The organism is Flaviaestuariibacter terrae (assembly GCF_054777635.1).
Window position 1 is genome coordinate 1,028,088 of record NZ_BAAHAL010000006.1, and the last position, 230,686, is coordinate 1,258,773.

At 59.5% G+C, this 230,686-nt stretch carries 192 protein-coding genes, 2 tRNA genes and 1 pseudogene (1 of these 195 running past the window's edge); 85 read left to right on the forward strand and 110 right to left on the reverse strand.

Translation table 11 applies throughout. The features are described 5' to 3' along the window. A protein-coding gene (locus tag ACYU7Z_RS05225) for a BamA/TamA family outer membrane protein (RefSeq protein ID WP_460568088.1) crosses the window boundary here: on the forward strand, positions 1-2,104 show its 3' portion. 269 nt of this gene lie to the left of the window's left edge; only the last 2,104 of its 2,373 coding nucleotides appear in the window; its start codon lies beyond the left edge, outside the window; its stop codon occupies positions 2,102-2,104. Between the two features lie 621 nt (positions 2,105-2,725). Here ACYU7Z_RS05225 and truB read toward each other — a convergent pair. The 6 genes from truB to ACYU7Z_RS05255 form a co-directional block, all read right to left on the reverse strand. Beyond that, a complete protein-coding gene (truB, locus tag ACYU7Z_RS05230) occupies positions 2,726-3,439 on the reverse strand; it encodes a tRNA pseudouridine synthase B (protein WP_460568090.1) in 714 nt (237 codons plus the stop codon). 98 nt (positions 3,440-3,537) lie between these two features. Continuing rightward, complete coding sequence (locus tag ACYU7Z_RS05235) at positions 3,538-4,884, reverse strand: DUF58 domain-containing protein (RefSeq protein ID WP_460568092.1); 1,347 nt, start codon at positions 4,882-4,884, stop codon at positions 3,538-3,540. Then, positions 4,884-5,861 (reverse strand): AAA family ATPase, encoded by a 978-nt coding sequence (locus tag ACYU7Z_RS05240; protein WP_460568094.1) that lies wholly within the window; start codon positions 5,859-5,861, stop codon positions 4,884-4,886. Before ACYU7Z_RS05240 ends, ACYU7Z_RS05235 begins: the two co-directional genes overlap by 1 nt. A 1-nt stretch (position 5,862) precedes the next feature. After that, positions 5,863-7,056: a DUF4350 domain-containing protein gene (locus tag ACYU7Z_RS05245; protein ID WP_460568096.1), complete on the reverse strand. Its 1,194-nt coding sequence runs from the start codon at positions 7,054-7,056 to the stop codon at positions 5,863-5,865. Then, positions 7,053-7,859 carry a DUF4129 domain-containing protein gene (locus tag ACYU7Z_RS05250; protein ID WP_460568098.1) on the reverse strand — a complete coding sequence of 269 codons (807 nt, stop codon included), beginning with the start codon at positions 7,857-7,859 and terminating at the stop codon, positions 7,053-7,055. The genes ACYU7Z_RS05245 and ACYU7Z_RS05250 overlap by 4 nt, the downstream gene beginning before the upstream one ends. After that, a complete protein-coding gene (locus tag ACYU7Z_RS05255; protein ID WP_460568100.1) occupies positions 7,852-8,820 on the reverse strand; it encodes a stage II sporulation protein M in 969 nt (322 codons plus the stop codon). Before ACYU7Z_RS05255 ends, ACYU7Z_RS05250 begins: the two co-directional genes overlap by 8 nt. Positions 8,821-8,889: 69 nt before the next feature. Between ACYU7Z_RS05255 and ACYU7Z_RS05260 the strand changes: the two genes are divergently transcribed. Continuing rightward, a complete protein-coding gene (locus ACYU7Z_RS05260; protein ID WP_460568102.1) occupies positions 8,890-9,696 on the forward strand; it encodes an RDD family protein in 807 nt (268 codons plus the stop codon). Positions 9,697-9,818: 122 nt separating this feature from the next. On the opposite strand, the gene proS is transcribed toward ACYU7Z_RS05260, so the two are convergent. After that, positions 9,819-11,297 carry a proline--tRNA ligase gene (gene proS / locus ACYU7Z_RS05265; protein ID WP_460568105.1) on the reverse strand — a complete coding sequence of 493 codons (1,479 nt, stop codon included), beginning with the start codon at positions 11,295-11,297 and terminating at the stop codon, positions 9,819-9,821. Positions 11,298-11,461: 164 nt separating this feature from the next. Between proS and ACYU7Z_RS05270 the strand changes: the two genes are divergently transcribed. Then, entirely contained in the window at positions 11,462-12,109 is a 648-nt protein-coding gene (locus tag ACYU7Z_RS05270) for a hypothetical protein (RefSeq protein WP_460568107.1), read from the forward strand. A gap of 39 nt (positions 12,110-12,148) precedes the next feature. Beyond that, positions 12,149-13,681, forward strand: a complete 1,533-nt coding sequence (locus ACYU7Z_RS05275; protein WP_460568108.1) for an OmpP1/FadL family transporter — start codon at positions 12,149-12,151, stop codon at positions 13,679-13,681. Positions 13,682-14,149: 468 nt separating this feature from the next. On the opposite strand, the gene miaA is transcribed toward ACYU7Z_RS05275, so the two are convergent. The 5 genes from miaA to ACYU7Z_RS05300 all read right to left on the reverse strand — a co-directional run bounded on the left by miaA (position 14,150) and on the right by ACYU7Z_RS05300 (position 18,991). Then, positions 14,150-15,034 carry a tRNA (adenosine(37)-N6)-dimethylallyltransferase gene (gene miaA, locus ACYU7Z_RS05280; RefSeq protein WP_460568110.1) on the reverse strand — a complete coding sequence of 295 codons (885 nt, stop codon included), beginning with the start codon at positions 15,032-15,034 and terminating at the stop codon, positions 14,150-14,152. A 99-nt stretch (positions 15,035-15,133) separates the two neighbouring features. Continuing rightward, positions 15,134-15,700: a plasmid pRiA4b ORF-3 family protein gene (locus ACYU7Z_RS05285; RefSeq protein WP_460568112.1), complete on the reverse strand. Its 567-nt coding sequence runs from the start codon at positions 15,698-15,700 to the stop codon at positions 15,134-15,136. A gap of 124 nt (positions 15,701-15,824) precedes the next feature. Further along, positions 15,825-17,255 (reverse strand): CCA tRNA nucleotidyltransferase, encoded by a 1,431-nt coding sequence (locus tag ACYU7Z_RS05290; protein WP_460568114.1) that lies wholly within the window; start codon positions 17,253-17,255, stop codon positions 15,825-15,827. A 180-nt stretch (positions 17,256-17,435) separates the two neighbouring features. Further along, a complete protein-coding gene (locus ACYU7Z_RS05295) occupies positions 17,436-18,020 on the reverse strand; it encodes an L-threonylcarbamoyladenylate synthase (protein WP_460568116.1) in 585 nt (194 codons plus the stop codon). Then, complete coding sequence (locus tag ACYU7Z_RS05300; RefSeq protein WP_460568118.1) at positions 18,017-18,991, reverse strand: glycosyltransferase family 9 protein; 975 nt, start codon at positions 18,989-18,991, stop codon at positions 18,017-18,019. Before ACYU7Z_RS05300 ends, ACYU7Z_RS05295 begins: the two co-directional genes overlap by 4 nt. 333 nt (positions 18,992-19,324) lie before the next feature. Here ACYU7Z_RS05300 and ACYU7Z_RS05305 point away from each other — a divergent pair, with 333 nt between their 5' ends. Together ACYU7Z_RS05305 and ACYU7Z_RS05310 are read left to right on the forward strand one after the other, a co-directional pair. Further along, positions 19,325-20,155 carry a 2,3,4,5-tetrahydropyridine-2,6-dicarboxylate N-succinyltransferase gene (locus tag ACYU7Z_RS05305; RefSeq protein ID WP_460568120.1) on the forward strand — a complete coding sequence of 277 codons (831 nt, stop codon included), beginning with the start codon at positions 19,325-19,327 and terminating at the stop codon, positions 20,153-20,155. A gap of 250 nt (positions 20,156-20,405) precedes the next feature. Beyond that, positions 20,406-20,487 (forward strand) — tRNA-Leu (locus ACYU7Z_RS05310). Between the two features lie 164 nt (positions 20,488-20,651). Here the strand turns inward: ACYU7Z_RS05310 and ACYU7Z_RS05315 are convergent. Next, a complete protein-coding gene (locus tag ACYU7Z_RS05315) occupies positions 20,652-20,996 on the reverse strand; it encodes a Rossmann-fold NAD(P)-binding domain-containing protein (RefSeq protein WP_460568122.1) in 345 nt (114 codons plus the stop codon). A 215-nt stretch (positions 20,997-21,211) separates the two neighbouring features. Here ACYU7Z_RS05315 and ACYU7Z_RS05320 point away from each other — a divergent pair, with 215 nt between their 5' ends. Together ACYU7Z_RS05320 and ACYU7Z_RS05325 are read left to right on the forward strand one after the other, a co-directional pair. Continuing rightward, on the forward strand, positions 21,212-21,775 hold the full coding sequence (locus tag ACYU7Z_RS05320; protein WP_460568124.1) for an ester cyclase: 564 nt from the start codon (positions 21,212-21,214) through the stop codon (positions 21,773-21,775). Between the two features lie 54 nt (positions 21,776-21,829). After that, positions 21,830-22,399 (forward strand): NADPH-dependent FMN reductase, encoded by a 570-nt coding sequence (locus ACYU7Z_RS05325; protein WP_460568126.1) that lies wholly within the window; start codon positions 21,830-21,832, stop codon positions 22,397-22,399. A gap of 47 nt (positions 22,400-22,446) precedes the next feature. On the opposite strand, the gene ACYU7Z_RS05330 is transcribed toward ACYU7Z_RS05325, so the two are convergent. The 3 genes from ACYU7Z_RS05330 to ACYU7Z_RS05340 form a co-directional block, all read right to left on the reverse strand. Then, positions 22,447-22,692 (reverse strand): hypothetical protein, encoded by a 246-nt coding sequence (locus ACYU7Z_RS05330; protein ID WP_460568128.1) that lies wholly within the window; start codon positions 22,690-22,692, stop codon positions 22,447-22,449. Positions 22,693-22,755: 63 nt separating this feature from the next. Further along, positions 22,756-24,663, reverse strand: a complete 1,908-nt coding sequence (locus ACYU7Z_RS05335; RefSeq protein ID WP_460568130.1) for a CocE/NonD family hydrolase — start codon at positions 24,661-24,663, stop codon at positions 22,756-22,758. A gap of 31 nt (positions 24,664-24,694) precedes the next feature. Next, positions 24,695-25,444 carry a DUF72 domain-containing protein gene (locus ACYU7Z_RS05340; protein WP_460568132.1) on the reverse strand — a complete coding sequence of 250 codons (750 nt, stop codon included), beginning with the start codon at positions 25,442-25,444 and terminating at the stop codon, positions 24,695-24,697. Between the two features lie 103 nt (positions 25,445-25,547). On the opposite strand from ACYU7Z_RS05340, the gene ACYU7Z_RS05345 reads away from it, so the two are divergent. Beyond that, the gene (locus ACYU7Z_RS05345) at positions 25,548-26,246 is read left to right on the forward strand and encodes a phosphatase PAP2 family protein (RefSeq protein ID WP_460568134.1); all 699 of its coding nucleotides are present in this window, start codon (positions 25,548-25,550) and stop codon (positions 26,244-26,246) included. A 14-nt stretch (positions 26,247-26,260) separates the two neighbouring features. On the opposite strand, the gene ACYU7Z_RS05350 is transcribed toward ACYU7Z_RS05345, so the two are convergent. Next, positions 26,261-27,037 carry an Fpg/Nei family DNA glycosylase gene (locus ACYU7Z_RS05350; RefSeq protein WP_460568136.1) on the reverse strand — a complete coding sequence of 259 codons (777 nt, stop codon included), beginning with the start codon at positions 27,035-27,037 and terminating at the stop codon, positions 26,261-26,263. On the opposite strand from ACYU7Z_RS05350, the gene ACYU7Z_RS05355 reads away from it, so the two are divergent. The 4 genes from ACYU7Z_RS05355 (at position 27,036) to ACYU7Z_RS05370 (ending at position 31,496) form a co-directional block, all read left to right on the forward strand. After that, positions 27,036-27,182: a hypothetical protein gene (locus ACYU7Z_RS05355; protein WP_460568138.1), complete on the forward strand. Its 147-nt coding sequence runs from the start codon at positions 27,036-27,038 to the stop codon at positions 27,180-27,182. The genes ACYU7Z_RS05350 and ACYU7Z_RS05355 overlap by 2 nt on opposite strands. A gap of 70 nt (positions 27,183-27,252) precedes the next feature. Further along, positions 27,253-27,789 (forward strand): pyridoxamine 5'-phosphate oxidase family protein, encoded by a 537-nt coding sequence (locus tag ACYU7Z_RS05360; protein ID WP_460568140.1) that lies wholly within the window; start codon positions 27,253-27,255, stop codon positions 27,787-27,789. A gap of 165 nt (positions 27,790-27,954) precedes the next feature. Continuing rightward, positions 27,955-29,643 (forward strand): alpha-amylase family glycosyl hydrolase, encoded by a 1,689-nt coding sequence (locus tag ACYU7Z_RS05365; RefSeq protein ID WP_460568142.1) that lies wholly within the window; start codon positions 27,955-27,957, stop codon positions 29,641-29,643. Positions 29,644-29,669: 26 nt separating this feature from the next. Beyond that, entirely contained in the window at positions 29,670-31,496 is a 1,827-nt protein-coding gene (locus tag ACYU7Z_RS05370; RefSeq protein WP_460568144.1) for a glycoside hydrolase family 13 protein, read from the forward strand. A 95-nt stretch (positions 31,497-31,591) separates the two neighbouring features. Here the strand turns inward: ACYU7Z_RS05370 and ACYU7Z_RS05375 are convergent, their stop codons facing one another. From ACYU7Z_RS05375 to ACYU7Z_RS05450, 16 genes are all read right to left on the reverse strand, one after another. Beyond that, positions 31,592-33,019 carry a TolC family protein gene (locus ACYU7Z_RS05375; protein ID WP_460568146.1) on the reverse strand — a complete coding sequence of 476 codons (1,428 nt, stop codon included), beginning with the start codon at positions 33,017-33,019 and terminating at the stop codon, positions 31,592-31,594. Then, on the reverse strand, positions 33,012-36,200 hold the full coding sequence (locus ACYU7Z_RS05380; RefSeq protein ID WP_460568148.1) for an efflux RND transporter permease subunit: 3,189 nt from the start codon (positions 36,198-36,200) through the stop codon (positions 33,012-33,014). Before ACYU7Z_RS05380 ends, ACYU7Z_RS05375 begins: the two co-directional genes overlap by 8 nt. Before the next feature lie 20 nt (positions 36,201-36,220). Further along, positions 36,221-37,297 carry an efflux RND transporter periplasmic adaptor subunit gene (locus ACYU7Z_RS05385; protein ID WP_460568150.1) on the reverse strand — a complete coding sequence of 359 codons (1,077 nt, stop codon included), beginning with the start codon at positions 37,295-37,297 and terminating at the stop codon, positions 36,221-36,223. Positions 37,298-37,362: 65 nt separating this feature from the next. Then, positions 37,363-37,722 carry a hypothetical protein gene (locus ACYU7Z_RS05390; protein WP_460568152.1) on the reverse strand — a complete coding sequence of 120 codons (360 nt, stop codon included), beginning with the start codon at positions 37,720-37,722 and terminating at the stop codon, positions 37,363-37,365. Between the two features lie 65 nt (positions 37,723-37,787). After that, a complete protein-coding gene (dctA, locus tag ACYU7Z_RS05395; RefSeq protein ID WP_460568154.1) occupies positions 37,788-39,035 on the reverse strand; it encodes a cation:dicarboxylase symporter family transporter in 1,248 nt (415 codons plus the stop codon). Between the two features lie 55 nt (positions 39,036-39,090). Continuing rightward, the gene (locus tag ACYU7Z_RS05400) at positions 39,091-39,669 is read right to left on the reverse strand and encodes a M23 family metallopeptidase (RefSeq protein WP_460568157.1); all 579 of its coding nucleotides are present in this window, start codon (positions 39,667-39,669) and stop codon (positions 39,091-39,093) included. 81 nt (positions 39,670-39,750) lie between these two features. Beyond that, positions 39,751-41,061, reverse strand: coding sequence for a glycoside hydrolase 5 family protein (locus ACYU7Z_RS05405; RefSeq protein ID WP_460568159.1), 1,311 nt, complete (start codon positions 41,059-41,061; stop codon positions 39,751-39,753). A gap of 48 nt (positions 41,062-41,109) precedes the next feature. Continuing rightward, positions 41,110-41,745 carry a hypothetical protein gene (locus ACYU7Z_RS05410; protein ID WP_460568161.1) on the reverse strand — a complete coding sequence of 212 codons (636 nt, stop codon included), beginning with the start codon at positions 41,743-41,745 and terminating at the stop codon, positions 41,110-41,112. A 95-nt stretch (positions 41,746-41,840) separates the two neighbouring features. Next, positions 41,841-42,569 carry an acyl-CoA desaturase gene (locus ACYU7Z_RS05415; RefSeq protein WP_460568163.1) on the reverse strand — a complete coding sequence of 243 codons (729 nt, stop codon included), beginning with the start codon at positions 42,567-42,569 and terminating at the stop codon, positions 41,841-41,843. Positions 42,570-42,721: 152 nt separating this feature from the next. After that, complete coding sequence (locus ACYU7Z_RS05420; protein ID WP_460568165.1) at positions 42,722-43,150, reverse strand: hypothetical protein; 429 nt, start codon at positions 43,148-43,150, stop codon at positions 42,722-42,724. Between the two features lie 43 nt (positions 43,151-43,193). Further along, positions 43,194-45,125, reverse strand: a complete 1,932-nt coding sequence (locus tag ACYU7Z_RS05425) for a protein kinase domain-containing protein (RefSeq protein ID WP_460568167.1) — start codon at positions 45,123-45,125, stop codon at positions 43,194-43,196. Beyond that, positions 45,118-45,906: an FHA domain-containing protein gene (locus ACYU7Z_RS05430; protein ID WP_460568169.1), complete on the reverse strand. Its 789-nt coding sequence runs from the start codon at positions 45,904-45,906 to the stop codon at positions 45,118-45,120. Before ACYU7Z_RS05430 ends, ACYU7Z_RS05425 begins: the two co-directional genes overlap by 8 nt. A 3-nt stretch (positions 45,907-45,909) precedes the next feature. After that, a complete protein-coding gene (locus tag ACYU7Z_RS05435; protein ID WP_460568171.1) occupies positions 45,910-49,977 on the reverse strand; it encodes an FtsW/RodA/SpoVE family cell cycle protein in 4,068 nt (1,355 codons plus the stop codon). Next, positions 49,970-51,319: a PP2C family protein-serine/threonine phosphatase gene (locus ACYU7Z_RS05440; protein WP_460568173.1), complete on the reverse strand. Its 1,350-nt coding sequence runs from the start codon at positions 51,317-51,319 to the stop codon at positions 49,970-49,972. The genes ACYU7Z_RS05435 and ACYU7Z_RS05440 overlap by 8 nt, the downstream gene beginning before the upstream one ends. Before the next feature lie 95 nt (positions 51,320-51,414). Further along, positions 51,415-52,365: a hypothetical protein gene (locus tag ACYU7Z_RS05445; protein ID WP_460568175.1), complete on the reverse strand. Its 951-nt coding sequence runs from the start codon at positions 52,363-52,365 to the stop codon at positions 51,415-51,417. 428 nt (positions 52,366-52,793) lie between these two features. After that, a complete protein-coding gene (locus ACYU7Z_RS05450) occupies positions 52,794-53,402 on the reverse strand; it encodes a TetR/AcrR family transcriptional regulator (RefSeq protein ID WP_460569142.1) in 609 nt (202 codons plus the stop codon). 136 nt (positions 53,403-53,538) lie between these two features. Here ACYU7Z_RS05450 and xth point away from each other — a divergent pair, with 136 nt between their 5' ends. After that, entirely contained in the window at positions 53,539-54,312 is a 774-nt protein-coding gene (gene xth / locus ACYU7Z_RS05455; RefSeq protein ID WP_460568177.1) for an exodeoxyribonuclease III, read from the forward strand. A 51-nt stretch (positions 54,313-54,363) separates the two neighbouring features. On the opposite strand, the gene ACYU7Z_RS05460 is transcribed toward xth, so the two are convergent. Both ACYU7Z_RS05460 and ACYU7Z_RS05465 read right to left on the reverse strand, forming a co-directional pair. Beyond that, a complete protein-coding gene (locus tag ACYU7Z_RS05460; RefSeq protein ID WP_460568179.1) occupies positions 54,364-54,786 on the reverse strand; it encodes a globin family protein in 423 nt (140 codons plus the stop codon). A gap of 122 nt (positions 54,787-54,908) precedes the next feature. Next, positions 54,909-56,147, reverse strand: a complete 1,239-nt coding sequence (locus ACYU7Z_RS05465) for a PQQ-dependent sugar dehydrogenase (RefSeq protein ID WP_460568181.1) — start codon at positions 56,145-56,147, stop codon at positions 54,909-54,911. A gap of 170 nt (positions 56,148-56,317) precedes the next feature. Between ACYU7Z_RS05465 and ACYU7Z_RS05470 the strand changes: the two genes are divergently transcribed. After that, on the forward strand, positions 56,318-59,875 hold the full coding sequence (locus ACYU7Z_RS05470) for a beta strand repeat-containing protein (RefSeq protein WP_460568183.1): 3,558 nt from the start codon (positions 56,318-56,320) through the stop codon (positions 59,873-59,875). 80 nt (positions 59,876-59,955) lie between these two features. After that, a complete protein-coding gene (locus ACYU7Z_RS05475) occupies positions 59,956-61,986 on the forward strand; it encodes an ATP-binding protein (RefSeq protein WP_460568185.1) in 2,031 nt (676 codons plus the stop codon). Positions 61,987-61,991: 5 nt separating this feature from the next. Here the strand turns inward: ACYU7Z_RS05475 and ACYU7Z_RS05480 are convergent, their stop codons facing one another. After that, positions 61,992-62,738, reverse strand: a complete 747-nt coding sequence (locus ACYU7Z_RS05480) for a LytR/AlgR family response regulator transcription factor (RefSeq protein WP_460568187.1) — start codon at positions 62,736-62,738, stop codon at positions 61,992-61,994. A 181-nt stretch (positions 62,739-62,919) separates the two neighbouring features. Here ACYU7Z_RS05480 and ACYU7Z_RS05485 point away from each other — a divergent pair, with 181 nt between their 5' ends. The 3 genes from ACYU7Z_RS05485 to ACYU7Z_RS05495 all read left to right on the forward strand — a co-directional run bounded on the left by ACYU7Z_RS05485 (position 62,920) and on the right by ACYU7Z_RS05495 (position 65,154). Then, on the forward strand, positions 62,920-63,474 hold the full coding sequence (locus ACYU7Z_RS05485; protein WP_460568189.1) for a hypothetical protein: 555 nt from the start codon (positions 62,920-62,922) through the stop codon (positions 63,472-63,474). Between the two features lie 103 nt (positions 63,475-63,577). Beyond that, positions 63,578-64,537, forward strand: coding sequence for a c-type cytochrome (locus tag ACYU7Z_RS05490; protein WP_460568191.1), 960 nt, complete (start codon positions 63,578-63,580; stop codon positions 64,535-64,537). Positions 64,538-64,764: 227 nt separating this feature from the next. Then, positions 64,765-65,154 (forward strand): LytR/AlgR family response regulator transcription factor, encoded by a 390-nt coding sequence (locus ACYU7Z_RS05495; RefSeq protein ID WP_460568193.1) that lies wholly within the window; start codon positions 64,765-64,767, stop codon positions 65,152-65,154. A gap of 297 nt (positions 65,155-65,451) precedes the next feature. On the opposite strand, the gene ACYU7Z_RS05500 is transcribed toward ACYU7Z_RS05495, so the two are convergent. The 4 genes from ACYU7Z_RS05500 to ACYU7Z_RS05515 form a co-directional block, all read right to left on the reverse strand. Next, positions 65,452-66,990, reverse strand: a complete 1,539-nt coding sequence (locus ACYU7Z_RS05500) for a delta-60 repeat domain-containing protein (protein ID WP_460568195.1) — start codon at positions 66,988-66,990, stop codon at positions 65,452-65,454. Positions 66,991-67,487: 497 nt separating this feature from the next. Beyond that, complete coding sequence (locus tag ACYU7Z_RS05505) at positions 67,488-67,667, reverse strand: hypothetical protein (protein ID WP_460568197.1); 180 nt, start codon at positions 67,665-67,667, stop codon at positions 67,488-67,490. 196 nt (positions 67,668-67,863) lie between these two features. Continuing rightward, positions 67,864-69,144: an MFS transporter gene (locus ACYU7Z_RS05510; RefSeq protein ID WP_460568199.1), complete on the reverse strand. Its 1,281-nt coding sequence runs from the start codon at positions 69,142-69,144 to the stop codon at positions 67,864-67,866. Positions 69,145-69,590: 446 nt separating this feature from the next. After that, positions 69,591-71,294: a hypothetical protein gene (locus ACYU7Z_RS05515; RefSeq protein ID WP_460568201.1), complete on the reverse strand. Its 1,704-nt coding sequence runs from the start codon at positions 71,292-71,294 to the stop codon at positions 69,591-69,593. 224 nt (positions 71,295-71,518) lie between these two features. Between ACYU7Z_RS05515 and ACYU7Z_RS05520 the strand changes: the two genes are divergently transcribed. Next, positions 71,519-72,883 (forward strand): ammonium transporter, encoded by a 1,365-nt coding sequence (locus ACYU7Z_RS05520; protein ID WP_460568203.1) that lies wholly within the window; start codon positions 71,519-71,521, stop codon positions 72,881-72,883. A gap of 80 nt (positions 72,884-72,963) precedes the next feature. Here ACYU7Z_RS05520 and ACYU7Z_RS05525 read toward each other — a convergent pair whose 3' ends face one another. Then, positions 72,964-73,362, reverse strand: a complete 399-nt coding sequence (locus ACYU7Z_RS05525) for a four helix bundle protein (protein WP_460568205.1) — start codon at positions 73,360-73,362, stop codon at positions 72,964-72,966. A gap of 188 nt (positions 73,363-73,550) precedes the next feature. Here ACYU7Z_RS05525 and ACYU7Z_RS05530 point away from each other — a divergent pair, with 188 nt between their 5' ends. After that, positions 73,551-75,236, forward strand: coding sequence for a GAF domain-containing hybrid sensor histidine kinase/response regulator (locus ACYU7Z_RS05530; RefSeq protein WP_460568207.1), 1,686 nt, complete (start codon positions 73,551-73,553; stop codon positions 75,234-75,236). A 117-nt stretch (positions 75,237-75,353) separates the two neighbouring features. Here ACYU7Z_RS05530 and ACYU7Z_RS05535 read toward each other — a convergent pair whose 3' ends face one another. Then, positions 75,354-75,539 carry a DUF3606 domain-containing protein gene (locus ACYU7Z_RS05535; RefSeq protein ID WP_460568209.1) on the reverse strand — a complete coding sequence of 62 codons (186 nt, stop codon included), beginning with the start codon at positions 75,537-75,539 and terminating at the stop codon, positions 75,354-75,356. An 82-nt stretch (positions 75,540-75,621) separates the two neighbouring features. Next, entirely contained in the window at positions 75,622-76,488 is an 867-nt protein-coding gene (locus ACYU7Z_RS05540; RefSeq protein WP_460568211.1) for a cyanophycinase, read from the reverse strand. Positions 76,489-76,689: 201 nt separating this feature from the next. On the opposite strand from ACYU7Z_RS05540, the gene cphA reads away from it, so the two are divergent. After that, the gene (gene cphA / locus ACYU7Z_RS05545; RefSeq protein ID WP_460568213.1) at positions 76,690-79,314 is read left to right on the forward strand and encodes a cyanophycin synthetase; all 2,625 of its coding nucleotides are present in this window, start codon (positions 76,690-76,692) and stop codon (positions 79,312-79,314) included. Positions 79,315-79,428: 114 nt separating this feature from the next. Here the strand turns inward: cphA and ACYU7Z_RS05550 are convergent, their stop codons facing one another. From ACYU7Z_RS05550 to ACYU7Z_RS05575, 6 genes are all read right to left on the reverse strand, one after another. Then, the gene (locus ACYU7Z_RS05550; protein ID WP_460568215.1) at positions 79,429-79,689 is read right to left on the reverse strand and encodes a hypothetical protein; all 261 of its coding nucleotides are present in this window, start codon (positions 79,687-79,689) and stop codon (positions 79,429-79,431) included. Positions 79,690-79,773: 84 nt separating this feature from the next. Further along, the gene (locus ACYU7Z_RS05555; RefSeq protein ID WP_460568217.1) at positions 79,774-80,898 is read right to left on the reverse strand and encodes an alkaline phosphatase family protein; all 1,125 of its coding nucleotides are present in this window, start codon (positions 80,896-80,898) and stop codon (positions 79,774-79,776) included. 198 nt (positions 80,899-81,096) lie between these two features. Continuing rightward, positions 81,097-84,543 (reverse strand): pyruvate carboxylase, encoded by a 3,447-nt coding sequence (locus tag ACYU7Z_RS05560; RefSeq protein ID WP_460568219.1) that lies wholly within the window; start codon positions 84,541-84,543, stop codon positions 81,097-81,099. 384 nt (positions 84,544-84,927) lie between these two features. Next, on the reverse strand, positions 84,928-89,118 hold the full coding sequence (locus ACYU7Z_RS05565; protein WP_460568221.1) for a chemotaxis protein CheB: 4,191 nt from the start codon (positions 89,116-89,118) through the stop codon (positions 84,928-84,930). A gap of 32 nt (positions 89,119-89,150) precedes the next feature. Then, positions 89,151-90,689 carry a GAF domain-containing protein gene (locus ACYU7Z_RS05570; protein ID WP_460568223.1) on the reverse strand — a complete coding sequence of 513 codons (1,539 nt, stop codon included), beginning with the start codon at positions 90,687-90,689 and terminating at the stop codon, positions 89,151-89,153. Continuing rightward, positions 90,647-91,186 carry a biliverdin-producing heme oxygenase gene (locus tag ACYU7Z_RS05575; protein ID WP_460568225.1) on the reverse strand — a complete coding sequence of 180 codons (540 nt, stop codon included), beginning with the start codon at positions 91,184-91,186 and terminating at the stop codon, positions 90,647-90,649. Before ACYU7Z_RS05575 ends, ACYU7Z_RS05570 begins: the two co-directional genes overlap by 43 nt. Positions 91,187-91,348: 162 nt before the next feature. Here ACYU7Z_RS05575 and ACYU7Z_RS05580 point away from each other — a divergent pair, with 162 nt between their 5' ends. The 5 genes from ACYU7Z_RS05580 (at position 91,349) to rnhA (ending at position 95,911) form a co-directional block, all read left to right on the forward strand. Then, positions 91,349-92,968, forward strand: a complete 1,620-nt coding sequence (locus tag ACYU7Z_RS05580; protein WP_460568227.1) for an acyl-CoA carboxylase subunit beta — start codon at positions 91,349-91,351, stop codon at positions 92,966-92,968. 92 nt (positions 92,969-93,060) lie between these two features. Next, positions 93,061-93,843 carry a choice-of-anchor J domain-containing protein gene (locus tag ACYU7Z_RS05585; RefSeq protein WP_460568229.1) on the forward strand — a complete coding sequence of 261 codons (783 nt, stop codon included), beginning with the start codon at positions 93,061-93,063 and terminating at the stop codon, positions 93,841-93,843. 18 nt (positions 93,844-93,861) lie between these two features. Beyond that, the gene (locus ACYU7Z_RS05590; RefSeq protein WP_460568231.1) at positions 93,862-94,656 is read left to right on the forward strand and encodes a choice-of-anchor J domain-containing protein; all 795 of its coding nucleotides are present in this window, start codon (positions 93,862-93,864) and stop codon (positions 94,654-94,656) included. 74 nt (positions 94,657-94,730) lie between these two features. Beyond that, positions 94,731-95,444 (forward strand): C40 family peptidase, encoded by a 714-nt coding sequence (locus ACYU7Z_RS05595; protein WP_460568233.1) that lies wholly within the window; start codon positions 94,731-94,733, stop codon positions 95,442-95,444. Beyond that, positions 95,441-95,911 carry a ribonuclease H family protein gene (rnhA, locus tag ACYU7Z_RS05600; RefSeq protein ID WP_460568235.1) on the forward strand — a complete coding sequence of 157 codons (471 nt, stop codon included), beginning with the start codon at positions 95,441-95,443 and terminating at the stop codon, positions 95,909-95,911. The genes ACYU7Z_RS05595 and rnhA overlap by 4 nt, the downstream gene beginning before the upstream one ends. Before the next feature lie 204 nt (positions 95,912-96,115). Here the strand turns inward: rnhA and ACYU7Z_RS05605 are convergent, their stop codons facing one another. Then, positions 96,116-96,673: a DUF6580 family putative transport protein gene (locus tag ACYU7Z_RS05605; RefSeq protein WP_460568237.1), complete on the reverse strand. Its 558-nt coding sequence runs from the start codon at positions 96,671-96,673 to the stop codon at positions 96,116-96,118. A 55-nt stretch (positions 96,674-96,728) separates the two neighbouring features. Next, positions 96,729-97,946 (reverse strand): mannose-6-phosphate isomerase, class I, encoded by a 1,218-nt coding sequence (gene manA / locus ACYU7Z_RS05610; RefSeq protein WP_460568239.1) that lies wholly within the window; start codon positions 97,944-97,946, stop codon positions 96,729-96,731. A gap of 22 nt (positions 97,947-97,968) precedes the next feature. Between manA and ACYU7Z_RS05615 the strand changes: the two genes are divergently transcribed. Next, positions 97,969-98,325 carry a YraN family protein gene (locus ACYU7Z_RS05615; RefSeq protein ID WP_460568241.1) on the forward strand — a complete coding sequence of 119 codons (357 nt, stop codon included), beginning with the start codon at positions 97,969-97,971 and terminating at the stop codon, positions 98,323-98,325. A 67-nt stretch (positions 98,326-98,392) separates the two neighbouring features. On the opposite strand, the gene ACYU7Z_RS05620 is transcribed toward ACYU7Z_RS05615, so the two are convergent. Further along, positions 98,393-98,893, reverse strand: coding sequence for a YkgJ family cysteine cluster protein (locus ACYU7Z_RS05620; protein ID WP_460568243.1), 501 nt, complete (start codon positions 98,891-98,893; stop codon positions 98,393-98,395). 134 nt (positions 98,894-99,027) lie between these two features. Between ACYU7Z_RS05620 and xerD the strand changes: the two genes are divergently transcribed. Beyond that, positions 99,028-99,927 (forward strand): site-specific tyrosine recombinase, encoded by a 900-nt coding sequence (xerD, locus tag ACYU7Z_RS05625; protein WP_460568245.1) that lies wholly within the window; start codon positions 99,028-99,030, stop codon positions 99,925-99,927. Positions 99,928-100,125: 198 nt separating this feature from the next. Continuing rightward, on the forward strand, positions 100,126-100,959 hold the full coding sequence (locus tag ACYU7Z_RS05630; RefSeq protein WP_460568247.1) for a DUF2911 domain-containing protein: 834 nt from the start codon (positions 100,126-100,128) through the stop codon (positions 100,957-100,959). A gap of 102 nt (positions 100,960-101,061) precedes the next feature. Here the strand turns inward: ACYU7Z_RS05630 and ACYU7Z_RS05635 are convergent, their stop codons facing one another. From ACYU7Z_RS05635 to ACYU7Z_RS05650, 4 genes are all read right to left on the reverse strand, one after another. Next, entirely contained in the window at positions 101,062-102,834 is a 1,773-nt protein-coding gene (locus ACYU7Z_RS05635; protein ID WP_460568249.1) for a sodium:solute symporter family protein, read from the reverse strand. A gap of 224 nt (positions 102,835-103,058) precedes the next feature. Continuing rightward, positions 103,059-103,181, reverse strand: coding sequence for a hypothetical protein (locus ACYU7Z_RS05640; RefSeq protein WP_460568251.1), 123 nt, complete (start codon positions 103,179-103,181; stop codon positions 103,059-103,061). Between the two features lie 29 nt (positions 103,182-103,210). Beyond that, a complete protein-coding gene (locus ACYU7Z_RS05645; protein WP_460568253.1) occupies positions 103,211-105,700 on the reverse strand; it encodes a PIG-L family deacetylase in 2,490 nt (829 codons plus the stop codon). A gap of 133 nt (positions 105,701-105,833) precedes the next feature. Continuing rightward, positions 105,834-108,350 (reverse strand): M14 family metallopeptidase, encoded by a 2,517-nt coding sequence (locus tag ACYU7Z_RS05650; RefSeq protein ID WP_460568255.1) that lies wholly within the window; start codon positions 108,348-108,350, stop codon positions 105,834-105,836. 154 nt (positions 108,351-108,504) lie between these two features. On the opposite strand from ACYU7Z_RS05650, the gene ACYU7Z_RS05655 reads away from it, so the two are divergent. The 4 genes from ACYU7Z_RS05655 to ACYU7Z_RS05670 all read left to right on the forward strand — a co-directional run bounded on the left by ACYU7Z_RS05655 (position 108,505) and on the right by ACYU7Z_RS05670 (position 111,916). Continuing rightward, positions 108,505-108,789: a hypothetical protein gene (locus tag ACYU7Z_RS05655; protein WP_460568257.1), complete on the forward strand. Its 285-nt coding sequence runs from the start codon at positions 108,505-108,507 to the stop codon at positions 108,787-108,789. Positions 108,790-108,821: 32 nt separating this feature from the next. Continuing rightward, positions 108,822-109,271, forward strand: coding sequence for a response regulator (locus tag ACYU7Z_RS05660; RefSeq protein ID WP_460568259.1), 450 nt, complete (start codon positions 108,822-108,824; stop codon positions 109,269-109,271). A 212-nt stretch (positions 109,272-109,483) separates the two neighbouring features. Then, positions 109,484-111,184 carry a gamma-glutamyltransferase family protein gene (gene ggt / locus ACYU7Z_RS05665; protein WP_460568261.1) on the forward strand — a complete coding sequence of 567 codons (1,701 nt, stop codon included), beginning with the start codon at positions 109,484-109,486 and terminating at the stop codon, positions 111,182-111,184. Positions 111,185-111,253: 69 nt separating this feature from the next. Then, positions 111,254-111,916: a porin family protein gene (locus tag ACYU7Z_RS05670; RefSeq protein WP_460568263.1), complete on the forward strand. Its 663-nt coding sequence runs from the start codon at positions 111,254-111,256 to the stop codon at positions 111,914-111,916. Positions 111,917-112,042: 126 nt separating this feature from the next. Here ACYU7Z_RS05670 and ACYU7Z_RS05675 read toward each other — a convergent pair whose 3' ends face one another. Then, positions 112,043-113,098, reverse strand: coding sequence for an isoaspartyl peptidase/L-asparaginase family protein (locus tag ACYU7Z_RS05675; protein ID WP_460568265.1), 1,056 nt, complete (start codon positions 113,096-113,098; stop codon positions 112,043-112,045). Positions 113,099-113,326: 228 nt separating this feature from the next. Here ACYU7Z_RS05675 and ACYU7Z_RS05680 point away from each other — a divergent pair, with 228 nt between their 5' ends. Continuing rightward, positions 113,327-118,099 carry a translocation/assembly module TamB domain-containing protein gene (locus tag ACYU7Z_RS05680; protein ID WP_460568267.1) on the forward strand — a complete coding sequence of 1,591 codons (4,773 nt, stop codon included), beginning with the start codon at positions 113,327-113,329 and terminating at the stop codon, positions 118,097-118,099. A 257-nt stretch (positions 118,100-118,356) separates the two neighbouring features. Next, positions 118,357-118,917: a UbiX family flavin prenyltransferase gene (locus tag ACYU7Z_RS05685; RefSeq protein WP_460568269.1), complete on the forward strand. Its 561-nt coding sequence runs from the start codon at positions 118,357-118,359 to the stop codon at positions 118,915-118,917. Between the two features lie 3 nt (positions 118,918-118,920). Here the strand turns inward: ACYU7Z_RS05685 and ACYU7Z_RS05690 are convergent, their stop codons facing one another. Together ACYU7Z_RS05690 and ACYU7Z_RS05695 are read right to left on the reverse strand one after the other, a co-directional pair. Further along, positions 118,921-119,775, reverse strand: coding sequence for a SprB repeat-containing protein (locus ACYU7Z_RS05690; RefSeq protein ID WP_460568271.1), 855 nt, complete (start codon positions 119,773-119,775; stop codon positions 118,921-118,923). A 173-nt stretch (positions 119,776-119,948) separates the two neighbouring features. Next, positions 119,949-122,216, reverse strand: coding sequence for an aconitate hydratase (locus tag ACYU7Z_RS05695; protein ID WP_460568273.1), 2,268 nt, complete (start codon positions 122,214-122,216; stop codon positions 119,949-119,951). A gap of 149 nt (positions 122,217-122,365) precedes the next feature. Here ACYU7Z_RS05695 and ACYU7Z_RS05700 point away from each other — a divergent pair, with 149 nt between their 5' ends. Continuing rightward, positions 122,366-122,587 carry a PspC domain-containing protein gene (locus ACYU7Z_RS05700; RefSeq protein ID WP_460568275.1) on the forward strand — a complete coding sequence of 74 codons (222 nt, stop codon included), beginning with the start codon at positions 122,366-122,368 and terminating at the stop codon, positions 122,585-122,587. Between the two features lie 193 nt (positions 122,588-122,780). Here the strand turns inward: ACYU7Z_RS05700 and ACYU7Z_RS05705 are convergent, their stop codons facing one another. Beyond that, positions 122,781-123,959, reverse strand: a complete 1,179-nt coding sequence (locus tag ACYU7Z_RS05705) for a cysteine desulfurase family protein (protein WP_460568277.1) — start codon at positions 123,957-123,959, stop codon at positions 122,781-122,783. A gap of 167 nt (positions 123,960-124,126) precedes the next feature. After that, a complete protein-coding gene (glmM, locus tag ACYU7Z_RS05710) occupies positions 124,127-125,527 on the reverse strand; it encodes a phosphohexomutase domain-containing protein (protein WP_460568279.1) in 1,401 nt (466 codons plus the stop codon). 275 nt (positions 125,528-125,802) lie between these two features. Between glmM and ACYU7Z_RS05715 the strand changes: the two genes are divergently transcribed. Next, the gene (locus tag ACYU7Z_RS05715) at positions 125,803-126,546 is read left to right on the forward strand and encodes a class I SAM-dependent methyltransferase (RefSeq protein ID WP_460568281.1); all 744 of its coding nucleotides are present in this window, start codon (positions 125,803-125,805) and stop codon (positions 126,544-126,546) included. Between the two features lie 49 nt (positions 126,547-126,595). Here ACYU7Z_RS05715 and ACYU7Z_RS05720 read toward each other — a convergent pair whose 3' ends face one another. Beyond that, positions 126,596-127,339 carry an SGNH/GDSL hydrolase family protein gene (locus ACYU7Z_RS05720; protein ID WP_460568283.1) on the reverse strand — a complete coding sequence of 248 codons (744 nt, stop codon included), beginning with the start codon at positions 127,337-127,339 and terminating at the stop codon, positions 126,596-126,598. 119 nt (positions 127,340-127,458) lie between these two features. Between ACYU7Z_RS05720 and ACYU7Z_RS05725 the strand changes: the two genes are divergently transcribed. The 6 genes from ACYU7Z_RS05725 (at position 127,459) to ACYU7Z_RS05750 (ending at position 130,175) form a co-directional block, all read left to right on the forward strand. Beyond that, positions 127,459-127,842, forward strand: a complete 384-nt coding sequence (locus ACYU7Z_RS05725) for an HPF/RaiA family ribosome-associated protein (RefSeq protein ID WP_460568285.1) — start codon at positions 127,459-127,461, stop codon at positions 127,840-127,842. A 59-nt stretch (positions 127,843-127,901) separates the two neighbouring features. Further along, on the forward strand, positions 127,902-128,258 hold the full coding sequence (locus tag ACYU7Z_RS05730; RefSeq protein ID WP_460568287.1) for a hypothetical protein: 357 nt from the start codon (positions 127,902-127,904) through the stop codon (positions 128,256-128,258). A 152-nt stretch (positions 128,259-128,410) separates the two neighbouring features. After that, positions 128,411-128,911, forward strand: coding sequence for a hypothetical protein (locus tag ACYU7Z_RS05735; protein WP_460568289.1), 501 nt, complete (start codon positions 128,411-128,413; stop codon positions 128,909-128,911). Between the two features lie 65 nt (positions 128,912-128,976). After that, positions 128,977-129,405, forward strand: coding sequence for a response regulator (locus ACYU7Z_RS05740; protein ID WP_460568291.1), 429 nt, complete (start codon positions 128,977-128,979; stop codon positions 129,403-129,405). Between the two features lie 53 nt (positions 129,406-129,458). Further along, positions 129,459-129,713, forward strand: a complete 255-nt coding sequence (locus ACYU7Z_RS05745) for a hypothetical protein (RefSeq protein WP_460568293.1) — start codon at positions 129,459-129,461, stop codon at positions 129,711-129,713. A 192-nt stretch (positions 129,714-129,905) separates the two neighbouring features. After that, positions 129,906-130,175, forward strand: a complete 270-nt coding sequence (locus ACYU7Z_RS05750) for a KGG domain-containing protein (RefSeq protein ID WP_460568295.1) — start codon at positions 129,906-129,908, stop codon at positions 130,173-130,175. Positions 130,176-130,380: 205 nt separating this feature from the next. Here the strand turns inward: ACYU7Z_RS05750 and ACYU7Z_RS05755 are convergent, their stop codons facing one another. Then, positions 130,381-131,391: a long-chain-fatty-acid--protein ligase gene (locus ACYU7Z_RS05755; RefSeq protein WP_460568297.1), complete on the reverse strand. Its 1,011-nt coding sequence runs from the start codon at positions 131,389-131,391 to the stop codon at positions 130,381-130,383. Between the two features lie 46 nt (positions 131,392-131,437). Between ACYU7Z_RS05755 and ACYU7Z_RS05760 the strand changes: the two genes are divergently transcribed. Genes ACYU7Z_RS05760 through ACYU7Z_RS05775 form a run of 4 tightly spaced genes read left to right on the forward strand, consistent with a single transcriptional unit; the run spans position 131,438 to position 134,078 of the window. After that, positions 131,438-131,911: a hypothetical protein gene (locus ACYU7Z_RS05760; protein ID WP_460568299.1), complete on the forward strand. Its 474-nt coding sequence runs from the start codon at positions 131,438-131,440 to the stop codon at positions 131,909-131,911. 2 nt (positions 131,912-131,913) lie between these two features. Then, positions 131,914-132,759 (forward strand): UbiA prenyltransferase family protein, encoded by an 846-nt coding sequence (locus tag ACYU7Z_RS05765; protein ID WP_460568301.1) that lies wholly within the window; start codon positions 131,914-131,916, stop codon positions 132,757-132,759. 27 nt (positions 132,760-132,786) lie between these two features. Continuing rightward, on the forward strand, positions 132,787-133,908 hold the full coding sequence (locus tag ACYU7Z_RS05770; RefSeq protein ID WP_460568303.1) for a M42 family metallopeptidase: 1,122 nt from the start codon (positions 132,787-132,789) through the stop codon (positions 133,906-133,908). Then, positions 133,905-134,078 (forward strand): hypothetical protein, encoded by a 174-nt coding sequence (locus ACYU7Z_RS05775; protein WP_460568305.1) that lies wholly within the window; start codon positions 133,905-133,907, stop codon positions 134,076-134,078. The genes ACYU7Z_RS05770 and ACYU7Z_RS05775 overlap by 4 nt, the downstream gene beginning before the upstream one ends. On the opposite strand, the gene ACYU7Z_RS05780 is transcribed toward ACYU7Z_RS05775, so the two are convergent. Genes ACYU7Z_RS05780 through aepX form a run of 4 tightly spaced genes read right to left on the reverse strand, consistent with a single transcriptional unit; the run spans position 134,054 to position 138,613 of the window. Further along, positions 134,054-135,151 carry a hypothetical protein gene (locus ACYU7Z_RS05780; protein ID WP_460568307.1) on the reverse strand — a complete coding sequence of 366 codons (1,098 nt, stop codon included), beginning with the start codon at positions 135,149-135,151 and terminating at the stop codon, positions 134,054-134,056. The genes ACYU7Z_RS05775 and ACYU7Z_RS05780 overlap by 25 nt on opposite strands. Then, positions 135,148-136,206: an iron-containing alcohol dehydrogenase gene (locus tag ACYU7Z_RS05785; protein WP_460568309.1), complete on the reverse strand. Its 1,059-nt coding sequence runs from the start codon at positions 136,204-136,206 to the stop codon at positions 135,148-135,150. The genes ACYU7Z_RS05780 and ACYU7Z_RS05785 overlap by 4 nt, the downstream gene beginning before the upstream one ends. Further along, on the reverse strand, positions 136,203-137,312 hold the full coding sequence (aepY, locus tag ACYU7Z_RS05790; RefSeq protein ID WP_460568311.1) for a phosphonopyruvate decarboxylase: 1,110 nt from the start codon (positions 137,310-137,312) through the stop codon (positions 136,203-136,205). Before aepY ends, ACYU7Z_RS05785 begins: the two co-directional genes overlap by 4 nt. Beyond that, positions 137,309-138,613, reverse strand: coding sequence for a phosphoenolpyruvate mutase (gene aepX / locus ACYU7Z_RS05795; protein WP_460568313.1), 1,305 nt, complete (start codon positions 138,611-138,613; stop codon positions 137,309-137,311). The genes aepY and aepX overlap by 4 nt, the downstream gene beginning before the upstream one ends. Before the next feature lie 74 nt (positions 138,614-138,687). Here aepX and ACYU7Z_RS05800 point away from each other — a divergent pair, with 74 nt between their 5' ends. From ACYU7Z_RS05800 to ACYU7Z_RS05815, 4 genes are read left to right on the forward strand one after another with little or no spacing between them, the layout of a single operon-like run. Then, entirely contained in the window at positions 138,688-140,229 is a 1,542-nt protein-coding gene (locus tag ACYU7Z_RS05800; protein ID WP_460568315.1) for a sulfatase-like hydrolase/transferase, read from the forward strand. A 49-nt stretch (positions 140,230-140,278) separates the two neighbouring features. After that, the gene (locus ACYU7Z_RS05805) at positions 140,279-141,874 is read left to right on the forward strand and encodes a hypothetical protein (protein ID WP_460568317.1); all 1,596 of its coding nucleotides are present in this window, start codon (positions 140,279-140,281) and stop codon (positions 141,872-141,874) included. Then, positions 141,871-143,358: a hypothetical protein gene (locus tag ACYU7Z_RS05810; protein WP_460568319.1), complete on the forward strand. Its 1,488-nt coding sequence runs from the start codon at positions 141,871-141,873 to the stop codon at positions 143,356-143,358. Before ACYU7Z_RS05805 ends, ACYU7Z_RS05810 begins: the two co-directional genes overlap by 4 nt. Positions 143,359-143,392: 34 nt before the next feature. Beyond that, positions 143,393-144,814 (forward strand): sulfatase-like hydrolase/transferase, encoded by a 1,422-nt coding sequence (locus ACYU7Z_RS05815; RefSeq protein WP_460568321.1) that lies wholly within the window; start codon positions 143,393-143,395, stop codon positions 144,812-144,814. On the opposite strand, the gene porQ is transcribed toward ACYU7Z_RS05815, so the two are convergent. Beyond that, positions 144,811-145,827, reverse strand: coding sequence for a PorV/PorQ family protein (porQ, locus tag ACYU7Z_RS05820; protein ID WP_460568323.1), 1,017 nt, complete (start codon positions 145,825-145,827; stop codon positions 144,811-144,813). The genes ACYU7Z_RS05815 and porQ overlap by 4 nt on opposite strands. A gap of 393 nt (positions 145,828-146,220) precedes the next feature. Between porQ and ACYU7Z_RS05825 the strand changes: the two are divergent. Beyond that, a pseudogene (locus tag ACYU7Z_RS05825) lies at positions 146,221-146,343 on the forward strand (IS110-like element ISCaa14 family transposase); the annotation flags it as partial. 153 nt (positions 146,344-146,496) lie between these two features. Here the strand turns inward: ACYU7Z_RS05825 and ACYU7Z_RS05830 are convergent. From ACYU7Z_RS05830 to ACYU7Z_RS05840, 3 genes are all read right to left on the reverse strand, one after another. Next, the gene (locus ACYU7Z_RS05830) at positions 146,497-147,900 is read right to left on the reverse strand and encodes a caspase family protein (RefSeq protein ID WP_460568325.1); all 1,404 of its coding nucleotides are present in this window, start codon (positions 147,898-147,900) and stop codon (positions 146,497-146,499) included. A gap of 292 nt (positions 147,901-148,192) precedes the next feature. Then, the gene (locus tag ACYU7Z_RS05835) at positions 148,193-148,612 is read right to left on the reverse strand and encodes a hypothetical protein (protein WP_460568327.1); all 420 of its coding nucleotides are present in this window, start codon (positions 148,610-148,612) and stop codon (positions 148,193-148,195) included. Positions 148,613-148,614: 2 nt separating this feature from the next. After that, positions 148,615-148,869, reverse strand: a complete 255-nt coding sequence (locus ACYU7Z_RS05840) for a hypothetical protein (RefSeq protein WP_460568329.1) — start codon at positions 148,867-148,869, stop codon at positions 148,615-148,617. Positions 148,870-149,558: 689 nt separating this feature from the next. Here ACYU7Z_RS05840 and ACYU7Z_RS05845 point away from each other — a divergent pair. Further along, a complete protein-coding gene (locus tag ACYU7Z_RS05845) occupies positions 149,559-150,329 on the forward strand; it encodes a DUF6261 family protein (RefSeq protein ID WP_460568331.1) in 771 nt (256 codons plus the stop codon). Between the two features lie 167 nt (positions 150,330-150,496). Here ACYU7Z_RS05845 and ACYU7Z_RS05850 read toward each other — a convergent pair whose 3' ends face one another. From ACYU7Z_RS05850 to ACYU7Z_RS05865, 4 genes are all read right to left on the reverse strand, one after another. Then, positions 150,497-151,066, reverse strand: a complete 570-nt coding sequence (locus tag ACYU7Z_RS05850; protein WP_460568333.1) for a dihydrofolate reductase family protein — start codon at positions 151,064-151,066, stop codon at positions 150,497-150,499. A gap of 171 nt (positions 151,067-151,237) precedes the next feature. Then, on the reverse strand, positions 151,238-153,664 hold the full coding sequence (lon, locus tag ACYU7Z_RS05855) for an endopeptidase La (protein ID WP_460568335.1): 2,427 nt from the start codon (positions 153,662-153,664) through the stop codon (positions 151,238-151,240). A gap of 65 nt (positions 153,665-153,729) precedes the next feature. Beyond that, entirely contained in the window at positions 153,730-154,092 is a 363-nt protein-coding gene (locus ACYU7Z_RS05860) for a four helix bundle protein (RefSeq protein ID WP_460568337.1), read from the reverse strand. A gap of 141 nt (positions 154,093-154,233) precedes the next feature. Further along, a complete protein-coding gene (locus ACYU7Z_RS05865; protein ID WP_460568339.1) occupies positions 154,234-154,821 on the reverse strand; it encodes a porin family protein in 588 nt (195 codons plus the stop codon). On the opposite strand from ACYU7Z_RS05865, the gene ACYU7Z_RS05870 reads away from it, so the two are divergent. Next, positions 154,820-154,993 (forward strand): hypothetical protein, encoded by a 174-nt coding sequence (locus ACYU7Z_RS05870; protein WP_460568341.1) that lies wholly within the window; start codon positions 154,820-154,822, stop codon positions 154,991-154,993. The two genes, ACYU7Z_RS05865 and ACYU7Z_RS05870, sit on opposite strands and share 2 nt — an antisense overlap. A gap of 61 nt (positions 154,994-155,054) precedes the next feature. Here the strand turns inward: ACYU7Z_RS05870 and ACYU7Z_RS05875 are convergent, their stop codons facing one another. The 3 genes from ACYU7Z_RS05875 to ACYU7Z_RS05885 all read right to left on the reverse strand — a co-directional run bounded on the left by ACYU7Z_RS05875 (position 155,055) and on the right by ACYU7Z_RS05885 (position 159,269). Continuing rightward, a complete protein-coding gene (locus tag ACYU7Z_RS05875; protein ID WP_460568343.1) occupies positions 155,055-156,125 on the reverse strand; it encodes a hypothetical protein in 1,071 nt (356 codons plus the stop codon). A 130-nt stretch (positions 156,126-156,255) separates the two neighbouring features. Next, entirely contained in the window at positions 156,256-157,503 is a 1,248-nt protein-coding gene (locus ACYU7Z_RS05880; protein ID WP_460568345.1) for a metallophosphoesterase, read from the reverse strand. Between the two features lie 224 nt (positions 157,504-157,727). Next, positions 157,728-159,269: a PAS domain-containing sensor histidine kinase gene (locus ACYU7Z_RS05885; protein ID WP_460568347.1), complete on the reverse strand. Its 1,542-nt coding sequence runs from the start codon at positions 159,267-159,269 to the stop codon at positions 157,728-157,730. Between the two features lie 108 nt (positions 159,270-159,377). Here ACYU7Z_RS05885 and ACYU7Z_RS05890 point away from each other — a divergent pair, with 108 nt between their 5' ends. The 5 genes from ACYU7Z_RS05890 to dapB all read left to right on the forward strand — a co-directional run bounded on the left by ACYU7Z_RS05890 (position 159,378) and on the right by dapB (position 163,640). Then, a complete protein-coding gene (locus ACYU7Z_RS05890; RefSeq protein WP_460568349.1) occupies positions 159,378-160,058 on the forward strand; it encodes an MBL fold metallo-hydrolase in 681 nt (226 codons plus the stop codon). Between the two features lie 97 nt (positions 160,059-160,155). Next, a complete protein-coding gene (locus ACYU7Z_RS05895; RefSeq protein WP_460568351.1) occupies positions 160,156-160,965 on the forward strand; it encodes a ParA family protein in 810 nt (269 codons plus the stop codon). Between the two features lie 287 nt (positions 160,966-161,252). After that, the gene (locus ACYU7Z_RS05900) at positions 161,253-162,176 is read left to right on the forward strand and encodes a ParB/RepB/Spo0J family partition protein (RefSeq protein WP_460568353.1); all 924 of its coding nucleotides are present in this window, start codon (positions 161,253-161,255) and stop codon (positions 162,174-162,176) included. Further along, positions 162,169-162,792: a DUF5683 domain-containing protein gene (locus ACYU7Z_RS05905; RefSeq protein WP_460568355.1), complete on the forward strand. Its 624-nt coding sequence runs from the start codon at positions 162,169-162,171 to the stop codon at positions 162,790-162,792. Before ACYU7Z_RS05900 ends, ACYU7Z_RS05905 begins: the two co-directional genes overlap by 8 nt. 131 nt (positions 162,793-162,923) lie before the next feature. Next, entirely contained in the window at positions 162,924-163,640 is a 717-nt protein-coding gene (gene dapB, locus ACYU7Z_RS05910; RefSeq protein WP_460568357.1) for a 4-hydroxy-tetrahydrodipicolinate reductase, read from the forward strand. A 7-nt stretch (positions 163,641-163,647) separates the two neighbouring features. Here the strand turns inward: dapB and ACYU7Z_RS05915 are convergent, their stop codons facing one another. The 3 genes from ACYU7Z_RS05915 to ACYU7Z_RS05925 all read right to left on the reverse strand — a co-directional run bounded on the left by ACYU7Z_RS05915 (position 163,648) and on the right by ACYU7Z_RS05925 (position 167,745). Next, complete coding sequence (locus tag ACYU7Z_RS05915; protein ID WP_460568359.1) at positions 163,648-164,121, reverse strand: hypothetical protein; 474 nt, start codon at positions 164,119-164,121, stop codon at positions 163,648-163,650. Between the two features lie 158 nt (positions 164,122-164,279). Continuing rightward, on the reverse strand, positions 164,280-165,224 hold the full coding sequence (locus ACYU7Z_RS05920) for a Rossmann-fold NAD(P)-binding domain-containing protein (RefSeq protein WP_460568361.1): 945 nt from the start codon (positions 165,222-165,224) through the stop codon (positions 164,280-164,282). 133 nt (positions 165,225-165,357) lie between these two features. Then, positions 165,358-167,745 carry an alpha-amylase family protein gene (locus ACYU7Z_RS05925; protein WP_460568363.1) on the reverse strand — a complete coding sequence of 796 codons (2,388 nt, stop codon included), beginning with the start codon at positions 167,743-167,745 and terminating at the stop codon, positions 165,358-165,360. A gap of 356 nt (positions 167,746-168,101) precedes the next feature. Between ACYU7Z_RS05925 and kdsA the strand changes: the two genes are divergently transcribed. Further along, positions 168,102-168,926, forward strand: coding sequence for a 3-deoxy-8-phosphooctulonate synthase (gene kdsA, locus ACYU7Z_RS05930; protein WP_460568365.1), 825 nt, complete (start codon positions 168,102-168,104; stop codon positions 168,924-168,926). Between the two features lie 13 nt (positions 168,927-168,939). Here kdsA and ACYU7Z_RS05935 read toward each other — a convergent pair whose 3' ends face one another. Next, positions 168,940-169,626 (reverse strand): hypothetical protein, encoded by a 687-nt coding sequence (locus ACYU7Z_RS05935; RefSeq protein WP_460568367.1) that lies wholly within the window; start codon positions 169,624-169,626, stop codon positions 168,940-168,942. Between the two features lie 210 nt (positions 169,627-169,836). On the opposite strand from ACYU7Z_RS05935, the gene ACYU7Z_RS05940 reads away from it, so the two are divergent. The 3 genes from ACYU7Z_RS05940 (at position 169,837) to ACYU7Z_RS05950 (ending at position 172,602) form a co-directional block, all read left to right on the forward strand. Next, complete coding sequence (locus tag ACYU7Z_RS05940) at positions 169,837-170,892, forward strand: class I fructose-bisphosphate aldolase (protein WP_460568369.1); 1,056 nt, start codon at positions 169,837-169,839, stop codon at positions 170,890-170,892. A 162-nt stretch (positions 170,893-171,054) separates the two neighbouring features. Beyond that, a complete protein-coding gene (locus ACYU7Z_RS05945) occupies positions 171,055-172,356 on the forward strand; it encodes a flavin monoamine oxidase family protein (RefSeq protein ID WP_460568371.1) in 1,302 nt (433 codons plus the stop codon). 51 nt (positions 172,357-172,407) lie between these two features. Further along, the gene (locus tag ACYU7Z_RS05950) at positions 172,408-172,602 is read left to right on the forward strand and encodes a hypothetical protein (RefSeq protein WP_460568373.1); all 195 of its coding nucleotides are present in this window, start codon (positions 172,408-172,410) and stop codon (positions 172,600-172,602) included. Between the two features lie 184 nt (positions 172,603-172,786). Here ACYU7Z_RS05950 and ACYU7Z_RS05955 read toward each other — a convergent pair whose 3' ends face one another. Continuing rightward, positions 172,787-173,515, reverse strand: coding sequence for a S24 family peptidase (locus ACYU7Z_RS05955; RefSeq protein WP_460568375.1), 729 nt, complete (start codon positions 173,513-173,515; stop codon positions 172,787-172,789). A 113-nt stretch (positions 173,516-173,628) separates the two neighbouring features. Between ACYU7Z_RS05955 and ACYU7Z_RS05960 the strand changes: the two genes are divergently transcribed. From ACYU7Z_RS05960 to ACYU7Z_RS05980, 5 genes are all read left to right on the forward strand, one after another. After that, a complete protein-coding gene (locus ACYU7Z_RS05960) occupies positions 173,629-173,928 on the forward strand; it encodes a hypothetical protein (protein ID WP_460568377.1) in 300 nt (99 codons plus the stop codon). A gap of 109 nt (positions 173,929-174,037) precedes the next feature. Then, on the forward strand, positions 174,038-174,898 hold the full coding sequence (locus ACYU7Z_RS05965; RefSeq protein WP_460568379.1) for a DEAD/DEAH box helicase family protein: 861 nt from the start codon (positions 174,038-174,040) through the stop codon (positions 174,896-174,898). A gap of 70 nt (positions 174,899-174,968) precedes the next feature. Further along, positions 174,969-175,361 carry a hypothetical protein gene (locus ACYU7Z_RS05970; protein ID WP_460568381.1) on the forward strand — a complete coding sequence of 131 codons (393 nt, stop codon included), beginning with the start codon at positions 174,969-174,971 and terminating at the stop codon, positions 175,359-175,361. Beyond that, the gene (locus tag ACYU7Z_RS05975; RefSeq protein WP_460568383.1) at positions 175,358-175,636 is read left to right on the forward strand and encodes a hypothetical protein; all 279 of its coding nucleotides are present in this window, start codon (positions 175,358-175,360) and stop codon (positions 175,634-175,636) included. Before ACYU7Z_RS05970 ends, ACYU7Z_RS05975 begins: the two co-directional genes overlap by 4 nt. Positions 175,637-175,679: 43 nt before the next feature. After that, entirely contained in the window at positions 175,680-176,312 is a 633-nt protein-coding gene (locus ACYU7Z_RS05980) for a hypothetical protein (protein WP_460568385.1), read from the forward strand. 253 nt (positions 176,313-176,565) lie between these two features. On the opposite strand, the gene ACYU7Z_RS05985 is transcribed toward ACYU7Z_RS05980, so the two are convergent. From ACYU7Z_RS05985 to ACYU7Z_RS05995, 3 genes are all read right to left on the reverse strand, one after another. Further along, the gene (locus ACYU7Z_RS05985) at positions 176,566-177,633 is read right to left on the reverse strand and encodes a hypothetical protein (RefSeq protein ID WP_460568387.1); all 1,068 of its coding nucleotides are present in this window, start codon (positions 177,631-177,633) and stop codon (positions 176,566-176,568) included. A gap of 177 nt (positions 177,634-177,810) precedes the next feature. Then, positions 177,811-179,145: a sensor histidine kinase gene (locus ACYU7Z_RS05990; RefSeq protein WP_460568389.1), complete on the reverse strand. Its 1,335-nt coding sequence runs from the start codon at positions 179,143-179,145 to the stop codon at positions 177,811-177,813. A gap of 12 nt (positions 179,146-179,157) precedes the next feature. Next, on the reverse strand, positions 179,158-185,337 hold the full coding sequence (locus ACYU7Z_RS05995; RefSeq protein WP_460568391.1) for a HAMP domain-containing protein: 6,180 nt from the start codon (positions 185,335-185,337) through the stop codon (positions 179,158-179,160). Between the two features lie 222 nt (positions 185,338-185,559). On the opposite strand from ACYU7Z_RS05995, the gene ACYU7Z_RS06000 reads away from it, so the two are divergent. Then, positions 185,560-185,988, forward strand: coding sequence for a response regulator (locus tag ACYU7Z_RS06000; RefSeq protein ID WP_460568393.1), 429 nt, complete (start codon positions 185,560-185,562; stop codon positions 185,986-185,988). 150 nt (positions 185,989-186,138) lie between these two features. Then, on the forward strand, positions 186,139-187,890 hold the full coding sequence (locus ACYU7Z_RS06005) for a histidine kinase N-terminal 7TM domain-containing protein (RefSeq protein ID WP_460568395.1): 1,752 nt from the start codon (positions 186,139-186,141) through the stop codon (positions 187,888-187,890). 14 nt (positions 187,891-187,904) lie between these two features. On the opposite strand, the gene ACYU7Z_RS06010 is transcribed toward ACYU7Z_RS06005, so the two are convergent. Both ACYU7Z_RS06010 and ACYU7Z_RS06015 read right to left on the reverse strand, forming a co-directional pair. Beyond that, a complete protein-coding gene (locus ACYU7Z_RS06010; RefSeq protein ID WP_460568397.1) occupies positions 187,905-190,607 on the reverse strand; it encodes a beta strand repeat-containing protein in 2,703 nt (900 codons plus the stop codon). A 559-nt stretch (positions 190,608-191,166) separates the two neighbouring features. Then, positions 191,167-191,240 (reverse strand) — tRNA-Asp (locus tag ACYU7Z_RS06015). 231 nt (positions 191,241-191,471) lie between these two features. On the opposite strand from ACYU7Z_RS06015, the gene ACYU7Z_RS06020 reads away from it, so the two are divergent. From ACYU7Z_RS06020 to ACYU7Z_RS06040, 5 genes are read left to right on the forward strand one after another with little or no spacing between them, the layout of a single operon-like run. Continuing rightward, entirely contained in the window at positions 191,472-192,449 is a 978-nt protein-coding gene (locus ACYU7Z_RS06020) for a Gfo/Idh/MocA family protein (RefSeq protein WP_460568399.1), read from the forward strand. Positions 192,450-192,453: 4 nt separating this feature from the next. Next, positions 192,454-193,863 carry a sugar transferase gene (locus ACYU7Z_RS06025; protein ID WP_460568401.1) on the forward strand — a complete coding sequence of 470 codons (1,410 nt, stop codon included), beginning with the start codon at positions 192,454-192,456 and terminating at the stop codon, positions 193,861-193,863. Between the two features lie 38 nt (positions 193,864-193,901). Continuing rightward, positions 193,902-195,476, forward strand: coding sequence for a M1 family metallopeptidase (locus ACYU7Z_RS06030; RefSeq protein ID WP_460568403.1), 1,575 nt, complete (start codon positions 193,902-193,904; stop codon positions 195,474-195,476). A gap of 23 nt (positions 195,477-195,499) precedes the next feature. Continuing rightward, the gene (locus ACYU7Z_RS06035) at positions 195,500-198,259 is read left to right on the forward strand and encodes a M1 family metallopeptidase (RefSeq protein ID WP_460568405.1); all 2,760 of its coding nucleotides are present in this window, start codon (positions 195,500-195,502) and stop codon (positions 198,257-198,259) included. Continuing rightward, positions 198,259-199,158, forward strand: coding sequence for a GNAT family N-acetyltransferase (locus tag ACYU7Z_RS06040; protein ID WP_460568407.1), 900 nt, complete (start codon positions 198,259-198,261; stop codon positions 199,156-199,158). The genes ACYU7Z_RS06035 and ACYU7Z_RS06040 overlap by 1 nt, the downstream gene beginning before the upstream one ends. Positions 199,159-199,279: 121 nt before the next feature. Here ACYU7Z_RS06040 and ACYU7Z_RS06045 read toward each other — a convergent pair whose 3' ends face one another. From ACYU7Z_RS06045 to ACYU7Z_RS06055, 3 genes are all read right to left on the reverse strand, one after another. Continuing rightward, the gene (locus tag ACYU7Z_RS06045) at positions 199,280-200,623 is read right to left on the reverse strand and encodes an OmpA family protein (RefSeq protein ID WP_460568409.1); all 1,344 of its coding nucleotides are present in this window, start codon (positions 200,621-200,623) and stop codon (positions 199,280-199,282) included. An 83-nt stretch (positions 200,624-200,706) separates the two neighbouring features. Next, entirely contained in the window at positions 200,707-201,150 is a 444-nt protein-coding gene (locus ACYU7Z_RS06050; protein WP_460568411.1) for a septal ring lytic transglycosylase RlpA family protein, read from the reverse strand. Between the two features lie 7 nt (positions 201,151-201,157). Further along, positions 201,158-202,810, reverse strand: coding sequence for a L,D-transpeptidase family protein (locus tag ACYU7Z_RS06055; protein ID WP_460568413.1), 1,653 nt, complete (start codon positions 202,808-202,810; stop codon positions 201,158-201,160). A gap of 217 nt (positions 202,811-203,027) precedes the next feature. Between ACYU7Z_RS06055 and ACYU7Z_RS06060 the strand changes: the two genes are divergently transcribed. Then, positions 203,028-203,573 carry a M15 family metallopeptidase gene (locus ACYU7Z_RS06060; protein WP_460568415.1) on the forward strand — a complete coding sequence of 182 codons (546 nt, stop codon included), beginning with the start codon at positions 203,028-203,030 and terminating at the stop codon, positions 203,571-203,573. 31 nt (positions 203,574-203,604) lie between these two features. On the opposite strand, the gene ACYU7Z_RS06065 is transcribed toward ACYU7Z_RS06060, so the two are convergent. The 10 genes from ACYU7Z_RS06065 to ACYU7Z_RS06110 all read right to left on the reverse strand — a co-directional run bounded on the left by ACYU7Z_RS06065 (position 203,605) and on the right by ACYU7Z_RS06110 (position 213,455). After that, on the reverse strand, positions 203,605-203,901 hold the full coding sequence (locus tag ACYU7Z_RS06065) for a thiamine-binding protein (RefSeq protein WP_460568417.1): 297 nt from the start codon (positions 203,899-203,901) through the stop codon (positions 203,605-203,607). Next, positions 203,901-204,896: a chorismate synthase gene (locus ACYU7Z_RS06070; RefSeq protein WP_460568419.1), complete on the reverse strand. Its 996-nt coding sequence runs from the start codon at positions 204,894-204,896 to the stop codon at positions 203,901-203,903. The genes ACYU7Z_RS06065 and ACYU7Z_RS06070 overlap by 1 nt, the downstream gene beginning before the upstream one ends. Continuing rightward, positions 204,893-206,215, reverse strand: a complete 1,323-nt coding sequence (gene aroA, locus ACYU7Z_RS06075; RefSeq protein ID WP_460568421.1) for a 3-phosphoshikimate 1-carboxyvinyltransferase — start codon at positions 206,213-206,215, stop codon at positions 204,893-204,895. Before aroA ends, ACYU7Z_RS06070 begins: the two co-directional genes overlap by 4 nt. Next, positions 206,215-207,219, reverse strand: coding sequence for a 3-dehydroquinate synthase (gene aroB / locus ACYU7Z_RS06080; protein WP_460568423.1), 1,005 nt, complete (start codon positions 207,217-207,219; stop codon positions 206,215-206,217). Before aroB ends, aroA begins: the two co-directional genes overlap by 1 nt. Then, positions 207,219-208,286: a chorismate mutase gene (locus tag ACYU7Z_RS06085; protein WP_460568425.1), complete on the reverse strand. Its 1,068-nt coding sequence runs from the start codon at positions 208,284-208,286 to the stop codon at positions 207,219-207,221. Before ACYU7Z_RS06085 ends, aroB begins: the two co-directional genes overlap by 1 nt. Positions 208,287-208,332: 46 nt before the next feature. Further along, positions 208,333-209,172 (reverse strand): prephenate dehydrogenase, encoded by an 840-nt coding sequence (locus ACYU7Z_RS06090; RefSeq protein WP_460568427.1) that lies wholly within the window; start codon positions 209,170-209,172, stop codon positions 208,333-208,335. Beyond that, complete coding sequence (locus ACYU7Z_RS06095) at positions 209,169-210,344, reverse strand: pyridoxal phosphate-dependent aminotransferase (protein WP_460568429.1); 1,176 nt, start codon at positions 210,342-210,344, stop codon at positions 209,169-209,171. Before ACYU7Z_RS06095 ends, ACYU7Z_RS06090 begins: the two co-directional genes overlap by 4 nt. After that, a complete protein-coding gene (locus ACYU7Z_RS06100; RefSeq protein WP_460568431.1) occupies positions 210,341-211,165 on the reverse strand; it encodes a prephenate dehydratase in 825 nt (274 codons plus the stop codon). The genes ACYU7Z_RS06095 and ACYU7Z_RS06100 overlap by 4 nt, the downstream gene beginning before the upstream one ends. A 190-nt stretch (positions 211,166-211,355) precedes the next feature. Beyond that, a complete protein-coding gene (locus ACYU7Z_RS06105; protein WP_460568433.1) occupies positions 211,356-213,026 on the reverse strand; it encodes a DEAD/DEAH box helicase in 1,671 nt (556 codons plus the stop codon). Positions 213,027-213,257: 231 nt separating this feature from the next. Then, entirely contained in the window at positions 213,258-213,455 is a 198-nt protein-coding gene (locus tag ACYU7Z_RS06110; RefSeq protein WP_460568435.1) for a hypothetical protein, read from the reverse strand. 223 nt (positions 213,456-213,678) lie between these two features. Between ACYU7Z_RS06110 and ACYU7Z_RS06115 the strand changes: the two genes are divergently transcribed. Both ACYU7Z_RS06115 and ACYU7Z_RS06120 read left to right on the forward strand, forming a co-directional pair. Then, the gene (locus tag ACYU7Z_RS06115; RefSeq protein WP_460568437.1) at positions 213,679-214,242 is read left to right on the forward strand and encodes an RNA polymerase sigma factor; all 564 of its coding nucleotides are present in this window, start codon (positions 213,679-213,681) and stop codon (positions 214,240-214,242) included. Further along, the gene (locus tag ACYU7Z_RS06120; RefSeq protein ID WP_460568439.1) at positions 214,242-215,372 is read left to right on the forward strand and encodes a S1C family serine protease; all 1,131 of its coding nucleotides are present in this window, start codon (positions 214,242-214,244) and stop codon (positions 215,370-215,372) included. The genes ACYU7Z_RS06115 and ACYU7Z_RS06120 overlap by 1 nt, the downstream gene beginning before the upstream one ends. Before the next feature lie 124 nt (positions 215,373-215,496). Here ACYU7Z_RS06120 and ACYU7Z_RS06125 read toward each other — a convergent pair whose 3' ends face one another. After that, positions 215,497-216,411 (reverse strand): glycosyltransferase family protein, encoded by a 915-nt coding sequence (locus ACYU7Z_RS06125; protein ID WP_460568441.1) that lies wholly within the window; start codon positions 216,409-216,411, stop codon positions 215,497-215,499. 42 nt (positions 216,412-216,453) lie between these two features. Here ACYU7Z_RS06125 and ACYU7Z_RS06130 point away from each other — a divergent pair, with 42 nt between their 5' ends. Next, positions 216,454-217,380: a 1-aminocyclopropane-1-carboxylate deaminase/D-cysteine desulfhydrase gene (locus ACYU7Z_RS06130; protein ID WP_460568443.1), complete on the forward strand. Its 927-nt coding sequence runs from the start codon at positions 216,454-216,456 to the stop codon at positions 217,378-217,380. Between the two features lie 32 nt (positions 217,381-217,412). Further along, a complete protein-coding gene (locus tag ACYU7Z_RS06135) occupies positions 217,413-218,177 on the forward strand; it encodes a hypothetical protein (protein ID WP_460568445.1) in 765 nt (254 codons plus the stop codon). A 42-nt stretch (positions 218,178-218,219) separates the two neighbouring features. Here the strand turns inward: ACYU7Z_RS06135 and lipB are convergent, their stop codons facing one another. Next, complete coding sequence (gene lipB, locus ACYU7Z_RS06140) at positions 218,220-218,939, reverse strand: lipoyl(octanoyl) transferase LipB (protein WP_460568447.1); 720 nt, start codon at positions 218,937-218,939, stop codon at positions 218,220-218,222. 151 nt (positions 218,940-219,090) lie between these two features. Here lipB and ACYU7Z_RS06145 point away from each other — a divergent pair, with 151 nt between their 5' ends. Next, positions 219,091-220,155: an RluA family pseudouridine synthase gene (locus ACYU7Z_RS06145; RefSeq protein ID WP_460568449.1), complete on the forward strand. Its 1,065-nt coding sequence runs from the start codon at positions 219,091-219,093 to the stop codon at positions 220,153-220,155. Positions 220,156-220,269: 114 nt separating this feature from the next. On the opposite strand, the gene ACYU7Z_RS06150 is transcribed toward ACYU7Z_RS06145, so the two are convergent. From ACYU7Z_RS06150 to ACYU7Z_RS06175, 6 genes are all read right to left on the reverse strand, one after another. After that, entirely contained in the window at positions 220,270-221,211 is a 942-nt protein-coding gene (locus tag ACYU7Z_RS06150; RefSeq protein WP_460568451.1) for a hypothetical protein, read from the reverse strand. Then, positions 221,208-221,792, reverse strand: a complete 585-nt coding sequence (def, locus tag ACYU7Z_RS06155; protein WP_460568453.1) for a peptide deformylase — start codon at positions 221,790-221,792, stop codon at positions 221,208-221,210. The genes ACYU7Z_RS06150 and def overlap by 4 nt, the downstream gene beginning before the upstream one ends. A 122-nt stretch (positions 221,793-221,914) precedes the next feature. Further along, the gene (gene ruvX, locus ACYU7Z_RS06160; RefSeq protein ID WP_460568455.1) at positions 221,915-222,328 is read right to left on the reverse strand and encodes a RuvX/YqgF family protein; all 414 of its coding nucleotides are present in this window, start codon (positions 222,326-222,328) and stop codon (positions 221,915-221,917) included. Positions 222,329-222,426: 98 nt separating this feature from the next. Then, a complete protein-coding gene (locus tag ACYU7Z_RS06165) occupies positions 222,427-223,341 on the reverse strand; it encodes a UbiA prenyltransferase family protein (RefSeq protein ID WP_460568457.1) in 915 nt (304 codons plus the stop codon). Between the two features lie 84 nt (positions 223,342-223,425). After that, positions 223,426-223,965 carry an RNA methyltransferase gene (locus ACYU7Z_RS06170; RefSeq protein ID WP_460568459.1) on the reverse strand — a complete coding sequence of 180 codons (540 nt, stop codon included), beginning with the start codon at positions 223,963-223,965 and terminating at the stop codon, positions 223,426-223,428. A gap of 89 nt (positions 223,966-224,054) precedes the next feature. Further along, positions 224,055-224,918 (reverse strand): hypothetical protein, encoded by an 864-nt coding sequence (locus tag ACYU7Z_RS06175; RefSeq protein WP_460568460.1) that lies wholly within the window; start codon positions 224,916-224,918, stop codon positions 224,055-224,057. 179 nt (positions 224,919-225,097) lie between these two features. On the opposite strand from ACYU7Z_RS06175, the gene mutS reads away from it, so the two are divergent. Next, positions 225,098-227,698: a DNA mismatch repair protein MutS gene (gene mutS, locus ACYU7Z_RS06180; RefSeq protein WP_460568462.1), complete on the forward strand. Its 2,601-nt coding sequence runs from the start codon at positions 225,098-225,100 to the stop codon at positions 227,696-227,698. Between the two features lie 284 nt (positions 227,699-227,982). Next, complete coding sequence (locus tag ACYU7Z_RS06185; protein ID WP_460568464.1) at positions 227,983-228,474, forward strand: CHRD domain-containing protein; 492 nt, start codon at positions 227,983-227,985, stop codon at positions 228,472-228,474. A gap of 148 nt (positions 228,475-228,622) precedes the next feature. Here ACYU7Z_RS06185 and ACYU7Z_RS06190 read toward each other — a convergent pair whose 3' ends face one another. Then, on the reverse strand, positions 228,623-229,012 hold the full coding sequence (locus tag ACYU7Z_RS06190) for an SET domain-containing protein (protein WP_460569144.1): 390 nt from the start codon (positions 229,010-229,012) through the stop codon (positions 228,623-228,625). A gap of 78 nt (positions 229,013-229,090) precedes the next feature. Here ACYU7Z_RS06190 and mgtE point away from each other — a divergent pair, with 78 nt between their 5' ends. Next, positions 229,091-230,506 carry a magnesium transporter gene (gene mgtE / locus ACYU7Z_RS06195; RefSeq protein WP_460568466.1) on the forward strand — a complete coding sequence of 472 codons (1,416 nt, stop codon included), beginning with the start codon at positions 229,091-229,093 and terminating at the stop codon, positions 230,504-230,506. Positions 230,507-230,686 lie beyond the last annotated feature (180 nt).

The following is a 230,686-nucleotide window of genomic DNA, read 5'->3' on the forward strand; positions in this document are numbered from 1 at the left end:
CGACAGCGCAAACGCCGACAAGTCGATCGGCTATATTGATGCGCTCATGCACTCGCTCGGCTATTACCGCGACACGGCCTGGTATACGGCCGACACGGTGCGCAAAGGCGACCAGCTGCGCACGACACTCGACTTCTACGTAACACCCGGCAAGCTGACGCTCATCGACTCCATCAGCATCGCGCTGAACGACACCACGCTCAACAGCCCGCGCCAGGCCGCCGCCCTCGACAGCCTGCAGCAGATCACGCTCCGCAACCAGGCCGCGAGCCCCATCCGCAAGGGCGCACCTTTCGCCAAGCCCCTGCTCTCCTCCGAGCTCGACCGCCTCGTGGGCATCTACCACAACAACGGCTTTCTCCGCTTCTCGCGCGAGCAGATGACGATCGTGTTCGATACGGTCGGCATCGCGCTGCTGCGTCCCACCTTCGACCCGCTGGAACAGGCGCGCCTGCTCGAGGCGCTGCAGCGCCGCCGCGACAACCCCGTGGCCGATATTGAATACCGCCTTCGCCCCATCGCCGACACTGGCGTACTGGTGCGCTACCATATCGGCACCATCACCGTGTACCCCGACCTCACCCTCGAGAACGCCAAGCTTCCCAGCCCCACAACGGTACTGGATACGAGCGGCATCTATATCCGCAGCTACCAGGACCTGTTCAAGCACCGCGTGCTCACGAGCAACGTCTACTTCCGCCGCGGTCAGCTCTACGACCAGCGCGTCATCGACCGCACGGCCACCCGCTTCAACAGCCTCGCTGCCTGGCGCATTGCCTCGGTCGATCCGATCCCGCGGGCCGGCACCGACTCGGTCGACATGGTTATCCGCCTCACGCCGGCGGAGAAGTATCACTTCGACATCGGTCTCGAGGGAAGCCAGAACCTGGGCGGCCTGTTCGTGGGCTCGAACCTGGTTGGTATAAACGCCAACCTGCAGAACCGCAACTTCGCGCGGCGCGCCATCCAGGCTACGTACAGCGCGGGCGTGGCCACCGAGATCAACTCCACGGTGACGCAAACGATGCAGGTGTCGGGCGCGGCCTCCTTTGTCTTCCCGCGCCTCATCTTCCCGGCCAACCTGGTCATCTTCCGCAAGTTTCCCATACTGCCGATACCCGTGCGCAACCCATACCGCACAAGCCAGCGTACGTCGCTTGCCCTGGCAACCCGCTACATCCACCGCATCGATTACCTCGACCTGCTCAGCATGAACGCGTCCTGGGGCTACGAGGGATCGCGCAACAACCGGATCGGTTCGGTGCGGATCCCCAACATCGAGTACACGTCGGTGCGGCGCTTCGCCATTCTCGACACGCTGATCAAAAACAACCGCTCCTACCAGTTTCTCTTCAACGACGGCCTGATCATCTCGAGCCTCTGGAACTGGACCGGCACCTGGGCCTCGACCCGGTCGACCCATGTGCTGCGCGGGTCGCTGGAACCGGCGGGTCTCCTCATCAGCCAGATCAACTCGAAATTCCTCGACGAAAACCTGAAGCGCTTTATCAAGCTCGATCTAACCTGGCAGTATAACCGGAAGCTGGGTAACAACCGGGTGCTGGCCACGCGCGCGCTCTTCGGCATCGGCTACAGCATGCCCTTCAGCAATACCGACAGCACGCGCTTTTACCTGCCCTTCTACCGCGCCTACTATGCCGGCGGCGCCAACAGCATGCGGGGCTGGACGCTGCGCAAGCTTGGCCCGGGCTCGAGCATCCAGTCGTTTGCCCGCGACGTAAGCCCCGAGCGTTTCGGCGACATGCAGCTCGAAGGCAACGTGGAGTATCGCTTCCAGGTGGCCAACGTGCGCGGCGTCTTTATCAACAGTGCCCTGTACAGCGACATCGGCAACGTGTGGTATCTGCGTGAGAACCCCGCCTTCCCGAACGGCGAATTCCGCCTCTCGCGCCTCTGGCACGATATCGCGATCGACGTCGGCACCGGCGTTCGTATCGACTTCGGCTTCCTCAAGTTCCGCGTCGACTATGCCTTCAAGATGAAAGACCCGAGCCCTGCCGACCCGCTGGCGCAGAACAAGCTTTTTTACAAGTTTGATGTGCTCAAGGGAACGGTGCAGCTGGGAGTAGACTACCCGTTTTAAGATCTCGGATCGCGGATGTAGGATCGCTGATGTGGATTTCAGATTTTAGATTTTAGATTTCAGATTCGGGTGTATTTGTGGCGAACCGTGTTGTTCGGGGCCTTCTGGTTTGCAAGGAGAGGCCGGAGAAGTGTGTTCCGTGCTCATCTGCCTGCATTTTACCCCGGAGCAACTATGTTCGGGACTTTCCGACGCGCATAAACGAGTAAAACACCCATGGTCGGCGCTTGCACGTGCGCATGCAACGGCCAAACATCGTTGCTCGGCCCTTGCCGGGTTATTTATCAATGATTGACAAAATGGAATCCAAAGGGAATGTTTGCTGGCAAACTGCCCTTGGGAAAGCATTTCTGTAGGCGGGTCGAGCAGGCATTGGTAGCGCACTGCCCCTTAGGGGCAGCATGTCTGTAGCCCCGGGTCGCAGACCCGGGGAAAACGACGGAAATGGAACGGCGCCCTGTAGGGGCGCTATGTTTTTCCTGGGGCTTAAGCCCCCGGAACATGGCCCGGAAGGCTGCAGAGACATAAATCAAGGGATTGCTTCGCTCGCAATGACGGGATTGGTCACCGCTCACCTGCTCACTCGCTCACCTCAAGCTCACTCGCTCACCTGCTCACCGCTCACTCGCTGACCTGCCCACCCGCTTCGCGGGCCAGCTCCTCGCGGATGATCGCTTCCCACTCGCCGACGGTCTTCGCGTCGCTGTTGCGGAAAGGGCCGATGCGGGTGCGGCAGAGGGCGCTCAGGTAGCCGCCAACACCGAGGGCCGCGCCGAAATCGTGGGCCAGGGAGCGGATATAGGTGCCCGTGGAGCACACGACGCGGAAGTCGACCTCGGGTCCTTCGATCCGCGTGATCTCGAATTCCCTGATGGTCACCGTGCGCGGCTCGAGCACAACCTCCTTGCCGGCGCGGGCGAGCTCGTAGAGCCGCTTGCCGTCTTTCTTGATAGCCGAATGCGCCGGCGGCAGCTGCTGGATGGTTCCGGTAAATTGTGCCGTGGCGGACCGTATTTGCTCGGGAGTGAGCTGATCGATGGGAACAAAGTCCTGCGGCTCGCTTTCGAGGTCGTAGGTGGGCGTGCGGGCGCCAAGCGTGATGGTGCCGGTGTATTCCTTCTCCTGCGCCATATACTCGTTGATCTTCTTGGTAAACTTCCCGGTGCAGATGATCAGCAGGCCCGTGGCCAGCGGATCGAGGGTGCCGGCATGCCCCACCTTCTTGATCCGCATCGTGTTGCGCAGCTTGCGCACGGCGTCGAACGACGTCCAGCGGTATTCCTTGTTCACGAGCAGTACCTGCCCTTCCTCGTATATGTTGGGGGTCTTTTCCATCAGCCCACAAAAGTAATTCTCAATGTTCAACGCTCAATTCCCAATGTTCAAGGCCACTTGAGCATTGAATATTGAAAATTGAGAATTGAGAATTTCACTCAGATCCCCTGCCGGTTCTTCACTTCGAGGTACTTGTTGATCGCCTGGACGGTGAGGTTCTCGGGCGTTGTCAGGAGCGCGATGATGCCGTGCTTGCGGAGCTCGCGGACGATGAGGCGCTTTTCCTGCGCAAACTTTTCGGCGATGGTCTTGATGTAAATGTCCTCGAGGTTTTTCGTATTGCTCTCGCGAAGCGTCTTCAGCTCGGTGTTCTCGAAAAACACCACTACAAGCAGGTGGTAATGTGCCATCCGCTGCAGCGAAGGAAGCTCGCGCTCGAGGCTCTCGAAGGATTCGAAGTTGGTGAACAGCACCAGCAGGCTTCGCTGCGTGATGCGGTTGCGCACCACCGCAAACAGCTTTTCAAAGTCGACGTCGAGGAATGTCGTCTCCTCGCGGTACAGCGTTTCGAGTATCTGTGTGAACTGCCCCGGCTTCTTGTCGGCGGCCAGGAACGAGTCGGTCTTTTGCCCGAAGGTGATGAGGCCGGCCTTGTCCTGCCGCATCAGCGCCACGTTGCTCAGCACAAGCGCCGCGTTGATCGAGTAATCGAGCAGCGTCATTCCTTCGAAGGGCATCTTCATGGCGCGGCCCTTGTTGATGATGCAATACACCTGCTGGCTGCGCTCGTCGGTGAAGTTGTTGACCATCAGGTCGCCGCGGCGGGCCGTTGCCTTCCAGTTAACGGTGCGGTAGTCGTCGCCGCGCACATACTCCTTGATTGCCTCAAACTCGAGGGAGTGACCAAGGGCGCGCTGCCGCTTGATACCGGCCTCCTGGAGGCGGTTGGCGGCGGCCAGCAGCTGGAAGCGGCGCACCTGCATAAAGCTCGGGTACACCTTCACCACCTGCTCCTGCGGGAAGCGGAAACGGCGCCACGCAAAGCCAAGCGGACCGCGCACCAGCACGTTGATCGCACCGAAGCGGTATTCGCCGCGCTGCTGCGGCTTCAGCAGGTACTCGATCGTTTCCTTTTGCCCGGAAGCGATGCTGGCAGTGCGCTTCCAATGACGCTCCTGGAACTGGTAGGGCAGCTCGTCGATGATCTCCGTATGCACGGGAAACGAATAGCCGTTGTGGAGCTCCAGCAGCACCTTGTTGTCGTCGCCGTTGCTGAAGCGGTCGGGCGCCACGCGGGCCGCGCGGAAAACCTTGCGGCTATAGAGCAGCACGGTGTCGGCCAGCAGAGCGAGCACGAGACCGAGCAGCAGCAATTGCACCACCGGGAACAGGAACGGCTTGAAGTAGGTGCCGATAAAGAGCGCGCACAGCACGAAGCCCAGGTAGTACACCTTGCGGTCGGGGAAGAACGAGCTGCGGTTGAGCAAAAATTTCAGGAAGCGCATCAGCGGGGTATGTCCATGGATTGCAGGATCTGTTTGATCACGGCATCTTCGGTCACGCCTTCCATTTCTTTTTCGGGCGAGAGGATGATGCGGTGGCGCAGCACGGGCGGGATCACCTCGAGCAGGTCGTCGGGTGTTACGAAGTCGCGGCCGTTGAGGGCGGCCATGGCCTTGCCTGCGTTCATCACGGCGATGGAGGCACGGGGCGATGCGCCGAGGTAGATCGACTTGTGGTTGCGCGTCTGGTGCACGAAGGTGGCGATGAACTGCAGCAGCTTCGGGTCGACCACGAAGGAGCGCACCTGCTGGCGCAGGCGGATCACCTCCTCGCGGCGCAGCACGGGCTGCACGGCAGCGAGCACATCGGCAGTACCCATCTGGCTGAACTGCTGGAGGATCGTATACTCCTGCTCCGCCGTCGGGTACGGCACCACGATCTTGAAGAGGAAGCGATCGAGCTGGGCTTCGGGAAGCCGGTAGGTTCCCTCCTGCTCGATGGGGTTCTGCGTGGCGATGACCATAAAGGGCGGCGCCATCGGGTAGGTCTTGCCGTCGATGGTGATCTGGCGTTCCTCCATCACTTCAAAAAGCGCCGACTGGGTTTTGGCCGGGGCGCGGTTGATCTCGTCGATGAGCACAACGTTGCTGAAGAGCGGGCCTTTCTTGAAGTCGAAGGTGCCTTCGCGCGGGTTGAACACGGGGGTGCCGAGCACGTCGGAAGGCATCAGGTCGGGCGTGAACTGGATGCGCGAGAAGGGTACGTCGAGGCTTTTGGCCGTGAGCTTGGCGGAAAGCGTTTTGGCAACGCCGGGCACGCCTTCGAGCAGCACGTGTCCGTCGGCAAGAAGGGCGGTGATGATGAGCCGCACGAGCTCATCCTGCCCCACGATGACGCGGCGGATCTGCTGCTGTACCGCGTCGATGGCGCTGCTGAGCGCGCTGAGGTCGGTACGTTGCGCGAAGACGTCTTGTTCCATACTATCCATGTTGGTAATAGTTTTCGAGTTGCTGATGTAATTGAATGAGTTGTTTCGCCGAAGTGCTTTCGAGGGCGCGGATGTCGGCGATCAGCGCCAGCAGGTGATCGAGCTCCCCGCGCGGGTAACCCGAGCGGGCTTCGAGGCGGCGGGCAAATTCCTCGTCGAGCACCGTCGTTTGAATCTTGTACTGCTGCCGCACGTGGTCGAGGAAATAGGTGATCATCTTGCTGGCGAGGTCGTGGTGATCGCGCTTGTCGTAATAAAGGCGGCCCACAGTCTTTACGAAGTCGAGCGAATCGTTGGTCGGCCGCTCGTAGGGCGGTATCCAGCGCTGGCGCCGGCGCATTTCCGACAATGCATAAAGCAGCAGCAAGGCAAGCAGGAGGCCAAGTGCCCACGAAAACGCCTTGTAGCGCAGGAGTATGCCGAGCCAGTTGGGTTCCTTCTCATCGCCGCTGCTGTTCTTGCTGATATAATACTCGCTCCAGCCGATGCGCTTCAGATCGGGCGGAAGCACCGAGAGTGCAGCGGCCAGGTATTGCTCGTTGCCCGGCTGCAGCAGGAAATAATTGCTGAAGGCCAGCGGCGACGCATGTACGAAAATGGCGCCCTTGCCCACGGTGAACTGCAGGAAGTTGGGTTGCCCGCCGTTGCGCGTACCGAGCAGCACAGTGCTGTCGGCGTTGTTCCGGATCAGCAGCGAGCTGATGTCCGTGCCGGGGCAGTGGAAGCTGCGGCTGGCAAAGCGCGGCGTCTCGAGCGCCACGGTCAGCGAATCGGCGTCGTCCGACATGCTTTGCCGTGCATCGATGTGCAGGGCTTTGCACAGGTTATCGGAAAAGCCGGCACCCACGAAGTACACGTAGTTGCCATGCGCTGCAAATTCGAGCAGGTCATCCACCTCGTCGTCGTCGGCATCGATATAATAACCCATGAACAGGAGGGCCTGCTTGTCGCTGTACCGCGAAACCGAATCGGAGTGCCCCGGAACGGCGCGGTCGTTATAAACGGTTGCGCCGGGGAAAAGCTTCGGCAGCATCTGCCGCGCGAGGAAGGTTCCATAAGGTATCCGGTCTTCGCGCCGCAGCGTGGGCGTGTTGTCGAACTGGCGGTCGCCGCTCTTACGTGCTACGTAGATGACGCCCCCAAGGAGCAGCAGAGCGAGGAGCAGCAAGGGTGCGTAGCGCTTCATGAAAAACGGGTTTTCAGGTGAGCGACGTCCTGCTGCATCCGCTCGTAGGCGGTCTGCGTTACCGGGAGCATACCGTACCAGGCATATTCGAAGGTGCGCGTGATGCGGAAGAAATCGGTATAATAAGCACTTCCCCAGAGCTGGCTGACATAAACGCCATTGGTTGCGCCGGAGCGGTACTGGATGATATTGCGATCGGAGAGCTCGCGCAGCAGCTGCAGGTAGCGCAGGCGTATGGCAAGGCGGTAATCGCCGCCCGCCACGGCCGCAGCGATCTCGCGTTCGAAGTTGCGGTTGAAGATATCCTCGGCAGCCTCCGCCTCCTCTTCGCTCCCAAGCTCCACGCCCCGCTTTGCAAAGACGTTGATGTTGATCGACAGCAGGAACATATGGAGCAGCGCCAGGATGACTGCCGTGATCAGGATCCAGAATACAAAAGATGGTATGCCGAGGGGCTCACTGGGCGATGAACGCTCGGGCGCAGCTTGCTTCTTGTGCTTTTTCTTCCGGTAGTTCCAATACCAGAAATCGTCCTCGGCGCGCGCGTTGTCAAGATCGCCGGGCGGCAACGGGCGAACAGCCACGCGGCTGCTGTCGGCGGCCACCGGCTTGCCGATCGCCCAGGTGCTGTCGGCTTCGCTTTCGCTGCTGGTCGCGTAGTCCGGATCCTCGTCAGAGGATGTCGTAACAGTATCGGTCAGGGTCGCCGGCACATCGGTGGCATAAGCCGTATCCTGCTGGGCACGTGGTACCAGCGGGCCGAGCAGGAAAGCCAGCACAAAAAGGTATCGGTATCTACGCATGGGCCCCCTTATTTTCCAGAGCCTCGCGGCGATGCAGTTGCCAGGGGTAAACGATAAAGTACCAAACGATGAAGGTGCCCGTCACCAGCAGAATACTGAGGCTATAACCGATAGGCATCTTGTAGTGGCGGGTGATAAAGCCTTCGATGAACGCAGCCACCATGAACACGGGGATAAGGGCCACAATGATCTTCACGCCGTCTTTGACGCCTTCCTGGAAGGCCTTCATGCGGCGCTGCGTTCCGGGAAACAGGAAGCTGGTGCCCATGATGAGCCCTGCGCCGCAGGTGACGATGATGGCCGTCAGCTCGAGGAGCCCGTGCAGCAGCACGGTGACCACCGCGTTGGCGCCGAGGCCGTGCGCATAGAACATGTGCTCGAAAGCGCCGAGCCGGATCGCTTCTTTGCCGAGTGCCAGGATGCTCGGAATGCCGAGCGCGAGGCCCCGGAAGAAATAGGTGAAGGAAACGATGATGTTATTGAGCATGATCTGGATCCACATCAGGAAAGGACCCGTTTGTGCGTAGACGTTGAAGGGATTGCCCTGCTCAATGTTGCGCTCCGTCATGTCGACATACTGGTTGCCCAGCACCTGCCGCACGAAGGTGCGGTCGTGAAGCGCCGAGAAGAAACCGACGGAAAAGAAGACGATAAACACACCAAGTGCGAAGAGCAGCATCAGGTGGCGCCGTGCGATCGTGCGCGGCACATCGTAGCGGAAGAAATGCGCGAGCCGGTTCGACGGGTCCTTGCGGTTCTGGTAGATGCTCAGGTAGATGCGCGATGCCAGTGCGTTGAGGTATACCGTGATCTTGCTGCTTGGGTAAAAGGTCTTGGCGTAGGCCAGGTCGTTGACCAGCCGGGTGAAGTTGCTGGCGGTTTCATCGGCATTGGCGGCGCGCTCCTGCTCAATCTGCTCCCAGCGGTCCTTGTTCTTCTTGATAAATAAGCCTTCGCGCAACGGTAACTTGTTTAGGCTCCGTAAAATACAGAAATTTCCCTTCCAAATCCTGTAACTTGTTGGCGCTCTATGTCGACGATACATATACCTACGAGTTTCAACATCAGCATCACCTTTCCGGCCGCCCCGTTTCACCGCCGACTGGGCGCCTGGCTTATCGATATCGTGGTGCTGGTGCTTTATTACTGGATCCTGTTCCACCTGTTCACCGGCTACGAGGTCGGCCTCGGCCGCAACACGGGCAACAACGAAATACCGACGGCGATCTTCTGGTTCCTGGCCGTTGTGCCGCCCCTCACCTACCACCCCCTCTGCGAGCTCGTCTTCGGCGGGCAAAGCCTGGGCAAGCGGCTGCTCGGACTTCGCGTCATCAACGACCGCGGCGGTCGCCCCAGCGTGAGCCAGGTGCTGATCCGCTGGGTGATCCGTACCTCCGATTTTATGGTGGTGATCATCATGCTATCCTCGGCCGCCGGCGGTGGCGCGCAGATGGTAACGCAGGCCGGCGTAGCCTTCGGGCTGCTCGTGCTCGACATCATCCTGGTAAACGTCACCCCACGGCAGCAGCGGCTTGGCGATATCCTGGCCCATACCCTGCTGATCCGGACAAAGCAAAAGGCCGGAATCGACGAGACCATCTTCCAGCACGTCAAGGACAGTTATACGCCGCAGTTCCCGCAGGTGCTCCAACTCTCCGACCGTGATATCAATGCCATCAAGAACATCCTCGACTCGGCCCAAAAGCACCACGACTACGGCCTCGCCGACCGCGCCGCCGAAAAGATCAAGGGGCACCTCAACATCAGCAACAGCATGTCGCCGTTCGAATTCCTGGCGGTGCTACTGAAGGATTATAATTACCTGACGACACACTAGACCTCACCCCTAACCCCTCTCCGGTACGGAGAGGGGGAATAAAAAAAGCGGATGCTTCCAGCATCCGTTTTTTGTTTGTGAGTCTTGTTCCCCTCTCCGTACCGGAGAGGGGCGGGGTGAGGTCAATACGCCCGTGCAAACAGCACACGCTGCGTGCTCGGCTTGCCGGTGAGGATGCACGTTCCTTCCTGTTGCGGGTTATCGATCGGGATGCAGCGGATGGTGGCCTTTGTCTTTTCCTTGATGGCGTTCTCGGTTTCTTCGGTGCCGTCCCAGTGCGCGGACACGAAGCCGGTCTTTTCGTCGAGCGTGCGCTCGAAATCTTCCCAGCTGTCAACCTCCGTGATGTGGGCATCGCGGAAGGCTTTGGCGCGGCTGAACAGGTTATCCTGGATCTCCACAAGCAGCTTGCTGATATACGAAGCGAGTCCTTCGATGGGCACGCTGGTCTTTTCTTTTGTATCGCGGCGGGCGATCTCCACAACGCCGTTGGCGAGGTCGCGGGCGCCGAGCGTCACGCGGACGGGAACACCCTTCAGCTCGTATTCGGCAAACTTCCATCCGGCGCGCTGGTTGTCGTTGTCGTCGTACTTGGCGCGGATGCCGGCGCCTTTCAATTCCTGCAGCAGCTTGTCGGCATGGGGCGCCATTTCGGCCTTTCCTTCCTCGCCTTTATAGATCGGAACGATCACCACCTGCAGCGGGGCGATCCGCGGCGGGAGCACCAGGCCCTGGTCGTCGGAGTGCGCCATCACGAGGCCGCCGATAAGACGCGTGCTCACACCCCAGGAGGTGGCCCACACGTATTCGAGCTTGTTTTCTTTCGTGAGGTATTTTACCTCGAAGGCCTTGGCGAAATTCTGCCCGAGGAAGTGCGAGGTTCCGGCCTGCAGCGCCTTGCCGTCCTGCATCAGCGCCTCGATGCAATAGGTGTCTTCCGCACCGGCAAATCGTTCGGCGGGCGTCTTCACACCCTTGATCACCGGCAGGGCCATGTACTCCTCGGCAAAGGTGGCATACACGTCGAGCATCTGCTTTGTTTCCACCACGGCTTCTTCGGCAGTGGCGTGCGCGGTATGGCCTTCCTGCCACAGGAATTCGGCAGTGCGGAGGAAGAGGCGCGTGCGCATTTCCCAGCGTACCACGTTGGCCCATTGGTTGACGAGAATCGGCAGGTCGCGGTAGCTCTGGATCCAGTCTTTATACGTATTCCAGATGATGGCCTCCGAGGTGGGACGCACCACGAGCTCTTCCTCGAGCTTTGCTTCGGGGTCGACCATCAGCTTGCCGGGGCGCGCGGGGTCGGTCTTGAGGCGGTAGTGGGTTACGATGGCGCACTCCTTGGCAAAGCCTTCGGCGTTCTTCTCCTCGGCTTCGAAGAGGCTCTTGGGCACGAAGAGCGGGAAGTAGGCGTTCTGGTGGCCGGTGTCCTTGAACATGCGGTCGAGCACGTCGCGCATGTTCTCCCACAGTGCGTAGCCATAGGGCTTGATCACCATGCAGCCGCGAACGGCGGAGTAATCGGCGAGGCCGCCGCGTATAATGAGGTCATTGTACCATTGCGAATAATCCTGTTCCCGGGACGTAATTGCGTTGCTCATGTCTTATCGCGATATTTGCTAATGTTTTGTGAAGGGAGGTCCGGCTATACAACTGATAATGGGGTATTAGTCAACTTTACAGCAGGGCCCGTCCGGCTTGCGGACGGGGCGCCCAAAAGTAACACATCCCGGCTCATTCCGTTCTAACCTTTAAAGAAGCGCGTATGAAACCTCTTTTACCCCTCCTGGCCTTTTCCGTTGCGGTGGTAAGCTGCAGCACCCCCTACAAGTCGGGACAAACGCCCGACGACGTGTATTATTCGACGGCGCGCCCGGAGCGCGAGTATGTGGAGGTTGACACACGCCGCGAGGAGTCGCCGCGCGCGGAAACCCGCGAAGACCGCTTCATCCGCATGCGCGTCCGCAACCGTGACCGCTGGTCACAGTTCGACGATTACTACAGCGATCCCTACGCCTATCACGCCACGACCTGCAATTGCCAATGCAACGGCAACCCGCGTCTTTCCTGGAGCTATTACTATTCGCCTTACTCCCCGTATTACCACGGGTACGCCTATGTGCCCCCGCGCCCGGCTGTTCCGAACCGCCCGCGCAATTTCAACTTCGAGTCGTATCGCCCGCCAGCCGCACCCGCCACGAACAGCAGCGGCAAGCCCGAAGCTTACAGTACGCCGGCACAACCGGCCGGCAGCAACGGGTCGACGGGCAGCACACGCGGTGGCGGACTGCGCAGCGTTTTCAACAACAGCTCGTCGTCCTCATCCTCGTCTTCTTCCGGCAGCTCCTCGTCCTCTTCGTCGGGCTCGTCTTCGTCGAGCGCGCCGCGGAACGCCCCGGTACGCCGCTTCTGATATCGCGATTGCTTATTCATCCACCGCAAGAAACGCTTTATGAAAAAAGGGTTCCTGATCCTCTATACCCTGCTGGCAGCCACTTCCGGCTATGCGCAGGATCCGTCTGACGCTCTCCGCTTTTCGTTTACGGCTCCCGGCGGCACGGCGCGCCAGCAAGCCATCGGCGGCAGCATGGGCTCACTCGGCGGCGACTATTCAGCCACCTTCGTCAACCCCGCGGGGCTTGGCTTTTACCACACAAGCGACGCGCTGCTCACACCGGCCTTTCACTGGAGCAATACACGCGCTACCTATATCGGCCGCAGCGAATCCAGCAATGACCGCCGCTTCGACCTGAATGCCCTCGGGCTCGTACTCGGCGGAAGCCACAATGGAAAAGGGATGGCCGTGACCCTGGGCTTTACCACGCAGGCCGACTTCCGCAGCGAGCTGCTGTATCGCGGCCGCAATAATTCATCGTCCTACTCGCAGCGCTTTATCGAGGAGCTTGCCCGCAACGGCGTGCGCGATTCCACGGCGGCCTACCTCTATCCCTTCGGAAGCAGCCTGGCGCTGAACACCTATTGGCTCGACCCGGTACGCAACAGCAGCGGCCAGGTGACCGGCTTCAGTACGAACTCGCCCATTGCAAGCGGACTGTTGCAGGAGCAAAAGATCAGCAACCGCGGCGGCATGTACGAGTTCGCCATTGGCGCGGGCGCACAGGTGACCAGCAAATGGTTCTTCGGCGCAACGGTGGGTGTGCCCATCCTGTACTACAACCGCAAGTCGACCTTCACGGAGGCCGACGCCGGCAACGACACGAGCAACCGCTTCGACTATGCGGCCTTCCAGGAAAACCTGACCACGAAAGGCACGGGGCTGAACCTTCGCCTGGGCGCCATCTACAAACCCGCCGAATTCTGGCGTCTTGGTCTCGCCCTGCAAACGCCGACACTCTACAGCCTCACCGACGAATTCGATTATACCCTGACCACGAACACCGAGCACTACCAGGGGGAACTGTACGATGCGTCGAAGGATTACAACGACGGCAATGCCAACGAATTCAAGTACCGGATGACGACCCCGTGGAAGGCTACGGGAAGCATTTCGTATGTGCTCCGCGAGATCGAGGATGTGACGAAGCAGCGCGGCTTTCTGACGGCTGATGTCGAATACGTGCACTACCGCGGAATGCGCTACCTGCAGGACGCCGACCAGCAGACCGACGACAGCGGCAACAAGGACTATTTCAAATCGGTCAACAAAACCATTAAGGACATCTACAAAGGTGCCTTCAATTTCCGCGTTGGTGGCGAGCTCAAGTTCACCACCCTGATGTTCCGCGCGGGCGCGGCCTGGTACGGCAACCCGTACAAGGATGTCAACGGCGGTACCGGCAACCGCTTCAACCTGAGCGGCGGCATCGGCTACCGGCACAAAGGGCTTTTCATCGACCTTACCTACGTGCACAGCCAGCAAAAAGACCTGCACGCCCCCTACCGCCTGGCAGATGCCGCTTACTACGTGGCGGAAACAAAGCGCACGCAGGGCAACGTACTGCTGACGTTCGGGACGAAGTTTTAAAAGGGAAAGAAGGGTCGGAACCGGTAAGAGGCTGTCTAAAATTAAGTGGTTGATTACCTGGTTGTACGTCCTGCCTCGAAGAGGCAGCATATCGGTAGCCCCGGGTGCAACCCGGGGTAGCGTGAGCCGGAGCGAAAAGTGCGCCCTGTAGGGGCGCCACTTTATCCTGGGGGCTTAAGCCCCCGGGAGGGGCCGTTCTACGCGGTGGCATCCCTACGGGGTGCGCTATCGACCTGTCCGCATGTAACCCCGGGTTGCACCCGGGGCTACCAACAGGCCGTCCCTAGGGGACGGTTTGCTACCAACGCATTTTCAACGACTTATTTTTAGACTGCCGCTAAGAAAGAAGACAAATAAGGTTTCCGCAAAGAGATAGGAAAACGTCCCGCCAAGGCGGGACGTTTTTTATTTCAGTATCCTTAGCGTACCAACTTCTTTTCTTATTCTCTTCGCGGTTCCCGCCCTTTGCTACTTAAACTTCTTGATCAACTCCGAAGCCGAAAGCCACGCAAACTCGGGGTCCTTCCGGAACCAGGTCAGCTGCCGCTTGGCGTATTGCCGCGTGTTGGTCTGGATGTCGGTGACGGCCTGCTGGAGCGTGATTTTCCCGTCGAAATATTCGAACAGCTCGCGGTAGCCGACTGTCTGCAGGGCGTTCATTTGCCGTAGCGGGTAGAGGCCTCGGGCTTCGGCTTCGAGGCCGGCATCCATCATACCGAGCACGCGCCTGTTGATGCGGTCGTAGAGCTCCTCGCGCGGCAGGTCGATCACGAACTTTTGCGCAGTGAAAGGACGGTCGGCCTTTGTGCGGCTGTGGAAGTCGAGTATCGAGCGACCGGTGAAGCGCACAACTTCAAGCGCACGAAGCAGCCGGTGCGGATTTTGAATTTCACCTTCCGCATAGTAACGCGGGTCGGCGCTTGCCACCTGCTGCTGCAGCCATCCGAGGCCTTTCCGCTCGTAATCGGCGAGCAACTCGCGGCGCAGCTCCTGCGGGATCTCCGGGATTGCATCCATGCCTTCGAGCAGCGCCTTGATGTAGAGGCCGGTTCCGCCGACAACCACCAGCTTGTCTTTGGTCTGGAATACACGGCGCGCAACGTCGAGCGCATACTTCTCGTAAGAGGCCGCGTTCAGGTTATCGTAAATGGAGTGCGAGCAGATGAAGTTGTGCCGGACGGCGGCGAGCTCTTCGCGCGTGGGACGGGCAACGCCGATATTGAGCTCGCGGTAGCACTGCCGGCTGTCGGCCGAAAGGATCTCGGTGCCCAGCGCCTGGGCCACTTCGATAGCGGCGGCCGTTTTGCCCACCGCGGTAGGTCCTGCAATCACGATCAGCTGTTTCTCCGCCATGCCGCAAAGTAACCAAAAAGCAAAAGCCGGGGCGTTGGCACCCGGCTCTGTCTCGTACCTCTGGTAGTGAGGCACTCAGGCAGTCAAAATATTTTGGTCTTAAAATTCTTCTTCGCTCCCGGCAGCACCTTCATCGCCGCCATGATCTTCGGTCGCGCCTTCGTCGCCTTCCGTGCCAAAGCCCTCGGCGTCCTTGCTGAGATCGTACTTCTCCTCCACGTCGGCAAAACGCTCGCCCAGCAGGCTTTTCGCGCCATACTGGCTGGGGGCGATGCCTTCGCTGCGCACCGTTGCGGGATAGCTGATCTTGGGGTTTTCTTCCTTCGAAACACCGATGAGTGATACCAGGAAGGTCCAGTTCTTATTGAAATCGTACACGTATACGAACTTCTGGTTCGGATCCTTGATCTCCGACCCGATCGTCACGTCTTTCATGATGAGCGGTGCCATTCGGTAAGGCCGGTCGTATTGCTCGAGCGAGATCTCGCGGCCGCGCTGCCAGTTGTCGTTGCTGCGGAAAAAAGTAGCGCCGTGCTTGGAGTCGAACTCGTAGGCTTTCAGGATCGCGTCGTGGAGCTGAAAAAAGCTGTGGGTATGGCGGATCGCAATATCACGGTAGACACTGTCATCCTCCTCGTACTGAACTCTGAACTTTAGTATGGCCATGCAGGGAAACTACTAGGTGAAATTCAAAAATAAGGAAAAGGCGTTTATCGGTGGGCCGGCCGGCGGTTTGAGTCAATTCCAACGAACCTTTAGAACCTTGAGAACCTTCAAAACCTTAAGAACTTCAAAAACCTTCCCTTTTCGGCTGCACACCAAGCTCCGCGCCTTTTTGCAGCATGAAGGCAAACGCCGCATCGTATTCGTTGGGGATCTCGCCGTCGAGGATGGCGTTGCGGATGGCGTCCTTGATATCTCCCACCGTGCGCGAGGGCCGGATGCCAAAGGTTTCCATGATCAGCTCGCCCGAAATTGGCGGCTGCCAGTTGCGCACACGGTCTTTCTCCTCCACTTCCACGCAGCGCTGCTTCACCAGCTCGAAGTTGTCGAGGAAGCGCTGCACCTTGAGCTTGTTCTTGGAAGTGATATCGCTTTCGCAGAGCAGCATCAGGTCGTCGAAGTCGTCGCCGGCATCGAAGAGCAGCCTGCGGATCGCCGAGTCGGTGATGTCTTCCTTCGATAAGGAGATGGGCCGGAGGTGCAGCTCCACGAGCTTTCGTACGTATTTCTGCGGATCACCGAGGGGCAGCTTCAGCTTGTTGAAGATCTTCGGCACCATGCGTCCACCAACCACCTCGTGGCCGTGAAAGGTCCAGCCATGGCCGTCCTCGAAGCGCTTCGTGGCGGGCTTACCAATGTCGTGGAGGATGGCGGCCCAGCGGAGCCAGAGGCTATCGGAACGCTGGGCAACGTTGTCGAGTACCTGCAGCGTATGGTAAAAATTGTCTTTGTGCCCGAGGCCGTCCACAAATTCCGCACCTGCGAGATCCACCATCTGCGGGAACACAAGTTCAAGGAGGCCCGAATCGTAGAGAAGTTTGAAACCCACCGAAGGCTTCGGACTCAAAATGATCTTGTTGAGCTCGTCGGTGATCCGCTCCTGCGAGATGATGGAGATGCGGTCGCGCATTTCCCGGATGGCCCGCAACGTGGGCGGGTGGATGCGGAAGCCGAGCTGGGCGGCAAAGCGGATGGCCCGGAGCATGCGGAGCGGGTCGTCACTAAAGGTTATGGCCGGCTCGCCGGGTGTGCGGATCAGCTGCTGCTTCAGGTCGTCGAGGCCACCGAAGGGATCGACCAGCTTGCCGAAGTCTGCGGCGTTGAGCGAGATGGCCAGCGCGTTGATGGTGAAGTCGCGGCGGTTCTGGTCGTCTTCGATGGTGCCGGGCTCCACCACGGGGTTGCGCGAATGCCGCTGGTAGCTTTCCCGCCGGGCGCCCACGAACTCGAGGTCGAAGCCGGAATGGTCACGGAAATGCGCCGTTCCGAAATTCTTGAAAAAGCTCACGTGCGGACGGGGCCGGAAGAGCTGCGCGGCCGCGTCGGCAAGCGCGAGCCCGTCGCCAACGCACACGAAGTCGGCGTCCTTGGTCGGGCGCCCCAGGAGCTTGTCGCGCACGAAGCCTCCCACGAGGTAGGTCGGCATCTGCAGACCCTGCGCCGCTTTGGCGATCTTCTGCAACAACTGCAACTCTTCTGCACTTACCGGGATTTCCATCGGCGCAAAAATAATCGAATAAAGTTTGGTGGTCGGAGTTTGGGAGTTTGGGAGTTTGGGGTTTGGCGTTTGAGGTTTGGAGTTCGATAGGTGACGCGAACGTGGATTCGTCACGCGCTTCACCCCCCGAGCCTTCAGAACCACTAAAACCTTCAGAACCTGAAAAACCTAAAAACCCGTTTACGGTCGGATGATCGTGTACCGTCCGTTCCCCTCCCACTTGACAATCATGGATGGCTGTGCCGCTGTCCGATCGTCCTGGCGCCAGCGAACGATATGGTCGACGGCGGTCCGGATGGCTTCGGATACATCGGCGAAGAACGGCGCTGAGGGTTCGCCGCTGATATTGGCGGAGGTGGACACCAGCGGCGCGCGGAGACGCTTTACCAGGTGCCGGCAAAACGGGTCGCGGGTGATGCGGATGGCGATGGAGCCGTCTTCGGCCACGAGGTTGTCGGGCAACCCGACGGCGCCGTTGAAGATGACCGTAGTGGGCCGCTCCTGCTGCTGCATGAAGCTGAAGGCCTCGAGGTCGGGCGCGGCGACGTAGCGCAGGATGTCGCGCTCGTCGGCTACGAGGATGATGAGGCTTTTGCTGTCGGGCCGGCGCTTGATCGTATAAATACGGTTGATCGCCTCGGCGTCGAGGGCGCTGCAGCCCAGGCCCCAGACGGTGTCGGTGGGATACAGGATGGTGCCGCCGCGGCGCAGTACGTCGAGCGCGGCCTCTACCTCTTCTTCAAAAAAAGCACTGTCGGATATCATGATAAAAGTTGCTGTACTTGCTGAATGATGCGTGAGGTATCGAGCCGCTCGAGACACTGCGGGGTTTCGAAGCACACGCAGCGGTTCTTGAGGCAGGGCTCGCAGCTAAGCTCGTTGAGGCGAAGCACGCTTCGTCCCTCTTCGTTGAACGGTGCCGTATTTTTTTCATTGCCCGCGCCGAACAGCACCACGGTGGGCGTTCCGAGCGCGTTGGCCAGGTGGGCCGGGCCGGAGTCGGTGCTCAGCACGGCGCGCGCCGAGGCGAGGATCTCCACGAGACCCGCCAGGCTGCTGCTTCCGGCGGCATTGCGGATGCCGCTGGCGTCGGGCAGCTGCGCCAGAACTTCCGCCACGAAGGACTGTTCCTTCGGTGCGCCCACCAGAATGATGGGTGCCGACAGGGTGGCCCGCAGCGCCGACAGTATTTCTACGGCCTTCGGAATCGTGAGCCGGCGCGACTGCGCTTCCGAGTTGATATTGACCACGAGCGCATCTCCCTTCGGGAAATTGTGTTTGAGGCGCACGGCGGTATGCCCGGGCTGCCAGTCGGAATAGCGCTCGAGCAGTGTCAGGTATTCGTCGACGCGGTGGCAGCCGTGCGGGCGGCTGTAGGTATGCGTCAGGAGAACGCCCCGCCCTTCCTTGCGAAACCCGATGCGGCGCCGGGCGCCGGAGGCGTAGCCCATGAGGGCTGCCGACAGCGAATCGGGAAGCGAGAAGAACAGGTCGAAGCTGGCGGTATCGCGGATGCCGCGGCCGAAACGCCAAAGCCCGCGCAGGCCGGGGGCGGATCCCTTGTCGAAGACAAACTGGTGCTCCAGCGGCGGGAACCAGGGCAGCAGCTCATGGATGCCCTTCTTTGCGATGACGCTGATCTCCGCACCGGGATAGGCTTCCCCGAGCGCTTCCACGAAAGCCACCGCCATCACCATATCGCCCAGCCAGTTGGGAAGGCGCACGAGAATCTTCATCCGGCAAAGCTAGGGAGAGAAGTTTGGGGTTTGGAGTTTGAAGTTTGGAATTCGCCGCCGAAGCTTCAGCGAAGGCGAGAGTTTGGCTCTGCCCGCCGAAGCCTTGGCGAAGGCGGGGAGTTTGGCTCTGCCCGCCGAAGCCTTGGCGAAGGCGGGGAGTTTGGCTCTGTCTGCCGAAGCCTTGGCGAAGGCGGGAGTTTGTAGCTGGCGCACGCGTCCTTCGGCGGGCTCAGAATGACGGTGAGCCGTTCCGCCCAAGTTCCGTCAGCCCATCGTGCCCTGATCCTATTCCCTGATCACCACATTACCACATTACCCCATTACTTTTGCGGCATGAATCAATACCAAGGAGCCATTGCCAGTGCCTGGGCCGACCGCGGCCTGCTGGCGAACGACGATACCAAGGCAGCGATCCGGGCCGTAATCGAGGAAGTGGACAAAGGCCGCCTGCGTGTGGCGCAAAAGATTGTCACTCCGAGCGGCGTCGAGGAGTGGAAGGTGAACGAGTGGGTGAAGCAGGCCATCCTGCTGTATTTCGGTATCCAGCCGATGCAGACCTGGGACCTGGAGCCCTTCGAGTTTTACGACAAGATGCTGCTGAAGAAAAACTACCAGGAGCTGGGCGTTCGCGCGGTGCCGCATGCCGTGGCCCGCTACGGCGCGTATATCGCCCGCAACGTGGTGCTGATGCCTTCCTACGTGAACATCGGCGCCTATGTGGACGAAGGCACGATGGTCGACACCTGGGCCACCGTGGGCTCCTGCGCGCAGATCGGCAAGGGTGTGCACCTGAGCGGCGGCGTCGGTATCGGTGGCGTGCTGGAGCCCCTGCAGGCAGCCCCCGTCGTGATCGAAGACGGCTGCTTTATCGGTTCCCGCTGTATCGTGGTGGAAGGTGTGCGCGTGGAGAAGGAAGCGGTGCTCGGCGCCAACGTGGTGCTGACCCAATCCACCAAGATCATCGACGTGAGCGGCCCCGAGCCCATCGAAACGAAGGGCGTTGTTCCGGCCCGCAGCGTGGTGATCCCCGGCACCTACAACAAGAAATTCCCGGCCGGCGAGTTCGGCGTTTCCTGCGCCCTCATCATCGGCAAGCGCAAGGAAAGCACCGACCTCAAAACGAGTCTCAACGACGCGCTCCGGGACTTCAACGTATCCGTGTGATCGTTAAACGGCAACCGGTAACCGGCAAAGGAGACGCTGCTGACCGCAATTGATGCAGGAGAGACGAATTCTCGTTTCCGCGCGTTGCGAATTCCCGTTTCCCGATTGCCGATTCCCGCTAAGGGCGCCCCAAAAAACTTTTTGCTGGAACAAAAACGCGCTCTTATATTTGCACCCCGCAACGGAACAAAGTAGCTACCAATACTTTAGGAAACTGCGGGATCTTCTGAAAAGAAGATGTGTTGAAGATGCCCAGGTGGCGAAACTGGTAGACGCACCGTCTTCAGGTGGCGGCGCCGCGAGGTGTGCTGGTTCGAATCCAGTCCTGGGCACGAGGAAATCCCTCAGCGAAAGCTGGGGGATTTTTGTTTGGACGACTGCCAGGCTCGCTGGTGCAGGCGAAAAAGCAAAAATCCACAGGTAACGTTCTCCCGGCCATGAAAACACCCAGGCCGGTACGTCGCGTAACAGTGGCTCAACCGAGGGCTTCGCCGCGTTACTCGGGTCCCGCTATTTTCCGGATATCGCTTACCTCCACGACCCGTTTTTCATAACCCGACCGTGCCACCGTGATCATCGCCTTGCCCAGTTGCCGTACGGTATTGGCGGTATTCGGAAACAGTGTTCTGAAAACGGGGTACAAAAATGAAAGCACCTTGTTCAGCGTCGAAAGGTTCTTCTGCCCCTCGCTATGCTTCATAGCGCCCGGGCGAAATGCGAACACCTTTTTGAAGGGCAGCTTCATCAGGTCATTCTCCGTTTTCCCTTTCACGCGTGCCCACATCAGGCGGCCTTTTTCGGTACTGTCGGTGCCGGCACCGCTGATGTAAGCTAAGGTCATGTCGGGCTACAACTGTTTATTCGCGGCGCGGCCGTTCGGATTGCCCTGCAGAATGAGTACCTTCAGGAAACGCCTGGCTCGACTATTTCACGTGCAAGCGCATTCGCTGGTTCGCCGCCGCAACCCTCGGGGCTCAGCGCCGTAGTGATACTGACCGGAATAGAGCCAAACGACCACACAACTTCTTCATTCATTTACCCGTAAAACCAAAAAACATGAGCCAGAAAACGTTCCGCCTCATTTTGACCACGATGCTTGCAGGTGTCTTTGTTACGGCCTGTAACGAGAAGAACGAGAAGGTGGTAGAAACCGTCGAACCGAAACCATCCGTGCAGGCCAACGATCAGCTGACACAGGAGCGGCTACGGCGCTTCGACAGCCTCGACTTCCAGTTTTACAGCAACCAGCAGTGGGACAGCCTCGCCATCAGCCACGATCCCCATATCAAAGTCTATTACCCCGATGGCACTACGACCACCGGCTTATTTCCGGATCATATCAACAAGCTGACACCTTTGTTCACGTTTGCGCCCGATACAAAGATCACGAGCCACCCGGTGAAATTCGGCACTGGTGACTGGACCGCCGTGATCGGTGAAATGGAGGGCACATTTTCGAAACCCATGGACCTGGGCAACGGGAAAATAATTCAGCCCACGGGCAAGAAATTCAAGCTGAGCATGTCGACAATCGGCCACTGGAAAGACGGCAAGATGATCGAGGAGTACCTGCATTGGGACAACTACACGATGATGAAACAGATCGGTGTGGCGCAATAGGCCGCGGCTGGACACGGATCATCGCTATTTTCGGCGTTCCCTATCAATCGAGTTATGTATAACATCGCCCTTGTGTCCTCCAGTGTTCGAACCGGTCGCAATAGCCACCGGGTGGCCCTGTACCTGAGCAACTATATCCGGGAAAACGGCCTTGGCAATGTCGACATGCTCGACCTCTATGCCTATCAATTCCCGCTTTTTGACGAGCGGCTGCAATACCAGCCGAACCCGGCGCCCGACGTAGTGGAATTTGCCGCGAAGATCAGCAATGCCGATGGCGTGCTGCTGGTGACACCCGAATATAATGGCGGATACCCGGCTGCCTTGAAGAACGTGGTGGATCTTCTTTACCCGGAATGGAAAAGGAAACCCCTGGCCCTGGCGACGGTTTCGGACGGCCCTTTCGGGGCCTCGCAGGTGGCAACCTCGCTGAGTTTTACGTTGCTCAAGATCGGCGCCCTGGTGACACCGTCGTTCTACCGCGTGCCCAATGTGCAGAAAGCCTATGATGAAAATGGCGTTCCGGCCGATAAGGCGGGTACCGACAAGCGCGCGAAAGCTTTCCTCGACGAGTTCTTCTGGTGCGTGGAAGCCCGGAAACGGATGGACAGAAAAGAAGGCTGACAGCGTTGAGCCACTTGCGTGTTCACCGGAAAGCTGGCCGCACGGAACTACTTCACGATGCTCTCGATCACCTGAACGATCGCCTGCAGGAGCTCGCGGTCGACCGGTTTTGCCTCGCCTTTGTCCGGGTCGATCAGCGCGCGGAAATTGCGCTCCTCGTCGGCTTCAAAAAGCACTTCCTGGCCGTAGATATCGACCTGCAGCTTGTATATGTAGCCCTGCACAAGCAGTTGCGCCGGGAACAGGAGGTCCTGCCCGCGGAAGGTAACCGGCAATTCGAAGGGTTCATCCATGGAGCGCGAAGTACGTCGATTCCCGCTTCGGTTGCGCGAAAGAAATGACAACGGGCGCTTTTGTCAGAATACTTTCTTCCCGGCCGGCGTGGTGGTGCCACCGGAGCCTACGCGTCCGCCGGCTTCGACCATCGATGCGCCGGTGACGGTGATCGTGGCTTTTTTGAAATCCTTTTCATCGGCGTTGTAAATGTTGGGCACGAAGGTTTGCGGGTTGCGGTCGATATACGGGAACCAGGTGCTGTGGATCTGGATCATGATGCGGTGCCCCGGCAGGAAGGTATGCAGCACGTCCTGCAGCGGCACCTGCAGCTCCGTTTCGCGGCCCGGCACAAAGGCTTCCGGCTTTGCGAACGAATTGCGGAAGCGCCCGCGGAACACTTCGGATCGAACAAGCTGCTGGTAGCCGCCCATCGTGATGTTCGGCGGGTTGTGTGGGTACTCCGGATGATTCTGCGGGTACACGTCGATCAGCTTCACCACGAAGTCGGCATCGGTGCCGGTCATCGCCACTTTCAGCTTCGCGAGTATCTCACCGGCGATGGTCACTGCCTCGGTCAGCGTATCGGTCTCGAAGCTGAGCACGTCGGGGCGGCGCGATGCATAGCGCTGGTCGTCGCTCATGAAGCGGCGCGGCGTAAAAGTGAGGCCCTCGATCTGCGACGTATACGGAACGGGCTTTGCGGGGTCGGATACATAGTCGAAGCGCGCCGCCGCATCGGTTGGCTTGTTGACAGAAAGCCTGCCGTCGGCGCTGAAATAAAACCGGTATTGCGGTGCGTTCTTCGGCGGCCAGGCATCGAACTGCTGCCACTGGTTCGTGCCGGTATTGAACATATAGGCCTCTGGGAGCGTGTTGGGACCTTCGTCCTTTAGGAAATGCGCAAAGAAGCGGGCCTCGATCTCGCGCTGGAAGAACGTAGAAATACTGTCGCCGAAATACAGGTTGTTATGCGTGCTGCGGCCGTTCTCGCGTGCCCAGTCGCCGTGGCCCCAGGGGCCCATCACGATCGAGTTATGCGCTGCGGGCGACGTGCGCTCGATGGTCTTATAGATCTTCAGCGGCCCGGACAGGTCTTCCGCGTCGAACCAGCCGCCAACCACGAGCACGGCGGTCCTGATGTCTTTGAGGTGCGGCAGCAGGTTGCGGCGCTGCCAGAACGTATCGTAGTTGGGGTGGTCAATGATCTGCTGCCAGAAGAAATTGTCCGAATGGTACTTCGCCGTAATGTTCTTCAGCGGCCCCTGGCGCAGGTAAAAATCATACGCGTCTTTTATAGGCGTCTTATACATCCGGCCGAGCCCTTCGTCGAACCAGTTGCTCCGGGTCGTGTCTTTTTTCTGGTATCCGAAAACACCGAATGCGGGCGTATAGCTTTCGAGGTAGGCGCCGTTGTGGTGGAAATCGTCGAAAAAGAAATCCGATATGGGCGCCTGCGGCGAGGAGGCGCGGAGCGCGGGATGCGCATCGGGCAGCGCCGCGGCGGAGTAAAAGCCCGGGTACGAGATGCCGAAGATCCCCACGCGGCCGTTGTTGTTTTTGACATTCCTCAGCAGCCAGTCGATCGTATCCCAGGTGTCGGAGCTTTCATCGATGTCGCTGCGGTTCTTCGGGTCGTTGCCCGGGATGTTGGGCGTCATGTTGTTGTACTCGCCATCGCTCATGTAGCGTCCGCGGACATCCTGGTACACGATGATGTACCCGTCGCGAACGAGGTAGCGCGAAGGCTGCCCCGACACGCGGTAGCTGCCGTGGTTGCTGGCATTGTAGGGCGTGCGGTTCATGAGGAAGGGATAGGCCCTGCTTTGGTCTTTCGGGGTATACACGATGGTGAACAGCTTCTTGCCATCGCGCATGGGTATCCGGTATTCGGCCATATCGTAATGCTCGCGGGCATAGAGCGAATCCGGGTTTTGGCTGAAGGAGGCAAGAGACGTTGCCAGCAAAACAAGCAGGAGCAGGTAGCGCATGGTGGGATCGGTTAAGTCACCTAAAGTACGGCTAAACTCCAAGCAGCGCATTCAGCGTTTGCAGGTTGGGCAGCGCATCGCCCATGGTGTTGTTGAAATAGATGTAAACGTCCTTGCCGCTTTTTGTCCAGGCGACAACACGTTCCGCCCAGGCCTTCAGCGTTGCCTCGTCGTAGCCGCCCCGGTAGCGGCCCTCAGGACCATGGAAGCGCAGGTAGGCGACCGTTTCCGATATATCAACGGGAGGAGTTACCGATGCCGGCATATCGTGCGTCACCATACCGGCGCCGTGCCGTTGCAGCATCCGGTACACGTCCCTGTTGTACCACGATACATGCCGGAATTCCACCTGCACCGGCCAGCCCGGGGCATCGTCGGCAAGGGCTTCGAGCAGCCCTTCGAGCTCCTCGCTGCGCTCGCTCCGGAGCGAGGGCGGCAGCTGGAGGAGAATGCAGCCCCGCTTCTCCACTGCCGCTGCAACGACATCGCCAAAACGCGCCACATCATCCACGTTGAACTGCAGCTCCTTCGCGTGCGTCACCGACTTCGAAAGCTTGAACGTGAAGCGGAAATCATCGGGCACGCTCCCGCTCCAGCTTTGAACGGTTGCCGCGCGCGGAAGCTTGTAAAACGAGGAGTTGATCTCGATGGAGGAAAACAGGGACGCGTAATAGGTAAGCCGGCTCACCCCGCTGAATTCGGGCGGGAAGTCGGCTTTCTTCAGGGGCAGCACGAGCCCGCTGGTTCCGGAGTAAATGTGCGGCCGGGTCGATCTGCTCATACGCAGCCAGCAGCAAAAGCTTTGCCGATGAGCGAAAAGCCCACCCTCGCGACATTCCCATCGAAAATCGCCGGCCGCATGCGGACGCTGCGTACTTTGGCAGATGCGCTTCAGTGAATTCCGCAAACGATACTTTTCGCGCCTCAGCGGCAAGGTCGCCCTGCTCCTCCTGGGCTTCCTGCTCACGATCGGGATCTTTGTCGGCATCCTCCACGAGGTCATCGCCGAGCAGGAGCAAGACTTCGACCTGCGCGTCATTTCCCAGCTCGAGCCCTTTATCAGCGCCGGCCGCACCGTATTCCTGAAAGCCGTTACGCAAACTGCCGAAGCGGGCTTCCTGCAGGTCGCCTACGCCTGCCTCGTTGTGCTGTACGCCTTGCGCCGCGACTGGCTGCGCTGCGGCGAGATCGCCGTCATCGGCATCGGCGGCTATGCCATCAACTTCGTCATGAAGCTCACGTTTCACCGGCTCCGCCCGCCGCACCCGCTGATGGAGCCGCTCCACAATTACAGCTTCCCGAGCGGGCATGCCACGTCGGGCTTTATCTTTTACGGGCTTCTTGCCTACCTCGCGTGGAAGGCTCATCTACCGCGGGCCGTTAAGTTTACGGCAGCGGCCGCCCTCATCGGCTGGGCGCTGCTGGTGGGCTTCAGCCGGGTTTACCTGCGGATGCACTATGCGAGCGACGTGCTGGCGGGCTTTGCCATCGGCGCCTCCTGGCTGCTTCTTGCGATATTGCTGATGGAGCGGCAAAAGCAGCGCGTGCGCCGGGAGTCAGCAACCGCCGGACCGTCCTCCTGATTTGCGGCTGTGCATTACCGGTAGAGCACCTGCTCATCGGTATAATAGGTCTTGAGCATGCCGCGCTGCGCGACCTTGATCGGGTATCCTGTGGGACTTTCCGCCCGCTTCGGAACATGCACATCCATGAAGTCGCGCACCTCGCCCTGCAGCCGGCCCGGGTATTTGCGGAGGATGCGCCGGGCCGCCGTTTTCAGCACGCGCCGGATCGTACGGGCCAGCTCGCGGATCTTGTCGTCGGGAATGGCAGCGGCTACCGAGAAGGGCGAGATGCGGCTCTGCCACAGGATCTCGTCCGAATACCCGTTGCCGATCCCGCGGATCGCGTCCTGGTCGAGCAGCACGTTCTTGACGTTGGTCTTACGTTGCAGCAGCTCTTTGAGCTTGCGGAAATTGAGCGAGCGGTCGAGCGCGTCGACGCCTGCTTTGTCGACGGGATCAAGGCGTACCCAGGCGTTGCGCATCCGGTCGCACAGCGCAAGCCCGCTTCCATCGCTGAAGTACAGCTCCACGAGGCTGAAGCGCTGCCGGTTCTTCTTTTCAAACGGGAAAAGGTCGCCCGTCAGCATCAGGTGCATCCCCAGCACGGTGTCGCCGGCAAAATGCCAGCGCAGCTCTTTGCCGGAGCGCTCTACCCGCAGCAATTTCTTTTTGGCGAGGCGCCGCGAGAGGCTGCGCGCACTGTCGGTAATGTTCTTCCCGCGCAGCACTTTGATGCGGGCCAGCGTTTTCCCGGCATAGCGCTCGTTGAGGTTCGTGGCAAACACTTCGATGTCGGGTATTTCAGGCATGGATCGTTTACTACAGGATAAAACAAGCGCAACGCCAACGGCAGCCATCGTGTATAAAACCGGCAACCCGCAGAGCGCCCGCCACTTAGCGACACATTACCTATCCTCGATGACGGGGAGCCATGCATCGCTGCGGGCCGTCTAGCTCCTTTGCCGGCTGCGCGCGATGTTGTTAAACAGTTGCGGAAGGGCACATTCCTTGTTCCCGCAACGGCATGGATAGCATCAATCAACAACAACCTGAAAAGAATCACGAGGACCTGCAGGGCGGTGCTGCGATCGAAAAGCTCCGCGAGCTTGCCGGGATGACGAAGACCTGTTTTTTCTGCTGCAAAGCATCCGGCCGCGACTGGCCCGATGTGCGCCCGATGTCGGTTCAAAAGATCGATGAGGAAGGACGTCTCTGGTTTCTGAGCGCTGACGACAGCCACAAGAACGAGGAGCTTGGGCGCGACAACCGCGTGCAGCTGCTCTTCCAGGGCTCGGCCCACTCCGACTTCCTTTCTATCGAAGGCCGTGCAACGGTTTCGCGCGACAAGGAAAAGATCAAGGAGCTGTGGGAGCCCATCATCAAAACCTGGTTTACGGGCGGTGTCGACGACCCGCGGATCACGGTGATCTCGGTAGCCCCCGAAACCGGTTACTACTGGGACACCAAACACGGTAAGGCCATCGCCTTTGCGAAAATGGCCGTGGGTGCGCTTCTTGGCAAAACACTCGACGACTCCATCGAAGGGAACCTGTCCCTATAGCCAGGAAACGGGTGGCCGGAAGGCCACCTTTCCTGTTCCGCCGGGCGCGTTCCCGGCTCTTCGAGATCGGACGGGAAGCGCGGCAGATATTAGCTATTTTTGTAAGGAGACAATCCGGCACCCAAACCTGTAAGAAACGGGAGGCTCCTCCGTCTCGCTACCAATATGCGACAAAAATTGCTTTTCGCCTCCCTGCTGGCCTTGCTGCTGGCCTGTTCCAAGAAACAAGAATCCGCACCCACACCGACGCCCGTTACCCCAACGTCGGCCGAGATCAGCTCGCTCAACTGCTCGGGCGCAACCGTGAGCGGTGCTGCCACGGCGGGCATCAGCTACAGCGGTACCGTTACGATGCCCTACACGGGCGGCAACGGGCTCGCCTACAGCGCCGGCACAACGGTCGCCTCTTCGGGTGTAACGGGGCTCAACGCCGTGCTCCAGGCCGGCACGCTCGCTAGCGGTTCGGGCAGCTTTACGTTTTCCGTTACCGGCACGCCCTCGGCTTCTGGCCTTGCTTATTTCAACCTCGGTTACGGCACCCGCTCCTGCACCGTCCAGATCACGGTCAACGAAGACCTCAACTTCACGCAATACGGCACACCCTTCGCCGCGGTGCCCGATCGCCGCGACGCGGTCATCTACCAGGTGAACATGCGGGCCTTCAGCTCCACGAGCAACTTCCAGGGCGTCATCGGCCGCCTCGACTCCATCAAGGCCCTCGGCGTGAACGTCGTGTACCTGATGCCGATCTACCCCGTGGGCACGGTCAATTCGGTTAACTCGCCCTACTCGGTGCGCGACTACCGCGCCATCAATAATGAATTCGGCACCCTCGCCGACCTGCGCGCGCTTGTCGACGGGGCACACAGCCGCGGAATGAGCGTGATGCTCGACTGGGTAGCTAATCATACCGCCTGGGATCACCCCTGGATCGCGGCGCACCCCGACTGGTACCTGCACAGCGGCGGCGTGATCATCAGCCCGCCGGGCAGCGGCTGGAACGACGTGGCGCAGCTCGACTTCAACAACGCGGCGATGCGTCTCGAAGAAATCCGCAGCATGAAGTACTGGGTGTATACAGCGAACGTCGACGGCTTCCGCTTCGACTATGCCGACGGCCCGCCGGCGTCGTTCTGGCACCAGGCGGTCGACAGTCTCCGCGCCATCAGCACGCACAACCTGCTGCTTCTCGCCGAAGGCAACCGCGCGGATCATTTCTCGTCGGGATTCGATTTCACCTATGGCTTCAATTATTACGGCGGCCTCAAGAGCATCGTACAGGGCGGGCAACCGGTAACCGGGCTCGATGCGCTCAATACAAGCGAATTCAGCGGCGCCACCAACAACCAGCAGGTCGTTCGCTACCTGACCAACCACGATGTCAACGGGTCGGACGGTACGCCGCTCGATCTCTTCGGCGGGCTCAGCGGCTCGATGGCTTCCTTCGTGGTCACGGCCTACATGAAAGGCGTGCCGATGGTATACAACGGGCAGGAAGTGGGCACCCCCTTCCGCCTGACCTTTCCGTTCACAAGCACTGATATCAACTGGACGCTCAACCCGCAGGTGATGGCCGAATACAAGCAGGTGCTGGGCTTCCGCGCCTCGAGCAACGCGCTGCGCCGCGGCACGCTGACCACCTACAACAGCAGCAATGTGGCTGTCTTCACGAAGGAGCTCGGTGCGGAGAAAGTGCTCGTGCTTGCGAACCTTCGCAATTCGGCACAGGTCTATACACTGCCGGCGGCGCTCAACAACACGAGCTGGACAAACGCCTTCACTGCTGCCACCGTGAGCCTGTCGGGTACGGTCAACCTCCCGGCCTATAGCTACCTTGTGCTGCGAACGCCCTAGATCGCGAACCCTTCAACGACCCTTAGATGAACCGTATGCAAACCGGCCTCCTGCGCCGTGCCCTGCTGGGCGCGCTGGCGCTCTTCCTGCAAACTGCCAGCGAGGCACAAACCGATCACACGCCTGCCTGGAGCAAGGGCATTGTGTGGTACCAGATCTTCCCCGAGCGCTTCCGCAACGGCGACCCCGGCAACGACCCGAAGAAAAGCGACCTCAGCGGCGCCTATCCCTTCGACGATACGTCGGCCTTTCAAACGCATCCCTGGACCAGCGACTGGTACGAGCTGCAGCCTTACGAACAGCAAAACGGGAAGAACATCTGGTTCAACATACAGCGTCGTCGCTACGGAGGCGACATACAGGGAATCATCGACGGGCTCGCCTACCTCAAGTCGCTCGGCGTGGAAGCGATCTATACCACACCGCTTTTCTGGTCACCCTCCTCGCACAAGTATGATGCGCTGGTGTACCATCATATCGATCCGACCTTCGGTCCGGATCCAGAAGGCGACAAGCGGATGATCGCCGCGGAAGACCCGATGAAGCCCGAAAGCTGGGTGTGGACGTCGGCCGACAAGCTGGCGCTGAAGCTGATCGACGAGGTGCACAAGCGCAAGATGCGGATCATCTTCGACGGGGTATTCAACCACATGGGCATCCGCAATTTCGCCTTCCAGGACCTCGAAAAGAACCAGGAGAAATCGCCGTTCAAAGACTGGTTCATTGTGCAAAGCTTTCGCGACAGCGCCAAGGGAACGCCCTTCCGCTACAAAGGCTGGTTTGGCGTGCGCACGCTGCCGGAGTTCCGCGAAGACAGCAACGGCATCGTGGCCGGCCCGAAGAAATACATCTTCGACGCCACGCGCCGCTGGATGAACCCGATGAACAAGGGCATCGCGCACGGCATCGACGGCTGGCGCCTCGATGTGGCCTACGACGTGGGTCATGGCTTCTGGAAAGACTGGCGCCGCCATGTGCGCTCCATCAACCCCGAGGCCTACATGACCGCCGAGCTCGTTGACCCGATCGAAAAGACACGCCCCTACCTGCAGGGCGACGAGTTCGACGCAACCATGAATTACAACTTCGCCTTCATCGTGCACGACTTCCTCGTGCAGGATTCGCTTGCCATCAAAGTGTCCGAGTTCGACCAGCGGCTGCGCGCGCTCCGCGAGGCATTCGGCAACGGTGTAGCCCTCAACATGCAAAACCTGATGAACAGCCACGATGCCACCCGCATCGGGTCGGCGATCGTTAATGCCGACGGCAAGCGCTTCGGCGACTGGGGCCCGTATTTCAACTGGAGCCAGAAAAGCAACAACCCTTCGTACAATACACGTAAGCCGACGGCCATGCAGCTGCAGAAGCAAAAGCTGATCGCCGCCTTCCAGCTGCTTTACCTTGGTGCGCCGATGATCTATTACGGAGATGAAGTGGGCATGTGGGGCGCCAACGACCCCGACTGCCGCAAGCCGATGGTCTGGAAAAATCTTCGTTACACGCCCGAAACGCATAACCCCGACCAGACCCTGCATGCCCCCGACAGCGTTGCGGCAAACCAGGAATTATTTGCCTGGTACCAGAAGTTCATCGGGCTTCGGAAGAAATACCCGGCGCTGCGTCTCGGCTCTTTCGAGACACTGCTTGCCGACGACAGCGGAACGCTCTATGCCTTCAGCCGCAAGCTCGGTACCGAGGAAGTGATCGTCGTGATCAACCGCGGCAAAGCGCCCGCGGTCTTCCAGCACGAGCGCTTGAAGAGCAGGTCCTTCCGGAACGCCTTCTCAGGCCAGCCACTGAAGCAGCTGACCGTGCCCGCACTGGGTGTGTTGGTGCTGGCCAACCGGCGCTGATCAGGCCTTGCAGCGACCGCCAACCGAAGCTTTCCTTTCCAAAAAACAAAGGCAATCCTTGCGGATTGCCTTTTCTCATTAAAACAAACCAAAACTTATTTCCATCCGCCGCCGAGTCCGCGGTACACCTGGATCACGGCATTGAGTTGCTCTTTCTTGGTTTCCACGAGCTCGAGCTTCGACTCCAGCGCGTCACGTTGTGTCATCAGCACCTCGAGGTAGTCGGCGCGGGCCGAGCGGAAAAGATCGTTCGAGATGTCGATGGAGCGGTTGAGGGCTTCCACCTCGCGTGCTTTCAGCACGTAGCTTTTCGACAGGTTGTCGACGCGGGCGAGCTGCGTGGCCACTTCGGCGTAGGCGTTGATGATGCTCTTCTCGTAGTTATACAGTGCCTGGAGCTGGCGGGCATTTGCCGAATAGAATTCCGCCTTGATGGCCGCCTTGTTGACCAGCGGTCCGGCGAGGTCGGCGCCGATCGAATACAGGATCGACTCGGGTGCGCGCAGCAGGTACGACGGCTTGAAGGCCTGCAGGCCGATGGCCGAGGAGATGCCCAGCGAGGGGTAGAATTCCTTGCGCGCTACCTGCACATCGAGCTTTGCGGCCGCGAGCTCCAGCTCCGCCTGCACGATATCGGGGCGGTTGGCGAGCAGCTGCGAAGGCAGCCCGGCCTGCACGGTCGCGGGCTGCAGGTCGAGGAAGTTGCCGCCGGCGCGGGCGATCGGCTGCGGGAAGCGGCCCAGGAGGAAGTTGATGCGGTTCTCCGTTTCCGTGATCCGCTGGCGGATACCGAACTCGAGGCTTTGCGAGCCCGCTACTTCGGCACTGAACTTCTGCACGGCCAGCTCCGTAACACGCGCCGCTTCCTTCTGCACCTTTACGATCTCGAGCGCATTTTGCTGCAGCTGGATGTTCTGGCGAACGATGGCCAGCTGGTAGTCGAGCGCGAGGAGCTCGTAATAGTTGTCGGCGACTTCGGATACGAGGTTGGTGCGCACGAAATTGCGACCGGCCACGGTGGCCAGGTAACGGGTAACGGCGGCCTTCTTCGCGGTGCGCAGCTTGTTCCATATATCGAGCTCCCAGCTGGCATACAGCGAGCCCGTGATGTCGGTGAGCGGGTCGGGCACTTCCTTGCCGGGCGTGATCTCGGTCGACGCATCGCCGGCGCCCTGGCTTGTATAGCGGCCTACCTTCTCCACACCGAGGCCGAGCCGCGCGCCCACCGATGGACGCAGCGCGCCCTGGCGCAGCAGGATGTCGTTTTTCGCGATCTGGATCTCCTGCAGCGTCGACAGCAGCTCCTGGTTGCGGGTCAGCGCCGTGTCGATCAGCTGCTGCAGGTACGGATCGGTAAAGAAGCGGTGCCAGTCGGCGGAGGCACTGCTGCTGTCGGTGCCGCCGCTGCCGAACTGCGCGGGCAGCGCGATCTTCGAGTCGGCCTGTACGATGGCCGGCACTTTGCACGCCCCGAGGGCGGCGGTTACAACGAATACGGTGCCCCAAATAATTCTGCTACGCATAGGTATCTACTTTCTCGGTGTGCTTGTCGATTTCTTCTGTGAGGGGATTTTCTTCTTCTTCGATCACGAGCGGACGCTTTTCGATCATCCGGCCAAAGAGATAATAAAGGCCGGGGATCGCGAGCACGCCGAAGAGCGTACCCACGAGCATGCCGCCGGCGGCTGCCGAGCCGATGGTGCGGTTGCCGGTGGCACCGGGGCCGGAGGCAAACAGCAGCGGGATAAGACCTGCGATAAAGGCAAAGGAGGTCATGAGGATGGGACGGAAACGAAGCGCTGCGCCTTCGACGGCGGCCTTCAGCACCGAATCGCCGGAACGGTGCCGCTGCACGGCAAACTCCACGATCAGCACCGCGTTCTTACCCAGCAGTCCAATGAGCATCACCATCGCCACCTGCGCGTAGATGTTGTTTTCCAGGCCCATTACTTTCAGCAGCAGGAAGGCGCCGAAAATACCGGCCGGCAGCGAGAGGATGACCACGAAGGGAAGCACGAAGCTTTCGTATTGCGCCGCCAGCAGCAGGTACACGAATCCAAGGCACACGAGGAAGATATAGATGGCCTCGTTGCCCCGCGCCACTTCGTCGGCGGAGATACCGGCCCAGTCGATACCGAAGCCGCGCGGAAGCGTTTTCTCCGCCACTTCGGACACCGCCTTGATGGCCGCGCCGCTGCTGTAGCCGGGTGCGGCGGCACCACTGATCTCGGAAGAATTATACATGTTATGCCGCGTGATCTCCGAAAGACCATACACTTTTTCGAGGTGCAGGAAGGCCGAGAAGGGAACCATCTCGCCCTTATCATTCTTGACATACAGCTTCAGGATGTCTTCCGGAAGCGCGCGGTACTGGGGCGCCGCCTGCACCATCACCTTGTACTGGTGATCGTACTGGATAAAGCTCGTTTCGTAGTTACTGCCCACGAGCGTCGACAGCGTGTTCATGGCGTTGTCGATGGTAACGCCTTTCTGCTGCGCGATATCGTTGTCGATGCGCAGCATGTATTGGGGGAAGGAAGCGCTGTAGAACGTGAACACAGATGAAAGCTCGGGGCGCTTGGAGAGCGCCGACACGAAGTCGCGGCTTACCTGCTCCATCTTGTGGTAGTCGCCCGAGCCGGCCTTGTCGAGGAGGCGGAGCTCGAAGCCACCTGCGGCACCGTAGCCCGGAACGGCGGGCGGCTGGAAGAACTCGATCGTAGCGCCGGTGATGCCCTTCGAGCGCTCCTCGAGCTCATTGATCACCTCCTGCACGTTGTGCTTGCGCTCGTCCCAGCTTTTCAGGTTGATGAGGCAGGTACCCGAGTTGGCACCGGTGCCTTCGGTGAGGATCTCATAACCGGCGAGTGCCGATACGGAGCGGATATCTTCCATGTCCTCGGCGATCTTCTGCAGCTGCTGCGCCACCTGGTTGGTGCGCTCCAGCGTGGAGCCGGGCGGCGTCTGGATCACCGCGTAGAACATGCCCTGGTCTTCGTTCGGGATAAAGCCCGTGGGCACCTTGTTGCTCAGCAGGCCCGTAGCGAGGCAAAAAGCTACGAGTGCGGCAAGCGTAAGCACCCGGCGGCTCACGATACGCGTCAGCAGGCGGCGGTACCGCCCGGTGAAGCGGTTGAAGCGGTTGTTGAACCCATCGAGCAGGCGGTTCATCGGCGTCTTGCGGCGCGGCTTGCCGTGGTTGTTCTTGAGCATCATCGCGCAGAGCGCCGGTGTCAGCGTCAGCGCTACCACACCCGACAGCACGATCGATGTCGCCATGGTGATCGAGAACTGGCGGTAGAAGATACCCACCGGCCCCGACATGAAGGCCACCGGTATAAATACGGCCGCCATCACCAGCGTGATCGCCACGATGGCGCCGCTGATCTCGTGCATCGCCTCCTCCGTGGCGCGCAGCGGCGAGAGATGCTTCACCTCCATCTTGGCGTGGACGGCCTCGATCACCACGATGGCGTTGTCGACCACGATACCGATAGCGAGCACAAGGGCAAAGAGCGTAATGAGGTTGAGCGTGATGCCGAAGAACTGCATGAACAGGAAGGTTCCGATCAGCGATACCGGTACCGCGATCGCGGGAATCAGCGTCGAGCGCCAGTCGCCGAGGAAGAGGAACACCACGATACCCACGAGGATAAAGGCTTCCACCAGCGTATGCAGCACCTTCTCGATCGAGGCGTCCAGGAAGGTCGATACGTCGTAGGAGATCTCGTAGTCGAGGCCCTTGGGGAAGCTGCTTTTCTTCAGCTCGGCGAGCTTCGCCTTCACGTCCTTGATCACCTGGCTGGCGTTGCTTCCGTAGGATTGCTTCAGCACGATGGCCGCCGAGGAATGCCCGTTGAGGTTCGAATAGATATCGTACATCGACGAGCCCATCTCGATCGTAGCAAGGTCTTTAAGCCGCAGCAGCGAGCCGTCGGGATTGGCGCGGAGCACGATGTTCTCGTAGCCTTCCTTCGTGGTGAAGCGGCCCGGGTATTTAAGTACATATTCGAAGGCCTGCGAGCGCTGGCCCGAGCTTTCGCCGGTCTTGCCGGGCGAGGCTTCGAGGCTTTGCTCGTCGAGGGCTTTCATCACCTCGTCGGCGGAGATCTTGTAGGCCAGCATTCGATCGGGCTTCAGCCAGATGCGCATCGCGTATTCGCGGTTACCGAGGATGTCGGCAACGCCCACACCATCCACGCGCTTCAGCTCGGAGAGGATGTTGATGTCGGCGAAGTTGAAGAGGAACTTCTGGTCGAGCGTGCTGTCCTTGCTATACAGGTTGATGTAGAGCAGCATGTTCGATTCCTCGCGGGTGATCTTGACGCCTTCGCGCACAACCAGCGGCGGCAGCTTGTTGATCACCGAGGCCACGCGGTTCTGGATGTTGACCGCGGCGAGGTTCGGGTCGGTACCGAGGTTGAAGACAACCTGGATGGTGGCCTCGCCGTCGTTGCCGGCATCGGAGGCCATGTATTTCATCCCCGGAACACCGTTGATGGCGCGCTCCAGCGGGATGAGCACGGCTTTGGTCATGAGCTCGCCGTTGGCGCCGGGATATTCGGCCGTAACGTTCACCTTCGGAGGTGAGATAGAGGGAAACTGCGTCACCGGCAGCTTCACGAGCGACAGCACACCCAGGAAAAGGATGAGCAGGGAAATGACGATCGACAGTACCGGCCGGTGTATGAACTTGTTGAACATGGAAATGCGTTTAGGAGAAACTATTCGGCTTTGAGGCGGAGCTGGGCGAGCACGGTCCTGGGATCGATCATCCGCGTCTCGACCTTGTCGTCGTCATGTACTTTCTGAACCCCTTCGAGCAGGATATGATCCTGGGCATCAAGACCGCTTTCCACGACGTACACATCCGGAAGCGAGCCGGCAACCTTGATGTTGCGCGAATGCACCACGCCCGATCCATCAACCACGAACACATAGGTTTTGTCCTGCAGCTCGTAGGTAGCCTTTTGCGGTATCAGCAGCGCGTTCCGGAGCGGCACGGTCATGCGCACCTTGCCGGTTTCGCCGTTGCGGAGCACGCCGCCCGGATTGGGGAAGCGGGCGCGGAAGGCGATGTTGCCGGTCTCGTTGTCAAACTCGCTTTCCACCGTTTCCACCTTGCCGCCATAGGGCAGCGGCTCGTTGTTGGCCAGCAGGAGACGCACGTCTTTGGCGCTGCTGCTGCCGTGGCTGCGGTAGTCGAGGTATTCGGGCTCGGATACGTTGAAGTAGGCAAACACCTGGCTGTTGTCCGAAAGGCTCGTCAGCAGTGCGCCTTCATCGACGAGGCTGCCAAGCTTCAGCGGCAGGCGGTTGATGGTACCGTCGAAGGGAGCGCGGATCTCGGTGAACGAGAGGTGCAGGTGCGCCAGCGACTTTTCGGCGTTGGCCTTGTCGAGGCGGGCCTGCGCCAGCGCGAGCTCGTTCTTCGACACGACGTTCTTGTCGGCAAGCGTGCGGGCGTTGAGGTACTCGATCTCCGCTTCGCGGGCTTCGGCGGTTGCCTTGAGGTACTCGGCCTCGTACAGCTTGGGCATGATGCGGAACAGGAGCTGCCCGGCACGCACCGTCTGGCCTTCATCCACGTAGATGTCCTGGAGGTACCCTTTTTCCTGGGCACGGATCTCGATATTCCGCACGGAACGCACCTGTGCTACATACTCCTTGAGCAGCGAGGTGTCGGCGCGGAGCGCGGTGGTAGCGGCATAGTTGCCGGCTTCTTCTTTCTTCTCTTTGGCAGGCGTACAGGCGGCGCACAGGAGAAAGCCGCAGCCCAGTAAGGTGGCGATTCTGTTCATGATAGTCGATAAGGTGGGGAAACGAATGCGGAATGGTCTGGTGGCAGGGTAAGGAAGCAGCGGCGCTAAATGCGCAGCGAGCAAAGCCCGATGTAGCGGGGCTTGCCCGAAAACGATGCCGGCAATGCAGCACGCGCGCCGACGCTGCAGCAATAGTCGTGTGCGGAAAGGGCAAGCAGGCACGGGTCGGCGGCTAATCCGGAGCGCGGCCCGGAGCTCCCTTCCTCGTCGTCGTCATCGGCCGGATTGCTGACGATATCGTTCGCAGAAGCGCCGTCGATATCATCGCTCACAAGCAGCGCCGGCAGCTTGCTTTTTGCCTGAGTTACGGTTGCAGCCTGCGACGAACCAAAGCCGGCACGGGCCGGCAGGGCGCCGCCAATCAGCAGCAGCAGGAAACAGCAAAAAACAGGGATGGCTTTCATCGGCGCTGCGAAAATAGCGCTTCGGGCAGCGGCCGAAACGCTGCACGAACCCCATTAACTTCGCATTAGGAACGGGGCGCGCCCTCCACCACCGAGCGGTATACGGCCATGTCCACCTCCTGCTCGCTGCGCGCGATGACCACCGTGGCAACGGTATTCCCGATGAAGTTGATCAGGGCGCGCCCCTCGCTCATGAAGCGGTCGACGCCGATGAGCAGCGCCACGCTTTCGACGGGCACCACCTTCAGCGCCGCCAGGGTTGAAGTGAGGACGATAAACCCGCTGCCGGCCACGCCTGCGGCTCCCTTGCTGGTCAGCAGGAGGATGCCGATAACGGTGCACTGCTGCCCGAAGGAAAGGTCGACATTGTATACCTGCGCCAGGAAGAGGACGCCCATGCTCAGGTAGATCGCCGTTCCATCGAGGTTGAAGCTGTAGCCGGTCGGAATAACGAGGCCAACGACCTCCTTGCGGCAACCCGCGGCCGTGAGTTTCTGCATCACCGACGGCAATACCGCCTCGCTGCTGCTGGCGCCGAGCACGATGAGAATTTCTTCCTTGATATAGGCGAGCAGCTTCAGCAGGCTGATTCGGTAGTAGCGGCAAACGAGGTAGAGCACGCCGAAAATAAAGAGCAGCCCCGTGGCATAAAATGTCAGCAGCAGCTTTCCCAGCAGCGCCAGCGAGGTAAAGCCGAATTTCCCGATGGTGTAGGCCATCCCGCCGAAAGCCCCGATCGGGCTCGCCTTCATCACCAGCTTCAGGATGTTGAACAGGACCCTGTTGATCTTCTCGAAGGTATCCTGCACGCCGCAGCCCGCCTCCCCCATGGCTTTAAGACCCAGCGCAAAAAGCACGCTGAAGAACAGCACCTGCAGTATGTCGCCCTTGGCAAAGGCTTCGACAACATTGGCCGGCACGATATGCGACAGGAATTCGCCCCAGTTGACCGCTGCACCCGTGACGGCTTTTCCGGCTGCATCGGCGCCGGGCTGCGGCACCCGCACGTTGTGCCCGGGACGGATGATATTGGCGGCGAGCACACCGATCAGCAGCGCGATGCTCGTGATGACCTCGAAGTAAATGAGCGCCTTCAGTCCCACGCGGCCAACGCGTTTCATGTCGCCGGCCCCCGCGATCCCCGATACGATGGTGAAGAAGATCACGGGAGCGATCACCATGCGGATCGCGTTGATGAACGTTTCGCTGATCAATTTGGCCGTAGGTGCAAAGGCCGGCAGCAGCCAGCCAACCAGCACGCCGGCGGCGATGCCGATGAGCACCTGTACATAAAGCAGTTTGAAGTAGCGCATGCTGGTACGGACAAATCTACCGAACCCGCCGCAGCCCGCGGCAAGAAAAAAGCCCTCAGCGTCGGCTGCGGGCTTTTTGTTTTTTCCGGTGTTTGGCGGAGGCTTTTTTCGATCCTCCAGCGGCCGCTACTTTGGGCGCGCCTTTTACATAGGGAAGCGGGTTCACCCACTCGTCGTTCCGCTTGACGCCAAAGTGCAGGTGGGACGGCGTTGTTCGGGCATTTCCGGTGTTGCCTACGGTGCCGATCACCTGGCCCTTGTGCACATGCTGCCCCTCGCGCACGAGCTGCTTGTCGAGGTGGGCGTAGTAGGCCGTCCAGGGCTGGCCAGCGGGTTTGAGCCAGAGCGTCTTGCCGCCGATGGGCCTCTGCGCCCGCTCTACGATGACCCCGTCGGCAAGCGCCACGACGGGCGTTCCCTTGCGCGCATGGATGTCGATGCCTTTATGCCTGCGGATGCCCCCGTCGCGGCTGGCGCCCCATTTGTCCTTGATCGCTGTATGGCTGCCGGCCACCGGGAAAACGACCGCGCGGCTCAACCTGTGAGAAGCCGTCTTTTTTATCGGCTTCGTGGTAAACGAGAACGTAAGGGTGGCCACAGAGACCAGGCCGAGCAGGAAGGTTGCGCGCTTCATCGGTTATAGGATTTGGCCCTTTAACCCCGGGCGGCGCTTTTTATTTTACGGCAGATGCTAAAAGATTCTTAATAGGTTCCGTTACTGCGGCGCAACGCGCGACCGTTGCGGCCTGGCAAACGTTGAAATAAGGTCCCAGGTGCTGCGGTCGCTGTCGAAAACCCCGTAGAGCCCCTGCTCTTCCATCGGGGGATCGCCAAGGTAATCGTCGCCGGGCTTCCAGAAGGTCTGTCCCGGCACAGGGCGGCCGCTGCCGCTGAAGGCCCAGAAGTTTACGCCGGCGATCACGCCGCCGCGCCGGCGGCTCCCGCTCCATTCGTTGAACACGAGGCGGTAATACCGGTCGCGAAACCCGCTGCCGGATGCGGGCGAAAAAGCGCCCCCGTCGCGCGGGAGCCCGAACTCCTCGATCACGAGCGGCTTGCCGATGGCTTCGGCGAGGGCGCGGTGCTCGCGGATGTAGTCGGTTGTTTTCTGCGCCGCCGCCGGGAAGTCGGTGGCCATGCTGTCCGCCCGCAGCCAGGCCCAGTTTTTCGGCCAGATATGGATCGTGAGATAGTCGACGTTCCTGTCGCGGTGAATGGATTCGTACAAGGCGATGCTCTGCGTACCGATGGAGCCCTCATGGCCCAGGCAAACCAGTTGCTTCGGCGCCCGCTCTTTGATGAAGGCGGCCGTGGCGCTGATCCAGGCGGCATAGGCCGCATGAGCCGAAGGCCGCATCGGGCGCGGCTCATTGGCCAGCTCCCAGGCCATGATCGTCGGGTCGTCGGTATAGCGCCGTCCGGTCACGCCGTTGCGTCTTGCCAGCAGCAGCGCCACCTGTTGCCGGTAAGCGGTTGTACAGGGCGCGCAGCTGTAGAATCGACTGATGTAATCCTGGAACTCGTCCCACCAAAGCTTGCGTCGCAGGATCGAATCGGGCAGCAGCCCGTTCCAGTTAAGGTATTGAAGAAAGCCGCCGCTCCACTCCCAGTTGTTGCTCAGGATGACTACGGCCTTCATCCGCCGCTTGCCCATCTCGGCGAGCAGCAGGTCAAGACCGCGAAGTACGCTGGTATCAAACAAACCCTGCTCCGGCTGCAGCGGCGGGCCCACACGCGGCACCCCGTTGATGAGACCGCTGCCTTCCGCCCCGGCCAGCACCCGCAGGTTGGTCACGCCGTGACGCTGCAGGAAGTCGAGCTCGCGGCGCAGGCGCCCGATCCCTTTCGCGCGGTCCTTACCCAGCGCCAGCAGCGAGCCGTACCAGTAGTTCGTTCCTACGTAGTAATACGGTTGCCCGTTTAGCCGAAACTGCCCGTTGCGGACCTGCACAAAAGATTGGCCCGCCGCGGCGGTTGGAAACAGGTAGAGGAAAGCAAGAAGTCCGACGAGGCCCGGGTAGCGCATGATTGCCTTTTGAGAAACTAAATATAGCGTCATAGTGCTCAACGGACGCTATTGCTCGATGCCAAGACGCAGCTTGAATGCATCTCCTGCCATTCGATACCAGTGGCTGCGCATCGATGGATCGGTCAGCCGGGAATACGTGATTGAATTTTTGACCTCATTCATCCGCACATAGATGTTCGACTCCCCTTCGACCGTCGGGCCCGTGACGCGAAACCCGATTAACAGCTGAGAATCGTTGATGTCGAACTGGTCCAGCAGAACCCGTAAGGCGCCGCTGTGTTCCTTTCTGACCGTGAACCGCACGTCGCCAATAAGTGATGCGCCCATCGCGCCAGCGCTGTCCACACGAAACAGCAGCAGCTGCAATTCCACGTCGCGGTACTCGATATGAAGCTTTTTTCGAAGCAGGTTGGGCAGGCCGGTATTGAAGTAGAATTCCACATAGCGGAGCCGTCCCGCCGGGTAGCCGCTGACGAGGCAAACATAGGCGTCGCCCTGCCTGAAGGATCGATAGCTCGGGAAGCCGGTGGTCTTGAAGTGTGTTATCCGCGTCGGATGGTTCGTTACACGGATCTCCGGCAACTCTTTGCTGCGCGGGAGCGTGTCGGCGGCATCCTGCCCGGAACCGGTCAAATGCGATAAGGCCAGGCAAAGGCATAGTGCGGGTTGCTTGACATCCATAAATACGTTGATTGCGTTGCTTGGAATGACAGTTGGTCATCCCAAGATAAAACGAATCAGCATTGCGGCAAAGGATGTCGCGGTAACGGCATGCGTCAGCTGGCCATACGGATGATCCGGAGCCTGTGGAGCACCCGGATAACGGGGTAGCAAAGGTCGAACTCACCCTTGCGTGCCGCGAAGTTGCTTCGCGAGGGGTGCACGTGGTGGTTATTGTGATACCCCTCGCCCATCATCAGGAGGTCGAGCTTGAAGAGGTTCTTGGAGGTGTTGTCGGTCTCGAAGTTCACGTGGCCATACTTGTGCGCAAACCAGTTGATGATGACGCCGTGCAGGGGGCCCATCACGATCTGAAAGGGCAGCAGCAGCCACAGCCACCAGTAGTCGGCATAAACCGCGTAGATCCATACGTAGAAGCCGATCCAGAGCAAACGCGCAAACGTGCTGTTGGCCCAGAGGTCGAAGCCGCGCCACTCGGGCACGTTGCGGGAATACTTCGCGTCAACAGGTATCGTCTTGTACAGGATGCCGGCGTAAGTTTTCTTCGTTCGCCACATCATGGCCAGCAGGTTCTTATCGTACGTGGGTGAGTGCGGGTCGAGCTCGGTGTCGGTATGCGCATGGTGGATGCGGTGCATGATTCCATAGGCCCAGGGACTCAGGTAGGACGAGCCCTGCGTGATATAGGCAAACACGAAGAAGAAGCGCTCCCATCCCTTACTCATCGTAAAAGACTTGTGCGCGGCGTAGCGGTGCTGGAAAAAGGTCTGGGAGAATAGGGACAGGTACCAATGGGCAACAAAAAAGCAAAGTATCAGGATCACGGACTCGAAATTTTTCACAAGCTCGGTAAAAGCAGGAAGTTTTGGTGTTATCGCCCTCGAATTGGCAACGATTTGACTATTAATTGGGTAAAATGGACGCGTGCCGCCGCTAAGGCCGGGCTTGTGGGCAATACTTGTCCGTATCGTTGCTGCTACTCGTCTTTGTTCTTGCCGAAGATCTTTTGCAGCCAGCGTCCCAGCTTCGACTTCTTTTTCGGGGCTTCCCCGGGTACCGGCTCAGGAGCTGCCGCGGGTGGCCGCGACGCCGCCAGCGAGTCCTCAACCCGCTTGCGCGCCAGTTCGGTCCGATCGGTATAACGAACCGTGCCGTACACCAGCCGGTGCTGCGCATTGTCGCGGTACACGGGTACCGCCGGGTGCTCGATCGGTACCGCCGGACCGAGGGTCCCGGGTGCGCCAACGGCCTCCGGGGCCTCCTGCCGCCACTGCTGCTCCACCGTGTCGAAGGCCAGGTACCGGTTATTGCTTTTGTCGAAATAGAGGTTTCGCTCCGGGTAGTACAGGATGTCGCTGCCCTGTGTGTAGTTCCGTTCGCCACCGCCGCAGGAAGCGAGGATCATAAGCGACAGAACGGCGGCAGCCCACCTGTATAAATACGGTACCTTATTCATTGCCGGGCCCTCCGCTGTCGGCAGGCGGGTTGCCTGCCTGTATCTCATCGGCCAGCTTTCGGGCCGGCTCATCACCCTGTGCGGCGGCTTCCAGCAACAGCTGTGTGCCTTTATAAACGTTTCGCTCGTAGCTGCAGTGGTCGTAGCCATTCGTCCGCAGCGCCTCGGGATTGTCGGCAAACACGTAGAGGAAGCCGAGCGTTCGCTTCGCCGGTACGTAGCCCTTGTCGCTGGCCCGCATCACAAGCTCCAGCGCCTGCCCGCAATCGAGTGCGCTGTGGCGGCCCTGGAGTGCGAGGTTTCCGTACTCGAACTGCGCCTCGGGTACTTCCTTGCCCGACAAAAACTGGTACAGGAATAGTGCTTCCTGCAGCTGACCGTTATCCAGCTTGCTCCGGGCATCGCGCAGCTGCCGGTCGATCTCGGCCTGCGTCAGCACGGGCTCTGCCTGCTGCTTCACCTGCGCGTTCCACTCAGCGAGCGTCATCAGGTCGCGCTTGCGGAGCCAGCCCCGCGAGCGCTGCCCGCGGCTGTTGGTAAAATCGGTGTATACGAAATCGCCCTCTTCGCGCGTCGTGTTCACCACATCCGACGACGGCACCATGTAGGCACTGCGGCGCATGCCGGCATCGGGCGAATCGTAGAAGTAGGCGCGCGCCGCCTTCACCATGTATTGCCCGGCAACTTCCTTCGAGGCTGGCTCCGTCGTAGCCACCGGGTCTTTCGGCGTTACGACGCCCGGCTTCCTGATTACGATCCAGGCTGCAATACCGAGCACCGCAAGGATCACGAAGAGCGACAGCAGGTTGGGACCACGACGCCTGGGGCGACTGTACTCCGCCGGATATACCGGTGGCGCATCAGCCGGAACCGGGGCAACCGGCGCCGTGGCGCGCTCCTGCAGCTGCTGCAGGCGCTGGCGCAATTGCTCGTTTTCCTGGCGAAGCCGCGCAACTTCTCCCTCGAGGGCCGCATTCGCGGGCGCCGCGCCTACAAAGCTCTCCGCCACCTCGGGCTTCTGCGTGCTCCGCAGCACGATATGGTCGTGAAGCATGACGCCGTCGGCGAAGCGCCGCCCGGGCGATTTCTGCAGGCAGATATATACCGTATCGAGCAGCCACTGCGGCACCTGGAGCTCGCGTGCCTTTTTTTCCTCGCTCCACGTGTCGGGCATATGCTTCCGGCGCAGCTCGAGGATATCGGGCGGCGGCGTTTCCATATGTGCCAGCATCACCTGTGTACGCGCCGTCTCGCCCCGCTCCTGCAGCGGGAACGGCACAATGCCCGCAAGGAGCTCGAACAGGATGACGCCGAAGCTGTATACGTCGGTGGGAAAACCGATATGCCCCTCGTTCTGCTCCGGCGCCATGAACTCGATGGCGCCCGCATGCCGCAAACTGGTGCGCCGCTGCTCATCCGACATGATGGCCATGCCGAAGTCGAGCAGCACGTAGTTGCCGCTATGAACGTTGTATTTTACGTTGTTGCTTTTTACATCGCCGTGCTTCACGCCCACGCGGTGGCAATGCGCCAGCGCATTGGAAAGCTGGTCGGCCACACGCACCGCTTCCTTGATTGTAAAGAGCGGCTCGTGGGGTGGCTTCAGCAGCTCTTCGAGGTCGGGACCTTCCACGAACTCCATTTCAATAAACGGGAACGACCCGCTCTCCGTAAGCCCCGAGCTCAGGATCCGCACGACGTGCGGATTGGGCACTTCGTTCACCTTCCGCAGCTTCGCCACCTCGTTCTGGAAAGCCATATAGTGCTTGTCGTCGGTCGACTCCGAGTGGATGGGCGTTGGCAGCAGCTTCACGGCCGTGATGATGGCGCCCGTTCGCCGGCCCTTGTACACCGATCCCTGCCCGCCGGTTTTGAGCGCGCCCATATTCTCAAGTCCTGATGTGATCGTAAAGACCTTACCCATGTGCTTCGCTTTGCGTGGTTGAAAATTCGAGCAGCGCGGTATGCCCCAGCATGATCTGGTCGCCGTCGCGGAGGAGGTGCGGCACCTCGGCGCTTTGCAGCTTAACGGCGCCCTCCGCGCCGCGCGCCCTGACCTTCGTTTTATTATGGGGCGGAAGTCCACCCGCATCTGCAAACAACAGGAATTGGCCGATGCTGGAATCGTAGCGTATATGGGCATGCTGGCGCGACACGAAGCGGTTTGCCTCATCGTCGCTGTCGCCCAGGAAAGCAACCGTATTAATACGGATAAATCCATCTGCGAGCTGTACCTTTTTTTCACGGCCGATTGTCGTGCGCGACCCGTCGGGCTCTAGCCGGTACTCTTCCTGCTCCGCCTTCCCGGCCAGAACACGCAGGCCTGCACCGCGCACGGCGGGAGCTGCTTTGGCGCCGGCCGCGATCCAGATCCCCGCTGGGTGGCCCTCGACGGGAGCCGCTTCGCCGGGAACGGCGCCGGTAAATTCGGTTTGCAGCTCCCAGCTGGCAGGGAGATCCAGCGCATAATCGGCGGCAACGCGCTCTACCTCGGCACGGAGGCGGCCGGGCTCGCCGGCATATACCGCTGCCTCGTATTCGGCGCGGGCTGATGGCGCTGGCGCGAGGTACAGCGTAATACTGCGGAGGCCCGCGGCCTCACCGCCCTGGAACGACGACAGCCGGTTGCGCAGCGCATAGAGCAGGTCCTCGCGGATGGATTTCGCGTCGCTGCGCTCGGTCTTGAATCGGTCAAAAAATCCCATGGTTCATTGTTCGTTTGGTAAGAGTGGCCGGATGCGGATGACAGAATCGGTGGCGCCTTCGAGAGGAAAACCCTTTAGGTAGCCGCGGCGCAGCAGCTCCGGCAGCACAAGTTTCCCGGCAAGCCGCACCGCGTCGCTGGAGCCCTTCGTTGCCTCGATGCGGATGCAACAGACTACATGGCCGTCGCCGCGCGCAGAAGGTGCAAAAAACACGTACCAGCCGTCGTTGACGCGCACTCCCCGCAAAATTCGCTCCGGAGTTCCCGTCTTTCCCGCCACCTGTATGCCGAGCACGCCGCGCTTTCCGGCGCTTTGCGCTTTCATGAAGCCCGTTAGCATACGGGCCAGCTGCGGGCTGTTGGCGAGCGTGGTACCCGGTGCAAGCACGGTACTGGAGTCGCCGACCTTGAGCACAAAGCGGTGCGCCGCGAGCAGGCCGTCGTTGGCGATGCCCGCTGCAAGCCGCGCCACCGACGCCGGTGTGGCTGCCAGCTCACCTTGCCCCCACGCGGCGCCCGAGATGCCCAGGGCCCGCGTCCGCCGCGGGTTGTCGCGGTCATAGCGCCGCAGGCTCGTGTACTCCGTGCGGCGCCAGAGTGCGCGCCAGCGCTCCTCGCGGTCGGTATTGCCTTCAGGACGCTCGTAAAAATACCCGCCGACACCGCGCCAGAACATACCTGTTTTGATATAAAGGTTGGCCATCTCGTCTTCGAGGCGCATCTCGTTGGCAAGCCGGATAAAATAGCTGTTGTTGGAATGCACAATGGCGCGCTCCATATCGATCATCCCCGCTTCATCCGGCTCGGCGCCACGCGTGCGCACGAGATCCTGCGTGCGGATCAGCAGCTGCTTCTGCGCGAGCGAAGCACCATACTTGTTCAGCCCCGCGAGCGCCGTCAGCAGCTTCGCCGTGGAGCCGGGCTGCGTGGCCTGTGTAAAGCCGCCGTCGCGAAGGCTCAGCCAGCCATTGTACCGCGATGCTTCGCGGGAGCTCATGGTGAGCAGGTCCCAATCGTCGGTCGGCGGGAGCGGCCAGTTGGCCGAGGCGAGCACGTCGCCGCTGCGGTCCGACAGAACAACGATCGACACCCGGTTGTCACGCAGCGAGTCGTTGGCCGACAGTCCGCGTTGCAGGGCGGTTTGCAGGGCCGCATCCATGCTCAGTTGCACATCTCGGTTTTGCTTCTTGAATTCCGTCACGGCGGGGCTGTTGATTCCGGCCAGGAGAAGCGGTGCCAGGGCGCTGTAGTCGCGGCCCACTACGGTCATCGAGCGTTCGCTGGGCGGCAGGAAGCGGCTTTCGCGGTAGTGTTGAGCGTGCACCTCGTAGGCTTTTTCGGGCGTGCCAAAGCCACGCAGCTCCGCAGCCATCGCATATTCGCCAAACCAGCCGTTGGTGGCGCCGCTGAATACGCCGGTATTGGCGTCGCCGGTCCAGAAGAACATCTGGTCACCATAAGGATAGTAGCGGTCGAGGCGACGGTGCGAAAGCTTCTCCAGCTCCACTGCCGAAAGCCCGCCGGCCAGCAGGGTATCGCGTTGCTGCGAAAGACGCTCTTTCCGGCTCGTAGCCAGCAGGCGCCCCGCGCGGTCATAGAGCGCCCCCGCTTCGAGGCGGTTCATGAGGATGGCGATCCGGGGGTTGTAGCTGAACATACGCGCTCCCGACCGGTCGGCTACGAGCGCCGGCTGCACCACCCAGCGCGCCGGGCTGAAGAGGTAACGGCCAAGGTTAACCGAAAGCGATACGATACCAACCGTGGCCACGGCCATGGCCGGTACAAGGTTGTGGTCCTGGCGGCGGCGTACGTAATCGAGCTGCGCTTCCGACCCGCGTACAAAAGAAGCCGAGAGCAGGAAGCCGGCCGCAGCGAGGTTGATGATGAGCGAGGAGCCGCCGTAGCTCGTAAATGGAAGCGTGATCCCCGAAAGCGGGAGCGCCCCCGTTGACCCACCGGCGATGAGCAGGAACTGCACAAAGGTGCTGATGCCGATTCCGGCGCACAGGTAAAAGAGAAACGGCCGGCCCGTTTGCCGCCCGATGAGCAGCGCGCGGTGCAGGTACAGCAGGAAAAGCAGGAAGAGGCACACAATGCCCGCCCAGCCAAGCTCCTCCCCGATCGCGGGCAGTATCATATCGGTATGCGCTTCCGGGATCGTCTTGGCAAAGCCTTCGCCAATGCCCTGCCCGCTGGCACCGCCCGATGCCATGCCCCAGATGCCGTTGGCCACCTGGTCGCCGCCGTACACTTCATTGTCCCAGGGATTTTGCCAGATCGCCTTGCGGTCGGAAAGACGCTGCACCGGCCCCGGCACGAGCTGGTCGAGGCCCGGCACCTGGTCGAGCAGGAGAAAGCCGGCTAGCACCACAAGGGCCATCACCGATGATTCGGAAAGGCGGCGGTAGCCGAAGCGCAGGTAAAGCGCCAGTAGAACTACGGTCGCGCCCGTTGCGATCCACACGCTGCCGATGACCTTGTTGGCCAGCACATAAACGCCCACCGTGGCCGCCATGATCCAGAAATCGCCGCGCGAAAAGGAAAAAAGGATGATAAACGTAAAGCAGATGACCAGCGCCGGGCCCAGGTCGCCGAGCAGCAGGAAAAGCCCTATGGTTGCCAAAACGGCGCCGAGCGCGGGATAGAAGAACGACCAGCGGCGCCGCGCCGTGGCGTATTCGGAGATGAGCCGCTCGTTGGCCGCAAAAAAACCGGCAAGAAACAGCACCAGCAAAAAGCGGATCCCTTCGCTGGGCTGGAAGCCAAACAGGTTCACCTTGACACCGCTTCCCTTGGGACCGCTGCCCAGCACGATGGTGGCCAGCAGCAGCAGCAAGGCCACGATGCCCCACTGCATCCCGCGCTCGCCCTTGCGCCCGTTTACGGTAAACAACCGGTACAAACGCGAGTCCGGCGTAAAGCGCCGCAGGTCGAAGCATTGCAGTAGAAATACAAGCAGCATCCCGGATTCAAAATACCAGAAACTGCTCCGCGCCAGGAAGCGGTCGCGTAGCGGGTCCTGCAGGCTGAGCAGCGTAAGAAAGGAAAGGCCCGTGAGCAGCATCAGGATCGGCAGCACAAAAGGATCGGTGCCGCGAAGCCGGCGACTCAGGAATGCATGGAGCAACCAGAAGGAAAGCACCCATCCCAGGATGATAAGGATGTACCAGGTCCGCGCTTCCGAAGGCGTGCGCACGATTAGCGCTCCTTCGCGCTTGAGATTATTGAAGTCGCGCCCCGAGAATAACCGGATTGTATGCGGCACACGCGTAAAGTTGCGGGTGACCGGGCCGAACAACTGCGACACGCCCTTCGGGCTGCCAAAAGCAAAACCAGGTTGCAACGGCAGCACTTCCCAGGCAGCGCCTTCCGGAAGCCCGCTGAAGCGGTAGTGACCGGAAGCGTCCGTACGCACATAGGCGGCGGCCAGCTGCTCGGGTGCGCCGGGCGCACGGCGGTAGCGGTAAGTTGCGGTGCTGCGCTCGCTGTACGACTCCTCGTCGCCGCTGCTGCTGTCGGAAGGCAGCACGGGCTCGAGGCGCAGCAACACCGAGGCCGCAGCCGCGCCGCCGGCATCGCGTACCGTTCCCTCGAGCACGCCCTTTCCGGCACCAAGGTCCAGCGATGCGGGTAATGCCGGTGGCGCCCGTTTCTCGGCTGCATAGCGCAGCGAGTCGGCGCCATCGAAGCCTAATAAGCGGTACGAGAGCCGCGCCCTTTTTTGCAGCGAGGCACCACCGCGCGCGAGCGCTTCCTCCGCCGGAAGCAGGAACGGCCGCTTGTTCAGGGCACCGATATTATCCAGCGGCCCGGTGGATTGCTGCCCCGATGCCACCGCTTCCTGTACCAGCTTTATGTCGCGGGGATCTTCCAGGTAATATTGTGTGGCGAGAAGCCGCGCCAGCGCGCCTGCGCCGGGATCGGCGGCAAGGTTCACGATGCTGCCTTCCTGCAGCCGCTGCGCCACATCGGCTGTGTCTTTTTCAAAGCCCTGGTACAAAATAGTAAAAAGGCCGCCCAGCACAATCGTGATACAGGCCAGCAGGAGGCGCTCCGTTTTCCGGTTATTCATGGCGCGTTCCTCCTTTTTTGACGGCGCTGTACAGAACGCCCGATAGCACGGTATCGCGGAAATAAAGTGACGGCCCCACACCAATCGAAACGCGCAGCAGGCGCACGCTGTCGAAGCGGAGCGCGCCGATGTTGCTGCTGCTGATGCGGATATCGGCATCATGCAGCTCGAGGCGTGTCAGGGCCAGCAGGCGCACCGTCGGGGCAACCTGCAGTACACTATGCTTTCCGCCGGGACGAAGGACGGTCGAGCGGCTGCCGAGCAGCAGCAGGCTGTCGTGCCCGATAAACAGCGAGTCGGGAAGCGCCAGCACCGAATCCGCGGGCAGGCGCAGCGTATCGCGGGTACGCAGCAGCAGGTCGGCAAAGGATGCTTGCAGCGGGTCGTTGACCGGGCCCGCCGGCTCCGATGCCGGGCGCCGCAGTAACCCCCAGGCCAGGAGCGCGAGCAGCAGGATTCCTCCGATGATCCAAAGCCAGGGCGATCGCTTCGCCACAGTTGCTGTCGTCGCAGCCGGCCGGGGCGGCGCCTCCTCCCGTATTTCTACGGATTGCGATGCTAGCGTCCTGGGCGAACCTACAGGCTTCCCGGGTCCACGCCGGCCCGGGTGCAGGGCCAGGACGACGGTAATATTGTCTTTGCCCCCTGCCTTGTTGGCAGCAGCAACCAGCGCCGCGGCCTTCGCGCGCAAATCGTCCGGGCGCAGGAGGATCTCCGTCATAGCGGCGCGGGACAGCAGGTCGCTGAGCCCGTCGCTGCACAGCAGGAGCCCGTCGCCGGGCAGGAACGGTGAGGTTCCGGTTTCAATATAGCTGCCCGGGTCGAAGGGGCCGGGAAAGCCAAGCGCGCGGTCGATCTCGTTGCGCTTCGGGTGTTCCATGGCTTCCGCTTCGCTGAGCCGGCCGCTGTCTTCGAGCAGCCCGACAAACGAATGATCGTGGCTGATCTTTACGAGCGACCCGTCGCGGAAGAGATAGAGCCGGGTGTCGCCGACGTGCGCATACTGGAACTGTCCATGGGCTTCGTCGGTGAGTACCGCCGTGAGCACGCAGGCCATCTGCGCGAGCCGCGGCTCTTTTTCCTTGGCGGCCAGGATCGTTTCCTGCACCCGCACGAAGGCCGCGCGCAGGTCGTCGATGCCGGCAAGTTGATTGGCGCCGGCGGCAGCCGCAAGTACGTCGCGGGCAAGGGCCGCGGCCACTTCGCCGCCTTCATAGCCGCCCACGCCATCGATGACGCACAGCAGGCGCCGGCCGTCGCGGAGTGGAAGAGCCAGGAAGGCATCCTCGTTGTTGCTACGGAGGAGACCGGTATCGGTGAGTCCGTACTGCAGTTCAGTCATGCCTGCGGTTTGAGCGCCGCACTTCGGCGAAGTGCAGCGCGGTGATGAGGCCGCAGACCAACAGTAGTAATACGGAGAGCAGGGACGAAAGCATGTCAGGATTTATAAAAATTCAGGCCCACGATCCCGTTGAGCACAATTCGCGAGTTGAGCGGGAGCTCCGTCCAGGCCGGTTGCTGCGGGGCACTCCGGGCGATCTCCTTTTCATTCAGAAGCGTTTTTTCGCCAAAGGCACTGAGGTAAAAGCGGTCTTCGGCCCGCGTGTAGCGGATCCGGAGGTGCGGGGTATCCACCCATTCGGAGGGGATCCGGAAAACCTCGCCGCCTTCGCGGTTGTCGGCCGGCCCCGATACGACCAGGTCCTCGCCGCGGAGCAGGAACTCAATCTTCTTTCCGGCAAACTCCTTGTCGGGCACCACGGCTTCGAGGCGCGCCAATGCGGCACCACTATGGGAAACCGCGGAGCTACCGGCGACGTCTAACCGGAAAGGGAGCTCGTAGTATCCTTCGCTGTAATAGGTGAAAGCCGAGAGTGCGTCGACGCTGAGGTTACTCGTTTCGGCCTGCCCCGTTTGCCGCGGGATATAGGTAATGCGAAGGTTCCCCTCGGGCTCGCGCCCGGTGCCTTCGGGGAGCAGCTTACCGATGAAGCCAAGGTCGCCGGGCGCATAGCCGGGATGCGATACAAACCGGAAGACCCACTTGCTTGCTGCCGGCACCACAGTGCGACCAGCTGCGGCGGCCTCCTGCAGTCGTCGTGTAAATTCCGCCACGGATTCCTGCGCGATCATCCCCAGGAGACCCTTGCGGCTGTCCTGGAACATCTTATAGTCATCGGGGTGAAATACCACGATGTATTCATGGTAAAAAACAACGCGGTTGGCAAACGAAAGCTCGCGAATGGAGCTTTCGAATTGCCGGACCAGGTAGTTGAAGATCGTATCGGGCGTCAGCGCGCCCCGCTCTGTGGCGGGCGCCGCTTCGGGCTTATTGACAAACCAATCGTGCAGGCCGAGGCGCTGCCAAAAGTTGGGCTTTTCCGTCATGGTCGAGGGTTAGGGGCTAAAAGTAGGCATTTACAATTCTTTAGCGTTGTCTTCCGCGACAAACGAAATTTTCGGCACCGTTATTGTAACAGTATAAATCTCACATAAGCAGTCAATTTTCTCATAAGCAGTTAGTTTTGGTTGCGACCCCGGTTTCTACCGGGGTTTCTTTTTGCCCTTTCGTCAAAGCCCATCCATGGCACACAAAAAAAGGGGAAGCTTATGCTTCCCCCATCAGTGTCCTCATCTGTCAGCAACGCCTTTCGGATACTCGGCCATTCATAGGGAAATTCGTTTGCCGCCCGCAGGCGGAGTACCTGAGAACCCTTTACTTAATAGGTAGGATACGAGCGTCGCGCGGATCGACGCTGCCGCCGTTCCTGACTTTTTGCTTAGAATAGTCAAAGGTACGTCCAAAAAAAATGTGCTCATCCATGGCAGCTAAGCCCATTCATAAAGATTCGTGAAAACTCCTTCTCGCGCTTGAGCAGGCTGCCGAATTGTTTCTTGTCGGGGAAGGAATTGGGCTGCCGCGCCAGCACCGCGTGGCGAAAGCCATCAAGGAAATCGAAATACAGCTCGGCGGTCTTGCGCGCATCTGGCATCTTGAAAACTCCCGACGCCCGGCCCTTTTCCATAATGCTGGTAATGCGGTCGAGCTGCCTTTGGCGCAGCACGGCGAAGATCGGCCGCAGCGGCTCGGGGAGCGTAGCGGGGCTGAAGGCCTTCAGGTATTCGAGCAGCTGGTAGTACCGGAGGATAAAATCGGTGCGGGTGTCGAGGTACCGCTCCAGGGCCCGCAGCGGGTCGGCGATGCCATCCAGCTCCCGCTCGTTGCGGGCGCTGTCCTGCGCGGCGATCTGCCCCAGCACGGCCGCATAGAGGCTGATCTTGTCGGGAAAGTAATAATAAAGCAACGCCTTGGAGATCGCGAGATCAGCGGCGATCTCGTTCATCGTGGTTTTGGCCACGCCAGCGTCGGCGAAGCGGCGGATCGCGGCTTCGATAATTTGCGTTTGTTTCTGGTCGGCGGCCATTGACTCCAAAGAAAATATATTTCCCCGATCCCGCAGCACTTCTTCCGGAAAGCCCCGCGATCGGGGAAAAAGGAGCCCGGGGCCGATCCCGTTCGCTTCGGCTCTGTAGTATCAGGCACGGCCCTAATTTCACCCCATGAAGATTGCGACCTACAACGTCAACGGCATTACGGCGCGCCTGCCGGTGCTGCTGCGCTGGCTCGAAGAAAAAGCCCCGGATGTAGCCTGCCTGCAGGAGCTGAAGGCGCCACAGGAGAAGTTCCCCGAAGAAGCGATCCGCGCCGCGGGCTACGAGGCGATCTGGCACGGTCAGAAAAGCTGGAACGGGGTGGCGATCCTCTCGCGCGCCGGCACACCCGTAGAAATACGGAAGGGCCTCGACGGCGACCCCGACGACGAGCAAAGCCGCTATATCGAGGCCGATGTGGCCGGGATCCGGATCTGCGGGCTGTACCTGCCCAACGGCAACCCCGCACCCGGGCCCAAGTTCGACTACAAGCTGCGCTGGATGGAGCGCCTGCACGATCATGCCAGGGGGCTGCTCAAAAGCAAAAAGCCCGTGCTGCTCACCGGCGACTTCAACGTGATCCCGACGCCACTCGACGCCTATAAGCCGGAGCGCTGGACAGGCGACGCGCTGTTCTTCCCCGAATCGCGCGAGGCCTTTGCGAAGCTGCTGAAGCAGGGCTGGACCGACGCGCTCCGCCACCTCTACCCCGACGAAACGATCTATACATATTGGGATTACTTCCGCAATGCCTTCGGCCGCAACGCCGGCATCCGCATCGACCACTTCCTGCTCAGCGACGAGCTCGTGCCACGCCTCAAAGGCGCCGGTGTTGACAAGGATGTGCGGGCCTGGGAAAAGACCTCCGACCACGCGCCGGTGTGGATCGAACTGAAGGACTAACAGAAGAGCCCCGCAAACCGCGGGGCTCTTTCTTATTTCCAACAAAAAATATCAGGCTGCTTCCTGGTAAGCCGTCGCCTCCATCATGGCCCCGGCAAGCACCTTGTAGGTGGCGATCCAGGCTTCCTCCAGCTCCTCCGTCAGGGCATCGCCGAGACTTTGCTCGAGTGCCCAGATGAGGGCGCTGCCCAGTACGTTGTAGTGCTCCGGGCGCGCACCATTGTGCAGGTGCCGCTGCGCCAGGCTTTTTACCTCGTCGATTAGCTCATCGGGTGTATCGAGCTTGCTGACGACGTAATGCAGCATCGACACGAGCTTCTTCGACTGCCCGGAAATGGGGGCTGTAAAGAGCGGCCGTAATTGCTCGTCGAGCTCGAAAAGGCGGTTGTAAAAAAGGTTGCCGACAACGAGCGGATCGATGGCGGCTACCGAAAGCCAGGATTCCTGGACGAGGCTGATTTGACGAGGGCTCATAGCATTGATTTACCGGTTCGCGTTTTCGTTCCTGCAATGCTACGTCGCCGGTACCTTACCCGGAAGGACAACCGAGAGCAATTGCGTCCCTTCTGTCATCAATTGAGAAAACGCGCGATGGCTTATTGCCGGGCGATCCGGTAGAGCAGCCCCGGGCTGCCGTCGGTGACCGCATAAAGCGCAGCATCGCGGCCTTCGGTGATGGCCCGCCAGCGGTGGCCCTCCGCGGCCAGCAGGCGCTCCTCGCCCACTACTCGGTCTCCCTGCAGTACCAGCCGCGCAATATGCTGTCCACTGAGCCCGCAAACAAAGAGGTTGTTCTTCCATTCGGCGATGCCTGCGCCACTGTAGAACGTGCAGCCGCTCGGCGAGATCACGGGATCCCAGTAATACACGGGCTGCTCGAGGCCGGCCTGCCGGGTGCGGCCCTCCCCTACGCGGTCGCCGCTGTATTCGATGCCATAGGTAATGATTGGCCAGCCATAATTACGGCCGGGAAGCAGCCTGTTCACCTCATCGCCGCCGCGGGGTCCCATCTCCGTTTGCCAGGGCTCGCCCGTCGCGGGGTGAAGGGCCAGTCCCTGTACGTTGCGGTGGCCGTAGGTAAAGATCTCGGGCCTTGCATCATTGCGGCCCAGGAATGGATTGCCGGGCGCCGGCTGGCCGGTTTTCGTGATTCGCAGCACCTTGCCAAGCGCGGAGTTGAGCCATTGCGCCTGTGGCCGCGTGGCCAGGTCCGAACGTTCGCCGGTGGATACCAGGAGGTTGCCGCTGCGGTCGAACAGCAGGCGCCCGCCATAATGGAGTGTGCCGTTGTACGCCGGTGTAGCGCGGTAAATGACCGTTGCGTTTTCGATGCGCCGCTCGTCGGCCGACAGCTGCCCTTTGCCTACGGCCGTCAGGTTGCCGTCGGGGCGCGCTTCGGAAAAGGTCCAATACAGCATGCGGTTCTGCGCGAAGTCCGGGTCGGCAACGACATCCAGTAAACCGCCCTGCCCGGCGTCATTGACCGCCGGCGCTCCGCCAATCGGTGCACTCAGGGCGCCGTTCGTGCCGGCGATGCGGAAGCTGCCGCCCTTCTCGGTGATCAGCAGCCGCCCGTCGGGCAGTGAGGTAATACCCCAGGGTCGGTCGAGCGAGCGACTAAGCACAACGGCCTTCCAGGGCGTGGCTGTACGCACGCCGCGGATACGGGTCTGGCCGGGGAAGGCCGGCGAATAACGGGAATTAGGTGGCTTTGTTTCCACCGGCGACGAATCCGTTGCCGGCGCCGAAGCCGGCTGTGTCGCCTGGTTGCTGCAGGCAAAGGCCGTGAGCCCGCACAGGATCCAAAGTCCGCTGCGGAAAAGTATCGGTTTCATACGTAAGGGCATTGTAGCTCCTAAGTTACGCCGGGGTCCTGCGGCGCACAGCTTTCCTGCGGGAATACCCGCCTTAACCCCGAGAATCCACCTAATGATTTTTCGGAAACAATCTAAGTGTAAACCCATACATTTGCCACGACTCTCTCATCGCAGCCAAACTCGCACGTATGCACCTTACCCACTATGGCAGGCTCCTGCTGGCCGGAACCGTGTTACTGCTTATGTCCTTCCGCTCTCAGGCAGGGACCGTTACGGCCATCAGCTCCGGCAGCTGGAACAGCATGGCCACCTGGCTGGGCGGCGCCGTACCGGGCAATGCCGACGACGTGGTCATCGGCGCAAACTACAGTGTTACCCTGGCGGCTGATGTATCGATCAAATCACTCACGGTAAGCGGCTCCCTCGATGCTTCGACCTACGTGATCACTGCTGCCGCCTCCGGCTTCTTCACGATCAACGGCACGCTGCGTACTGCCAACAGCAATGGATTGATCAGCGGCACATCAGGCACGCTGTCGACGGGTAACAGCCCGCTGGTTACACTGGGCAGCAGCTCCACGATCGAGTACTACGGCAGCGGCTACCAGGTAATCACGGTGCGCGACTATGCCAACCTCGTTATCTCCGGTGCACGCGGCGGTCAGTGGCTCAGCATCGGCTCCGGCACGATCGGTATCAGCGGCACCTTCACGCACAGCGCCACGAACGTCAATTACAACAACAGCGCAACGGTCAACTATAAAGGCAGCAACCAAACCATCGCCGTCTTCCCGTACGAAGGCCTCAGCCTCGCCGGCGCAACCAACGCTTCGTTTCCTTCCGGCACGGTGACCATCTCCGACCTCTTTATCCCGGGAACGCTCACCGGCACCAACACGGGTACCATTAACTTCAACGGCCGCGGCCAGACGGTGCCGGCCTTCCTGTACAACAACCTTGACCTGAGTAACGCCAGCCAGCTTTCGTTCGCGACCCCGGGAATTATCGGGGTGCGCGGAACCTTCACGCGCGGCTACGTCAGCAGCGCTACTACCGGCAGCACGATCCGTTTCAACGGCAGCAACCAGACGGTCCCGGTGTTCGGCTACTACAACCTCGACCTGACCGGCGCCACGGGTACGTCTTTCGCCACGACCAATTACCCGGGCATCGACATCTACGGCAGCTTCACGCCCGATGCGATCACAAGGGCTACGACGGGCTCCTACTTCAATTTCAAAGGCGCGGCGGGACAGGCGCTGCCGGCGTTCAACTACTACAACCTCGACCTGGATAACGGCAGCCACAGCTTTCCCTCCGGTACGATCGGTATCGCCGGCGCGCTCAGCAACAGCCGCAACAATACACCCACGCAGGGAACGATCGCCTTCAATGGCAGCAACCAGTCGCTTCAGTCGTCGTTCAACTTTTACAACCTCGATATCAGCGCGGCGAGCAATATCGCGTTCACCAACTATACGGTGGGCATTGCCGGGTCATTCATCACCGGAAGCACAACATCGGCGGGCAGTAATTATACGGTCAGCTTTACCGGGAGCAACCAGACGGTTCCGGCTTTCCAGTACTACAACCTGAACCTGGCCGGGGCTACCGGGATATCCTTCGCCAACGGAACGATCAGGATCGGCGGAAGCTTTAGCCCGGGGAGCATCACGACGATTTCACAGGGTACGATCAGCTATACCGGCTCAAGCCCGTCGATACAGCCGCTCACGTATTACGGGCTCGACATATCGGCACCGGGCGCCGTCTGGATGAGCGCCGGCGGAGCCGTTACCATCAATGGGCCTTTCTCAGTCGGCTCTTCAACGCAACTGAACCTGAGCTCCTGGACGGCAACAACCTTCAACATCGCGGGGTCGCTTGCCTGGAATGCCAGCGGGGGCCAGTCGCTGCAGTTTCTTACCGTCAACCTTCTTGGCTCGGGCACGCTGAGCAACTCGGGCACGGGCTATACACCCAACGTAGTTATCGCCAGCGCCGCATCGTATACGCTTACTGGAAATTTTTCAGGCACGACGGGCAGTACGCTGACTGTAAACGGCTCGCTTAATATGGCCGGCTACCAGCTTGGCGGTGCCGGGTCGATCCTGGTGAACTCCGCTGGCACGATCAAGGTGGGCTATGCCAGCGGCCTGTCGGGAAGCCTGGCCAACAGCGGCGGCTACGTGTTCGCCAGCGGTGTCAGGTACGAATTCAACGGCACAGTGGCGCAGAGCACCGGCTTCAGCGGGGTCACGATAGGCACGCCGGCATCGGTCACCATCAGCAACAGCAGCGCCGACGTAACCCTTGACGGCGACCTGACGCTCGGCACCGGCGGACAGTTCATCGTCGCCAGCGGTGGCCGCTGCAACGCCGGCACACGCGGAATCACGCTGGGGAGCGGCGGCAGCGTCACGATCAACGGCACCTTCCGCACGGCCAGCACCGCGGGCTTCAGCGGCGGCACAAGCACAAGCATCCGCAGCAGCAACAACCCGACGATCAGCATCGGCTCCGGTTCCAGCATCGACTACAGCGCCAGCAGCGCGCAGGTCGTAACTGCCCGCAGTGACTACCAGCACCTGGCACTGAGCAACGGGCAGAAAACATTGGGCGGGGCAACCACCCTCGCCGGCAATATCACGCTGAGCGGCGGCTCCCGGCTCCTGCTCGGTGGCAATAGCCTGAGCATAGGCGGTACGATGAGCGGCGATGCCAGCAATTTCGTCGTCACCAGCGGCGGCGGGTCCGTAGTTCTACGGGGCATCGGCAGCGGCGGAAAGCAATTCGTGATCGGTGCCAGCAGCTCCAGCTACTCGCCCCTGACCATCGCACAGGCCAGCGGCCTCGACTGGACGGTGCAGGTCGCCGCGTCCATCAGCCCTACGCTGGCTACTTCGTCGGAAAGCATTCAACGCATGTGGACCATCACCCCGTCTACCAACCCGGTGCCTTCCGGCGCAACACTGACGTTTCAATACAACGAGGGCGACGCGGGTATCCAGGGCAGCAGCTGGAATCCCAACGGCAACGTGACGCTGAAACGCTATAACGGTGCGGCCTGGGTGACGCCGACCGGAAACATCGCCCCTACCGGGAGCGCCGGCGGCATCCGCACGGCTACAGCCGCGGGCATTACGCAGTTTTCGCCCTGGGTCGTGACCACCGGCGGCAGCGTGCTGCCTGTTCAACTACTCCGCTTTTCGGGCCGGCGCCAGTCGGCTGCCAACATCCTCAGCTGGTCGACGGCGCAGGAGAGTGAGAATGCGGGATTTACTATCGAGCGGTCCGCAGATGGCCGCAGCTTCCATACCCTGGCCCAGGTGCCGAGCCGCGCAGCGGGCGGCAACAGCAACACGCAACTAGATTACGAATTCAGCGACGCCGCAGCAGCGGGCACCCGGTACTACCGCTTGCGGCAGCAGGATCTCGGCGGGCGGGCACGCTATAGCCCCGTGGTAAAGATCTCGGACACCGTCGGCCTCCTGCCGCCGGGTAGCTTGTCGTTCAACCAGTCCGCAGACCTGCTCCGGGTGATGCTGCAATCGGCTTCGGCGCAGCGCGCGCAGCTCCTTGTGGCCGACGCTTCCGGCCGCCTGCTGCTCCTGCGCGAGCAGGTATTGGGCGTTGGCAGCAACAGCGTCGAGATCGGGCTGACCGGTCTGGCGCCGGGGCTGTACTTCGTGGAGCTGGTTTTTGAAGACGGCAGCAGGTCCGCAGGCCGGTTCCGGAAACTATAACCGCATTACGAACGCCCCGGAAGCGGGCTGAGCCGGCCCGCAGCTTTGCTTTTTCCTACCTTTAAGCCTTCGCAACAAACATGCTTTTCCGCCGCCCTACAGGCCCATGGCTTTACCTGCTCTTTTTGTCACTGCTGGCCTGCCGGCATAGCACGCCACGCTCCGAAAAGGCCGAGCGGGCCTTGTGGGAGCCCATTTTCCGACCAGCCTACCGCGCCATCGAGCGCGACCGCAGCCTCGAGAGCGGCGTTCGGACCTACGATTCGATCCTTCGCGAACACCCGACCGACAACCTGTTCGTACGCGCCGCCCGCTACGACGTACAGCATTTCTACTACTACTTTTTTGCTACCGACTACACCCGCTGCACACACCTGATCGACAGCGCCATCGCGCTCTTCGACAGCTACGAGAAAAAAAAGGCGTACCCGCGTACCTACTCGGGCTACCTGATGATCCGGGGTGACCTGGCTTTCCGGCTGAAGAAATTCGAGGAAGCCAATGAGTGTTACTTCCTCGCGAAAAGCACCGTGCAGAACTTCCTCGACACCTGCGAGCAGAGTACGTATTACTACAACATCGCCATGGCGCTGTACCGGCAGAAAAACTTCGTGGAGTCGCTCCGCAACTTCAAGGAAGCCTATGACAAGCAAAGCACCTGCCGCCCGCAAAGCACGCCGGTGGCGCTCCAGCAGCAGGAGATCCAGGGCAACATCGGCCTTTGCTACGTGCAGCTGAAAAACTACGACAGCGCGCTGTACCACTTCGGGCGGGAGCTCCAGGTGGCCCAATCCTTCCGCGACTCGCTCGGACCGGTTACGATGGAAATCATCCAGGGCGTGGCTTACGGCAATATGGGCAAGATCTACGTTGCACGTGCCGAGCTCGATTCGGCAAAGGCGCTCTTCCGCCGCAGCCTGGCGCTCAACAACCGCCATGGGCACGATCTTCACGATGCCCAGCTCGTGTCGCTGCAACTCGCCGATGTACTGGGTCGCGAGCGCCAGTACCCGGGCATGCGCCGGCTGCTCGACAGCACGCGCGCCGCACTCGACAGCATGCATATGCCCGACGCCGAAGGCGAATGGCGCCGTCTCATGTACGTGTATTACGATTCAACCGGCCGCCGCATCGAGGAGCTGGCCGCGCTTAAGAGTTACGTGGCACTCCGCGACTCACTCGACCAGGAGCAGCGAAGCCTCGAGAAGGCCGACCTCACGCGCCAGCTACGCAACCACGAGCAGGAACTGCAGATCGGGCTGCTGCGCAAAGACAACCAGCTCAAAAACATCTACCTCTGGGTCGCGGTGATTTTTGCGCTACTCATTACCGGAATCGTAGCCCTTATCTTTTCCAACTACCGGCGCAGTCGACGCAACCTCGCGGCGCAGCAGGAGCTAAACGAGCAGATCAGCCGGCAAAAGAGCGCCCTCGAGCGGGCCAACCTCGAGAAAGACCGGATCCTCCACGTTGTGGCGCATGATCTCCGGAGCCCCATCGGGGTAACGGCCTACGTGGCCGACCAGGTGCTGCTCGACGAAGTGGAAGGCCCCGTGGCCGCGCAGCTGCAGATGATCAAGGATGCCAGCAGCCAGGCCCTTGAGCTCACCAACGAGCTGCTCGGCCTGCAGGGCGCTGCACAACCCTTCAAGCCCTGCCTGCTCGGGCCACTGGTGAAAAGCGTTGCCGACATGCTGGCCTACAAGGCCCGCGAAAAAGGGCTGCAGCTCGATCTCCGGCTTAGCCCCGAGCCGTTGACGCTCAATGGCCAGCCCGAGCGCCTGCAGCGCGTTGTGGCGAACCTGCTCAACAATGCCATCAAGTTCAGCAGCAGCGGGCAGACCGTAGAACTACAACTCGCCCGTGAAGGCACGGATGCGGTGCTCCAGGTGATCGACCAGGGCATCGGGATCCCGCCGGCGCTGCAGCGGGACGTATTCGACCGCTTTACCACGGCCCGACGCAAAGGCACGGCCGGAGAGCATTCGTTCGGGCTTGGCCTTTCGATCGTTCGCGACATCGTGGAGGCGCACGGCGGAAGCATCGCGGTGCAAAGCGGCGAAGGGGCCGGGACACGCTTTACGGTGCGCCTGCCGCTCGCCAACGCCTGACCGGTCTAGCCGAGGATCCGGAGTTTTTCCTTGAGATTGCGGAGATAGCTTTCGGTCACTGCGAACGTACCCATCGGTGTCCGCACCTCGTCGCGGGCGAACTCCTGGATGTAGGAGACCTGCACGGCCTCCGCGCGGTTGATCTGGATAAAATTTTCCTGCAGGCTTTCGGGTATCAGGTACCGCAATGTCTTCGGCAGCGTGCTGCGTACATAGGAGGTGGTTCCGTCGACCGCGTTGAGTACCCCCGTGTAGTTTTTTTCGGAGCGAAGCCCCACGACGTCTTTCCAGTAGATCTTCTTGTACTTATCACCCTGCTTCACGAAAAACGAGTCGACCGCTTGCGGCTCCCGGGCGGCCTGCGCGGGTTTGTGGGCCGTAAAATTCTGAAGCGCCGACTGGATCGTGGCGAAAAGCGCCGCCGGGTTGACCGGCTTGGTGAGGTACGCCGACGGGTGCGCTTTGATAGCGGCCTGCGCGGTGGCGGCGTCGTAGCTGGCGGTTACGAATATAAAGGGCTTGTGGTGGCGGGCATGAATGATGTGCCCCAGCTCGATACCGCTCTCCCGGCCCCCAAGGTGAATATCGAGCAACACGATGTCGTAGCTGCATTCACTGAGTGCCTGTAGTGCCGAAGGCAGGTCGCTGGCCGTGCCGGCAACGCGGAACCCGAAGGCATCCAGGTTGCTGCTGAGGCTGCGTACCCAGAGTTCTTCGTCTTCGATTATGAGAACGGCGATTTCTTCTTGCATGATGGTTCGGTACCGCAAGATAAAACGCCTTTGGAAGAATGTGGTCAACTCATTCCCGGAAATTGCGGACCTCGTTCCCAAGATGCGGGCGCGGGCTACCGTTCGCTTGGGTGCGTGCTTCTCATCCGGTACCTTACGCGATCAAACCGCTTTCCGCGCCCGCACGTATGTGCTTTTAGCTATGAAAATTGTTTTCCTCTCCGGCTGTACCGCTGCCCTGCCTTCCCTGGGGCTGCTTCAGGAACAGGGCCATTCGCTGACGCTGCTTTGTCCCGCAAGCGCGGAAGGCCGCTCCGCGCGTGAAGAGGCGCGGTTGCTGGAGACCTGGGCCGCGGAGCACGGTGTACCCAACTGGCCGGTAGCGGCTTCCGACCTGGACGGCGAACTTCGGGAACTTATTCGCGAAACGGACCCGGACCTGGTACTTTCGTTCGGGTTTGCCGCCGCCATCCAGCCACAACTGCTTGAACCGGTACGCCACGGCGGCTGGAACGTGCACATCCGCCTGAGCCCGGCGGCCAACCCCCTTGATGGATTTGAAGGCTGCATTTCCCTCGGGCAGTGGCGCGGCGATCACCGCAACGACCTGCTGCTGGAGCGGCGCTGCGGGATACCTATCGACGAGGCACAACCGATGGAGGAGCTGGGCCGGCAGGCCGCCCTGCTCCTGGGCGACGCACTCCTCCGCGCCTCCGGTATCGGCCACCTTCTTGGCTGGCGTAACGGGATCGCCTGATTGGAAAAACTCTACACACATTTTTCCAAAAAATTGCTAGCTTGATCGCGCTGACGCTACGAAAGACGCCATTCGAATCATTGTCTTTCCCAAAACTTCTGTCATGAAAAAAGCGTTGCGCTACCTCCTGTTTTCCGTTCTGGCCCTTGCGCTGCTGATCGGCCTCTTTGCTTCCTTCGTCGCGATCCGTGGAATTCCGTCGTACAAGGCCGAAAGGGTCGACCTGAAGGTGGCGATAACGCCTGAGCGTGTGGCACAGGGGCAGAAGCTGGCCTCGATGCTGTGCCGCAGCTGCCACCTCGATCCCAATACGAACCGCTTCACGGGTCGCCGACTCGACGAGGCACCGCAGTTCGGCGACATCTATGCCCGCAACATCACCCACGACAAAATACACGGCATCGGCAACTGGAGCGACGGCGAGCTTGCCTACCTGTTGCGCACCGGCCTGAAGCCGGATGGCACCTACCTGCCGCCCTATATGCCGAAGCTCGTGATGCTGTCGGATGAGGACCTCGCCTCGGTGATCGCCTTCCTGCGCTCCGACCATCCCTGGGTGCAGGCCGACGCCACGGAGCAGCCCGTTTCGAGCCCCTCGTTCCTGACGAAGTTCCTCAGCAACATCAAGGCAATGAAGCCCTTCCCCTATCCCGCGACGACGATCCCGCCACCCGATACGACCAACAGCGTCGCCTGGGGTCGCTACATTGCGCTCGGCCAGCTCGATTGCTTCAGCTGCCACTCGCGCGATTTCGCCAAGAACGACTATTTCAATCCTGAAAAATCGCTCGGATTCTTCGGCGGCGGTAACGAGATGATCGGGCCGGATGGAAAGAAGATGCGCTCGCTGAATATCACCATGGACCCGGAAACAGGTATCGGCAAATGGAGCGAAGACGACTTTATCCATGCCGTGAAATACGGCCAGCTGCCCGCCGGGCAGAACGCGCTTCGCCTGCCGATGCAGCCCTACATGCAGCTTAGCGATAACGAGGTGAGCGCGATCTTCGCCTACCTCAAAACGGTTCCGCCGCTAACGAACGCCGTGGAGCGCGCGCCCTGAGGTCGGTCATTACGAAGCAAAACCCTGCGTTACGCGGTCTGCATCCGAATAGAAGTGACTTCGATGGCAAACGCGTTAGCGACCGTTAGCCATCGGCTTGCGGGCAGCTCTCAACAATTCATGCCGGCAAACATTCGGTTCAACGGGCGCATTATCAGTACAGGCAACTGCCTGGCAGGTACAACCGAAAAGGGTGCAACTTGCTATGCAAGCCAACCTCGCCACCAATGGAACACCCGATTGCCCCAAAAGCCTGCGCCTTCCCGCATCCGGAGAAATACAAGCGTCGCTTCCTGATCCGCATCAGTGAGCGCCTGATCCCGCTGGGCGTGGAAGACATCGCCTATTTTTTCGTCGACAACAACATCACCTTTATCAAAACCTGGGACGATCGCCGATTTATCGTGGAGCATTCGCTCACCGAGCTGCAGTCGCTGCTCGACCCGGCCCTGTTCTTCCGCATCAACCGCGCGCACCTGGTCCAGTTCAAGGCCCTGTCGGGGATAACCATGCACCACAGCAACCGCCTCAGGCTGACGCTGGTGCCACCCTTTCGCGACGAGGTATTTGTAAGCCGCGACAAGGTGCCCGAGTTCAAGCGCTGGATCGGAGGCTAAAAAAGAAAGAGGCGCCCGAAGGCGCCTCTCCAATCATTCAAACAGTATGTTCCGGGCTTTAGCCCTGCAAGCAAACGCGGGAGAGGCTCGGTGGTTTTCCTGGATAGAATGATCTTCTTGCTTTCATAGGATGGTTGGACGGTTTTTCAAGGATATCGGATAGTTTCCATAGGCGGAGTAAACACACACATTTCCTCCGGGCCGCAAAAAAGCATCTTTCAAAATAGTTGCCAAAGCAACCTTTGTCAATCGCAAATGGAAGCGGGCGAAGCGCAGGTTTCGCCCGGCTAACGGGGATCAGCCAGCGGCTTTTACCAGCGGCGCAGACAACAGCAGCTCGCCCCGAGCATCGGTCACCTGCAGCAACCAGGTGCCCGCGGGCACGGTGCCGGCCTGTAGTTCTACGGTACCCCGACGCAGGTAGGCATTGAAACGGCGCGCATCGCGCCCATCGCTCCCAAGAAAGCAAACCGTCACGGCGCCATCGGGGCGGCCCGGCAGCGCCACCCGTAGATGTACGGTAAAGGGATTCGGATAAACAGCATCGCCGCCGAGGGTATGGCGCGGAACTGTTGCCGGCGCCTCGCCGAGCGACAGGAGCAGCGGCGTGGGTGGCTTGCGAAGCCGCATCACGGTGCCCTGTGTTTCGTCGCGGAAGGAGTTGAAAAAGCCGCCCACCACGAGGCTGTCGTCAGTGCCCTGGAAGGCAAGCCTGGCCACGCATTGATCGAAGCCCGTTCCCGTGTTGAAGCTGGCATCGTAGGAGCCGTTGGTATTGAGCCGCGCGATCCGGTACACCGTATTTCCCTGGTAGGCCGTGAAGTTGCCGCCCACGACGACCTTTCCATTGCTCATGAAGGCCACCGATTTCGCTTCCATGCCCTGCGTGCAGAGCGCCGTGCCGCCCGAGCCGGTAAAGCCCGTGCCGACGGCAAACGTGGCATCGTAGGATCCGTCGCTGTTGAGGCGGGCGAGTCGCCCCGAATTGTTGCCCCGGTACTGGGTGAAAAATCCGCCGACATAGATCTGCCCGCGGTACACCTGTACCGAGGTGACCGTGCTGTTGAAGCCGTCCCAGCGGCCCGTCCACAGCGTGTTGTCGGTGGAGCCGTCGATGTTGATCCGTGCAAAGCGCCACAGGTCCTCGCCATTGACTTTGTAAAACTCACCACCCGCCAGGATCTTGCCGTTGTCGTCGAGCGCGAGGTGGTACACGGCCCCCTCCACCTTGGGTGTCGCTGCCGCATCGATAGTACCGTCGGTCTTGATCTGCACCAAGCCGCCGCCGTTGCCGCCGGCCACCGCTGTTCCGTTGTAATAGGTAAACAAGCCGCCGGCAACGATGCGCCGGTCGCTTGCCGCGGCTGTAGCGCGGATGGCCACTGTGTAGATGATCAGCTCGCCGTAGGAGGAGCCGCTGATACCCGAGCCGGGGTTGAAGGAGGCATCAAGGGCGCCCGAAGGCAGCAGGCGGGCAATGCCGCTGCGGGCCACCCCGTTGACGCTCGAGAAGCCGCCGGCTATGATGATCGATTCGTCCCAGGGCTGGATGGCAATGCTGTTGACGCGGCCGCCGCTGATGGCGGGACAGGTGAACGAAGGATCGGGAGCGCCGGTGGGCAGGAGGCGGAGCACCTTGCTGTAACCGAGCGAGGAGCTGTAGGCATGGAATTCCCCGGCGATCAGGATCCGCTTGTCGCTGTAGATCGCGAGGTCGCGCACATTGATGGTAGCCGTGGGCAGGTTGTAGTTGAACAGGTTGTCGCGTACGTACGATTGGGCGTGCGACAGGGCACAGGCCAGCAGGGCCAGGCAGGGGAGCCATAGCTTTCTCATAGGACAGGATTGGGTTGGGCGCTAAAAAAGCAAAGCCCCCCGATACGGAGAAAGCAATGTTGGCGAACCGGGTGAAGCGGAACCTGAACCGTAATGAGGCGGGGGTGAATGGCAGAGCTACGTAGGAAATCCGCAAAGGCTGAACTACAGGCACCCAGATTCTTGTGGATGGGTGCCTTCGTAATCTTCATCATAAATGCTCACCAGGACCGTGCAGACTGCCTTCGCGCATGCCCCGTGCCGCGGGGCGCTTGCTTACGATGGTGGCTCAGAAGGTAATAATAGATAAACCAAGGAGAGGTCAACTTTCAAAATTCCCTTTGCTTCTTCATTCCCTCCGCGCCCGGGTGTATTTCTTCGTGTCTTGGCGTTGCAATTGCCCGGACAAATGGACAGAAATTGCGTGGAGACGATGCTGGCATTGTAAGCGCTCGCAATTGCGGCAGGGCACAAAAAACACCCGGAGAGATTCCTGGGTGTTTGCAAATAAGTTTCTCTTACAGGCCTTGGTAACCACCTGTGGGATAGTGGCGCTGGAAACGGCGCGCCTTCTCCTGCAGGGCTAAGATTTCCTGGTCAATCGTACGCACCAGCACAGTGCTGTTGCGCGAGTCCTGTTGGGGCAGGTTGGACGGGCGCTCTGTCTGCGGCTGCCGTACTTTTTCGATTTTTTCCATCTGGCGGGTGGTTTTTGAAGTGATTAGATATCCGGCGTGTTCCGGTACTATGAAAGTACTAGTTCCGGTAAGGGAAAACAAGCACATCCGGCAAAGAAAATCGCATCCCGAACAGCCGCGCATGGACGCGAAGACCCGCTACCCGCAAGGGTTTGCGTGAGCCAATGATGGCATCGCCAACACATTAAAATAGCTGTTAAATTGTTGCTTCCGGCAAATCTTCCAGTGCCCGTTGTCGCGTCTCCCGCATACGCAGGTAGACGATCGCCGACACGGCAATACAGATCGATACATAGCCATAGAACCAGGAGGCATGGCCGGCCTTTTTTGCCCAGAGCGCAACGTACTCCGCCGTGCCCCCGAATACCGCCGTTGTAAGGGCATAGGGAAAGCCGACACCAAGCGCCCTGATCCGCGCCGGGAAGAGCTCCGCCTTCACCACCGCGTTAATGGACGTATAGCCGCTCACCAGGATGAGCCCAGCCATCAGGATCGCCAGCGCGGCCGCAGTGGAATGGACACCCTCCAGCGCCCGCAGCAACGGATAAGTAGCCAGTGCGCCGCCAATGCCGAAACCGACCAGCAGCGGCCGGCGCCCAAAGCGGTCGGAAAGCGCGCCAAAGGCCGGCTGCAGCAGGGCAAACAGGAGCAGCGACCAGAACGAGAGCCGCGTCGCCTGCGGCACGCTGAAGTGCACGGTATTGACGAGAAACTTTTGCATGTATACCGACCAGGTGTAAAAGGCCACGGTACCGCCGAGCGTGAGGCCCACCACGGTCCATACGGCGGCAGGGTGCCGCCCGAGCTCACGCAGCGACCCCTTGCGCGGCGCGGCGGCGGATTGCCGGAAGGCTTCCGTCTCCTCGAGACGGCGCCGGAGGTAAAAGGCAACGACCGAAAGCAGGGCCCCGACGCCGAACGGGATCCGCCAGCCCCAGTCGGCCAGCTGGGCCGGGCTCAGCAGCGCCTGAAGCCCGAGCAGCAGCGCCATGGCCAGCAGCTGCCCTCCTATCAGTGTTACATACTGGAAGCTCGAATAAAAGCCCCGGGAGCGGTGCTCGGCCATCTCGGAGAGGTAGGTCGCCGACGTGCCGTATTCACCACCCACGCTAAGGCCCTGCAGCAGCCGCGCGGCAAAAAGTAGGATCGGCGCAAGAAGGCCAATGCGGCTAAACGAAGGGATCAGCGCGATGAGGGCCGAGCCGAGCGACATCAGCAGCACCGACACCGTCATCGCGACGCGGCGCCCCTGCCGGTCGGCAAGGCGGCCAAACACCCAGGCACCCACCGGGCGCATGAGAAAGCCGACGGCGAAAATTCCGGCCGTATTGAGCAGCTGTGCGGTTGAATCCTGCCCGGGAAAAAACTGCGGCGCGAAGTACAGCGTGAAGGCCGAGTAGGCATACCAGTCGTACCACTCCACGAGGTTCCCCACCGAGCCGCCGAAGATCGCCCGGAGGCGCTGACCACGGCTCATCGGTAGGCGGGACCCTTGTTCACGCATTGCTTCCATGGCCGAAAAGCTAGCACATTGCAGGGCTTATGGACTAAAAATATTTTGTCGTAAAATCTTTGTTTAACATGTCGTATCTCTGAAAGGGTCGTACATTGTATCATCTTTTCAACGTAAACCCATACGAATGAACCTGAGAGAAGTAATCGCTGTGCTGCTTGGCCTTAAAAAGCCTGTACTGGTTCCGATTCCCGTGAGAAACCAAAAAGTACCTAAGAAGTAAGTCCGAACCGGAAAATATTGAACGCCTCCCGCCACGCGGGGGGCTTTTTTATGGGCGTTCGTACTGGGCAGATCTTGCAACGAATTGTTTCAAAGCTGAAGGTTGGTCACAGGTTACAACACCGTTGATTGATACCCATCAAATCATAGCACTACTCATTCGAAAGTTGCTTGAAGGGTAACCAGCTCTATGGTTGTGGCGTTTGCTTCGCCGCGCCCGCAATGACGCCAGAGGCGTCGCGCGCCGGCTTGCGCTTGCTCGCCTCATATTTCTCACGCACCACCTGTGCCATCGGTACCTGGCGCACCTTACCCTCGAGCCAGGAAATGATGTCGAGGTAGGCAAAGGCGCGTGTTTCGAAGCGGCTCTTCTCGTACTGCTTCATCTGCTCGAGCAGTGTGCGGAAGGCCTCATGCACGCGGCGCGGCGAATGATGAAAATGCTGGCGGAGAAACGCGAACATCTGCTCCTCAATGACCGTCAGGTTTTGCATCTTGGCCATGTATCGGTACACCGAGCGCACGAGGTATTCCATGAGGTCGTAATTCCCAAGCTCGTAGTGCGCCAGCAGGTGGAGCAGCCGCGCATAGCACTGCAGGTCGTTGCGCAGGTCGACCTTCCAGTGGATGATCTTGTGCACGTAATCGATCGCTTTTTCGTAATCGCCCGAGCCGAAGTAGAGCGAGGCGATCTTGTACCAGAACACAAGCACGCGGTGCCGGTCGATATAACCCTGGTATTCCAGCAGCTTCTCCTCCACGTACGGAACAAGTGCAAGCCCTTCGCGGAACGTGCCCACCATGAAGTGCTGGTTGATCCGTGCTGTAGTGAGATAGATGAACGTCTGCACGCGGTTGTTGTGGCTCTTTTGCACGATGTCGGATGCGGCGAAGGCTTCGAAGCGGTCAAGCACCTGCTGGAAGCCGCGGAAGTTGCGCAGGTCGAAGTGTGCGTTGCACAGGTTGTGCAGGCCCTTGATGTAATGACCCGTCTCCACCTGGATCATCTGCGGGTTCTGGTGAAAGAGGTCAACCCACTTCTGCACGTAGCGGTAATACTGGAGAAAATCCTGGCGGATAAAGCCGTACCACATATAGCTCTGGTAAAGATAAAGCGCCTCGTAAAAGCCCATACCGGCAAGGGCTTCGGCCGACACACCCATCTCCGCGAGCTGCTCGGTGCTGGTAGTTCCCGGTAACGTTGTTTCGATGCCGGGCACGAAATGCTTCGCGGCGACACGGAGCGCGCGGTTGATGCGGTAGCGGAAGAATTCCTTCACATCGGTTTCATCCTGCTCGTTGCGGGCATGGCCATTCTGGATATACCAGCTATAGAGTTGCAGCGCGAGGTTGGACAGGTGCGTGATGATGCGGCGCTTCTCGTTGATCTCCTCGGCTTCGTGCGTGAGCTGCTCGGCGCGTCCTTCCATGGAGCGCGTGATGTGGAGCACTTCGATCTTTTTTTCGAGCGAGATGATCTGTATGAGAAAAGAATCCTGGTTGTAGTTCTTCGCCGTTTCCTTGAGCCGCTCGAGGATCCGGAGGCTTTGAATATAGAGACCCTTGTTGTAGAGGATGCGCGCGTTGTCGAGCCCCTCGTGGAGTTGAATGTCGATGTTCTCGTCGTTGCTGAGAAGACGCAGCGAGGCCAGCAGCTGGCGGTACAGGTGAGCCTTGCTGTTGGGGAGCTGCTGCTTCTTGATGGAGGGTACTTTTTTAAGCAACAGGGCCTCGTCGTACTCCTTCATTTTGTCGAGGGCGTCGAAGAGCTGTACGATCTTGAGGTCTTCGTTGGCCGAATTCCGCGTGATATACAGCTTGAAGTTCCGCTTCTCGGCTTTGTGCAAGGAGTGGATCAGGTTGAAAAGGTCGTCACTGGCTCGGTTGGGCATCGTAGCAAAATTACCAAAAAACGGCCGCCGGCGTTGACGCTACGTTCACCGCCACCCTGTTTACCATGCAATCGTTCCCGGCAAAATGACCCGCAACGCGGCCCCGGGCGGCTTATTTTCGGAATGGGTTCAGCTACTGTATCCATCTCATTAAGCAAGCAATCGTTTCCGTCCGCTGTTTCCACAGGGGACTTCTTTTTTCAACGTGTCGTAAATCATCAACCATGGAAATCCTTGATACGGCGCCGGCCGCAGCAGCCGCGCCCGCACTCGTCCGTCGCCGCCGCCGCTTCGCAACGACGCCCATGCTCGTGCTCGCCGCCGTCATTGCGCTCTGCCTCCTGTTTCCGTCGGTGCCCAGCGTGCTTTCGACGGTGCCCACGAGCGCCGCCGATACCGCCTGGATGCTGACGGCGACAGCGCTGGTGCTGATCATGACGCCCGGTCTTGCTTTTTTCTATGGCGGCATGGTCAACAAGAAGAACGTGCTCTCCACGATGCTGCAAAGCTTTATCTGCATGGTCGTCATCACGCTGCTCTGGGTGATGCTGGGCTTCTCGCTTTCGTTCGGCGATTCGGTAAGGGGCGTTGTGGGCAACCCCTCCACCTTCTTCATGCTCCGCGGCGTGCTCGATGGCGCGCCCTACAAGCTGGCGCCCACGATCCCGATCGTGCTCTTCGTCATCTTCCAGCTAAAGTTCGCCATCGTCACACCGGCCCTTATCACCGGCGCCTTCGCGGAGCGGATCCGCTTTACGTCGTACCTCCTGTTCATCTGCCTCTTCTCGCTGTTTATTTATTGCCCGCTTGCCCACGCCACCTGGCATCCCGAGGGAATCCTGTACCGGCTCGGCGTGCTCGACTTCGCGGGCGGCACCGTGGTGCATATGAGCGCGGGCTGGGCGGCCCTGGCTTCGGCGCTGTACATGCGCCGCCGCGCGAAGGCGGAGCATAATCCCGCCCGCATTACCTACGTGCTGCTGGGTACGGGCCTGCTCTGGTTTGGCTGGTTCGGCTTCAACGCCGGCTCCGCCTATGGCGCCAACGGCCTCGCCGCAACCGCATTGGCCACGACCACAACCGCGTCGGCGGCCGCGGCCTTTGGCTGGATCCTGTTCGATGCGCTGCGTGGCCGCAAAATGTCGGCCTCGGGCACCTGTATCGGTGCCGTGGTAGGCCTCGTTGCCATCACGCCGGCAGCAGGCTACGTTACCATACCGCACTCCATCCTTATCGGACTTATCAGCGCCGTCGTGAGCAACATCATGGTCATACTCGGCAGCCGCACGGGTATCGATGACACGCTCGATGTCTTTCCCTGCCACGGCATGGGCGGTATCAGCGGCATGCTGCTCACCGGCGTCTTCGCCTGCAAGGGCGTCAATCCCGCCATTGCCGGCAACGGACTTTTCTTCGGCGAAACGAAGCTGTTTCTGGTGCAGCTCGCGGCGCTCGTGGGCGTGTCGGTCTTCGCCTTCGGCGGCACCTGGCTCCTGCTCCGCCTGACCAACGCCATTCTCCCACTCCGCGTCTCCGACGAGGAGGAACGGGTGGGGCTGGATGAGAGCCAGCATGGGGAACGTCTGTAAGACAGTTACCGGTTTCCGGTTTATAGTTTACGGTTGGCGCTTGCGTGTTTGGAAATTTGTTGCCGGTTTGCAATCGCTGGCTATATGCGGCCCTTGAATTTCTGGCCCTTGGTATCGGATCGATTTAAATAGCTTATCAGGCGGCTCAGCGAAGCAGCTACTGAGTCCGTTTCCGTATAGAGCTCGCTGAATTGCTCGCTGGAGATGTAGTGGACATCCAGCCCACGGTATAGTTGGGACTTGAGCTCGCCGCATTCCCCTTTCGCATACCCGAGGTGATTGATAAATTCGAGCCGGCTGCCTCGCTCAAAGCCTTCGGCGATATTGTCCATGATGCCGCCACTGCTCCCTCTTATCTGGTCTTTGTACCGGAAATCGACTGAAATTGGTGGCCTAAACGTTAGCGCATAGATTTTTTGGCATAGCGCCCTGGCGCGTTGCCAGACAACGAGGTCTTCGAGCTTTTTAATGGTAGGCATAAGAACGATTCAAAAAACGTGGCCGTTCTTACGAAGAGGAAATTGCGCGGGGAGATGCATATCAAAAATAAAGGAGCTACCGGAAACCTCCAACTCAAAACAGGAAAATCCAGATCCGAAAACCAAAACCGGAAACCGGAGACCGAAAACGTGAAAAAACCGACATTCTGGGTACCTTTAGCCTAAGTATGCCCTCCGCCGCCCTACCTTCCAACGAACAGCAACGACTCGAAGATTTGTATTCCTACGGTATTCTCGATACCGGGCCGGAACGCGATTTCGATGAGCTCGCCGAGCTAGCGAACCTGATATGCGGCACGCAGATGTCGCTCGTATCGCTGATCGACGAGCACCGCCAATGGAACAAGGCATCCGTGGGCTACCCGGTTGCAGAAACACCGCGTGAGATCACCATCTGCCAGCATGTGATCCTGGGCACCGAATTATTCGTGGTGGAAAACACCCTCGAGGACAAGCGCTTTTGCGACCTGCCGGGTGTTCAGCATGATCCCAAGGTCCGGTTTTACGCAGGGGCGCCGATCATCTCGCCCGGCGGCTTCTCGCTCGGCACCGTCTGCGTTTTTTCCGACAGGCCTGGTCAGTTAAACGATCTTCAAAAAACGACATTGCAAGGGCTGGCGCGGCAGGCCTCGCTCCTGCTCGAATTCCGCAAGAAGAACGAGCAGCTGAAGCAGATCGCCCGCGAACAGCTCCAATTGAAGCAGCTTGCCGAGATCGCCTCGAAGACGCAGAAGCAATTCCTCAGCACGATGAGCCACGAGATCAGGACACCCCTCAATGGCGTCATCGGTATGACCAACCTGCTGCTGGCCGAAAACCCGGCGCCGCAGCAACTCGAATACCTGCACTCGCTCCGCTTCGCGGCCGACCACCTGCTCAGCGTCGTCAACGACGTTCTCGACTACAACAAGATCACCGGGAACGTCCTTTCGTTCGAGCGGATCGATTTCAATCTCGGCAACATCATCCGCGAGGTCGGTCGCAGCCACGCTGTGTCGGCAACGGCCAAGGGCATCCGGCTCGACGTGAGTATCGATTCGTCGGTGCCCGAGCGTGTCAACGGCGATCCCGCGCGCCTCACCCAGGTGCTGCACAACCTGCTGGGCAACGCCGTGAAGTTTACCGAAAAAGGGAGCGTTCAATTGCAGGTGAAGCTGCAGCAAACGGGCGACGAGCATTTTGATATTTACTTCGCCGTAAAGGACACCGGCATCGGCATCGACGAAAGCGGGCTGGAAAAGATCTTCGACGAATTCAGCCAGGCACACGCGGGCATTTCGCGGCAATTCGGAGGTACAGGTCTTGGTCTCGCCATCAGCAAAAAGATCCTCGAGCTGCAAGGCTCCGAGATCTTCGTCCGCTCGAAGCCCGGCGAAGGCTCCACGTTTTATTTCACCTTGCCACTGCGGAAGCCGCTGGCCCGGAGCAGCCGTGGCGAAGGGCAACCGAGACCCGAAGAAACAGCGGCATTCCCCGGGCTCAGCGTGCTTGTGGCCGAAGACAACCCGCTCAACTGGGTGGTACTCCGCAAATACCTGCAGCTTTGGAAGGTGGAGCCCGATCACGCAGCCAACGGTGCTTTGGCGCTCGAGATGGCCGCGCAGAAACAATACGATGTCATTTTCATGGACCTGCAGATGCCCGTGCTCGATGGGTACAGCGCTACGGAGCAACTGCGCGCGCGGGGCTACGACGGCGCGATCTACGCCATCAGCGCCAACGCATTTGCGAAAGAGGAGCAGGACCTGCCGGCGCTCGGTTTCACCGACTCCGTTTCCAAACCCTTCGACCGCGCCGAGTTGTGCAGCAAGCTCACCGGCGTGCTGCGCGGAAAAATTCCCAGCAATATGTAAGGAGACCTGCTCTCCGGCCGGCAATGAATGACGCGTTTGCCTGCCGAGTGGCGACACGGCTTTTCAAAAAAAGAGGCCACCTCCCGGCGGCCCCTACCCTATTCAAACAAGCGGTCGCTAGCGACGACCGCTACGGAGACGCTCTTCGATCTTCTCGCGGGAGTTCCCGACTTCCTTGATGATGCGGCGCACTTCTTCGGCCGAAACGTTGAACTTCCCGGCGATGTACTGCACCTCGTATTTCTCTTCACCCGACACCCGCGCGCGATCGCGTCCGTCACGCATGTTCTTATTGTCTGCCATAGTAAAGTGTTTAGCGCTACCTGCCGAAAAATAGTGCCAGAGTGAACAAAGCAGGGGTGCCTGCGGCTGATTCAGGAAGGCCTTACGACTCATGCCGCTCAAACTTATTTCCACTGAAAACCCGGGTGGAAATGTTGAACTCATCGGCATAGGTCATGATATGCACCAGGAGGCCCGCAATGGAAATGGGCGCCCCGCTTTTGATGGCCGCGATGTTATTATAGTGTACGTTATGCCCGTCGATAACGACGACAGATGAGGAGCCTATCGCGCGGAAGCGGTTGCCGCTTTCCACTACGATCCCGGTGTCTTCACCCAGCCCGATACCGATGGCGCCGGGCTGGGCGGCAATGGCCTGTGCGAGACGCCCGAAGCGGCCCCGCTTGTCGAAGTGCGTGTCGATGATCACGTCGGTGAGCAAGCCGAGACCCATACTGAGGCGCACCTCCTCTTTGAAGTACGCTTTTGCCGGGTCCCCGCCGGTGATCATGGTGCTGCTCATGCAGGCCGCTCCGGCACTGGTGCCCGCGATCACGAAGGGCTCATCGTGGTAGCGCCGGCGCAGCAGGTCGAAAGCCGCGGTCCCTCCCAGCACCGAGCAAAGACGCAACTGGTCGCCGCCGGTGATCATCACACCGTCGCAGCGCGCGATCCGGTCCAGCAGCTCTGGGTCCTCCGCGTCGGTGCGGTCGCGGATCCGCAGATGTCCCACCTCGTCGAAACCGAGTTTCCGAAAGGCCTTGCGGTATTCCCGGTAATGTTCGTCGGGCGTGGCGGAGGCCGTAGTGATGACCTCCACGTGCGGCGCTTCGCGCTTCATCAGCGCCCGCACGTTTTCCAGGATGCCGTACCGGAAGAAATCCAGCTCGTTCGGTTCCGGCACATCGCTGTCGTTCCCTTTGTCCTCGGCTCCGCCGATGGAGACGAGAAAGCCTTTAGGATGGGTCATACTGCTGTTGTCAAAAAAGCTGTGCCGGGTTCCTGCTGACCTGCGCCGCGGGAGGCGTCAACTGTTCCATTCGCGCAACAGTCCGGCGACGACGCATTTCCCCAATCCTGCCCGGTAAACGGCGTACCTGCTACTACCATCCGAGCCGTTCAATGGCACACTATTTTCGGCAATACCGATTCTAAAACCACGGAGGATTGCATGCTATTGAAGAGTCTGAACGTGTTGCGCGGGCCAAACTACTGGTCGCTGCAGCATCCGCAATTGATCGTGCTGCAACTTGACCTGCAGCGTACCCTTATCCAACACACAGACAAATTACCCGAGGTTGCGCGCGCCCTTACCCAAAGCCTGCCGGCGCTCGGGAAGCGGCATTACGCCCGCGGCCTGTGCACATCGCTCCTTGCCCTGCCGCCCGGACAGGCACTCGGCGAATTGATTGCCGTTGCGGCCCTGGAGCTTCAGCAGCTCGCGGGTGCCCCCTGCCACTTTGCGCAGGTACAGCCCACCGGCAAACCGGGTGAGTACGGCCTTGCCATTGAGTATTGCACGGAAGGCTGCGGACGCAGGGCCGCCGAAGGTGCGTTGGAGTTTGTGGGCGCGCTGCTCGAAGGCAGACCGTATAACTACGGCAGCCTTATCGACGAGCTGCGTGCGCTGCACGGGCAGGAAGCATTCGGACCGAGCACGGGCTCGCTGGTAGCGGAGGCCAGGAGGCGCGGCATCCCGGTGCTCCGGCTCGACGACGACGCCTATATCCAGTTGGGCTACGGCACGCGCCAGAAACGGATCGAAGCCACCATCAGCAGCGGCACGAGCGCTATCGCTGTCGACAAGGCCGGCGACAAGCACGCGGCAAAAATGCTGCTGGCCGCCGCCTTTGTGCCTGTACCGAAGGGCGAGGTGCTGCGGCAGGTGGACAACCTGCCCGACACGATCCGCAGCCTCGGGTTCCCGCTTGTGATCAAGCCGCTCGACGGCCACCAGGGACAAGGGGCTACGGTCAACATACGCAGCGAGGAGGCGGCACGCGAAGCCTTTGCCCGGGCTCTTCTCTATTCATCGAGCGTAGTAGTGGAGCAGTATATCTACGGTAGCGACTTCCGCGCGCTTGTGGTCAATTACAAATTTGTAGCGGCAGCGCGCCGTACACCGGCAGCGGTAACAGGCGATGGATTACACACGATCGCGCAGCTGCTGGAGGAAGTCAACCGCGATCCGCGCCGCGGTGATGGTCATGCCAACGTGCTTACCCGGATCGAGATCGACCAGGCTTCGCTCGACCTGCTGGCGGCACGTGGATTTACCCTGAACAGTATACCGGCCGAAGGCGAAACGGTGTACCTCAAATCCACCGCCAACCTCAGCACCGGCGGCACCGCCGAAGACGTCAGCGACCGCGTGCACCCAGCCAATATCCGCCTCTTTGAGCGAGCGGCCCGTATCATCGGCCTCGATATCTGCGGCATCGACATCATCGCGCCCGATCTCTCCACAGCTGTTACAGAAAACGGCGGCGCCGTCATCGAGGTCAACGCGGCGCCGGGCTTCCGCATGCACCTGGAGCCGACGCACGGCCAGGCGCGCAACGTAGCGGCGCCGGTGCTCGATATGCTGTTCCCGGAAGGGGGCACCGGGCGTATTCCCATTGTGGCGGTAACCGGCACCAACGGAAAGACCACGACCACAAGGCTTATTGCGGGTATGGCGCGGCAGGGTGGCTTCGTAACGGGTCTTACGACGACTGATGGCATCTACCTGAATAATGAACTGATCTACAACGGCGACTGCAGCGGCCCGGCCTCCGCACAGGCACTCCTCAAGGACCCGGCCGTTGAGTTTGCTGTACTGGAATGCGCGCGCGGCGGCATTCTCCGCTCCGGGCTTGGCTTCGACCATTGCGATGTGGCCGTGATCACCAACATCGCCGAAGACCACCTCGGTCTTGGCGGCATTCATACCCTCGACCAGCTGGCGCGCGTGAAAGGCGTCGTGGCGGCCTCCGTCCGGCGTGGCGGACACGTAGTGCTGAATGCCGACGACGACCGCGTGTACGCCCTCCGCGAGCATGTTGCCGGCGAGGTGCTGCTCTTCTCGCTTCACCCGGACAACATCCGCATTCAGCGGCATTGCGCCGCCGGTGGCCTCGCAGCTACCTACGACGAAGGCTACATCATGCTCCGCAAGGGCAACCAGCTGATCCCCATCGAAGCCGTGGAGCATGTGCCGCTGACGCATGGCGGCACGGCGGGCTTCAACATCGCCAATGTGCTTGCCGCAACGCTGGCGGCCTACGTATCCGGGATCTCGATGCCCGCGATCCGCTGCATCCTGCGTCGCTTCCGCAATTCGGCCGAAGACACGCCAGGCCGTATGAACCGCTTCGACCTCGGACACTGCACGGTGCTGGTCGACTACGCGCACAATGCACATGGCCTCCATGCGCTCGGCGAGTACGTGAAGGCCGTCCGCACAAAGCGCGCCGTCGGTGTCATCACCGGTGTCGGCGACCGCCGCAACGAGGATATTATCGCCATGGGTGCCGAAGCCGCGCAGATCTTTGATGAGATCGTGATCCGCTGCGACGCCGACCTGCGGGGGCGCACCGAATTCGAGATATCATCGCTCCTGCGCAGCGGTATCCACCAGGCGCTGCCCGGCAAAAAAGTATCGTATTGCGCCAACGAGCTCGAAGCCGTCGACTGTGCGCTCTCGAAGGCCGAGACCGGCGACCTTGTAGTTATACTTGTAGAGGACGTACAGGCCGTACTCGCGCGGGTCAGGGAACTGGCGCGCACTAGCGCGGCCGCGCGGATGGCGGTATAGCGCCTGCATGATTTTGAAAAAACAGGAGCCCCGCAGACCGGGGCTTCTTTCTTTGACAGAGAAGAACGCTTTTTGCTTCTGCGATACTGCGCAGGAAGAGCGAAACCCTGGTAGCTACGCCGAACGCTTTCCTTTGGCTTCGGGCTGAAAGCGCAGCAACTCAAGAAGCAGCAGCGCCACGAGGTCGCGGTAATTCTCCAGGTCGGATACCCAGAGCTTGCCTTTGCGGCGTATGTTGATCTTGCTGGGAATATACCCCTCCCCTCTATTCGCGGCGCCATCACTCAGGCAAAGACGGTACACCCCCGTCTCCTGCGCGGTTACATCGTAGGTCACCGCCCTATCGTTATAGTCTACAACGATCTGCATTCCCATGGTCACTATTTTTTGTAGGGGAACCGGGTTAAAAATGCTGCCAGTTCCTCCAGGGCGAAACGTTTTTCCTGCTGCCTCCCGGCACTACCGTGCTGCCACAGAAGCTGCGCCCGGCGCGGGTTCGAAGCAGGTGAGCGGGAGCATGTTGCTGCTGCGGGAGCGAAGTCCCAGGAGCCAGGCCATCGAGCCGGCAAGCTGCTTTTGATAGAGCTGTGCCTTATTGCTGCATTCACCAAGTGCTTTTACCTGGCTACCGAGCAGGGCCACCCAGGTTTGCGAGGAGCCCCCGACAAAGAAGCCATGGTCGTACCAGTTATCGGCCTTCTCGCCGCGGCCGTGATCGGTGGTAATAAGAAACGTGGTATTGTCCCTATACTGCGGAAGAGATTGCACAAAGCTCCACAACTCGCCGATCATCCGGTCGGCCTCGTTGGCGCTGCGGAGGTAGCGGTCGTAGCTTTTCTCATGGCCCGCATCGTCGGTGCCGCTGAAGCCGAGGAAAAAGACCTTGGGTGTTTTCCGCCGGATATAATCCATCGCCGAAAGGAAGGTGATGCGGTCGTCGCGTGTGGCGCGCCCCGGGTCGCTCGGGTGGGCCAGGATCGCATTGAGTGAGCGCTGGCCTTCGCCGAGTCCGTCGCCTGTGACGGCCTCCGCGCCGCTGTTGAGAAAGAAGCCGCTCCGCTCGCGGTTGAGGATATAGGGAAAGGCATCCCAGGAAGTGAATGCGGCCACTTCGCCTTTGTACCCGGGCACATCGTTGATGTACTCAAGCATGTTGCGGTTGCCGTTGTGTACCTTCTTATTGCTGGAAATGAAGACGTCCGTTTCGCCGGTGAAGATCTCGTTGTACCCCGGGTAGGAAATCTGGTACAGGTTGCGCGTGTTGCAAAGGTTGCCGACGGCGCGGTTGCCGTGCAGCTGGCCCTGGCGCGCGATCACGTTCCAGAAGAACGGCATCAGCTTGGCGCGGCGCTCCTGCGGGTTGTCGGCCCAATACAGCGCCTTGGTGAACGAGATATCAGAGGTCCATGCCGGGTTGTTGATGAGGGCCGAATCGGCACCGCCAAAGAGTTCCTGCCAGCGGTAGCCGTCGAGCGTGATGACAAACAGGTTCTGGCCGCTGGGCGCATCGGGGGCGCGAAGATCGCCGCCGCCGAGTGTGGCCCCCCAGCAAAGCAACAATCCAAGCACCAATCGGAGTTTCATGTAAGGTGTTTTAGGTCAGGTTACCCTTACACCAGATACAATTCTGTGCCAAACGTTAAAAATGCCCGATGGAGGATCTCGGATGTAGGATCTCGGATCTCTGATGTAGGATCTCGGATCTCTGATTTAGGATCTCGGATGTAGGATCCCACCTGGCCGTACATCAGCCATCCGACATCCTCCATCAGACACCTTCCCCTATTCCAGCACCAGCACCAGGTCGTCGGCCTTCACCATCTTGCCGGCATGGAGCGCGAGCCGGCCCACTTTGCCAGGCCGGGTGGCGGTGATGGTGGTTTCCATCTTCATCGCCTCGATCACAAACAGCGGCTGGTTGGCCTTCACCTCCTGCCCTTCCTTGATGAGGAACTGCGAGAGCTTACCCTGCAGCGGCGCGGCCACATGCCCGGGGTTTGCCTTGTCGGCTTTTTCATTTTCCGCCACGACGGTCTTGATGGTCGCATCCTGGACTTCGATGATACGCGTCTGGCCGTTGAGGCGCAGGAAGACCTTCCGCTTGCCTTCGGCGTCGGGCTCGCTGCAGGTGAGCAGGCGCACCAGGATGCTCTTGCCCTTGTCGATGGTGATGAGTACTTCCTCGTCGTTGCAGAGCCCGTAGAAGAAGTTGAGCGTCGGCACCGGCCACAGCTCGCCATAGGCGTTGCGCTGTTCCCAGTAGGCCTCGAACACCTTCGGGTAGAGCAGGTAGGAAAGCAGGTCCGTGTCCGTAACGGATTCCCCGAACTTTTCACGGAAGGCCTTCATCTCGGCGTCGAAATCGATGGGCGCCAGGTGCTCGTTTGGCCGCTCGGTGTACGGCTTCACGTCGCGGAGGATGATCTTCTGCAGCCTCGGGTCGAAGCCGCCGACAGGCTGGCCGATATCGCCGCGAAACAGCGACACCACCGACTCGGGGAAGTTGAGGCTGTGGCCGCGCTCGAGAATATCTTCCTTGCTGAGGTCGTTGGTCACCATAAACAGCGCCATGTCGCCAACGACCTTGGAGCTCGGCGTCACCTTTACGATATCGCCGAACAGCTCGTTCACCTCGCGGTAGGCCTTCTTGATGTCTTCCATCCGGTCGCCGAGGCCAAGCGACTGTGCCTGCGGCTTCAGGTTGGAGTATTGCCCGCCGGGTATCTCGTGGTAGAACACCTCGGCGCTCGAAGCCTTCATTCCGCTTTCGAATGGGTAATAGTATTCGCGCACCGCCTCCCAGTACGTGGAGTGCTGGTTGAGCGTTTCAATATCGTAGGGATTGTCGCGCTCCTGGAAGCGCATCATCTCCACCAGCGCGTTGAGATTGGGTTGCGAGGTGAGCCCGGAGAGGGCGCCGATACAGCCATCCACCACATCCACGCCTGCCTCGATGGCCTTCAAATACGTAGCCGCCTGCAGCGACGAGGTGTCGTGTGTGTGGAGGTGGATGGGGATCTTTACGGTTTGCTTCAGCTCGCCCACCAGCTCGTAGGCGGCCATCGGCTTCAGCAGCCCGCTCATGTCTTTAATGGCGAGAATATGGGCGCCGCTGTTCTCGATGTCCTTTGCAAACTGCCGGTAGTAAGCCAGCGTGTATTTGTGGCGTGAGTGGTCCTGGATGTCGCCGGTGTAGCACATCGCCACTTCGGCAATCGCTTTTGTTTTTTCGCGCACGGCCGTGATGCTCTTCTCCATATTGGGCATCCAGTTGAGCGAGTCGAAGATGCGGAATACGTCGATGCCTTCCTGCCAGCTCTTTTCCACGAAGGCCTCCACGAGATTGTCCGGGTAGGCTTTATAGCCTACGGCGTTGGCGCCGCGGAGCAGCATCTGCAACAGGATGTTGGGGATGGCGGCGCGCAGGAGGCGGAGGCGCTGCCAGGGATCTTCGTAGAGAAAGCGCATGCACACGTCGAAGGTGGCGCCGCCCCATACTTCCATCGAAAAGGTTTGCGGGAAATGCTGCGCGAAGGACGAGGCCGCCTTCAGCATATCAAGCGTGCGCACGCGCGTAGCCAGGAGGCTCTGGTGCGCATCGCGGTAAGTAGTGTCGGTATAGTGGATCATCTTCTCCGCCAGCAGCCACTCCGCGAACGCCTCGGGGCCAAGGCGATCCAGCCGCTGCTTTGTGCCGTCCGCGAAGCCCTTGCTGCTGTCGAAGGGAAGCGAAATGGGCTTCTCAAACTGCTTGTTCTTGTCGGGATGCTTGACGTCGGGATGCCCGTTGACGGAGATGTTGGCGAGGTAGCGGAGAATGCGGGTGCCGCGGTCCTGCGCCACTTTATAGGTGAATACCTCGGGGTGCTGCTGCAGGAAGTTCACCGTGGCATTGCCGGCGATGAACTCTGGATGGCTGATGATGTTGAGCAGGAAGCGGATGTTGGTGTTGACGCCACGTATCCGGAACTCGTTGAGCGCGCGCCGCAGCTTTTGCACGGCGTCGTGCACCGACGAGGAGTGCGCCGTCACCTTCACCAGCAGCGAGTCAAAGAAGGGCGAGATACGGACGCCGCTGTACACACTGCCTTCGTCGAGGCGAATGCCAAAGCCCTCGGCGCTGCGGTAGGCCAGCACGGTGCCGTAGTCGGGCATGAAGTCGTTCTCGGGGTCTTCCGTAGTAATACGGCACTGGATGGCGTAGCCGTTAAGCGGCACCTTTTCCTGCGCGGGCAGCCCGATGGCCTCGTCGTGCAGGCGCTCGCCTTCGGCAATCCGGATCTGCGTTTTTACAATATCGAAGCCCGTAACCATCTCGGTCACGGTGTGCTCCACCTGTATCCGCGGGTTGACCTCGATAAAATACACCTTGCCGTCCTGGTCTACAAGAAACTCGACGGTACCGACGTTGTTGTAGTTGACAGCCTTGCACAGTTGCACCGCGTACGCATACAGCTGCTCCTTCACCGGGGCGGGCAGGTGGAACGAGGGCGCCACCTCGACGATCTTCTGAAAGCGGCGCTGGAGGCTGCAATCGCGCTCGTAGAGGTGCATCACGTTGCCATGCCGGTCGGCCACCACCTGCACCTCGATATGCTTGGGATTTTCGATGAATTTCTCGAAGAAAACGGTATCGTCGCCGAAGGCATTCTTAGCCTCGCGGCGGGCTTCCGGAAAGCTTTTCTCGAGCTCCGACTCCGATCGGATAACGCGCATCCCGCGGCCACCACCGCCCGCTGCGGCTTTGAGCATCAGCGGGTAGCCGATCCGCCCGGCCTCGGTTCGCGCCACCTCTACAGAAGTCAGCTCGGCCACGCTGCTCTCAATCAGCGGCACGCCGCATTGCCGCGCGATATCCTTGGCCAGCACCTTGTCGCCAAGCTGCTGCATTACTTCGGGGTCGGGACCGATAAACGTGATGCCCACTTCGCGGCAGCGGCGGGCGAACGTGAAGTTTTCCGAAAGGAAGCCATAGCCCGGGTGAATGGCGTCGGCGCCGCAGTCGAGCGCGATGCGAAGAATGGCCTCGATGTCGAGGTAGGGCTTCAGGGGATCGTCGTCGCGGCCCACCTGGTAGGCCTCGTCGGCCTTGTAGCGGTGCAGCGAGTAGCGGTCTTCGAAGGTATAAACCGCTACGGTGCGTATATCCAGCTCGGTGCAGGCGCGGAGCACACGAATGGCGATCTCGCCACGGTTGGCGACCAGGAGTTTTCGGATCTTTTTTTCCATGAAGTGCGTGGTATCGGGGTGTAACGCAAATGTGCCGCATTTGGCAACGTGCGCGGCCCTTCTTGTACAAGGTACATGAAGGCCCGGCTAACAAGTGCAGGCAAGCGTCGGGGGAAGGACACTAAATTTTCGGACCAAAGTCGTGAATCGTCAATCGTGAATCGAGAAATCAACTAAAAGATGATAATGAAGAGAATACCCCCACTCCGCGGTAAAATTCAAACTGCCAGCGAAAAAACGTGAAATACTTTTTTTTCACAGCACCTTGCGTAAAACACGAGTTTGCTTCGCTGCGCTCGCAATGACGCGAAACGCACTGCTCTCCTAAGCAACTTCCATTGCGGCGTCAACTATTGCCGATTCCCGATTGCCGATTCCCGGATGTCAATCTGCGCTTGTTGTAGACTGCTCCCGGCGCTCCTGGCGCAGCGGCAGTACGATAACGAAGGTCGCGCCGGCCCCTTCCTGGCTGTGGGCGGTAACGATGCCGTTGTGGCGGTCGACGATCTTCTTGGTGATCGCCAGGCCGATGCCCGTGCCCTCGTATTTCTCCCGCGAATGAAGGCGCTGGAAGATGGTGAAGATCTTGTTGGCGTATTGGTCGTCGAAGCCGATGCCGTTGTCCGAAATGGTCAGGCGGAAATAGTCGCCATCCGGTTGCGCGGGGCTGTCGAAACTGAGCGCTGCAATCCGCTCGCTCCGCACCTGGATCACCGGCGGCACACCGGGGCGGGTGAACTTGAGGGCGTTGCTGATGATGTTCTGCAGTACCTGCCGGAGCTGGCCCGGCACGGCTTCGAGCTCCGGGAGCTGGTCCACCTCCACCTGTGCGCCCTTCTCTTCGATAAACAACTCTAGGTCGCTGAGCACTTCGGCAACAACCTTATTAAGGTCCACATGCTCGAAGAAATGGTTGACAGACAGGCGCGAATAAGCCAGCAGGTCGTTGATCAGTTTCGTCATCCGGGCCGACGAGTTGATGATCCGCGTGATGTAATCAACCGCGCCATCGTCGGCGCCGCTCAGGTAGCGGTCGCGGATGATATTGCTGAAGATGTGGATCTTCCGCAGAGGCTCCTTAAGATCGTGCGAGGCAACGGAGGCAAATTGCAGCAGCTCTGAATTGGAGGCTTCGAGGTCGGCATTGCTCCGCTGCAGCTCGTGGGTACGCTCCAGCACTTTCTGCTCCAGTGCATCGTGAAGACGCTGGAGCTCCTGGTTCTTGATGTGCAGCTGGCGCTCGGCTTCCTCGGCCTTCGTGATGTCCACAAGGGCGCCCACCATCCGGTAGGGAACCCCATATTCGTCGGCGATCACGGCGCCGCGGCCCGAGATGCTCGCGTAGCTGCCGTCTTGCTTATGAAGGCGGAAACGCTCCGACCAGTTGAGGCCCGTATTGATCGATTGATGAATGCTTTTCTCGATGCGCGGCTTGTCGTCGGCATGGATGTAATCGAGCCAGAGCGTCGGGCGCTGCACTTCGTTTTCGTGGTACGCGGCGCCGATGAGTCGGTAGAAGGTTTCGCTCCACCACATCTCGTTTTGTACGAGGTTCCAGTCCCACACCATATCATTGGTGGAGGCGGCAATGAGACGAAAGCGCTCTTCGCTCGAAGCCAGCTCGGAGGTGCGCTGCGTTACTTTTTCCTCAAGGCTTGAGTTGAGGAGCTTCAGGTTTTCCTTGGTGCGTACCAGCTCGTGGTAGTTGCGGCGCAGCTTCTCTTCGGATTCCTTCTTCTCGGTAATGTCGCTCCACGTAAGCACGAGGCCGTCGATCATCCGCACGCCCACCACCTCGTACCAAATTTCCGTTTGACCGCGGAGCAGGCGAACCTCGATATGCAGGTTGCGGTCGGTTTCGACAACCTCCACGCATTTGGCAAACAGGCCCTGCTTGGCGATATCCGGGAAGTTAGCCCGCAGCGAGCCGTTGACGTATTCGTAGTTGCGCTTGCCGATGAGAACGTCGGCAGCGTGGTTGGCAGCCTTGCAGGTAAAGTCGATGATGTTGCCGTCGAGGTCGCGCACGGTTTGCAGCGCGAGCACGGCGCTCAGCGAGGCATTGAAGACGGCCTTGACGATCTGGTTCAGCTCGCGCGTGGCGGTGATATCATAGAACGTAATAACCACGCCGTCAACCAAATGGTCCTGGCGGATATAAGGCAGGATGCGCATCAGAACGATGCGGTCGGCATGCGTGGTTACTTCTTTTTCGATCTGCACCTGGCGCTCGAGCACGCGGCGCACATCCTCCATGAGGTTCTCGTCGCGCACGTTCGTGGAGATATGCTCGATGGGACGGCCCACATCGGTTTCGATCAGGTTGATCAGCTGCACCGCCGCCGGGTTGAACTTCCGGATGCGGGCGTTGCGGTCCACGAACACCTGCCCGATCTCGGTGCTGCGGAAATAGTTGTTGAGGTCGTCGTTGAGCTCGAGCAGCTCCTTGATCCGGAGCTGGTGCTCGGTGTTCAGTGTATGCAGCTCCTCGTTAAGTGATTGCAGCTCCTCGTTGCTCGACTGCAGCTCCTCGTTTGCCGAGAGCAGTTCCTCGTTGCTCGACTGCAGTTCTTCGTTCGTGGTCTCGAGGCTTTCCACCGCCATCTGCAGGTTCATGCGCGTTTCCTTGAGCTCGTCTTCGAGCTCGGCGATGTAAGCGGCCGTTTCATTGTCGGTGGGAACGGTCATTTCGGCGTTGCTGCGGAAGTGCACTTCCTCGCTGGCCTGGCCAAACACGATCATGATCAACCCGTCGGGATGCTGCGGCGGCTTTACGATCACCTGCACCGCCTTTTCGTCGCTGCCGGTGCGCGGGCGCACCTGCATTGCCACCTTCGTCCCATCCTTGAGTGCCTTGCGGAGGCCGGAGTTGAGGGCAATGGCGAGGTCGGGGCCGACCATCTTGAGCACGTTCAGGGTAACGATCTTCTGCGGGAGCGAAAGGTAATGGCGGAAGTCGCCGATGCCTTCCTTGATCTCGTAATTGCGGTCCACGTAGACCGCGGCGTACCGGTATTCGTCGGTAAGCACGTTGCGGAAGTCTTCCGCCAGTTCGCGTGCCGTATTGTTATCCTTCACCACGCGGCCGGCGCGGCTTTCGCGGAGCGGCTTCGAGGTGTCGTACACCTGCTGGCTGTGCTTTTCATTGCCGGTCTTGCGGTAGATCTTCCACTTCGAGCTGATCTCCTGCAGCGAGCCCGCGATCGATGCCGGGATTTCGCTGGGACCGAGGAAGAGAATACCGCCGTTGTTGAGCGCGTAATGAAGCGTTGAGAATACGCGGCGCTGCAGGATGTTGTTCATATAGATCAACATATTGCGGCAGGTAACGATATCGTTCTTGATGAAAGGCGGGTCTTTCAGGATGTTGTGGCGCGCAAACACGATCTGCTTCCGGATCGCGGGCGCTACCACGTAGTTGCCACCCTGCTTGACAAAGTAGCGCGACAGGATCTCCGGGTCCACATCGGCCAGCAGCGGCGCGGGGTAAGTGCCCCGCGCGGCCGTTTCCACGGCGTCGATGTCGATGTCGGTGGCGAAAATCTTTACCTCGATGTTGCGCTCGTGGCGGCGCAGCTGCTCGTTCACGAGGATGGCCATGGAGTACGCCTCCTGGCCCGTGCTGCAGGCTGTGACCCAGATCTTGAGCACATCCTCGTCGGCCTTGCCACGGATCACCTCGGGCAGCACCTCCTTCGTGAAGATGTCGAAGGCGGCACTATCGCGGAAGAACTTGGTAACGCCGATCAGGAATTCCTTGCCGAGGCTTTTGCACTCCTCGGAATCGCGGCGCAGGAGCTCCAGGTATTCGTCGAATTTTTTCTTGCCCACATGGTGCATGCGGCGCAGGATGCGGCGGATGATGGTGGGCGACTTGTAGTTGTGAAAATCGTAGCCGCAGTGCTTCTCCACGAGCTTCAGCACCTCGGGCAGCGAGTTCTCGTCGGGGCGTCCCGCGTTGATGCGGCGGCCCGGCTTTTCCCGGGCATAGTTGAGGATCTCCTCGGGCATCTGACCCGGGCTCAGCACAAAGTCGGCATAGCCGGCGGCGATGGCGCTGTTGGGCATCCCGTCGAACTTGGCGCTGTTCGGGTCCTGCACGATGATCATGCCGCCGTTTTGCTGCACGGCTTCGATCCCGCGGGTGCCGTCGGTACCGGTGCCCGACAAGATAATGGCGATGGCATGCTCGCCCTGGTCTTCGGCCAGCGACTTCAGGAAGATATCGATGGCGGTATTGATCGACTTGTCAAAATGCTTTTCACTGAGCTGCAGGCGTCCGTCGTGAAGCTTCAGGAGCTTGTCGTTCGGGATGACGTAGACGCTGTTGGGTTCGAGCTGCTGATCGTGGCGCGCCTCGTGCACGTGCATCTTGGTATGCTTCGACACGAGCTCCACGAGGAGGCTTTTATAGTCGGGCGAGAGGTGCTGGATGATGACGAAGGAGCAATTCGAGTCGTGGGGCATGTGATCAAAGAACTCGTGGATGGCCTCGAGGCCCCCGGCAGAGGCGCCGATGGCGACTACAAATTGTTCTTTTTCACGGGTGGATGATATGGCTTGTTCTCGCTCCATGGGGTAAGGGGCCCTCTAAATTAGCTTATTTGTTATTCCTGAGCAGTTTTAAGGGCGTATTCGAGCAAAAATTGGCGAAAGGTTTCAGCCACCTGCTCTTCTGTTTCGGTCCACTCCTGAGCTGTATGCATGAGCGTTTGCTGCCAGAGCTGGAACGAATTCCGCGGGTGGTACCGCTGGCCGTCGCTTTCAAAGCGAACCGCCTCGTTGGGGTTGCCCCCCCAGCTGATCCGGCGAACGGCTTCCTTGCGGAACGCAAGCAGGTAATAGCCGCGCTCGGGAAGCACCGGCAGGGCCAGCAGGCCGCTGGCTTCCTCGGCAAAGCGGTCGGCGCCTTCGTATTCGGCGGCAAGGCTGGGCTGCTGGTACAGGCGCTTTACCTCGTGGGTCTGCAGCCAGTACACGAGGTCTTGTATTTCTACGGCCGACGGTGTACTGCCCCAGTGCTGGATGCTGCGGTGCCGCGCGAGGGCCACCCCGTCGGCGGCGAGCAGCGACAGCAGTGATTCCTCCTGCTGGTCGAGACCGGCCTGGAGGTCGCCGCTGCGGTAAACGGCCTCGGCTATGCGCGCCAGCGCCGCATGCCCTTCGGCCTTGCTCTGCGCTACCTGCGCGTCTTCGACGGCGCCGATCTTGGCGGTGATGAACGTGGAGAGCAACTCGAACACCGAGCATTCCTGGTAGCTGAGGTAGCGTGGGCTGCGGTGGTGACAGGCAATAAGGCCCCACAGCTTCCCGTCTTTCAAAATACGCGTCGACATAGAGGCCACCACCTTCATGTTGCGGAGGTACTCGAGGTGCACACCGGCAACGCTGCGCAGGTTGCTGTTCGACAGGTCGGTGAAGGAATGCGTTTGCGGGTTCAGCACCGGGTGGAGGCGTATGGGTGTATAGTCGACGTTGGGAATAAGGCGGTAGGGATTTTTCCGGTACAGCTCGCGCGCCTGCCGCGGAATGTCGGACGCCGGGAAGAACTGGTGCATATACCGCTCCATGCCTTCCTCGCACTCCTCGGCGATCACCTCGCCGTTCCAGTGCTTGTCGAAGCGGTACACCATCACCTTGTCGAAGCCGGAGAAGGCCTTCAGCTCGCGGGCAATGAGGCTGCAGGCTTCTTCCACTCCTTCCGTGCCTTCGATAGCGGCCATCACGTACTTGAGGCGCTCGTAAACATCCACGAAGCTCGGCTCCACATCGCGAAGCTGCTCGGCTTCCATCAGCACGTAGCCGTCGACCGGCTCGACCACCAGCAGGAAGGAGCGGCCGTTGATGGACACCTGTATCGGGAACTTCCCTTCGGGCACCGACGACATCCGCTCGCTGAGCCGCGCGAGCTGCTCATCGGAAATATGATCGCTCAGTAAGGTGCCGGCAAAATCGGCCGCGGCGATACCGAATTGATCCAGGGTATTTTCACTGCACTGCAGAACGCGCCAGCCCTCGCGGGCCACCACCAGGAGCACGCCGTGGGGCTGCACCAGGTTGGTCTGGTTGAGGGGTACGCGTCCGCAAAACTCGGAGTCGAAATTCAGGCGATTTTGTTCAGCACCGGGAGTTGTTGTTGTAGCCAAAGGTCAAAGGATTGAAACGTGAGGGTAGCCGATTGCCGGATGGCATCGTAGGACAGGCGCGGCGCGGCCTGCTCGAGGGCCGCGAGGAACGCGATCCAGGACGGACCGGTGTGCGCGCCGTAGCCCGAGAAAAAGCGAAGCGGCGCGCCGGGAAGCTGCGCGGACAGCATGCGGCAGATAATGCGGCCACCAAGCGTAGACCCTTCGAGCACGTAGAGCGCGCCCCAGGCCGCGGCTGCCGAATCGATCGCGGTTGCTGCAGGCATGGGCATATCGTCAGTGCTGGGATGCCCTAGGGCGGCGAGGTCGTCAAGGAGCCAGTCGGCCTTGCGGCGGCTGGCGATGTCGGGAAGCGCCTCCGCGGGAAGGGCAGCGGCGATGCGTGACTCGAGGCTGGCGTAAAAGGCGTAGAACGAACGAAGCAGGCGTGCATACGATTCCGCGTCGCCGATGGATTCGAGCTGCGGTTGCAGGCGGGCTTCAAGGGTTTCGTGCACAAGCCGCGTATCGCTTTTCAAACGAGACGCAACTGCGTGCGGGTCAGGGTGAACCATACGATAAAAATAAGATAATGATCTTCCCGTGCGCCGTTAATCTCTGTTAAAAGGAAAGCGGCGGTAGCGCCTATCTTTGCGGGCACCCGAAAATGCCCCTGCTGTATGGAAGAAAAAACGATTGCCCCTCTTCGTGCCCTTGTTGATAAAACCAATGCGCTGCTCGAAACCATTCATCTTGGTGGCGGCGCCAAGGCCATCGCCAAGCAAAAAGAAAAAAACAAGCTGACCGCGCGTGAGCGGATCGACTACCTCACCGACAAGGGCGCACCCTTCGTGGAGATCGGCGCCTTTGCGGGCTACGGCATGTATGCCGAGCACGGGGGTTGTCCCGCCGGCGGCACCGTTGCCGGCATTGGCTACGTGAGCGGCCGCCAGTGCGTGCTTGTGGCCAACGACCAGACCGTGAAAGCGGGCGCCTGGTTTCCCATCACGGGGAAGAAAAACCTGCGGCTGCAGGAGATCGCGCTGCAGAACCACCTGCCGATCATTTACCTCGTGGACAGTGCGGGTGTATACCTCCCGATGCAGGACGAGATCTTTCCCGACAAAGAACATTTCGGCCGCATTTTTTACAACAACGCGCAGATGAGCGCTGCGGGCATCGTGCAGATCGCGGCGGTGATGGGCGCCTGTGTAGCCGGCGGTGCGTACCTGCCCATTATGAGCGATGAAACGCTGATGGTCGAAGGCGCGGGCTCCATCTTCCTCGCGGGTCCTTACCTCGTGAAGGCTGCCATCGGCGAAGACATCGACACCGAAACACTCGGCGGTGCCGCCACCCACACCGAGATCTCCGGCATCGCCGATTATAAATTCGCCACCGAGCAGGAATGCCTCGACCAGGTGAAGAAGATCATGGACAAGCTCGGCGAACCAAAAAGCGCCGGCTTCGACCGCGCCGAGCCGAAGAAGCCCAGGCTGCGTGCTGAAGACCTGTACGGCTTTATCGGCGCCGACAACAGCAAGCCGTACGACATGGTGGAAATGATCCGCCACATCGTGGACGAATCGGAATTCGAGGAATACAAAAAAGACTACGGCAAAACGATCATCTGCGGCTATGCCCGCATCGATGGCTGGGCGGTCGGCATCGTGGCCAACCAGCGCAAGATCGTCAAGAATAAGAAAGGCGAGATGCAGATGGGCGGCGTTATCTACAACGACAGCGCCGACAAGGCTGCCCGCTTCATCATGAACTGCAACCAGAAAAAGATTCCACTCCTGTTCCTCCAGGATGTGACCGGCTTTATGGTCGGCTCGCGCTCGGAGCACAGCGGGATTATCAAGGACGGCGCGAAGCTGGTGAACGCGGTTGCCAACAGTGTCGTACCGAAGATCACCATCATCGTCGGCAACTCTTACGGCGCCGGCAACTATGCCATGTGCGGCAAGGCCTACGATCCGCGCTTTATTTACGCGTGGCCTTCGGCAAAGATCGCGGTGATGGGTGGTGAGCAGGCCGCGAAGACCCTGCTGCAGATACAGGTGGCGGGGCTCAAGGCCAAGGGCGAAGTGATCTCGCCCGAAGTGGAGTCGGAGCTGCTGCAGCGGATCAAGGGACGCTACGAGGAGCAGACCTCGCCCTACTACGCGGCATCGCGTCTCTGGGTGGATGCGATCATCGACCCGGCCGACACGCGGATGCTCGTTTCGGAAGCGATCGCGGCGGCGCAGCAGGCGCCCATCGCGAAGGATTTCCGCACGGGAGTTTTCCAGGTTTGACGACAGCGCCCCGCGGCGCCGAAGGCGTTTCTCTTTCGGCCCCGTTTCGCTTTTTTTCTTATTTTCACGCCCAAACCTACTAACAACGTTTTATGAGAAAATTCACGATCGGGCGTATGGGTCTGTACGCCTGTCTCGGCGTAGTGCTGTTTGCCTCCTGCAAGAATGACTCCTACCTCACCGCCATGCCGGCTGTTGCGGACCAATCCTTCTCGGAAGAATTCGACACCCTGAGCGCCGCTCTCCAGCGTGGTTGGGAACTTCACAACGGCAGCTCGCCCGTCGGGCCTGCTGTATGGCAGAATGGCGGCGACCTTATTCCCTGGTTCGCTCCCTATTCCAACAACGGCTCCAACGCCGGCTTCGTAGGTGCTGGCTACCTCTCCACATCGGGCGGTTCGACCATCATCGCCAACTGGCTCATCTCCCCCGCCGTTACCCTGCAGAACGGAGACTCCATCTCATTCTATACACGTGCCTACGTCGACGATATCTCCGGCGGCGGTGTTACCGACTCCACCGACTGGGCCAACCACATGGAGCTGCTGATCTCCACGAGCGGCGCCAACGCCAAGCCGGGCGACGGCAACAGCTACGGCGACTTCGGTAAGATCCTCGTAGACATCAACCCCTATTACTACGACAGCAACCACAACCTGCTCTATCGCGACAACCATACAAACCCGGCGCTGTTCGACCCGTTGGCTTACCCGATCCGCTGGACCCGCTTCGTGGGCGTCGTTCACGATCTTGCCAAGCCGGCCACGGGCCGCTTTGCCTTCCGCTACCACCTGATCGGCGGCGGTAATGCCGGCTACGGTTCCGGCGTGGCCATCGACAAGGTTGAATACAAAAGCGCCTCGCGCAATAAATAACTCCTCAAACATCGCGACATGAAAAAAAACATACTCATAGGCACGGCAACATTTGCCGCGCTGGCCACGCTGATGCTCTCCTGCGTGAAAGATGCGAAGCCGGCCGCCGAAGGACTTCCTTCCGGTTTTGTTCCCGGCTCTTTTACAGAGGAATTTGATTCGGTTGGCAATCTCGCCGGCAAGGGCTGGGTGATCATCAACCGCTCCGAGCCGATGGGCGCCCAAGGCTGGCGCCAGGGCCGCTACGAGCCCGCCACCGGTGTACAGAATAAGTTTGCCGGACCCGTTCCCTACCTCGGCTTCCCCGCGCACTCCGCAAGCAAAACACCCAACGACTTCGTATCGGCCGACGTAAGCGTCGTAGCCGGCACGGGCAATATCAGCGCCTGGCTCATCTCGCCGGTACTCCCGATGAAGAACGGCGACAAGATCAGCTTCTGGACACGCGCCGTCGACGACTCAAACTTCCCCGTCGACCCGCTCTCCGGCGATCCCGCTACGCCCACCCGCGACCGCATGCAGGTGCGCGCCAACTTCACCGATGGCTCGGCCAACGTGGGCGGCGACGCTTCCTCGGTAGGCAGCTTTACCAACCTGCTGCTCGACATCAACCCGACCTATGTCGAGAACTACCCGAGCGGCTATCCCGAAGCCTGGACGAAATACACCGTCACCATCAGCGGCATCCCGAACGGCGTTACGTCGACGGGTCGCTTTGCCTTCCGCTACGTGGGCAGCAGCGCCGGCCTGCAGGGTCCGAACTACGCTTCGGTGGTGGGTATCGACCAGCTCGTATTCACGCACCAGAACTGATCCCGATGCACGATACTGCGAGGCTGCCGAAAGGCAGCCTTTTTTTTGTGCCGGCAGGCCTAACTTCGCGGACCATGAAGTGCCCGCTGCTGCTGCTTATTTGTTTCCTCCTTACCTCCTGCGGCTCCGGGCGCCCGGGCGGCGCTGCTGCCGTGCCCGCCGCGCTTCCTGCCGACCCGGTTCCTGCGCGGATGGACAGCCTGAAGGCACTTGCCCGGCCCGGCGACCTCCTCTTCCGCCTCGGCGATGATATGGTAAGCTACTCGATCCGCTTTCTTTCGGAAAAAGATCCATCCTATTCGCATGTGGGCCTGCTGGTGCCGGTTAACGGCAGTCTCCAGGTAGCGCATATCGGACCCTACGACGGCGGGCGCGATACCCTGCACAGCGAGCCCATCGACTCTTTTCTCAACCCCGCCAAAAACCTGCTGGCCGGCCTGTACCGTTTCCGGATCTCCGACGCAGAGCGCGTACGCTTCCTCGCCAATGTCGACGGCTGGCGGCGCAGGGGCGTGCACTTCGACTACTGGTACGACCTCGGGACGAACGACAAGCTGTATTGCTCCGAGCTGATCGCCAAATCGCTGGCGCCCGCAACCGGTAACCGCCTTCAGTTCCCGGGCAAGCTGCTTCCGCAGTCGATGCTGAAACTGATGTACGCCTACTTTGCCACTTTATCTACCGACACGACGCTGATCCGCAAGCGCCCGTACATTTCGCTGGACCAGCTTTATACGAGCGGCCACTGCGACTCACTGATCAAAATTTCCCTTCGCAACAACCCATGAGCACCCCTCCCATCATCATGTATACCGACGGATCGGCGCGCGGTAACCCCGGCCCCGGCGGTTACGGCGTCATCCTTATGAGCGGCCCGCACCTGAAAGAGCTCGCGCAGGGCTTCCGCCGCACCACCAACAACCGGATGGAGCTGCTGGCCGTCATCCGCGGGCTCGAAGCACTCAAGCGGCCCGGGCAAACCGTTACCGTTTATTCCGACAGCCAGTACGTGGTGAAGGCCATCGAGGAAGGCTGGCTCCGCAACTGGCTGCGCACGAATTTCAAAGGAAAAAAGAACGCCGACCTGTGGAAGCGTTACAACGAAGTGGCCCAGCAGCATACCGTTCGCTTCGTATGGGTGAAGGGCCATGCCGACAATCCGTATAATAACCGCTGCGACGAGCTCGCCACCGGCGCCGCCGATGGAAAGGGATTGCTGGTGGACCAGGGATACGAATCGGGCGCGGCGGGATGATCGGCCCATAAGGTCCGTCATGGCGAGCGCAGCGAAGCAACCTCGCCAGTCTGAATACTTTTTCGATTTTCGACAACATCAGCAAATGATCGCCTCCGTAAAAGAGGTATGACCTGCGGCGCGCACGGGTTTGCTCCACCCGCAATGACAAAGGCCCTTCGCTGAGCGAAGGGCCTTTGTAGTATCTGCGTTATCTGCGTACGCTTAGAAGGCAAGTTGCTCCTGCTTCCGCGTCAGCGCATACCAGGCACCGAAGAAGAGTGCGGAGAAGAGCGCTGTTGCGGCGAGGCTCCAGCCATAGAACGGAAGACCGTCGGCGAAGCATTGCATGAGGCCGGCGAAGGTTTTGGGACGGCTGTAACCGCCGCCGCCAAGCCATACCTGGAAATTGCTCAGGATGAAGTAAGCCGTGGGCGCAGCCAGCGAAGCCAGTGCCATGCGGCCCACGTTGAAGTTGCGGATCATAAAGCCGAATACGGTCAGCGATACAAACAGCACATAGTTGATCGCCTGCCCGCTGTAGAAGCCGGGGATCTTCGAGTACCCATTGACGTAGAGCAGCTGGTAGAACGCGTCCGACAGCAGCATCGACAGCAGGGGCATCAGGAACGACCATTTCTTATCGCGGATGACGGCGCCGCTGAACAGGGCCACGGCGATCTGCGGGGCGAAGCCGAAAGGACGGCCATCCCAGGCACGGTAGCAGGAACAGGCCAGGACCAGGAGACCGAAGGAAAGTAGCAGCGACGTATTGCGTTTCATCAGGATCGAAATTAGGCGACAAAAATAGGGAAGTCCGCCGATCGCTTTTCACATTTTATACAGTGGGCACACGGGCGGTACACAGTTGCAGCGGCTCCGCCGCCTGCACCTGCAGTACGGCTTCGGCGCAGCAGAAAAAGGCCGCACCGGGCTTCAGCGGAAAGCTGTTCGCGCCCTCCTGCGCCGTGCCTGTTCCTTCGAGCAGCAGCACGATCGAGGGCGTGTCGGCATACACGAAGTGACGGTCGCCGCTGCGAACGCGGCAATGCTCGAGGGAGAACTCCGCCACGGGTCCATCGTAGGGCGCACAGGTTCCGGGCGCACGGCGCAGTACCTGCGGCTCGGTGGCTTCGAAGCGCACGAGACGCAGGAGCTCCGGCACGTCGCGGTGCTTCGGCGTGAGTCCTGCGCGGAGCACATTGTCGGAGTTGGCCATCAGTTCCACGCAGCGCCCTTCGAGGTAGGCATGGGGCAGCCCGGCGGCCTGGTAGATACCCTCGCCGTCGCGGAGGCGGAGGAGGTTGAAGAAGTAGATCGAGAAAAGCCCGGGGTCGAGGTCGCCCTGCGGGCAGAAGGTTTCCACGGCGCGCGCGGCCCAGAAGTCGGGGCTGAAGCGCGAAAGGCTACCCGCGCGGTATTCGGGCAGGATGCGGTCGACGAGCGGCTGCATTATCCGGTTTACATCTGTCTGCGGCAGGCGCAGCACGTGCTCGTAGAGACGCCGGTAATCGCCGCCGGCGAAATAGGGCCGCAGCTCCGCGAACTCGGGCACTTCCGCGAGTGTCGCCTCGAGTGCTGCCTCGTTGCGAAAACCATGGAGCAGCCAGAACTCGCCAAGGGCCATCATGATCTCGGGCTTGTGCTGCCGGTCTTTGTAGTTGCGCTCCGGCGCGTCGATGGGAATGCCGGCGCGCTCCTCGCGCTCGAAGCCTTCGCGGGCCTGCGCGGCATCGGGGTGAACCTGTATCGAAAGCATCTGCGCTACATCGAGCACCTTGAGCAAAAAGGGCAGTCCCGCAAAGCGCTCCCGCACCGAAGTGCCCAGCGCAAACTCGGGCTCGCGCGCAATGAAGCGGTCAAGCGGCTCGTCGCCGTCGGCGCGGTGCAGCACGGAGGGACAGGCCGGGTGCACGCCAAGCCAGTATTCGGCCCAGGGCTTGTCGCCGGGGGATTCACCCAGTAATCCGGGGAGAAAAACACGGCCGCCCCAGGCATAATGCTGCACGATACCGCTGATGGGAAAAACACGTTGGTCGGGGATCTGGGTCGCCATAATTTACCCGCTAAAATTAGTTATGGCCGTGCACAATGAACGCGGAAAAAACGGCGAGGCGCTGGCCGTCACCTGGCTGGGGCGGCAGGGCTTCCAGGTGCTTGAAACCAACTGGCGCTACGGGCACCTCGAGATCGACGTCATTGCCCTCAGGGAAGGCATCCCGCATTTCGTGGAAGTAAAGTATAAATCGGGAAGCACGTTCGGCCCACCGGAGCTCAAAGTGAACCGGCAGAAGTACCGCAACGTCGCCAATGCCGCGGCAGCCTGGCTGCGCCGCAACCCGCAGTACCGCGACCTGCGGATCGACATCCTCGCGATCACCGAGCTCAAGGGAAAGGAGCCCGAGTATTTCTTTATCCGGAATGTATCGTTGTGAGGTGAGCGGGTGAGCGGTGAGCGGGTGAGCTCCCACCTTCTGAACCCCCTGAACCTTCTGAACCTTCCTACAGCTTCCCGACCTTCTCGATCATCTTCTCCACGAACGTGAAGGTGGCGGGGCAGTACTGCACGTTTTGCTTGTGGATATGCAGGTAGTTGCGCGCGGGCTTTTTGGCGAGGTGCGGGAAGCCGGCGCAGTCTGCGGGGCGGATGGGATAGATGGAGCACATGTTGGTGCGCTTGTCGAGAAACTGGCAGGGCGTGCTGCGGTTCATCCACTCTCCTTTCCGGTCTTTGTACAGCCACTTTTCCTTGAAGGCGTCGACCGTCATGCCGAGGTGGCCGGAGATGCGCTTGAGGTCCTGCGGCGTGTAGGTGGGCGTCATCACGCGGCAGCAATTGGAGCAGGCGAGGCAATCCACCTCGGCCCAGGTTTCGCGGTCGGCCTCGGCGGTAAGCTTGTCGATGCCGCGGGGCAGGTTATTTTCCAGCTTGGTAAGGAAGCGGCGCAGGCGCGGGCGATGCACCAGCACCTTTTCATTGAATTTGCGGCGATAGACGGACATGGGGTGAAGGTACAGAATATCGAATATCGAATATCGACCCGGAGAATATCGACGGAGGTTTCAAGACGGGTTACCTTCGGTATTCGTTATTCGATATTCGTTATTCGATATTCGATATTTGATATTCATCCGCTGTGTGGGAACATTACAAAAAAGGATTCAAGGCTTATCTCCAGCTGGAGAAGTCGCTCTCGGGGCATTCCATCGAGGCGTACCTCCGCGACCTCGACAAGCTCACTGCGTTCCTCGAGCTCGCAGCCGCGCGGCCGCAGCCTGCCGACCTGCAGCTGAAAGACCTGCAGGGCTTCGTTAAGTGGGTGGCGGAACTCGGGATGACCCAGAGCTCGCAGGCCCGCGTCATCAGCGGGATCCGCGCCTTCTACAAGTACTGCCTCCTCGAAGATATCAGCCGCACAGATCCCACTACGCTGCTTGAAGCACCGAAGCTGAAGCGGCAGCTGCCCGATGTGTTGTCGCTCAGCGAGATCGACGCGCTGCTGGCGCAGATCGACCGGAGCAAGCCCGAGGGAGAGCGCAACTACGCGCTGCTGCACACGCTCTACAGCTGCGGGCTCCGCGTAAGCGAGGTGGTCGGGCTGCGGCTCTCGCAACTATTCCTGGACGTGGAGTTCGTGCGCGTCATCGGTAAGGGCAACAAGGAGCGTATCGTGCCCATCGGCGGGCAGGCCATCAAGGCCATTACCAACTACGTGCAGCATATACGCGTGCATACACCTGTACAGAAGGGCGAGGAAGACATCCTCTTTCTCAACCGCCGCGGGCGCCGCCTCAGCCGCGTAATGGTGTTTCTCGTGATCAAGGACCTCGTGCGGAAAGCCGGGATCAATAAATCAGTATCGCCACACACCTTCCGGCATTCCTTTGCCACGCATCTCGTGGAAGCCGGCGCCGACCTGCGCGCTGTGCAGGAAATGCTCGGCCACGAAAGCATCACCACCACCGAGATCTACACTCACCTCGACCGCGAATTCCTCCGCCGGACACTTCATGAGTTTCACCCGGGGTTTCGGTAATCTGCTAATAATATAGTCTGCTAATAATATAGTCTGCTAATCTGCTAATACTTGTTCGCTACCAGCACTGGCCTCATTAGTTCAAAATTCGGCACATTAGCTCTTTCATTAGCAGACCAGCAGACTAGCAGATTAGCAGATTAGCGGACTAGCAGATTACCTCGTTACCAGACTATATTTGCTTCAAACCAAATTACCATGCTGAAAAGCTTATTTGTAACGATTGCTGCCGGCCTCCTGTTTTGTTCCGCACAGGGCCAGCAACTGCGCACGCCGGCGCCGAGTCCTTCGCAGATGATCCGCCAGGACTTCGGAATTTCATCAGCCGAGCTCAACTACTCCCGCCCTGCGATCCGCGGCCGTAAGATCTTCGGCGACCTCGTACCCTTTGGCCAGGTATGGCGCACCGGCGCCAACAGCGCCACCCGCATCAAGTTCGCCGACGACGTGAACATCGGCGGCCAGGAGCTGAAGGCCGGCGAGTACGCCATCTTCACCGTTCCCGGTGAAAAAGAATGGGAGATCATCATCAACAAGGGAAGCGCCAACTGGGGCACCGATTACCGCCAGGACCTCGACCTGTTTCGCTTCAAGGTACCATCGATGACGCTGTCGATGCCTGTTGAAAGCTTCACGATGCAGTTCGCCAACATCAAGGCCAACAGCATGGACCTGCAGATCATGTGGGACCGCACGGCCGTCAACATCCCGATCAAGGCCGACTTCGACAAGAAGATCATGGGCCAGATCGACCAGCTGATGAACAAGGACAACCGTCCCTACTTCGCAGCGGCAATGTATTACATGGACAATGGTAAAGACATGAACCAGGCGCTTTCGTGGTTCGACAAAGCCGTGGAGGCCAATCCCAATGCCTTCTGGATGCACTACCAGCGCGCTGTAGCGCTCTCCAGGCTTGGCCGCAAGAAAGAAGCGCTTGATGCCTCGATGAAGTCGATGGCGCTGGCCCGCGAGCAGAAGAACGATGATTATGTGCGGCTGAATGAGAAGCTCCAGGCCACACTCAAATGATCCAGGATGTAAGATCTCCGCATATCTCTGATCTCTGATCTCTGATCTCTGATCGCTGATTTTAGATTCAGGTTGTTCGGCGGAGAATCACTGATCTTTAGGTCACATAGCATTTTCGGGAGGCGCAGTGGATGCGCCTCCTTTTTTTGGCCATGTTTTCAGCAGTAACTGGAGTAACAGCGCAAGGCCGAATACGGCGATGGCGCCGATGGCGTTGAGCCAGAGAAACGATACGTCGGGGAGAAAGCCGAAGCCGGGGATATTCTGATTGAAGAAAAGCAGCACGACGAATATTTCCGACACGATGGCCGCAATAAATACGGCCGCCCCGCCGACCCGCTTCGCATAGAAGGCCACCAGGAAGATGCCCAGGATAACCCCGTAAAAAAGAGACCCCAGGATGTTGACGGTTTCGATAAGGCTTTGCCCGAGGCGGTGGGCAGTTTGCGCCACCACGATCGAAAAGAGGCCCCAGGCCAGCGTGTAGGCTTTCGACAGCTTGTAGTCCTGCTCAGCGCTCATCGTAGGTTTGAGCCGCGTGTGAAAGTCGACCACGGTGCTTGCCGCCAGCGCATTGAGCGCCGCAGCGATCGAGCCCCAGGCGGCCAGGAAGATGATCGCGATCAGCAGTCCGCGAAGGCCCGCCGGCAGGTGGTCCTGCACGAAGGCAAGGAACACGTAGTTGGTGTCGTTTGCATCCCGGTCCGTCACTTCCCTGCTCCATCCCTGGAAGCGGCTGCGCAGGGCGCTGCTGGCCGCCTGCCCTTCGTTGAGCTGCGCCGAATAATACCGGAACGAATCCGAGGCCGGTTGCTCCACCCACTGCGCAAAGCGAAGCGCCCGCTCGCCCTGCTGTTGCTGCAGGCGTTGGTTGTCGCGCTCCATCAGCTGCAGCGAGTCGCCGTATTTAGCCGATTGTCGCACGTCCGACACGAGCTGCCGGTTAAAGGTGAGCGGCGTGCCCTGGAACTGGTAGAAAACGAAGATCAGCACGCCGATAAGAAGGATGCCGAACTGCATCGGGATCTTCACAAGCCCGTTCATAAGCAGCCCGAGCCGGCTCTCGCGGTTGTTCTGCGCCGTGAGGTAGCGGCCCACCTGGCTTTGATCGGTGCCGAAATACGAGAGGGCGAGGAAGAAGCCGCCGATAACGCCGCTCCACATATTGTAGCGGTCGTTCCAGTTAAATCCCTTTCCCGTATTTCCGCTCGTAATGATGTTGAGGCGTCCGAGCTTTCCGCCCACATGCAGGGCGGTATCGAGCTGCACGCCCGCCGGAAGCAGGTGCACTACCCAGAAACCTACGAGCGCCATGCCACCGAAGATGATGAACAGCTGCAGCTTCTGCGTGTAGGCAACCGCCCGTGCGCCGCCGGCTACGGTGTAGATGATGAGAAGACCGCCCATCAGGCAGTTGGTCCAGAAAACGCTCCAGCCAAAGAGTGTACAAAGGATGATGGTGGGCGCATAGATGCTGATACCCGTCGACAGGCCGCGCTGCAGCAGGAAGAGAAAGGAGGTGAGCAGCCTTGTTTTTTCATCGAAGCGGTTCTCGAGAAACTCGTAGGCCGTGATCACGCGCGCGCGGTTGAACAGCGGCACAAACGTGATGCAGATAACGATCATGGCGAGCGGAAGCCCGAAGTAGTACTGCACGAAGCGCATACCGTCGGCAAAAGCCTGGCCCGGGCCGGAGAGAAAAGTGATCGCGCTGGCCTGGGTGCCCATGATGCTGAGGAGCACCAGCCACCAGGGAGCGCTCCGGTTGTTGAGAAAGTAGCCCTCGAGGTTGCGGCTCGAGCGGCTTTTGTACAAACCGTAGAGCACGATGCCCAGGAGGGTCAGCACGAGTATGCTCCAGTCGAGTCCGTTCATGCGTAGCGCCGGGTTAGGTACCAGAAAAAGGCGACCAGTGCGAGCAGCACGAAGAACACGAGCAGGTACCAGCCGGTCCAGGAGCGGAAAAGCGGAATGCGGTCCTTCATTATTGAATACTAACTATTGACTGTTGATTATTGAATAAGTGTTTTGCGAAACCGGCAGTGTCAGCTCGCGATTCATACTGCATTATACATTATTCAATAAACATTATTCACTATTCAGTGCCGCTTGAGCCCACCGGCCAGGACACCCAGCAGCAGCCCGATGACAAGGCCGAAGGTCACGTTCTTAAAAAGCTTCCCGAGCACAAGGGCAAGAATCAGTACGAATATGATCCCCATCCGGCGGCGGGTTTGGTTGGGCGCCGCCATCAGAGCTCCTTCTTTTGGTTGAGGGCAATCAGGTTGGCCAGCAGGCGGTACGCGCCCGGAACGCCGGCCGGCAACTCACGGAAGAAGACCAATCCGCTGTAGGTGAAAAAGCCCTTGCCGTATTTCGCGATCACGAGCGCACCGTCGTCGGCTGCCTCGCCGGGGTCGGCCATGCGGAAGATGGTCTCGAAGTGCGTGTCGAGGTCGGGGATCGAGGCATGGTAGATGCTCCGCTCCTGTATCCAGCCCTTGAAATCGTCAGCGGTGATCTTGTTGGGAAAGAACAGCACCGGGTGTTCCGGCTTCAGGAAGGTCACCGCCGCATTTTCATCGGTGATGCGGTTGCGGGTGATGTTGAAGTTATACGGGCCGATCTTCGCGCGTACGGGGCCGATCTGGTTCGACGTATTGTACTGCACGATCAGGTTGCCACCATCCTCCACATATTTCATCAGCTTCGCATGCACGGCCGTCAGCCAGTCGTTGGTATTATAGGCGCGCACCCCACTGATGATGGCGTCGAACTGCTTCAGGTTAAGTCGTCCCAGCTCCTTCTCGCCGAGCAGCGTCACATCGTAGCCCATTTGCTCGAGTGCGGCGGGCACCTTGTCGCCGGCGCCCACGATGTAGCCAATCCGCTTCCCGCGCGTTTGCAGGTCGAAGTTGAGTACCGTTACCGGGTCGGTCACGAAGTAGCGGATGGAGGGAATGTGGTTGTAGTTGATGCTCCGCATCGCGAGATGCACGTTGCTGCCACCCGGGAGTTGCACGGAGGCTACATCCTGCTCACGCGCCTCGCTGCGGGCGCTGTCGGAGATCCGGAAGCTGTAACTGCGCGTGAGGCCACGGCCCAGCGAAAAGCCATTGTCCGTTTGCAGCAGGCGGCGCTTGCCGGCCTGTAGTTCTACGGTAGCCGATCCCGAGAGCGCCTTGTTGCCTGTTACCAGCACTTCGGCCTGCCGCGGCTCCCTGTCGCCTTTCGGAAGCAGCAGGATATCGGGCGATGTCGCCACCGAAGCCGCCGGCAATACATACAGTGGCTGGTAGAGCTCGCCCTTTACGGGGTCGGTGCTCTTGTAGCGAACGGGGCGCGTCAGCACAAAAGGCTCGCCGGCTATGGTCACGCGGAAGCTGGCGGTGTAGGCAGGATCCACATCGGGCTGCCCGATCTTCAGCTGGGTACGCACCGTGAAGCTTCCTTCGCTCATCGGCTCCTGGAGCCAGTAGGGTTGCGTCAGCGGCTGGGTTGTATCGACCTGCCAGCCCGTGACCAGCGTCAGGTTCGTATTCGGCAGCACACTGCGGCCAAGGGTGGTATCGTAGGGTCCGCACTGCACCGATTCGAGGGTCATCGGTACGCCGAGTCGGTCGTTGAGCACAAAAATGGCCCGCACCGAATCGGTTTGAACCGCGTAAGGATCGCTCGTATAGGCCTCGAGCCAGAGCCCGCTGGCCGATTCAATAAGGCTTTGCACTTCCTGGAGCTTCTGCTCACGCCAATAGCTTGCCGGTGCGGCTTTGAGCGCCTTGTATAGCTCCACCAGTGCCGGCACTGATTTCTGCGGGGCCATGAAATCATAACCCGCCAGCACTGCGTCGGCGAGCGGCTTTACCGCGGTGCCGCCAGGCATACGGTCCCAGCTTAAGCCCACGCCGTCCATAAGATCACTCTGCATCGCCTCACCGCCGGTAAGCTTGAAATATTCGAGCGCCTCGCCGCGCTGCCTCGGTACGCCGAAGCCCTGGCTCTTGTGCTGGCTGCGGCTTTCGGCAGCGATCTCGCCGTAACTCTTGCCGAGGATCGGGTTGTAGCCGCCCACGTCGAAGTGATACTGGTCGGCGCTGGTCGTGTTGGTGCTTCCGAAGTTGAACGTATTCCAGAAGATGCGCTTTGCCTGCCAGGGCTGCACCCATTTCAACTGCTCGGGAAAGCGCTTCGGGTCGGCTGCCGCAGTGAAGGCTTCGTTGGCAAGAATGGCGGATGCCGTGTGGTGGCCGTGGCCGCCCTCGCCGGTTGTGGGAAAGCGGGTGATGATGACATCGGGGCGAAACTTCCGGATCACCCAAACCACATCGGCCAATATCTTCTCCCGGTCCCACTTCTGAAATGTTTCCACGGGTGTTTTCGAAAAGCCGAAGTCGAAGGCGCGCGAGAAGAATTGCTCGGCACCATCGATACGGCGCGCCGACAGCAGCTCCTGCGTCCGGATAAGACCGAGCTCAACGCCCTGCTCCTCCCCGATCAGGTTCTGCCCGCCGTCGCCACGCGTCAGCGAGAGGTAGCCGGTGCGGTACATCCGGTCCTTGGCGAAGTAGGCCAGCAGGCGGGTGTTCTCATCGTCGGGGTGCGCGGCGATATACAGCACCGAGCCCAGCACATTGAGCTTGCGAAGACCGAGGTAAATGTCGGCCGACGTTTTGAATTGCGGCTCCTGCGCGTTTACGGCCAGCGTCAGCAGCAGGGAAAGGAAAAGGCCAAGTCGTTTCATAGCGAAATCAGGTTCGTGAATCGTCAATCGTGAATCGTGGATCGGTCCATATACGGCGCCCGGTAGAGAGCCGCTCGCATCCGTCAGGGCAAAAAGCTGTCACGGATGATCGTTCTGCAGGTTGTTCTTCCTGTTATTGTCCCACCAGGAAAACGGCATTGGCAAAGAGCAGCTTGCCGTTCTCCCAGAACTCGCGGAACAGCGGGTCGTCGGCGAAGTAAACTACTTCACCACTACCCATCTCCTGCACCCCGAGGATGAGCGCATCCTGCAGCCGCGGGGCGAGCTTGTTGCCCACGAAACCGGCTACCGGGTGGTCTTTCTTGATGACGCCGACGTTCCAGCCACCTTCGCCCAGGAACTCGTAGCTACGGTCATCCTGCCGCAGCGTGTAATAGTATGCCGGGTAACCGAAAGCAAGCGGGTGCGTGTTGTCCAGGTCGAGCCGGTAGATGGAGCCGGGCGTAAAATTGGGGATCTCGTCGCGCTCGCGGTCTTCGTATTTTTTCAGGAGCGTATAGTTGCTTTTGCTGTCGGCGCTTTCATCGGTCTTGCGCTGCTTGAGTCCCCACTCGAGACCGGCCAGCTGGCTGACGGCGCTCTCCATGGCGATCAATCGTCCGCCCTTCGAAACCCAGGCCCGGAGCGCATCGACATTCGCCTTGTCATTGAGGAAGCGGTAGTTGCCATTGGGGAGCACCAGCACGTTGAAGGCGCTCCAGTCGGTACGCGCGAAGTCGGTACTGTTGACCAGCGTCACAGGATAATCCAGCACCTGCTCGAAGAAATGCCACACCTCTCCCACCGCGTTGTTTGAAGTGCCTTCGCCGGTAAGCAGCGCCACGCGCGGCGCCAGCAGCGGCCGTACCGATGACGAGCCGAAATCGAGTCCGCGCTCCACGAGGCCCGACGTCACGGGATGCAGCTCCACGCCGGCTTCCGCGGCTACTGCCGGCAGCGCATTCCAGCTTTCCGGATCCTGCCCGTTGCGAAGCACGATAAGGCTCCCGCGATCGAAGCTGTTGCCGCCGGCCGTGAAGGGCTTCTGCGCAAAGCGCACGCGGATGCCACTGCGGAGGAGACGCGCAGCCACGGCGGCAGCGCCAACCCCATTCCAGCGAATGATATAGCCGTAGGCATCGCGGTTACCGGCGACCGCATCGGCAGCGGCCGCACGCGCCGCATCCTGGAGCCGCAGCGCACCGAGGCTTCGCAGTGCATAGGCGTCCACACCGTATACATACGGAAGCGCCCAGGCGGTAATATCGTAGGTCACGGAGTCGGCGAGGCGCGGGTTGGGCTCAAAAAGCACCCGCACGAGCGCGCCCTTTGCCTGTGCAGCGGGCACCACGAGGTCGCGGCTGGACAGCGTAACATTTTCCTCGCGTGCGGACGCATAACTATACCCACGGGCAGCACCGCTGCCCGAGCCATAGCGGATACCGTTGCGGTCGAGAAGCGCGCGGAGGCTGGCGATACGCTGCTCGTCCTGCGGCTTGTAGCGGATCACGAAGGCTTTGTACTCGCTGAAATTCCCGCTGACGGCATTGCTGTAATACTCCTGGAAATTCTTCACGAGATCGGCCGCATTTTTCGAAGCCGTCTCGATAGTGCTCATGCCGGTGGTGAAATGGTGGGCCACCCGGTCTTCCAGCTTCAGCGTATCGCCGGTATTGGTGAGCGCCGCGAGACCGCCCGCGGGGCCGCCACCCTGCTCGTAGGTCATCCCGATGGCGCCATTGTAAAGCGGGTAGGTATCCCCGTAAGCCGGGTAAAAAAGATCAAATACTTCGCGGGTGAAATAGAGCCAGCCGTTCTGGTCGAAATAGCGCGCGTGGTTGCGGCCGATGGTTTCCTGGAATCGGCGCTGCCAGGGCGTGATCACTTCGTGGTAGGGCTCGGCGGCCGGCGCGAAATAATAGGGATTGTTGATGCCCTGCTCATGGAAGTCGACATGCACATGGGGAAGCCACTCCTGGTACACTTTGAGGCGTGCCTGCGACTCCTTCTGCGTTTGCCAGGCCCAGTCGCGGTTGAGGTCGAAGTAGTAGTGGTTAACACGTCCGCCGGGCCAGGGCTCCGCGTGCTCGCGGGCGCTGAGCGAGGCATTGTACTCTTTTCCCACCACCGAATTGTACCAGTTCACGTAGCGGTCGCGGCCATCGGGGTTGAGGCAGGGATCGATGAGCACGACGGTATTCTTCAGCCACTGCTGCGCCTCGCTGTTGCTTTTGCTCAGCAGGGCAAAGAGTGTTTTGAGCGCGGCTTCCGACGAGGAGGGCTCATTGCCGTGCACGTTGTAGGAAAGCCATACGATCGCCGGCATGCCCGCCGCGGTAGCCGCCCCGTTCGCCATATGAGCGAGACGCTGGTTGCCCTGGCGGATCTCATCGAGCCGGGCGATGTTTTCCGGCGATGACACAGCGGCCAGCAGCAGGGGTCGGCCTTCATTGGTGCTGCCGTACACCTGGAGCCGCATCTGCGCAGGAGCTGCCTGGGCGGCTGCCTGGAAATACTGCACGATGCGGTGGTGGGGTGTAAAGCGGGTTCCGAGGCGGTACCCGAGAAACTCATCGGGGCTTTGCAGCTGGGCAGTGCTCGAAAGGCTCAGCAGCAGGCCGAAGAGCACGAATAAAAAGATGCGGTGCATGTGCCGGAATTTGTGCGGCAAGTTACGGTAGGGCACTTATTGGCCCCCTTTTCGCAGAAAGCAGTTAACCACTTCTGTAGCAGCGTCTGGGGATAACTTCGCCCGGTACCCTTCACACAGAAACCTTTATCTTGGCAACCCAGATCTGTACTTTATGACGAAAAAAGCGATCGGTGCGGCGGAGTTCAGCGAGCTTTCTGCTGAGCAACAGCTTCGCCTCCTGCACCAGGACGGTGTGTATGTAGGCAAACGCCTTCTCGGCGAACAAAAGCTGGTGCTTTTCCAGTTGTATGGATTTTACGTGGAAGTGTTCTACCGTCATTACCGGCGCGAGATCGAGCGGCTGCACGTCACCGCCGACCCGGACGTGCTCCTGCCCTACCTCAACCAGATCGACGTCCGCGACCTGGACAACGGGGGCAAGCCCGACGGGCACTGAACCACTTCTCCACCACCCGCCAAAGTTTGCTTATGACGCAGTCCCTGCCACCGAAAAGTCTTTTTCTATACGCCGACGACGATCCGGACGATCGACAGCTGCTGCTGGAAGTGTTCAGCGAGTACGCTACTGCCCTTCAGCTGGTAACGTTTGCCGGCGGCCAGCAGCTGCTCGACTACGTACGCGCTCTCGAGCCGCTGCAGCCACAACCCGCGCTCGTGCTGCTCGACCAGAATATGCCGGGCGTCGACGGGCTCAGTACATTGCGCGAGCTGCGCGCCGAGCCGCAGTTCGACGAAATGCCCATCGTGCTGTTCACGACGTCCACGCAACCCTACGACGCGGCCCGGGCCCGGCAGCTGGGCGCGGGCTTCCTGACGAAGCCGATCACAAGCGCGCAGGTAGCACGGGTCGTGGACCAGATGCTCGACTATTGCGATGAAGAGCTCCGGGCACGCGTATACCGCATCATGGGAAAATGAGCAGCGAGCTTACAGGCGGGATACAATTCTAAAAAAAGCCCCCCGTTGACCGGAGGGCCTCGCTGCCAGCACGGACGGCTTAAGTTTCGCGACTGACAACAGAACGTTGCTGGCAGGAAATGGGGCTCTACCAAATATAACGATTTATCCGCTGCTTCGCGTGGAGCCGGTCTTTGTTTCTCGTCTATCTTGGCGCGCAAAGAATAGCCTTCATGCTCCGTCGCTTTTACCTCCTTCTTCTCGTTGCCTGCTGTGCCTGTGTGAGCCGCCGCGCCGCCGGGCCCGATCCCTTTCACTACAGCGCACAAAAAAAGACCGAAGCCGCACACGGCGCGGTTGTATCGGCCCACCCGCTGGCATCGGCCGTAGGGCTGCAGGTGCTGCGCAAGGGCGGCAATGCGCTCGATGCGACCATCGCCACCCAACTGGCACTGGCCGTGGTGTACCCGGGTGCCGGTAATATCGGCGGCGGCGGCTTTCTCGTGGCCCGTCTCTCTGATGGCCGCTGCGTAGCCCTCGATTTCCGCGAAACCGCGCCAGCAGCGGCCGGGCGCGACCTCTACCTCGAGCCCGACGGGAGCGTTCATCCCACGAAAAGCGTGAGCGGTCACCTCGCGGCGGGCGTACCCGGCACTGTTGCGGGGCTCTTCGAAACACACCGCTATGCCAAGCTTCCCTTCCGCGACCTCATCGAGCCGGCCATCGCGCTGGCGGAGCAGGGCTTTGCGCTGACCGAGAACGAAGCCCGCAACCTCAATAATTTCCGCGACTCCTTTTTGAAATACAACACACGCCCCGTTGCCTTCGTGCGCAACCGTCCCTGGCTGGCAGGCGACACCCTGCGCCAACCCGAGCTGGCTGCTACGCTCCGCCGTATCCGCGACGAAGGAATGAACGGCTTCTATGGTGGCGAAACGGCCCGCCTCTTCGGCGAGGAAATGGCCCGCGGCCGCGGCATCCTCAGTGCTGCCGACCTGCAGGGATACCGCGCAAAGTGGCGCGAGCCGCTGCGCTTTCCCTATAAAGGATACACGGTGCTTTCGATGCCGATGCCGAGCAGCGGGGGAACACTCCTGCAGCAAATGCTGCGGATGACCGAGCCCTACCCGCTTGCTTCCTATGGGCATAACAGCGCCAACGCGGTGCAGCTGATGACGGAGGTAGAGCGACGCGCTTACGCGGACCGCGCCGAGTACATGGGCGACGCGGACTTTTATCCCGTGCCGCAGACCGGGCTCCTCGACTCGGCCTACCTCCGGAGCCGGATGCAGGATTATGTTCCGGGCCGCGCGGGCAGCAGTTCCGTCACCGGGCCCGGCAAGCCGCGCAAGGTGAGCGAGCAAACGACGCACCTGAGCGTGATCGATGCCGATGGCAACGCCGTGTCGGTAACAACAACCCTCAACAACAGCTACGGGAGCAAGACCGTCGTGGGTGGGGCCGGCTTCTTCCTCAACGACGAGATGGACGACTTCAGCGCGAAGCCGGGAGTTCCGAATATCTACGGAGCCGTGGGCGGTGCCGCCAACGCCATCGCGCCCGGTAAGCGGATGCTTTCGAGCATGACGCCGACCATCGTGCTCAAAGACAACAAGCCCTGGATCGTTGTGGGAACGCCCGGTGGCACAACCATTCCCACCTCTGTATTCCAGGCGCTGGTCAACATAATCGACTTTGGCCTCGATGCGGATGCCGCCATCAACGAGCCAAAATTTCACCACCAATGGCTTCCCGACGTACTGTACGTAGAGAAGGGCTTTCCCGTAGAAATACGGCAACGGCTCGAGGCCATGGGCTACCGGCTCGAGGAGCGCGCGCAGATCGGGCGCACCGAGATCATCCAGGTTACGCCCGCCGGAACCTTCGTGGCCGTCGGCGACCACCGCGGCGACGATTCCGCCGCCGGCTTCTAGCCGATCCCGGGCTTTCGTCCGAAAAAAGTTATCTTGTCCGCTTATCCAAATAAAATCTCCCGGCACCGCATGCCCCAATTCACACACAAACTGACGGCACTTTTCGCCGCACTCCTCGTTACAGCGGCCGCATCGGCTCAAAAAACGGAATTCGGCTTTCTCGCCGGCCCCCAATACAACACAGCCCACTACACCGTGCGGGGCAAAGAACAGGTAACCACCGGCAAATGGGGCGGTCATGCCGGGCTCATCGCAAGGATACCGTTTGAAGGACGCCTCTTTTTCTCACCATCGCTCTATTACAGTCTGAAAGGATTTTCGGTGCTGCTCACCGACACGTCGAGCAACCCGGGTATCGATGCAGTGGCCAACGACATCCAGTTACACACCTTTGAGCTGTCGCCGCTCTTTACGGTGTACGTCGGCCGGGCCACCGACCGCGGGCCCTACGTGCAGTTCGGTCCTTCGCTCGACATGAACCTGGCGGGCACCGAAAACATTCGGCTCAATACCGGTCGCAGCGTCAGCCGCTCCATGAAGTTCGACGGCGCCAACTACAGCCGCCTCACGCCCTCGCTGGTATTCCGCTTCGGCGTGCAGACCTCGAAAGGACTTTTCATCAATGCCCATGTCTTGTACGGAATCGGCTCACTGAACAACAACGACTACGGTCCCTCCATCCGCCACAGCGTGTATGGCCTCAGCATCGGCAAACTCTTTTCCCGCAAATAAGCGGAAACAATGTGCCAGTCTGCTAATCTGCTAGTCTGCTAATACCGCGATGGATAAAGCGAAAAAAGCGTTCCCCTTGGGGAACGCTTTCTCATTAGCAGACTAGCAGACTACCACGTTAGCAGACTACTTTTCCTCTTTGTAGATCTTCACCACCGGGATCCCGTCGGGTTTGATATAGCCCCGGTACATGCCTTCGGTGTTGAAGGTCATCGTGAAATTTCCGTCTTTGTCGAGCGCGATAAGGCCGCCGTCGCCTCCGAGGGCCGGCACCTTTTTCATGATCATTTCCGTAGCGGCATCGGCCACGCTGAGGCCCTTGTATTCCATGAGATCGCTGACCGAGCGGGCCACCGACAGCCGGATGAAGAACTCACCCCAGCCCGTGCAGCTGATGGCGCAGGTGGCGTTGGAGGCAAAGGTGCCGGCACCTATGATCGGGGCATCGCCCACGCGGCCGAACTTCTTGTTGGTCATCCCGCCGGTCGACGTGGCGGCGGCGAGGTTGCCCTGCTTGTCGAGCGCAACGGCCCCGACAGTGCCATACTTGTAATCATGGTTGCCGGGCTGGCGGAGCAGCGCTTCCTGCCTGGGCGTGGCGGGCGCGGCCTGCTCCAGTGCCTTGGTCGAGTCGAGCGCCCTGGCCCGCTGCAGGGCGCGCCAGGCGCGCTGCGTGCGGAAGTACGACGGGTCGACCATCTCGAGGCCCTGCTGCTGCGCAAAGCGCTCGGCGCCGGGTCCGATCAGCAGCACGTGCTCGGTATGGTCCATCACCGCGCGCGCAGCCGTTACCGGGTTACGAATAGTGGTGACCGAGGCAACGGCCCCGGCCTTCAGCGTCCGGCCGTCCATAATGGCGGCATCGAGCTCGTTGCGGCCCTCGTTGGTGAACACCGCGCCGCGGCCCGCGTTGAAGAGCGAGTCGTCTTCCAGCACCCGCACGGTGGCTTCCACGGCATCGAGGGCGCTCCCGCCGCGGCTCAGGATCGCATACCCGGCCCGGAGCGCTGCCTGGAGTCCGCGCTGGTAAGCCGCTTCCAGCTCGGGAGTCATATTCTTTTTCAGGATGGTGCCCGCGCCTCCATGGATCACGAGCATGTATTCGGGGCGCTTCGCGGGGGGCGTCTGTGCGGCCGCACCCAGCGTCCAAAGCCCGCACAGCAACATGAGTATCTGTTTCATTGGTCGGTTTTTTGCAAGCATCAGTTCGAAAATACCAACAAAGGGAGCAACCGTCTACGCCAATTTCACATTCTTTTGGTTACCACTGTTCCATTAATAAAGGTCTTACGGATGACAAAAAGCTATTTTTACAACCATTAAAAGGAACAACGACTGAAAAGAGCGGCTAAAATACTAGGTGCGGTCATCCTTTCCCTGCTTATTCTACTTTGCCTTACCCTTGCTTTCGTGCAAACGGAATGGGGCCAGAACTGGCTGGTGCATACCGTTACGGCCCGCCTCTCGCGCGACCTGCGCAGCCGCGTGCGCATCAACCACGTGTCGATCGGCTTTTTCAACAAGCTCAACCTAGAGGGCGTGCTGCTCGAAGACCGCAGCAAGGACACGCTGCTGTCGGCCGGCCTCGTGCAGGTGCGCGTGACCGACTGGTTCTTCCTGAAAGACCGCGCCGACCTTCAATACATCGGCCTCAGAGATGCCAGCATCAAGCTCCAGCGCCGCGACTCGATATGGAACTACCAATACCTCGTTGATTATTTCAGCAGTCCCTCTACCGGTAAGAAAAAGGAATCGGGGATCGACTTCGACCTCAAAAAGGTACAGATCCAGAACCTCCATTTTACGAAGCACGACGCCTGGCGCGGCGACGACCTCTATGCGCGTGTCGGCTGGCTCGACCTCGATGCGCGGCAACTGAGCCTCACGAAAAATATCATCGACGTAGACCGCCTTGTGCTGGAGGATGCGCTCTACCACGAGTTCGGCTACAAAGGCAGCCGCACGGACGCCTCCAAGGCCTGGGCAAAGCTGCAACCGAAACCGGCCGACACCGCCACGCTCCGCTGGAACCCCGGCCGGCTCTGGGTGCACGTGCGCGACCTGCAACTGAAAAACGCCGGCTTCCGGAGCGACAAGGACGGCGTGCTGGGCAGCAGCAAGCCCTACTTCGACGGGCGACACATCGATTTCGAGGGCATCAGCGGCACCGTGAAAGAGCTGCGCTTCCGCCAGGATACGCTGACGGCCAATGCCAACCTCGTAGCCCGCGAGCGCGGCGGCCTCCAGGTGAAAACGCTGCAGGCCGACCTTCGTTTCCACCCTGAGCTGATGGAATTCAACAAGCTGCTGATCCGCACCAACAGCAGTACGCTCCGCGATTACTTCGCCATGCATTTTGCGTCGTTCGATGATATGGGCGACTTCGTGGATAAGGTGCGGATGGATGGCCATTTTGCTGAATCGTACATTACCTCCGACGACATCGCCATCTTCGCTCCGGAGCTCAAAAGCTGGAAGCGAAGCTTCCGGGTTTCCGGCCATATCAAAGGTTTGGTGGACGACTTCAGCGGCGAAGGCGCAGACCTCCGCTCGGGGCAGACCTCGCTCCGCGGCAACTTCTCCGTACAGGGACTCACCAACCCGAACAACGCGTTTCTCAACGTGGAAGCGCGCGACCTCGTAACAAGCTACAACGACGCCGTCACGTTCATACCCGCGCTCCGCACCGTGACGATGCCCAACCTCCGCAAGCTGGGCACGATCCGCTTTACCGGCACCTATACCGGCTTCTTCCAGGACTTCGTGACCTACGGCACGCTGCACACGGCGCTTGGCTCGCTGCGTACCGACCTGAACATGAAGCTTCCCTCCCACGGCGTACCCGTGTACTCGGGCTCGATCAGTACCGCGTCGTTCAACCTCGGGCAGTTTTTCAACAACAGCGACCTGGGCGTTGTCGACTTTCACGGCAACATCAAGGGCCGCGGATTTACCCGCAGCCAGCTCGATATGGACCTGAACGGAAGCATCCACCGCTTCCAGTTCCGCGGCTATACGTACCGCAACATCACGGCGAAGGGGCATCTCAACAGCAATAGCTTCAACGGTGACTTTGCTATCAACGACCCCAGTGTCGAAGCAACGATCAACGGGCTGATCACGTTCGGCGGCAACGAGCCGAGCTTCAACGCGACAGCGAACATCGTGCGGGGCAACCTCAAGGCTCTCGGCCTATCGCGCGAGGAGCTGGCGCTGACCGGCAAGTTCAAGCTCAACCTGAAGGGCCGGTCGCTTTCCGATTTTACAGGCACCGCAGCCATCTCCGAGGCCACGCTTCTCCAGAGCGGGCGGCGCCTGTCTTTCGATTCGCTCTATGTATCCTCGGGTCTCACTGGTGGCGTCCGCACGCTGAACGTCCGCTCCAACGAGCTGGATGCACAGGTACGCGGCCAGTTCGACCTCGCCTCGCTGCCCGACGCCTTCCTGCTTTTCCTCAACCGCTATTACCCGGCCTATATCCGCGCCCCGCGGCGGGCAAGCCTTCCGCGGCAGTCGTTTACGTTTCATATCCGCACCGGGATGATCGAGGACTACCTGAAGATCCTGGACCCGCGCCTCAGCGGCGGTAACAATGCCGAATTGAGCGGTGCGCTCGACCTGGCGAGCAACACGCTCAGCCTCGATGCCGACGTGCCGCAGTTCGGCTTCAGCCAATATGCATTCACCGGGATTCAGCTCAATGCAAGGGGCAGCTTCGACTCGCTGTCGCTCAACGGCTTCGTCGGCAATGCTGCCATCGGCGACTCGGTGCAGCTTCCCGAAACCCGCTTCACGCTCCGTGCCCGCAACGATGTGTCGGACATCAACATTACCACCAACTCCAACCAGGTGGTGAACCAGGCCTCGCTCGGCGCACGGGTAAATACCTTTGCCGACGGCTTCAGCGTGCTGTTCCACCCGTCGTCTTTCGTGCTCAACGGAAAGACCTGGACCATCGACCAGGGCGGCACGCTCGACTTCCGTAGAAATACAATTGCCCAGGGCAATGTGGTGCTCCGCGAATCGAACCAGGAGATCCGGCTCAGCACCGTGCCTACCGAGGACGGGCCAAACCTGAACGACCTGCGGATATCGCTGAAGAACCTCAATATCGGCGACTTCGCACCCTTTGTAGCGCCGCACAACCGGATCCTCGGCGTGCTCAACGGCGAGGTGAAGATCGAAGACCCGCAGAACCGCTTTTATGTCAGCGCCGACGTTACGACGGATTCGCTGCGGGTCGATAACGACTCGGTGGGCCAGCTCCAGGCGCACCTTAATTACAACCGCCGTACCGGCGCCCTTCGCGCCGAAGGCTCGAACCTCGACGCAGCGCACCGCATCAGGTTTGACGTGGATATGGATGTCGACGACAGCGCCAATACGCACGAAGACCGCATTACGCTGCAAACCGTCAATTACCCGGTGAACTACCTGGAGAATTTTATCGGCGGCCTTTTCTCCGACCTGCGGGGTTTTGTGACCGGCGAGCTGGCGATCGTGGGCGAAGGCGCCAATCGTCGCTACGTGGGCCGTCCACGCCTCCGCGATGCCTCGATGAAGGTGAAGTTTACACAGGTACGCTACTGGCTGTACGATACCGAGATCGACCTCGAGGAACACAGCATCAACTTCAACCACCTGCGCCTGCGCGACGACTCGCTTGCATCCGTGGCCGAGCGGCAGGGACGTACCGCCACGCTCAATGGCTCCATCACGCACAACGGCTTTAAGGATATGGTGTTTGACCTCGTGGCGCGCACCGACAACGGGCCGATCACGCTGCTCAACACAACGTATGCCGACAACCAGACCTTCTACGGCCGCGCGAAGGGCACCGGCACCTTCTCGCTCCAGGGACCGCAGGAGAACATGAACATGAACATCGACGTCCGCGCGTCCGACCGCGACTCCTCGTGGATCTGGCTGCCGCCGTCGAAGAGCCGTGAGTCCGGATCGGCCGACTTCCTGGTGGAACGGAAATACGGTACCGAGCTTACCGCGAGCTCGCTGTCCAACTCCACCTCGAACGTACACTACAACGTAAACCTCTCGGCTACGCCGCTGGTAAACGTGGAGGTTATTCTCGACGATCTTACGGGCGATGCCATCCGCGGCCGCGGCACCGGGGATCTCAGTATCGAATCGGGCACCAACCAGCCGCTTTCCATCCGCGGACGCTACAACATTCTCGACGGCAACTACCTGTTTACGTTCCAGTCGTTCTTCAAGAAGCCCTTTGAGCTGCGCACCGGTGCCAATAATTACATCCAGTGGAACGGTGATCCGTATGCCGCGCAGGTGCGCTTCGAGGCCATCTACAAGGCGACCAAAGTGCGCTTCGCGCCGCTCGTGCAAAGCCTTGCGCTCAACGACCCACGCCTCGAGCGAACGAGCGGTGACGTCAACGTGGCGGTACTGCTCACCGGCGAGCTGTTCCGTCCCAACTTTGCGTTCCACCTCGAGTTCCCGACCAACAGCCCCGTCAACACGAACCCATCGTTTGCTTATGGATTGCAGCAGATCGAAAGCAACGTCAACGAGATCAACAAGCAGGTGACCTACCTGATCGTATTCAACTCGTTTGCGCCCTACCAGACCGGCGAAGGCCAGGGCAGCGGCGTCATCAACGACTTTACGTTCAGCACGCTTTCCGGGTTGCTGTTCAGCCAGGTCAACAAGCTGCTCAACCAGGTACTGACCCGCGTGCTTGCCAACAGCAAGGTGACCTTCAACTTCTCGGGCTCGCTCTACAACCGCGATGTGCTCACGCAGACAAACCGGGGCTTCGGCGTCAACACAAGCTCGCTCAACCTGAGCCTGAGCGCGCCGGCCGGCGACCGCGTCCAGATCACCTTTGGCGGCACCTTCGACGTGCCCATACCGGGCAACAACAACGAGATCAACCAGCGCTTTTCGGTGTATCCCGATGTCAGCGTCGACGTGCTGATCAACAAGTCGGGATCGATCCGCGCCACCTTCTTCTATACGCAGTCGCCCGACCTCGTTGTGTCGGGCGCGTCGGCCTCCCCGATCCGCAACCAGCGGGCGGGCGCGAAGCTTTCGTACCGGAAGGAATTCAACTCGCTTAAAGACCTGTTTCGCCGCCGCAAGCAACCGGAGCCGGCGCCCGACAGCACACAGGCAAACGCAGAAGCGACGGACCCCACGAAGCGACCGTAGCAAATGTGAGGGGTGAGCAGGTGAACGGAGGGCAAGAAGTGACACGCCTTTACCCGGTGCCAACCAACGTTATTTTATTCGAAAGCAGACACCCGATGATATACGAGCGAATACGCAGTCTTGTTTTGCTCACCGCTCACGCGCTCACTTGCTCAGCGCTGTCCTGTACGTACTTTTACACAAACCCGAACAATGGCCGATCCCCATATCCTGATGCTCCGCCCAAACCATCGCGTTGAACGTAAGCCCGTCATCTTATGAAGAAAATAGCCGTCGCCGTTTCCGGCGCCAGCGGGGCGATCTACGCACGGTTGCTGCTGCAAAAACTGGAGCAGCTGTGCGCGCAATGTGCCGAAGTATCTGTGGTGCTGAGCGATAATGCGAAATACAACTGGGAAACCGAGCTCGGCGCGCGCGACTACGACTCCTTCCCGTTCCGCTATTTTGCAAAAAACGATTTTATGGCGCCCTTTGCTTCCGGCTCGGCGCGCTACGATGCGCTTGTGGTGATCCCCTGCTCGATGGGTACCCTCGGACGTATTGCCGGCGGCCTGTCGAACGACCTCGTTACCCGCGCTGCCGACGTGATGCTCAAGGAGCGCAGGCGTCTCGTGCTGGTCGTGCGCGAAACGCCCTACAGCCTTGTTCATATCCGAAACATGGAGACGGTAACGCTCGCCGGCGGGATCATCTGCCCCGCCACTCCTTCCTTTTACTCAGGTCCAAAGACCATCGAAGAAGCCGCACTGACTGTGGTCGACCGCGTGATCGACCTTATCGGTTTGGAGAATGAATCCTTTCGCTGGGGCAACAGCTAGCGGTCAATTCGTGTAGCCGCCGCCGGCGCTGACCCAGTTGCTGATCGCGGCGCGCTCGCTGGCAGTCAGCGGGGCTCGTGGCGGCTGCGGCATCTGTTGCGGCGTCCCGGCCTGGTCAACCGCACGGAGCTTGATCGCGCTGGCGTGCGAAACGATCTGGCAGGCATCCGAAAAGTTGATCCCGTTCTGCTGCGTCGCCGCGTCATGACAACCCGATACCGCGCAATTGGCCTGTACGATCGACCGCACGGTGCTGAAGAGACTGCCCGCTGGAGCATTTCCCACCGACGCCGTTGTGTTGACCGAGGTACAGCCGTTCGCATCCCGCACCAGCAGCGAATAACTGCCCGCTGCAAGGCTGTTGAAAACGTTGCCAGACTGGAAGCTGCCGCCATTGATGCTGTAGTTATACGGTGCGACTCCGCCACTGGCCGTTACCGTTATACTGCCGTTGTTTCCGCCGCAAGGAACGTTGGCGCTCACAAAAGGATTAACGGTGATCGTCACCCCTGCGCAGGTGCTGACGGTTCCCACTGTGAATGCGGCCGAGCCTGTACAGCCGCCGCTGCTGCGTGCCGTGATGGTATAGCTGCCGGCAGCCAGGTTGCTGAAGGAGCCCGAGGCCTGGAAGTTCGTCCCGTCTTTACTAAAGGTGAAGCCCGATGCGCCGCTTGCCGTGGCGCTGATAGCGCCGTTCGACTGTCCTGCCGATGCAGGGGTAACGGAGCCGGTCACCTGTATGGTTACGCCGGAACAAGGATCGGGGTTGGTTGTATTGTTGTCGGATGTGCTCTTGCTGCAGGCAGCGAGTAAGGTCGCGGCGAAGAGCAAGGCGCTTTTGTGCGCAAGGGTGCCCATAATCGGTGATTTGTACCGTATATACGCAGGAGACGCGCGCGCGTTGCCTCTCTTGCCATGTTGCAGGAAAATGTTGGGTCGATGCACTCCGTCCACATGCGCCGTTTGTCAACAAAAAGGCCCGTCGCAATACGACGGGCCTGTATTTAGTTTCCGTGTCTTCCGTGAGCTACTTACGCGCTCGCGAACTGCTTGCGGATCAGGTTCAGCGCCGAGCCGGCCTTGAACCATTCGATCTGCTGCTGGTTGTACGTGTGGTTTACCTTGATCTTATCCGAAGTACCGTCCTTGTGGTTCAGCACGAGCGTCAGCTGCTTGCCGGGGGCAAAGGTGGCGAGGCCCTGGATGTCGATGGTATCGTCTTCCTGCACCTTGTCGTAGTCGGCCTTGTCGGCAAAGGTGAGGGCGAGCATACCCTGCTTCTTCAGGTTCGTCTCGTGGATACGGGCAAAGCTCTTAACGAGGATCGCGCGTACGCCGAGGTGACGGGGTTCCATGGCAGCGTGCTCGCGGGAGGAGCCTTCGCCGTAGTTCTCATCACCAACCACCACCGAGCCGATGCCGGCGGCCTTGTAGGCGCGCTGCGTCGCGGGCACGGGACCGTAAGCGGTCGTGAGTGCGTTCTTCACCTTATCGGTTTCGTTGTTGAAGTAGTTCACCGCACCGATCAGCATGTTGTTCGAAATGTTGTCGAGGTGACCGCGATACTTGAGCCAGGGACCTGCCATCGAGATGTGGTCCGTGGTGCACTTGCCCTTTACCTTGATCAGGAGCTTGAGGCCGTTGAGGTCCGTGCCTTCCCAGGCCGGGAACGGCTCGAGCAGCTGCAGGCGGGTGCTGTCGCCGGCCACGAGCACGTGCACGTTGGAGCCGTCGGAAGCGGGGGCCTGGTAGCCGGGATCTTCTACCTTGAAACCGGTGGGCGGCAGCTCAAAGCCCTTGGGCTCGTCGAGCATCACCTGCTCACCGCTTTCGGTGGTCAGCTTGTCGGTAAGGGGGTTGAACGACAGGCGGCCGGCAATGGCATAAGCCGTTACGATCTCCGGCGAGGCCACGAACGCGTGGGTCGATGCAAAGCCGTCGTTACGCTTGGCGAAGTTGCGGTTGAAGGACGTGACGATCGTGTTCTTGCGGGTCGGGTCGTCCATATGGCGGGCCCACTGGCCGATGCAGGGACCGCAGGCGTTGGCCAGCACGATACCGCCGATCTCGCCGAAGGTGCCGAGGTAGCCGTCTTTCTCGATGGTATAGCGCACCACCTCGGAGCCCGGGGTGATGGTGAACTCGGAGGCTACCTTGAGGCCTTTCTTCTTGGCCTGCGCGGCTATGGAGGCCGAGCGCGAGATGTCTTCGTAAGAGGAGTTGGTGCAGGAGCCGATGAGCGCTACTTCCACTTTGTCGGGCCAGCCGTTGGCAGCCACGGCTTCGGCCATCTTGGAGATGGGCGTCGCGAGGTCGGGCGTGAAGGGGCCGTTTACATAGGGCTCCAGGGTGCTCAGGTCGAGCTCGAGCACCTGGTCGTAATATTTTGCGGGATTGGCCACCACTTCGGCGTCGGGGCGGAGGTGCTCGCGCACGCTGTCGGCGCAGGAAGCCACTTCCTCACGGCCCGTGGCGCGGAGGTATTCGGCCATGCGGTCGTCGTAAGCGAAGACGGAGCAGGTAGCGCCGATCTCGGCACCCATGTTACAGATCGTGGCCTTGCCCGTGCAGGACAGGCTGTCGGCGCCGTCGCCGAAGTATTCCACGATCGCGCCGGTACCGCCTTTCACGGTCAGCTGGCCGGCCACCCACAGGATCACGTCCTTGGCGGAGGCCCAGCCACTCAGCTTGCCGGTGAGCTTAACACCAATCAGCTTGGGCATCTTGAGTTCCCAGGGCAGGCCGGCCATCACGTCGACGGCGTCGGCGCCACCCACGCCGATGGCTACCATACCGAGGCCGCCCGCGTTGGGGGTGTGCGAGTCGGTACCGATCATCATACCGCCGGGGAAGGCGTAGTTTTCGAGCACCACCTGGTGAATGATACCGGCGCCGGGCTTCCAGAAGCCGATGCCGTATTTGTTGGAGATCGACGACAGGAAGTCGTACACCTCGCGGTTGATGTCAATGGCTTTGTCCAGGTCCTGCTTGGCACCTACCTGGGCCTGGATAAGGTGATCGCAGTGCACCGTTGAGGGAACGGCTACGCGGCTGCGGCCACAGGTATCGAACTGGAGCAGGGCCATCTGGGCGGTAGCGTCCTGCATGGCTACGCGGTCGGGCGCGAAGTCGACGTAATCCTTGCCGCGCTCGAGCACGCGCGTGGCGGGCGTGAAGGTGTGTGAGTACAGGATCTTTTCGGCGAGGGTCAGGGGCTTGCCGAGCAGCTTGCGGGCTCCGGCCACCTTGATCGGCAACTCGGTATACACTTTCCGGATCAGGTCGAGGTCAAATAACATGGGCGCTCTGTTTTTTAGACCCGAGGCAAACTCGGGCATTGTGTTTGTAGAAGAGATTACGGTAAAGTGCTGCAAATTTATGGCAAATCCCCGTACGAAACAGGTAGCCCGGGGCTGTGGCGCGTAGCAGAAATCAATAAATTCGCATTATGAACCGCTTCAAGGATTTTATCGAGTGGCAGGCTTTCGGCGTATGCACCGCTATCGGCGAGCGCATGGGCATCGCCACGTCGCGGATCCGCATGTGGTTTATCTACATCTCCCTCCTATCCTTCGGCTCACCCGTCATCATCTACATGATCCTCGCCTTCTGGATGAATATGAAACGCTACATGGGTGCGGCAAGACGCAATCCGTGGTGGAACCTGTGAGGAATCTGCTAATTGGGTAGTCTGCTGGTCTGCTAATACATGTTCTCTACCAACAAGTTAATCTGCTAGTCTGCTAATGGGCTGGTCTGCTAATACATGTTCTCTACCAACATTAATAGGCAAACGCCCCGACTTCGTCGGGGCGTTTGCCTATTAGCAGACTAGCAGAATAGCAGACTTTTTTATCAGCTGACTAAACTAGCTGCTTCAACGCATCCACCACGCGATCTACTTCTTCTTTTGTATTGAACTTGCTGAAGCTGAAACGGATGGTCACCCAGTCGCTTGCTTTGTTGAGGGCTTTCATCACGTGCGATCCGATGTCGGCGCCGGAGGAACACGCGGAGCCGCCCGATACGCAGATGTGCTGCATGTCGAGGTTCATCAGCAGGAACTCTGTTTTTTCATTTTTTGGGAAGCATACGCTGAGCACCGTGTAAAGCGACTGCGCGCTGCAGTTGAAGCCAAGACCGGGGATCTCCACTTCGAGGCGGCCGCGCATATACGCCCGTAGCTCCTGGATGTACTGGCTGTCTTCGGGGTAGCGGCTCATGGCGAGCTCCAGGGCCTTCGCGAAGCCCACGATGCCATAAACGTTTTCGGTGCCAGCGCGCAGGTTGCGCTCCTGGCCGCCGCCCAGGATCAGCGGCTTGATATTGATCTCTTCGTTCACGTACAGGATGCCGGTACCCTTGGGGCCATGAAACTTGTGGCCCGCGCCGGAGATAAAGTGTACGTGGATATCGCTAAGATTGAGGGGATAGTGACCTACCGTTTGCACGCAGTCGGAATGGAAGATAGCGTCCCACTTCTTACAGATCTCACCAACTTTCTTGATCGGCAGGAGAACACCGATTTCGTTGTTGGCGTGCATCAGCGTGACGAGGCAGCGACTGCCCGCGGCTTGCTGCGCCTCCAGCTGGCGGTCGAGGTCCTCGAGGTCCACCGACCCGTCTTCGTGCAGCCGCACAAAGCTGTGGGTCACCTCGTTGCCAGCGCCCCAGTACTCCACGGTGTGGAGCACGGCGTGGTGCTCGATGGGCGAGGTGATAATGTGGCGGCAGCCCAGGTCGCGCACAGAGGCCGCGATGGCGGTGTTGTTGCTTTCGGTGCCGCCCGAGGTAAAGAAGATCGCGCCGGGGCGGGTGCCGAGCAGCTTCGCCACGGTCTTGCGCGCCGTTTCGATGGCAAGGCGCGTCTCGCGGCCATACGAATAAATGGACGAGGGATTACCGAAGTGCGACTGCATATAGGGCAGCATCGCGGCCAGCACCTCGGGGTCGAGGGCCGTGGTGGCGGCGTTGTCGAGGTATATGCGCTGATCGGTCATAGGGGCAGCCGTTGAAGCGGCGTGCAGAAGCGTTTGTTCCATAAGGAGGGCCATCGTTACGGGCGCAAAGTTACGGGACAGTTTTGAGTTTGGAGTTTGGGGTTTTCAGTTTCGCGAAGCGCGGCAACAGGTAGATAGGGCAAGGATACCAGCCTTACACATGGCCGAACGCATGCGTCAGCCAACCCAAAACCCAAAACTCCAAACTGTTAAAACCCTGAACTAAGCTCCCGGATATCGTTCATCAGCTTCCGGGCGATGTTGTTGGCGGTGGTTTCGAAGTTGCTTTCCGCGTAGATCCGGATGATCGGCTCGGTGTTCGACGTGCGCAGGTGCACCCAGTCGGTGTCGAACTCGATCTTGAGCCCATCTTCCGTATTGATCGGGTTGTTGCGGTATTTCTTTTTGATCTGCTCGAAGATGGCGGAGACGTCGAGGTCTTTCTCCAGCTCGATCTTATTCTTCGAGATAAAATAATCGGGGTAGTTGGCGCGGAAGGACTTCAGGCTCGTCTTTTTGGAAGATGCAAAGTGCGACAGGAACAGCGCGATGCCAATGAGGGCGTCGCGGCCATAGTGGAAGTCGGGGACGATGATGCCGCCGTTGCCTTCGCCGCCAATAACGGCTTCCTGGTCCTTCATCTTCTGCACCACGTTCACCTCGCCGACAGCCGACGGGAAATACTGCCCGCCGTGCTTCAGCGTCACTTCCTTAAGCGCCTTGGTGGAGCTCATGTTGCTCACGGTGTTGCCGGGGCGCTTGCCCAGCACGTAGTCGGCAACGGCCACGAGGGTGTACTCCTCGCCGAACATGGAGCCGTCCTCGCACACAAAGCAAAGGCGGTCAACGTCGGGATCGACGGCGATACCGAAGTGCGCGTTCTGCTTCACTACCTCGTTGCTGAGCTGCGAGAGGTGCTCGGGCAGCGGCTCGGGGTTGTGGGCAAAGCGGCCGTTCACCTCGCCGTTGAGCACGATGACCTCGGTTACGCCGAGCGCTTTGAGCAGCTGCGGGATCACGAGGGCGCCGGTGGAGTTGACACAGTCGACAACCACCTTATATTCTCTTTTTTCGATCGCTTTTTTGTTGGTCAGGGCATAGTCGAGCACGAGGTCGATATGCTGCTGCATCCACGAATCATCGCGGCTGATGGAGCCAAGCTTGTCCACGCCAGGGAAGCTCATAGACTCCTGTGCGGCGCGCTCGAGCACCTGGGCGCCGAGCTCGGCCGAAATAAATTCCCCTTCGCTGTTGAGGAGCTTGAGGGCATTCCATTCCTTCGGGTTGTGCGAGGCCGTAATGATGATACCGCCGGCGGCGCCTTCGGCTTTCGTGGCCAGCTCTACGGTGGGTGTGGTCGACAGGCCGAGGTCGAGAACCTGGATGCCCAGGCCTACGAGGGTCTGCGTAACGAGGCCGCTCACCAGCTCCCCGCTCATCCGTCCGTCACGGCCCACTACGATCTTGACCGGGGCGGTTTTGTCGGCGCCCTCGATGATAAGAGAGCCATAAGCTGCGGTAAACTTCACTACATCGATGGGTGTCAGGTTTTCCCCCGGCTTGCCGCCGATGGTGCCCCGGATACCCGAAATACTCTTGATTAATGCCACGTACGTTCCTTTTTTGAGGCGCCAAAAATACGGTAAAGCCATTAGCCGGGCGGAGAAGGTTTGGGTGAGAGATGGGGGATCGCAGCTGTTATGGAAGGTTTTGAAGGGTTTTGACAGGTTTTGGAAGGTTTTGACAGGTTTTGGAAGGTTTTGACAGGTTTTGGAAGGTTTTGACAGGTTTTGGGTAGGTGGGCCGCTCGCAGCAACCTTCAGAACCATCAGAACCTTAAGAACCATCAGAACCTTAAGAAGTTGAACACCCTTAGATTTGCCCCATGGCGACGATCGAACGGGAATGGTATACGAGCTGGTTTAATTCCGATTATTACCACAAGCTCTATTTCGACCGCGACGAGCAGGAAGCCGAGGATTTCCTGGGCCGCCTGATTGCCCACCTCCGCCCTGCCCCCGGCAGCCGTGCCCTCGACGTGGCCTGCGGCAAGGGTCGCCACAGCCGGTTCCTCGCGGCCCGCGGCTTCGACGTCACCGGCATCGACATTTCCCCGGAAAGCATTGCCTACGCGCAGCAGTACGAGAACGAGCAGCTCCGGTTCGCCGTGCACGACATGCGCCTGCCTTTCTGGATAAATTATTTCGACTACACCTTCAACTTCTTCACCTCCTTCGGCTACTTCGCCACCCGCCGCGAGCACGACGACGCCCTCCGCACCATGGCGCGCTCGCTGCGCCCCGGCGGCACCCTGCTTATCGACTACCTGAACGTGCATTACGTGGAAGACCGCCTCGTGCACCACGAGGAAAAGGTCATTGGCGACAGCCGCTACGAGATCCACCGCTGGCACGACGGAACGCATTTCTACAAGAAAATAACGGTAACCGACCCGGCCCTCGAAAGCCCGATGACGCACACCGAAAAAGTGGCCAAGTTCAGCCTCGGCGACTTCACCGACATGCTCTCCTTCCAGGGGCTGCAGGTGCAGGAGGTTTTTGGCGACTACAAACTCGGGACCTACGACGTGCGGAAGTGCCCGCGCCTTATCGTACTGGCTAAGAAGTGAGCGGTGAGCAGGTGAGCGCGCATCGACGCACTGAGCGCGGGCAGTAGCCTTATCGCAACGATGCGGCGACCTTCGGAAGGAGCCGGCCCGCCCAGACGGCGTGTTCGCGGGCGGAGTAATGGAGGTTGTCGGAAGCCAGCAGCCCCGGGTCGCTGGCCACAAGCCGCGTGTCGGGCGTGATATCCGTATAACTAACACTATACGCTTCCGTAATCCGCCGGTTCACCGCGTTGAAGTCATCGATCCCACGACGCACACGGGGCTTGTCGGCGGCGGCCACGAAGGGCGTGGCGCTGTAGTCGGGTATCGACAGTACAAATACATGTCCGTTGCGGCCACCGGCAAGGGCGATGGCGGTTTCGAGCAACTGCGTAAAGCGTGCTGCGTAGGAGGCCGTATCGCGGCCGCGGTACTGGTCGTTAACACCGATAAGAAGGGTCACCACATCATAGGTGCCCAGCGCGCCCTCCGCGGCAATGGCCGCCTGGAGTTCGTCGGTCGTCCAGCCCGTCCGGGCGATGTAGCGCAGGGTGGCCACGTGCAGGTTGGAGTCAGCGAGGCGTGCCGCCAGCAGGTACGGAAAGCGTTCGGTCTCACCGACGCTCTGGCCGATCGTATACGAGTCGCCCAGCGCCAGGTAGCTGCGCTGCGGTGCGGGAGGCGGTGCCGGAAGGACCGGCGCAGGCGCCGGAGCGGGTGAGGACGCGATGGCCGCAGGCTTCTTGCTGCAGCCCGCCAGCAGGAGGCCCGCGGCAAGGATCATGTTCACCAGTGTCATATAGTACGTACGCAAAAACAGGGCGAAAGGTTCGGCCGGCCGGGAGCATCTGTTGCGCAGTAAGGCGGAAGCGGATGGCCTCCTGCCTGACTTTGGTGCGATGTTGGCAGGCATTCCCCTAAACAGTATAAAGTATGGATATCATAATTCAGTCGCTGGGATTCAAGCACAGCAATGAGCTGGAAGGCTATATTCGGGAGAAGCTGGAAAAGAAGCTGAAAAGTACCGATCGCATCGTCCGGGCCAATGTCACCCTGTTCCAGGGGCCTGACCGCAACACGGCAGAGAATTATTGCGAGATCCGCCTCGAGGTGCCCGGTCCCGACCTTTTCGTGAAGGAGCATTCGGCTTCCTATGAGCAGGCGGTTGATTCCTGTATCGATGTGCTGGCGAGCCAGATGAAGCGTGCCCACGACAAGCAGATCGCGCACAGCCAGCGCAATTCGACCAACGATGTACTGACAGACCAGTTGCTGGCCGGGGATACGGAGGAGGAAGAAGAGGAGTCGCTAAGCTAATCCGCTGGCTTAATTATTGAAAGGTTGAGCTCATTAGACGAATTAAAAAACGAAAGCGTATGAAAACAATGATGATTTCACAACGGGCCAAGGCCCTCGGCATGACCCTCGCGCTGGCTGGCTTCCAGCTGGCCGTGTGGGCACAGGATGGCGGCTCCTCGGGCGGCAGCGGTGGCGGCAGCAGCACAACTTCCAGCTCCAGCTCCTCGACCCACTCGGTCAACGTAACCGACGGGGGCTCCAACTGGTACAACTCCCCCTGGGTATGGCTCGTTGGGGCAGCCGTGTTTATCCTCCTGCTGGTGGCCCTCCTGGGCGGCAGCCGCTCGCGCAGCCGCACCACGACCACGACGACCGCCACCGATACCGGCGACCGGGTAACGACGGTGCGCCGTGATGACGTGGATGAAGTGTAACGATGCGTCGTGAGCCGTAAGGCGCGACGGGCTCCGGCGGCGGCTGTTACCGGCAGCTTCACGGCACAGCCCGGCGCCTTGCGGTTGCGGCAAAGTATATGGGCAGGATACACTTATCTTGCCCTTTTTTCGTTTTATTGAAAACCGCCCATATGGACGAGCAAGCCTTCCTCCAACGCCTTTCCGACAAAGCCTCCGAGCTGCACATCAATCCTTTCCTGCTCCTTTCCGGGCTTGAAGGCCTCTATACCTTCCGGGATGTACCCCTGAGCAGCCTTAACATGGAATACCTCGACAGCCTCGTACTGACGCTGTTCACCCTCCGTATCGGCGACCAGTTTCATGCCCTTGCCGAAACCGAGGTTCGTGAAGGCACCGAGGCCGGCCAGGCCGCGGCACTCCGCGAGCTCGAGCCGATTCCCGACGAGGAGCTCGCCCAGAGCACCGACGGCTACCTCCGCTCCTTCGCCAGCGTGCTCGAAGGAAAAACGACCGTACGCCGCTACCACGTGAAGGCCCTCGAAGCGGCCGCCCGTGAGGTGACGGTGGTGCAGCAGCGCTACGGCAGCCCCAGCATCGGCTCCATCATGATCGAGGTATGCAAGACGCAGCTCGCCGACGTGCTGCCGCTCGGCGCCCTGTTCTCCGCCTGATCCGGGCGGTTGTGCGGTTTTCCCTACATTTGTCCTAACCCTTAACGAATATTAATTATACGATTATGCAAAAACGGAATTACCGGATTTTGCTGGTAGAGGACGACGCCGACGATCGCTATATCATGCAGCAGGCGTTCAGCGAGCTCTCGATAGCCGACGACGTCCGGATGTTCTGCTCCGGAGACGAGCTCCTGCAGCACCTCAAAAGCCTCCCCGACACTGCCCTCCCCGAGCTGTTCGTGCTCGATTACAACATGCCCGCCATCAACGGCGCGGAGCTCGCGCGCTACCTGCGGGCACACGACCCCTGGCGCGCCATCCCGGTGGTTTTGTATTCAACGGGCATGAGTCCCAAAATGCAGCAGGAACTCCTGGCGAACGGCGTGCTGCGCTGCTACGAAAAGGGCATGGAATACAGCGAGGTACTTGAGCTGGCCCGCTCGCTCGTGGCGCTTTTACCGGCCCGAAATGCAGAACTGACGGGGCTGTAAGCGGGAATGGCATCCTGTTTGAATTGGGTTAAGGGAACGCTAACCTAACACCCATGACAAATCAATCCTTCAACGCCCTTTCCTCGGGCGACCAACGGCGGATCCTGCTGGAGCAGGGCGCCTATCTCGGACACCGCAAAGACATTCCCTGGTCGGTGCTTCTCTATCAACTTTATGATTTTTACGCGGAAGTTTTTTTCTCGATGGAGAATCTCGATATCCATTCGATCGAAGGCTTCGACGATACCGACCGCCTCGAGCCGTACCTCGAACGGATCTCGCTGGGCGTGCTCACCGAAGGCATCTGAGCGCGGTGAAAAAAGGGACAGATTTCCCCGAAATATTTCCCCTCATCCCGCAACAGCGTAGAATTCGATGGGCAATGCCCCAAAGCCCCGCCGGGCGGCCCGTTTGCGAAGCCGAGGCACAGTTTTTTTGAGGAAAGACACGACAGGTGGAACACCCTCAACCATTTACCAACGCATTAAACGTTAAAGGTTATGAACGAGAACAGAATCAACGGAGACATCCAAGGTCAGAGAGAGCAAAACAACGGCGCTGAACGCAAGCGCTCTAATCGTGGTTTTGCTGCTATGAGTCCGGAACGCCAGCGCGAAATCGCCTCCAAAGGCGGCCGTGCCGCCCACGAGCAGGGCGTGGCGCACCAGTGGACCAGCGAAGAAGCCCGCGAGGCAGGCCGCAAAGGCGGTATGAATTCGCGCGGCGGACGTCGCCAGCAGAACCGCGGTCAGGAAGGCCCGACCCTGTAGCCGTTATGCTACAACGAATTGTAAAGCCCGGTGTAGTCCGGGCTTTTTAGTGCGCTTTCGTGTCGCGTAAATTCAAAACGACGCAGCCGCAATCCGTATTTCTACAATATCGTGCGGCACAAATCAAAGGGTCGTATCGGCATCGCACTACAAGCCATTTGCAAATGATCGACGTAAGAAAAAGTGCTTCGCAAAGAGGCATCCGCTACGCACCCCTTTGTGGGGAAATTGGTCCCGGCGCGAGCAGGCTGCAACCACGGATATCGCTGTTGTCGATCCGCCCCAGCACCTCGAAGCGACCGCCCGCATGCATCCGTGCGATATCCTCGCTGGCGATGAAACTGCAGGACCAGTGATTCGCCCCGTCGACGATACACAGGCGGCCCGTGCGGCCGGGAGCGTCGCTCCACGCAAAAGGGTCATCTTCCTCCGCAACGAAGACACGCATCCAGGGTGGCGTCTCAAAAATCCCGTCGGCCTGCGCGTAGGCCTGCGACAGGAGTTCCGTCATCCCGTATTCCGAATGCACCTGCTCCAGGTGAAAGGCAGCCTTCAGCTCGGCGTGCACCTCGGCCCGCAGCAACTCACGGCGCCGACCCTTCATCCCGCCGGTTTCCATCACCGTCGTATGGCGCAGGGGCATCGGGTGGGCCGCGGCGAAATCGAGGAGGGCATAAGTGACGCCCACGAGGAGCGTCTTCTCCCCTGCTGCCTCGCCTGCCCGCAGCGCTTCGGCCAGCGCCTCCTGGTCGTGCAGGAAAAAGCCGTTGCCCGCGTGCCCGCTGCGGTCCATGAAGCGCTGCACCATGTGTACCAGCGAGGATCCACCCCGCTCGAGGTAGGAAGGCAGCAGCGCGAGGATGCGCCAGCCCTTCAGCGGTCCGTACAGGCGCTCGAAGGCGCAAAAGGCGGCCGCATCATACAGTGCGCCGTCTTTCACATAATGCCGGCTCGGTACGGTGCCTGTCGTGCCGCTGCTTTCAAAAATGAGCTCCGGGGCAAAGTCGCCGCTCGTGACGATAGCGGTTTTAAAAAAGGAAATGGGCAGGAATGGGATCTGCGCGAAGTCGGTAACGCCCTGCGGCCGCAGCAGGTCGCAGAAACGCCGGTACAGCGCGTTGTGTTCGTATTGAAAACGGAAGGTGGCGAGCGCCGCCGCGGCAAAGTCCGTTTCGGCCCCGTTAATTATTTTCGATAGCGGCGCAACGTTGCTCAAAATATACGTGTCAAAAGAGTAAATTTGTTTCGATCAACCCCGCGTGATGAAGAACTCGTACAAAGCCCTTAGCGTCCTCTTCGCCCTGGCCCTCGCAACGGGGTGCAGCAAAGATAAATTCCAGACGAAGCCCCAGCTGAAATTGTTGGATACGAGCGACCGCAACGTACCGTACAACGGCATGCTCCGGATCCGCCTCGAGTATACCGACAAGGAAGGCGATGTGGACGACACGCTGTTCATCCGCCGCATCCGCACCAACGTCCGCACAACGCCGACGGTGCGCGACAGCCTCAAGATCAAGGTGCCAGAGTTCCCGAACAAGGACAAGGGCGAGCTTACGCTCGACCTCACCTACCAGAACTACCTCATTTCGGCCGCATCGCCGCTTAACGTACCGAATACCAACCCGGCGGTCAAGGAATCCGACTCGCTGATCTACAAGATCGTCCTTAAAGACAAGGCCGGTAACAAGAGCGACACCCTTGTGATCGATGGTATTGTTGTAGAGCGTCGCTAGCCGTGCGGTTCCTTCGCGAGCTTTACAAAGTTTTTCTGTTCACCAGCATCTTCATTGCCGGTTGCGCGGTGGTCATGACGGCGCAGGCCTCGTATTTCTACGGGCTGCGGCCGCACGGAATGCTGCTGGCTTTCGTCTTTTTCGGCACGCTGTGCAGCTATAACTTTCACTGGTTCCTCACGCCGGCCCTTTATGGCGAAAGCGTCAAGGCGGCCTGGTCGTACCGGCATAAAACGCTGCACGCCGTTCTCTTCGCGGTCAGCACAGCAGTGGCGGCCTACTGTGCCTGGAGTCTCCGCGAACACTGGCCCTGGCTCCTGCTGACGGCCTTTATCACCTTCCTCTACTCGGCACCCAAGATCCCCTTCCCCCCCTTTACCTGGCTTCGGCAGGTGGCCGTGGGCAAGACCGCTTTCCTCGCGCTCGCCTGGACACATATTCCCTTTATCCTGCCGCTGCTCATTTCCGGGGCGCACTGGCGCATCCTGGATTACCTCTTTGTCTTCAACCGCTTTTACCTGATCTACCCGATCTGTATCCTCTTCGACTGGCGCGACCGCGAGGCTGACCGCCGCGACGGAATCCGGAGCCTCGTGACACAGTTGCCCGACAGCGGCGTGCGGCGGCTCTTTATGGGCTCGCTGTCCGTTTTCTTTGCCAGCCTGGTCGCGCTTGCCTGGTACGACGCGCTACCGGCTACCCTCGCCTGGCTCGGACTGCCGGGGTTGCTGCTGGCGCTTCTCTACCGCCCTGCGCAGCGGGAGCGGTCCGATTATTTTTACTACTTCGTACTCGACGGGCTCATGGCTCTTTCCAGCGCCGGGCTGCTGATCCCCGTCTTTCTGTAAATTTGACCCTTCAATCAACCCGAGGTTATGGCGAAAGCGACGAAACCGAAAAGCACTTCCCGAACGACGATACTCTCCGACGATGCGATGGCCTTCCTGGCCGACTATATCAACAACCCCTCACCCGTGGGTTTCGAGTCCGGCGGCCAGCGCCTCTGGCTCGACTACGTTACGGGCTACGTGGATGAAACGTTCACTGATCCCTACGGCACCGCCGTGGGCGTCATCAACCCGGGACAGCCCTTCAAGGTCGTGATTGAAGCACATGCCGACGAGATCAGCTGGTTTGTCAATTACGTAACCGCTGATGGCCTCATCTACCTGAAGCGCAACGGCGGCGTGGACCACCAGATCGCACCGAGCCAGCGGGTATGGATCCATGGAAAGAACGGACTGGTCAAGGCGGTATTCGGCTGGCCGGCCATCCACACGCGCCTCGGCGGTGGTGAAAAGGAAACACAGCCCAAGACCGAAAATCTCTGGCTCGACTGCGGTGCCCGGAGCAAGAAAGAAGTCGAGGATCTCGGCATTCACATCGGCGCCGTGGTGACCTACCAGGACGGCTTCGACGAGCTCGCCAACGACTACTTCGTCGGCCGTGCCTTCGACAACCGCATCGGCGGCTTCATGATCGCCCAGGTGGCGCGCATGCTCCGCGAGAACCGCAAGAAGCTTCCCTTCAGCCTGTACATTGTCAACGCCGTACAGGAAGAGATCGGCCTCCGCGGCGCAGAGATGATCGCCCGCCGCATTAAGCCCGACGTTGCCATTATTACCGACGTAACGCACGACACCTCCACGCCGATGATCAACAAGATGATCGAGGGCGAGACGTTCTGCGGCAAAGGACCTTCGTTGTCGTTTGGCCCGGCCGTGCACAACAAGCTGCTGCAGCTCGTGCAGGATGTGGCCGAAAAGGCGTCGATCCCTGTGCAGCTCCGCGCCGTATCACGCAGCACCGGCACCGACACCGATTCGTTCGCGTATGCCAACGACGGGTGCCCCTCGGTGCTTATCTCGATCCCGCTGCGCTACATGCATACGACGGTGGAAATGCTGCACCGCGCCGACATCGAGCAAACGATCCTGCTGATGTACGAAACCCTCCTGACGCTGACCCCGAAAACGAACCTGAGCTACTTCGCATGATCCACTCCCTCCTGTATATCGAGCCCGGCAGCGGATCCTACATCCTGCAGGTCATCATTGCAGCCGCCATGGGCGCCGGCTTCGTGGTGAAAACGTATTGGTGGCGCTTCAAGAATTTTTTCCGGCGCAAAAAAGACGACGAGCCTCAGGACAATAGTGCCTCGAGGTAGGCGATCCCATTCTGCCAGTAAGAACGATCGTATATGGTGGCGGCCTCCAGGGCCGCCATTTTCGTGCGCCAGGCTTCGGCATCCGCCAGCAGGCCGCGTGCCGCTTCAGGAACTGCGCCGAGCGCATCCGGGCGAACGGATATCCCCAGCTGCGGGCGCAGGCTGTCCTCGACGGGCACAAGACCAAGATCCGTATAATTACGGTTATAGACCTTTGGTGGCGTATCGATAAAAAGCACGGGCCGTTTGCGGGCAAAGGCGTATTCGAGCGCGATCCCCGATCGGTCGGTCACGAGCAGCGCCGCGGCGGCCAGCTGCGGGTACACTTTCGGCGCGTTGTCGATCTGCAGGGGGCTGTTCTGTGCAACGATACGTTCCAGTGCCTTCATCTTTTTCGGCTCGCGCTTCCGGAACTCCGGGTGCGGCCGAATTTGTATCGGAAGCCCGAGGCGCAGCAGTTGCTCCAGCAAGGGTTGTAGGCAGGTACTGAGGATGCCCTCGGGATGCCAGCTCGGCGCGAGAAGGATGCCGGGCTCCTGCGCTCCCGGGCCGCTCCCGGCGAGGTCTTCGAGGAGCGGGTAGCCGTAGGCAACGAGGTCGCGCGGAGGGAGCGCGCGGAGCACTTCCGCCTTGCGGGCTTCGGCTTCGTGATAGGGGCCGCAGCAGAAGAGCGCATCGTAATGATCGAAGGCCCGCTCATGGTATTGCTGCTGGCTGCTTACCAGCGCATGGAATACATACACGTACTTCCCTACTAAGGGCGAGCGCTTGTAGCCGTGCAGCTCGAGGTTGGGCATCGTCAGTATGACAGCCTTCGCACGGAGCCGGGGAAAGACAAACATCAGCGTTGCCTTCAGGAAGTAGGTATCGAGGCCTTCGCGCCGCAGCTGCAGCACCGGGTCTTTCGCATCGGAGCTGATGTAGCAAAGGCGCAGCCCCGGGCGCCCGGCAAACGCATCGAACAGGTGCCGCAGGTACTGGTGGTAGTGCGCACCCTCGGAGTAGAAGATAAGGTCGTATTGCCGGGCAATGACCTCCTTGCTGTTGCGGTATTCCTGGAAGAAGCCGATCATTCGGAAAACAGGTTTTGGTGCAGGAGTAGTGACAGCCGCTCCGCGTCGAGGGGCAACGGGTTATTGGCGAAGCGCTCTTCGTTGATGTGCTGCAGCCACCCGGGGATGATGGAGGAATGCAGGCCCAGCGCGGAGAGCCGGCTCTCGAGGCCCAGCGCGGCGATCCACTGTTGCCAGGCGCCGGCGGCTTCCGCGCCGCCCGATGCACCCAGCAGCTCGAGTACGGCGGCGTAGCCTTCGGGAGCCGGAGTCGATTCGTTGTACCGTAGAAATACGGGCAGCAGCAGGGCCACTGCATGACCGTGCTCCACGCCGTGTACGGCGCTGAGGTAATAAGAGAGCGCATGCGGGCCGGTGGTGCGGCTGGTTTCGATGGCGGCCCCGGAATGATGCGCCGCGTAAAGGGCGCCCAGGGCCAGTTCGGGCGACGGCTCCGCTACAAAATGCGGGAGCTGCCGCCGCAGCCAGTTGCCCGCCTCCCAGGCCAGCGCCCGCGATGCCGGCGTTGCGCGGCGGCTCCACAGCGACTCGAGGCACTGGACCAGCGCGTCGAGGCCGGACACAGCCCGCTGCCGCGCCGACAACCCGGCAAGCAATCCCTCTTCCCACACAACAACGCCCGGCTTAAGCACGGGGTGCTCCAGCGAGCGCTTCGTAATCCCTGAGTAGAGCACGGCAAAAGAGGTGGCATCCGAGCCACTCCCGGCTGTTGTAGGCACCGCGGCAAAAAGGCTGATTGACTTCCCGTAGTAATACAGGAGCGCCTTGGCGTAGTCGATCGTGCGGCCTCCGCCAATGGCTATCACGGCATCGATGTCGGGAGGAAGGGCGGCGGCCTGCGCCCGGACGCTTTCCTCCTGCAGGAGCCCGTCGGGCGTTTCACGAACGGCAGCCAGCAGCCCGGCGAGTGCAGTTGTAACTGCGTCGGCGGCGCCACTGCGCAGGAAGTGACCTCCGGCGGCGAGCAGCACGCGGCGGCAGCCCTGGCGCCGGAGCAGCGCCGGGAGTTGCGCCCCGAGCGCGTCCGATCCCATCAGGAGGCGTGGCCTTGTCATGAGTTATCGAGGAAAGAGTTGCGGAATCGCGCAGCCGCATCACGGGGCGCTTCGGCGGGGCGGGGCAGGTCGGCGGGCACACAGGTATTGATCCGTATTTCTACAAATTGTCCTTCGTGCGGCTCCTGGAGCCAGCTACGAAGCTCCTGCCCGGTTTCGATGCGCGACGCATCTGCAAAGCCGCAGGCGCGGGCGATGGCGCAGAAGTCGACGGCAAAGCCAAGGGTCGGCTGCCGTCCCACCGACTCGTGCGCGCCGTTGTTGAGCAGCACGTAATTGAGGTTGGGAAGATCCAGGGAGCCAAGGAGGCCGAGCGCACCGAGCTGCATCAGCAGGGCGCCATCGCCGTCGAGGAGCCAGGTGCGGCGGCCGCTGTGCAGCGCAATGGCGGCCGCAATGCTGTTGCTGTGCCCCATGGCTCCGATATTGAGAAACGCGTCACGTGGTTGCGCCTGCCGCTGGTTCCACTGGTAAAATACGCGGCCGATCTTGCCCGTGCTGCACACGATCTTATCCGTGGGGCCGAAATCATCGGCAAGCAGCTCAATCGCCTGCTGCGAGCTCAGCTCGTAAGCATCCTGCTGCGGGAGGCTCATTTCGGACAAGGCTCCTTTTTCGACAAGCAGCGCTACCGGCCCGGATCGCTGGCGGGCCGCTTCGGCGGCGGCGCGCAACAGGCCGCCGGCATCGGCAGCGTCCTTCCGGAGATACAAAACCGGGACATCCATCGCTTCGAGCAAGGACGCGCTGGCAAGGCCCATTCGGGTATGCTGCGGCTCGTCGGGCACACCGGGCTGCCCACGCCAGCCAATGAGCAACAGCACCGGGATCGAATAGGCCGTTACATCAACCAGCGATGTCAGCGGGTTAACGAGGTTACCAAGCCCGGAGTTCTGCAGGTACACGAGCGGAAGCCCGCCGGTGGCCAGCTGGTAGCCGGCAGCAAGGCCAAGCGCCGCACCCTCGTTGGCGGCAATGAGGTGACGCTCGCGGGGCATGCCCTGCAGGCCCGCGCTGAAGCTGGAAAGCAGCGAGTCGGGAACTCCGGTGAAAAATCCGATGCCGGCGTCTTCGCAGTCCTGTATGAACCGGGTTGCTTCGATCATTGTCCGGGTATCAGCTTGAACAGGTTCTTTATCGAGATAAGGTCTTCCTCCGCACCTGCCGCGCGCCCCTCGGTGAGCAGGCGTTTTGCCGTTCGCAGCATCGCCGGGTAGGCGCTCCGCAGCAGGTGGTTGGCGTAGATCACGAGGTTGAAGCCCGCTTCCTGCAACGTATGGATCGAAACCGTCGGGTAGGTGCTGGGCACCGCGATGAGCGGCACATTAGGGTAAGCCGGGCGGAAGCGTTCGGCAAATGCGATCACATCGGCGCCGGAACTTTCCTTGCTGTGGATCATGATGCCGCCCGCGCCGGCGGCCACGTAGGCTTCGGCACGTTGCCAGGCATCCTCCATCCCTTTCCCGAGAATGAGGCTTTCGATACGCGCGATGATCCGGAAATCATCCGTCACGCGGCTTCGGTTGCCTGCGCGGATCTTTTCACAGAAATCGAGTATCGTATCCTGCTCGTGCACCGAGCTTTCCTCGAGCAGCGAGTTGCGCTTGGCGCCGATCTTGTCTTCGATGATGATGGCCGAAACACCAAGGCGCTCGAGCGTACGCACCATAAACGGGAACTGGTCGATGCGGCCACCTGTGTCGCCGTCGAAGATGATCGGCTTCGTGCTTACTTCGAGTATTTCGTTGACGGTTTGCAGGCGCGACGTGAAGTCGACGGCTTCGATATCGGGTTTGCCCTTGGCGGTGGAGTCGGTGAGGCTGCTCAGCCAGATCGCGTCGAACTCGATGCTGCGACCATCGTCGTCGGTGGCGCTGCTTCCCTCGACGATCATCGCGCTGAGGCCGTTGTGGGCTTCCAGCGCGCGCAGGATTGGCTTTACCGACAGCAGGCGACCCAGACGCTTGCGCCGGTTTTCGGGTGTGATGCCCACCTCGCGCAGCGATTGCTGGATGGCCGTGGAGCTGATGCCCTGAGTGTACGGCACTTCCACGAGCTCGCCACCCCATTCGGCCAGCACCTCGATCACGCGGGCGCGCGTGGCCTGCTGCACACCGGACTTCCAGTCGTCGCCGTGCACCACGTAGCGCGGGCGCAGGAGCCGGAGATTATCCTCGTAGTTGAGGGTGGCCTGCGGCACCACCTCGCTGACGTCTTTGAGACCGGCAACGATCGCGCGCCGCTGCTCGAAGGTCAGGAAGGGAACACGCTTGTAGCTGGCGATGGCCTCGTCGGTGAGCAACCCGATCACGACCCGGCCGAGCGCACGCCCGCGGCTGATGATATTGAGATGCCCCGGGTGAATGAGGTCGGCGCTCATGCCGATATAAACAAGGTCTTCAGTCATGGGAAAAGTATGATCGGTAAAGAGGCGTACTTTTGACCGAACGCCCCCGCGTCAAAAATAGCCAATGCGCGGCAATGCGGCCGCCCTTCGCTGCCGGCGGCGATGCCACCACCATGACAGCCGTTCCCCAAGCTTTCACCCGGATCCTCCGCCTGCCGCTGTTCCTGCTGCTGTTTCCCCTGTTCATCGTGCTTAACATCGAGAACAACTACCAGCACATGATCGAATACCGGTTCGTGTGGCGCGAGATCTCGGTGCTTGTGCTGCTGCCTCTTGCCGGCTTTGCCGTGGCCTCCCTCCTGCTTCGATCGCTGCGGCTCGGCGCGTTGTTTTCCGTCCCGCTCTACGTCGTCTTTTACTTTGGCGCCTCGATGAAGGGCTGGGCCGACCAGCACCTGCCGGCGCTGCTGGGGTCATTCTTTCTCTGGCTGCCACTGCTGCTGCTCGCCTTCGTCGCTTACTTCCTTCGCCTGCGCCGGCGCCGCCCACGAGGCACTTCGCTGCTGGTATACGCCAACCTCGTGCTGCTGCTGTATATCCTGGTGGAGCTGGCGCGCTTTGCCGGCTCACCCAAATCCGGCAATGACCTTGGCGATCGCGGCAAAACCATTTCCCGTACTTATACGGTACAACCCGGAAGCCGTCACCCCGACATTTATTACGTGGTTCTCGACGGCTATACGGCATCACCCGTACTGGGCTTGCTGGGGCTCGATAACAGCCGCACCGACTCTTTCCTTACACGCAAAGGCTTCTACCTGGCACCGGGGGCGCAAAGTGCCTATAACTTCACCGCCTTCTCGCTGAGCAGCACTTTCAACCTCGATTACCTGCAGCGCGTGGACACCACGCATCTTTTCTACGACAACGACTACCTGCCGGCGGTGTACAGCATGTTCCGGAGCGAATGGCTGCCGATTCTCCGGAAGGAAGGATACACCTGCACCAACTTGTCCAACTTCCCGATGCAGGGAGCGCCGATGGAACTGCCTCCCTTCGATATCTGGTTCCAGACCTCGCTGTACCGCCCGTACAACTTCCTGGATTTTGTCAACAAAAGCATCGGATGGCACCTTCCCCGACGCCTCCGTATCCGCACGTCGTTTGACGACGACAGCTTTGAGCGCGGCCGCCACGCGCAGCTCCAGGTGCTGCCGCAATGCATCCGGCAGGCCGTGCCCTCGGTTACCGATGCGCCGCGATTTGTATACGCCCACTTTCTCGTTCCGCACGGTCCCTTTAATTACGATTCGACGGGGCACTTCCGCGCGCAGCATCCCGAAGGGTTTCCGGGATACCTCGAGCACATCGGCTATGCCAACAAGCTGCTGCGCCAGACGGTTGATGATATCTTCCGCCTTCAACCGAAAGGCCGTCCCTTCTTGCTCATCGTGCAGGGCGACCATGGGGTGCACCACCGCGAGCCGGAGCGACGGCAACTTTTCTTCAGCGTGCTGAGCGCCTTTTACTTTTCCGACGGCGATTACAGCCGTCTCTCGCCTGGTCTGTCAAACGTCAATACCTTCCGCGTAGTGGCCAACACGTACTTCGGCCAGCATTTTCCGCTGCTGCCGGCGCGAACCGTGTACCTGAAGACCGGTACCGACCTGCGCTAGGGCAGGGCATTTGAAGGGAATGTTGTTTATTTGGCGGCACAACGCCCCGATGCCGATTCCACTACCTGATGCCCGAAAAAGCCCGCTCCTACGCAGCCTTGCGCTCAACGCAGTCCTGTTTGGGCTGACGCTGCTGCTGCTCCGGCCGGTGTACGGAACCGTAGAGGATGTGTATGTGCTTTACCAGCTTTCGGGAGGATTCGGCAGCGCACCAACAGAGCTGCTGCATTACAATCATATACTCAACCCGATCCTGGGCTACGGGCTCAAAACATTGTTCATCCATGCGCCCGGCGTCAACTGGTATACCGCGGCGCTACTGGTTGGACACTTTGTTGCGTGTACCGTAATCAGCGCCTGCCTGCTGCGTCGCTATGCGGGCTGGGCGGGCTGCCTTTGCTACTGCTTCTTCTTTTTCGTGTTCGAGGCGCGCTTCCTGGGGAGCATCAACTTCAGCAACAGCGCATTGATACTGGCCCTGGCGGGGCTGCTGCTGGTGCTCAGCGAAGCCACGATGCGGGATCGTCCGCGGACCGGCGTGCTTATTGTGGCAGCCTCACTCGTGGTGGCGGCAAGCCTCTTTCGTATTCATTCCTGGCTGCCTCTCTTGCTGCTGCTGGCGCCACTCGGCTTACTGGTGCGGGGATGGAGGCTTCGGGGCCGCATTGCGCTCGTTGCTGCGGCTGCGCTCCTTACCGTATTTCTACTGCACCTGTTCCAGGAGCAGCATTACCGCCGCAACAGCCCGGGATGGGCAGCGGAGGAAGCTTACCGGCAGCGGGTCTATGCATTTTATAATCACCGCAACATCCGCTACCCGGCCGCCGGAACGGCCCTTGCCAACGAGGGCGCCATGGTGCGGCACGGCATGCTGATCGACAGCAACCTGCTCACGCCGGCCGTGCTGGAGCGACTGTATCAACGCAGCCGGATGCAGTACCGGGGCGGCTCGCCGGTGAACCGATGGTTCTTTATCAACAACCGCCTTTTCTTTTTTTCGCTATTGTCCCTGCTGCTGTTTGTTCGCGGACGCGCCGAGCGCCTTGCCGTTGGAGGCACGGTAGTCTTGTTTATCCTGCTGGCGCTGTACCTGCTTTTCGGCTATGGAAAAATGCCCGACTACCTGCTGCAAGGCTTGCTGGCCGCCGTGGTTCTTGGCGGCCTAATGAGCGGAACGATGCCCCGGCGGCGGGCCTTCCTCCTGCTGCCCTTGGTACTGGCAGCCTGGGGCCTCTGGCTGCAGTTGCGCCTCGACCGCGGTGAGCGCCTCATGACCGCGCGCTTCGACGCGGCCTGCCGGGAGATCGCCGCACAGCCGCAGGCGCTTTTCTTTGTGTCCACCGACGGGTTCCCGCTGCAGCATCTTTCCGCTTACACGATACCGCGGCAACGCCCGCTGCACAATTTTCTTTCGGGTGAGCACTTCCTGCAAGGGATTGCGCAGCCCACACTCCAGCGATTCGGCATCAGTTCGGCACGCGCCCTGGCGCCGCAACCCGGAGTCTATTTTGCCCAGTGGTCACCCGAGCTGCTCCGCTGGTATTTTCAGCAGGTCAACGGGCATGTGTTGAACGTGCGCCCCGCCCCCTTCGCCGCGCCGCTGTTGGCACCCTATCAACTAATCGACGGGGAGGGCCGGCCATGACCGCCCAAATCCGCATAGCTGATGCCCTGCGCACGCAGCCCTGGCACCTGGCCCTGCTGCCCGTTTTTGCATTGGCGCACGGCACCAATGTGCTGTTCGGATTTGTGCCTTTATCCATGGCGGTTCACTACCTGCTGCTGGCGGCGGCCTTTCTTTTGGCCTCCTGGCTCCTGGCATTTGCCGTAGCGCGCAACGGGAGAAAAGCTTCGGGAATCGCATTCTTCCTGGGCCTGCCGTTTTTGTTTTACGGCCCGCTCGCCGATGCCCTGCGGCCCATTCTCCCGGCAGCGCTCCGCTCATTTAAAACACTTCCGCTCCTGCTCGCATTCGTGTTCCTCGTGCCGGCAGGCGTTCTTTTCGCCACGCCCGCGCGCAGACGCAGCTGCACCTTTTTTCTCAACAGCCTGCTGCTGCTTTTATGCGTCGTGGAAGCCGGGACTGCGCTTTGGAAAAGCACCGCAACACGCCCGTTGTATGCGGGCTACCCGCTTTCGGAACAATACAAGGCGGCGCCCGCAGGCGACAGCCGCCCGGATATCTACCTGCTCGTGATGGACGAGTACGCCGGGCCGCAACCCTTGCAGCGCCTTGGCTACGACAACCGGCCTTTTCTTGATTCGCTCCGCGCGCTTGGATTCTGGCTGCCCCAACACAGCAGCGCCAACTACGACTTTACGCCCTTCGCCATGAGCAGCCTGCTCCAGATGAATTACATCGACAGCAGCCGGGAGCGGCGGGGCAATGACGCCGAAACGGTGCTGCAGGCGGTACGCTCGCTGAGCGACAACGAGGTATTCCGCATCCTTCGGAAGGAAGGCTACGAGCTGCGCTTCGAGGCTCCGTTCGACAACCGCATCAACCCGCAGCCGACGCTGAATGAATTCGGCGACTTTGCCTACAAGGCCACATTCGGACCGACGCTCCCGGGCCGCTACTGGCGCGAGCGGGGCCGCCCGATTGACCCGCTGGCACCGCTCTTCGCTGCTGAATACCGCTACGACGACCCCGTGAAAAGACGGCAGGACCTGGCCCACTACCGCAGCGCCCTTGCCGCTGCGATCGACAGTAATGATTCGCGCGCGCCGCGCTTCGTGTACCAGCACCTGCTCATCACGCACCATCCGTACCTGTTCGATGCACAGGGTGGGCCGAGGCAACTGCTGGCCAGTGATGCCGAGGAAGCGACGGCCTACCTTGACCAGCTGCGCGTTGCAAACCGGGTGTTGCTGGAAGAGATTGGCCAGATCAGGAGCCGGGGCCGTAGAAATACGGTTATCCTCCTGCTGAGCGATCATGGCTACCGCCGCTCCGGCATCCGCTACGAGGCTTTCGAAAACCTGTATGCGCTGTACGGGCCGCGCGGCTATGAAGGCCTGCCGGCGGAGCAAAGCAATGTGAACGCGTTCCGTCTTCTCTTCAACCGCTACTTCGGGCAACACTGGCCTCTCCTGCCGGACCGGAAGATCGCGGTGACCTACGAATAAGATCGGCTCGGCCAGACTACCTATCTTGCAAGCGATGCGTCGCCTGGCTAGATCTCCCATTTACCTGTTGCTGCTACCGGCCTTTTTCGCACTGCATGGCTACGTGCAGAATTATGGCCTGTTGCCGGGCGGGGAAGCGCTGCGCCTGCTGCTTGTTTACGGGCTCCTGGCAGGCTTGCTGGCAGGACTCGCGTGGCTCCTCCTGAGAAACAGCAGCAAAGCCGCCCTGCTCGCCTTCGTCCTTCTTGGTGTCGAATTGTTCTTCGGAAGCGTACAGGATGTACTGCGCAACCGGTTACCCGTGCTCGCGTCCTGGCCCCTGATCATTACCGGCCTGCTAGTGCTGCTGCTGCTTGTTGTGTGGCGGCTGCGTACGAAGGCTCTTTCGCCGAAATGGGCGCTTTACCTGAACCTGCTCCTCATCGTATTCCTCCTCGCCGACGGCGGCCTCTGGCTGCAGAAGCACCGGATGCGCGCCGCCGAGGCCGATGCCCGCCACTGGACGCGCGTACCGGCAAGCGGGCCGCGACCCGATGTGTTTCTCGTGATAGCTGATGAATATGCTTCTGGCCGCGCACTGCACGACCTCCTTGGCTTCGACAACGGTCCTTTTCTCGACAGCCTGCGGCGGCTTGGGTTCGTGGTGAACGACGAGTCGCTCTCCAACTATAACTACACGGAATATTCCACGGCCTCGCTGCTTAACTCAGCGTATTTCCCGGCAGCTTCACGCACGAATGCGACGGATGTGGGCCGCTGTTTTTCGTGGATCCGCGACAATGAAACGCTGCGCTTTTTCCGCGGGCAAGGCTACAGCCTGCACAACCATTCCATCTTCGATTTTGACGGGCTGCCTTCGTCGGCGCCGCGCACCTGGAACGAGCAGTGGCGGAACATCCTGAGGCAGCAAACCCTGAGCGCGCGGCTCGCGGCCGGCTTCTTCCCATCTGCGGAAACGCAGGCCAGCTACCAGGCCGTGAATGATTCGCTGCTCCGCCATACCCGCGAGCTGCTCGCGCGACCCGCGACGGCACCGCGGTTTGTGTATACACACCTGCTCATCCCCCACCCGCCCTATTATGCCGATGCGCAGGGACAGCCGCAGCCCGAGGCGCTCGCCAACGATCGATCGAACGGCGCCGCCTATGTTGCTTTTTTGCAGTACGGCAACCGTCTTTACCTTGACCTCGTTCACCGGATCCTTGCACAGACAAAACGCCCGACCGTAATACTACTGTTGGGTGATCATGGCTTCCGCGGCAGCGCGAAGGCCGTGCCGCAACATTATTATTTCCGGAACCTGTACGCTGTGTACACATCACCCGGGCTCGTGACGCACTGGAACGAGCGTGCCGGCTTCGTGAACAGCTTTCGCGTACTGCTCAACAGCTGCTTCGGACAAAAACTCCCGCTGCTGCCCGACAGGCGGCAGTTTATCGGGGAACAGGCCCCTTAAATTTTTCGCTGGAGCGGGAGCTGGAGCCCGATCTGGTTGTATGCGCTTCCGGGCTGGAAGTAGGCCCGGGCATACTGCACCTGCAGCCGGCTGAAGCGCGCGCGGAAGCCTGCCGAAAAGCCGTTGAGGCCATTGCCGGTCGGGCCCGCGTTGAGTTCGCTTCTTCGGAGGAAATTGTAGCCGATCGTGGCTTCGAGGTTGCGCCCGATATAGATATGCGTGGCGATGACAAGATGGTTGAATAGCTTCGTGGCGAAGCCGGGATTGTGCACGAACCCCGTCTCGTTGTTGAACGTTGTATCGTTGTAGGTCGTGTTGAAGCGGTGGGCCTGCTGGATCGTGAGCGAGAAGCCGAAGGGTGCCTTGGCGAGGCGCTTCGTGATCCCGGCCTCGAGGTCGAAGGGCAGGTCCTCGGCACGGCCGCCATAGGTACTCAGCTGGGCGCCCATGTTTTTCGCCAGCAGTCCCGCAGTGAAGCCCTGGGCCGTATCGCTGTAGTGCAGGCCGGCGTCGAAAGCAATTCCTGTTGATCCATATTGCCCGTAGCTGGAGCGGATGATCCGCGTTGTGAGGCCATACTGCCAGCGCGGGCCGTAGCTGCGCGCGGCGGAGAGCTGGAAGCTGAAATCGCGTGGGTGAAAGGTGCCGGTCTCATTGCCGTAGATATCGGTCTGGCTGAGGCTGCCGTAGTCGACGTAAAACAGCGCGGCACCTAAGGTCGTGTGCCACTTCGGAACGTCGTAGGCTCCTGCAAGCTGCCCGACCTTGATACCGGCAAAGAAGGCAGTAAAGTTGGCCGCCAGCTGGCTGTGTAGGGAAGGCCGCAGCAGCGCCGGGTTGTTGGCGGCAAGACCCGCATCACCTGATTCAAGCGATACGTTGACGCCCCCGGCCGCCGTCAGCGCGGGCGAGGCCGGAAGCTGCAGGAAATTGTAGACGGCATTGCCACCCAGTGTCTGGGCGCGGAGGCTGCTGCAGGCCAGCAGGAGCAGGAAAAAAAGGATCCGACGCATTGCGCCTGTAAGGTAGCCATTCGGGGCGGGGTAGCAAAAGAGCGGGTATGGTGCCCTGCGTTGAAGAAGCAGCCCGCTTAGAGACACTGTTCGAATAAAGCATTCCTCAAGTCGTAGTAGCTGGAGAGCAGAAGCAAGTCCATCTTTTACGAAATCAGTAAAACATCAGTGACTTGTCCGTCATCCCCTGGATAAAGGTTATTGTTAATGGCAATCTTTCAAGACTTGCATTAGCGCTGTTACAAGACGCCCAAATAAGAGAAAGTATGATAATAATAAGACGCATTGAAGTTTAGGCTACCGGTCCTTGGCTCGCGCACAGCGAACAGGGCATGCCGCAGGCTATGACCTGAAAGCAAGACTTTAGCTGAGAACTGGAGAGTGTTGTGCGCAGCAAAAGGAAAGTTGCCCTTTGTAGCCCTCCTCGCCGTTTGCAATAAACTGCTCAAACAAGCCTTTGCCATCGCTACAAAAGGAACCACCTATCAACCCGATTATAAAAGCTCGTTAACCTGATTTTTTATTTGGAAATCGACATAGTTGATGTTGTGCGCAGCCGGACGGTCTAAGAGAGTTGGTTATAGGAAGATGACATCCCTGCACCAAAACAGTTTTCTTATTCTACAACAATGATATGAGCAACTTTACTTCTGGAAAAGAATAATTCGGTTAGAATGGCAAACTATCTTCTTTCCCCTCGTCGGCTTTGAGCCCAAATTGGGTGCTTATATCAGACTTTATCCTATTGTTTATGAATTCCACTACGCTAGCAACCCCAGTGGAAATTGATTCTGTATATGCAATTTTCGTGTTAGTATAAATCCACTTTATTTTCTCCTTACCAATTGTTTTCCCATCCCATCCCTTGTCGAGATATTGCAAAATGCTATAAAACAGCGTAAGTTCTTTCTTCGATATTAAAATTGCCACGTTGCATTTATAAGACTTTAGATTGGGGTATTTACTACTAATCTCGATTTGTGCTCCTTTGAATGGAGCGTCGTCGACTAAAAGAGTATATCCTGTTAGATTTGTATGCATTTCCCCATCTTCAGGGTCAAAATATTCGACATACTGAGGCTTAGCAAAGAAATCGTTTGCATTATCTCTAATCCATCTTCCGATAGAAGCTGATCCTTCGAGCAAGCTTGTATCCTCTATGAAGTTTATCGTCACATCGTATAAGTCGGCAATTTCCTTATCAAGTGATAAATCGGAAATTCTCTCTCTTAAAAAGTTCAAACTTATAAGCGCCCCATCCTTATCGACATAATCTTTCGCATTTGCTTGAACTAATTGCAAGATAGTAGGCGATGATTTTTGTTCACCTTGAGCGTCAGTCCCTCTCGCTCCACTTCTAGTTAGATACGCTTTCAAGTCGGCTGTCAGTGAACAAAACTTTTCAGTTAGCTCGGCTTGAATTACAAAAAATGGGGTTTGCTCTTGATTACCATTGAAATCATCAAGAATGTAGTCTATGATATCTTTATACCGAATCTCGGACCCTGCGTGCTCTTTAAGAGCCTGCACGAAACTGTGCGTGAAAAAACTAAGTTTATCGTCTTGATAGGATGACTGGTCACTTAAAGATGAGTTTAAAAAGTAACATTTGTTGAATCCCTTTTTCGTTTCGTTAAAATACTTAGTGAGAACATCACTCTCTTTAATATAACTCGTCCCCGATTGACAAGCATCAATAAACTTTACTACAATTTGTGGGTTCAAAGTCCGAATTAGATCATCGATTTCTGAATTCTGTAAGGATGTTTGGTTCTTTTTCTTAGAATCAAAATCAGACAGAATATAGTAGAATTCATCATTTGAAAACTCCCCGTGTCCAGAATAATAAAAAAACAGCTCATCGACTTTTTGCCCCTTGTTTTCGACAAAAAAGTTACTTAGCAACTCTTTGGTTACCGAACTTGATTCATTGTTGTAGATTGTTAGTATACGGTCGAATTTTTTTGTCTCTTCTAGAATGCCATGCATGATTTCACCATCAGTCTTAGAGGCTGGGAGGTTATTCGCCGAATTACTATATCTACTCACAGCTATGACTATCGCAACGTTCATCCGAAATTTATCTTAAAAATTTTAGAATCGATTAATCCTGACTTGTACGCCGTAAGGTACGTTATTTGGATTTTCTTATTGCTCAAGCTGAGAATTGATTAGCGATTCAAACAAGTGCAAGAAACTTTTGCGACCACTTGCCGCGCGATAGGAAAGTAGGGTGCGCACAACGACCAGGGCTTTGCGCTGGCCGGTCGAACTGTGAGGCACTTCAAATTGAAGACACTAGGCTAGCGCAACAGCCCATGTTGTGCGCAGTTCATCGAGAGGATACTTCGCATAAAAATCATCCTCAGATGCCTGTCATGACATTTAGCTTATGTCGCTCTACAACTAAAGCCATTTCGCCGATCATCACGTCGGCAATCTTTTGTTGTTCAAAAATGCTCAGATTACGAACGTCATTGAACTGGCGCTGATGAACAACTTCCTTATGAAAGTACTTGTATTTCCAAATTATAGTCAGATGGCCTGTACTATATTGAAACTTGATTAGCTGGTTTTGGCCTTCTTCATACAAATTAAACTCCCGCTTGTCAAGTAGTGTTACAGTTCCAGCGCCATTGTATGCCACATTATTTATGGCATTAACAATAACGAAGAATTTCTTATCGAGTGTTTGACCTTGCAAGTCATCATTGTCCTTGCTTAGAGCAGAAAAAAACTTGAAAAGGAAGAAGCATACAGCTCCTATTAATATTGTCCAGACCATGATTAAAATTCTAAGTATTTTTTCATTGTTTTTTCGATTACCTGATCAACGATCAGGTCTATTTCAGAGCTGCCCAATCCAAAGGAGCGCGCACCCTGTTTGAAATCATCGCTTTTGAATTGCTCGCTAGCTGTGGCAATCGCAGAGTAAATATGCATTCCCTCTAAAGGTGTGTTCTTCATTGGGTTGTCGCGCATCGCATTGCGGACGATTTGATCAAGTCCCTGCTCTAATTGTTCTTGGAAGATCTGTCTCATAAGTTGGTTTTGGGGAAGTTAGTGAATTTTCCGAATTGCGCACAACTCGCTAATATACGCAACGCTCTTGCGCCAACCCGTCCCGCACCCGCAGCTTTGCGCGCTTTACCCGGTTACAAACGCTTACCCGGAGCAAATTGAACAATTGCTTCTAATTACTTATTTCCGCATCCACGCACTTGCCGCGTGCTTCAACATGAGCTCCCGGGAGGACGGATACGGCTACCCAGCGGCCGGGAAATCCTGCCGGGCCGCCGCCCGAAGGTCCTGACTCCCCCGGCCATCGTGATAGCCATTACCAATACGGCCTTCCCAGGGCAGGAAATCGCAAAGGCCTGCTTTTAGGGAGCCTCTTTTGCCCCGAAATCCTAAAATCCGGCCCCAAGCAGCACCTCTTGGCACAGGAAATCGCAATGGCCCGGCCCGGGGAGGGCCTTTTTTTCGGAGAAGTTGCAATGGCCGGAACGGAGTGGCGCCATTTTCGGCTGGCCATCGCAGTGGCCGTGGCCGGAAGGCCTTTTCAGCCAGGCACGTACAGTACCTGCGCCTGCGAGGCTCCCTGCTCCCTGCACTGCGGCTCATCCGGCCTGGAGAGTCGCCTGAAATGCAACAAAAATTCAGAAAAAAACCGGCGGCCGGCCCCTTTGGCGTTCAAAAAATCGCTTTAGCTTAGGTAAAACAACTGCCTTATGTTCGAACCCCTAAACCTCAACCCGCTCTCCAATGCAGGTCACATCGAGCATTTCGACCTGTTGCACCACATTATCACCACGCAGGCCCCGCAACCGCTGCCCAACCCGGTCCAGATGGCCCTGGGCCGCACGACCGATCTAAACGATGCAACGCGCAAGCTGCATAAGCGGGACAAGTTCGTTGACGAATCGGAAAAGGCCCGCAGCCACGATGCCGACCGCGACCGGTATACCGGCGTCATGGCCCGCCTCTGGGACGTGCTGGCCGACTTCCCTCCCGGCCCAATCCAGGAAGCCGGCAAGACCCTGCACCGCCACTTGCGCCTGTTCGGCACCGTAGAAAAGATTACGAAGCAGGACGGCCGCGCCGAAAGCACCGACATCAAACGCATCCTCGAAGACCAGCAAAGCAAGCCCGAGTTACGCGCTGCCCGGGAGGTCGTGGCGTTCGCCGATCCGCTGATCGACGCGCTGGACGCTTCCAATACGGCCTATACGGCCGCCATGGCTGCGCGCAGCCAAAAGAACGTGGACCAGGATATCGAACCCGGCGCCATGAAAAAGCTCCGCGACGATATGCGTAAACCCTACCACGAACTGCTGGAAACCGTTTGGTCCTACTACATCAGCACGGAGCGTTCGGAGCCCTGGGCCAAAGTGGTGAAGCTGATCGAAGAACTTAAAGACGAAACGCGTCAGCGCTTCGCCGTGAAACAAGGACGCGCCGACGCGAAGGCCGAAAAAACGCAGGCAAAGCCCGGGGCATAAATGTTGGCGCACGATGCCGATCTGTTCACCCCGCGTTTGGCGGAGGCAAAAAGAAAACCACTGCATTGCAGTGGTTTTCTTTTTAAAAATCTTCCTGAGGGTTTACTACCGGCGGGATACAACCCGGTTGTATTCGTGTACCGCATGCCATCGAAACTTCCCGGTCACTACTTCTCCAGCACGTAATCCAGCTCCGTTACGCCGTTGGTAAATCGACGGCTGTTCAACAACTTCAGTTTGGTCTTTTCCTTTACGCCGGTAAACAGCGGGGTGCCTTCTCCCAGAATAACCGGGTTCACAAACAGCCAGTAGCCGTCAATCAGGTTTTGCTGAATGAGCGAATGTGTCGCGGTGGGGCTGCCGAAAAGAAGGATCTCGCTTCCCTCCTGTTGCTTCAGCTCATTGATTTTATCGGCTACGTTGTCGCTGATGATGGTCGTGTTGGGCAGATCCGCGCCCTTCATGGTTTTCGACAAGACGATCTTATGCGCCTTATTGTACCAGGCTGAATGCTCGATGTCATGCTTCGACGCGTCGGGCTCTTTCCCTGCATCGGGCCAGTACCCTTCCATCATTTCGTAGGTCACCCGTCCATACAATGCTGCGTCGGTTGCAGCAATCCGCTTGCCGATATGGTCGAAGAGCTCCTGGTCAACGTTGATCCAGCGCATGTCACCGCCGGGTCCTGCTACAAAGCCGTCGGTCGAGATGTGCACGAAGGAAATTATTTTTCGCATAAAGTTGGTTTTCTATTGTGATGTTGCCGGGCAGTAACTGCGTTGCACAACCGCCGGGGAAAGGGGGCATTGCGCCGGCCGGGCTAATGTAGGACAGTTTGTGGGTTGGCAAGCCAGCGGCGCAGGTCTTTATTTTACCAGCCGTTGGCCGCAGGCACCTGGAAAGATTCGCTACTTACGCAGCAGTGCGAGCGCCAGCACTTCGTCCATCGTACGCACGTAATGAAACCGCACGCCCTTGATATAATCGGGGTTGATCTCCTGCACGTCCTTTTCGTTTTGCCAGCAAAGAATCAATTCACGCAGGCCGGAACGTTTCGCCGCGAGTACTTTTTCCTTGATGCCACCCACGGGGAGCACGGCGCCGCGGAGCGTGATCTCGCCCGTCATCCCGAGGTAGGGGCGCACCTTGCGGCCGCTGTAGGCCGAGGCCAGCGCGGTAAGCATCGTAACGCCGGCGCTGGGACCGTCTTTGGGCACAGCACCCTCGGGCACGTGGATGTGGGCCGTCTTTTTCTCGAACAGCTTCGGGTCGAGCCCCAGCTTCTGCGCGTTGGACTGCAGGTACGAAAGGGCCGTGGCGGCACTTTCCTTCATCACCTGCCCCAGGTTTCCGGTAAGCCGGAGTTCGGCCTTGCCTTCGCTGAGCGTTGTTTCGATAAAGAGAATGTCGCCACCAACATAGGTATACGCAAGGCCTACGGCCACGCCGGGCATGTTGGCCGACTTGTACAGCTCGTTGCTGTAGCGCGGGCGGCCGAGGATCGATTCGAGATCGGCCGGCTTGAGGTTTTCGCGCAGCTTGCCGTCCATCGCAAGGGCCTTGGCCTGGTGCCGCATGATCGCTGCCAGCTGGCGGTCGAGCTCGCGCACACCGCTTTCGCGGGTATACAGCGAAATGATCTGCTCGAGTACTTTATCCGAGATCTTGAAGCGTGTATTCTTGAGTCCGTGCGCTTCTTTTTGCTTGGGCACCAGGTGGCGACGCGCGATCTCGATCTTTTCCTCCACCGCGTATCCACTGAGCTCGATGATCTCGAGACGGTCGCGGAGGGCGGGCTGGATCGATTGCAGGTTATTGGCCGTAGCGATGAAGAGCACTTTGCTCAGGTCGTATTCGAGCTCCAGGTAGTTGTCGTAAAACGTGTTGTTCTGCTCGGGGTCAAGCACTTCAAGAAGTGCGCTGCTTGGGTCGCCGCGGTGGTCGGCGCCCACCTTGTCGATCTCGTCGAGGATCATCACGGGGTTGGAACTTTTCACCTTGCGGAGCGACTGGAGGATGCGGCCCGGCATGGCGCCGATATAGGTCTTGCGGTGGCCACGCACCTCGCTCTCGTCGTGAATGCCGCCGAGCGAAAGCCGAACGTACTTGCGGCCGATGGCATTGGCGATAGAGCGTCCGAGCGAGGTCTTGCCGATTCCCGGAGGACCGTAGAAACACAATATGGGCGACTTCATATCACCCTTCAGCTTCAGCACCGCAATGTATTCGAGGATGCGCTCCTTGATCTTCTCCATCCCGTAGTGATCGGCGTCGAGCACCTCTTTGGCGTGCCGCAGGTCGTACTGGTCGTCGGTATGCTCGCCCCAGGGCAGGTCGAGCATGAGGTCGAGGTGATTGTAGACCACCGAGTAGTCGGGCGTGCTGGGATGCATCCGCTCCAGCTTTTCCACGCCTTTCTGAAAGAGCTCGCGCGCGGCCTCGGTCCACTGCTTCGTTTCGGCCTTGTGCTGCATGTCGCGCAGTTCCCGCTCGTTGACGTCGCCACCGAGTTCTTCCTTGATGCTTTTCAGCTGCTGCTGTAGGAAATATTCGCGCTGCTGCTTATCAAGCTCCGCGCGTGTTTTGTTGGTCACCTTGTTGCGCAGCTCGGCATACTGCAACTCCTTGTGCAGGTAGTTGAGCAGCAGCTCGGCGCGGGCACGGGTATCGTCGAGGGCGAGCAGGCGCTGCTTGTCGCCAAGCTCGGAATTGAGGTTGCTCGAAACGAAGTTGATGAGAAACACGGGGTTCTCGATATTCTTCAGGATGACGGATGCCTCGGACGGCAGGTTGGGCGAAAGCTGGATGATCTCGGCGGCGAGCTCCTTGATATGGACCACGTGTGCGCCGAACTCCTCGTCGTCGGGCAGCGGCGCCTCTTCGATCGGGCGTACCTGCGCAAAGAAGCAGGGCTCCTCGCGGGTAACGGCGGTAACGGCAAAGCGGGCCTTGCCCTGGATGATGATGGTGATGCCGCCATCGGGCATCTTGATCTGCTTCACGATGCGGGCGATGGTGCCGATCGGCTCGAGGTCGTCCGCGCCGGGGTCTTCCACGTTCGGATCCTTCTGCGCGACCACGCCGATCAGGCGGCCCGATGCCTCGGGTGTTGCGTAAGCCTCGTTGACGGCGCGGATGCTCTTGTCGCGTCCCACCGTGATGGGCAGCACGACGCCCGGGAACAGCACCGTGTTGCGCAGCGGCAACAGCGGCAGCTCCTCCGGCACGGAGGAAGCATCGAAGGCTTCGGCTTCCTGCTCGTTCAGGGGGATGATGGGAAGAAAATCGAGCTCGTCCTCCGGCAACAACACGCGCGCATTTGATTGGGTCTTCATGAAAGGGGGCAAACGGCAAAGATAGCAGCGTACAGCTTTTCATCTCGGATCTTGTGATCGCGGATCTATTTGGCTGCGCGTCGTTCTTTTACAGTGCGCTCGCTTGCCGAAAAGATCCGGGTCAACTCCTCGGCCTCCGTAGTCAGCCGGTCGATTTCCGCGCCAACGATCATCCCGGTGTCCCGAACAACGCCCAGCCAATAGTGCGCTTCATCGCATTCCTCCAAAACGATCGTGATCTTGTATTGAAAATCGGCAGCAGATTTGGCCCGGCGGGAAGCCCGGTAATTCGCGCCAACCGAGCCGGCGGCCCGAATCAATTGCTTTCCTGTTTCGAATTCCGCCGCATCTTTTGGCAACTCCCTGCAAAGGCGGATCACATCGATATGAAATTTTCGCGTGCGTTCTTCGAGTTCTTTGCGTGTCATAGAACGGCAAAGTGAATCGTCGCCGGCCGCAGTTCCCTGTGAAAAACCACAGGATTAGCAAAGAAAATTCACCCGGATTTGGGTGAATTTTCTTTTGGATCGCTCGATCCGAGATAATAAGATCCGAGATAATCAGATGGTCTACAGCGCCAATCCCACCGACAACTGTATCGCCTGGCTTTTCCAGTTATTCGTATTACTGATGTCGTTGATGTTGTTGAGACCAACTACGTAGCGGCCGTTGAGGCGGATCTTGCCGAGTGAGAACTGGGCGCCGCCAAGCATCGAGAAGTCACCATTCTTGAAGGCCTGCTGGCCGTTCTGCAGCAGGTTCTGGTCCTTGTTCATCAGCACGCCGAACTGCGGGCCGGCCTGCAGCGCGAACACCTTGCCCAGCTTGTAGTTGAGCAGGATGGGCACCGATAGGTAATTGAGCTTTACATTGCCGGAGCTGGCGTCGGAAAAGATGTTGGAATACACCTGGCGGAACGAGGTGTCGGTGCGGGTCTGGTACTGGTTGAAGAGCACTTCGGGCTGCAGCGAAAACTTCTTGCCGAGGCCGATCTCGGCAAAGGCGCCGGCGTGGTAGCCGGTATTGAACTCTTCTTTGAAGGAGCGGCCCTGGATCTTCGACAGGTTTACGCCGCCTTTGACACCAAGGTGAAACTGGGCCATCCCGGCCTGGGCCAGCAGGAGGCCGGCAACGAGGGTAAGCAACTTGCGGTTCATGGGAAAACGATTTGCCGCAGCCGGCACCAACTTCATGCCAAGGAAAGCAGAGCTTTCGTTAATATCGGCAACCAGCAACCGAATTCGGGAATCGGGAAGCGGCAATAATGATTTCTGCTTTCCTCTGGCGGAAATCAAAAGCGGGGGCTTATTTAAATACGGTTCTTCCTAGAATGCATTCACGATTGACGATTCACGATTCACGAAGCCCTAACGACCCAGGAACACAGCGCTTAAAAGATATAGCCCACGTTCAACCGGAACAGGCCCACGAAGTTTTTGCTGCCCGTCGGGAAATAATAATTCGCCACGAACTGCGGCTGCACAAACAATCCGCGCCACGACCATTCCGCACGAAGCATGCCCGAAAGCGACAGCGGCTGGAAGTACAGCTGGTCGTCGAGGGTTTGGTTCTCGGTGCTCACCAGCTCGTTGACGCTTGTGGCCCGGACAATGCCGTACGTGTTTGCATTCTGGTTGAACCCGAACTTCTGGGTGCCGGAGCTGAAGACGATCTGCGGGGTGATCCGCAGCGAGGCCCGCGGAAGTATCGTATTCAGGTAATAAAAATCGTGGCGCACCGACAGCGACAGCGAAAAGTCGTTGATGGTCTCGCTTGTCTGGATGCGTGTGATACCATCCGGACGGAGGCGAAGCGAAATGATATACGCCTCGCGCTCCTCGAAGTCGGAGCGGCTTCCCCAACCGTACGATGCGAAGAGGGCCGGCTTCATCCACCACTTCTTGTAGGAGAAATAGGCGCCGGCTTCGTTCTGCAAGGGTGTCGTATAAAAAGAAAGATTCTTGCGGGTAAAGTACCGCGTGTACGAAACGCCCGCCGACCAGTTGTCCTGCTGCAGGTAATCATACGACCCGGTAAGCAGGTGCTGGTAGGCTTTGAACGCAGATCCATCCTTTACAAGCGTGCTGCTTACGGTAAGCCCAAGGCCGTTCTTGTGGTAATAGCCAAGCGATGGCGTCCACGTGGCCTGCCGACGCGAGACGAGCTCGTTCGTCGTTTCATCCACGTAGTTGAAATAAGCGGCCGACAGTCCCACATCGGCGAGGAAGAAGGTACGCGGTGCCGTCACCGAGTCGATGAATTCGGCCATGTCGTCGAAGAGCGCGTCGTAATAGGCAACGCTGTCCACGACCGGCTTCGGCGGCGTTTTGGGCTCCTGCGCGGAGGCCCGGCCGGCGGCAGCCAGCAGCAGCAAGAGGCACGAGATCCTTTTCCCCATGACAAAGCGAACCGGCAGCCGGCCGCCCTTGTTGACCCGGGAAAGAAGCGTTCGTTTAATCACTCGTTGTTTGAAGGACCGGAAAGTACAGAATAGTTTGGAGTTTGAATTTGGGTCGCGGTGCTTTGGACGTTAATGGGAACTTAACCTGCGATTTGATTGGTTGCTGCGGCATTCGATCCGCCGGCAGGCACTATGCAAATTCGAGCAGCGTAATTTCCGGGAGTATCCCCACCCGGCCCGGGTAGCCCAGAAAGCCGAAGCCTCGGTTCACATACAGCTTCTGCCGGCCTTCTTCATAGAGCCCCGCCCACTGCTTGTACACGTATTGGACAGGGCTCCAGCGGAAGCCCGGGATCTCCACACCGAACTGCATGCCGTGCGTATGTCCCGCAAGCGTCAGGTCAACATCGGCGTACCTGGGCCGCACTTCGGCATCCCAATGCGAGGGATCGTGGCTCATCAGGATCTTGAACGGAACGCCTTCGGTACCTGGATGCGCCTTGCTCATTTTGCCGTATTTCGGGAAGCGGGCCTTCGCGCCCCAGTTCTCGATACCAAGCAAGGCGATGCGCTCATCGCCCCGCTCAAAGAGCACGTGCTCGTTCATCAGCAGCCGCCAGCCCAGTTGCGCGTGCACGCCCTTGAGACGCTCCAGGTTGGCGCTCTTGGCCGCGGCGTTGGGCCACTGCACATAGTCGCCGTAATCATGGTTTCCAAGCACCGAGAAAACACCCATCGGCGCACTGAGGCGCCGGAACACCGCGATGAATTCGTCCATCTCGTCGGCCGTGTTGTTGACGATGTCGCCGGTAAACAGGATCAGGTCGGGACGCAGGTCGATCACCTTCTGCACGCCGCGCTCCACGGCCGCCTTGTCGGTAAACGAGCCGCTGTGGATATCGGACAGTTGTACCACGCGCAGCCCGCGAAAAGCCGCGGGCAGATTCGGAAACTGGAGCTTCACCCGGTGCACGCGGTAGGCGTACTTGTTGCCCATCCCGTAAAGCAGCGACGTGAACAGCGAGCCGCCGGCCGCAAGTCCCAGCCAGCTCAGGAACACCGACCGCGAGATGCCGCCACCCTGGATCTGCTGCCCCTCGGTATTGGAAAAGAAAATCCGTCCCGCCACCCATTGGATGCCGCGGCGGATATCATCGATAAGGAAGAACAGCGAGGCGATCAGCTTCGCAAAAAAGAGGCCCACGATAATGGCGAACACCGAATTGCGGAAGCCTTTCGGGAACGAGCTGAAGTTGATCAGCGGCAGCACGATGAGCAGGAGCAGCGCCAGTACCGACACGGTCCAGTAGGTGCCGAACAGGATGGTCCGCGTGCGCGGCGCAGCGCCCTGGGCAAGCAGCTTCAGGATCGTAAACACATACCAGTCGAGCCCGATCATCAGGGCAAATACAACCAGCCAGAAGGGAGAACTGCGCATCGTGAATTGTTAGGACTGCAAGTAACGCAAGTTCCGGACACGATGGCGTGAAGCGGCATTGCGGGAAAGGTGAGCGGGTGAGCGGGTGAGCGGTGAGCAGGTTAGTGGTGAGCGCGGGGTCGTGAATCGTCAATCGTCAATCGTGAAGGCAGGGCGCGACGGAAGGAACCTTTGTGCCCGAATGGACCTCTGCGAGCTACAACACACCAATTTACCCATACCCCTTATTTAGGAAGCAACACAAAGAACGTAGCGCCCGCGCCCGGTAAAGCGTCGGCATAGATCTCGCCGCCGTGGGCGCGGGCCACCTTGCGGCACAAGGCAAGTCCGACACCCGTGCCCGAATAGGCCGAGCGGCTATGAAGGCGGTGAAACAAGGTAAAGACGCGCTCCGATTCCTGCGGGTCGAACCCGATGCCGTTGTCGGCAAAGGCGATGCTGTGGTAGGCCCGCGTCGGCTCCAGCTCCGGGAAGCGTGCTCGCTCGTCGTCGCTTATCGGGCGCACCGTGATCCGGAGTTCGGCCGGGGTAGCGGGACGCGCATATTTCAACGCGTTGCCCACCAGGTTGGTAAAGAGCTGCAGCAGCTGGTGCGGCACGCCCCGCAACACAGGCAGCGTATCGGTCTCGATACGGGCGCCGCTTTCGAGGATCCGCAGCTCCTGGTCCTGCAGGCTTTCGGCAAGCACTTGGTTCAGGTCGACGGTCTCCAGCCGGAGATCCGATTGCTCGACGCTCGAGAATTCCAGCAGGTCCTCCACCAGGTCGTTCATCCGCATCGCCGAATTGCGGATCCGCTCCAGGTGATCACCGCTGGCGGCAACCGCGGGGTCGCGCATGAGTTCAGTAAAGAACAGGATCTTCCGCAAGGGCTCCTTGAGGTCGTGCGAAGCGATATAGGCAAACTGCTTGAGCTCGTCGTTGCTGCGTTTGAGGGCGAGGGTTCGCTCCGACACAATGCGCTCCAGCGTTTCGGCCGACTCGCGCTGCTCGTGGATATCGGTGGAAATGCCAAGCCAGTACAGGGTGCTACCCGTTTCATCGCGGATCGGCTCGGCCTTCGCGGCATGCCAGCGGAGCACGCCGTCGTGGCGCCGGTAGCGCATTTCGGCCTCGAAGGGTTTCTGGTCACGGAGGCTCTGTGCCCACTTCCCGAGCAGGGCTTCTTTCTCTTCAACAGGAAGCACCGCCGTCCAGCCGACCCCGAGGGCTTCGTCGGGGCCCTGGCCAGTGTAAGCGTACCAGCGCTCGTTGACATAGTCGACGTTCCCGTCGGCGCCGGCGGTCCAGGCCATCTGGGGCAGGGCGTCGAGCATATGCCGGATGCGGGCCTCGGCAGCTTCCGCGCGTCGGCGGGCCAGCACCTGCTCCGTCACCTCGAAGCCGAAGATCATGACCCCGGCGGTCTTCCCCTCCAGTTGGTAGGGGGCATAAACAAGGTTGAAGTATTTCGTGGTATCGCGGCCTTCGTTGTTCCAGTCGGCCACGCCCGGGAATTCGTAACCATAGACGCTATTGCCTGTCGCGTACACGGAATCGAGCATCTCGAAATAACCCTGTCCCTCCAGCTCGGGCGCTACCTCGCGCGGCGTCCGGCCAAGCAGCGGCTTGCCTTCGTACAACTTCGAAAAAAGCGGGTTCGTGAAGGTGCACCGCAGCTCCGGGCCTTCGAGGATGCAGATCATGGCGGGCGCCTGCAGGAATAACCCCGTGAGGTTGGGGTCGGACGAAAGGGGCGCGCCGGCAGTCGGATGTGGTTTTAACATTTGGTAGGGTGATCGGGAGCAAGTTACGAAAAAGCAGCTGTGCCGCGGGGTTGCGAAGGAGGGGCCGTTTGCCCGCAAAACTGTATTTTTGTTGCTATTCGATTGGTTATGAGACTGACGTATTTCGGACATGCCTCGTTTTCGGTGGAAGCCGGTGGAAAAGTACTCGTGTTCGACCCCTATATCAGCGCCAACCCGGCGGCAAAGGCGGTCGATGTGGATACGATTCCCTGCGACTACCTCCTTCTCTCCCATGGCCATGGCGACCATGTGGCCGACGCCCCGGCGATCGCCCGGCGTACCGGTGCCACCGTCATCGCATCGGCCGAGGTAGCGGGCTGGATGAAGGACCAGGGCGCATCCGATGCCGTGGGCATGAACCACGGCGGGAAGAAGTCCTTCGACTTCGGCTCGGTCAAATGCGTCAACGCCATCCACTCCTCCGGATTACCCGACGGCTCCTACGGCGGCAACCCGATGGGATTCGTGGTAACGGCCGGCGAGCAAAGCTTCTATTACAGCGGCGACACGGCCCTGACGATGGACATGCAGCTCATCCCGCGCTGGGCGAAGCTCGATTTCGCGGTGCTCCCCATCGGCGATCATTTTACGATGGGCTACGAAGACGCCGTCGAAGCGGCCCGGATGTCGGGCGCCCCGCGTGTCGTTGGTGTGCACTACGATACTTTCCCGCCGATCCGGATCGATACCGCCGCGGCCCGAAAAGCCTTCAGCGCGGCCGGCATCGAGCTGCTCCTGCCTGCGATCGGAGAAACCATTGATGTCTGATGGCGGAAGCCTGATGCCTGATGTTTGAAATAAAGCAATATCCTGACCACCCAAAACAGATCAGAGATCCGAGATCCGAGATCAGAGATTAATTTTTATGGCAAGAATCATTGGAGTAGCGAACCAAAAAGGCGGTGTCGGAAAGACCACTACAGCGATCAACCTCGCAGCCTCGTTTGGCGTGCTCGAATACCGGACCCTTCTTATCGACGCCGACCCGCAGGCCAACAGCACCTCGGGTGTTGGCTTCGACCTGCAGAACGTTACGCAGAGCCTCTACGACTGCATGGTGAATAACGCCACGGCGCGCGACGTCATTCTCAAAACCGAAATTCCCAACCTCGACCTCATCCCCTCCCACATCGACCTGGTGGGCGCCGAGATCGAGATGATCAACTATCCCAACCGCGAGAACGTCCTGAAGGCACTCGTGCAGAGCGTGAGCGACGACTACGACTTCATCGTCATCGACTGCTCCCCTTCGCTTGGCCTCATCACCGTCAATGCCCTCACCGGCGCCGACTCCGTGATCGTGCCCGTGCAGTGTGAATTCTTCGCCCTTGAAGGCCTCGGCAAGCTGCTCAACACCATCAAGATCGTGCAGAGCCGCCTCAACCCGCAGCTCGTCATCGAAGGCATCCTGATGACGATGTACGACGGCCGCCTCCGCCTCTGCAACCAGGTGGTGGGCGAAGTGCGCCGCCACTTCGAGGAGCTCGTGTTTGCCACCATCATCCACCGCAACTCGCGCCTCTCCGAAGCCCCCTCCGTGGGCAAGCCCGTTATCCTCTACGACGCCAACTCCAAGGGCTCCATGAATTACCTCAACCTCGCCAAGGAGATCCTCCAGAAGAACAACCTGACGCGGATCTCGCAGGAAGAGCGAACGCTCGAGGAAGAAGGTTAACAAGTCGGAAGGCCGAAGTCGGAAGGCCAGCACCCGTCATTGCGAGCGCAGCGAAGCAATCGGCTTCGGGAAAAGGCAAACCTTTTGGTCCCACATAGACGGGCCGGTTGCTTCGCCGCTTTCCGCTCCGCTGCAAGGGTCTCGCAATGACGTGGAAAAACACACTTCCGGATTTCCTTTGTCAGCCTGAGCGCAGCCGAAGGCCCACTTTAATACTTATTTGGGGGTTTCACATCCGTTCCACGTGCTCCGTATGTCGTACCTTCGTCGCCCTATCGTGACTGTGTATGAGTACTTCCAAGCAAAGCAACAAGGACGCCCTCGGTAAAGGCATCCGCTCCCTTCTCCAGAGCATCGACAGCGACCTGAAAACGCCGGCCGGCGCCGTAAAGCCCGGCGTGGTGCAGGAGGTTACGGGTATCCTCCGCATTCCTGTCGACCAGGTCGAGCCCAACCCCAAGCAGCCGCGCCGCGACTTCGACGAGACGGCCCTGCAGGAGCTGGCGGCCTCGATCCGGATGCACGACATCATCCAGCCCATTACGGTCACGAAGCTCCCGGGCGGCAAGTACCGCCTTATCTCGGGTGAGCGCCGCTGGCGCGCCTCCAAGATGGCCGACCTGAAAGACCTCCCGGCCTACATCCGCCAGGCCAACGACCAGGAGCTCCTCGAGCTGGCCCTGCTGGAAAACCTGCAGCGCGAAGACCTCAACGCCATGGAAGTAGCCCTCTCCTACAAGCGCATGATGGAGGAGCTCACCTACACACAGGAGCAGGTTGCCGAGCGCATGGGCAAGGACCGCTCCACCGTTACCAACTATATCCGCCTGCTGAAGCTGCCGCCGGACATCCAGGTGGCCGTGCGCAACGGTGAGCTCAGCATGGGCCACGCCCGCGCCCTCATCAACGTCGACACCATCGACAAGCAACTCTATATTTTCGACGAGATCAAGAGCAAGGGCCTGTCGGTGCGCCAGACGGAAAACCTGGTCCGCAATTTTTATAAGGATGGAAATGATCCCAAGAAGACGGAGCCCGCTCAAACGCTGCCGCCGGCTTTCCGCAAGATCGAAGACAAGCTCGCCTCTCACTTTGCCACGCGTATCAAGATGCGCCACGCCAAGAACGGAAGCGGCCAGATCACCTTTGATTACTATTCGCTCGAGGAGCTCAACAAGCTGCTCGACCTAATGAACGTGACCATTGATTAAGCGTTTCCATATCCTCCTGCTCGCGCTGTTGTCGCTGGCGTCGGTTGCCGGCGCGCAAACGATCTCGGATTCGAGCAACCGCCGGATCAACGTGGACAGCGCGATGGCCGCCCCGTCGACGCCCGACAGGAAAACGGACTCGGTGCTGCGGGTGCATTCGCCGCGGAAGGCCGCCATCCGCTCGGCGATCCTCCCGGGTCTCGGGCAGATCTACAACCACAAATACTGGAAAGTGCCGATCGTGTATGCCGCCATCGGCGTGCCCGCTGTGCTGTTTGTCTACAACCTTACCTGGTACCGCCGCACGCGGTACGCCTATACGGTTCTTGCCGAGCAACGCACGGGCGAATATGCCAACGTGGACCCGAAGCTCCAGAGCTACATCACCTACAACGCCCTCGGCAGCCTGCAGCGCCTCCGCAACGAGTTCCGTCGCGACGTCGACTACTCCGCGCTGTTTGTGCTGGTTATGTGGGGGCTTAATGTGGTCGATGCGTCTGTTGATGCCCACCTCAAAACCTTCGACGTCAACCCCGACCTCAGCCTGCGGATCAGGGGCGGGTACAGCGAGATGGCGGGCACGAATGGCGTGAGCGTGATCCTTTCGTTTCACTAAGACGAAAGGCAAAATTCAAACGTCAAAAAAATCCGGTTGTACCTTGCCGCTCAAAGGCGAGTTGGCTTCGTGCGGGACGTTCCCGTCCCGGCCACGGCGTTTTGATTTTTTACTTTTTATTTTTGAATTACATGAAAATCGCCCTTATCGGATACGGCAAAATGGGTCAGCTGATCGACCGGATCGCCCAGGAGCGTGGACACGAGGTTGTGCTGCGCATTCACCTTGACAACCGCGACGATTTCACCGAAGCCAACCTCCGCGCGGCCGATGTAGCCATTGAATTTACGGGTCCCGACAGCGCCTTCTCCAACGTGCGGCAATGCATTGAGTGGGGGGTGCCCGTCGTAAGCGGCTCTACGGGCTGGAATGACCGCATTGCCGAAGCCGAACGGCTGGCACAAGAGAAAGGCAGCGCCTTCCTCCACGCCTCCAACTTCAGCATCGGCGTCAATCTTTTCTTCGAGGTCAACAAGCAGCTGGCGCGCCTCATGAACAGCCAGCCCCAGTACGACGTGGAGTTGAAAGAGATCCACCACACGGCCAAGCTCGATGCACCGAGCGGCACCGCCGTGACGCTTGCCGAGCAGGTGCTTGCCGCACTCAACCGCAAAGACAAGTGGGTGAAGGAGACAGCGACAGCGCCGACCGATCTCGTGATTAAAAGCGAGCGCGTCGATCCCGCACCCGGTACGCACCACGTGCGCTACAGCTCTCCGATCGACGATATCGAGATCATCCACACGGCCCACAACCGCGAGGGCTTTGCAACCGGCGCGGTACAGGCCGCCGAATTTATCAAAGGAAAGAAAGGCGTATTCCAGATGTCGGACGTGCTGGGGTTTTGAGGAAGCCTTATTGCAATTCGACAATATCCGGCTCGAGGCCAAATTTTGCAATCGCGGCAATGATTGCTTTATCGTCCAGATTCCGGCTATCGGGCAGCACAATCCGCCTCCGGTACACGTTACCGTCGGCATGCCTGTGATCGATCAGAAGCACCTGCTGCAGGTAAACCCCACGGCGCCGTTGTACTTCTTCCGTATTAATACGGGCCCGGACAAAATCATTCCAATCGGTGATGAACTCGTCGTACCAGTAAATACCGGAAGGTCCGATATCAAGCAGCACCGGGTTCCGCACAGCCCGAAAAAGGGAGCCGCCGCCTCCAACGAGCAGTGCCAGCCACAGGTACCAGGCCCTTGGGTGGTCGTACAGGCAAAGCAGGCCGAATCCAAGGAGCAAGACACCGCTGAAATAGTTGAACAGGACACTCTCGCGTACGAGCACCGAAGGCTGGCTGATATAGCGCGACTGTGAAGCAGGCATCAGGTTGTTTTGATATTGCGGAGGCCCGGCCGAAGCCGAGGTATAGCTCCCAGCCAGCCAAGATAAGGTGCTCCGGTCAATCAGGCGCGCAGCGAACGAAGCTAAACCTTAGTCCCCTCCCTGAAAAATACCGAACAAGTCCAGAATATAACGGAAGCTTATTTACGGAGGTTGGCGAGCATGTCTTCCGTCATTTTCGCAAGATCATATTCCTCTTTCCAGCCCCAGTCGCGGCGGGCAACGGAGTCGTCGATGCTTTGCGGCCAGCTGTCGGCAATGGCCTGGCGGTAATCGGGATTGTACTCAATGACAAAGCCGGGGATATGTTTTTTGATCTCGGCGGCGATCTCCTTCGGTGAGAAGCTCATACCCGAGAGGTTGTACGAGGTGCGCACCCTGATGTTCTCCTGCGGCGCTTCCATCAGCTCGATGGTGGCGCGGATCGCATCGGGCATGTACATCATGGGCAGGTAGGTATCCTCGCCCAGGAAGCAATCGTAGCGGCCGTCGGCAAGCGCCTCGTGGTAGATCTCCACGGCGTAATCCGTAGTTCCGCCACCGGGGGCCGACTTGTACGAGATGAGGCCGGGATAGCGAAGCGAGCGCACATCGACGCCGTACTTCATCCAGTAGTAATTGCACCAGAATTCGCCGGCGTATTTCGAAATACCGTAGACCGTCGTCGGCTCGATGATGGTCTGCTGCGGGCAATCTTTCTTGGGCGACGTGGGACCGAACACGGCAATGCTCGAGGGCCAGTAGACCTTCGTGAGCTTTTCCTCGCGCGCGATGTCGAGCACATTGAGCAGGCCCTGCATGTTGAGGTGCCAGGCGAGGTTGGGATTCTTCTCGCCGGTTGCGGAAAGGATGGCGGCGAGGAGGTAGATCTGCGTCACGTTCTGGCGGATCACCTGCACATGGAGCATCTCCTTGTTCATCACGTCGAGCGACACATAGGGACCGGTGCCCTCGAGCAGCGGGTTCTGCTCGCGGAGGTCGGAGGCGATCACATTCTGGGCGCCATAGCGCTGGCGCAGAGCGAGTGTCAGCTCCACACCGATCTGACCGGACGCACCGATCACGAGGATTTTTTCTTGTTTCATACGGCTGCGCGAAGATAAACCACAGTTTGGAGTTTGGCGTTGGAGTTTGACAAACCGGCCCCGACGCGGCACACAAAGTTGCCCGGCGATGGCCGTAAAAAAAGCCCCTCGTTGGTAGCGAGGGGCTTTTCGGTTAGTTGCTGAACAGCAGTCGTGCCGTTCGCTGGCGGCCGTTGCCGCTTAGCTGCAGCAGGTAGCTGCCGCTCGGGATGCGGCCCGCCGGGATGTCGACGCGTTGCCAGCCGTCGCCGTAGCTGCGCTCGGCCACGCGTTGCAGGAGGCGTCCATCGGGCGCGTACAGCGCGAGCGCATAGCGGCCCGCTGTTGTGCGGAACCGCGCGCTGACGACACCCGAGCCGGGACGCGCCGACACGGTGAACGATCCATCGCCTTCATCCGCCGTTACGGGCTCGGCTGCGGTCTGTGTGTTCATACGTGCCGGGTACGACGAGGTCGATGCGGTGAGCGGCGCAGTGTACGTGGCCTTCACCCAGAACTTCTGCGACGGGTTCGTCGTGCTGGTGTTGCGCACCTTGATCTTGTAGAAGCCCGTGCTGCCGGGTGTATAGCTGAGCGTCAGCGTGCCGGTGCCGCTTGTAGACGTGAGCAGCGCGTCGGTATTGCTGTAGACGCCAACGGTGAGGCTGTAGGTGCTGTTGTTGGGATACACGTTTACCGTGATCGTCTTGCCGCTCTGGTCGAACACCTTGCCGGCATAGCGGAGCGCGGTCGACGATGCGGGAAGTGCGCCGCCCTGGCCCAGCGAAGAAGCATGGCTATCGCCGAGATCGTTGTCCATCTCCCATTCCTGCGTGGTGCTGCGCTGCGCGGGCGCGAAGCCCCCGGTGATGCCGGCGGGGCCCCAGATGCAGTAGCCGCGGCGCGTGTTGGAGCCGTCGCAGGGCGGAACCCAGATCGTCACTTTACCGGTAGCATCCGTCCAGATATCGTTGGCATTGGCGCCGCTGTAATCATGCAGCTGGCGGTTGGCGCCGAAGTCGGTCTGGATCGTGGCGCTCTGCCAGGTGTTCCAGTTGTCGTTCACGCCGATGATGGCATAGGAAGCCTCGGGACCGGCGTTATAGCCACGCTCGATGAGGAGCAGGTCGGCAGCCTGCCAGCGCACCTTGTAGGAGCCCTTTTTGAAATTGAGCTTCTGGTGGCACCAGATGATGTTGGCGATGTCGTCGCGCACCGGAAGGTCGGTAGCCGACGTGGGCAGGTGCGTGTAGCGCTTCGACGTGTTGCCCAGGTTGAAGAGGTCTTCGAAGAATACCTGCGGCGAGCCGTCGACCGCAAACGTAACGGCATAGGCAACAGCGAGGCGGGCGTCGAAGGGATCGATATGGCCGCCACAAAGCTCGTTGCCGCTGTCCCAGCCCGTATAATTACCGTTGGCATCTTTCGTGGGACGGAAGGTGTCATGGTTGTTCACAAATGGAACGGTGCGGTACCGGTTCGCCTGCTGCGCGGAGGGCAGCGAGCCGAGGTCGTAGGAGCCGCCGGCGCTGACCATGTTCTTGACCGCCTGCCGTAGCGAAAAGTCGAAGGTGCCCACGAGGTCTTCGGAGCCGCCGTTGGAGGTCTTCACCGAGCTGATCCAGGCGTCCTGCTCCGATGCGCTGCCCACGTATTCGCCCACGGCAAACATGTTGGCGCCGCCGTTGGCCCAGCCGGCGTTGTACTTGGCATTATAGAGGAAGTCCTGTGTTGCCCAGGATTCGAAGTGCTTCACGGCATCGAGGCGGAAGCCGTCGACACCGGTTTGCTTCTTCATCCACACAAACCAGTTGCGTGCGCCGCTGCGCATCCAGTCGGTGCCCTGCGTCGGGTTGTAGGTGGCGTTGGAGCTTTGCCCGTAGGCGCCGGCCACGTAGCAGATATCCGGGCCGAACCAGGCCGCGCAGATATCGCCGGTGTTGCAATTGTGGCTTGCCGTCGCATGAAAGTTGGGCCAGTTCTTCGGCCAGCGCCCGTCGCGGGCGAGGTAGTTGGTGGATGTTTCATCGGTGGCCGGCTTCAGATAGCTCACGTAGCGGAAGTTCTTGTACGTGTTGCCGTCGCCATTGTTGGCCGCCGGGTCGGAGCCGCCCGAGCCGTTGGCGGAGCCAGCATTGTCCATGTGGTTGAACACGACGTCCTGGATCACGTCGATGCCGTTGGCATGGAGCACGGCGATGGCGCGGAGCAGTTCGTCCTTGTTGCCGAGACGGGTCTTGGTACTCCCCTTCTGGTACTTGTCGCCCAGGTCGTACTGGTCGAAGGGCGAATAGCCGTTGGAGGACGTGGACGCGTTCTTGACGGAAGGCGGGATCCAGATGGCATCGATGCCCATCGCCTTCAGGCGCGGGGCAAGGTCGGCGAGGTAGTTGGCCCAGCCATTGGAGTAATTGTTGTTCCAGTAATCCCACCAGAAGCCCTGGAAGACGACCTTTCCGTTCCAGGGATTTTGAGCAGTAGAAATACGGGGGATGCCGAGAAGGCAGAGCGCCACGAGGAGCGCCCGGGTGAAGCGTGTCATTGTAGCAAGCGGTTTGTGGTTAATGTGTGTGCGCCTTGCGTAGCCCCTACACCAAGTGTACAGGGTACACATTGCTTATCGTGTTTAAGGTACACGGTCCTAACGGTGCCGTCCAACTATTTTTTGAGTTGCTCAGCAGTTTTCCTTAGTGGCGCGGCTTTAGAGAAAGAACGCAGATTTTCAATGATTGATAAGATTAGCGCAGATTTAGTCGCGTGCGTGACAAATCCTAACCAATCTTAATAAATCAGCGTATCCCGCTCGCGTGATCTGCGTTCTTTCGCTCCACCGCAGGCGCCCCAAGGCTCCGGCACTGTGTTCTTTCGCTCCCCGCCGAAGGCGCTTATCTTTGCCGCATGATCCCTTCGTACTTAGAAAAGCTTTTTGCCGGCCAGCAATACGATCCGAAAAACTTCTTTCTCATTGCGGGTCCCTGCGTGGTGGAAAGCGAGGAGAACGTGTTCGAGATCGGCGCGCACCTCGTAGCTGTCTGCAAGCGCCTCGGTATTCCCCTTGTGCTGAAGGCCTCGTACCGCAAGGCCAACCGCACCAGCGCCTCCTCCTTTACCGGGCACGGCGATCTGTTCGGGCTGGGCACCCTGCAGAAAGCGGGCGTTCACTTCGGGCTCCCGACCACGACCGATATTCACTCCGAACCCGAGGCCGAAGAAGCGGGTAAATATGTCGATATCCTCCAGATACCGGCCTTCCTCTGCCGCCAGACCGAGCTGCTACTCGCCGCGGGCCGCACGGGCAAGGTTGTCAACGTAAAGAAGGGACAATTCCTGAGCGGCCACTCGATGAAGTTCGCTGCCGACAAGATCCGGAGCACAGGCAACGAACAGGTAATCCTCACCGAGCGCGGCACCACCTTCGGCTACCAGGACCTGGTGGTCGACTACCGCAATATCCCGTGGATGCAGGAAGCCGGCGCGCCCGTGGTGATGGACTGCACCCACGCGCTGCAGCAGCCCAACCAGGTGGGTGGCGTTACCGGCGGCAACCCGCAGCTGATCGGCACCATTGCCAAGGCCGCCATTGCAGCGGGCGCCGACGGTCTTTTTATCGAAACGCATCCCGACCCTGCCTGCGCGCTCAGCGACGGCGCCAATATGCTGAAGCTGGACCTCATTGAAGGATTGCTCGAGCAGCTCGTGCGCCTGCGCAAGGCGGTTGTGTAGGAGTACCGAGTGCTTATTTCAACTCGAAGCGGAAAACGAGCTTGCGTTCGACCGAATGACTGAGCGGGTTTTCGCTGCCGAACATAGACGAGAAAACATCGCTTTTTTCGAACAATTTCGAGTAGCCTGCCATCATATCCGTGATGGAATTGCTGGCCGTTTCCTGCACCGACAGCAGCTTGCCGACCGAGCCGCCCGAAACGCCCGCCAGGAGGGCCGCATCCTGCCGCGCGCGCTCGTACAGGCGCTGGAAGCTGGCCTGCTTATAGGTATCTATCGACTCGTAGCGGCTATTCGAGATGCGGCCGGAAACCCCGCGAATGCTTTTCAGCAGCAGGTAAAGCCGGCCCAGCTCCGATTCCGAAGTTATCGACACCTGGATAACCGAATCGGATGTCGCCGGCAGGCGGTACGACACGGGTGCTGCAAACCTGGGACTGAAATTATTTTGGGCGAGCATCCGGTAAACCGTCGCTGCCGGCAGGAGGCTGTCGGCGCCTTCTGCCGTGGGCATGGGAATGGGGATGGACATAAAAGGAATTGTACCCTGCCCGATCTGCACGTCATAGGTCAGCGAAAGGGCCTTCAGCTGGATCGTATCGGTGGCGCTTATTTCAATGAATTTTCCTTTCTGGGCCCAAACGGATTGCTGGCCAAGAAGCGCGAGGAGGAGCAATGCAACTGCAGTTTTCTTTGTCATGGTTTAAGTGATTGAGCTAAAATCGAAGAGATGGCGCCAAGGTAATACAAACGAAATACAACGCCGCAGCAACCGGCACTATGTTGTTTGTTCATCTGCCGGCGCATTCATCCGCCCCCCATCAAAACCTTTCAAAACCTTCCAAAACCTTTCCCGGTTCCATCCAAAACCCTTCTTCGCTATATTTGCCCCACTTCAAACACAACCTTTATGGCGCAAAAAATAGCTGAACTCCTTGGCTCGCAAGCCGAGTACCTGCTCAACCACACCTGTCAGACCATCGATAAGTCGACCCTGCACCTGCCTGCTCCCACGCACGTAGACGACATCTGGGTCAACAGCAACCGCAGCCCGCAAGTACTTCGCTCGATGCAGCAGCTTCTCGGCACCGGCCGCCTCGCCAACACCGGCTATTGCTCCATCTTCCCCGTCGACCAGGGCATCGAGCACAGCGGCGGCTCGGCCTTCGCCCCCAACCCCATCTACTTCGATCCTGAAAATATCATCCGCCTTGCCGTCGAAGGCGGCTGCAACGCGGTAGCCTCTACCTATGGCGTGCTCGGCATCATGGCCCGCAAGTATGCCCACCGCATTCCGTTTGTGGTCAAGATCAACCACAACGAGTTCCTGAGCATGCCTAACCGCTACGACCAAACGATGTTCGGTACCATCCGCAGTGCCTGGAATATGGGTGCCGTCGCCGTGGGCGCCACCATCTACTGGGGCTCCGCCGAAAGCGCCCGCCAGCTGAAGGAAGTAGCCGAAGCCTTCGAGCTCGCCCACGAGCTGGGCATGGCCACCATCCTCTGGTGCTACACGCGCAACAACGGCTTTAAGGTGGACGGCGTGGATTACCACACATCCGCCGACCTCACCGGCCAGGCCAACCACCTCGGCGTAACGCTGCAGGCCGACATCATCAAGCAAAAGCTTCCCACCAATAACGGCGGCTACCTTGCCACCAAGCACGGCAAGACGCACAAGCTCGTCTACGACAAGCTGACTACCGATCACCCCATCGACCTCACGCGCTACCAGGTGCTCAACTGCTACAACGGTCGCGTTGGCCTCATCAACTCGGGCGGCGAAAGCAAGGGCGAGAGCGACCTCGTTGAAGCGGTGCAGACAGCCGTCATCAACAAGCGCGCAGGCGGTATGGGCCTCATCCTGGGCCGCAAAGCCTTCCAACGGCCCTTCGAGCAGGGCGTGCAGATGCTGCAGGCCATCCAGGATGTTTACCTCGACGAAAGCATCACGATCGCATAAAAAAAAACGCCCTTCGGGGCGTTTTTTGTTTGGAGTTTGTGGTTTGGGGTTTGTAATTAGTGGTTGAATGACGCAGGCAGGTAACTTTAGTTTTAAGTGAGCCCGGCTTGCGATGCATCGCGGAACTTCAAACCACAAACTCCAAACTACAAACTTGCTGTGATGTCCGGTACTTACGACGTATTGATCCTGGGCGCCGGCGCTGCAGGCCTCATGGCCGCGCGCGAGCTGGCCCAAAGCGGCAGGCGCGTTGCTGTTCTTGAAGCCCGCGACCGTATCGGCGGGCGCGTGCTGACCGTGCAGGATGGCGGCGCCCGCGAGCTCGGAGCCGAATTCATCCACGGCGAAGGAGCCCTCACGAAAGAGTTACTGCGGCGCTCCGGCAACGGCTCCGCTCCCTCGGCGGGGAAAGCCTACCGCTACCGCGACGGGCGCCTCGAAGCCACCTGGAATTTTATCGACCGCGAAGAGGAGCTCGCCGACCGGCTCCGTAAGGTCTCGGGCGATATACCCCTCGCCACATTTCTCGAGCGCTATCTCGCCGGCCCCGACTGGGAAGATACCCGCCAGCAGGTGCGGCGCTATGCAGAGGGCTATTACGCCGCCAGCCTCGACATGGCCAGCACGCTTGCCTTCCGGAAAGAAATGGAGGAATCGGACCACGCGGAAGATGCGCGCCCCTTTACCGGCTATGGCCCCCTGCTCGAATACCTGGCCCGGGCCGGCCGGGAGGCCGGTGTGGAACTGTTTCTCAACGAGCCGGCACAGGTGCTGACCTGGGCCCCGGGCGCGGTTACGGTGCAGACCGACACAGGCGTCTTCTCGGCCCGCAAGCTGGTCTTCACCCTCCCCATCGGCGTATGGCGCAGCGGCAGCGTTCGCTTCGAGCCTGCCCTTCCGGAAAAAGAAACGGCCGTGCAGCAACTGGGATATGGTGCCGCCATCCGCATCATGCTTTCCTTTACCGAGCGCTTCTGGGAAAACAGCGCGCTGTGTACCCGCACGGCTCCCGGTCTCGGCTTCCTCTTCAGCGATGCGTCCATTCCGACCTGGTGGACGGGCGCGCCCGAGCAGGGCAACCTGCTTACCGGCTGGAAGGCGGGGCCTTCGGCAGAGGGCTTTGCGGCCCTTCGTGAAGAGGACCTGCTCCGGGAGGCGCTGCATGCGCTGACGACCATTTTCGGCATCCCGCTACCCGACCTGCAGGCAAGGCTGCAGGCCCACTACTACCACAACTGGGTGCAGGATCCCTGGGCCCGGGGCGGGTATTCGTTTGAAATTTCTTCCGGGGGACGTGTCCTGGCCGATGCCGCAGCACCCGTCGCCGACACACTTTATTTCGCGGGTGAAGGACTCTGCGATGGCCCGATCATCGGCACGGTAGAGGCGGCGCTGCAAACGGGGAAGCGGGCGGCGGACAGCATCCTGGACCGACTTCCGCCAGACGGGTACCTGGAAGGCTGACCTTTCTTTTGGTATGATTTTGCGGAACATATAATTATAAAATCAAATGTTATGAAAGGAGCAAGATCCCAAAATAATATGCAAAGCAAGCAGATGGCCGGCCACCGCCCGCGTCCCGAGATCCGCGACGACATTGACAGCCGCTCGAACGAAGAGCAGGATACAAAGGGCGACGACGTAACGCACAACGCCAAGGAAGTGCGCACCAACCGGCCGAAGCAGCACCGCAATGGCCCGCGTAAATAATAAGCGGACTCCTATGGAGAACCCGTACCAGGATGCCCGCGGAACAACTGCCCGCGGGCATTTCCATCAACGAGTACGTGCGGCGTGAGCTGCATAACGCGGAAAACAGAAACGGATGCCTAAGGCATCCGTTTCTGTTTTCAATGGTCATTGATCATTCCAGGGACGGTTGACATCGCACGATCTACGCGGTCACCTTGAACTCCTTCTGGGGCAGGCGTGCCCGGATATGGCGGCGAAAGGTCCACACCTGCTTCAGCTCGGCTACGGGGAGCAGCTGCTGCGGGTGGCTTTCTTCATTGTCGGAAAGCAGTACCCACTCCTCGGCACTCTTGCGGTACACGCGCTTTACCATCAGCTGGGAACCCGTGAGCAGCACGTAGACGCTGAAATTCTTTACATCATTCCAATCTTCCTGTGGCAGCATGGACGCGAGGATGAGATCGCCCGCGTAGAAGGTCGGCTCCATCGACTCCCCATCCACCTCGAAATAGCTCCACAGAGCGCCCGTTGGGTTGACGCCCGGGGGCAGCGTGTATTTTTCGAGTGTGTCGAGGTAATCGGTCTGCTCGAAGCCGCGGATATAGCCGGCCTGGGCTTTGATGCCCACGAGGGGTACTTCGGTAGGCCGGTGGCTTCCCTGCCGCGACCGGCGCTCCAGGAAATAGGGCTGCTGGGCGCGTGGCCGCGGCGTTCCAAAAATTTGCACATCGCTAACAGCCGAATGTGAAAAATCTTCACCTTTCCGGGCCTCCTGGAAGTTCCGGAGCAGGATCCGCGTGGCCTTGCTGACCCCGCACTTCCCCTTCTCCATTTTATTGACCAATTCGCGGGTAATGCCCAGTGCCTGGGCGAATTCCTCCTGCGTAAGGTTGTATAACTGCCTGATTTCCTTGATGTTGGGACTCGTCATAACGCCTGTTAAGCAATTGTGAATAAAAATGTGAATTTCTTGTGCATAAAGTGAAAAATTGTAACTTTATGCTTCACAAATTTAGAGCATTTATTCACAAAAAGCACGTGACTATGAAGCGCCTGGAAAAAGAATTCGTTTTTCACTATCCCCTGAAGCATAAAGTCGTCCGCGACCTCAAGATCGTGACCGAATACGTGGGCGACCTGGTGATCGAGGGCAAAGGCTATTTCAACCCCGAGGCCTCCCCCATCGACGTTTTCGACCGCTACAGCGTGGATATTGATTTTGTGAAATGGAACGGCACCGACATCCGCCCGGTGCTGGAGGTCACCGGCCAGCTCGAAGACCTCGAGGAAGCTTCCATCCGCTACTTCGCGCAACTGCTGGAGTCGGCCGCAAAGGCGGCCTAATCAGCAATGAGCAATGAATAATGAGTACTTCTCCTTCGACAGCCTTACTCATTACTGATTACTCATTACTCATTTCTCATCCCAACGAGTACGATAAACACGACATACAATGCAATTAAGAAAAGCAACAAGAAAGCAAGCAAAGATCCGCCTCGGCCTCAGCGCCGTATCGGGCGGCGGTAAGACCTACAGCGCCATCCTCGTGGCCAAGGGTCTTGTCGGCGACCTCTCGAAGGTGGCCATCATCGACACGGAGAACGGCTCGGCCGATCTCTATGCGCACATGGGTGAATTCAACGTGCTGCCCCTCACGGCACCCTTCTCCCCCGAGCGCTACATCGAGGCGATCCGTGCCTGCGAGAAGGCTGGCATGGAGGTGATCATCATCGACTCCATCTCGCAGGAATGGGAAGGCAAGGGCGGCTGCCTCGAGATCGTGGAAAGCCTTGGCGGCAAGTACCAGGACTGGGCCCGCGTAACACCGCGGCACCAGGCCTTTCTCGAAGCCATTCTCCACAGCGCCTGCCACGTGATCACCACCGTTCGCCGCAAGCAGGACTACGAGATGATCAAGGATAATAACGGTAAGGTGAAGGTGGAAAAAGCCGGTCTCCGCGAGGTGACCCGCGAGGGCTTCGAGTACGAGCTCACCATCAACCTCGAGCTCGACATGCGCCATATGGCCACCGCCTCGAAAGACCGTACCGGCCTCTTCATGGGCAAGCCGGCCTTCCTGCCCGATGAAAAGACGGGCGAGCTGATCGCGCAGTGGTGCGAGCAGGGCGAGGAAGCCTTCAACAGCGTCAGGCCCGGCTCCGACTGGTACACAAAGGTGGAAGCCTGCGCGACCCAGAAGGAACTCGTGGAGCTCTATTCAAAGAACAAGGCAGAAGTGGACGGCAACCCGCTGCTGCAGCAATTGATCGCCAACCGGAGAAACAGCATCAATGGAAAACTCAGTGCCGCATAACCAAGGGGCTTTACCCGCCATACGAGAAGGCCTGTCCAAGCGGCAGATACGCGACCTCGCCGATCAGTCCGTGGAACGCGTGCTCGAAGACGGGCACGTGTTCCAGGTCGCGGAAGCGCTCGCGGCCATGGAGGAATTCGTGAAGACGATGCGCAGGGACGAACGCTATGTCCAGTTCCTGCGCGACGAGCTTGCGAAGCACCAGGGCCGGCTGGTAACCGCGTCGGGTGCCAAAATCGAGGCCTGCGAGGCCGCCGTGACCTACGACTACAGCAGCAACGCCGACTGGCGCCTGCTGGATGCACAGATCCGCCTCCTCAGCGAGCATAAGAAAGCGCTCGAAGAGCGGCTCCGGGCCATCGCTCCCGGCCGCATCGGCGTGGACCACGAAACCGGCGAGGTGATCGAGGGCGCCTGGAAGGCATCGAAATCAACATACCGAATAACCCTTTCCGGAAGATGATGACCCTGCTCAACGATTGCCGTACCCTGCTGCGGGAGCTGAGTGGCGATGCGCCGCTCTACTTCGAAAGCGCCGTCCAGGTGAAGCTGACCCCGCACAGCCCGCCCTTCGCGGCCTGGGCCGTCGGCCTCTCAGAAGACGGTACGCTGCAGGTGATGGACGCCGACGAGCGCTGGCATCCTTTCTCAGCCGGCGACCGCAATGCCGCCCTGCTCCTCGGTAGCCTCTACCAGCGCCTGCGGATGTTGCGCCTGCATTATGGGAAGACCGGGTAAACGATCCCGCAATAACCGGCGGGATGACTAAGGAGAAAAAATCATGATACGCAAGATCAATTACCAGAATGTACCCAAGCCTGCGGAAGAAAAGGTGAAGCCCGTCCGCAACACGACCCGTAATTATACGGCCAGCGTGGAATACAGCCTTATCGCAGGTCTCGTGCAACAGCAATACCAGGCCGGCAACGAGGTACAGTGGGACAAGCTGCTGTCGCTGCCGGAGGAAGACCGCATCCCCGGCCTCATTACGCGCTATGGCAAGAAGACAGCGCACAAGCTCCTGCTGATGATCATCAAGGAGTTTATCGCAACGCTCGGGCTCCCGGCCTACAAGCGCCCCACCGAAACGCGCGTGAGCGTGGCCGTGTGCGAGATCATGCTGTCGGCGCAGGAAGACTACCTGGCCATCGAAGACATCATTCTCTTCCTGCAGCGGGCCCGCGCTGGGGTCTATGGGCCGATCAAGTCGCTGGTAAACCTGCAGCCCCTTTTCCAGCAGCTCGAGCGGTACCGCCAGGAGCGGCACGATGCCTATATAAAACTGAAAGACATGCAGGAAGCCAGTTACAAACAGGTCGGCGCCGTGGAGCGGAGCGCGCCGCAACCCACGCTGCTCGGCGACCTGTTCAACCAGGCAATGATCGTGGATATGACAAAGAAGATGAGTGGATAAGGACCGTGTGTATGAGTAAGGCCGGGGGCGTTTGCCTCCGGCTTTTTTGTGGGCGCTCACGGAAGACACGGAAATCACGGAGATGACTAAGGGATCGCAAGCGATCCCTTAGTCATCTTTGCACAGCGAAGCAAAAACTGCGGCCTTTGGCTGGCCCAGGTATCAAAACCTTCCACTCCCCCGAAATGACAGTAGCCTGTCGCATGCGACAGGCTACTTTATTTTTTCCGTGATTTCCGTGTCTTCCGTGTGCCTACCGCGCCGCGGTGGCTTTCGCCTTTTCTTTCTCCGGCAGGATTACGATCGACGAAACGTACACCTTGCGCTCCTCCTGGAGAGCACGGTCGGAGTCGACCACCTGCTGGCTCTCGATTGCCTGGTTGTTGGTGCAGTTAAGGCAGCTCAGCACCACGCCGATATGATTGAAGTCCAGCTTGCCGGTGCCCGTTTTCATCAGCATACCGGGCTGCTCGGTGCTGAAGCCATGGAAGCGGAGACTGCCGCCGTTGAGCTCCTGCAGGTCTTCGAGCTTCATCCCGGCATACACGCCCTGCTTCGATCGCCACTCGTTGCTGCTCACCATGTTGGAGTTGCGCGCCGTGCCGTTCGTCAGCATGTTGCCACCAATGAGCAGGAACGACACATCGCGGAAGTTCTCCTCATCGTCCCAGATAAAGATCACCTCGCGGGGCGTGTTGGCAAAAAGCACGGAGCAGAAGTTGCTGTCGTTGGTTGCGTAATGAAACACGTCGCGGGTTACGTTCGACGCCCCGAAAACCGACACGAGGAACTCGTGCGACTTGAGCGGGAGCAGGTCTTCGGCATACACGATGTCGCGCATTTTCGGCAGCATTTCCTTTTCCACCTTCACCGAGTAAAAGGTGAGCGAGTCGCGGATCTCCACCGAAGTGGCCACGGTCGTATTGTCCTGCTGGTAGAGGAGCGGCTTCATTGGGTCGCCTTCTTCGGCATAGGTAATGAAGCCTTTTTTGTGGAGCGACTTCCGGAGGTTGTTGAATTCCTCGAGCGATGTCGTCTGGTAGCTGATGATGGGCGCACCGGATTTTTCCTGGAAGGAGATCTTGCGGACCACGTCTTCGGCGGCCTTCTTACGGCTCTTCCGCACCTCGATGTAGTTGTAGTTCGTGCGGGTTTCGTGGGGCGACTCGTAGTCGCGGCGGTACGACTTCTTGCCCAGGAAGGCATCGAACTTCGATACGCTGTAGCCGGTAAAGCCCAGGAGGTCGTTCAGGTCAAATTGCTGTGCGTAGCTGACGCCGGTTAGCAGGACCGTCAGCAGGAGCGCGTAGAGTTTTTTCATGCGGCAATGGTTTAAGTCCATAGCCCATGTGAATCACAGGTTAGCATACCGAGGCTGCTCCGTGACCGTATGGGTCTACAGAACGAAAGGGGTGTTTTTCTGCCTCTACCAGTATCAATTAAAATACCAGCCCCCTTTACGGATGAGCTGGTATTGAAAATATTGTTAAGAAAGCGTTTACTGGTGCTGTTCGTCGGCCGAAACAAGCGGGGACGGCTGCGGTTCGGGTAGCGAAACGGTCTTGTGCTCCTGCGTTTCGGGAAGAGTTACCACAAATGTGGCGCCCTCGTTGAGCGCACCCATCGCCCGGATGCTCCCCTTGTGCTGGTCCACGATCTTCTTGCAGATCGAAAGCCCGATACCGGAACCCTCGAACTCATGGTAGCTGTGGAGGCGCTTGAACACGACAAAGATGTCGTCGGCGTACTTGGCGTCGAAGCCGATACCATTGTCCTTTACCACGATCCGGTGCTGGCGCAGGCTGCGGCCCTGGCTGTCCTCGATCAGCAGCGACTCGCTGAAGACCTCGACTTTTGGCGAAACGCCGTCACGCGAGAACTTGAGCGCATTGCCGATAAGATTCTGGAACAGCTGCCGCACCTGGCTCGGAATTGCCTGGAGCGCAGGCATCTTTCCAAACTCGATCGAAGCGGCCTTGCGCTGGATCTCAGATTCCATATCGCCGAGCACCTCCTGCAGTATCTCGTTTAGGTCAACCTGCATGAAGTCTTCGTGGCTGCTGGCGTGACGGGAGAACTTGAGCAGGTCGTTGATAAGCTTCTGCATCCGGTCGGACGACTTGACGATCTTATTGAGCGAGCTCTGGACGTCGGCGTCCACCTTTCCACTGAGCTTGGTGGCTACCACGTCGCTGAACACCATGATCTTCCGGAGCGGCTCCTGCAGGTCATGGGAGGCCACGTACGCAAAGCGGTCGAGCTCCTCGTTGATCATCTTGAGGTCCGTGTTGTTCTGCGTGAGCTGGTTGTTGAGCAGGCGGATCTTCTCCTCGTTCATCTTCCGCTCCTCGATCTCCCGCTCCAGGTTGGCCTTGGCGGCGAGGAGGTTCTTCTCCTGCTGCATCAGCTGGTGCGTTTTTCGATACAGATCCGCGAACACGCTCACCTTGAAGCGCATGAGCTCGGGGTTGATGGGCTTGTAGATAAAATCCACGGCGCCCATTTTATAGCCCTTGAACATGTACTCCTCATCCTTGTTATGGGCCGTGATGAAGATGATCGGGATGTTCTTGAGCTTTTCGCGCTCATAGATAAGCGAGGCCGTCTCGAAACCGTTCATCTCAGGCATCTGCACGTCCATGAGGATGAGGGTGAAGTCGTGCTCGGTGAGCAGAATCTTCAGCGCCTGTCGCCCCGAATTCGCCTTCCGGATATGGTACCCGTCGCGCTCGAGGATGGTTTCGATCGAGAGGAGGTTATCCTCCCGATCGTCCACCACCAGGATCTTTACGTCGGATTTATCCAATTGTCCGTCTTTCATCGTTTCCACCATGAACGTTACCTCTTATTTGTACAGCCAAACCCGCATCAGGGAGAGCAGCTGATCGATTTTAACCGGCTTGGTGATATAATCAGAAGCTCCGGCCTCGATACATTTCTCGCGGTCGCCTTTCATGGCCTTGGCCGTTACGGCGATGATCGGGAGGTTGCTGTTCTTATGCTCGCGTCGGATCTTCTGCGTTGTTTCGTAGCCGTCCATCTCCGGCATCATGATATCCATCAGGACCATATCGACGTGCGTGTTGTCGCCGAGGATATTGATCGCTTCCTGGCCGCTTTCCGCGGTAATCACATTGATGTTGTAGCGCTCGAAGGCCGTGGTGAGGGCGAAAAGGTTTCGCACGTCGTCGTCGACCACCAGTACGGTCTTGCTGGCCAGTACATCCTCGCGGGAGCGCAGGTTCTCGATGATACGGCGCTTCTCGGGCAGCAGATCCTTATGATCAATATGCAAATGTAGGACCACCTCTTCCAGCAGCAGCTCGAGCGACTGTACGTCTTTCAGCAGGATCCGGTTGGCAAACTGCTTCAGCTGGGTCTTCTCCTTGGGCGAGAAGTCTTTCGCCGAGTACACGATCACCGGGGTGAGGGCCAGTTTTTTAACGTTATTGATTTCCTGGATGAACTCCATGCCGCCGATATCCGGGAGCATGTAGTCCACGATAATGCAATCGTACTCCTGGTCGCGGATCATCTCCAGCGCCTTGCGTCCCGAGTCGGCCAGGTGGATCGCCACATGGTCCTGGTGCGACAGCATCTTGGCGATGCCGGAGTAGTCGAGCTCGTTGTCTTCCACCACCAGCACGTGCTTCGGACGATAGTCCTTATACCGCACGATGTCGTCGAACAGCGTATTGAGCGACTCGTTCTTCAGCGGCTTAAGGCTGAAGGAGCGCGCGCCGCGCTGCATCGCGAGCAGGCGGTTTTCCTCGCCCGAGATGAGGTGCACCGGGATGTGGCGGAAGTTGATGTCGTTCTTGAACAGGTCAAGGATACGCCATCCGCTGGCATCGGGCAGCTTCACATCGAGGGTTACCGCGATGGGGCGGAACTTGTTGGCCAGGTCGAAGACGTCGCCGAAGGAGGTGGCGACAACCGCCTTGAGCCCCATTTCGTGCGCCTTATCGACCATGATCTTGGCGAAGCGGAGGTCGTCTTCGACCACCATCACCACCTTGTCGTCGCCGCCGATCATATTGCGATCGTCGCCGGTTTCGTTGATGATTTCGTTGAGTACTTCCAGCTCGCGGGTTTCCGGGAGCTTCACCGTGGGCACCGTCATGATCGAGGAGTCGTCGTCGTCTTTCGACACTTCGTACTCCGACAGGGTCAGCGAGGAAGGCTTCTCCTTCTTCACGTGATCGGGGTTGTAGTCGATCGGGAGGTACAGGGTGAAGGTGGAGCCCACGCTCGGCTCGGAGTCGAGCTCGATCACGCCGCCAAGCAGGTCGGCAAGGCCGCGCGAGATCGAAAGGCCGAGACCGGTACCACCATACTTGCGCGAGGTGGAACCCTCGGCCTGTTGGAAGGCCTCGAAAATGATATTCTGCTTGTCTTTCGAAATACCGATACCGGTGTCGCGGATCTCGAAGGCCACCACGCGGCGGGCGTTGTCGAGGCTGGGCACCTGCGACTTCCACGACTTGCGGTTGGGCTCGTAGATCTTGAGCGAAACGCCACCTTTCTCGGTAAACTTGAAGGCGTTCGAAAGCAGGTTCTTGAGGATCTGGTTGAGGCGCTGCACGTCCGTCTCGAGTACGTCGGGCAGGCGCTTGTCCATCTCGATGCTGAACTTGAGGTTCTTGTTCTCCGACACGTGCTTGAAGGTCGTTTCCACGAAGGAAGTGATCTCGTTGAAGCGCACGTTGACGAAGTCGGTGGAGATGTAACCCGATTCGATCTTCGAAAGGTCAAGGATGTCGTTGATAAGCTGGATCAGGTCATCACCGCAGCTGTGGATCGTTTTCGCGTAGCGAACCTGCTTTTCCGACAGGTTGCCTTCGTGGTTCTCGTACAGCTGCTGGGCGAGTATGAGCAGCGAGTTGAGCGGCGTGCGCAGCTCGTGCGACATGTTGGCAAGGAACTCCGATTTGTACTTGGAGGTAAGCTGCAGCTGCTCGGCTTTTTCTTCGAGCGAGCGACGGGCTTCTTCCACTTCCTTGTTCTTCGCTTCCACTTCCTCTTTCTGCTTCACCAGCAGGTGCGCCTTGTCCTGGAGCTCTTCGTTCGTACGACGCAGCTCGTCGGCGAGGCTTTGCGACTGCTCGAGCAGCGACTCCGTACGGGAGTTGGCCTCGATGGTGTTCAGTACGATACCGATCGACTCCGTCAGCTGGCCGAGGAAGTCAAGGTGGGTCACCGAGAAGGGCTCGAAGGAGCCGAGCTCGATAACGGCCTTCACTTCGGTTTCGAACAGTACCGGCAGTACGATCACGTTCTTGGGAACGGCCTGGCCGAGGCCGGTGCCGATCTTGAAGTATGTTTTCGGAACGTTGGTCAGCAGGATACGCTCTTTCTCAACGGCGCACTGGCCTACAAGGCCCTGGCCGAGCGCGAACTCCTTCTGTACCGCGATCTCTTCATTATAGGCATAGGCCGAGAACAGCTTCAGCTTTTTCGCGCGCTCCTCGTCGTCCTGCTCCAGGATGTAGAACATACCCTGCTGGGCATTTACTACCTGGGCAAGCTCGGAGAGGATCCGGCGGGTTACCGTTGCGAGGTCTTTCTGGCCCTGCAGCATTTGCGTGAACTTGGCGAGGTTGGATTTCAGCCAGTCCTGCTCCTGGTTACGGAGCGTCGTTTCCCGCAGGTTGGCGATCATCTGGTTGATGGTATCCTTCAGCTCCTCGAGCTCACCCTTGGCTTCCACGCGGATAAGCCGGGTCAGGTCACCCTTGGTTACCGAGAGGGCCACCTCGGAGATGGCGCGCACCTGGATGGTGAGGTTCTCCGCGAGCTGGTTTACGTTCTCAGTCAGGTTCTTCCAGATACCGGAGGCACCGGGCACTACGGCCTGGCCGCCGAGTCGTCCTTCCACACCCACCTCACGGGCAACCGTGGTTACCTGGTCGGCGAAGAGGGCGAGCGTATCGATCATCTCGTTGATGGTTTCGGTCAGCTGGGCCACCTCACCACGCGATACGATCGAGAGTTTTTGCTTCAGGTTACCGGTGGCCACCGCGGTCACCACCTTGGCGATTCCGCGCACCTGGTTGGTCAGGTTGGAGGCCATCATGTTCACGGAGTCGGTCAGGTCCTTCCAGGTACCGGCAACGCCCTGTACCTCGGCCTGGCCACCCAGCTTACCTTCCGTTCCCACCTCACGGGCCACACGGGTCACCTCGAAGGCGAAGGAGTTCAGCTGGTCCACCATCGTGTTGATGGTATTTTTCAGGTCAAGGATCTCTCCTTTTACGTCGATGGTTACTTTCTTCGAAAGGTCACCAGAGGCCACGGCCTTGGTCACCTCGGCGATGTTACGTACCTGCAGCGTCAGGTTACCCGTCATCTGGTTTACGGAGTCGGTAAGGTCCTTCCAGGTACCGGCAACGCCTGGTACGAAGGCCTGTCCACCGAGCTTACCGTCGGTACCCACCTCACGGGCCACACGCGTCACCTCGGAGGCGAAGGCGCGGAGCTGGTCCACCATCGTGTTGAGCGTTTCCTTCAGCTGGAGGATCTCGCCGCGTACGTCCACCGTGATCTTCTTCGACATGTCCCCATTCGCCACGGCGATGGCCACCTCGGCGATGTTCCGCACCTGGGCGGTGAGGTTCGAGGCCATCTGGTTTACGGAGTCGGTAAGGTCCTTCCAGGTACCGGCGACCCCGGGCACGTGTGCCTGGCCACCGAGCTTACCTTCCGTACCCACCTCACGCGCCACGCGCGTTACTTCCGATGCGAAGGCCCGGAGCTGCTCCACCATCGTATTAATGGTGTTCTTCAGCTCGAGGATCTCGCCTTTTACGTCCACCTCGATCTTGCGCGACAGGTCACCGTTTGCCACCGCGGTCGTTACTTCCGCGATGTTCCGCACCTGCGCCGTCAGGTTCGAGGCCATTTTATTTACCGAGTCGGTAAGGTCCTTCCACAGGCCCTCCACACCCGGTACGTCTGCCTGGCCACCCAGCTTACCCTCGGAACCTACTTCCCGCGCAACGCGGAATACTTCGGAACCGAACGAGTTCAGCTGGTCCACCATCGTGTTGATCGTATTCTTCAGCTCGAGGATCTCACCGCGTACGTCCACCGTGATCTTGCGCGACAGGTCACCCTTCGCCACGGCCGTCGTTACCTCGGCGATGTTCCGCACCTGGGCTGTCAGGTTGGAGGCCATCTGGTTTACCGAGTCGGTCAGGTCTTTCCACGTACCACCTACGCCCTGTACCTTGGCCTGGCCACCGAGTTTACCCTCGGTACCCACTTCAAGGGCCACACGCGTTACTTCCGATGCGAACGAGTTGAGCTGGTCCACCATCGTGTTGATGGTCTTCTTCAGCTCCAGGATCTCGCCCTGTACGTTTACCGTAATTTTCTTCGAGAGGTCACCGTTGGCCACCGCCGTTGTTACCTCGGCGATGTTACGCACCTGGGCTGTCAGGTTGGAAGCCATCTGGTTTACCGAGTCGGTAAGGTCTTTCCACGTACCACCTACGCCCTGTACCTTGGCCTGGCCACCGAGTTTACCCTCGGTACCCACTTCAAGGGCCACACGGGTCACCTCGGAAGCAAAGGAGTTCAGCTGGTCCACCATCCGGTTAATTACGTCCTTGATCTGGAGGATCTCACCTTTTACATCCACCGTGATCTTCTGGGTAAGGTCACCGTTTGCGATGGCCGTTGCTACTTTGGATACGTCGCGGAGCTGTACGGTCAGGTTACCGGCGAGGAGGTTTACGTTGTCGGTAAGGTCTTTCCACACACCACCTACGCCTTTTACAGTTGCCTGTCCACCGAGCTTACCTTCGGAGCCCACCTCACGGGCCACACGGCTAACCTCGGAAGAGAAGGAGTTCAGCTGGTCCACCATCGTATTAATGGTGTTCTTCAGCTCGAGGATCTCCCCTTTTACGTCCACCGTAATCTTACGCGACAGGTCACCACGTGCCACGGCCGTTGTTACCTCGGCGATGTTACGTACCTGGCCCGTCAGGTTGGAGGCCATCTGGTTTACCGAGTCGGTCAGGTCCTTCCAGGTACCGGCAACGCCCGGCACTTCCGCCTGGCCACCGAGCTTACCCTCCGTACCCACCTCACGCGCCACGCGCGTTACCTCGGAGGAGAAGGAGTTGAGCTGGTCCACCATCGTGTTGATGGTGTTCTTCAGCTCGAGGATCTCACCTTGCACATCCACCGTGATCTTTTTCGAAAGGTCACCTTTCGCCACGGCGGTTGTTACTTCGGCGATATTACGTACCTGGGCGGTCAGGTTACCGGCCATCAGGTTTACTGAGTCAGTGAGGTCTTTCCATACACCGGCCACGCCTTTTACGCGGGCCTGGCCACCGAGCTTACCTTCCGAGCCTACCTCACGCGCCACGCGCGTTACTTCGGCCGCGAAGAGGTTCAGCTGCTTCACCATGTCGTTCACCTCGCGGGCGATGCGGGCAAACTCGCCCTGCAGCACGTGGTCGCCGATCTGCAGGGTCATTTCCTGCGACAGGTTACCCTTTGCCACCGAGGAGATCACGTGGGCAATTTCGATAGTCGGGTGAACGAGGTCGGAGATAAGTCCGTTGATGGCTTCCACGCCGGAGCTCCAGGAGCCGCGTGCGTAGGGAAGCTCCACGCGGTGGGTGAGCTTACCCTGCTTACCGATGGTCTTCCCGGCTTTCGTGAGCTCGGCCATCAGCTGCTCGTTGAGACCAATGATCTCGTTGAGCGTATCGCAGATCTTCCCGGAAATCCCAACCTGGTCGACCGGCATGCGGACGCCGAAGTTACCGTTGCGGACCTCGGAAAGAATCTTCAGCAGAAGCCGGGCGTCAAGCGCGTCTTCGGTTTCCAGCGGGATGTTCGCCTTCGGGGGCGGGGCAGCAGTCTTTGCTTTGGCTTTTTTGGACGGGGCTTTTTTTCCATTGCCGTTGGCCGGAACAAGATCCAGTTGCTCATCGGGAGCAATGAATCCAACGGGCTCAATAGGCTCATGGGAAGAGCCATTACCAGTAGGCATTTCCGTATTCATGTTGCTAAGGGTGGTTAAGATGACCCCAAACTTACAGGAAAACCTCCGAAAATACCTGAGCAGTAGCCCTTTTCTTTTGCCCAAAAAAAAGCCAATTCGCTGCGCGGGCTCAATGACTTAGCGAAATCCTCGGCCCGGCTTTAAGGGGAACTGCCTAACTAAAAGTTTATTTGGCCGGAAGGCAGCCACCCCAATACCTTTATCGCCAAGTCGAACACCTCTATGCCGGAAACCTCATCCATTAATTCCACCCCTTTTGTATTTCTTGCCGAAGACGACGTCGACGACCAGGAGTTGCTCATCGAGGCGCTTTCGGCGCACGTGCCGCAGATGAAGGTGCAGACGGCGGCGAACGGGAAGAAGGCCATGACGGAGCTGCTGGCATTTCCGTCGAAAGGCTTGCCCTGCCTGATTATCCTCGATTACAATCTTCCCGAGATCAACGGCGGGGAGATCCTCAAGCAGCTCTCGGCCGACGAGCGCTACACACATGTGCCGAAGGTGGTCTGGAGTACCTCCAATTCGCCCCTGTACCGGCAGATCTGCATGGATCTGGGCGCGCGGGCCTACTTCGTGAAGCCTTCGGATATCAAAGGCATCGAGAAGATGGCGCAGGATATGCTCGTTTACTGCCATCTCGTTCCCTCCTGATACTGGGTTAGCATCATAAACTGAAAGGCCCCCTCGCGGGGCTTTTGCTTTGCGTGGGTCGCTCCTCCCCGATTCCGTCCCTTGCCACAGCCGCGTTGCGGCCAATTGCGTATCTTTACCCACGACCGTGTGCCCTAAACGTCCCGCCTCGTGCCTGCTTTTCAACCACTCTCTCTCCTTTTCTTCATCCCGGCGCTGATCAACCTCGGCATTGCCGCCTATATCGTTTTCTTCCTGCCGCGGAGCCGCACCGTCGACCTATTTGCCGTCTGCGTCGTAGCCCTCAGCATCTGGCAGGTCGAGGAAGGCGGGTATATGTATATCCAGGACGCCGTTACTGCTTATCACTGGGACAAGGTCTTCTGCTTCGGCTGGATCCTGCTGAGCCCCGCAGGGCTGCACTTCGCCTGCAGCTACACGCGGAAATCGTTCGTCGACCGGCGCTTTTTCCTCGTACTGCTGTACCTGCCCTTTTTGCTCCTGCATGGCCTGTATGTGTCCGACCACTACAACCACCTGGTGCGCGACAAGAATTTCGGCTGGGTGATCGCACCGGACACGGGATTTATCGATGCGCTGCTGCTGTGGATAATGGCCGGAACGATGTTCGCCGTCTCGGCCATGCTCCTCGCGTTTGCCTACCGCGTTCGCCACGACGCACGCCGGCGCACACAGGCCGTGCTCGTTGCGCTGGGCATCCTGGTGCCCACGATCGTCGGCTTTATCAGCCAGGTACTTTTCCCGCTCGTGCTGCATATCAATGAGCTCCCGCTTTCACCTGCATTGGTGACGCTCTTCTCGCTGTTCACTATCGTCGCGCTGGTTCGCTACCGCCTCTTCGACATCAGCGAGTCGGTGAGCCTGAACACGGTACTCCACCAGTTCCAGAATATCGTGCTCGCGGTGCTGCCCGACCGGAGCGTGCAGGTGCTGAACCAATATACCAGCGACCTGTTCGGCCAGCATGCCGCACAGAAGCTGATGACGATCCACTGCTTCGGCTCTGCGGAAGCGGCCGAGGAATTCGACGAGCAGGTGCTGCGGCCCGCTTTCGACGGCCGGGCGCTGCGCAACAACATGGTCTTCTTCCAGGCCGGCGACCGCGCGGTAGATACGCTGGTGTCGGTCGAGCCGGTGCGGTACCGCGATAAAGTGCAGGCCGTGCTCGTGATCGCAAATGATATCACCGATTACCTGGTGGTGGTGGAGCAGCGCAAGCGCGCCGAGCGGCAGCTCGAAGAGGAACAGTTGCGCCGCCACCACGAGATCACCGAAGCCGTTATTGCCGCGCAGGAAAACGAGCGCCGCATCATAGGCGCGGAACTCCACGATAACGTTAACCAGATCCTTACCAGCGCCAAGCTCTATGTCGGCCTGAGCGCCAGCACTCCTGACGATCAGCGCGGGCAGTTTCTGGACCGCGCCGGCAAGATCATCGGCAAGGCCATGGAGGAAGTCCGCAAGCTGAGTCACTCACTGATCCCACCCTCGCTCAGCGGCGAGACGCTTGTGGAAGCGCTGCGGCACCTGCTCGAAAACCAGGATCCCTCTGGCCTCCAGATACAGCTCGACGTGCTGCGCTTCGAAGAAGAGAGCGTGCCGCCGAAGCTGAAGCTCACCGTATACCGCATCGTGCAGGAGCAGTGGAGCAACATCATCAAGCATGCCTATGCGCAGCACGTGACGGTGACGCTGAAATGCAACCGGAAGCTGCTGGTTCTTGAAATCAAGGACGACGGCGTGGGCTTCGACCCGGCGCAGCTTTCGCGCGGTGTAGGCCTCAAGAATATCGAAACGCGGGCCCGCCTTCACGAAGGCAAAGTGAGCGTACTGTCGCAACCGAACAAAGGCTGCGTGCTCCAGGTAAAATTCCCGTTGAGCATCGCAGCCTTTGCCGATTGAACCTTATTGTAGTTCTACTGTACCGTAAATCCTTTTGTCGACTGGTATCCGCTGCCACGCAGCAGCAGCTGGTAGCTGCCCGAGCTCAGCGAAGCCGGAAGGCTCAGCGAATAGTTGAGCGCGCCCCCGCTATGCGTTAGCTGCGTGCGCTGGAGCACACGGCCTGTGGCGTCGATCACGAGGAGGTCGTACGTATCCGCTGCGAGACCCGTGCTGCGCACCTGGAGGACTCCGTTTTTCCGGACGGGCACCGGGTACACATCGAGGCTGATATCCTCGCTTCCCGAATGCACGCGGAGCACGGCGCTCAGTGTTTGGCGACCGTCCTGGTCAACGGCGCGGATGCGGTAGTAGCCCTGGGCTACCAGCGCCTGGCGATCGGAGTAGCTGTATTGAGCGCTACCGCCCTGCACCTGTGTGGCCGTTACCTGGCCGATGCTGCTGAACGTGCGGCCGTCGGCGCTGCGTTGAACCTCGTAGCGGGCCACATTGAACTCCGCGGCCGTCTTCCAGCGCAGCTCCACGGAGCCGCCACGGCGTTCGGCCGATACGGAGATGAAACGAACGGGCAGCAGGTTGGCCGTACTGGTCGAGCCGAGTGTGATGTTATCGAACGCAGTGGCATCGTTGGAGGTAATGCTGCCGTCGGTGGTATTGCCCGTGGTACCGCTGACACCCATGCTCACCCAGGCCGCGCCATCAAAGCGAACGGGTACCAGGCTCGACACGTCGCTGATATAAGCGCCCGGGCCGTTGCAACCGCTGTTGGCGCTCCAGAAAAGAGTAACGCTCGGGTTAAGGGCGCCGGCAGCTTTCTGGAGATTCCAGTATTCGCAACCGCTGATCTTCACCACCGGTGGCGTAAGCGTTGTGCTGATCGCCTGCGGGTTGCTGCGCACATAGGTGGCCGTTAGGTCGCCGCCGGTTCCGGGCGCCGAAACGCCGAGCGGGGCATATACGCCGCCGCCGCCGAGCGGGAAGACAAAGGCGTCAGCGCCAAGACGGCGCACCGGACCCTGCACATAGGAGGTCGTGTTTCCGCCGGTAGCTGTTGCCGTGCTATTAAGCAGGAGCAGGTTGGCATTGGTCGTGATGAGCACACCAATCAAAAGGTTCAGCACGCCGTTCATCGTAAGCGGGGTGAGCAGTGTTTTGCTGCCTCCGCCCGAAAGGGTAATGCTCCCGAATTCAAAAGGCACGGTAGGCCCGGTCTTCCGCGCCGTTACATCGATGGTTTGCGCTGCGGTGCCATTGAAGTTGAAGAGCGCGCCGGCGTCAACGATGGAAGCGCCGTTTTCCAGCACCGCGCTGAACAGCAGGTTGCCCGCCACGCTGATGGTGCCGGCCTCGAGGGTAAGGTCGAAGGAGCGGAAGGTGGTGATGGAAAGATTGTTGTAGGAACCGGTGCGGACCGTCTGCGCAACCGTGCCGTCGTAAGTGACGGTACCGCCGAAGGTCTTGCCCGAGGCAAAGGGTGTGGTTCCGCGTACGATCAGGTTTCCGGCATGACCGCTGGCGTCGAAGGTCCCGGTGATCGTCTCCTGGTTGAGATCGATGGTGGAGCCGGCGGAGGTTACCAGCGCGCCACTGATGTCGATGCTCGACGACTCATGGGTACCGTTGCCACTTACGGTGAGATTGGTATAATTCCCATTCACGATTTTCTGTCCCGAAGCGCCATAATACTCAATGGTGCCACCCCAGTTGCGTCCGACCGGCAGCGCGAAATCGGAGATGAGGTCGCCCAGGTATTGCGTGCGGATCGTACCAACGTTGTTCTGACCGCCGATGCCGCCGAGCGGATGGCTGTCAAGCTTGAAGAGGCCCATGTCGAGGATCGTGCCGGTTGTCTGCGTAACGATCTCACCACGGATCGTGATGTTCCCGGTTGCATTGCTGGTGCCGCCGGCACTGTGCGTGATGTATACGTTGTTGTAGCTGGCGCCTACGATACTTTGGCCGCCGGCCGGGGCATCGTAGAGTACAGAGCCGATGCCGGCGACAAGATCACCGAAGTCGATGCCCGAGGGCAGCGGTGCGCCGGATGTGTTCTGCGTTTCGATGGTGCCGACCAGATCGAGGGCCCCACCGACCGACAGGAGCCGGTATGTGACCATGTTGAGCACTGTGGAAGAGGCCACGGTCAGGTTGTTGCCGATCGAAAGGTCAGCCCCGGCATTGGTGGCCCGGCCGTCGCCGGGAGCGCCACCCGTCACGTTGAGGTTGTAAAAGCTCGAAAAAATCGGGGGCAGTGTATTGTTACCCGTTAGTGTCACCGTGCCGGTACCGGGATCCCAGAGGTTGTCGATCGAAGTGGTTGCGGCAAAGCCGGTCGTGCTGATCGATCCCGAGTTGAGAACGAGCTTACCGCCACCACCGCTGAGGGAACCCAGCGAGGTGTTGGCAGCCACCGTGAGGCTGACACCCGGATTGAAGGTCAGGGATGCCACGGAGGCCGAACTGCCGTCGTTGATCTGCAGGGCTGCAATGGAAGCGTTGACATCAAGGGTGACGTCGACACCCGCGGCAATGCTGACCGATTCGCCCGGAAGCGGCACGGCGGCCGGGCTCCAGGTTGTTGGCGTGCTCCATAGACCGGAGGTGACAGCTACTTTTTGTGCCCCGGCCGTAGCGGCTACGAATAAAAATGAAACGAAGAGGATCACTGCTGCGCCGGCTGTACGGACGCGTGACGACAATGGGTAAAGCTGCGGCATGGATTGAAATGTTTAGGTTGGTGAATTACGTCGGTTGACAGTCGTTCATGCAATTCCTAAACCATTCACAGCAGTAAGCGCAACCTGCATCGGCGAGCCCGACAGCTCGTTGCGCGAAAGGTTGAGATCATGGCGGGAGATGCTTGCTGCGGGCCGATGTGCTTGCAGCACGGGTGGAGGAGGCATGCCCGTCGGTTACAAACGCGAAGCGCGCCGCTGCGACAAGGACAGCGACGCCGGTATTTTTTTACACATTGTGGGATGGGATATTTCGCAAGAGCTATCGGCGCATAGGCGCTTCCGGGAGTAAAAAAAGTAGCGCTCTTTTTCGCGGAATAATTCGAAAAAAATCGAGTGACCTGCCGGCAGCCGCTTAATCCGGGTCGGACCAAAATAATTGTCCGTGCGGCCGCTTCCTGGTTGACCCAACCTTGCACAAGGCACAGAACCTTTGGATGACTTCGGAACGCCCGCGACAGGCGTTTGCAAGCCGCTCAGGAGAGAGCGAATGGGTACGGCGTAAAAACAGAAAAGCCCCGGTTTTCACCAGGGCTTTTTGCGGACCGGACGGGACTCGAACCCGCGACCTCTGCCGTGACAGGGCAGCATTCTAACCGACTGAACTACCGATCCAATATTTTCAAATTCTTCCTGCAAATTTTACCCGGAAACTCCGGTCCAACCTGCTCATTCAGAGACTGTTTCGCTGAACGGAGTGCAAAGATAAGGGCCCCGATTATTTCACCAAGAAAATTTTGAAAAAAGTTTTCGGGAAGAATCCGGAGCCTGTGCATCGCCGCTCCGCTACTTGACCGGCAGGCTCGCGCAGCAACCCTTATCTTTGGGCTTTAACCCCGCCAAAGCATGCTGCGTGTAGGAATTTTTGGAACCGGACACCTGGGAAAGTTTCACTTGAACAACTGGAAGGAAATTGACGGAACGACGATCGCCGGCTTCTACGACCCGAACGACAGCACCGCCGAAGAAATCATCCGGCAATACGGCATCCGCCGCTACGACAGCGAGGAAGCCCTTATCGACGGCTGCGACCTGATCGACGTCGTCTCCCCCACCCCCTGGCATTTTGCCACCTGCGCCGCCGCCATCCGCAAGGGCCGCCACGTATTCGTGGAGAAGCCGATGGCCAACACGATGGAGGAAGGCGCGCAGCTCGTAAAGCTGGTGCAGGAATCCAAAGTAAAGCTGCAGGTCGGCCACGTGGAACGCTTTAACCCGGCCTTCCTCGCGCTCGACCGGAGCCGCCTCAACCCGATGTTTATCGAGGTGCACCGCCTCGCGCAGTTCAACCCGCGCGGCACCGAGGTGAGCGTTATCCTCGACCTCATGATCCACGACATCGACATCGTGCTCAGCATGGTGAAGAGCGATGTCAAAGCCCTGTCGGCCTCAGGGGTCGCCGTGCTCACCGACACACCCGATATCGCCAACGTCCGGATCGAGTTCAACAACGGCTGCGTGGCGAACCTGACCTCGAGCCGCATCTCGCTGAAGAAGATGCGTAAGATGCGTCTCTTCCAGAAAGATGCCTATATCAGCGTCGACTTCCTCGACAAGAAAACGGAGGTGATCCGCCTCAGCGACGAGCCGGCTGCCGACGGCCTCTCCTTCCCTATCGAAGTGCCGGGTGGCGGCAGCCGCAACATCAGCATCCAGAACCCCGCCGTGGAGCCGGGCAACGCGATCCGCGCCGAGCTGGAGGCCTTCGTGGACGCCATCCGCAACAACAGCCGCACGGTGGTCAACGAGATCGACGGATTCCGCGCCATGGAAGTAGCCCACCAGATCCTGCAGAAGATCCACGCCAACCTATCGACCTCCTGAGCGCATGCGGCCCCGAACGATCCCGAACACGATCTATGTACTGAGCGATTACTGCAGCGCGGCCCTCGCCTGGGCGCTGTTTTATTTCGTTCGTAAGGAACTGCTCCATGAGCCGATCAACCTGGGCCAGGGCCAGTGGGAGCGCTTCTGGCTCGGCACGATGCTCATCCCGCTGGGATGGCTGGCACTCTTCACCCTCGGTGGATCGTACGGCTCGGTGTACAAGAAGTCGCGGTTCGGTGAGTTCACCCAAACCTTTATCGGAAGCCTCATCGGTTGCATGGTGCTCTTCTTCGTGTTCCTGCTCGACGACGTGCAAAGCGACTATACCTATTACTACGCAGCCTTCGGATGCCTGCTGGGCATTCATTTCGTGCTGCTGTTCATCGGCCGCCTCATCGTGCTTCAGCGCGCCCACCACCAGCTGCGCCGCGGCGAGATCTCCTTCCCTGCGCTTATCGTGGCCGTTCCCGACGAAGCGATGCGCCTCCACCAGGACACGGCTGCCAAGCTGCGCGACGAGGGATACCGCATTGCCGGCTTCCTCGCACTGCAGCCTTCCGAAACCGGTACCCGCAAGGGCGGGCTCCGTTGCCTGGGCGATATCGTGCAGCTGGAGCGCGTGCTGGAACAGGAAGGGATCCGCTGCGTGATCCTGGGCAACCGCAAAACCGACGCCGCCATCCTCGAAAGCCTCGTGCACCGGCTCAGCGAGCGCGACGTGGAGCTGAAGATGCCGCCCACAACACTGGATATCCTCGCCGGCTCGGTGAAGACGAGCAACGTGATGGGGCCCGTGCTGATGGACATCAAGACCGGCCTCATGCCTGAGTGGCAGCAAAACAGCAAGCGTCTTATCGACATCGTGGGGTCGTTCTTAGCGCTGTTGCTGCTGCTACCGTTTATGCTCTACATCGCGCTGCGGGTGCGGCTTTCGTCGAAGGGACCCATTTTCTACTCGCAGGAGCGGATCGGCTACAAGGGCCGCCCCTTCCGGATGTACAAGTTCCGCTCGATGTACACCGACGCCGAAGCGGCGGGCCCGGCACTTTCCTCCGACAACGACCCGCGCACCACCCGCTGGGGCCGCACGATGCGCAAGTGGCGCTTCGACGAGCTGCCGCAGCTGCTCTCCATCATCAAGGGCGACATGAGCCTTGTGGGACCCCGCCCCGAGCGCCGCTTCTATATCGACCAGATCGTGGCGCAGTACCCCTACTACAAATACCTGCTGAAAGTAAAGCCCGGCCTCACTTCCTGGGGCATGGTGCAGTTTGGCTACGCGCAGAATGTTGCCGAAATGATCGAGCGGAGCCGCTTCGACCTCATTTACATCGAGAACATCTCGCTCGCCCTCGACTTCAAGATCATGATCCATACGGTGCGGATCATTATGAAAGGCAAGGGGAAATAAGTTTGGAGTTTGTAGTTTGGGGTTTGTAGTTACGCGTCATGAAGAGAGTGCTCACCAATTTCTTATTCTGCTTCGTTTTTACACTTCCGGCGATCGGCCAGACGACCGCGTATTGGCACCAGTTCCTGCGTTACCGCATCGACGTAACGCTTGATGACCGGAAGTACCGGCTGTCGGGCGTTGCCGACATGGAGTATGTCAACCACTCGCCCGACACGCTCCGCTTCATCTGGATGCACTGCTGGCCCAACGCCTTCCGCAACGACTCGACGGCCTATGCACGGCAGCTGCGGCAGGAAAGAGGCGGTAAGGCGCGTCTCCGCGCAACGCGCGACAAGGGCTGGATAGACAGCCTGTCGTTCACCGTCAACGGAACGGCGGCAACGCTCGAACCGCACCCCGAGTGGATCGATGTGCAACAGCTGCTGCTCCCCGCGCCGCTGCTGCCCGGCGACAGCATCCGCATCCGGAGCCCCTTCCGGGTACAGCTGCCCACGTACAACTCGCGCTCCGGCCACGCGGGCAAAAGCTATATGGTCTGCCAGTGGTTTCCGCGGCCGGCTGTATACGACCGGCGGGGCTGGCACCCGATGCCCTACCTCGACCGCGGCGAATTCTACAACGACTTCGGCGACTACGACGTGCGCATCACGCTGCCCGGCGCTTACGTGGTGGCAGCAACGGGCTGGCTGGAAACAGCCAGCGAGCGTGCCCGCTACGTCGAGCTCGGCGATGCGAACCGGCACGGACGTGAAAAAACCTATGGCGGCAGCAGCCGCGCCAAAACGCTCCGCTTCATCGCCCGCAATGTGACCGACTTCGCCTGGTTTGCCGACAAGAACTTTGTGATCGGGCACGAGCGCATGCCCATGGGCGACAGCACGGTGGACATCTTTGCGTACCACCATCCGGATGCCGATGAATCCTGGAAAGAAGCCACGAGCTACATCCGCGACGCCGTAAACCAGTACTCGGGCTGGCTTGGCGCATACCCGTACCCGGTAGTACAGGCCGTGGAAGGCCCGAAGAACGATATGTCGGGCGGCATGGAATACCCGATGATCACGCTGATCAACATGCCCGGGGCGATTGACTCGACACTCGACGTTGTGATCGCCCACGAGGTGGGGCACAACTGGCTCCCGATGATCGTGGCGACCAACGAGCGCGACTTCGCCTGGATGGATGAAGGACTGAACACGTACTTCGAGCAACTGTATTCGGCCGAAAAATACGGGACCATCGGCGGCGAGAACACGCTGGGGCTCCCCGCCTACCTGCGCGACGATCCCGATGCGCTGCGCCGGCTTGCCTATCAATTGCTGAACGGGCAGCTGCGCTTCCGCGAGCCGGTCAACCAGCCCGCGGCCGATTTTCTCTCGGAAGCATCGTATGAGGAAGCGAGCTATGACAAAACCGCGATCTGGCTGTACCGGCTTGAAAAAGACTTCGGCAAGACGGCGCTTCTTGGCGCGCTGCAACGCTATTTCGCCGAATGGAAGTTCCGGCATCCGTACCCGGAAGATCTGCGCACCAGTCTCGAAGCGGCGCTTCATGCCGACCTGAAAAGCTACTTCGAAGCGCTCTCGCGCAAAGGACGCTTTGTTGAATAGGCGCGGAGGGCTACTTTCGGACGGTGAAACGAACCCTTTCGGCCCTCCTGCTTCTTTCGGCGTTGAGCGCCCGCAGCCAACAGGCATCCTGGCAACAGCGCGTAGACTACCGCATCGACGTAACGCTCGATGCAGCCGGCAAAAGCCTCGACGGCTTCGAGCGGCTGAATTACAGCAACAACTCCCCCGACACACTTCGCTATATCTGGTTTCATCTCTGGCCCAACGCCTACAAGAACGACCGCAGCGCCTTTACCGACCAGCAGCTGCGCAACGGCGACACGCGCTTTTACTTTTCCGATAAAGAGGAACGCGGATACATCAACCGGCTCGACTTCCGGGTCAACGGGCAGCCCGCGCGCAGCGAGGATCACCCGCAGTGGATCGACGTAGTGAAGCTGCTCCTGCCGGCGCCGCTGGCTCCCGGCGACAGCGCGCAGATCACAACACCCTTTCATGTAAAGCTGCCCTTCAACTTTTCGCGTGGCGGCTATTCGAAAACAGGTTTCCAGGTAACACAGTGGTACCCGAAGCCCGCCGTGTACGACGCGAAGGGCTGGCACCCGATGCCCTACCTCGACCAGGGCGAGTTTTACAGCGAGTTCGGGAGCTACGACGTACAAATCAACAGCCCGGCCGGCTACAAGATCGCGGCGACTGGCCTGCAGCTTCCGGCAAATACGCAACTACCACTCGAAGAGGCCAGTTCGTCATCGCGTACCGACAAGTCAAGGAACTTTAGCCACTTCCGCCAGGATAATGTGCACGATTTCGCCTGGTTTGCCGACAGTACGTTTATCGTTGACCGCGATACCTGCCGCTTGCCATCGGGACGCGTGCTGGAGGTGAAAACCTATTACAGCGCCGCCGAAAAAAAGTGGTGGGCACGCAGCCTCGAGTATGCAAAAGCCGCGCTCCGCTTCTACTCGACTGAGGTTGGCGACTATCCTTATGATGTATGCTCGGTCGTGCAGGGTCCCGAAGCCTTTGGTGGCGGGATGGAATACCCGACGATCACCGTGATCGAGCCGATCCGCGACAGCAGCCTGCTGAATATCACGATCGCCCACGAGATTGGCCACAACTGGTTTTACGGGATGCTCGCCAACAACGAGCGCGACAACCCGTGGATGGATGAGGGCTTCAATACGTTCTACGAATACAAGTACGCCAGCTTGCGTCACCAACGCAACTCGGTGACGGAAGACATCCTGTTCCGGACGCTGGCGCGGCAGAAGCGCGACCAACCCATCGCAACACCCGCCGACAGCATGACCGAGGATAACTACGCGCTCGTGACCTACCACAAAACGGCACGCTGGCTGCAGGGAATCGAGCAACAGATCGGCGCCGACAGCATGCGGCTGCTGATGCAGGATTGGTTTGCCCGCAACCGCTTCCGGCATGTGCAGCCCGAAGACTTTGCCCGGCATCTCAGAGCCTGGCTTCCTGCCGACGCTGAAGCGTTTGAAGCGCAGCTGCAGCGCAGCGGTCCGCTACCGATACAGCAGGCAAGCGGAACGAACTTTATCAACATCCTGCAGCCAGGCTCGTTTCGCCGCTACTTTACGCAGCCGACGAAGAACGCGTGGCTGGCGACGGTGGCCGCGGGGATCAATCACTACGACCGCTTCATGATCGGTGGCCTCCTGACCAATTACCTGCTTCCGCCACCGAAGCTCCGTGTGCTGTTGCTGCCGCTGTATGCAACGGGCACAAAACAATGGAACGTCCTAGGACGGCTGTCCTTCACCCACTATCCTGATCGCGGGCCGAAACGCCTGGAGCTGTTTACCGCCGCTTCAACGTTTTCGTACAACGAGTTTACCGATGATAAAGGCCGCCGGTTTACCGCGCGTTTTTTCAAGGTAGTACCCGGCGCCGAGCTCGAGCTCCGCAACCGCGACCTACGGAGCACGCTCCGCCGCACATTCCAGTTCAAGTCGTTTTTCCTTGGCGAGCAACCCTTCCGCATTTCGTACGATTCGTTGATCAACGGCACCGACACGAGCGTGGAGCTCACAACCCGCAAACAGGACCTGCGCTACAGCATCCAGCAGCTCACTTTCCGCATCGACAACAACCGCGCGCTCTACCCCTACAGCGGCGCGCTATGGGTGCAGTTTTCGTCGTTCTTTACACGGCTTCACCTGGAAGGAAACTACTTTTTCAATTATCCAAAGGGAGGCGGGCTCGCGTTGCGCCTGTTTGGCGGGAAGCTGCTCTACGACCGCAACCGCACAACCTATCCCTACGGTATTTTCCCGAACCGCTACTTCCTCAGCATGAGCGGCGTTGGCGGTGAGCAGGACTATACCTACAGCCATTATTTCGTGGCGCGAAGCGCTTTCGAAGGAACGTCATCGCAGCAGATCGCCATCCGCGACGGTGGCTTCAAGGTGCGTACGCCGCTGCTGTCGTCACCCGTGGGTGAAAGCGATGACTGGCTGGCGGCACTCAACTTCAACAGCTCGATACCGGATGCGGTCAACCCGCTGCGGGTGCTCCCGGTGAAGATCCCGCTGCACCTGTTTTTCGACGTGGGCACCTATGCCGGCGCCTGGAAACCGGGAGCCGCGAGCGGCCGCTTCCTGTTTGAGGCGGGCCTCCATGTTCCGTTGCTCAATAACCTCGTTAACTTCTATTTCCCGGTTGTCTATAGTTCGGCATTCGGCGACTACGCGAAATCGATCTACCCCAAAAACCGCTTCTTCAAAACGATGACCTTCAGTATCGACCTGCAGAATGCATCGGGGCTGATCAAAAAACAGCGTCTGTTCTGATGATGGAGATCCGCTACTGCACGCACGCGCAGCTTGACAAGAAGCGCTGGGATGATCGTCTCGACGCTCTGCCCGGCGGCCTTGTGTATGCGCAAAGCGCCTTCCTCGACGCCATGAGCCCCGGCTGGGATGCGCTTGTAGGCGGCGACTACGAGGCACTCTTCCCGCTTCCCTGGCGCAGCAAGGGCGGTGTCAGCTACGTGTACCGCCCCTTCCTGGCGGCGCAGCTGGGCCTCTTTGCCGAACCCAGCGACGTGGCCCTTCTTAACCGGTTCCTGGAAGCCATCCCGAAAAAGTTCCGTTATATCGATGTGCCGCTGAATGCAACGAACCTGTTGCCGGGGACCGTTTTCCCGCTGCAGCAGCGCGCCAACTTCGTGCTCGACCTCCGTGCCCCCTACGAGCAGCTGCAGGCCACCTACCGGGACAATATCCGCCGCAATGTGCGTAAGGCGATCCAATATGGCTGCTCCACCGACCGGGCGGTACCCGTAGCCGAGATCGTAGCGCTTGCCCGCACACATGCCGACGACGAGGCGGGGCTCGCCGCGTTCTCGATGCTGGTGAATGACTGGATACCGCAGGGAAAGGCCCTTTGCTATGGCATCCGCGACAAGGGCGGCGCCCTGCTGGCATCGGCCGTATTTCTACGGGACAGCCGGCGCGCGTATTACCTGCTCGTTGGTAACCATCCCAACGGGCGCACGCTCGGCGCCTCGCACCTGCTGCTCGACAGCTTTATCCGCGATCACGCCGGCAGCCCGCTCCTCCTCGACTTCGAGGGCAGCGACCTGCGCAACCTCGCCTTTTTTTACAGCTCCTTCGGAGCACACGGGGAGCCCTACCCACACCTGTTGGTAAACCGGCTGCCCTGGTGGATGCGTTGGTTAAAGTCCTGACGTGCGAAGTCGGAAACCGGAAGTATGAAAACTCCCAATGACTTCCGACTCGCCACTTCCGATTTATCTACTTAAAAAAAAGCGCCCCGAAGGGCGCTTTACTAATAGTTGATGCTGTAGCTTATTCGTAGCTCGGGCGCATGACCACGCGGCGATTCTTGGCGCGGCCGGCAGCGGTCTTGTTGTCGGCGATCGGCTTCGTTTCGCCGTAGCCCTGCGACAGGATACGCGATTCGGGGATGCCTTTGCTCAGGAGGTAGGTACGTACCGAAGCGGCGCGGTCTTCCGAGAGCTTCTGGTTATACTCGTCGCTGCCCACGTTGTCGGTGTGGCCTTCGATATAAAGCTTCAGGTTGGGATCTTCGTTGAGCACCTTAACGACGTCGTTGAGGGCGGTGTAGGACGTCTTCTGCAGGGTGGCCTTGCCGGTTACGAAGAAGATGCGGCTCGCATTCTTGTTCATCCGCACGATCGTTTCCTGCTTGATGGCGGGGCAGCCGTTGTTCTCGGGTACACCGGCCAGCGTCGGGCATTTGTCTTCCTCGTCGTTGATGCCGTCTTTATCCGTATCCGGGATGGGGCAACCGTTGTAGCGGGCAACACCAGGCTCCGTAGGGCACTTGTCTTCCTCATCGTTGATGCCGTCCTTATCCGTATCCGGGATGGGGCAACCCTGGTATTTGGCGATACCAGGAACAGTGGGGCACTTATCTTCTTCATCGTTGATGCCGTCCTTGTCGGTATCCGGAACCGGGCAGCCCTGGTATTTGGCAACACCGGGAACGGTCGGGCAATGGTCGGCGGAATCCACGATGCCGTCACCGTCGGAATCTTTCGGCAGCTCGGGAATAACTACAGGCGCCGGTTCTTCCTTCTTCTTGCTCAGGCGGGCGGAAAATCCAAAGCGGTAGAGGAAGTGGTAGTTGTTCATCCGGTTGGTCACCGGGATGCGGTAGGTGGCGTCGACAAAGAGACCGGCCTCATCAAAGATGTTGATCTTGAAACCGGCGCCGGCGGGGATGATGGCGTCGAAGGTGCGGTCGTAATGGCTGGCGCCGATACCGATCGTGGCATACGGCGTAAAGAAATAGCGCTCGCTGAAAAGCTTAAACTGGGCCGATGCGTCGGCCTCGAGCTGCACCTTCGGATCGGTGATCATCGTGCCGTTGGGCAGGATGATGCGGGGCGTGGTGCCACCGATGGAGCCAGCGAAATCGATAAAGTTGTTGACGCCTTTGAAGTAGTGAATGGCAATACCGGGATCCATCTCACGGAACTTCGCGAACTGCTTGTTGTTGGTCACCGTGTTGAACGAGCTGGACCGGATGCGGCTGGCCGAGAGGTAGTCATTAAAAATCAGGCTGAAACCGAGCGCGCCAGGTCGCTTGAACGACCTTGTCTGAGTCTGGGCAAATACCACTGTACCACACGTAAGGGCTAGCAGGGTCACCAGTAATTTCTTCATAAAGCTGTGGATTGGTTTGACGGGAACAAAAATAACGGGTCAGGACAGAAATCGAGAATTTATTTATGCAGGCAAAAGGCGCGTCAATTGGCTCTTCGAACCAGTATTTCCACCTTCACCTGTGTAAGACCGTGGCCAACATAGCCAAGGCGTTGCGCAGCCACCCGGCTCAGATCGACTACGCGCGGATTTTTGGGATGCAGGCGGTCGTTGACCTGCACGATGATCACGCGCTTGTTGCGCAGGTTGGTAATCCGCAGCCAGGTGCCGAGCGGAACGCGGTTGCAGGCGGCTGACACCTTGCTGCTCGAGTAGCGCTCGCCGTTAGCGGTCAGGCGCCCGTTGAACTTTTCGGCATAATAGCTCGCGATGCCGTACATCGGCTTCAGATCGGATACGCGAAGGCCGGGAGCCGCTTCCTGCCCCTGGGTGTCGGTTTCCGTTACCGAGGCTGGTATAGCGTCCTGGGCGGCGCCGGGCGACCGGAAGGCCAGGAACACAAAGAGGCACAGAATAAGGTAGCGCATAAGCAGTTTATTTACGAGTCAGGTAAGCCTGCCGAAGCCGGCGGTCTTCTCCATAGATGTCTTCATAAAACAGCAGCTTTCCTTCGCGGCACACGGCCGTGAAGTAGCGCAGGTACACCGGCATCGGTCGGCGCAGCGGCACGTACTGGCGCTTTTTCTGCGCCAGCCAGCTATCCAGCGAGTCGAGGCGTACGGGCTTTGCCTTCGCCGTCGAGTCGAGCGCCAGCAGTGTTGAATCGCGGCGGAGCAGGTACGTGGCGAGGTCATGCCAGGACTCCACGCGCACACAGCCATGGCTCAGGGCCCGCTTGCTGCGGCCGAAGAAGGAGCGCTGGTTTGTGTCGTGCAGGTACACCGAGTAGTCGTTCGGGAAATTGAACTTCAGCACACCCAGGGCGTTGTCGTCGCCGCTGCCCTGCACCACCTTGTAGGGTATCTCTTTCTTGTATTTGCTCCATTTGACCGTGTAGGGATTCACCTCGTTGCGGTTCTCATCGAGCAGGCTGAAGTTGCGCCGCGCCAGGTAACCGGGATCGCGCTGCAGTGCCGGGAGAATATCCTTGGCGATGATGCTCGGCGGGATCGTCCACTGCGGGTAGGTCATCATGTTGTTGACCGCGCTGATCAACTGCGGCGTGCGCGTTTCCGGCTTGCCCACCACCACCTTGGACGTGAGCGTCACCGAATCGCCGCGAACGACCTGCAGCTGGTACGCCGGAAGGTTCACCCAGATGTATTCGGCCGGCATCGGCGGCAGCTGCTTGTAGCGATCGAGGTTGACGGCGATGATGGCGAACTTATCGGCGTCGGTCATGTTCAGGCGCGTGATGAGCTCGGGGCTGATGCGGCCGTCGGTCTTCAATCCTTTCCGCTTCTGGTAATGACGTACCATCGTGGCCATGGCCAGCGAGTCGGGAAGCGAAGCATCGTAGCGGATCGAGTCTTCGGAAAGACGCTTGCGCAGCTGCTGGCGCAGGCGCAGCGTATCCTTCGGGTTGATGCTTGTATAACTACGGAAGACCGCTTTGGGCAGGAAGGAATCCAGTACCGCACGCAACTCCCAATAGCCATGGTGGGCCGGCTCGAGAGCGCGGGTGAACGAATCGGCGGGTATCGTTCCGAAGCGCGCGGCGACGGTATCGAAGAAGGGCGCGCGCAGGCTGCTGTCGCGGCGGCGCACGGAGTCGGGCTGCAGGCGGCTTACTTTGAGATCGGTGCTGAAGTCAACAAGGGCTGCGGTCAGGTACAGGTCAGTTTGTGCCCAGAGTGCCGCGTCGAGGCGGTTGGCGCGTGCCGTATCGCGGGCCCGCAGCAGCAGCGAATCGATCTGGCGCAGCCCGTAGTCCTGCGGGAAAAGCCCGTAGCGGCGCGCGTCGTGGAGGAGGGTAACCAGGCTGTCGCTCTTCCCCAGCCAAAGCGAGTCGTGCGACCACAGCGGGAGAAATTCTTTTTGCTTGTAGAGGGAAGCCATCGCCGGCACGTTGCGGAACGGAAGCTTTCGGCCGCCCTTGCTGCTGTCGAGGGCATCCTCAAATGCCGACGCGAGGATGTCGGACACGGTGGCCTTCAATTGCTCCGGGCGCTCCACCACCTGCTTTTGATCCAGGCGAATATGCTTGCGCTTCTCCTTACAGGAGGCCACAGCAAGCAACAGGAGCATCCCGAGACATATGCCCGAAATGACGGATATTGGCTTTATGCTCATGAACGGTTCGATTATGCAACGAAACAAAGGGTTGATCCGATGCCTCGTTATGGCCGCGCTGCAGTTAGCAACAATGGTGCCGCTTTCGCAGAGCTGCCGGGCACAAAATATAAGAATTGTCGGGAAAACAAAAATTTACCGGGCGTCTGTCCGGCGCGACAGCACGCAGCGCATGGTGGAACTGCACGCGATCTCTCCTTCAATTGTGTATGACCTGCGCTATGCCAGCGCCAGCAATTTCATGGGTCGCAAGCTGTATGAGCAGGGAACGAACACCTACCTGCGCCTCCTGCCCGCGCGTGCGCTGGCGGCCGTGCAGGACAGCCTCCGTGTGCTTGGATTGGGCGTGAAGATCTTCGATGCCTATCGTCCCTACGCGGTGACGCAACGTATGTGGGAGCTGGTGCACGACGAGCGCTATGTAGCCGACCCGGCCAAGGGTTCCGGTCACAACCGGGGCCTCGCCGTCGACCTGACGCTGGTCAGCCTGCAAAACGGGAAGGAGCTCCCGATGGGCACCGGCTTCGACAACTTCAGCGATAGCGCACACAGCGATTTCAAAAACCTGCCCCCTGCTGTATTGCGCAACCGGGCCCTGTTACGTGCCGTGATGGAACACTTCGGATTTACCGTGCTGCCTACCGAATGGTGGCACTTCTACTGGCCGAACGACCGCAATTACGACGTGCTCGACCTGCCGTTCCGGAAGCTGCATTGATCCATGAATGCGCGTTCGATCAGTAGGATGCTTAGCGGAATTTCTCCGTCTTCTCCTCTCCTGTTATCGGTCCGTCGGCGCGTACCTGCAGCTGGAAGCTGAGGATCCACTCCGCGCAGCCGCGCTGCTGCAGGTGCTCATTCACATCTCGAAAAACAGCCATGACCTCCTCGTAGGTTCCTTCCAGTACCGTGGCAAACGGACCGACCTCGTGCCGGATACCGGATTGCTGGATAATGGCGATGGCTTCGTCGACCCATGCATAGGGATGACGGTCCTGTACGATTGGAAGCAGTTGCAGCGAAGCGTTGACGGTATGACGGTGCATCAGGAAAGTATTCGCGGGATCAGTCCCAGTTGAAGATATAGATCGGCCAAAACACAGGCGGTGACGGCTTCGAGCACGGGCGGCACGCGGAGCGCAATGCACAGATCGTGTCGGCCTTTTACAGAAAACGATTCCACGCTCTCCGTCTCGCGGTTCCAGGATTGCTGCTCCTTCGGTGTCGACGAAGTCGGCTTCACGGCCACGCGGAACAGCAGTTCGTTGCCATTGCTGATGCCGCCCACGACACCACCCGCGTGATTCGTTTTCGTTTGTCCGGCGGCGTTGAGAATTGCGTCGTTGTGGTCGGCGCCAAACATCCGGGCCGCGGCGAAGCCCGTACCGAACTCGATACCCCGGATCGCCGGGATGCTGAACACGGCATGCGCCAGCAGCGACTCCACCGAATCAAAAAAGGGCTCTCCCAGTCCGGCCGGAAGTCCCTGCACGCGGCACTCCACGATGCCGCCGACGGAATCCTTGGCTTCAATGGCGCGCTGCAAGCCGGCCTCGATATCCGCTTCCCCGCCGACCTCCCGGATCGTTGCTTCGATGCGGAGCCCTAGGAGGAGCTTTTTCGCCACAACGCCGGCGGCCACGAGGCACACCGTGAGGCGCCCGCTGAAGTGGCCGCCACCGCGGTAGTCTTCAAAGCCGCCGAATTTCTGCGACGCCACCAGGTCGGCATGCCCGGGACGCGGAAAGGCCCGGATCTTTTCGTAATCCGCCGACCGGGTATTGCTGTTGGGAAAGATCATGGTGAGCGGCGCACCCGTTGTGCGGTCGTTGAAGAGACCGCTGAGGAACTGCGGGCGGTCCTCTTCCTGCCGCGGCGTGGTGCCCTTCTGCTGACCGCCCTTGCGGCGCTCGAGGTCGGTGTCGAAATCACCGGCAACGAGTGGAAGGCCCGCCGGGAGCCCATCAAGCGTAATGCCCACAGCGGGCCCATGCGATTCGCCAAAGATGGATAGACGGAAAAGGAGGCCGGATTGATTCATGAGGTGGATTGACCGGTTAAAGATACAGCGGCACCGAGTTGCTGCAGGTGCTGCCAGAACTGCGGGTAGGATTTGCCCACGGCCTCCGCGCCGCTGATGGTTACCGGCCCATTGGCGCGCAGGGCGGCTACGGCAAGTGCCATCGCAATTCGGTGATCGTGTCGTGCCGATACGTTGCCGCCGCGCAAGGGGCCGCCGCCGCGGATGATCATGAGATCGTCCTGTAGTTCTACGGTCAATCCCAGCTTGCCGAATTCTTCCTGCAAGGTGAGACCCCGGTTGCTTTCCTTGTGGGCAAGACGCGATACGCCTTCGATCACGGAAGTACCGTCGCAATAGGCGGCAAGCGCCACGAGCGGCGGGAAAAGGTCGGGGCAGTCGGTGGCGTTGAAATGAAAGGGTGCCCATCCCCTGCCCTTTCCAACAGGGAGAGGGTCTAGCCCGATACTAATGCCATCCTCCCGGATACTGAGCGGGACGCCCGTTTGCATCAATGCCTGAAGAACAGCCTTGTCGGCCTGCTCCGAAAAAACATCGAGGCCTGTCACCTCGAGCTTTCCCGCAATGGCGCCGGCAACCAGGCCAAAGGCGGCCCCGCTCCAATCGCCTTCCACCGTATAATCGAGCCTGCCTGTATCGGCCCGCTGTGCGGATGGACCAAACACGAAGGCTTCATAGTTTTCATTGCGCGGCAGCGCCATCCCGAAGCGGCGCATCAGCTCGATGGTCAGGTCGACATAGGGCTTGCTTTTGAGATTTGCTACGCGGATCGTTGCCCCGTGCTGTGCCGCGGCCGAAAAGGCCATCAGCAGGCCGGTAAGGTATTGCGACGATTGCGATCCGTCGATCTGCAGGTCACCGGGGCGAAGCGGGCCGCGAACGGTGATGGGGATATGACCGCCGCTGAGTTGCACCGTCACGCCCAGCTGCGGCAACACTTCCTGGAAGAAGTGCATCGGGCGCCCGGCAAGGCTTCCGCTCCCGCTGAGGGTGATGGTTGTGCCGGCGAGCGCGGCGATGGGTGTGAACATCCGCATCGACAGACCGCTTTCACCGCAATCGATCACAGTGCCTTCGTCCGCGCGCGGAAAGCCTTCCGGCGAAACGATCGACAGCTCCTCACCCCTAGCGACAACCGTTGCGCCGAGCGCCGCTATGATGCGCAGGGCCGCGGCATCGTCTTCGGAGCGGCCGGGATTTCGCAAAACGGTTTCGCCTTTCCGCAGCAATGCGGCGGCGCAGGCACGCTGCATGGCGCTTTTCGAGGCTGGCGGGGTATACCGGCCGGATACAGAGGAAGGAGAAACGGTCGCGTCCATTACAGTAGTTCTTCGATTTCAGTAAACGTTATCTCTTCGGTGACAGCCTTGCCTATTTTTTGAAGCAGCACGAAGCGAATGCTGTCGCCGGATTTCTTTTTGTCTTTGCGAAGCACGGGAAGCACTTTTTCCTTCTTGTAAATAGCTTCGGTCGGAAGTCCGTATTGCTCCAGCAGCGCGACAACACGGTCTGCTTCGCGGAACTTGGTTCGCTGCTCTGAAAGCCGCGCCGCAAACGCCATCCCGATGGAGATCGCCTCGCCGTGGGTCAGCTCGTACTGGTTTTCAAGCGCATGCCCGAGCGTGTGGCCGAAGTTGAGCAGGCGGCGCTCGCCCTGTTCTGTTTCGTCGGAAACGACAATCCGTGTTTTCAGCAGGGCATTCCGCTCCACGAGCTCCGCAAGCGCAACCTTGTTCTTCTGGTAAAAGCGCAGGCTGCCGCCTTCCAGCTCGGCAAACAAGCCGGCATCCCTGATGGCCGCATGCTTGATGATCTCCGCAAAGCCCGACTGCCACTCTCCCTCCGGGAGCGTTTTCAGCAAGCTGTAATCGTGCAGCAGGAAAGCCGGCTGGCGGATCGTGCCGACCATATTTTTATATACCCCAACATCGATGCCGTTCTTGCCACCGATCGAGGCATCTACCAGCGCCAGCAGTGTCGTGGGCACAAAGCCGCAGCGGATACCCCGTAGAAATACGGATGCGATATAGCCCGCCATGTCGGTAATGACGCCGCCGCCCATACCCACGAGGGTCCAGCCGCGGTCGGCGCCGAGCTCGAGCAGCTGCCCGATGACAGAATCCACCGTCGCCTGGATCTTGTAGGCTTCACCCGGATTGAGCACGATGGTATTCCAGCCTTTCAGCTTTTTTCCATGTGCCCCGAATACGTTTTCATCGGTGAGCACAACGGATCGCTTCGGGTCGGCAAGCTCTTTCAGCGCCTTCAGCGATCCGTCGAAGTGATAGTCTACCCGGGCATTGCCGATCTTGAAAGTGGTCATCAGCTGTTGAAAATTTTGTTCTGGTGGTTGATGCTTTCCATATGCACCGCGTCGAGGTAGCGGGTGATGAATTCCTGGCTGAGGCCGTGGCGCTCGCCCTTGCGGATGGCGCGCTCCAGGATCTCATTCCAGCGGCGCGTTTGCAGAATGGTGATGTTCTGCTCCTTCTTGTACTGCCCGATCTTGTCGGCGATCTTCATCCGCTGCCCGAGCAGCTGCATCAGCTCGTCGTCGAGCTGGTTGATCTGCTGGCGAAGGCGGTCGAGCACGGCATGCGCCTCCTCGTTACCCACTTCCTCCTTGCGCCAGATGATGCTGGCGAGCAGGTCGTTGAGCACCTCGGGGGTGATCTGCTGCTTGGCGTCGCTCCAGGCGTTATCCGGGTCGATATGGCTTTCGATCATGAGACCGTCGTAGTCGAGGTCAATGGCTTCCTGCGCCACTTCGAGCAAGATGTCGCGGCGGCCGCAGATATGCGACGGGTCGTTAATGAGGAGCAGCTCCGGGTTGCGGCGCTTCATCTCGATGGCGAGGTGCCACATCGGGGCGTTGCGAAACTCGGTGTTGCCGTAGGAGGAAAAGCCGCGGTGAATCAGCCCGATCTCCTCCACGCCGGCCTTGGCAACGCGCTCAACGGCACCCGTCCAGAGCTCGAGATCCGGGTTGATTGGATTCTTTACGAGCACCGGAACCTTTACGCCGCGGAGGGCATCGGCCACTTCCTGCACGCTGAAGGGATTTACGGTGGTACGCGCGCCGATCCAGAGCACATCGACGTCGAAGTGCAGCGCGTCTTCTACCTGCTTGCCCGTGGCAACTTCCACGGCCGTGGGCAGGCCGGTTTCTTTTTTAGCGGCCTGCAGCCAGGGAAGTCCCTTGGTGCCGACGCCCTCGAAGGACCCGGGACGGGTTCGCGGCTTCCAGATGCCGGCGCGGAGCAGGTCGACCTTGCCGGTGGCGGCCAGGCGGCGCGCCGTTTCGAGCACCTGCTCTTCGGTCTCGGCGCTGCAGGGTCCGCTAATGATGAGCGGGCGCTTGTTGCGGATGGTGTCCAGTACGTTTTTCATACGATTCGTTTTGCCGGCAGCGCGAAAGTAAGGGGCTGCCGGAGTGTTAATGAATAATGCGTTTGATGCCGTTGGCCTGCTCGATCAGCTCGAACAGGTATTCGTAATTTTCTTTTTCCAGGCAGGCCTTGAACTTCCGCAGTTGGCTGATATGCTCGTTGAGCACGTCGAGCACGTTGTCGCGGTTCTGGCGGAAGATGGGCACCCACATCGCGGGGTTGCTTTTGGCGAGGCGCACGGTACTTTCAAAGCCGCCCGAGGCCAGCTCGAAGATGGCCTGCTCCGCGCGCTCCTTCTCCAGCACTGTATTGGCAAGGGCGAAGGAAGTGATGTGCGAGATATGGCTGATATAGGCTACATGCACATCGTGGTCGCGGCCGTTCATATAGATAATATGCATCCCGAGCGCACGGTGAATGCCTTCCACCTTGGCCAGCGCATCAGCGTCTGACACCTCGCGGTCGCAGATGACGGCGGCCTTGCCCACAAACCCATTGGGTACCGCTGCCGACGGCCCGCTGTACTCGGTGCCCCACATCGGGTGTGCTGCGACAAAGCGTCCGCGGCGATGATGCCCCGATACGGCGTTCAGCACCGATTCCTTGGTCGAGCCCGCATCGAACACCACCTGCCGCTCCACGCGGTCCAACACAAGCGGGAGCAGCTGAACGAGCGCATCCACCGGCACCGCCAGCAGGACCACGTCGGCCGCATCGACGGCCGGCCCGAGCGGCAGCACTTCGTCTACAAGCCCGAGCCGCAGCGCCTCGGCGGCATGCCCCGCATTCGCTTCCACGCCGATAACACGACCGGCGAGGCCTTTTTCTTTCAGTGTCAGCGCCATTGAGCCGCCGATCAAACCGATCCCGATCACGGCCAGCGTCATAGCTTCTCATTTTTCAGGTAAATAGAAATACGGTCGATCGCCTCGCGGAAGCGCTCTTCGGGGCTGCACAGGCTCACGCGCACGTAGCCATCACCCTCGCTGCCGAAGATCCCGCCGGGCGTGATGAATACCCGCGCACTCCGCAGTACGGCGTCGCTGAGCGCGTAGCCGCTCTCCCAGGTTGCCGGCACACGTGCCCACACGAAAAGGCCGGCCTGCGTGCGGTCGTAGTCGCAGCCGAGCCCATCGAGCAGCTCGTACACAAGCTCCCTGCGGGCGCGGTATACCGCGTTGACCGATTCGTACCAGTTGCTGCCGAGACCGAGCGCGGCAACAGCCGCCGCCTGCAGCGGGGCAAACATCCCGCTGTCCATATTGCTCTTGAAGCGCAGCACTTCTTCGATACGTGCTGCAGCGCCGCACAGCACGCCGATGCGCCAGCCCGCCATATTGTGCGACTTGCTCAGGGAGTTGAGCTCGATGCAGCAGTCTTTGGCTCCTTCGGTGGCAAGGAGGCTTTGCGGGCGCTCGTTAAGGATAAAGCTGTAGGGGTTGTCGTGGCAGATAAGGATGTTGTGACGCTTGCCGAAGGCAACCAGCTTTTCGAAGAGGCCTTCCGACGGCAGCTTCCCCGTGGGCATGTGCGGGTAATTCACCCACATGAGCTTCACACGCGACAGGTCGCGGGACTCGAGCGCTGCAAAATCGGGCTCCCAGCCGCCGGCCTCCGTGAGCGGGTAATCGATGCAGGCAGCACCGGCCAGCTCCACCGCGCTTCGATACGTGGGATAACCCGGGTTGGGTACAAGCGCCTCGTCGCCGGGCCCGAGGTAGGTCATGCACACATGAAGAATTCCTTCCTTTGAGCCGATGAGCGGCAGTATTTCTACGGACGGATCCAGCGAAACTCCGTAGCAGCGATCGTACCAGGCGGCAAAGGCGTTGCGGAGGGCCGGGATACCCTTATAACCCTGGTAGCCGTGAACACCGGGCCGCTCGCTTTCGGCCTGCAGCGTGGCGATGACGTCGGGGTGCGGCGCGCCGTCGGGCGAGCCGATGCCCAGGTTGAGCACGGGGGCGCCCACCCGGTTGAGATCTTCGATCTCCCGGAGCTTGCGCGAGAAATAGTATTCCCCGATTCCGTCGAGGCGCGGAGCGGTGCGGATGTTCATGGCTTGCGTCCGTTTTTATAGATTCCAAATACGCGCAGGTCCCGGGTGATGGGACGCAGGCGGTCGAGCAGGTCTTCGAGGGGGGCGCCGGGGCTGTACTCCAGGTCGGCGTGAAAGGTGTATTCCCAGTCGGGACCGGGTATGGGAAAGCTTTGGAGCTTGCTCAGGTTGATGCGGGCCTCGGCGATGAGCGTCAGCACCTGTGCGAGCGCGCCGCGCTTGTGAGGAGTACCGAAGGAGATCGAGGCTTTGTTGGCGCGGCCCGCGGTGGCCGGCGCGGGCTGCAGCACGAGGAAGCGGGTGTAGTTATACGGATCGGAGTGGATATCGGGCACGAGCACTTCGAGCCCGAAGAGCTCGGCGGCCAGCGCGCCGGCAACGGCCGCCGCATGGCGGTTGTGGTGCTGCTGGAGCCGGCGCGCGCTGAGCGCGGTGTCTTCCGTTTCCACCAGCTTCCAGCCCCGCGGCGCCAGGAAGTCGCTGCACTGCTGCAGCGCCATCGGGTGCGAGTGCACCTCGCGGATATCTGCGAGCGTCACACCGGGGTTCACCAGCAGGTGCTGACGGATGGGCAGGTATACCTCACCACAGACAAACAGCTTGCTTCGCTGCAGCAGTCCGTAGTTGGGCAGGATGCTGCCGGCGATGGAGTTTTCAATCGCCATCAGTGCAGCGGTTGCAGCGCCGCTTTCCACGGCCTCGACCACCGCCCGGAACGTGGCGCAGGGCAGCACCGCGACATCGTCGCCGAAGTACTGGCGGGCCGCCACCTGGTGAAAGCTGCCCTCGAAACCCTGTATGGATATGTTCCCTGTTGCCATAAAAAAATAAGGTCCCGGCTAGTTGCCGGGACCTTTTATGATGTGTTTACGTTGTTCTGTATTGCTGCATCAACAAAGCTTACCCGGCTCCTGTTTGGAGTAATAAAAGGTAAACCAGCGATATGCGTTTGTTGCGATCATCTCTTTCAAATATAGATAATTTCCGGAATCCCCGATCGGGCAGCCGAAATTACTTCCGGAAGGAATCTGCCTCGTTCATGCGGATGCGGCGGCCCTTGAACTTCTTGCCGTCGATGGCCCGCATCATCTGCTGTGCTACACTCTGGTCCACTTCCAGCCAGGTGTTGAGCTCCTTTAGGTCGATGCGGCCAAGCACATCTTTCGGGAGGTCGCACATATCGAGGATGAACTGGAGGAAGGAAGCCTTGTAGAAACCGTCTTTCGTACCGAGGTTGACAAAGAGCTTCACCATATTGCCCGAAGAAGGCTGGTGCTTGCCTCCCTTGCGCTCGGCGCGAGAATCGGGCGTGCGCTCACGACGGTCGTCGCGGCGGTCGGCCTGGCGCAGGTTGAGGTCTTCCGCATTTTCATAGTAGCGGAGGAAGCGGTCGAACTCGAGGGCAGCAACGCGCTGGAGCACTTCTTCCTTGCTGATGTCGGCGAACTTTTCTTCCAGCATCGGGATATAGGTAGCGTAATCGCCGTGGCTGATGTCGGTGCCAAGGAGCTTGTCCATAAAGAAGAAGAACTGCTTGCGGCAAACGTCCTTTCCCGTGGGGATCTCCACCTTGTGGAAGGGCACCTGTACAAGGCGCTCGATCTGCTTGATCTTGAAAGCCTCGCGCATATGTACGATCGAGAGGCAGACACCGGTTTTGCCGGCGCGGCCCGTACGGCCCGAGCGGTGGGTGTATACTTCCACGTCGTCGGGGAGCTCGTAGTTGATCACGTGGGTGATGCCCGATACGTCGATACCGCGGGCGGCCACATCGGTGGCGATGAGGAGCTGCAGCGTTTTCTCGCGGAACTCGTCCATCACCTTATCGCGCTGCGACTGCGAGAGGTCGCCGTGCAGGGCGTCGATGTCGTAGCCCTCGCGGGTGAGCTTCTCGGCGATTTCCTGGGCGTCGGCCTTCGTGCGGGTGAAGATGATGCCGTACATCCCGGGGTTGAAGTCGATGATCCGCTTCAGCGTCTCGTAGCGGTGGTGTGCCGTGGTGACGCAGAACTGGTGGTCGATATTCTTGTTGGCAGTGTTCTTCTTGCCCACCGTGATCTCGAAGGGCTCTTTCATGTAGCGCTGGGTGACGCGGCGGATCTCCGGCGGCATGGTGGCGCTGAACAGCCAGGTGGCGTTGCGCTTGGGGGTATTCTTGAGGATGAACTCGATGTCTTCCTGGAAGCCCATCGACAGCATTTCATCGGCTTCGTCGAGCACCACGTACTGGATCTCTTCCAGGTTGATGGCTTTGCGCTCGATCAGGTCGATGAGGCGGCCGGGGGTGGCCACCACGATCTGGACGCCGCGGCGGATGTCGCGGATCTGCTGGCTGATGGAGGTGCCGCCGTATACGGCCACCACGTTCACGCCTTTGAGGTGCTTTTTGAAGATCTCCACCTCGTTCACGATCTGCATGCAGAGCTCACGGGTGGGGCAGACCACGAGGGCCTGGGGATTTTTCTGGGCTGCGTCGATGAGCTGCAGCAGGGGAAGGCCGAAGGCGGCTGTTTTGCCGGTTCCGGTCTGGGCGAGGCCGATGAGGTCCTTAGTGCCGGAAAGCAGCACCGGGATCGCTTTTTCCTGAATCGAAGTAGGCTGGGTAAAGCCGAGGTCGCGCACAGCGCTCAGCAGTTCTTCGCGCAGGCCAAGGGCGTCGAACGTAATTGTAGATTCTGTCATGAAGCTGCAAAGGTACCGCTAAAGAATATCGAATATCGAATATTGAACAAGGAATATCGGAAGGGGAAGCCAATTTTAAAGCGGAAAGCCCCCGTTTCCCGGGTTATTGCCGTGATTTGGATCCGAACGGGGGTACATCAAAAAGCCTCCCTGAAAAGGGAGGCCGTTCGATTGCTTGCCATATGAATAAAACGATCAATTCGTTATTGCGGGCAAGCGCGCACTGATAAATTAGTGCTTGGTAGTGTCCGTACCCTCTTTGTGGGTAGTGTCGGTGGTAACCTCAGTCGTCTTAACTACCTGGGTAGTATCAGGAGCCTGGGGCGTAACTACAGTCGTAGTGTCTTTTGTTTCAGTCGTCTTGCTTTCGTTGCTCGAGCAGGAAACCAGGGCGGCAGCAACTACGGCTGCGAGGAAGAACTTTTTCATGATGTTGTTTTTGTTTTTAATGGTTATTGAATTTATAGATCCAATAGTTTTCAGCTTCTTTGTGGCTTGTTGAGGGCCGGACCGGAAACCTGATTTTCGTCAGGAAGGCCGGTTTGTAAGCATTAATACCCGGATTGAAAAAAGGTAACCCCGCTTCCGGAAAATATTTTTTAACGCCCCTACCGGGTTACTATTTTTAATTTTTGGAATTAAAACAGGATTAGTGAAGGCAGTGCAGAACGAAACGACCCTCCTCCAGGGACTGGCCCGGAACGACCGGAAAGCGATCGAAACGATCTACCGCGACAATTATGGTATGGTCCAGGCACTGGTGGTCAACAACAGCGGATCCGCCGACGATGCCAAAGACATCTTCCAGGAAGCCCTGCTGGTGCTTTATGAAAAGGTGAAAGAAGGCTCGTTCGAGCTTCATTGCCAGCTGAAGACCTACCTCTACTCGGTGAGCCGCCGCCTCTGGCTGAAGCGCCTCGTGCAGCAGAACCGCTTTGTGATCGGCGAGGCGCATGCCGAAACGGTACCCGTAGAGGAAGAGCTCGAGAGCCACGAGCAGCGCAACCAGGAGTTCGAGCTCATGGAGCGGGCACTTGGGGGTCTTGGCGAACCATGCCGGAGCCTGCTGGAGGCCTTTTACCTCCAGAAAAAGGGGATGCAGGATATCGCGGCCGCCTTTGGCTACACTAATGCCGACAATGCCAAGAACCAGAAATACAAATGCCTGGTGCGGCTGAAGAAACTCTTCTTTTCGCAGTATAAAAACGACGTGTGATGGATGACCTAAATTTACTCGAAGCTGTGGAGCGTTATATCAACGGGCAGATGAGCCCCGATGAGCGTGTGTGGTTTGAAGGCCTGCGCAAGTCGAACCCCGAGATCGACCAGCTCGTGGTGGAGCACACCTATTTCCTGCAGCAGTTTCACCGGTTCGATGAAACCCGCAACCTGAAGGCCCGTCTCAACGAGATCCATCTTGACCTTGCCGAGGCCGGCGCCATCGAAAGCCCCCGCCTGCAGGGCCGCGCCCGTATTGCCTACCTCTTTAACCGCTACAAGCGCACGGCGGCCATCGCGGCCTCCATCGCGGGCGTTACCGCCGTGGCCATCTCCGCCCTCCTCTGGTCGGTATCGCCCGTTAAGACGGCCACCCGCGACGTGGAAGATCTGAGCCGCAAGATCGACAACATTCAAAAGCACAACCGCGAGCAGGATAACGAGATCCGCAGTGTAAAGACTGCCGTAAGCAACAGCCTGCCGGTGGAGGCGCCGGTCGATCCCATCGTATATAAAACCGGGGGGACAGGCTTCCTGGTCGACGTAAAAGGCCTCGTCGTGACGAGTGCGCATGTAGTGAAAGGCGCCCGCAACATCGCCGTGCAGAACAACAACGGCACCGAGTATGTAGCCCGCGTCGTCTTTTCCGACGAAGCCCGCGACCTTGCCATCCTCAAGATCGACGACCGCTCCTATAAGGCACCGACTGCTCTCCCCTATGCCCTGCGCAAATCGGGAACCGAGATCGCCGAGCCCGTCTTTACGCTGGGTTTCCCGCGCAACGACATCGTGTACGGCGAAGGTTACCTGGCAGCCCGAACGGGCTATAACGGCGACACGCTTTCCTGCCAGATCAATATCGCCGCCAACCCGGGCAACTCCGGTGGTCCAATCCTGAACCACAATGGCGAGGTGATCGGCGTGCTGCGCCAGCGCCAGACCTCCGCCGAAGGCGTAGTATTCGCCACCCAGTCGAAATATATCTACCAGGCACTGGCCCAACTTGCCAAAACCGATACTTCCTTCCAGCGCGTAAAGGCGCCGGCATCCTCCTCCCTTCGCGGCCTCGGCCGGCAGCAGCAGGTGAAACGGATGCAGGAGTTTGTGTATATGGTGAAGGTGAGCTGAAGAATGGCCAACATCGAGTTAACAAAGAAGCCGCATCTACGATGCGGCTTCTTTGATATCAATGCTTAATGTTCAACGCTGAACGACTTAAAAATTGAATATTGAGCATTGAGTATTGAATATTTTACAGCGCTACGTTCCAGAGGTTGTCGGGATAGGCCTTGCTCTCCACCTGCTTCTGGATGTTCTCGGTAACAACGGGTGCGTCTTCCTTATAAGTTACGCCAAACCATTGGGCCGATGTCTCAAGCACCTTGATCACACCGCGGCCGCTCTTGATAAACTGGTCGCAGGAATACGGGATTAGGAATTCGGCCTTGGGGTCCTGGCCCTGCTGGTCGAGGAACTTCCTGAATTCTTCCTGGAGGAAGGGAAAGAGCGACGGGTGAAAGCACCAGAAGTTCATCGAGGCGCGGGTATTCTCGTCGAGGGGCAGGAAGGAGCCGTCGGGCTCTTCGGATACCATCGCCCCGTCTTTGCGGTAGATCTTGAGGCGCTCGTTGATGGCCACCAGATTTCCTTCGGCATCCACCTGGCAAACGCCGCGGCTCACGGAGCCGTTCTCCGAAAGGGTCTTGCTTAGCTGGTAACCCACCAGCGCATAGGTGCGCTCGTTACACTCGTTTTGCAGGAACTGCGATGCCTTCTCGAAACCGTCCTCGCCGTAGAAGTCGTCGGCATTGATCACCGCAAAGGGGCCGCTGACGGCCGTTTGGGCGCAGAGGATGGCGTGCGAGGTTCCCCAGGGCTTCTTGCGGTCGGCGGGTGCCGTGAAGCCTTCGGGCAGGTACGAGTCCATGTCCTGGAATACGTATTCGGTTTCGATGCGACCCTTGAGCTTGGGCTCGAAAATATGCTTGAAGTCGTCCGCGAAGTCGCGGCGGATGATAAAGACCACTTTGCCGAAGCCCGCGCGGATGGCGTCGAAAATGGAATAATCCATGATCGTTTCGCCGCTGGGGCCGAATTGCTGGATCTGCTTCATACTGCCGTAGCGCGAGGCCATGCCCGCCGCCATGATCACAAGAGTAGGTTTCATCTGTATGCTTGATTATTCGTGTTCAAAACAAATCGGGAGCGAATGTACTACATTCACGCCCCACGCATGATGGAGCTGCCGCTTTCCCATATCCGCGCCGAGCCCGTAAAAAATCTGTACCAACCCTACGGCCTGCACGTCGATGTGCTGCGGCTGGATGAGCTCCACCCCATCGTATCGGGCAACAAATGGTTCAAGCTGAGGCCCTGGCTCGAGCGGGCGCTTGCGGAGCGGAAGCGCGGCCTGCTCACCTTCGGCGGCCCCTGGAGCAACCACCTGCTGGCAACGGCCGAAGCCTGCCGTGGCGCCGGTATCGAAGCGGTCGGTATTGTTCGGGGCGAGGAGCCGGCCACGCCTTCGGCCACACTCATCGATGCCGCGGCGCGCGGGATGCGCCTCTTCTACAGCGACCGCGCCGGTTACCGCGCCGGCCTGGTTCCGGGTGCGGCGCTTGCGGAGCTGGATCCGGATGCGTACCTGCTGGTGCCCGAAGGTGGCTACGGACCGGAAGGCCGCAGCGGCGCCGCGCGGATCGCATCCGTCGTCGATTGGGAACAATACAGCCACGTGCTGGCCGCCGTTGGAACAGGCACGACGCTGGCGGGCCTTGTTGCCGCCTCGGCGCAGGGCCAGCAGTGCATCGGCATTTCGGTACTGAAGAACAACCATTCGCTGCAGGGAGCCATCGAGGCCTTGCTAACGCCCGGGCAGGCCGCGCGCTTCACGCTGCTGCACGACTACCACGAGGGCGGCTATGCGCGCTCCACTCCTGCCCTGCTGCAGTTCATGAACGACTGGTACGAGGCCACCGGCATCCCTTCCGACTTTGTGTATACGGGCAAGCTGTTTTACGCCGCCGACTGCCTCATCCGCAGCGGCAGCTTCGAGCCGGGCAGCCGGGTCCTGTTGCTGCACAGCGGCGGGTTGCAGGGCAATCGATCCCTGCCTCCGGGAACGTTAATATTCTGACCGATTGCCGCTGCCCTTCTATATTTGCAACGATGCGTTTTTTTGACCTGAGGACGAATAAATCACTGCTCCTTTTTCTCCTGCTCCTTCTCGCCGGCTCGGGCGCTGCCCATGCGCAGGACACGCTGCCGCGGTTTACGGTGCGCGATGCCCGCAACAACCGCATCATCGTAAGCTGGGTCAACCCCTTCCCGAATATTGCGCAGCTCACCATCCAGCGCGGCTTCGACAGCATCGGCCCGTTCAAGACGATCCTTACCGTGGCTGACGCGAAGTCGGTACAGAATGGCTTTACCGATACGAAGGCTCCGAATGACCATATGTGGTACCGCCTGTTTTACGCGATGGAAGGCGGCTCCTATTTTTTCACGAAAGCAAAGCGACCCGATACAAGCCGCGTGGCGCTCCCGCCTGCAGCCCAGCGCCCGCCGTCAGTGCCCGGAGTTGTCGTGCCGAAAGACTCGGTGCAGGGACTTCCCCGCGACTCGGCGCGCAGCGTTCCGCGCGATTCGGTACGCGTGAAGCCGCCGGTGGTACGGAAGCCCGAGTGGGTTCCGTCGGTTTTCGTATTTACCAACAACGAGGGATATGTGCAGCTGCGCCTCCCCGATGCAGCCGACAAGAACTATAGTGTCAAATTCTTCGAAGACAATACGCTGCTCTTTGAGATCAGGAATGTCAAGGAAAAACTGATCCTCTTCGACAAGAGCAACTTCTACCACTCCGGCTGGTTCTTCTTTGAGTTGTACAACGACGACAAGCTCGTGGAGCGAAACAAATTCTACCTGCGGCCGTAGGACCCGCTTTGCATGCGTTCGAAATTGTTCCGGCGCTGACGGTTATTCTTCAACGAGTTCAACGTCGAAGACCTTGCAGAAGCTCTGTTTCAACCGTTCCTTTACTTCCGCCATCGGGACTTCGTGGCCGAGCTCCTCTTTGATCGAGGTGACCTTCTTGTTGACAATGCCGCAGGGGATGATGTGGTTGAAGTAGGACAGGTCGGTGTTGACGTTGAGGGCAAAGCCGTGCATGGTGACCCAGCGGCTGCAGCGCACGCCCATGGCGCAGATCTTCCGCTCCTGGCCCTTTACCTCGGCATCGATCCATACACCGGTTTCCCCCGCCGAGCGGCCGGCGCTGATGCCATAGCCGCCGAGCGTATCGATGATGACGTCTTCCAGCGCGCGCAGGTATTTGCCGATATCGGTATAGAACTTCTCGAGGTCGAGGATGGGATAGCCCACTACCTGGTCGGGGCCGTGAAAGGTGATGTCGCCGCCCCGGTTGGTCTGGAAAAACTCGATACCCTTTTCGGAGCGCTGCTGCTCGTCGATCAGCACGTGCTCCATCTTCCCACTCTTCCCGAGCGTATATACCGGCGGATGCTCCACGAAGAGCAGGTGGTGCTTCGTGGGAAGCGTCGCCGGGTCGATGGGCCCGGTCGACTGGTGTACGACGGCCTTGATGGCCAGTGCTTCCTGCAGGAGCTGCTCCTGGTAGGCCCAGGCGTCCTGGTAGCCCATATGGCCGAGGTCGCGTAAGATAACGGGTTGTTTCATCGGGGCAAAGATCGTTAAACGTGAATCGTCAAGCGTGAATGCATTCCTGTTTTCCCTTTCCCCGGCTTCCGAAGGCCGCTTGCCCCTGGAAGGGTCCGGGCGATGGGTGTTTGACGATTCACGATTCGCGAATCACGATATTTGCGGGCTGATGAACATCGACGAAACAAACATCCCGGAAGCCGCCGACGCCAGCGATGAGCTCTATGAGCGATTTACCTACCTGATCGACAAGGGCCAGGAGCCGCTGCGTATCGACAAATTCCTGATGGGCCGCATCGAGGGTGCCACGCGCAACAAGCTGCAGCGGGGCATCAACGCGGGGATGGTGCTGGTGAACGGCAAGGCCGTGAAGCAGAACTACAAGATCAAGCCCCTCGACCAGATCGTCGTGTACTCCGACATGACGCCCGAAAGCACCGACGTCGTACCCGAGAAGATGGATCTCAACATCCTGCACGAGGATGCCGACATCATGATTATCAACAAGCCCGCGGGCATGGTCGTGCACCCCGGCTCGGGCAACTACAGCGGCACCCTGCTCAACGGCATATCCTATTACCTGAAGCAGCAAAACCCCGGCCTCGACGAAAGCGTGCTCCCCCGCTTCGGGCTCGTGCACCGCATCGACAAGAATACAAGCGGCCTCCTGGTGCTTGCGAAGAACGACGCCGCCATGCGGCACCTCGCAAAGCAGTTCTTCGACCACACGGTGAAGCGCCATTACCGCGCCCTCGTGTGGGGCAATATGGAGCAGGAGGAAGGCACCATTGTAGCACACGTCGGCCGCAACCTTCGCTACCGCAAGCTGTTTGAAGCTTACCCCGAAGGCGATCACGGCAAAGATGCCATCACCCACTATAAGGTGCTTGAGCGCTTCAACTATGTAACGCTGGTGGAATGCGTGCTCGAAACCGGGCGTACGCACCAGATCCGTGTGCACATGAAATACATCGGCCACACGCTCTTTAACGACGACACCTATGGCGGCGACCGCATCCTGAAGGGAACGATCTATACCAAGTACAAGCAGTTCGTCGAAAACTGCTTTGCCCTCTGCCCGCGGCAGGCCCTGCATGCAAAAACCCTCGGCTTCAAGCATCCCCGTACCGGCGAAGACATGTTCTTCGAAACCGAGTTGCCGGAAGACATGGCGGCCGTAATCGAGAAGTGGCGGAAGTATGCGAAGGGGATGCAGGAGGACCTCACCCCCTGACCCCCTCTCCGCTGCGGAGAGGGGATAGAGAAACCCGATGCTTTCGGCATCGGGTTTCTCTATTTCAGGAGGTTCGTCCCCCCTCTCCGTCCCGGAGAGGGGCCGGGGGTGAGGTCAGGGAATTTTGAAATCATGCAGCGTGGCATTGAACACACCCCGCTCGCGGCCCTTGAACATGAGGTACCAGTTGCCGCGGTAGCTCAGGGTATAGGGCACCACGTAGGGGCCTACCTTGATCATTTCCACCTTCATGTGCACATCGAAGTCGTAAACGCCGGCATCGTAGCTAAGGTCATAGGTGCGGCCCACGATCTCCATTGTTTTCTGGTTGAACCAGGTCGTGATGTTGTCGAACACGATGTCGCCACGCTCCGACTTCCTGAGGTCGTCGCGGCGCACGATGCGGAACACGTAGCAGTCGATCCCGTTGATGGAGGAAGACGTATCGATCGAATAGGTGTAGTTCTTCGCCACCGACTCATCGAACACATCCAGCTTGTTGCCGATAAAAGGAATGCCGGGGATCTTCTGACCGGGGTTGAAGAAAAGCATCTTGAGCTGCTCCTTGTTCTTGTCGAGGCCCTTCTTGCCGTGTACGTCGTGCTCGCTGCCGGCAACGATGTTGGTTTCGCCGCAAACCTTACCGTGCGTGAAGAAGAAGGCGTCGTAGAGCTGCGCGGTGTAGTAGTTGTAATTGCGGTCGTTGTCGTAGAAGTCGCCCGTGACCTGCTCTTCGAGCACATCCATCGTGCGGCAGGAGGCGTCACGGTTCTGCCGCGTCTTGCTCCGCAGGCTCGCTTCGGAGCGCCCCTTCTTGTCGAACAATTCGATGTAGTTCTCGGCCGTATAACCCAGGATATGCAGGTTCTTGAACGCCTTGTAGTACGAGGAGTCGGTGCGGATGCGCTGGAGGAAGCGCGGCACGTTGAGGTCGCTGCGGATCACCACCTCGCTCAGCGTCACCATGCGGCGCACGGCCTCCACATCGCTTGTGTCGGTCTGGGCCGCAGCGCGGAGCGAGAGAAGGATCGTTACGGCAAGGAGGTAGTGCTTCATTTCTTGGGAAACAGCATTTTGTAATCGGTACGGATGGCGCCGCGCGAGATGTCGTCGAGCTTGCGCTTCATCAGCTTGCGCTTCAGCGGCGACAGGTGGTCGATAAAGAGCTTCCCGTCGATATGATCGTATTCGTGGAGGATGATGCGGCCCGTAACGCCGTTGAACGTGCGCTCCTGCGGCTGTAAGTGCTCGTCGAGGTAGCGGATCGTTACTTCCTCGGCACGGTAAATATCCTCGCGGATGCGCGGGATGGAAAGGCAGCCTTCGTTGTAGGCCCAGTCGTCACCCGCTTCTTCCACGATATGCGCATTGAGAAAGACGCCCTTGTAGCCCGGCGCGTCCGGGTAATCGTCCTCATCGTCTTCCTCCTGGTTGGCAAAGATCTGCTCGGAATCCACCACGAAGAGACGAAGCCCGCGGTTGATCTGCGGCGCGGCGAGACCGACGCCATTGGAGGCGTACATCGTTTCCCACATATCGGCAATCAGCTTGTCGAGATCGGGATACGCAGACGGATCAATATCTTCAGCCACCTGGCGCAATATCGGGTGACCATAAGCTACAATAGGAAGAATCATGGCGCAAAGATAATCTGCTATTGTGCTAATCTGCCAGTCTGCTAATGCCGCGATGCGGAAAGGATGCCAAATGCGGGCGTTCGGGTCACTGCGCCCGATCCGCGACCGGGAGATCCGGGGTACTAGGATTTATGTTGCAGGTACTCCTGCAGAATGATGGTTGCCGCCACTTCATCAATGAGGCCCTTCTGCTCGCGGCGCTTCTTTTTGAGCCCCATCTGCGAAATTGCCTGCGACGCCATTTTGGATGTGTACCGCTCATCGACCTCGCGGATGGGCGTCGCCGGAAACTGCTTCTGGAAGAGCGTGATGAATTTGCGCACCGCGCCGGTGATATGCGTGTCGGAGTCGTCCCAGTTGGTCGGCATGCCGATGAGCACGAGCTCCACGTCCTCTTTTTTGAGATAGTCTTTCAGAAACGGCAGCAGCTTCTGCGTCTCGATCGTCATGAGGCCCGTTGCGATGATCTGCAGCGGGTCGGTGACGGCGAGACCGGTACGTTTACCACCATAGTCGATTGCGAGGATTCGGGGCATGAGAGAAGTTTGTGCTTTGTAGTTTGTGGTTTGCTTTAGTTCGCTACCAAAACGGGCAGCTCCCGTTCCTACAACAAACCACAAACTACAAACGGTTGTTAATGTACGAACAGGTCGGCGATGACGAAAGCCGCAAATACTACCGATGCGATCCCGTTGGCCGTCATGAACGCGATATTGACGCGGCGGAGGTCGGTGGGCTTTACGATGGAATGCTGGTATACGAGCATACCGCCGAATACGAGCACGCCGATCCAATAAAGCCATCCGAAGTGCCCGAACCTGCCGGCAGCGACCACGCAGGCGGCCGAAAGCAGGTGGAGGAACTCGGAGATCCGGAGCGCCCGGGCCTTACCGACAGCGGCAGGTATCGAATAAAGCTGTTGCGATGTGTCGAAGTCCACATCCTGCATGGCATAGATGATGTCGAAGCCGCTCACCCAGAAGATGACCGCGAAGGAAAACAGCAGGGGCAGCCAGTGAAAATAGCCCGTAACGGCGAGCCAGGCGCCGATGGGCGCCAGCGAAAGCCCGACGCCCAGCACAAGGTGGCAGAGCGGTGTAAAGCGCTTCGTGTAGCTATAACCCAGCACCACGGCGAGCGCCACGAGCGACAGGTAAAAACAAATTCGGTTGATGAAAAAGGTGCAGGCGATGAACAGCACACAGCAGGCGATGGTGAAGGCGAGGGCATTCTCCGGGCTGATGATGCCTTTGGGGATCTCGCGAATGGCGGTACGCGGGTTCTTTTCGTCGAAGCGCCGGTCGATATAGCGGTTGAAGGCCATGGCCGCCGAGCGGGCGAAGACCATGCAAAGTATGACCAGAAGGAACTTCACGACGATTTCCCTCCAGAATCCCTCAGGGTAAATGGTCGTATGCCATCCCGGAATTACCGATGTGGCGAGATCAAGTCGCATCAGCGCGAGGAAAAACCCGATCAGCGCAAAGGGCATCGCGAAGATGGTGTGGGAGAACTTGATGAGGGAGAGATAGTTTTTGACTGTTGTCATCGTAATAATATGTTCAATGGTCAACGCTCAATCCTCAATATTCAAGTACAATCCCCTCCTTGAGAATTGAACATTGAACATTGATTATTGAAAATTTTTCAAATGCTGCCGGACGAGCTCCCAAAGCACCACCCCTGCCGCAGTAGCCACATTCAGCGAGTGCTTCATCCCCAGTTGCGGGATCTCGATACAGCCGTCGCACTGCGCGATGGTCGTTTGCTCCACGCCCGTCACCTCGTTGCCGAAGACGACGGCGACCTTCTCCCCTGCCGCTACCGAAACGTCCTGCAGCATCCGGCTGCCTTCGGCCTGCTCGACCGCATAAATACGGTAGCCCTGCGCGCGGAGGTCGGCCAGGGCTTCCTCCACCGGCCGGAAATGCTTCCAGGCTACGGTGTCTTCAGCGCCGAGGGCCGTCTTGCGGATCTCCTTATGCGGCGGGAAGGCGGTGTAGCCCACGAGGTACAGCGCTTCGAGGCGAAAGGCGTCGCAGGTGCGAAAGAGCGAGCCGACATTATAGGCGCTCCGCACGTTTTCCAGCACGGCGATGACGGGCAGCTTTTCGGCGGCCTTGAATTCGTCGACGGAGAGGCGGTCCAGTTCTTCGGTGGAAAGCTTGCGCATTGCGGCGCAAAGGTAAGAACAAAGGTTTTGGGGGTTTTGAAGGTTTTGAAGGTTTTGAAGGTTCAGGAAGGTTGGCGTCGGAGCGATCTTCAGAGTCCCTCTATGAACGAATCACTGGCCCGGAGCAGCCGGTACAGGCAGATAGTCCGGAGTTTCGTCCTTTGTTCCTCGTTTCGTTGCTGCAGGTTCGACTGGCTCACAAAGTAAGCCCCGTTGTAATCGTAGCCGGCTCCCAGAAGGTGGTAGACGTATATGTACCTGACCTCGCCGTTGCGGGAGTGCGCCACAGTTTCGGTGCGGAAACCGGATTTCCGGATCATATCCTCTGCCGCGGCAGCCAGTTCTTCCGGGGAATACCTGCGCCGAAGCAGACGCACGAAATCTGCTACGTATCCCTCGTATCGATCCTTGGTTGTAAGGTAAAAAAGAGTTGATTTCTCCAGGAAAGCTGCCGGTGCAAACACCCGGATCGCGGAATCTATGTTGCCAATACCCTGGAGGGCCAGCATCCAGGCATGCCGGTACCGGACTGGAAAATCGGGCGGACCGAAGCAACGCTGGACCTGCTCCGGAATATGCAAAGCGTAATCGAGAATATAAAGTGCCGAGTCGTAGCGGCATTCAGCGAGGTAATATTCTGCCAGATCAACGCCCCACTCCCGCTTTTGCCCCTTGCTGAACGAACCATCGTAAAGTGCGGCGCGGATAAGTGCCTTGCGCTCACCAATTGCTGCAGCGTGAATTTCGCAGGTATGAGCGGCTTCCAAAAAAAGCATCCGCTTGGAGCTATCGGTATTCCGTTCGGCTTCGACACGGACCAGCCGGGCAAGTTCAGCGTACCTGTTTTCCCGCAGCAAGCGCTCCCAGTCTTTCCAAAACGAATCTGTCAGGTCCTGCGCGGCAGCAAAGCCCGGAGGAATCAGCAAAAGGCAGAATAAGAGCAGTCGGCGCATGGAATCCTTTGCAAGAGAAGACAAAGAAGCGGACGGAGATGCTGCCTCGGCCTTTCCGCGTCCATTTTGATCATTCTAAAAAATCTGCGTTCTTTCTCTTTTCTGGGGATAAAAACCGGTTTCCCTGAGGTTTTTCACAGGTTTTGTTGGACCGGCCGGGCTATTTTTGCCGCTACGCTATGAGCAAAACGAAAAGTGCAGAAACCCCGCTGATGCAGCAACACGGCGCCATCAAGGCCCGTTACCCCGATGCCATCCTGCTGTTCCGCGTGGGGGATTTCTACGAGACCTTCGGCTCCGACGCCATCGTGGCCGCGGGCGTGCTGGGCATCACCCTCACCAAGCGCAACAACGGCACCGCCGACAACGAGCTCGCCGGGTTTCCCCACCACGCCCTCGATACCTACCTGCACAAGCTGGTGCGCGCCGGCTACCGCGTGGCCATCTGCGACCAGCTCGAAGATCCGAAAACGGCCAAGGGCATCGTCAAGCGTGGCGTCACCGAGATGGTTACACCGGGCACCGCCACCAACGACAAGCTCCTCGAGCACGGCTCCAACAACTTCCTGGCCTCGCTGCACCTCGAAAGCGACGAAGTGTACGGCCTTGCCTTTCTCGATATCTCCACCGGCGAATTCTTCGTGGCCCAGGGCGACCGCGAGTATGCCGACAAGCTCCTTATGGGCTTCCGTCCCGCGGAAGTGATCTTCCAGCGGCAGCACCAGAAGCGCTTCAAGGAAGAATTCGGCAGCCGCTTTTATACCTATACGCTCGATGAATGGGTGTTTCAGCAACATTATGCCGAGGAATCGCTGCTGAAGCATTTCGACACGCATTCGCTCAAAGGTTACGGCGTCGACGGTCTTGGCGCCGCCCTCGTGGCCGCCGGCGCGGTGCTGCACTACCTCAAAGACACCGAGCACCCGAACCTGCAGCACGTGACCGCCTTGCAGCGCCTCGAGCGCCAGGAGCACCTTTGGCTCGACCGGTTTACCATCCGCAACCTGGAGCTGCTCCACAGCCCCGTCGAAGGCGGCGCCACGCTGCTCAAGGTGCTCGACAACACGCTGACACCAATGGGCGCGCGCCTGCTGAAGCGCTGGATCGTATTCCCGCTGCGTGAGCTCGAGCGGATCAACGAGCGCCTCGACGTGGTCGAAAGCCTGCTGCTCGATGCCGACCTCCGCGAAAAGCTGGGACATGCCCTCCGCCCCTGCGGCGACCTGGAGCGCCTCGTGTCGAAGATCCCGCTCAAAAAGATCAACCCGCGCGAGCTCCTGCAGCTGGCCCGGGCACTCCGGCAGGTAGCAGCCATCCGCCAGCTGCTCCAGGGGCACAACAGCGCTTACCTGGCCCGCCTTGCCGATACCCTAAATCCCTGCGCGCTGATCGCCGACAAGATCACGGCCTCCATCGCCGAGAACCCGCCGGCGCTTGCCGCCAAGGGCGGCTTTATTGCTCCCGGCGTGCACGAGGAGCTGGACTCCTGGCGCTATATCGCCCACAACGGGAAGGAATACCTGCTGGAGCTGCAGCAGCGCGAGTCGGAGCGCACGGGAATCCCCTCGCTCAAGATCGGCTTCAACAACGTATTCGGCTATTACCTAGAGGTGACCAACACGCACAAGGACAAGGTGCCCGCGGACTGGATCCGGAAGCAGACGCTGGCTAACTGCGAGCGCTACATCACCCCCGAGCTGAAGGAATACGAGGAAAAGATCACGGGCGCCGAAGACAAGATGCTGGTGCTCGAACTGCAGCTGTTCGACGGGCTGCTCGGCGAGCTGCACGACTACCTCGCTCCCATCCAGACAAACGCGCAGATCCTCGCCGTGCTCGACTGCCTCGCCTGCTTCGCGCAGAACGCCCTGCACTACGGCTACCGCCGCCCGGACATCCACGAGGGCGACGAGCTGGTCATCACGGAGGGACGCCACCCGGTGATCGAGCGGCAGCTGCCTCCCGGCGAGCCCTACATCACAAACGACATCACACTGGATAAAGACGAGCAGCAGATCATCATCCTCACCGGTCCCAACATGAGCGGTAAGAGCGCCCTGCTGCGGCAAACGGCCCTTATCACCCTCATGGCGCATATGGGCTCTTTCGTGCCGGCAACCGAGGCGCGCATACCCCTGACCGATAAGGTCTTTACCCGCGTGGGCGCCTCCGACAACCTGAGTGCCGGCGAGTCGACCTTCATGGTGGAGATGAACGAGACGGCCTCCATCATCAACAACATCTCGCCGCGCTGCCTCATCCTGCTCGACGAGATCGGCCGTGGCACCAGCACCTACGACGGAATCTCCATCGCCTGGAGCATCGCCGAATACCTGCACAACGCGCCGCAGGCTCCGAAGACCCTCTTCGCCACGCACTACCACGAGCTGAACGAGCTCGAAGAAAAGCTGCCGCGCGTGAAGAACTACCATGTCACCAACCGCGAGATCGGCGGCAAGATCATCTTCCTCCGCAAGCTGGCCCGGGGCGGCTCCACGCACTCCTTCGGTATCCACGTGGCGAAAATGGCCGGCATGCCGCCGGAGCTCCTCGCCCGCGCGAAGGACGTACTGCAGCAACTCGAGGCGCAGCACGTAGATGCCTCGCCGGCGGAAGGCCTGCGCCAGCTCACCGCACCCAAGGTGCAACTGAGCATCTTCGATGCCCACAGCCAGACTTTCGACGACATCCGCCGCGTGCTGGAGAACCTGGACATCAACCGGCTCACACCCGTGGAGGCCCTGCTGAAGCTGAATGAGATCAAGGGACTGTTGAAGTAAAGTGGGGAAGTCGGAAGCAGGACCTCGGAAGCTGACGCCGTTACTTGTTAGTAAGGGAAAGCGCCGTGGAGCTATGGCCGGCAAAGCAATCTGCGCCGACCTGACTGCGCTGCCCGATTGCTGCAGCGCCGGGTGAAAGCGATTGTTTCGCTACGCGCGCAATGACGGAAGTAAGGAATACCTCCAGCTTCGCACTTCCGACTTCTGAACTTCTTTCCATTAAGTGGACAACTCGATTTCCACAGATGGGAAATAATACTATTTTCGCAGCAAATCAGCCCGCTATGTTTCAAAGACTGAGTTTACTCCTGCTCTCGGCAGCTACCCTCGCCGCGGTTTCGTGCAAGAAGTCGCCCGAGACTGCCATTTACTCGGGCACGAACCTGCCGCTCAACGCCGCGCAGGTCGTTCCGACACCTGCCACGCCTTCGACGGCTACCGGCAGCATCAACGCATCGTACGACAACGGTACCCGCACGCTGAGCTACACCGTGAACTGGGCCAACACCATGGACTCCGTAACGTCGATCCGCGTATACGGTCCCGCCGAAGCGGGCTTCCAGGGCGCCGTCCTGCAGCAGTTCCCCTACAACACTCCGGCCGTTGGCACACCGCCGCGCCGCAAGTCGGGCAGCTTCTCCCAGTCGCTCGCCGTAGACAATACGGTTGTTAAGGAAAGCGAGCTCCTCGCCGGCCTGTACTACATCCAGGTCTTCACCAAGACCTCGACCACCGTTCCGGAACTCCGCGGCCAGATCCTCCTGAACCGCCAGTAAGAAGGAAGGGAACAGAAGAACAAGGAACAAGGAATTATGAATAATGAAGGGAAGTCTGAAGAAGGCTTCCCTTTTTTATTTGCCACTCCAATCAACCCGCTCCCTTCCGATCAACATTCCTTGTTCCTTGTTCTGCTGTTCTGTTGATCTAATGGGCATCAAACCAAAGCGGCGAATCGCTGTCGGGAACACCATTGTAGTTGATGAACAACTCCGATCCTTTCCTGACGTCGCGGACGGTGCGCACGAGGATGAGGCCCTCGTCGTAGTGCATTTCGTATTCGCAGTTGGCGTCGTAGGCATGGTTGTACAGCGACACGTAGCCGAGGGCCACGCAGCATTGGGTACGGCTCTTCCCCCACTCGAAGATGTAGTCGTGGAGCAGTGTTTTTTCCAGCAGGGCGCGGTGCCGGGCACTCAGCACGATCACGGGAGCCACTTCCACAAGGGTGTTGGCCGACATGGCCATATCCGTAAAAACGCCGCGGCCGCGCGAGCCGGCAGCGGTCACCTTCAGCGCCGGATGCGTATAATTCATTGGTTTCACGGGGCAAAGATTCGGAATTATCTTCTTGTACGGGCAAAGCGATTGCAGTTCGGACCGTATTTTTGAAGCATGTCGCTGGAATTATTGAAGCAGGAGTTTGAGCATGTGCTGCAGAGTGAAGACCCGCAGGCCCTGCACCAGTTTCTCGATCAGCAAAACATCACCGAGATCGCCGACCTCGTTTACGAGGAGCCGGAACGCGGCAGCGAGATCGTGAGCGCCATGTCGGTGCACCGCGCCGCGGGCGTGTTCCGGATCCTTGAGTTCGGGATGCAGAAGCGGATCATCGAGGAACTCTCGGCGACGAAGGTGGCCGAGCTCCTCAACGAGCTCCCTCCCGATGACCGTACCTCCTTCCTCGAAGACCTCCCCAGCAGCGTCGTGCGCGAGCTGATCAAGCAGCTCAACCCCGAGGAGCGCAAGGTGACGCTGTCGCTGCTCGGCTACCCCGAAAACAGCGTGGGCCGCCTCATGACACCCGACTACGTGTATGTGAACGAAGACAATACCGTGGCCGAAGTGCTCGAGGTCATCCGCCGCAAGGGCAAGAACACCGAGACCATCGACGTCATTTATGTCATCAACGACAAGGGCGAGCTGATGGACGACATACGGATCCGCGAGTTCATCCTCGCCGACCCGTACAGCCGCGTGAGCGAGCTGATGGACGACCGCGTGATCGCCCTCAATGCCTACCAGGACCAGGAAGAAGCAGCCGAGGCGTTCAAGATGAACAACCGCGTGGCGCTGCCCGTAGTGAGCAATTCCAACAAGCTGCTCGGCATCGTGACCATCGACGATATCCTGTGGGTGGCGTCGGAGGAGTTCTCCGAAGACATGCAAAAATTCGGCGGCACGGAAGCCTTGCGTGAGCCGTATTTAGACATTGCCTTTTTCCGGCTCATCCAAAAGCGGGTAGGCTGGCTGCTGGCGCTTTTTATCAGTGAGTTGCTCACGACATCGGCGATGACCTACTTCTCCGATGAAATGGAGAAAGTTGCCATCCTGGCGATCTTTATACCACTGATCACTTCCAGCGGGGGCAACAGCGGCTCGCAGGCTTCGACACTCATTATCCAGGCCATGGCAGTGGGCGATGTCACACTCGCCGATTGGTGGCGGGTCATGCGTCGCGAAATCTTCTCAGGACTCGTGCTGGGCGCCACCTTAGGGCTTGTGGGCTACTTCCGCATCTTCATCTGGCACGAGCTGATCGCCTCAGGCGTTATGCATATGCAGAACCCGGACGTACGGGCTTCGTACTTGCAGCACTGGAATGCTGTGGGCATGACGGTTGGATTTTCGCTTCTCGGCATTGTGATGTGGGGAACGCTCGCCGGCTCTATGCTCCCGATCCTGCTCAAACGCCTCGGGGCTGACCCCGCTACCTCGTCGGCACCTTTCGTAGCAACCTTGGTCGATGTCACCGGGATCATCATTTATTTTTCAGTGGCCTACCTCGTACTCACGGGGTCGCTGCTCTAGTTGAACCACGTTTCAGATTCCCTTATTTCCCGGGATAGTCCGAACGCTGTTTGATACAAAAGCCCCGCCTATGGCGGGGCTTTCTGCTGCAAATGGTCAATGCTCAATGTTCAATAGCCAATGCTCAAAGAGGGCGGATGTAAGGCGGTACTCCGGTGTACTTGAAAATTGAATATTGAG

Coding starts and splice junctions, on each gene's coding strand:
- ACYU7Z_RS06150 (WP_460568451.1), bottom strand. CDS start 221,211: ATGAAGCACTACCTCCTTGCCGTAACGATCCTTCTCTCGCTCCGCGCT.
- ACYU7Z_RS05235 (WP_460568092.1), bottom strand. CDS start 4,884: ATGCGCTTCCTGAAATTTTTGCTCAACCGCAGCTCGTTCTTCCCCGAC.
- ACYU7Z_RS05470 (WP_460568183.1), top strand. CDS start 56,318: ATGCACCTTACCCACTATGGCAGGCTCCTGCTGGCCGGAACCGTGTTA.
- ACYU7Z_RS06130 (WP_460568443.1), top strand. CDS start 216,454: ATGTACTACATTCACGCCCCACGCATGATGGAGCTGCCGCTTTCCCAT.
- ACYU7Z_RS05525 (WP_460568205.1), bottom strand. CDS start 73,362: ATGCCTACCATTAAAAAGCTCGAAGACCTCGTTGTCTGGCAACGCGCC.
- ruvX (WP_460568455.1), bottom strand. CDS start 222,328: ATGCCCCGAATCCTCGCAATCGACTATGGTGGTAAACGTACCGGTCTC.
- ACYU7Z_RS06040 (WP_460568407.1), top strand. CDS start 198,259: ATGATGGAGATCCGCTACTGCACGCACGCGCAGCTTGACAAGAAGCGC.
- ACYU7Z_RS06010 (WP_460568397.1), bottom strand. CDS start 190,607: ATGCCGCAGCTTTACCCATTGTCGTCACGCGTCCGTACAGCCGGCGCA.
- ACYU7Z_RS05425 (WP_460568167.1), bottom strand. CDS start 45,125: ATGGGTAAGGTCTTTACGATCACATCAGGACTTGAGAATATGGGCGCG.
- cphA (WP_460568213.1), top strand. CDS start 76,690: ATGCTATTGAAGAGTCTGAACGTGTTGCGCGGGCCAAACTACTGGTCG.
- ACYU7Z_RS05730 (WP_460568287.1), top strand. CDS start 127,902: ATGAAAACAATGATGATTTCACAACGGGCCAAGGCCCTCGGCATGACC.
- ACYU7Z_RS05440 (WP_460568173.1), bottom strand. CDS start 51,319: ATGACTGAACTGCAGTACGGACTCACCGATACCGGTCTCCTCCGTAGC.
- ACYU7Z_RS05505 (WP_460568197.1), bottom strand. CDS start 67,667: ATGGAAAAAATCGAAAAAGTACGGCAGCCGCAGACAGAGCGCCCGTCC.
- ACYU7Z_RS06000 (WP_460568393.1), top strand. CDS start 185,560: ATGCCGGAAACCTCATCCATTAATTCCACCCCTTTTGTATTTCTTGCC.
- ACYU7Z_RS06125 (WP_460568441.1), bottom strand. CDS start 216,411: ATGAAACCTACTCTTGTGATCATGGCGGCGGGCATGGCCTCGCGCTAC.
- def (WP_460568453.1), bottom strand. CDS start 221,792: ATGATTCTTCCTATTGTAGCTTATGGTCACCCGATATTGCGCCAGGTG.
- ACYU7Z_RS05245 (WP_460568096.1), bottom strand. CDS start 7,056: ATGAAGCGCTACGCACCCTTGCTGCTCCTCGCTCTGCTGCTCCTTGGG.
- ACYU7Z_RS05895 (WP_460568351.1), top strand. CDS start 160,156: ATGGCAAGAATCATTGGAGTAGCGAACCAAAAAGGCGGTGTCGGAAAG.
- ACYU7Z_RS05490 (WP_460568191.1), top strand. CDS start 63,578: ATGAAAAAAGCGTTGCGCTACCTCCTGTTTTCCGTTCTGGCCCTTGCG.
- miaA (WP_460568110.1), bottom strand. CDS start 15,034: ATGGCGGAGAAACAGCTGATCGTGATTGCAGGACCTACCGCGGTGGGC.
- ACYU7Z_RS05480 (WP_460568187.1), bottom strand. CDS start 62,738: ATGCAAGAAGAAATCGCCGTTCTCATAATCGAAGACGAAGAACTCTGG.
- ACYU7Z_RS05950 (WP_460568373.1), top strand. CDS start 172,408: ATGAAAGGAGCAAGATCCCAAAATAATATGCAAAGCAAGCAGATGGCC.
- ACYU7Z_RS06145 (WP_460568449.1), top strand. CDS start 219,091: ATGAACATCGACGAAACAAACATCCCGGAAGCCGCCGACGCCAGCGAT.
- ACYU7Z_RS06060 (WP_460568415.1), top strand. CDS start 203,028: ATGGTGGAACTGCACGCGATCTCTCCTTCAATTGTGTATGACCTGCGC.
- ACYU7Z_RS06105 (WP_460568433.1), bottom strand. CDS start 213,026: ATGACAGAATCTACAATTACGTTCGACGCCCTTGGCCTGCGCGAAGAA.
- ACYU7Z_RS05515 (WP_460568201.1), bottom strand. CDS start 71,294: ATGCCCAACCGAGCCAGTGACGACCTTTTCAACCTGATCCACTCCTTG.
- ACYU7Z_RS05250 (WP_460568098.1), bottom strand. CDS start 7,859: ATGCGTAGATACCGATACCTTTTTGTGCTGGCTTTCCTGCTCGGCCCG.
- ACYU7Z_RS05990 (WP_460568389.1), bottom strand. CDS start 179,145: ATGGTGGAAACGATGAAAGACGGACAATTGGATAAATCCGACGTAAAG.
- ACYU7Z_RS05885 (WP_460568347.1), bottom strand. CDS start 159,269: ATGTTAAAACCACATCCGACTGCCGGCGCGCCCCTTTCGTCCGACCCC.
- ACYU7Z_RS05995 (WP_460568391.1), bottom strand. CDS start 185,337: ATGAATACGGAAATGCCTACTGGTAATGGCTCTTCCCATGAGCCTATT.
- ACYU7Z_RS06135 (WP_460568445.1), top strand. CDS start 217,413: ATGCGTTTTTTTGACCTGAGGACGAATAAATCACTGCTCCTTTTTCTC.
- ACYU7Z_RS05830 (WP_460568325.1), bottom strand. CDS start 147,900: ATGAACGTTGCGATAGTCATAGCTGTGAGTAGATATAGTAATTCGGCG.
- dapB (WP_460568357.1), top strand. CDS start 162,924: ATGAAAATCGCCCTTATCGGATACGGCAAAATGGGTCAGCTGATCGAC.
- ACYU7Z_RS06095 (WP_460568429.1), bottom strand. CDS start 210,344: ATGAACATCCGCACCGCTCCGCGCCTCGACGGAATCGGGGAATACTAT.
- lon (WP_460568335.1), bottom strand. CDS start 153,664: ATGAAGACCCAATCAAATGCGCGCGTGTTGTTGCCGGAGGACGAGCTC.
- ACYU7Z_RS06025 (WP_460568401.1), top strand. CDS start 192,454: ATGCGGCCCCGAACGATCCCGAACACGATCTATGTACTGAGCGATTAC.
- ACYU7Z_RS05860 (WP_460568337.1), bottom strand. CDS start 154,092: ATGACACGCAAAGAACTCGAAGAACGCACGCGAAAATTTCATATCGAT.
- ACYU7Z_RS05880 (WP_460568345.1), bottom strand. CDS start 157,503: ATGCGCAGTTCTCCCTTCTGGCTGGTTGTATTTGCCCTGATGATCGGG.
- ACYU7Z_RS05315 (WP_460568122.1), bottom strand. CDS start 20,996: ATGACCTTAGCTTACATCAGCGGTGCCGGCACCGACAGTACCGAAAAA.
- ACYU7Z_RS05405 (WP_460568159.1), bottom strand. CDS start 41,061: ATGCGCTACCCGGGCCTCGTCGGACTTCTTGCTTTCCTCTACCTGTTT.
- ACYU7Z_RS05385 (WP_460568150.1), bottom strand. CDS start 37,297: ATGAACAGAATCGCCACCTTACTGGGCTGCGGCTTTCTCCTGTGCGCC.
- ACYU7Z_RS05850 (WP_460568333.1), bottom strand. CDS start 151,066: ATGCGAAAAATAATTTCCTTCGTGCACATCTCGACCGACGGCTTTGTA.
- ACYU7Z_RS05705 (WP_460568277.1), bottom strand. CDS start 123,959: ATGGAACAAACGCTTCTGCACGCCGCTTCAACGGCTGCCCCTATGACC.
- ACYU7Z_RS05270 (WP_460568107.1), top strand. CDS start 11,462: ATGAAACCTCTTTTACCCCTCCTGGCCTTTTCCGTTGCGGTGGTAAGC.
- ACYU7Z_RS05675 (WP_460568265.1), bottom strand. CDS start 113,098: ATGAAACAGATACTCATGTTGCTGTGCGGGCTTTGGACGCTGGGTGCG.
- ACYU7Z_RS05870 (WP_460568341.1), top strand. CDS start 154,820: ATGGGAAAACGATTTGCCGCAGCCGGCACCAACTTCATGCCAAGGAAA.
- aroA (WP_460568421.1), bottom strand. CDS start 206,215: ATGGACGCGACCGTTTCTCCTTCCTCTGTATCCGGCCGGTATACCCCG.
- aroB (WP_460568423.1), bottom strand. CDS start 207,219: ATGACCACTTTCAAGATCGGCAATGCCCGGGTAGACTATCACTTCGAC.
- ACYU7Z_RS05300 (WP_460568118.1), bottom strand. CDS start 18,991: ATGAAGATTCTCGTGCGCCTTCCCAACTGGCTGGGCGATATGGTGATG.
- ACYU7Z_RS06100 (WP_460568431.1), bottom strand. CDS start 211,165: ATGGCAACAGGGAACATATCCATACAGGGTTTCGAGGGCAGCTTTCAC.
- ACYU7Z_RS05335 (WP_460568130.1), bottom strand. CDS start 24,663: ATGCGCTACCTGCTCCTGCTTGTTTTGCTGGCAACGTCTCTTGCCTCC.
- ACYU7Z_RS05535 (WP_460568209.1), bottom strand. CDS start 75,539: ATGGCAGACAATAAGAACATGCGTGACGGACGCGATCGCGCGCGGGTG.
- ACYU7Z_RS05475 (WP_460568185.1), top strand. CDS start 59,956: ATGCTTTTCCGCCGCCCTACAGGCCCATGGCTTTACCTGCTCTTTTTG.
- ggt (WP_460568261.1), top strand. CDS start 109,484: ATGCTCCGTCGCTTTTACCTCCTTCTTCTCGTTGCCTGCTGTGCCTGT.
- ACYU7Z_RS06165 (WP_460568457.1), bottom strand. CDS start 223,341: ATGACAACAGTCAAAAACTATCTCTCCCTCATCAAGTTCTCCCACACC.
- mutS (WP_460568462.1), top strand. CDS start 225,098: ATGAGCAAAACGAAAAGTGCAGAAACCCCGCTGATGCAGCAACACGGC.
- ACYU7Z_RS05510 (WP_460568199.1), bottom strand. CDS start 69,144: ATGAGCCGTGGTCAGCGCCTCCGGGCGATCTTCGGCGGCTCGGTGGGG.
- ACYU7Z_RS05890 (WP_460568349.1), top strand. CDS start 159,378: ATGAGACTGACGTATTTCGGACATGCCTCGTTTTCGGTGGAAGCCGGT.
- ACYU7Z_RS05960 (WP_460568377.1), top strand. CDS start 173,629: ATGAAGCGCCTGGAAAAAGAATTCGTTTTTCACTATCCCCTGAAGCAT.
- ACYU7Z_RS06120 (WP_460568439.1), top strand. CDS start 214,242: ATGGATGACCTAAATTTACTCGAAGCTGTGGAGCGTTATATCAACGGG.
- ACYU7Z_RS05540 (WP_460568211.1), bottom strand. CDS start 76,488: ATGACCCATCCTAAAGGCTTTCTCGTCTCCATCGGCGGAGCCGAGGAC.
- ACYU7Z_RS05275 (WP_460568108.1), top strand. CDS start 12,149: ATGAAAAAAGGGTTCCTGATCCTCTATACCCTGCTGGCAGCCACTTCC.
- ACYU7Z_RS05635 (WP_460568249.1), bottom strand. CDS start 102,834: ATGAACGGACTCGACTGGAGCATACTCGTGCTGACCCTCCTGGGCATC.
- ACYU7Z_RS05810 (WP_460568319.1), top strand. CDS start 141,871: ATGACCGCCCAAATCCGCATAGCTGATGCCCTGCGCACGCAGCCCTGG.
- ACYU7Z_RS05460 (WP_460568179.1), bottom strand. CDS start 54,786: ATGAGCCCTCGTCAAATCAGCCTCGTCCAGGAATCCTGGCTTTCGGTA.
- aepY (WP_460568311.1), bottom strand. CDS start 137,312: ATGATCGAAGCAACCCGGTTCATACAGGACTGCGAAGACGCCGGCATC.
- ACYU7Z_RS05690 (WP_460568271.1), bottom strand. CDS start 119,775: ATGGGCACCCTTGCGCACAAAAGCGCCTTGCTCTTCGCCGCGACCTTA.
- ACYU7Z_RS05450 (WP_460569142.1), bottom strand. CDS start 53,402: ATGGCCGCCGACCAGAAACAAACGCAAATTATCGAAGCCGCGATCCGC.
- ACYU7Z_RS05260 (WP_460568102.1), top strand. CDS start 8,890: ATGTCGACGATACATATACCTACGAGTTTCAACATCAGCATCACCTTT.
- ACYU7Z_RS05715 (WP_460568281.1), top strand. CDS start 125,803: ATGGCGACGATCGAACGGGAATGGTATACGAGCTGGTTTAATTCCGAT.
- ACYU7Z_RS05965 (WP_460568379.1), top strand. CDS start 174,038: ATGCAATTAAGAAAAGCAACAAGAAAGCAAGCAAAGATCCGCCTCGGC.
- ACYU7Z_RS05805 (WP_460568317.1), top strand. CDS start 140,279: ATGCCGATTCCACTACCTGATGCCCGAAAAAGCCCGCTCCTACGCAGC.
- aepX (WP_460568313.1), bottom strand. CDS start 138,613: ATGACTGAAGACCTTGTTTATATCGGCATGAGCGCCGACCTCATTCAC.
- ACYU7Z_RS05340 (WP_460568132.1), bottom strand. CDS start 25,444: ATGAGCAGATCGACCCGGCCGCACATTTACTCCGGAACCAGCGGGCTC.
- ACYU7Z_RS05560 (WP_460568219.1), bottom strand. CDS start 84,543: ATGGAAAAAAAGATCCGAAAACTCCTGGTCGCCAACCGTGGCGAGATC.
- kdsA (WP_460568365.1), top strand. CDS start 168,102: ATGATCCCTTCGTACTTAGAAAAGCTTTTTGCCGGCCAGCAATACGAT.
- ACYU7Z_RS05700 (WP_460568275.1), top strand. CDS start 122,366: ATGAACCGCTTCAAGGATTTTATCGAGTGGCAGGCTTTCGGCGTATGC.
- ACYU7Z_RS06050 (WP_460568411.1), bottom strand. CDS start 201,150: ATGCGCTACCTTATTCTGTGCCTCTTTGTGTTCCTGGCCTTCCGGTCG.
- ACYU7Z_RS05620 (WP_460568243.1), bottom strand. CDS start 98,893: ATGTCCGTCTATCGCCGCAAATTCAATGAAAAGGTGCTGGTGCATCGC.
- ACYU7Z_RS05630 (WP_460568247.1), top strand. CDS start 100,126: ATGCTGAAAAGCTTATTTGTAACGATTGCTGCCGGCCTCCTGTTTTGT.
- ACYU7Z_RS06190 (WP_460569144.1), bottom strand. CDS start 229,012: ATGAATTATACGCATCCGGCGCTGAAGGTGACCGCTGCCGGCTCGCGC.
- ACYU7Z_RS06085 (WP_460568425.1), bottom strand. CDS start 208,286: ATGAAAAACGTACTGGACACCATCCGCAACAAGCGCCCGCTCATCATT.
- ACYU7Z_RS05580 (WP_460568227.1), top strand. CDS start 91,349: ATGGAAGAAAAAACGATTGCCCCTCTTCGTGCCCTTGTTGATAAAACC.
- ACYU7Z_RS05285 (WP_460568112.1), bottom strand. CDS start 15,700: ATGGCCATACTAAAGTTCAGAGTTCAGTACGAGGAGGATGACAGTGTC.
- ACYU7Z_RS05495 (WP_460568193.1), top strand. CDS start 64,765: ATGGAACACCCGATTGCCCCAAAAGCCTGCGCCTTCCCGCATCCGGAG.
- ACYU7Z_RS05520 (WP_460568203.1), top strand. CDS start 71,519: ATGGAAATCCTTGATACGGCGCCGGCCGCAGCAGCCGCGCCCGCACTC.
- ACYU7Z_RS05980 (WP_460568385.1), top strand. CDS start 175,680: ATGATACGCAAGATCAATTACCAGAATGTACCCAAGCCTGCGGAAGAA.
- ACYU7Z_RS06020 (WP_460568399.1), top strand. CDS start 191,472: ATGCTGCGTGTAGGAATTTTTGGAACCGGACACCTGGGAAAGTTTCAC.
- ACYU7Z_RS05740 (WP_460568291.1), top strand. CDS start 128,977: ATGCAAAAACGGAATTACCGGATTTTGCTGGTAGAGGACGACGCCGAC.
- ACYU7Z_RS05295 (WP_460568116.1), bottom strand. CDS start 18,020: ATGATATCCGACAGTGCTTTTTTTGAAGAAGAGGTAGAGGCCGCGCTC.
- ACYU7Z_RS05915 (WP_460568359.1), bottom strand. CDS start 164,121: ATGCCTGCTTCACAGTCGCGCTATATCAGCCAGCCTTCGGTGCTCGTA.
- ACYU7Z_RS05330 (WP_460568128.1), bottom strand. CDS start 22,692: ATGGATGAACCCTTCGAATTGCCGGTTACCTTCCGCGGGCAGGACCTC.
- ACYU7Z_RS05840 (WP_460568329.1), bottom strand. CDS start 148,869: ATGAGACAGATCTTCCAAGAACAATTAGAGCAGGGACTTGATCAAATC.
- xth (WP_460568177.1), top strand. CDS start 53,539: ATGAAGATTGCGACCTACAACGTCAACGGCATTACGGCGCGCCTGCCG.
- ACYU7Z_RS05445 (WP_460568175.1), bottom strand. CDS start 52,365: ATGACGGAAAAGCCCAACTTTTGGCAGCGCCTCGGCCTGCACGATTGG.
- ACYU7Z_RS05935 (WP_460568367.1), bottom strand. CDS start 169,626: ATGACAAAGAAAACTGCAGTTGCATTGCTCCTCCTCGCGCTTCTTGGC.
- ACYU7Z_RS06185 (WP_460568464.1), top strand. CDS start 227,983: ATGTTTCAAAGACTGAGTTTACTCCTGCTCTCGGCAGCTACCCTCGCC.
- ACYU7Z_RS06070 (WP_460568419.1), bottom strand. CDS start 204,896: ATGAATCAATCCGGCCTCCTTTTCCGTCTATCCATCTTTGGCGAATCG.
- ACYU7Z_RS05360 (WP_460568140.1), top strand. CDS start 27,253: ATGGATAGCATCAATCAACAACAACCTGAAAAGAATCACGAGGACCTG.
- ACYU7Z_RS05430 (WP_460568169.1), bottom strand. CDS start 45,906: ATGGGATTTTTTGACCGATTCAAGACCGAGCGCAGCGACGCGAAATCC.
- ACYU7Z_RS05345 (WP_460568134.1), top strand. CDS start 25,548: ATGCGCTTCAGTGAATTCCGCAAACGATACTTTTCGCGCCTCAGCGGC.
- proS (WP_460568105.1), bottom strand. CDS start 11,297: ATGAGCAACGCAATTACGTCCCGGGAACAGGATTATTCGCAATGGTAC.
- ACYU7Z_RS05465 (WP_460568181.1), bottom strand. CDS start 56,147: ATGAAACCGATACTTTTCCGCAGCGGACTTTGGATCCTGTGCGGGCTC.
- ACYU7Z_RS06065 (WP_460568417.1), bottom strand. CDS start 203,901: ATGCACCGTCATACCGTCAACGCTTCGCTGCAACTGCTTCCAATCGTA.
- ACYU7Z_RS05355 (WP_460568138.1), top strand. CDS start 27,036: ATGGATCGTTTACTACAGGATAAAACAAGCGCAACGCCAACGGCAGCC.
- ACYU7Z_RS05420 (WP_460568165.1), bottom strand. CDS start 43,150: ATGATCCTCGCTTCCTGCGGCGGTGGCGAACGGAACTACACACAGGGC.
- ACYU7Z_RS05920 (WP_460568361.1), bottom strand. CDS start 165,224: ATGAAACAAGAAAAAATCCTCGTGATCGGTGCGTCCGGTCAGATCGGT.
- ACYU7Z_RS05760 (WP_460568299.1), top strand. CDS start 131,438: ATGAAGAACTCGTACAAAGCCCTTAGCGTCCTCTTCGCCCTGGCCCTC.
- ACYU7Z_RS05800 (WP_460568315.1), top strand. CDS start 138,688: ATGCGGCCGCCCTTCGCTGCCGGCGGCGATGCCACCACCATGACAGCC.
- ACYU7Z_RS05670 (WP_460568263.1), top strand. CDS start 111,254: ATGCCCCAATTCACACACAAACTGACGGCACTTTTCGCCGCACTCCTC.
- ACYU7Z_RS05325 (WP_460568126.1), top strand. CDS start 21,830: ATGTATAACATCGCCCTTGTGTCCTCCAGTGTTCGAACCGGTCGCAAT.
- ACYU7Z_RS06030 (WP_460568403.1), top strand. CDS start 193,902: ATGAAGAGAGTGCTCACCAATTTCTTATTCTGCTTCGTTTTTACACTT.
- ACYU7Z_RS05305 (WP_460568120.1), top strand. CDS start 19,325: ATGAATCAATACCAAGGAGCCATTGCCAGTGCCTGGGCCGACCGCGGC.
- ACYU7Z_RS05750 (WP_460568295.1), top strand. CDS start 129,906: ATGAACGAGAACAGAATCAACGGAGACATCCAAGGTCAGAGAGAGCAA.
- ACYU7Z_RS05975 (WP_460568383.1), top strand. CDS start 175,358: ATGATGACCCTGCTCAACGATTGCCGTACCCTGCTGCGGGAGCTGAGT.
- ACYU7Z_RS06055 (WP_460568413.1), bottom strand. CDS start 202,810: ATGCTCCTGTTGCTTGCTGTGGCCTCCTGTAAGGAGAAGCGCAAGCAT.
- ACYU7Z_RS05435 (WP_460568171.1), bottom strand. CDS start 49,977: ATGAATAACCGGAAAACGGAGCGCCTCCTGCTGGCCTGTATCACGATT.
- ACYU7Z_RS05240 (WP_460568094.1), bottom strand. CDS start 5,861: ATGGAACAAGACGTCTTCGCGCAACGTACCGACCTCAGCGCGCTCAGC.
- ACYU7Z_RS06090 (WP_460568427.1), bottom strand. CDS start 209,172: ATGACGCTGGCCGTGATCGGGATCGGTTTGATCGGCGGCTCAATGGCG.
- ACYU7Z_RS05615 (WP_460568241.1), top strand. CDS start 97,969: ATGGCCGTGCACAATGAACGCGGAAAAAACGGCGAGGCGCTGGCCGTC.
- lipB (WP_460568447.1), bottom strand. CDS start 218,939: ATGAAACAACCCGTTATCTTACGCGACCTCGGCCATATGGGCTACCAG.
- truB (WP_460568090.1), bottom strand. CDS start 3,439: ATGGAAAAGACCCCCAACATATACGAGGAAGGGCAGGTACTGCTCGTG.
- ACYU7Z_RS05550 (WP_460568215.1), bottom strand. CDS start 79,689: ATGGGAATGCAGATCGTTGTAGACTATAACGATAGGGCGGTGACCTAC.
- manA (WP_460568239.1), bottom strand. CDS start 97,946: ATGGCGACCCAGATCCCCGACCAACGTGTTTTTCCCATCAGCGGTATC.
- ACYU7Z_RS05585 (WP_460568229.1), top strand. CDS start 93,061: ATGAGAAAATTCACGATCGGGCGTATGGGTCTGTACGCCTGTCTCGGC.
- ACYU7Z_RS05660 (WP_460568259.1), top strand. CDS start 108,822: ATGACGCAGTCCCTGCCACCGAAAAGTCTTTTTCTATACGCCGACGAC.
- ACYU7Z_RS05845 (WP_460568331.1), top strand. CDS start 149,559: ATGTTCGAACCCCTAAACCTCAACCCGCTCTCCAATGCAGGTCACATC.
- ACYU7Z_RS05640 (WP_460568251.1), bottom strand. CDS start 103,181: ATGGGGATCATATTCGTACTGATTCTTGCCCTTGTGCTCGGGAAGCTT.
- ACYU7Z_RS05945 (WP_460568371.1), top strand. CDS start 171,055: ATGTCCGGTACTTACGACGTATTGATCCTGGGCGCCGGCGCTGCAGGC.
- ACYU7Z_RS05530 (WP_460568207.1), top strand. CDS start 73,551: ATGCCCTCCGCCGCCCTACCTTCCAACGAACAGCAACGACTCGAAGAT.
- ACYU7Z_RS06045 (WP_460568409.1), bottom strand. CDS start 200,623: ATGAAGAAATTACTGGTGACCCTGCTAGCCCTTACGTGTGGTACAGTG.
- ACYU7Z_RS06110 (WP_460568435.1), bottom strand. CDS start 213,455: ATGAAAAAGTTCTTCCTCGCAGCCGTAGTTGCTGCCGCCCTGGTTTCC.
- ACYU7Z_RS05650 (WP_460568255.1), bottom strand. CDS start 108,350: ATGCACCGCATCTTTTTATTCGTGCTCTTCGGCCTGCTGCTGAGCCTT.
- ACYU7Z_RS06170 (WP_460568459.1), bottom strand. CDS start 223,965: ATGCGCAAGCTTTCCACCGAAGAACTGGACCGCCTCTCCGTCGACGAA.
- ACYU7Z_RS05290 (WP_460568114.1), bottom strand. CDS start 17,255: ATGGAAATCCCGGTAAGTGCAGAAGAGTTGCAGTTGTTGCAGAAGATC.
- ACYU7Z_RS05370 (WP_460568144.1), top strand. CDS start 29,670: ATGAACCGTATGCAAACCGGCCTCCTGCGCCGTGCCCTGCTGGGCGCG.
- mgtE (WP_460568466.1), top strand. CDS start 229,091: ATGTCGCTGGAATTATTGAAGCAGGAGTTTGAGCATGTGCTGCAGAGT.
- ACYU7Z_RS05485 (WP_460568189.1), top strand. CDS start 62,920: ATGAAAATTGTTTTCCTCTCCGGCTGTACCGCTGCCCTGCCTTCCCTG.
- ACYU7Z_RS05745 (WP_460568293.1), top strand. CDS start 129,459: ATGACAAATCAATCCTTCAACGCCCTTTCCTCGGGCGACCAACGGCGG.
- ACYU7Z_RS05365 (WP_460568142.1), top strand. CDS start 27,955: ATGCGACAAAAATTGCTTTTCGCCTCCCTGCTGGCCTTGCTGCTGGCC.
- ACYU7Z_RS05775 (WP_460568305.1), top strand. CDS start 133,905: ATGATCCACTCCCTCCTGTATATCGAGCCCGGCAGCGGATCCTACATC.
- porQ (WP_460568323.1), bottom strand. CDS start 145,827: ATGCGTCGGATCCTTTTTTTCCTGCTCCTGCTGGCCTGCAGCAGCCTC.
- ACYU7Z_RS05770 (WP_460568303.1), top strand. CDS start 132,787: ATGGCGAAAGCGACGAAACCGAAAAGCACTTCCCGAACGACGATACTC.
- rnhA (WP_460568235.1), top strand. CDS start 95,441: ATGAGCACCCCTCCCATCATCATGTATACCGACGGATCGGCGCGCGGT.
- ACYU7Z_RS05780 (WP_460568307.1), bottom strand. CDS start 135,151: ATGATCGGCTTCTTCCAGGAATACCGCAACAGCAAGGAGGTCATTGCC.
- ACYU7Z_RS05900 (WP_460568353.1), top strand. CDS start 161,253: ATGAGTACTTCCAAGCAAAGCAACAAGGACGCCCTCGGTAAAGGCATC.
- ACYU7Z_RS05400 (WP_460568157.1), bottom strand. CDS start 39,669: ATGAAGCGCGCAACCTTCCTGCTCGGCCTGGTCTCTGTGGCCACCCTT.
- ACYU7Z_RS05955 (WP_460568375.1), bottom strand. CDS start 173,515: ATGACGAGTCCCAACATCAAGGAAATCAGGCAGTTATACAACCTTACG.
- ACYU7Z_RS05565 (WP_460568221.1), bottom strand. CDS start 89,118: ATGGAGCGAGAACAAGCCATATCATCCACCCGTGAAAAAGAACAATTT.
- ACYU7Z_RS05985 (WP_460568387.1), bottom strand. CDS start 177,633: ATGAAAAAACTCTACGCGCTCCTGCTGACGGTCCTGCTAACCGGCGTC.
- ACYU7Z_RS05375 (WP_460568146.1), bottom strand. CDS start 33,019: ATGCGTAGCAGAATTATTTGGGGCACCGTATTCGTTGTAACCGCCGCC.
- ACYU7Z_RS05815 (WP_460568321.1), top strand. CDS start 143,393: ATGCGTCGCCTGGCTAGATCTCCCATTTACCTGTTGCTGCTACCGGCC.
- ACYU7Z_RS05865 (WP_460568339.1), bottom strand. CDS start 154,821: ATGAACCGCAAGTTGCTTACCCTCGTTGCCGGCCTCCTGCTGGCCCAG.
- dctA (WP_460568154.1), bottom strand. CDS start 39,035: ATGCGCTACTTCAAACTGCTTTATGTACAGGTGCTCATCGGCATCGCC.
- ACYU7Z_RS05695 (WP_460568273.1), bottom strand. CDS start 122,216: ATGTTATTTGACCTCGACCTGATCCGGAAAGTGTATACCGAGTTGCCG.
- ACYU7Z_RS05595 (WP_460568233.1), top strand. CDS start 94,731: ATGAAGTGCCCGCTGCTGCTGCTTATTTGTTTCCTCCTTACCTCCTGC.
- ACYU7Z_RS05655 (WP_460568257.1), top strand. CDS start 108,505: ATGACGAAAAAAGCGATCGGTGCGGCGGAGTTCAGCGAGCTTTCTGCT.
- ACYU7Z_RS05590 (WP_460568231.1), top strand. CDS start 93,862: ATGAAAAAAAACATACTCATAGGCACGGCAACATTTGCCGCGCTGGCC.
- ACYU7Z_RS05735 (WP_460568289.1), top strand. CDS start 128,411: ATGGACGAGCAAGCCTTCCTCCAACGCCTTTCCGACAAAGCCTCCGAG.
- ACYU7Z_RS05410 (WP_460568161.1), bottom strand. CDS start 41,745: ATGGATGTCAAGCAACCCGCACTATGCCTTTGCCTGGCCTTATCGCAT.
- ACYU7Z_RS05685 (WP_460568269.1), top strand. CDS start 118,357: ATGAAGAAAATAGCCGTCGCCGTTTCCGGCGCCAGCGGGGCGATCTAC.
- ACYU7Z_RS05380 (WP_460568148.1), bottom strand. CDS start 36,200: ATGTTCAACAAGTTCATACACCGGCCGGTACTGTCGATCGTCATTTCC.
- ACYU7Z_RS05925 (WP_460568363.1), bottom strand. CDS start 167,745: ATGACACGCTTCACCCGGGCGCTCCTCGTGGCGCTCTGCCTTCTCGGC.
- ACYU7Z_RS05350 (WP_460568136.1), bottom strand. CDS start 27,037: ATGCCTGAAATACCCGACATCGAAGTGTTTGCCACGAACCTCAACGAG.
- ACYU7Z_RS05605 (WP_460568237.1), bottom strand. CDS start 96,673: ATGAAACGCAATACGTCGCTGCTACTTTCCTTCGGTCTCCTGGTCCTG.
- ACYU7Z_RS05645 (WP_460568253.1), bottom strand. CDS start 105,700: ATGAAACGACTTGGCCTTTTCCTTTCCCTGCTGCTGACGCTGGCCGTA.
- ACYU7Z_RS05555 (WP_460568217.1), bottom strand. CDS start 80,898: ATGAAACTCCGATTGGTGCTTGGATTGTTGCTTTGCTGGGGGGCCACA.
- ACYU7Z_RS05390 (WP_460568152.1), bottom strand. CDS start 37,722: ATGAAAGCCATCCCTGTTTTTTGCTGTTTCCTGCTGCTGCTGATTGGC.
- ACYU7Z_RS05320 (WP_460568124.1), top strand. CDS start 21,212: ATGAGCCAGAAAACGTTCCGCCTCATTTTGACCACGATGCTTGCAGGT.
- ACYU7Z_RS05500 (WP_460568195.1), bottom strand. CDS start 66,990: ATGAGAAAGCTATGGCTCCCCTGCCTGGCCCTGCTGGCCTGTGCCCTG.
- ACYU7Z_RS05940 (WP_460568369.1), top strand. CDS start 169,837: ATGGCGCAAAAAATAGCTGAACTCCTTGGCTCGCAAGCCGAGTACCTG.
- ACYU7Z_RS05725 (WP_460568285.1), top strand. CDS start 127,459: ATGGATATCATAATTCAGTCGCTGGGATTCAAGCACAGCAATGAGCTG.
- ACYU7Z_RS06175 (WP_460568460.1), bottom strand. CDS start 224,918: ATGCGCCGACTGCTCTTATTCTGCCTTTTGCTGATTCCTCCGGGCTTT.
- ACYU7Z_RS05785 (WP_460568309.1), bottom strand. CDS start 136,206: ATGACAAGGCCACGCCTCCTGATGGGATCGGACGCGCTCGGGGCGCAA.
- ACYU7Z_RS05835 (WP_460568327.1), bottom strand. CDS start 148,612: ATGGTCTGGACAATATTAATAGGAGCTGTATGCTTCTTCCTTTTCAAG.